Origin of the sequence: Pseudomonas sp. Z3-6, assembly GCF_051131985.1 — a bacterium.
Classification (GTDB): domain Bacteria; phylum Pseudomonadota; class Gammaproteobacteria; order Pseudomonadales; family Pseudomonadaceae; genus Aquipseudomonas; species Aquipseudomonas zanjanensis.
Map to the genome: position 1 here is coordinate 1,031,487 of NZ_CP071644.1, position 227,750 is coordinate 1,259,236.

204 protein-coding genes, 8 tRNA genes, 3 rRNA genes and 5 pseudogenes (2 of these 220 cut by a window edge) are annotated in these 227,750 nt (G+C 60.8%); 116 read left to right on the forward strand and 104 right to left on the reverse strand.

Features of this window, described 5'->3' with window-relative positions:
• From cgtA to J3P88_RS04680, 4 genes are all read left to right on the forward strand, one after another.
• A protein-coding gene (cgtA, locus tag J3P88_RS04665) for an Obg family GTPase CgtA (RefSeq protein ID WP_039593902.1) crosses the window boundary here: on the forward strand, positions 1-1,021 show its 3' portion. Its footprint begins 203 nt before the window's first position; 1,021 of the gene's 1,224 nt are visible here — the last part of the coding sequence; its start codon lies beyond the left edge, outside the window; the stop codon is at positions 1,019-1,021.
• Between the two features lie 324 nt (positions 1,022-1,345).
• A complete protein-coding gene (gene proB, locus J3P88_RS04670) occupies positions 1,346-2,464 on the forward strand; it encodes a glutamate 5-kinase (RefSeq protein WP_030140287.1) in 1,119 nt (372 codons plus the stop codon).
• A 9-nt stretch (positions 2,465-2,473) separates the two neighbouring features.
• Complete coding sequence (locus tag J3P88_RS04675; RefSeq protein WP_434574253.1) at positions 2,474-2,929, forward strand: CreA family protein; 456 nt, start codon at positions 2,474-2,476, stop codon at positions 2,927-2,929.
• Positions 2,930-3,200: 271 nt separating this feature from the next.
• Positions 3,201-5,237 carry a hypothetical protein gene (locus J3P88_RS04680; RefSeq protein ID WP_434574255.1) on the forward strand — a complete coding sequence of 679 codons (2,037 nt, stop codon included), beginning with the start codon at positions 3,201-3,203 and terminating at the stop codon, positions 5,235-5,237.
• A 329-nt stretch (positions 5,238-5,566) separates the two neighbouring features.
• Here J3P88_RS04680 and rpsT read toward each other — a convergent pair whose 3' ends face one another.
• On the reverse strand, positions 5,567-5,845 hold the full coding sequence (rpsT, locus tag J3P88_RS04685) for a 30S ribosomal protein S20 (protein ID WP_003185593.1): 279 nt from the start codon (positions 5,843-5,845) through the stop codon (positions 5,567-5,569).
• Between the two features lie 254 nt (positions 5,846-6,099).
• On the opposite strand from rpsT, the gene murJ reads away from it, so the two are divergent.
• From murJ to ispH, 6 genes are all read left to right on the forward strand, one after another.
• Positions 6,100-7,638, forward strand: a complete 1,539-nt coding sequence (murJ, locus tag J3P88_RS04690; protein ID WP_434574257.1) for a murein biosynthesis integral membrane protein MurJ — start codon at positions 6,100-6,102, stop codon at positions 7,636-7,638.
• Between the two features lie 129 nt (positions 7,639-7,767).
• A complete protein-coding gene (ribF, locus tag J3P88_RS04695) occupies positions 7,768-8,706 on the forward strand; it encodes a bifunctional riboflavin kinase/FAD synthetase (protein ID WP_186709827.1) in 939 nt (312 codons plus the stop codon).
• Between the two features lie 13 nt (positions 8,707-8,719).
• Positions 8,720-11,551 (forward strand): isoleucine--tRNA ligase, encoded by a 2,832-nt coding sequence (ileS, locus tag J3P88_RS04700; RefSeq protein WP_434574259.1) that lies wholly within the window; start codon positions 8,720-8,722, stop codon positions 11,549-11,551.
• Positions 11,544-12,056: a signal peptidase II gene (gene lspA, locus J3P88_RS04705; protein WP_186709836.1), complete on the forward strand. Its 513-nt coding sequence runs from the start codon at positions 11,544-11,546 to the stop codon at positions 12,054-12,056. The genes ileS and lspA overlap by 8 nt, the downstream gene beginning before the upstream one ends.
• Positions 12,049-12,486, forward strand: coding sequence for an FKBP-type peptidyl-prolyl cis-trans isomerase (fkpB, locus tag J3P88_RS04710; RefSeq protein ID WP_434574262.1), 438 nt, complete (start codon positions 12,049-12,051; stop codon positions 12,484-12,486). Before lspA ends, fkpB begins: the two co-directional genes overlap by 8 nt.
• 182 nt (positions 12,487-12,668) lie before the next feature.
• Positions 12,669-13,616, forward strand: a complete 948-nt coding sequence (gene ispH / locus J3P88_RS04715; RefSeq protein ID WP_122564938.1) for a 4-hydroxy-3-methylbut-2-enyl diphosphate reductase — start codon at positions 12,669-12,671, stop codon at positions 13,614-13,616.
• On the opposite strand, the gene J3P88_RS04720 is transcribed toward ispH, so the two are convergent.
• Positions 13,570-14,109: a GspH/FimT family pseudopilin gene (locus tag J3P88_RS04720; RefSeq protein WP_434574264.1), complete on the reverse strand. Its 540-nt coding sequence runs from the start codon at positions 14,107-14,109 to the stop codon at positions 13,570-13,572. The genes ispH and J3P88_RS04720 overlap by 47 nt on opposite strands.
• Before the next feature lie 128 nt (positions 14,110-14,237).
• Here J3P88_RS04720 and J3P88_RS04725 point away from each other — a divergent pair, with 128 nt between their 5' ends.
• The 9 genes from J3P88_RS04725 (at position 14,238) to J3P88_RS04765 (ending at position 22,532) form a co-directional block, all read left to right on the forward strand.
• On the forward strand, positions 14,238-14,708 hold the full coding sequence (locus J3P88_RS04725) for a GspH/FimT family pseudopilin (protein ID WP_186730515.1): 471 nt from the start codon (positions 14,238-14,240) through the stop codon (positions 14,706-14,708).
• Complete coding sequence (pilV, locus tag J3P88_RS04730; protein WP_186709844.1) at positions 14,705-15,166, forward strand: type IV pilus modification protein PilV; 462 nt, start codon at positions 14,705-14,707, stop codon at positions 15,164-15,166. Before J3P88_RS04725 ends, pilV begins: the two co-directional genes overlap by 4 nt.
• Positions 15,163-15,876, forward strand: a complete 714-nt coding sequence (locus tag J3P88_RS04735) for a PilW family protein (protein ID WP_434574267.1) — start codon at positions 15,163-15,165, stop codon at positions 15,874-15,876. Before pilV ends, J3P88_RS04735 begins: the two co-directional genes overlap by 4 nt.
• Positions 15,877-15,881: 5 nt before the next feature.
• A complete protein-coding gene (locus J3P88_RS04740; RefSeq protein ID WP_434574269.1) occupies positions 15,882-16,361 on the forward strand; it encodes a pilus assembly PilX family protein in 480 nt (159 codons plus the stop codon).
• Positions 16,348-19,449: a pilus assembly protein gene (locus J3P88_RS04745; RefSeq protein ID WP_434574271.1), complete on the forward strand. Its 3,102-nt coding sequence runs from the start codon at positions 16,348-16,350 to the stop codon at positions 19,447-19,449. The genes J3P88_RS04740 and J3P88_RS04745 overlap by 14 nt, the downstream gene beginning before the upstream one ends.
• An 11-nt stretch (positions 19,450-19,460) precedes the next feature.
• Complete coding sequence (locus J3P88_RS04750) at positions 19,461-19,859, forward strand: type IV pilin protein (RefSeq protein WP_186709852.1); 399 nt, start codon at positions 19,461-19,463, stop codon at positions 19,857-19,859.
• Between the two features lie 55 nt (positions 19,860-19,914).
• The gene (gene thiO, locus J3P88_RS04755; RefSeq protein ID WP_434574273.1) at positions 19,915-21,015 is read left to right on the forward strand and encodes a glycine oxidase ThiO; all 1,101 of its coding nucleotides are present in this window, start codon (positions 19,915-19,917) and stop codon (positions 21,013-21,015) included.
• Positions 21,016-21,223: 208 nt separating this feature from the next.
• Positions 21,224-21,388, forward strand: a complete 165-nt coding sequence (locus J3P88_RS04760) for a hypothetical protein (RefSeq protein WP_434576665.1) — start codon at positions 21,224-21,226, stop codon at positions 21,386-21,388.
• Positions 21,389-22,166: 778 nt separating this feature from the next.
• On the forward strand, positions 22,167-22,532 hold the full coding sequence (locus tag J3P88_RS04765; protein WP_434574275.1) for a DUF6124 family protein: 366 nt from the start codon (positions 22,167-22,169) through the stop codon (positions 22,530-22,532).
• A gap of 186 nt (positions 22,533-22,718) precedes the next feature.
• Here J3P88_RS04765 and J3P88_RS04770 read toward each other — a convergent pair whose 3' ends face one another.
• The 4 genes from J3P88_RS04770 to J3P88_RS04785 all read right to left on the reverse strand — a co-directional run bounded on the left by J3P88_RS04770 (position 22,719) and on the right by J3P88_RS04785 (position 27,223).
• Entirely contained in the window at positions 22,719-24,062 is a 1,344-nt protein-coding gene (locus tag J3P88_RS04770) for a sigma-54-dependent transcriptional regulator (protein WP_434574277.1), read from the reverse strand.
• Complete coding sequence (locus tag J3P88_RS04775) at positions 24,059-25,648, reverse strand: two-component system sensor histidine kinase NtrB (protein ID WP_434574279.1); 1,590 nt, start codon at positions 25,646-25,648, stop codon at positions 24,059-24,061. Before J3P88_RS04775 ends, J3P88_RS04770 begins: the two co-directional genes overlap by 4 nt.
• A complete protein-coding gene (locus J3P88_RS04780; RefSeq protein WP_186708979.1) occupies positions 25,638-25,874 on the reverse strand; it encodes a PP0621 family protein in 237 nt (78 codons plus the stop codon). The genes J3P88_RS04775 and J3P88_RS04780 overlap by 11 nt, the downstream gene beginning before the upstream one ends.
• A 332-nt stretch (positions 25,875-26,206) precedes the next feature.
• Positions 26,207-27,223 (reverse strand): outer membrane protein assembly factor BamD, encoded by a 1,017-nt coding sequence (locus J3P88_RS04785; protein WP_186708980.1) that lies wholly within the window; start codon positions 27,221-27,223, stop codon positions 26,207-26,209.
• Between the two features lie 150 nt (positions 27,224-27,373).
• Here J3P88_RS04785 and rluD point away from each other — a divergent pair, with 150 nt between their 5' ends.
• The 9 genes and pseudogenes from rluD to J3P88_RS04830 form a co-directional block, all read left to right on the forward strand.
• Positions 27,374-28,336 carry a 23S rRNA pseudouridine(1911/1915/1917) synthase RluD gene (gene rluD / locus J3P88_RS04790; protein ID WP_212798930.1) on the forward strand — a complete coding sequence of 321 codons (963 nt, stop codon included), beginning with the start codon at positions 27,374-27,376 and terminating at the stop codon, positions 28,334-28,336.
• The gene (gene pgeF / locus J3P88_RS04795; protein WP_434574281.1) at positions 28,333-29,058 is read left to right on the forward strand and encodes a peptidoglycan editing factor PgeF; all 726 of its coding nucleotides are present in this window, start codon (positions 28,333-28,335) and stop codon (positions 29,056-29,058) included. Before rluD ends, pgeF begins: the two co-directional genes overlap by 4 nt.
• Positions 29,059-29,188: 130 nt before the next feature.
• Entirely contained in the window at positions 29,189-31,753 is a 2,565-nt protein-coding gene (gene clpB, locus J3P88_RS04800; protein ID WP_186708990.1) for an ATP-dependent chaperone ClpB, read from the forward strand.
• Between the two features lie 314 nt (positions 31,754-32,067).
• A tRNA-Asn gene (locus J3P88_RS04805) sits at positions 32,068-32,143 on the forward strand.
• A gap of 7 nt (positions 32,144-32,150) precedes the next feature.
• Positions 32,151-32,227: transfer RNA gene (locus tag J3P88_RS04810), tRNA-Pro, on the forward strand.
• A gap of 5 nt (positions 32,228-32,232) precedes the next feature.
• Positions 32,233-32,308, forward strand: a tRNA-Lys gene (locus tag J3P88_RS04815).
• A gap of 94 nt (positions 32,309-32,402) precedes the next feature.
• Positions 32,403-32,479: transfer RNA gene (locus tag J3P88_RS04820), tRNA-Pro, on the forward strand.
• A 147-nt stretch (positions 32,480-32,626) separates the two neighbouring features.
• Positions 32,627-33,349: pseudogene (locus J3P88_RS04825) on the forward strand (MCP four helix bundle domain-containing protein); the annotation flags it as partial.
• Between the two features lie 303 nt (positions 33,350-33,652).
• Positions 33,653-34,252: pseudogene (locus J3P88_RS04830) on the forward strand (methyl-accepting chemotaxis protein); the annotation flags it as partial.
• 211 nt (positions 34,253-34,463) lie between these two features.
• Here the strand turns inward: J3P88_RS04830 and J3P88_RS04835 are convergent.
• From J3P88_RS04835 to J3P88_RS04855, 5 genes are all read right to left on the reverse strand, one after another.
• On the reverse strand, positions 34,464-35,762 hold the full coding sequence (locus J3P88_RS04835; protein WP_186709009.1) for an NAD(P)/FAD-dependent oxidoreductase: 1,299 nt from the start codon (positions 35,760-35,762) through the stop codon (positions 34,464-34,466).
• A gap of 60 nt (positions 35,763-35,822) precedes the next feature.
• Positions 35,823-35,996 (reverse strand): DUF3094 family protein, encoded by a 174-nt coding sequence (locus J3P88_RS04840; protein ID WP_039593877.1) that lies wholly within the window; start codon positions 35,994-35,996, stop codon positions 35,823-35,825.
• Positions 35,997-36,048: 52 nt separating this feature from the next.
• Complete coding sequence (locus J3P88_RS04845; protein ID WP_186709012.1) at positions 36,049-36,576, reverse strand: MOSC domain-containing protein; 528 nt, start codon at positions 36,574-36,576, stop codon at positions 36,049-36,051.
• Positions 36,573-37,199 carry a DUF1780 domain-containing protein gene (locus tag J3P88_RS04850; protein ID WP_186709015.1) on the reverse strand — a complete coding sequence of 209 codons (627 nt, stop codon included), beginning with the start codon at positions 37,197-37,199 and terminating at the stop codon, positions 36,573-36,575. Before J3P88_RS04850 ends, J3P88_RS04845 begins: the two co-directional genes overlap by 4 nt.
• A gap of 218 nt (positions 37,200-37,417) precedes the next feature.
• On the reverse strand, positions 37,418-38,311 hold the full coding sequence (locus J3P88_RS04855; protein ID WP_434574284.1) for a LysR substrate-binding domain-containing protein: 894 nt from the start codon (positions 38,309-38,311) through the stop codon (positions 37,418-37,420).
• A 151-nt stretch (positions 38,312-38,462) separates the two neighbouring features.
• On the opposite strand from J3P88_RS04855, the gene J3P88_RS04860 reads away from it, so the two are divergent.
• The 3 genes from J3P88_RS04860 (at position 38,463) to J3P88_RS04870 (ending at position 39,861) form a co-directional block, all read left to right on the forward strand.
• On the forward strand, positions 38,463-38,876 hold the full coding sequence (locus J3P88_RS04860; protein ID WP_434574286.1) for a tautomerase family protein: 414 nt from the start codon (positions 38,463-38,465) through the stop codon (positions 38,874-38,876).
• 19 nt (positions 38,877-38,895) lie between these two features.
• On the forward strand, positions 38,896-39,582 hold the full coding sequence (locus J3P88_RS04865; RefSeq protein WP_434574288.1) for an energy-coupling factor ABC transporter permease: 687 nt from the start codon (positions 38,896-38,898) through the stop codon (positions 39,580-39,582).
• Between the two features lie 63 nt (positions 39,583-39,645).
• Positions 39,646-39,861: a hypothetical protein gene (locus J3P88_RS04870; protein ID WP_053125334.1), complete on the forward strand. Its 216-nt coding sequence runs from the start codon at positions 39,646-39,648 to the stop codon at positions 39,859-39,861.
• A 146-nt stretch (positions 39,862-40,007) separates the two neighbouring features.
• Here J3P88_RS04870 and yacG read toward each other — a convergent pair whose 3' ends face one another.
• The 5 genes from yacG to pilB are packed head-to-tail and all read right to left on the reverse strand — an operon-like array spanning position 40,008 to position 44,638.
• On the reverse strand, positions 40,008-40,214 hold the full coding sequence (gene yacG, locus J3P88_RS04875) for a DNA gyrase inhibitor YacG (RefSeq protein WP_186709040.1): 207 nt from the start codon (positions 40,212-40,214) through the stop codon (positions 40,008-40,010).
• Entirely contained in the window at positions 40,211-40,834 is a 624-nt protein-coding gene (coaE, locus tag J3P88_RS04880) for a dephospho-CoA kinase (RefSeq protein WP_434574291.1), read from the reverse strand. The genes yacG and coaE overlap by 4 nt, the downstream gene beginning before the upstream one ends.
• A gap of 12 nt (positions 40,835-40,846) precedes the next feature.
• Positions 40,847-41,716, reverse strand: a complete 870-nt coding sequence (locus tag J3P88_RS04885) for a prepilin peptidase (protein WP_434574292.1) — start codon at positions 41,714-41,716, stop codon at positions 40,847-40,849.
• Position 41,717: 1 nt separating this feature from the next.
• Positions 41,718-42,935 (reverse strand): type II secretion system F family protein, encoded by a 1,218-nt coding sequence (locus J3P88_RS04890; protein WP_186730373.1) that lies wholly within the window; start codon positions 42,933-42,935, stop codon positions 41,718-41,720.
• A gap of 2 nt (positions 42,936-42,937) precedes the next feature.
• Positions 42,938-44,638: a type IV-A pilus assembly ATPase PilB gene (gene pilB / locus J3P88_RS04895; RefSeq protein ID WP_434574293.1), complete on the reverse strand. Its 1,701-nt coding sequence runs from the start codon at positions 44,636-44,638 to the stop codon at positions 42,938-42,940.
• A 224-nt stretch (positions 44,639-44,862) separates the two neighbouring features.
• Here pilB and J3P88_RS04900 point away from each other — a divergent pair, with 224 nt between their 5' ends.
• Together J3P88_RS04900 and J3P88_RS04905 are read left to right on the forward strand one after the other, a co-directional pair.
• A complete protein-coding gene (locus J3P88_RS04900; RefSeq protein WP_186709061.1) occupies positions 44,863-45,285 on the forward strand; it encodes a pilin in 423 nt (140 codons plus the stop codon).
• A 343-nt stretch (positions 45,286-45,628) separates the two neighbouring features.
• The gene (locus J3P88_RS04905) at positions 45,629-45,982 is read left to right on the forward strand and encodes a BON domain-containing protein (protein ID WP_186709064.1); all 354 of its coding nucleotides are present in this window, start codon (positions 45,629-45,631) and stop codon (positions 45,980-45,982) included.
• A 330-nt stretch (positions 45,983-46,312) separates the two neighbouring features.
• Here J3P88_RS04905 and J3P88_RS04910 read toward each other — a convergent pair whose 3' ends face one another.
• The 14 genes from J3P88_RS04910 to dksA form a co-directional block, all read right to left on the reverse strand.
• Positions 46,313-46,609 (reverse strand): DUF2845 domain-containing protein, encoded by a 297-nt coding sequence (locus J3P88_RS04910; RefSeq protein WP_186709067.1) that lies wholly within the window; start codon positions 46,607-46,609, stop codon positions 46,313-46,315.
• 1 nt (position 46,610) lies between these two features.
• Positions 46,611-49,544 carry a DUF748 domain-containing protein gene (locus J3P88_RS04915; RefSeq protein ID WP_434574296.1) on the reverse strand — a complete coding sequence of 978 codons (2,934 nt, stop codon included), beginning with the start codon at positions 49,542-49,544 and terminating at the stop codon, positions 46,611-46,613.
• 120 nt (positions 49,545-49,664) lie between these two features.
• On the reverse strand, positions 49,665-50,681 hold the full coding sequence (locus tag J3P88_RS04920; RefSeq protein WP_434574298.1) for a class I SAM-dependent rRNA methyltransferase: 1,017 nt from the start codon (positions 50,679-50,681) through the stop codon (positions 49,665-49,667).
• A gap of 221 nt (positions 50,682-50,902) precedes the next feature.
• A complete protein-coding gene (acs, locus tag J3P88_RS04925; protein WP_434574300.1) occupies positions 50,903-52,840 on the reverse strand; it encodes an acetate--CoA ligase in 1,938 nt (645 codons plus the stop codon).
• A gap of 191 nt (positions 52,841-53,031) precedes the next feature.
• Complete coding sequence (gene pgi, locus J3P88_RS04930) at positions 53,032-54,696, reverse strand: glucose-6-phosphate isomerase (RefSeq protein ID WP_186709079.1); 1,665 nt, start codon at positions 54,694-54,696, stop codon at positions 53,032-53,034.
• Between the two features lie 372 nt (positions 54,697-55,068).
• A complete protein-coding gene (gene panC / locus J3P88_RS04935; RefSeq protein ID WP_434574302.1) occupies positions 55,069-55,929 on the reverse strand; it encodes a pantoate--beta-alanine ligase in 861 nt (286 codons plus the stop codon).
• Positions 55,926-56,726, reverse strand: coding sequence for a 3-methyl-2-oxobutanoate hydroxymethyltransferase (gene panB / locus J3P88_RS04940; RefSeq protein WP_186709086.1), 801 nt, complete (start codon positions 56,724-56,726; stop codon positions 55,926-55,928). The genes panC and panB overlap by 4 nt, the downstream gene beginning before the upstream one ends.
• Before the next feature lie 373 nt (positions 56,727-57,099).
• The gene (folK, locus tag J3P88_RS04945; RefSeq protein WP_434574304.1) at positions 57,100-57,585 is read right to left on the reverse strand and encodes a 2-amino-4-hydroxy-6-hydroxymethyldihydropteridine diphosphokinase; all 486 of its coding nucleotides are present in this window, start codon (positions 57,583-57,585) and stop codon (positions 57,100-57,102) included.
• Positions 57,586-57,588: 3 nt separating this feature from the next.
• Positions 57,589-58,986: a polynucleotide adenylyltransferase PcnB gene (locus J3P88_RS04950; protein ID WP_434574306.1), complete on the reverse strand. Its 1,398-nt coding sequence runs from the start codon at positions 58,984-58,986 to the stop codon at positions 57,589-57,591.
• 717 nt (positions 58,987-59,703) lie between these two features.
• Entirely contained in the window at positions 59,704-61,137 is a 1,434-nt protein-coding gene (locus tag J3P88_RS04955) for a sigma-54-dependent transcriptional regulator (RefSeq protein WP_434574308.1), read from the reverse strand.
• Between the two features lie 22 nt (positions 61,138-61,159).
• Positions 61,160-64,114, reverse strand: a complete 2,955-nt coding sequence (locus tag J3P88_RS04960) for a sensor histidine kinase (RefSeq protein WP_186709097.1) — start codon at positions 64,112-64,114, stop codon at positions 61,160-61,162.
• Positions 64,098-64,274, reverse strand: a complete 177-nt coding sequence (locus J3P88_RS04965; RefSeq protein WP_003176118.1) for a hypothetical protein — start codon at positions 64,272-64,274, stop codon at positions 64,098-64,100. The genes J3P88_RS04960 and J3P88_RS04965 overlap by 17 nt, the downstream gene beginning before the upstream one ends.
• 77 nt (positions 64,275-64,351) lie before the next feature.
• A complete protein-coding gene (gene gluQRS / locus J3P88_RS04970; RefSeq protein WP_434574310.1) occupies positions 64,352-65,233 on the reverse strand; it encodes a tRNA glutamyl-Q(34) synthetase GluQRS in 882 nt (293 codons plus the stop codon).
• 232 nt (positions 65,234-65,465) lie between these two features.
• Entirely contained in the window at positions 65,466-65,909 is a 444-nt protein-coding gene (gene dksA, locus J3P88_RS04975) for an RNA polymerase-binding protein DksA (protein WP_186709115.1), read from the reverse strand.
• A 338-nt stretch (positions 65,910-66,247) separates the two neighbouring features.
• On the opposite strand from dksA, the gene J3P88_RS04980 reads away from it, so the two are divergent.
• Positions 66,248-67,420 carry a pyridoxal phosphate-dependent aminotransferase gene (locus J3P88_RS04980; protein ID WP_186709118.1) on the forward strand — a complete coding sequence of 391 codons (1,173 nt, stop codon included), beginning with the start codon at positions 66,248-66,250 and terminating at the stop codon, positions 67,418-67,420.
• Entirely contained in the window at positions 67,420-68,166 is a 747-nt protein-coding gene (gene sfsA / locus J3P88_RS04985) for a DNA/RNA nuclease SfsA (RefSeq protein WP_434574313.1), read from the forward strand. Before J3P88_RS04980 ends, sfsA begins: the two co-directional genes overlap by 1 nt.
• On the opposite strand, the gene J3P88_RS04990 is transcribed toward sfsA, so the two are convergent.
• On the reverse strand, positions 68,122-68,439 hold the full coding sequence (locus tag J3P88_RS04990) for a Rieske (2Fe-2S) protein (RefSeq protein ID WP_186709124.1): 318 nt from the start codon (positions 68,437-68,439) through the stop codon (positions 68,122-68,124). The two genes, sfsA and J3P88_RS04990, sit on opposite strands and share 45 nt — an antisense overlap.
• 248 nt (positions 68,440-68,687) lie before the next feature.
• Between J3P88_RS04990 and J3P88_RS04995 the strand changes: the two genes are divergently transcribed.
• The 4 genes from J3P88_RS04995 to J3P88_RS05010 are packed head-to-tail and all read left to right on the forward strand — an operon-like array spanning position 68,688 to position 72,238.
• Positions 68,688-69,566, forward strand: a complete 879-nt coding sequence (locus tag J3P88_RS04995; protein WP_434574315.1) for a heme/hemin ABC transporter substrate-binding protein — start codon at positions 68,688-68,690, stop codon at positions 69,564-69,566.
• A gap of 50 nt (positions 69,567-69,616) precedes the next feature.
• Entirely contained in the window at positions 69,617-70,600 is a 984-nt protein-coding gene (locus J3P88_RS05000; RefSeq protein WP_186709154.1) for a FecCD family ABC transporter permease, read from the forward strand.
• Positions 70,600-71,367: a heme ABC transporter ATP-binding protein gene (locus J3P88_RS05005; RefSeq protein ID WP_186709128.1), complete on the forward strand. Its 768-nt coding sequence runs from the start codon at positions 70,600-70,602 to the stop codon at positions 71,365-71,367. Before J3P88_RS05000 ends, J3P88_RS05005 begins: the two co-directional genes overlap by 1 nt.
• A gap of 16 nt (positions 71,368-71,383) precedes the next feature.
• Positions 71,384-72,238 carry a ChaN family lipoprotein gene (locus J3P88_RS05010; protein ID WP_434574317.1) on the forward strand — a complete coding sequence of 285 codons (855 nt, stop codon included), beginning with the start codon at positions 71,384-71,386 and terminating at the stop codon, positions 72,236-72,238.
• Positions 72,239-72,459: 221 nt separating this feature from the next.
• On the opposite strand, the gene J3P88_RS05015 is transcribed toward J3P88_RS05010, so the two are convergent.
• The 3 genes from J3P88_RS05015 to J3P88_RS05025 all read right to left on the reverse strand — a co-directional run bounded on the left by J3P88_RS05015 (position 72,460) and on the right by J3P88_RS05025 (position 74,944).
• The gene (locus J3P88_RS05015; protein ID WP_003205623.1) at positions 72,460-72,732 is read right to left on the reverse strand and encodes a TfoX/Sxy family protein; all 273 of its coding nucleotides are present in this window, start codon (positions 72,730-72,732) and stop codon (positions 72,460-72,462) included.
• 222 nt (positions 72,733-72,954) lie between these two features.
• Positions 72,955-73,296, reverse strand: a complete 342-nt coding sequence (locus J3P88_RS05020; protein ID WP_186709138.1) for a pentapeptide repeat-containing protein — start codon at positions 73,294-73,296, stop codon at positions 72,955-72,957.
• Positions 73,297-73,387: 91 nt separating this feature from the next.
• Entirely contained in the window at positions 73,388-74,944 is a 1,557-nt protein-coding gene (locus J3P88_RS05025) for an AAA family ATPase (RefSeq protein WP_186709139.1), read from the reverse strand.
• 118 nt (positions 74,945-75,062) lie between these two features.
• Here J3P88_RS05025 and mrcB point away from each other — a divergent pair, with 118 nt between their 5' ends.
• Genes mrcB through J3P88_RS05040 form a run of 3 tightly spaced genes read left to right on the forward strand, consistent with a single transcriptional unit; the run spans position 75,063 to position 78,446 of the window.
• Entirely contained in the window at positions 75,063-77,381 is a 2,319-nt protein-coding gene (gene mrcB / locus J3P88_RS05030; protein ID WP_186709141.1) for a penicillin-binding protein 1B, read from the forward strand.
• Between the two features lie 16 nt (positions 77,382-77,397).
• The gene (locus tag J3P88_RS05035) at positions 77,398-78,117 is read left to right on the forward strand and encodes a hypothetical protein (protein ID WP_434574321.1); all 720 of its coding nucleotides are present in this window, start codon (positions 77,398-77,400) and stop codon (positions 78,115-78,117) included.
• Positions 78,117-78,446 (forward strand): YqcC family protein, encoded by a 330-nt coding sequence (locus J3P88_RS05040; RefSeq protein WP_186709145.1) that lies wholly within the window; start codon positions 78,117-78,119, stop codon positions 78,444-78,446. The genes J3P88_RS05035 and J3P88_RS05040 overlap by 1 nt, the downstream gene beginning before the upstream one ends.
• A gap of 6 nt (positions 78,447-78,452) precedes the next feature.
• Here J3P88_RS05040 and J3P88_RS05045 read toward each other — a convergent pair whose 3' ends face one another.
• Complete coding sequence (locus J3P88_RS05045) at positions 78,453-78,875, reverse strand: DUF4124 domain-containing protein (RefSeq protein WP_186709148.1); 423 nt, start codon at positions 78,873-78,875, stop codon at positions 78,453-78,455.
• Positions 78,876-79,275: 400 nt separating this feature from the next.
• Here J3P88_RS05045 and J3P88_RS05050 point away from each other — a divergent pair, with 400 nt between their 5' ends.
• The 14 genes from J3P88_RS05050 (at position 79,276) to J3P88_RS05115 (ending at position 94,753) form a co-directional block, all read left to right on the forward strand.
• On the forward strand, positions 79,276-81,000 hold the full coding sequence (locus J3P88_RS05050) for an acetolactate synthase 3 large subunit (protein ID WP_186709149.1): 1,725 nt from the start codon (positions 79,276-79,278) through the stop codon (positions 80,998-81,000).
• A gap of 2 nt (positions 81,001-81,002) precedes the next feature.
• Positions 81,003-81,494 (forward strand): acetolactate synthase small subunit, encoded by a 492-nt coding sequence (ilvN, locus tag J3P88_RS05055; protein WP_003176102.1) that lies wholly within the window; start codon positions 81,003-81,005, stop codon positions 81,492-81,494.
• A 45-nt stretch (positions 81,495-81,539) separates the two neighbouring features.
• A complete protein-coding gene (gene ilvC / locus J3P88_RS05060) occupies positions 81,540-82,556 on the forward strand; it encodes a ketol-acid reductoisomerase (RefSeq protein WP_003185459.1) in 1,017 nt (338 codons plus the stop codon).
• Between the two features lie 144 nt (positions 82,557-82,700).
• A complete protein-coding gene (gene pssA / locus J3P88_RS05065) occupies positions 82,701-83,546 on the forward strand; it encodes a CDP-diacylglycerol--serine O-phosphatidyltransferase (protein ID WP_053125264.1) in 846 nt (281 codons plus the stop codon).
• A 75-nt stretch (positions 83,547-83,621) separates the two neighbouring features.
• Entirely contained in the window at positions 83,622-84,635 is a 1,014-nt protein-coding gene (gene msrP, locus J3P88_RS05070; RefSeq protein ID WP_434574325.1) for a protein-methionine-sulfoxide reductase catalytic subunit MsrP, read from the forward strand.
• Positions 84,635-85,255 carry a protein-methionine-sulfoxide reductase heme-binding subunit MsrQ gene (msrQ, locus tag J3P88_RS05075; RefSeq protein ID WP_434574326.1) on the forward strand — a complete coding sequence of 207 codons (621 nt, stop codon included), beginning with the start codon at positions 84,635-84,637 and terminating at the stop codon, positions 85,253-85,255. The genes msrP and msrQ overlap by 1 nt, the downstream gene beginning before the upstream one ends.
• Positions 85,256-85,809: 554 nt before the next feature.
• Positions 85,810-87,346, forward strand: a 16S ribosomal RNA gene (locus J3P88_RS05080).
• Positions 87,347-87,469: 123 nt separating this feature from the next.
• Positions 87,470-87,546, forward strand: a tRNA-Ile gene (locus J3P88_RS05085).
• Positions 87,547-87,556: 10 nt separating this feature from the next.
• Positions 87,557-87,632 (forward strand) — tRNA-Ala (locus J3P88_RS05090).
• 242 nt (positions 87,633-87,874) lie between these two features.
• Positions 87,875-90,766: ribosomal RNA gene (locus tag J3P88_RS05095) — 23S ribosomal RNA — on the forward strand.
• A gap of 157 nt (positions 90,767-90,923) precedes the next feature.
• Positions 90,924-91,039, forward strand: a 5S ribosomal RNA gene (rrf, locus tag J3P88_RS05100).
• The 16S, 23S and 5S rRNA genes sit together here with 2 tRNA genes alongside, the layout of an rRNA operon.
• Before the next feature lie 148 nt (positions 91,040-91,187).
• Positions 91,188-91,847: a paraquat-inducible protein A gene (locus tag J3P88_RS05105; RefSeq protein ID WP_434574328.1), complete on the forward strand. Its 660-nt coding sequence runs from the start codon at positions 91,188-91,190 to the stop codon at positions 91,845-91,847.
• Entirely contained in the window at positions 91,834-92,457 is a 624-nt protein-coding gene (locus J3P88_RS05110; RefSeq protein ID WP_434576356.1) for a paraquat-inducible protein A, read from the forward strand. Before J3P88_RS05105 ends, J3P88_RS05110 begins: the two co-directional genes overlap by 14 nt.
• On the forward strand, positions 92,450-94,753 hold the full coding sequence (locus J3P88_RS05115; RefSeq protein ID WP_186729801.1) for a PqiB family protein: 2,304 nt from the start codon (positions 92,450-92,452) through the stop codon (positions 94,751-94,753). Before J3P88_RS05110 ends, J3P88_RS05115 begins: the two co-directional genes overlap by 8 nt.
• Positions 94,754-94,948: 195 nt before the next feature.
• On the opposite strand, the gene mksF is transcribed toward J3P88_RS05115, so the two are convergent.
• Genes mksF through mksB form a run of 3 tightly spaced genes read right to left on the reverse strand, consistent with a single transcriptional unit; the run spans position 94,949 to position 99,757 of the window.
• The gene (mksF, locus tag J3P88_RS05120) at positions 94,949-97,789 is read right to left on the reverse strand and encodes an Mks condensin complex protein MksF (RefSeq protein WP_434574330.1); all 2,841 of its coding nucleotides are present in this window, start codon (positions 97,787-97,789) and stop codon (positions 94,949-94,951) included.
• Complete coding sequence (mksE, locus tag J3P88_RS05125) at positions 97,786-98,487, reverse strand: Mks condensin complex protein MksE (protein ID WP_014340217.1); 702 nt, start codon at positions 98,485-98,487, stop codon at positions 97,786-97,788. The genes mksF and mksE overlap by 4 nt, the downstream gene beginning before the upstream one ends.
• Entirely contained in the window at positions 98,477-99,757 is a 1,281-nt protein-coding gene (gene mksB, locus J3P88_RS05130) for an Mks condensin complex protein MksB (RefSeq protein ID WP_186704989.1), read from the reverse strand. The genes mksE and mksB overlap by 11 nt, the downstream gene beginning before the upstream one ends.
• A 180-nt stretch (positions 99,758-99,937) precedes the next feature.
• Here mksB and J3P88_RS05135 point away from each other — a divergent pair, with 180 nt between their 5' ends.
• Together J3P88_RS05135 and rimI are read left to right on the forward strand one after the other, a co-directional pair.
• Positions 99,938-100,717 carry an energy transducer TonB gene (locus J3P88_RS05135; protein ID WP_434574333.1) on the forward strand — a complete coding sequence of 260 codons (780 nt, stop codon included), beginning with the start codon at positions 99,938-99,940 and terminating at the stop codon, positions 100,715-100,717.
• Positions 100,710-101,162, forward strand: coding sequence for a ribosomal protein S18-alanine N-acetyltransferase (rimI, locus tag J3P88_RS05140; protein WP_047229376.1), 453 nt, complete (start codon positions 100,710-100,712; stop codon positions 101,160-101,162). The genes J3P88_RS05135 and rimI overlap by 8 nt, the downstream gene beginning before the upstream one ends.
• Before the next feature lie 250 nt (positions 101,163-101,412).
• Here rimI and J3P88_RS05145 read toward each other — a convergent pair whose 3' ends face one another.
• Entirely contained in the window at positions 101,413-101,817 is a 405-nt protein-coding gene (locus J3P88_RS05145) for a serine kinase/phosphatase (RefSeq protein WP_434574336.1), read from the reverse strand.
• On the opposite strand from J3P88_RS05145, the gene J3P88_RS05150 reads away from it, so the two are divergent.
• Together J3P88_RS05150 and can are read left to right on the forward strand one after the other, a co-directional pair.
• Positions 101,816-101,944 carry a hypothetical protein gene (locus tag J3P88_RS05150; RefSeq protein ID WP_264083867.1) on the forward strand — a complete coding sequence of 43 codons (129 nt, stop codon included), beginning with the start codon at positions 101,816-101,818 and terminating at the stop codon, positions 101,942-101,944. The genes J3P88_RS05145 and J3P88_RS05150 overlap by 2 nt on opposite strands.
• Positions 101,945-101,949: 5 nt before the next feature.
• Positions 101,950-102,594 (forward strand): carbonate dehydratase, encoded by a 645-nt coding sequence (gene can / locus J3P88_RS05155; RefSeq protein ID WP_186704992.1) that lies wholly within the window; start codon positions 101,950-101,952, stop codon positions 102,592-102,594.
• Positions 102,595-102,604: 10 nt separating this feature from the next.
• Here the strand turns inward: can and J3P88_RS05160 are convergent, their stop codons facing one another.
• From J3P88_RS05160 to J3P88_RS05170, 3 genes are all read right to left on the reverse strand, one after another.
• Positions 102,605-103,132 (reverse strand): lysine methyltransferase, encoded by a 528-nt coding sequence (locus J3P88_RS05160; protein ID WP_186704993.1) that lies wholly within the window; start codon positions 103,130-103,132, stop codon positions 102,605-102,607.
• Positions 103,133-103,313: 181 nt separating this feature from the next.
• A complete protein-coding gene (locus J3P88_RS05165) occupies positions 103,314-104,474 on the reverse strand; it encodes a hypothetical protein (RefSeq protein WP_186704994.1) in 1,161 nt (386 codons plus the stop codon).
• A 113-nt stretch (positions 104,475-104,587) separates the two neighbouring features.
• Positions 104,588-106,006 (reverse strand): short-chain fatty acid transporter, encoded by a 1,419-nt coding sequence (locus tag J3P88_RS05170; protein ID WP_434574339.1) that lies wholly within the window; start codon positions 106,004-106,006, stop codon positions 104,588-104,590.
• A gap of 368 nt (positions 106,007-106,374) precedes the next feature.
• On the opposite strand from J3P88_RS05170, the pseudogene J3P88_RS05175 reads away from it, so the two are divergent.
• A pseudogene (locus J3P88_RS05175) lies at positions 106,375-106,947 on the forward strand (PAS domain-containing protein); the annotation flags it as partial.
• Positions 106,948-107,103: 156 nt separating this feature from the next.
• Positions 107,104-107,535 (forward strand): annotated as a pseudogene (locus J3P88_RS05180) (methyl-accepting chemotaxis protein); the annotation flags it as partial.
• 271 nt (positions 107,536-107,806) lie between these two features.
• Here the strand turns inward: J3P88_RS05180 and ggt are convergent.
• The 3 genes from ggt to J3P88_RS05195 form a co-directional block, all read right to left on the reverse strand.
• Positions 107,807-109,648, reverse strand: a complete 1,842-nt coding sequence (gene ggt / locus J3P88_RS05185; RefSeq protein WP_434574341.1) for a gamma-glutamyltransferase — start codon at positions 109,646-109,648, stop codon at positions 107,807-107,809.
• Between the two features lie 191 nt (positions 109,649-109,839).
• Positions 109,840-109,916: transfer RNA gene (locus J3P88_RS05190), tRNA-Met, on the reverse strand.
• A 103-nt stretch (positions 109,917-110,019) separates the two neighbouring features.
• Entirely contained in the window at positions 110,020-112,077 is a 2,058-nt protein-coding gene (locus tag J3P88_RS05195; RefSeq protein ID WP_434574343.1) for a methyl-accepting chemotaxis protein, read from the reverse strand.
• Positions 112,078-112,406: 329 nt separating this feature from the next.
• On the opposite strand from J3P88_RS05195, the gene J3P88_RS05200 reads away from it, so the two are divergent.
• The 4 genes from J3P88_RS05200 (at position 112,407) to J3P88_RS05215 (ending at position 115,301) form a co-directional block, all read left to right on the forward strand.
• On the forward strand, positions 112,407-113,624 hold the full coding sequence (locus J3P88_RS05200) for an MFS transporter (protein WP_186704999.1): 1,218 nt from the start codon (positions 112,407-112,409) through the stop codon (positions 113,622-113,624).
• A 264-nt stretch (positions 113,625-113,888) separates the two neighbouring features.
• Positions 113,889-114,332 (forward strand): DUF3592 domain-containing protein, encoded by a 444-nt coding sequence (locus J3P88_RS05205; RefSeq protein WP_434574345.1) that lies wholly within the window; start codon positions 113,889-113,891, stop codon positions 114,330-114,332.
• A gap of 4 nt (positions 114,333-114,336) precedes the next feature.
• Positions 114,337-114,924, forward strand: a complete 588-nt coding sequence (locus J3P88_RS05210; RefSeq protein WP_434574346.1) for a hypothetical protein — start codon at positions 114,337-114,339, stop codon at positions 114,922-114,924.
• A gap of 5 nt (positions 114,925-114,929) precedes the next feature.
• The gene (locus tag J3P88_RS05215) at positions 114,930-115,301 is read left to right on the forward strand and encodes a c-type cytochrome (protein ID WP_434574347.1); all 372 of its coding nucleotides are present in this window, start codon (positions 114,930-114,932) and stop codon (positions 115,299-115,301) included.
• A 569-nt stretch (positions 115,302-115,870) separates the two neighbouring features.
• On the opposite strand, the gene J3P88_RS05220 is transcribed toward J3P88_RS05215, so the two are convergent.
• Entirely contained in the window at positions 115,871-116,038 is a 168-nt protein-coding gene (locus J3P88_RS05220; protein ID WP_207966273.1) for a nucleoid-structuring protein H-NS, read from the reverse strand.
• Positions 116,039-116,334: 296 nt separating this feature from the next.
• Here J3P88_RS05220 and J3P88_RS05225 point away from each other — a divergent pair, with 296 nt between their 5' ends.
• Complete coding sequence (locus J3P88_RS05225) at positions 116,335-118,398, forward strand: calcium-binding protein (protein WP_434574348.1); 2,064 nt, start codon at positions 116,335-116,337, stop codon at positions 118,396-118,398.
• Between the two features lie 94 nt (positions 118,399-118,492).
• On the opposite strand, the gene ychF is transcribed toward J3P88_RS05225, so the two are convergent.
• The 8 genes from ychF to J3P88_RS05265 all read right to left on the reverse strand — a co-directional run bounded on the left by ychF (position 118,493) and on the right by J3P88_RS05265 (position 125,410).
• The gene (gene ychF, locus J3P88_RS05230; RefSeq protein WP_060740647.1) at positions 118,493-119,593 is read right to left on the reverse strand and encodes a redox-regulated ATPase YchF; all 1,101 of its coding nucleotides are present in this window, start codon (positions 119,591-119,593) and stop codon (positions 118,493-118,495) included.
• 22 nt (positions 119,594-119,615) lie between these two features.
• Positions 119,616-120,200 (reverse strand): aminoacyl-tRNA hydrolase, encoded by a 585-nt coding sequence (gene pth, locus J3P88_RS05235; RefSeq protein WP_003185374.1) that lies wholly within the window; start codon positions 120,198-120,200, stop codon positions 119,616-119,618.
• A 166-nt stretch (positions 120,201-120,366) separates the two neighbouring features.
• Positions 120,367-120,969, reverse strand: coding sequence for a 50S ribosomal protein L25/general stress protein Ctc (locus J3P88_RS05240; RefSeq protein ID WP_060740648.1), 603 nt, complete (start codon positions 120,967-120,969; stop codon positions 120,367-120,369).
• Between the two features lie 140 nt (positions 120,970-121,109).
• Positions 121,110-122,051 carry a ribose-phosphate pyrophosphokinase gene (locus J3P88_RS05245; RefSeq protein ID WP_003171603.1) on the reverse strand — a complete coding sequence of 314 codons (942 nt, stop codon included), beginning with the start codon at positions 122,049-122,051 and terminating at the stop codon, positions 121,110-121,112.
• A 47-nt stretch (positions 122,052-122,098) separates the two neighbouring features.
• Positions 122,099-122,173: transfer RNA gene (locus J3P88_RS05250), tRNA-Gln, on the reverse strand.
• Positions 122,174-122,210: 37 nt separating this feature from the next.
• Positions 122,211-123,062 (reverse strand): 4-(cytidine 5'-diphospho)-2-C-methyl-D-erythritol kinase, encoded by an 852-nt coding sequence (gene ispE, locus J3P88_RS05255; protein WP_434574349.1) that lies wholly within the window; start codon positions 123,060-123,062, stop codon positions 122,211-122,213.
• A 1-nt stretch (position 123,063) separates the two neighbouring features.
• Positions 123,064-123,681 (reverse strand): lipoprotein insertase outer membrane protein LolB, encoded by a 618-nt coding sequence (lolB, locus tag J3P88_RS05260; protein ID WP_186705004.1) that lies wholly within the window; start codon positions 123,679-123,681, stop codon positions 123,064-123,066.
• A gap of 4 nt (positions 123,682-123,685) precedes the next feature.
• A complete protein-coding gene (locus J3P88_RS05265) occupies positions 123,686-125,410 on the reverse strand; it encodes a tetratricopeptide repeat protein (RefSeq protein WP_434574350.1) in 1,725 nt (574 codons plus the stop codon).
• Positions 125,411-125,582: 172 nt separating this feature from the next.
• Here J3P88_RS05265 and hemA point away from each other — a divergent pair, with 172 nt between their 5' ends.
• The 6 genes from hemA (at position 125,583) to J3P88_RS05295 (ending at position 130,962) form a co-directional block, all read left to right on the forward strand.
• On the forward strand, positions 125,583-126,872 hold the full coding sequence (gene hemA / locus J3P88_RS05270; protein WP_186705006.1) for a glutamyl-tRNA reductase: 1,290 nt from the start codon (positions 125,583-125,585) through the stop codon (positions 126,870-126,872).
• The gene (gene prfA / locus J3P88_RS05275) at positions 126,869-127,951 is read left to right on the forward strand and encodes a peptide chain release factor 1 (RefSeq protein ID WP_250964074.1); all 1,083 of its coding nucleotides are present in this window, start codon (positions 126,869-126,871) and stop codon (positions 127,949-127,951) included. Before hemA ends, prfA begins: the two co-directional genes overlap by 4 nt.
• Before the next feature lie 14 nt (positions 127,952-127,965).
• Positions 127,966-128,796: a peptide chain release factor N(5)-glutamine methyltransferase gene (gene prmC, locus J3P88_RS05280; RefSeq protein ID WP_434574351.1), complete on the forward strand. Its 831-nt coding sequence runs from the start codon at positions 127,966-127,968 to the stop codon at positions 128,794-128,796.
• Positions 128,790-129,545 carry a molybdopterin-synthase adenylyltransferase MoeB gene (locus J3P88_RS05285; protein WP_434574352.1) on the forward strand — a complete coding sequence of 252 codons (756 nt, stop codon included), beginning with the start codon at positions 128,790-128,792 and terminating at the stop codon, positions 129,543-129,545. The genes prmC and J3P88_RS05285 overlap by 7 nt, the downstream gene beginning before the upstream one ends.
• Positions 129,538-130,329, forward strand: coding sequence for a glutamate racemase (murI, locus tag J3P88_RS05290; protein ID WP_186705010.1), 792 nt, complete (start codon positions 129,538-129,540; stop codon positions 130,327-130,329). Before J3P88_RS05285 ends, murI begins: the two co-directional genes overlap by 8 nt.
• Positions 130,330-130,443: 114 nt before the next feature.
• The gene (locus J3P88_RS05295; RefSeq protein WP_186705011.1) at positions 130,444-130,962 is read left to right on the forward strand and encodes an acyloxyacyl hydrolase; all 519 of its coding nucleotides are present in this window, start codon (positions 130,444-130,446) and stop codon (positions 130,960-130,962) included.
• Positions 130,963-131,079: 117 nt separating this feature from the next.
• Here the strand turns inward: J3P88_RS05295 and J3P88_RS05300 are convergent, their stop codons facing one another.
• The 6 genes from J3P88_RS05300 to J3P88_RS05325 form a co-directional block, all read right to left on the reverse strand.
• On the reverse strand, positions 131,080-131,385 hold the full coding sequence (locus J3P88_RS05300) for a YkgJ family cysteine cluster protein (protein WP_434574353.1): 306 nt from the start codon (positions 131,383-131,385) through the stop codon (positions 131,080-131,082).
• A gap of 27 nt (positions 131,386-131,412) precedes the next feature.
• Positions 131,413-132,186 carry an SDR family oxidoreductase gene (locus J3P88_RS05305; protein WP_434574354.1) on the reverse strand — a complete coding sequence of 258 codons (774 nt, stop codon included), beginning with the start codon at positions 132,184-132,186 and terminating at the stop codon, positions 131,413-131,415.
• A gap of 122 nt (positions 132,187-132,308) precedes the next feature.
• Positions 132,309-133,760: a deoxyribodipyrimidine photo-lyase gene (gene phrB / locus J3P88_RS05310; protein WP_434574355.1), complete on the reverse strand. Its 1,452-nt coding sequence runs from the start codon at positions 133,758-133,760 to the stop codon at positions 132,309-132,311.
• Positions 133,761-133,772: 12 nt separating this feature from the next.
• Positions 133,773-134,717, reverse strand: coding sequence for a MerR family transcriptional regulator (locus tag J3P88_RS05315; RefSeq protein ID WP_434574356.1), 945 nt, complete (start codon positions 134,715-134,717; stop codon positions 133,773-133,775).
• Positions 134,717-135,679: a YbgA family protein gene (locus tag J3P88_RS05320; protein ID WP_434574357.1), complete on the reverse strand. Its 963-nt coding sequence runs from the start codon at positions 135,677-135,679 to the stop codon at positions 134,717-134,719. Before J3P88_RS05320 ends, J3P88_RS05315 begins: the two co-directional genes overlap by 1 nt.
• Positions 135,680-135,855: 176 nt before the next feature.
• The gene (locus J3P88_RS05325; protein WP_434574358.1) at positions 135,856-136,842 is read right to left on the reverse strand and encodes an NAD(P)/FAD-dependent oxidoreductase; all 987 of its coding nucleotides are present in this window, start codon (positions 136,840-136,842) and stop codon (positions 135,856-135,858) included.
• 196 nt (positions 136,843-137,038) lie between these two features.
• Between J3P88_RS05325 and J3P88_RS05330 the strand changes: the two genes are divergently transcribed.
• Together J3P88_RS05330 and hemH are read left to right on the forward strand one after the other, a co-directional pair.
• Positions 137,039-137,938 (forward strand): TIGR01777 family oxidoreductase, encoded by a 900-nt coding sequence (locus tag J3P88_RS05330; protein WP_186705018.1) that lies wholly within the window; start codon positions 137,039-137,041, stop codon positions 137,936-137,938.
• Positions 137,939-137,951: 13 nt separating this feature from the next.
• On the forward strand, positions 137,952-138,977 hold the full coding sequence (gene hemH, locus J3P88_RS05335) for a ferrochelatase (RefSeq protein ID WP_434574359.1): 1,026 nt from the start codon (positions 137,952-137,954) through the stop codon (positions 138,975-138,977).
• 132 nt (positions 138,978-139,109) lie between these two features.
• On the opposite strand, the gene J3P88_RS05340 is transcribed toward hemH, so the two are convergent.
• Both J3P88_RS05340 and upp read right to left on the reverse strand, forming a co-directional pair.
• Entirely contained in the window at positions 139,110-140,384 is a 1,275-nt protein-coding gene (locus J3P88_RS05340; protein WP_434574360.1) for a uracil-xanthine permease family protein, read from the reverse strand.
• Between the two features lie 2 nt (positions 140,385-140,386).
• Positions 140,387-141,025, reverse strand: coding sequence for a uracil phosphoribosyltransferase (gene upp / locus J3P88_RS05345; RefSeq protein ID WP_434574361.1), 639 nt, complete (start codon positions 141,023-141,025; stop codon positions 140,387-140,389).
• Positions 141,026-141,187: 162 nt separating this feature from the next.
• Between upp and J3P88_RS05350 the strand changes: the two genes are divergently transcribed.
• Both J3P88_RS05350 and J3P88_RS05355 read left to right on the forward strand, forming a co-directional pair.
• Positions 141,188-141,745 carry a hypoxanthine-guanine phosphoribosyltransferase gene (locus J3P88_RS05350; protein WP_053125250.1) on the forward strand — a complete coding sequence of 186 codons (558 nt, stop codon included), beginning with the start codon at positions 141,188-141,190 and terminating at the stop codon, positions 141,743-141,745.
• Positions 141,746-141,748: 3 nt separating this feature from the next.
• The gene (locus J3P88_RS05355; protein ID WP_434574362.1) at positions 141,749-142,222 is read left to right on the forward strand and encodes a WbuC family cupin fold metalloprotein; all 474 of its coding nucleotides are present in this window, start codon (positions 141,749-141,751) and stop codon (positions 142,220-142,222) included.
• Between the two features lie 151 nt (positions 142,223-142,373).
• Here J3P88_RS05355 and dauA read toward each other — a convergent pair whose 3' ends face one another.
• A complete protein-coding gene (dauA, locus tag J3P88_RS05360) occupies positions 142,374-144,113 on the reverse strand; it encodes a C4-dicarboxylic acid transporter DauA (protein WP_434574363.1) in 1,740 nt (579 codons plus the stop codon).
• A 330-nt stretch (positions 144,114-144,443) separates the two neighbouring features.
• Here dauA and J3P88_RS05365 point away from each other — a divergent pair, with 330 nt between their 5' ends.
• From J3P88_RS05365 to J3P88_RS05375, 3 genes are all read left to right on the forward strand, one after another.
• Positions 144,444-144,929: a hypothetical protein gene (locus J3P88_RS05365; protein WP_434574364.1), complete on the forward strand. Its 486-nt coding sequence runs from the start codon at positions 144,444-144,446 to the stop codon at positions 144,927-144,929.
• A gap of 61 nt (positions 144,930-144,990) precedes the next feature.
• Complete coding sequence (locus J3P88_RS05370; RefSeq protein WP_186705025.1) at positions 144,991-145,278, forward strand: PA4642 family protein; 288 nt, start codon at positions 144,991-144,993, stop codon at positions 145,276-145,278.
• A gap of 188 nt (positions 145,279-145,466) precedes the next feature.
• A complete protein-coding gene (locus J3P88_RS05375) occupies positions 145,467-145,925 on the forward strand; it encodes a hypothetical protein (protein WP_434574365.1) in 459 nt (152 codons plus the stop codon).
• Between the two features lie 63 nt (positions 145,926-145,988).
• Here the strand turns inward: J3P88_RS05375 and mqo are convergent, their stop codons facing one another.
• Both mqo and J3P88_RS05385 read right to left on the reverse strand, forming a co-directional pair.
• Positions 145,989-147,494: a malate dehydrogenase (quinone) gene (gene mqo / locus J3P88_RS05380; RefSeq protein ID WP_434574366.1), complete on the reverse strand. Its 1,506-nt coding sequence runs from the start codon at positions 147,492-147,494 to the stop codon at positions 145,989-145,991.
• A gap of 738 nt (positions 147,495-148,232) precedes the next feature.
• On the reverse strand, positions 148,233-148,466 hold the full coding sequence (locus J3P88_RS05385) for a hypothetical protein (RefSeq protein ID WP_014340171.1): 234 nt from the start codon (positions 148,464-148,466) through the stop codon (positions 148,233-148,235).
• 205 nt (positions 148,467-148,671) lie between these two features.
• On the opposite strand from J3P88_RS05385, the gene J3P88_RS05390 reads away from it, so the two are divergent.
• Positions 148,672-149,256 carry a YajG family lipoprotein gene (locus J3P88_RS05390; RefSeq protein WP_003205489.1) on the forward strand — a complete coding sequence of 195 codons (585 nt, stop codon included), beginning with the start codon at positions 148,672-148,674 and terminating at the stop codon, positions 149,254-149,256.
• Positions 149,257-149,417: 161 nt separating this feature from the next.
• On the opposite strand, the gene J3P88_RS05395 is transcribed toward J3P88_RS05390, so the two are convergent.
• A complete protein-coding gene (locus tag J3P88_RS05395; RefSeq protein WP_434574367.1) occupies positions 149,418-149,624 on the reverse strand; it encodes a hypothetical protein in 207 nt (68 codons plus the stop codon).
• A gap of 423 nt (positions 149,625-150,047) precedes the next feature.
• On the opposite strand from J3P88_RS05395, the gene J3P88_RS05400 reads away from it, so the two are divergent.
• Positions 150,048-150,329: a hypothetical protein gene (locus J3P88_RS05400; protein WP_411385615.1), complete on the forward strand. Its 282-nt coding sequence runs from the start codon at positions 150,048-150,050 to the stop codon at positions 150,327-150,329.
• A 253-nt stretch (positions 150,330-150,582) separates the two neighbouring features.
• Here J3P88_RS05400 and J3P88_RS05405 read toward each other — a convergent pair whose 3' ends face one another.
• Positions 150,583-151,749, reverse strand: a complete 1,167-nt coding sequence (locus J3P88_RS05405; protein ID WP_434574368.1) for a 1-acyl-sn-glycerol-3-phosphate acyltransferase — start codon at positions 151,747-151,749, stop codon at positions 150,583-150,585.
• A gap of 139 nt (positions 151,750-151,888) precedes the next feature.
• Between J3P88_RS05405 and J3P88_RS05410 the strand changes: the two genes are divergently transcribed.
• Genes J3P88_RS05410 through J3P88_RS05420 form a run of 3 tightly spaced genes read left to right on the forward strand, consistent with a single transcriptional unit; the run spans position 151,889 to position 153,006 of the window.
• Positions 151,889-152,071: a CPXCG motif-containing cysteine-rich protein gene (locus tag J3P88_RS05410; protein WP_186705030.1), complete on the forward strand. Its 183-nt coding sequence runs from the start codon at positions 151,889-151,891 to the stop codon at positions 152,069-152,071.
• An 11-nt stretch (positions 152,072-152,082) separates the two neighbouring features.
• Complete coding sequence (locus J3P88_RS05415) at positions 152,083-152,343, forward strand: putative signal transducing protein (protein WP_186705031.1); 261 nt, start codon at positions 152,083-152,085, stop codon at positions 152,341-152,343.
• Positions 152,344-152,382: 39 nt separating this feature from the next.
• On the forward strand, positions 152,383-153,006 hold the full coding sequence (locus J3P88_RS05420; RefSeq protein ID WP_186705032.1) for an SOS response-associated peptidase: 624 nt from the start codon (positions 152,383-152,385) through the stop codon (positions 153,004-153,006).
• A 344-nt stretch (positions 153,007-153,350) separates the two neighbouring features.
• On the opposite strand, the gene J3P88_RS05425 is transcribed toward J3P88_RS05420, so the two are convergent.
• From J3P88_RS05425 to algW, 3 genes are all read right to left on the reverse strand, one after another.
• Entirely contained in the window at positions 153,351-154,070 is a 720-nt protein-coding gene (locus tag J3P88_RS05425) for a DUF4198 domain-containing protein (RefSeq protein ID WP_434574369.1), read from the reverse strand.
• A gap of 10 nt (positions 154,071-154,080) precedes the next feature.
• Complete coding sequence (locus J3P88_RS05430) at positions 154,081-156,186, reverse strand: TonB-dependent siderophore receptor (protein ID WP_434574370.1); 2,106 nt, start codon at positions 156,184-156,186, stop codon at positions 154,081-154,083.
• A 280-nt stretch (positions 156,187-156,466) separates the two neighbouring features.
• Complete coding sequence (gene algW, locus J3P88_RS05435; protein WP_186705035.1) at positions 156,467-157,627, reverse strand: Do family serine endopeptidase AlgW; 1,161 nt, start codon at positions 157,625-157,627, stop codon at positions 156,467-156,469.
• A gap of 104 nt (positions 157,628-157,731) precedes the next feature.
• Between algW and J3P88_RS05440 the strand changes: the two genes are divergently transcribed.
• From J3P88_RS05440 to cysN, 3 genes are all read left to right on the forward strand, one after another.
• On the forward strand, positions 157,732-158,490 hold the full coding sequence (locus J3P88_RS05440; RefSeq protein ID WP_411385612.1) for a Nif3-like dinuclear metal center hexameric protein: 759 nt from the start codon (positions 157,732-157,734) through the stop codon (positions 158,488-158,490).
• 270 nt (positions 158,491-158,760) lie between these two features.
• A complete protein-coding gene (gene cysD, locus J3P88_RS05445; protein ID WP_003178041.1) occupies positions 158,761-159,678 on the forward strand; it encodes a sulfate adenylyltransferase subunit CysD in 918 nt (305 codons plus the stop codon).
• 9 nt (positions 159,679-159,687) lie between these two features.
• Complete coding sequence (cysN, locus tag J3P88_RS05450) at positions 159,688-161,586, forward strand: sulfate adenylyltransferase subunit CysN (protein WP_186729784.1); 1,899 nt, start codon at positions 159,688-159,690, stop codon at positions 161,584-161,586.
• A gap of 225 nt (positions 161,587-161,811) precedes the next feature.
• Here cysN and J3P88_RS05455 read toward each other — a convergent pair whose 3' ends face one another.
• Genes J3P88_RS05455 through J3P88_RS05465 form a run of 3 tightly spaced genes read right to left on the reverse strand, consistent with a single transcriptional unit; the run spans position 161,812 to position 165,212 of the window.
• A complete protein-coding gene (locus J3P88_RS05455) occupies positions 161,812-162,720 on the reverse strand; it encodes an acyltransferase (RefSeq protein WP_434574371.1) in 909 nt (302 codons plus the stop codon).
• On the reverse strand, positions 162,721-164,820 hold the full coding sequence (gene pta, locus J3P88_RS05460; RefSeq protein WP_053125134.1) for a phosphate acetyltransferase: 2,100 nt from the start codon (positions 164,818-164,820) through the stop codon (positions 162,721-162,723).
• 53 nt (positions 164,821-164,873) lie between these two features.
• Complete coding sequence (locus J3P88_RS05465) at positions 164,874-165,212, reverse strand: DUF3565 domain-containing protein (protein ID WP_186705040.1); 339 nt, start codon at positions 165,210-165,212, stop codon at positions 164,874-164,876.
• Between J3P88_RS05465 and J3P88_RS05470 the strand changes: the two genes are divergently transcribed.
• The 3 genes from J3P88_RS05470 to J3P88_RS05480 all read left to right on the forward strand — a co-directional run bounded on the left by J3P88_RS05470 (position 165,181) and on the right by J3P88_RS05480 (position 167,626).
• Positions 165,181-165,666 carry an FKBP-type peptidyl-prolyl cis-trans isomerase gene (locus tag J3P88_RS05470; RefSeq protein WP_018612607.1) on the forward strand — a complete coding sequence of 162 codons (486 nt, stop codon included), beginning with the start codon at positions 165,181-165,183 and terminating at the stop codon, positions 165,664-165,666. The genes J3P88_RS05465 and J3P88_RS05470 overlap by 32 nt on opposite strands.
• Positions 165,667-165,779: 113 nt before the next feature.
• On the forward strand, positions 165,780-166,262 hold the full coding sequence (locus tag J3P88_RS05475) for a glutathione peroxidase (RefSeq protein WP_434574372.1): 483 nt from the start codon (positions 165,780-165,782) through the stop codon (positions 166,260-166,262).
• Positions 166,263-166,522: 260 nt separating this feature from the next.
• The gene (locus J3P88_RS05480; protein ID WP_434574373.1) at positions 166,523-167,626 is read left to right on the forward strand and encodes an NADH:flavin oxidoreductase; all 1,104 of its coding nucleotides are present in this window, start codon (positions 166,523-166,525) and stop codon (positions 167,624-167,626) included.
• A 118-nt stretch (positions 167,627-167,744) separates the two neighbouring features.
• Here the strand turns inward: J3P88_RS05480 and J3P88_RS05485 are convergent, their stop codons facing one another.
• Together J3P88_RS05485 and cysZ are read right to left on the reverse strand one after the other, a co-directional pair.
• The gene (locus tag J3P88_RS05485; RefSeq protein WP_434574374.1) at positions 167,745-168,944 is read right to left on the reverse strand and encodes a glycosyltransferase family 4 protein; all 1,200 of its coding nucleotides are present in this window, start codon (positions 168,942-168,944) and stop codon (positions 167,745-167,747) included.
• A 40-nt stretch (positions 168,945-168,984) separates the two neighbouring features.
• Positions 168,985-169,740: a sulfate transporter CysZ gene (cysZ, locus tag J3P88_RS05490; protein WP_186729782.1), complete on the reverse strand. Its 756-nt coding sequence runs from the start codon at positions 169,738-169,740 to the stop codon at positions 168,985-168,987.
• A gap of 311 nt (positions 169,741-170,051) precedes the next feature.
• Between cysZ and trxB the strand changes: the two genes are divergently transcribed.
• Entirely contained in the window at positions 170,052-171,014 is a 963-nt protein-coding gene (gene trxB, locus J3P88_RS05495; RefSeq protein WP_186705044.1) for a thioredoxin-disulfide reductase, read from the forward strand.
• 185 nt (positions 171,015-171,199) lie between these two features.
• On the opposite strand, the gene J3P88_RS05500 is transcribed toward trxB, so the two are convergent.
• The 7 genes from J3P88_RS05500 to J3P88_RS05530 form a co-directional block, all read right to left on the reverse strand.
• Positions 171,200-172,450: a 2-aminoadipate transaminase gene (locus tag J3P88_RS05500; protein ID WP_434574375.1), complete on the reverse strand. Its 1,251-nt coding sequence runs from the start codon at positions 172,448-172,450 to the stop codon at positions 171,200-171,202.
• Positions 172,451-172,751: 301 nt separating this feature from the next.
• Positions 172,752-173,090, reverse strand: a complete 339-nt coding sequence (locus tag J3P88_RS05505; protein ID WP_434574376.1) for a HopJ type III effector protein — start codon at positions 173,088-173,090, stop codon at positions 172,752-172,754.
• Positions 173,083-173,379: a DUF1244 domain-containing protein gene (locus tag J3P88_RS05510; RefSeq protein ID WP_434574377.1), complete on the reverse strand. Its 297-nt coding sequence runs from the start codon at positions 173,377-173,379 to the stop codon at positions 173,083-173,085. The genes J3P88_RS05505 and J3P88_RS05510 overlap by 8 nt, the downstream gene beginning before the upstream one ends.
• 87 nt (positions 173,380-173,466) lie before the next feature.
• Positions 173,467-173,838: a dihydroneopterin triphosphate 2'-epimerase gene (gene folX / locus J3P88_RS05515; RefSeq protein ID WP_003178065.1), complete on the reverse strand. Its 372-nt coding sequence runs from the start codon at positions 173,836-173,838 to the stop codon at positions 173,467-173,469.
• Complete coding sequence (gene folE / locus J3P88_RS05520) at positions 173,839-174,399, reverse strand: GTP cyclohydrolase I FolE (protein ID WP_186705049.1); 561 nt, start codon at positions 174,397-174,399, stop codon at positions 173,839-173,841.
• 20 nt (positions 174,400-174,419) lie between these two features.
• The gene (gene folM, locus J3P88_RS05525) at positions 174,420-175,130 is read right to left on the reverse strand and encodes a dihydromonapterin reductase (protein ID WP_434574378.1); all 711 of its coding nucleotides are present in this window, start codon (positions 175,128-175,130) and stop codon (positions 174,420-174,422) included.
• Positions 175,131-175,341: 211 nt separating this feature from the next.
• A complete protein-coding gene (locus J3P88_RS05530; protein WP_434574379.1) occupies positions 175,342-175,911 on the reverse strand; it encodes an antibiotic biosynthesis monooxygenase in 570 nt (189 codons plus the stop codon).
• A 220-nt stretch (positions 175,912-176,131) separates the two neighbouring features.
• Here J3P88_RS05530 and J3P88_RS05535 point away from each other — a divergent pair, with 220 nt between their 5' ends.
• Positions 176,132-177,091 carry a MerR family transcriptional regulator gene (locus J3P88_RS05535; RefSeq protein WP_434574380.1) on the forward strand — a complete coding sequence of 320 codons (960 nt, stop codon included), beginning with the start codon at positions 176,132-176,134 and terminating at the stop codon, positions 177,089-177,091.
• Positions 177,092-177,095: 4 nt separating this feature from the next.
• Here the strand turns inward: J3P88_RS05535 and J3P88_RS05540 are convergent, their stop codons facing one another.
• The gene (locus J3P88_RS05540) at positions 177,096-177,701 is read right to left on the reverse strand and encodes a hypothetical protein (RefSeq protein WP_186729776.1); all 606 of its coding nucleotides are present in this window, start codon (positions 177,699-177,701) and stop codon (positions 177,096-177,098) included.
• Between the two features lie 54 nt (positions 177,702-177,755).
• The gene (locus J3P88_RS05545) at positions 177,756-178,229 is read right to left on the reverse strand and encodes a PAS domain-containing protein (protein ID WP_434576358.1); all 474 of its coding nucleotides are present in this window, start codon (positions 178,227-178,229) and stop codon (positions 177,756-177,758) included.
• A 152-nt stretch (positions 178,230-178,381) separates the two neighbouring features.
• Here J3P88_RS05545 and J3P88_RS05550 point away from each other — a divergent pair, with 152 nt between their 5' ends.
• The 4 genes from J3P88_RS05550 to J3P88_RS05565 all read left to right on the forward strand — a co-directional run bounded on the left by J3P88_RS05550 (position 178,382) and on the right by J3P88_RS05565 (position 182,088).
• The gene (locus tag J3P88_RS05550; RefSeq protein ID WP_186705054.1) at positions 178,382-178,837 is read left to right on the forward strand and encodes a flavodoxin; all 456 of its coding nucleotides are present in this window, start codon (positions 178,382-178,384) and stop codon (positions 178,835-178,837) included.
• A 140-nt stretch (positions 178,838-178,977) separates the two neighbouring features.
• Complete coding sequence (locus tag J3P88_RS05555) at positions 178,978-179,760, forward strand: class II aldolase/adducin family protein (protein ID WP_434574381.1); 783 nt, start codon at positions 178,978-178,980, stop codon at positions 179,758-179,760.
• Positions 179,760-180,662 carry an alpha/beta fold hydrolase gene (locus J3P88_RS05560; RefSeq protein ID WP_186705056.1) on the forward strand — a complete coding sequence of 301 codons (903 nt, stop codon included), beginning with the start codon at positions 179,760-179,762 and terminating at the stop codon, positions 180,660-180,662. The genes J3P88_RS05555 and J3P88_RS05560 overlap by 1 nt, the downstream gene beginning before the upstream one ends.
• Before the next feature lie 514 nt (positions 180,663-181,176).
• A complete protein-coding gene (locus tag J3P88_RS05565) occupies positions 181,177-182,088 on the forward strand; it encodes an SDR family oxidoreductase (protein WP_186705057.1) in 912 nt (303 codons plus the stop codon).
• 42 nt (positions 182,089-182,130) lie between these two features.
• On the opposite strand, the gene J3P88_RS05570 is transcribed toward J3P88_RS05565, so the two are convergent.
• The 3 genes from J3P88_RS05570 to J3P88_RS05580 all read right to left on the reverse strand — a co-directional run bounded on the left by J3P88_RS05570 (position 182,131) and on the right by J3P88_RS05580 (position 186,089).
• The gene (locus J3P88_RS05570) at positions 182,131-182,895 is read right to left on the reverse strand and encodes an N-acetylmuramoyl-L-alanine amidase (RefSeq protein WP_434574382.1); all 765 of its coding nucleotides are present in this window, start codon (positions 182,893-182,895) and stop codon (positions 182,131-182,133) included.
• 201 nt (positions 182,896-183,096) lie between these two features.
• A complete protein-coding gene (locus J3P88_RS05575) occupies positions 183,097-183,348 on the reverse strand; it encodes a bacteriocin immunity protein (RefSeq protein WP_434574383.1) in 252 nt (83 codons plus the stop codon).
• Positions 183,345-186,089, reverse strand: a complete 2,745-nt coding sequence (locus J3P88_RS05580; RefSeq protein ID WP_434574384.1) for an S-type pyocin domain-containing protein — start codon at positions 186,087-186,089, stop codon at positions 183,345-183,347. Before J3P88_RS05580 ends, J3P88_RS05575 begins: the two co-directional genes overlap by 4 nt.
• 631 nt (positions 186,090-186,720) lie before the next feature.
• On the opposite strand from J3P88_RS05580, the gene J3P88_RS05585 reads away from it, so the two are divergent.
• The 4 genes from J3P88_RS05585 to J3P88_RS05600 all read left to right on the forward strand — a co-directional run bounded on the left by J3P88_RS05585 (position 186,721) and on the right by J3P88_RS05600 (position 193,666).
• Entirely contained in the window at positions 186,721-188,514 is a 1,794-nt protein-coding gene (locus J3P88_RS05585; protein WP_186729772.1) for a DUF1302 domain-containing protein, read from the forward strand.
• A 22-nt stretch (positions 188,515-188,536) separates the two neighbouring features.
• Positions 188,537-189,904 (forward strand): DUF1329 domain-containing protein, encoded by a 1,368-nt coding sequence (locus J3P88_RS05590; RefSeq protein ID WP_186705062.1) that lies wholly within the window; start codon positions 188,537-188,539, stop codon positions 189,902-189,904.
• A 306-nt stretch (positions 189,905-190,210) separates the two neighbouring features.
• Positions 190,211-192,760: a LuxR C-terminal-related transcriptional regulator gene (locus J3P88_RS05595; RefSeq protein WP_434574385.1), complete on the forward strand. Its 2,550-nt coding sequence runs from the start codon at positions 190,211-190,213 to the stop codon at positions 192,758-192,760.
• 204 nt (positions 192,761-192,964) lie between these two features.
• A complete protein-coding gene (locus tag J3P88_RS05600) occupies positions 192,965-193,666 on the forward strand; it encodes a hypothetical protein (protein WP_434574386.1) in 702 nt (233 codons plus the stop codon).
• On the opposite strand, the gene J3P88_RS05605 is transcribed toward J3P88_RS05600, so the two are convergent.
• Positions 193,631-194,452, reverse strand: a complete 822-nt coding sequence (locus J3P88_RS05605) for an IclR family transcriptional regulator (protein WP_434574387.1) — start codon at positions 194,450-194,452, stop codon at positions 193,631-193,633. The two genes, J3P88_RS05600 and J3P88_RS05605, sit on opposite strands and share 36 nt — an antisense overlap.
• Before the next feature lie 357 nt (positions 194,453-194,809).
• Between J3P88_RS05605 and hmgA the strand changes: the two genes are divergently transcribed.
• From hmgA to maiA, 3 genes are read left to right on the forward strand one after another with little or no spacing between them, the layout of a single operon-like run.
• The gene (hmgA, locus tag J3P88_RS05610; RefSeq protein WP_434574388.1) at positions 194,810-196,114 is read left to right on the forward strand and encodes a homogentisate 1,2-dioxygenase; all 1,305 of its coding nucleotides are present in this window, start codon (positions 194,810-194,812) and stop codon (positions 196,112-196,114) included.
• A 2-nt stretch (positions 196,115-196,116) separates the two neighbouring features.
• A complete protein-coding gene (gene fahA / locus J3P88_RS05615) occupies positions 196,117-197,415 on the forward strand; it encodes a fumarylacetoacetase (protein WP_434574389.1) in 1,299 nt (432 codons plus the stop codon).
• Between the two features lie 8 nt (positions 197,416-197,423).
• Positions 197,424-198,062, forward strand: coding sequence for a maleylacetoacetate isomerase (gene maiA / locus J3P88_RS05620; protein ID WP_186705068.1), 639 nt, complete (start codon positions 197,424-197,426; stop codon positions 198,060-198,062).
• Between the two features lie 134 nt (positions 198,063-198,196).
• Here the strand turns inward: maiA and J3P88_RS05625 are convergent, their stop codons facing one another.
• Positions 198,197-199,000, reverse strand: a complete 804-nt coding sequence (locus tag J3P88_RS05625; protein WP_186705069.1) for a SirB1 family protein — start codon at positions 198,998-199,000, stop codon at positions 198,197-198,199.
• A gap of 187 nt (positions 199,001-199,187) precedes the next feature.
• On the opposite strand from J3P88_RS05625, the gene J3P88_RS05630 reads away from it, so the two are divergent.
• Positions 199,188-200,207, forward strand: coding sequence for a Glu/Leu/Phe/Val dehydrogenase family protein (locus J3P88_RS05630; RefSeq protein ID WP_186705070.1), 1,020 nt, complete (start codon positions 199,188-199,190; stop codon positions 200,205-200,207).
• 186 nt (positions 200,208-200,393) lie between these two features.
• Here the strand turns inward: J3P88_RS05630 and glyA are convergent, their stop codons facing one another.
• From glyA to J3P88_RS05650, 4 genes and pseudogenes are all read right to left on the reverse strand, one after another.
• A complete protein-coding gene (glyA, locus tag J3P88_RS05635) occupies positions 200,394-201,632 on the reverse strand; it encodes a serine hydroxymethyltransferase (RefSeq protein ID WP_186729550.1) in 1,239 nt (412 codons plus the stop codon).
• Positions 201,633-201,643: 11 nt separating this feature from the next.
• Positions 201,644-202,897 carry a threonine synthase gene (thrC, locus tag J3P88_RS05640; RefSeq protein ID WP_434574390.1) on the reverse strand — a complete coding sequence of 418 codons (1,254 nt, stop codon included), beginning with the start codon at positions 202,895-202,897 and terminating at the stop codon, positions 201,644-201,646.
• 142 nt (positions 202,898-203,039) lie between these two features.
• Positions 203,040-203,654, reverse strand: a pseudogene (locus J3P88_RS05645) (NAD(P)/FAD-dependent oxidoreductase); the annotation flags it as partial.
• Complete coding sequence (locus J3P88_RS05650; protein ID WP_186729553.1) at positions 203,651-204,856, reverse strand: benzoate/H(+) symporter BenE family transporter; 1,206 nt, start codon at positions 204,854-204,856, stop codon at positions 203,651-203,653. The gene J3P88_RS05650 and the pseudogene J3P88_RS05645, both read right to left, overlap by 4 nt.
• 341 nt (positions 204,857-205,197) lie before the next feature.
• Here J3P88_RS05650 and J3P88_RS05655 point away from each other — a divergent pair, with 341 nt between their 5' ends.
• Positions 205,198-206,589, forward strand: a complete 1,392-nt coding sequence (locus J3P88_RS05655) for a PLP-dependent aminotransferase family protein (protein WP_434574391.1) — start codon at positions 205,198-205,200, stop codon at positions 206,587-206,589.
• Positions 206,590-206,654: 65 nt separating this feature from the next.
• On the opposite strand, the gene J3P88_RS05660 is transcribed toward J3P88_RS05655, so the two are convergent.
• Positions 206,655-206,915, reverse strand: a complete 261-nt coding sequence (locus tag J3P88_RS05660; RefSeq protein ID WP_186729555.1) for a YebG family protein — start codon at positions 206,913-206,915, stop codon at positions 206,655-206,657.
• A 336-nt stretch (positions 206,916-207,251) separates the two neighbouring features.
• Here J3P88_RS05660 and J3P88_RS05665 point away from each other — a divergent pair, with 336 nt between their 5' ends.
• Positions 207,252-207,752 carry a phosphate-starvation-inducible protein PsiE gene (locus tag J3P88_RS05665; protein WP_053125067.1) on the forward strand — a complete coding sequence of 167 codons (501 nt, stop codon included), beginning with the start codon at positions 207,252-207,254 and terminating at the stop codon, positions 207,750-207,752.
• Here the strand turns inward: J3P88_RS05665 and J3P88_RS05670 are convergent.
• Entirely contained in the window at positions 207,749-208,066 is a 318-nt protein-coding gene (locus J3P88_RS05670; RefSeq protein ID WP_186705076.1) for a DUF3509 domain-containing protein, read from the reverse strand. The two genes, J3P88_RS05665 and J3P88_RS05670, sit on opposite strands and share 4 nt — an antisense overlap.
• 496 nt (positions 208,067-208,562) lie before the next feature.
• Between J3P88_RS05670 and J3P88_RS05675 the strand changes: the two genes are divergently transcribed.
• The gene (locus J3P88_RS05675; RefSeq protein WP_053125063.1) at positions 208,563-208,973 is read left to right on the forward strand and encodes an HPF/RaiA family ribosome-associated protein; all 411 of its coding nucleotides are present in this window, start codon (positions 208,563-208,565) and stop codon (positions 208,971-208,973) included.
• Between the two features lie 85 nt (positions 208,974-209,058).
• On the opposite strand, the gene fecA is transcribed toward J3P88_RS05675, so the two are convergent.
• The 4 genes from fecA to J3P88_RS05695 all read right to left on the reverse strand — a co-directional run bounded on the left by fecA (position 209,059) and on the right by J3P88_RS05695 (position 213,959).
• Positions 209,059-211,398, reverse strand: a complete 2,340-nt coding sequence (fecA, locus tag J3P88_RS05680; protein WP_434574392.1) for a TonB-dependent Fe(3+) dicitrate receptor FecA — start codon at positions 211,396-211,398, stop codon at positions 209,059-209,061.
• A 111-nt stretch (positions 211,399-211,509) separates the two neighbouring features.
• Complete coding sequence (locus J3P88_RS05685; protein ID WP_186729557.1) at positions 211,510-212,469, reverse strand: FecR domain-containing protein; 960 nt, start codon at positions 212,467-212,469, stop codon at positions 211,510-211,512.
• A complete protein-coding gene (locus tag J3P88_RS05690) occupies positions 212,466-212,954 on the reverse strand; it encodes a sigma-70 family RNA polymerase sigma factor (protein ID WP_434574393.1) in 489 nt (162 codons plus the stop codon). Before J3P88_RS05690 ends, J3P88_RS05685 begins: the two co-directional genes overlap by 4 nt.
• A 129-nt stretch (positions 212,955-213,083) precedes the next feature.
• Complete coding sequence (locus tag J3P88_RS05695) at positions 213,084-213,959, reverse strand: helix-turn-helix domain-containing protein (RefSeq protein ID WP_434574394.1); 876 nt, start codon at positions 213,957-213,959, stop codon at positions 213,084-213,086.
• A 136-nt stretch (positions 213,960-214,095) separates the two neighbouring features.
• On the opposite strand from J3P88_RS05695, the gene J3P88_RS05700 reads away from it, so the two are divergent.
• Entirely contained in the window at positions 214,096-214,998 is a 903-nt protein-coding gene (locus tag J3P88_RS05700) for a DMT family transporter (protein ID WP_186705081.1), read from the forward strand.
• A 156-nt stretch (positions 214,999-215,154) separates the two neighbouring features.
• On the opposite strand, the gene J3P88_RS05705 is transcribed toward J3P88_RS05700, so the two are convergent.
• From J3P88_RS05705 to norR, 5 genes are all read right to left on the reverse strand, one after another.
• Positions 215,155-216,126: a 2-hydroxyacid dehydrogenase gene (locus J3P88_RS05705; protein ID WP_186705082.1), complete on the reverse strand. Its 972-nt coding sequence runs from the start codon at positions 216,124-216,126 to the stop codon at positions 215,155-215,157.
• Positions 216,127-216,355: 229 nt separating this feature from the next.
• Positions 216,356-217,105: a YkgJ family cysteine cluster protein gene (locus J3P88_RS05710; RefSeq protein ID WP_434574395.1), complete on the reverse strand. Its 750-nt coding sequence runs from the start codon at positions 217,103-217,105 to the stop codon at positions 216,356-216,358.
• A 79-nt stretch (positions 217,106-217,184) separates the two neighbouring features.
• A complete protein-coding gene (locus J3P88_RS05715) occupies positions 217,185-217,514 on the reverse strand; it encodes a hypothetical protein (RefSeq protein WP_186729559.1) in 330 nt (109 codons plus the stop codon).
• Positions 217,515-217,630: 116 nt separating this feature from the next.
• Positions 217,631-218,533, reverse strand: a complete 903-nt coding sequence (locus J3P88_RS05720) for a chemotaxis protein CheV (RefSeq protein WP_030139917.1) — start codon at positions 218,531-218,533, stop codon at positions 217,631-217,633.
• A gap of 279 nt (positions 218,534-218,812) precedes the next feature.
• Positions 218,813-220,369 (reverse strand): nitric oxide reductase transcriptional regulator NorR, encoded by a 1,557-nt coding sequence (gene norR, locus J3P88_RS05725; protein WP_434574396.1) that lies wholly within the window; start codon positions 220,367-220,369, stop codon positions 218,813-218,815.
• Between the two features lie 152 nt (positions 220,370-220,521).
• Between norR and hmpA the strand changes: the two genes are divergently transcribed.
• The 7 genes from hmpA to cyoE form a co-directional block, all read left to right on the forward strand.
• Positions 220,522-221,703, forward strand: a complete 1,182-nt coding sequence (gene hmpA, locus J3P88_RS05730; protein WP_434574397.1) for an NO-inducible flavohemoprotein — start codon at positions 220,522-220,524, stop codon at positions 221,701-221,703.
• 450 nt (positions 221,704-222,153) lie between these two features.
• Complete coding sequence (locus J3P88_RS05735) at positions 222,154-222,663, forward strand: disulfide bond formation protein B (RefSeq protein WP_186705087.1); 510 nt, start codon at positions 222,154-222,156, stop codon at positions 222,661-222,663.
• 776 nt (positions 222,664-223,439) lie between these two features.
• Complete coding sequence (cyoA, locus tag J3P88_RS05740; protein ID WP_186705089.1) at positions 223,440-224,387, forward strand: ubiquinol oxidase subunit II; 948 nt, start codon at positions 223,440-223,442, stop codon at positions 224,385-224,387.
• 3 nt (positions 224,388-224,390) lie between these two features.
• Entirely contained in the window at positions 224,391-226,421 is a 2,031-nt protein-coding gene (cyoB, locus tag J3P88_RS05745; protein WP_053187161.1) for a cytochrome o ubiquinol oxidase subunit I, read from the forward strand.
• A gap of 3 nt (positions 226,422-226,424) precedes the next feature.
• Positions 226,425-227,051 (forward strand): cytochrome o ubiquinol oxidase subunit III, encoded by a 627-nt coding sequence (locus J3P88_RS05750; protein ID WP_186705091.1) that lies wholly within the window; start codon positions 226,425-226,427, stop codon positions 227,049-227,051.
• Positions 227,052-227,387 (forward strand): cytochrome o ubiquinol oxidase subunit IV, encoded by a 336-nt coding sequence (gene cyoD / locus J3P88_RS05755; protein WP_434574398.1) that lies wholly within the window; start codon positions 227,052-227,054, stop codon positions 227,385-227,387.
• 11 nt (positions 227,388-227,398) lie between these two features.
• A protein-coding gene (gene cyoE, locus J3P88_RS05760; RefSeq protein ID WP_003178131.1) for a heme o synthase crosses the window boundary here: on the forward strand, positions 227,399-227,750 show its 5' portion. The gene runs 536 nt beyond the window's last position; the window shows 352 of its 888 coding nt (coding positions 1-352); the start codon lies at positions 227,399-227,401; its stop codon lies beyond the right edge, outside the window.

A 227,750-nucleotide genomic window follows, 5' to 3' on the forward strand; every position in this document is an offset into this window, starting at 1 on the left:
GCGTGGCTCCAACGGCGGCAGCACCGACTGCACCGGCAAGAAGGGCGAAGACCTGATCCTGCGCGTGCCGGTTGGCACCACGGTGATCGATTCGGCCACCCAGGAAGTGATCGGCGACCTGACCAAGGCGGGCCAGCGTCTGCTGGTCGCCCATGGCGGTTGGCACGGCCTGGGCAACACCCGTTTCAAATCCAGTACCAACCGCGCGCCGCGCCAGACCACGCCAGGCAAGCCGGGCGAGCAGCGTGACCTTAAGCTGGAAATGAAAGTGCTGGCCGATGTGGGCCTGCTGGGCCTGCCGAACGCCGGTAAAAGTACCTTCATTCGCTCGGTCTCCGCCGCCAAGCCGAAAGTGGCCGACTACCCGTTCACCACCCTGGTGCCGAACCTGGGCGTGGTCAGTGTCGACCGCTGGAAGAGCTTCGTGATCGCCGACATTCCGGGATTGATCGAAGGTGCTTCCGAGGGCGCCGGCCTGGGGATTCGTTTCCTCAAGCACTTGTCCCGTACCCGTTTGTTGCTGCACCTCGTCGACATGGCGCCGCTGGATGAAACCAGTGCTGCCGATGCTGCCGAAGTCATCGTCAACGAGCTGACCAAGTTCAGCCCGGCCCTGGCCGAGCGTGACCGTTGGCTGGTGCTGAACAAGTGTGACCAGATCCTTGAAGAAGAGCATGAGGAGCGGGTCAAGGAAATCGTCGATCGCCTGGAGTGGGAAGGTCCGGTCTACGTGATCTCGGCCATCGCCAAGGAAAACACCGAGCGCCTGTGCCACGACATCATGCGCTACCTGGAAGATCGTGCCGACCGCCTGGCCAACGACCCGGCCTACAAGGAAGAGCTGGCCGAGCTGGATCAGCGTATCGAAGACGAGGCCCGTGCCCAGTTGCAAGCGCTGGACGACCAGCGTGCCTTGCGCCGCAGTGGCGTGAAGTCGGTCCATGACATCGGTGACGACGATTGGGACGAAGAGGATGTGGATGACGAAGATGGCCCGGAAATCATCTACGTTCGCGACTGATCGTGTGCTGATACCGCTCAGTTGAAGCCAAGACCTGTGTGAGCGAATCTGTAGGAGCAAAGCTTGCTCGCGATAGCGGTTTTGCAGCCAGCAAAGGTGCTGGATGTGATGCCGCATCGCGAGCAAGCTTTGCTCCCACAGGCTTACTCCCTTAAGGATTCTCGGGGGCAGGTTTAACTGGTCCAGTGCGGTGTTATCATCGCTGCCAGCCGGTTTCCAAGGCGCCGCTCATTCGAGCGGCGTTTTGGTATCTGTAAAACGCAAATACGAATAATCCCATGGGCGGCGCTGGGTCGCGCCGTTCGCTGGCAAAGGTTGAAGATGATGCGGAGCAAGGTGACGGGTGCGCAGCGCTGGGTCGTGAAGATCGGCAGTGCACTGCTGACAGCGGATGGCAAAGGCCTGGATCGCCAGGCGATGGCGGTGTGGGTCGAGCAGATGGTGGCCTTGCATGAGGCTGGCGTCGAGCTGGTATTGGTCTCTTCCGGGGCGGTGGCTGCCGGTATGAGCCGCCTGGGCTGGACGTCGCGACCCAGCGCGATGCATGAGCTGCAGGCTGCCGCCGCCATCGGCCAGATGGGCCTGGTGCAGGCCTGGGAGTCGAGCTTTGCCGAGCATGGCCGCCATACGGCGCAGATCCTGCTGACCCATGACGACCTGTCCGACCGCAAGCGCTACCTCAATGCCCGCAGTACCTTGCGGGCGCTGGTGGAGCTTAAAGTCATCCCGGTGATCAACGAAAACGACACGGTGGTCACCGACGAGATCCGTTTCGGCGATAACGACACCCTGGCCGCGCTGGTGGCGAACCTGGTGGAGGCGGACCTGCTGGTGATCCTCACGGATCGCGACGGCATGTTCGATGCCGACCCGCGCAACAACCCCGATGCCAAGCTGATCTACGAAGCCCGTGCCGACGACCCGGCGCTGGATGCGGTGGCGGGCGGCACTGGCGGTGCGCTGGGTCGTGGCGGCATGCAGACCAAGTTGCGTGCGGCGCGTCTGGCGGCGCGCTCCGGCGCTCACACCATCATTGTCGGCGGGCGCTTGGAGCGGGTGCTGGATCGTCTGAAGTCGGGCGAACGCATTGGCACCTTGCTCTCCCCGGAGCGCGGCATGCTGGCGGCGCGCAAGCAGTGGCTGGCTGGGCACCTGCAAACCCGTGGCACGCTGGTGCTGGACGCCGGTGCCGTATCGGCCCTGTCCCAGGGCAACAAGAGCCTGCTGCCGGTGGGCGTGAAGCTGGTCCAGGGCAGTTTCCGCCGGGGCGAAATGGTCGTTTGCGTGGCGCCGGACGGTCGTGAGATCGCTCGCGGCCTGGCTAACTACAGCGCGCTGGAAGCGCAGAAAATCATCGGTCAGTCGTCTGATGCGATTGTCGGTCTGTTGGGTTACATGGCGGAGCCCGAACTGGTTCACCGTGACAACCTGATCCTCGTCTAAGGAAAAATCATGGGTTTGGCAAAAGGATTGATCGGCTTGCTGCTGGCAGTGCCGCTGCTGGCTTCGGCCGAAGAAATCGGTCAGGTGTCCACCGTGTTCAAGTTCGTCGGGCCGAATGACCGGATTGTGGTCGAGGCGTTCGACGATCCTAAGGTGGATGGCGTGACCTGCTACCTGTCGCGAGCCAAGACTGGGGGTGTAAAAGGCGGCCTGGGCCTGGCCGAAGATCGCGCCGAGGCGTCCATCGCCTGTCGCCAGGTCGGGCCGATCAGCTTCAAGGGTGAGCTCAAGGACGGCGAAGAGGTGTTTCGCGAACGCACTTCGCTGGTGTTCAAGACCATGCAAGTGGTGCGGTTCCTCGATAAGAGGCGCAATACGCTGGTGTACCTGGTCTACAGCGACCGGGTGATCGAGGGCAGTCCGCAAAATGCGGTGACCGCCATTCCGATCTTGCCTTGGCGTTAAGTATCGGCTGATGAGCGAGCCAGTCGGCCAATGCCGATCAGTTGAGTGAATGTCACGAGGAAACGCACAGACCGTGGCGAGGGAGCTTGCTCCCGCTGGGTCGCGAAGCGGCCTTGTTTTGGGGCTGCTGCGCAGCCCAGCGGGAGCAAGCTCCCTCGCCACAGGATGATTGCCCGGCTTTATTTCGCTTAACTGACGGGCATTAAGCCAGTCGGCTCGTTTTTTTCAATGTCCATGGATGTTGTTGTGCTTTTGGCGCGAAGGGATTCGTATGCGTTCGTTTTTGCTGCTGTTTGTATTGAGTTGTTCTGTTTCCGTCGGGGCCCTGGCCGAGCCGTTTTATAACGCCAAGCCCCTGGCCCATCCGCTGATAAAAAGCTCCCAGGAGAGTGGGGTGACGCTGGCGTTTATCCGCGAAGCGGAAGGTGTCGTGGGCTACTCATGCCTGTGCGATTCGCCGGATGGCGCGCCGCAAGTGCTCGACCGGTATGGCGATGCCAGTGTCGAGTCGGTGTTCTATGCCAGCCTCGACAGTGATCTCCAGACGTTGGTCGTGCTGTCCCGGGCGAAGGGGCAGTACGCCCTTCATGGTTATCGGTTCGTGCCGTCTGCCGGGACGTATCGCCGGCTCGAGACGCTTCAGCCGGTGCTGGATCGTATCGCTGCCAATCGCAAGGTCCTCAATGCCGCCATTGTCCAAAAAGCCCTGGGCGCGTTGCCGCCTTACGCTTACGGCGCCGTGGTGCCCGTGACCGGTATCGTTGAATTCGACACGCTCAATCCCGCTGACGGTACGCTGGTGGGCTACTTCGGTGTCGATGGTGTCCCGGCCTCGGCGGGACAGCCGGCGGAGGATCCTCATCGCGATACCTACAAAAAGACCTTCCAGCAGCGCGAAGGGCGCTGGCTCACGCTGACGTATGAGCGCGTGTCGCCTCGGGATGAGGATGTGGGGGCTGCGTATAGCGTCAGCCGGATGGCTTGGGAAACCCGTCCGGAGCTGTACCGAGGCTCTGAGGATGGGGTGGGAGCGATCGTGGGGGATAGGCAGCTCTGGGCGCTGGGTTCGTATGCCCAGGGCAAGAAATCGGGTCAGTGGAAGGAGTTTGGCCCGTCAGGCGACGAGTCTACCGGCGCCTATGTAGATGGGGTGCGCCAGGGGCCGTGGGTTATTAGTGATAGGGGGACGGTTTCCAAAGGCATGATCGTCGATGACTTCTACGAGGGGCGCTGGACGATCGAGGGGTACGACGATGAGGTGCTGATGTCGGGCTTCGATACTTACAAGCACGGTGATTTTGACGGGCCTTCCGAGCGTGTGCGTCATGGCGAGGTGATCCAGCGCGGCGATTTCGTGGCGGGCATACAGCACGGGGATTGGAAAATGCCGTGGGGCGAGGGGCGTTACGTGCAAGGCGTCCGGGAGGGGCGTTGGACATTGAAGGTGGAGGGCGGTGGCGTCCAGACCGTGGATTTTGTTGCCGACAAGAGGCACGGCGAGTTGCGAGAAGTGGATGCTGCGGGGGTGTTGCGGCGGGTCGAGCACTACCGGGCGGGTGTGTTGGATGGGTTGAAAGAGACCTATGCGGCGAATGGCAAGCTCACCTATTCGGCCCACTACGCCAATGGTCAGATCGAAGGGCGGGCGCTGACCTACACGGACGACGGTGCCGTGCTGCTGTCGGATATCTCCTGGCGTTACGGTTCGCGAGAGGGCGCCTTTCGTCTCTACCATCCCAATGGCCAGCCCGATACGGTGGCAACGTACGAAAAGGATGAGCCCATTGGCAATGTGCAGTCATTCGACGCGAATGGGGTGTTGATCGCGGACCGCAACTATTGCCATGTGCCGGATGGGAAGTACACCCGCATCAAGTTGTGCGGCAAGCAGCGCGGGGCGTTCAATAACGGCCACTTCGATTCCGAAAGTGACTACCTGTTTGGTAACGAGCAGAGTGCCCGCTATACCCAGGATGGGCGCAATGTGCGGGAGGTGTTGCTGGGGCCTGATGATCGTGTGACTCACAAGGAGTACTACCCCAGCGGTCAGTTGAAGTCCTCCGAGGCTCGGCAGGGGTTCCGGCTGATAACGGTCTACGGGCGCGAATACAAGGACTATTCGTACGCCAGGCGCGAAGGCGAGACGGTCTACTACTACCCGACGGGTGTGGTCGAGCGCCGCATGACCTTCAAGGATGACAAGATCGTGGGCTGCTACACCGGCTACGACGAGGCGGGCGCACAGAACTTCCCGCCACCAGGAGGTTGCCCTCCGCCGAAGCCGGTGGTGTTCAATTTCGGCGAGTAGGGATTCTGATTTCCCTGATCAATGTGGGAGCTTGCTCGCGAAGGCGGCTGCACAGTCAATATCCCTGCTAGCTGACCCATCGCTTTCGCGAGCAAGCCCGCTCCCACAGGGAGGTTGTGGTGAGTGGAAAATGTATGCCCGCTGCAGATCCAGTGTGGGAGCGAGCCTGCTCGCGAAGACGGCGATACCGTCACCCTCTCCATTGACTGACCCGCCGCCATCGCGAGCAAGCTCGCTCCCACAAGGGGAGGGGCTGCTCTGGTTGGGGGGGGCAAATCGCAGGCAATAAAAAACCGACCCTGAGGTCGGTTTTTTAATGAGCGCGTCGCTTAGGCAGCAGCGGCAACGTTCAGGGCCTTTACGTGGCCATTCAGGCGGCTCTTATGGCGAGCAGCCTTGTTCTTGTGGATGATGCCTTTATCGGCCATGCGGTCGATAACTGGCACAGCCAGAACGTAAGCAGCTTGAGCTTTTTCAGCGTCTTTTGCGTCGATGGCCTTGACTACGTTCTTGATGTAGGTACGGACCATGGAACGCAGGCTGGCGTTGTGGCTGCGACGCTTCTCAGCCTGTTTTGCACGTTTTTTGGCGGAAGGTGTGTTGGCCACCGTCGAGCTCCTCGAAAGACTTTTTGGGAAATAGCAAACAAAATAGGCCGCGAATCATGCCGATGAGTTGAAGTCTTGTCAAGGGCGGGTGACGCGTTCCGCTGAATGGCAGGTGCTGCGCACCGAAGGATTTCTTTCCGGCGTGCGACCTGTAAACTCGCGGGCTTTGGCTCTGCACTGTTTAGCGGCGCGGAGTATCGCACAAGTGGGCGCGTTGTTCGCCTGCTGTTTATCGACAGGCAAAAACTCTTTTCATGAATCTGCTCAAATCGTTGGCCGCCGTCAGCTCTATCACGATGCTTTCCCGCGTCCTGGGGTTCGTTCGCGATACGTTGATCGCACGGATATTCGGCGCCGGGATGGCCACCGACGCCTTCTTCATCGCCTTCAAACTGCCCAACCTGTTGCGGCGGATCTTCGCCGAAGGCGCGTTCTCCCAGGCTTTCGTGCCGATCCTGGCGGAATATAAAAGCCAGAAAGGCGACGAGGCGACTCGCACATTCATTGCCTACGTCACCGGCCTGCTGACCTTGGTGCTGGCGCTGGTCACGGCCGCCGGCATGCTCGCCGCGCCCTGGGTGATCTGGGCCACGGCGCCGGGCTTTACCGATACCCCGGAAAAATTCCAGCTCACCGCTGACCTGCTGCGGGTGACCTTTCCTTATATATTGCTGATTTCCCTGTCGTCCCTGGCCGGGGCGATCCTCAATACCTGGAACCGCTTTTCCGTGCCGGCCTTTGTGCCGACCCTGCTCAACGTCAGCATGATCGTGTTCGCGGTATTCCTGACGCCTTACTTCGATCCGCCGGTAATGGCCCTGGGCTGGGCGGTACTGGTCGGCGGCCTGGCGCAACTGTTGTATCAACTGCCACACCTGAAAAAGATCGGCATGCTGGTGCTGCCGCGGCTGAACCTGCGCGACAGCGGCGTGTGGCGGGTGATGAAGCAGATGCTGCCGGCGATCCTCGGGGTGTCGGTGAGCCAGATTTCCTTGATCATCAACACCATCTTTGCCTCGTTCCTGGTGGCCGGCTCGGTGTCGTGGATGTACTACGCCGATCGCTTGATGGAATTACCATCCGGTGTGCTGGGCGTGGCCTTGGGCACGATCCTGCTGCCAACCCTGGCCAAGACCTACGCCAGCCAGGACCGCCACGAATATTCGCGGATCCTCGATTGGGGCCTGCGCCTGTGTTTCGTGCTGGTGCTGCCGTGTGCGCTGGCGCTGGGGATCCTCGCCGAACCGTTGACCGTCTCGTTGTTCCAGTACGGTCAGTTCAATGCCTTTGATGCCTTGATGACTCAGCGGGCACTGATCGCTTACTCGGTGGGCTTGCTCGGGATCATCGTGATCAAGGTGCTGGCCCCAGGGTTCTACGCCCAGCAGAACATCCGCACGCCGGTGAAGATCGCCATTTTCACCCTGGTGATGACGCAACTGTTCAACCTGCTGCTCATCGGCCCATTGGCCCACGCGGGCCTGGCCCTGGCGATCAGCGCCGGTGCCTGCCTCAACGCCGGGCTGCTGTTCTATCAGTTGCGCAAGCAGAAGATGTATCAACCACAACCGGGCTGGGCCAAGTTCGGCCTCAAGCTGCTGGTGGCCGTGGCGGTGATGTCGGCGGTGTTGCTGGGGGCCATGCATTTCATGCCGGCCTGGGGCGAAGGGCAGATGCTCGAGCGTTTCCTGCGCCTGGGCGCCCTGGTGGTGGCCGGCGTGGTGGCGTATTTCGGCATGTTGCTGCTGATGGGGTTCCGTCTGCGCGACTTCAACCGCAAGGCCTTGAGCTGAGGGCGGGCCCTCGATAATCCCGGGCCGGGCAGTGGTTTTGTCGGTTCGATCACTTTGGGGTGCGGTGTTGCCTGTCGTCGGCCGCCGGGTGTGGTTATAATCGGCCACTTTATGAGCAAGAAGCGCGTTATGCAGCTGGTTCGAGGCCTCCACAACCTGCGCCCCCAGCATCGGGGCTGTGTCGCCACTATTGGCAACTTTGACGGTGTTCACCGTGGCCACCAGGCTATCCTGGCGCGGCTGCGCGAGCGTGCGCTGGAATTGGGCGTGCCCAGCTGCGTGGTGATCTTCGAGCCGCAGCCACGGGAGTTTTTCGCCCCGGACACCGCCCCGGCCCGTTTGGCCCGGTTGCGGGACAAGCTGCAACTGCTGGCCGCCGAAGGCGTCGACCGGGTCCTGTGCCTGGCCTTCAACCAGCGCCTGAGCAAACTCAGCGCCGCCGAATTCGTCGAGACCATCCTGGTGGACGGTCTCGATGTGAAACATCTGGAAGTCGGCGATGATTTCCGTTTCGGTTGCGACCGGTCCGGGGATTTCGATTACCTGCAACAGGCCGGTATCGCCCAGGGGTTCACCGTCGAAGCGGCGCAGACCGTCGAGATGGATGGCTTGCGCGTCAGCAGCACCCAGGTCCGCAATGCCTTGGCGGCGGCTGACTTCGAATTGGCCGAGCGCTTGCTCGGCCGGCCGTACCGGATTGCCGGGCGGATCCTGCACGGGCAGAAACTGGCGCGCCAACTGGGCACGCCGACGGCCAACGTGCAGCTCAAGCGCCGTCGTGTGCCGCTGACCGGGGTGTTCCTGGTGAGTGTCGAGATCGACGGCAAGACCTGGCCCGGCGTCGCCAACATCGGCGTGCGACCCACGGTCCAGGGCGATGGCAAGGCCCACCTTGAAGTACATGTTCTGGATTTTGCCGGCGATCTGTATGACCGGCGTTTGACGGTGGTTTTCCACCATAAGCTGCGTGAAGAGCAGCGTTTTGCCTCCCTGGAGGCGCTCAAGACGGCGATCCATGCAGATATCGCCGCCGCCCGTGCCCTTGTCGCAACCAGCGCCAATCGCTAATGAAGAGCCTTAAATGACCGACTATAAAGCCACGCTAAACCTTCCGGACACCGCCTTCCCAATGAAGGCCGGCCTGCCTCAGCGCGAACCACAGATTCTGCAGCGTTGGGACAGCATTGGCCTGTACGGAAAGTTGCGCGAAATTGGCAAGGATCGTCCGAAGTTCGTCCTGCACGACGGCCCTCCGTACGCCAACGGCACCATCCACATCGGTCACGCGCTGAACAAGATTCTCAAGGACATGATCATCCGCTCCAAGACCCTGTCGGGTTTTGATGCGCCGTATGTCCCGGGCTGGGACTGCCATGGCCTGCCGATCGAGCACAAGGTCGAAGTGACCCACGGCAAGAACCTGGGCGCGGACAAGACCCGCGAGCTGTGCCGTGCCTACGCCACCGAGCAGATCGAAGGGCAGAAATCCGAATTCATCCGCCTCGGCGTGCTGGGCGACTTCGCCAACCCGTACAAGACCATGGACTTCAAGAACGAAGCCGGTGAAATCCGTGCCCTGGCGAAAATCGTCGAGGGCGGCTTCGTGTTCAAGGGCCTCAAGCCGGTGAACTGGTGCTTCGATTGCGGTTCGGCCCTGGCCGAGGCGGAAGTCGAGTACGAAAACAAGAAGTCCTCGACCATCGACGTCGCGTTCCCGATCGCCAATGAAGACAAGCTCGCCGCCGCGTTCGGCCTGGGCAAGCTGGCCAAGCCCGCATCGATCGTGATCTGGACCACCACCCCGTGGACCATCCCGGCCAACCAGGCGCTGAACGTCCACCCGGAATTCAACTACGCCTTGGTCGACGTCGGCGACAAGCTGCTGGTGCTGGCCGAAGAACTGGTCGAAGCCTGCCTGGCCCGCTACAACCTCGAAGGTTCGGTGATCGCCACCGCCCCGGGTTCGGCGCTGGAGCTGATCAATTTCCGCCATCCGTTCTATGACCGCCTGTCGCCAGTGTACCTGGCCGACTACGTGGAGTTGGGCGCGGGCACTGGCGTGGTTCACTCCGCGCCGGCCTATGGCGTCGACGACTTCGTGACCTGCAAGAAATACGGCATGGTCAACGACGACATCCTCAACCCGGTGCAGAGCAATGGCGTGTACGCGCCATCGCTGGAGTTCTTTGGCGGCCAGTTCATCTGGAAAGCCAACCCGGCCATCGTCGACAAGCTGACCGAAGTGGGTGCGCTGCTGCACACCACCGTCATCGAACACAGCTACATGCACTGCTGGCGCCACAAGACCCCGCTGATCTACCGCGCCACCGCGCAGTGGTTCATCGGCATGGACAAGCAGCCCACCAGCGGCGACACCTTGCGTCAGCGTTCGCTCAAGGCTATCGAAGAGACCCAGTTCGTTCCGGCCTGGGGCCAGGCACGCCTGCACTCGATGATCGCCAACCGTCCGGACTGGTGCATCTCCCGCCAGCGTAACTGGGGCGTGCCGATCCCGTTCTTCCTGAACAAGGAAAGCGGCGAGTTGCACCCGCGCACCGTCGAACTGATGGAAGCGGTGGCCAAGCGTGTCGAAGCCGAAGGCATCGAGGCCTGGTTCAAGATGGATGCCGCCGAGCTGCTGGGCGACGAAGCACCGCTGTACGACAAGATCAGCGACACCCTGGACGTCTGGTTCGACTCCGGCACCACCCACTGGCACGTGCTGCGCGGTTCGCACCCGATGGGCCACGAGACCGGCCCACGCGCCGACCTGTACCTGGAAGGCTCGGACCAACACCGTGGCTGGTTCCACTCGTCCTTGCTGACCGGTTGCGCCATCGACAATCACGCGCCGTACCGCGAGTTGCTGACCCACGGCTTCACCGTCGATGAGTCTGGCCGCAAGATGTCCAAGTCCCTGGGCAACGTGATCGCGCCGCAAAAGGTCAACGACACCCTGGGCGCCGACATCATGCGCCTGTGGGTGGCGTCCACCGACTATTCCGGCGAGATGGCCGTTTCCGAGCAGATCCTGCAGCGCAGCGCGGACGCCTACCGGCGGATCCGTAACACCGCGCGCTTCCTGCTTTCGAACCTGACCGGCTTCAACCCGGCCACCGACCTGCTGCCGGCCGAGGAAATGCTCGCGCTGGACCGTTGGGCCGTGGACCGTACCTTGCTGCTGCAACGCGAGTTGCAGGAGCACTACGGCGAATACCGCTTCTGGAACGTCTATTCCAAGATCCACAACTTCTGCGTGCAGGAGCTGGGTGGTTTCTACCTCGACATCATCAAGGACCGCCAGTACACCACCGGCGCCAACAGCAAGGCCCGTCGTTCGTGCCAGACCGCGCTGTTCCACATCAGCGAGGCCCTGGTGCGCTGGATCGCGCCGATCCTGGCGTTCACCGCCGACGAGCTGTGGCAGTACCTGCCAGGCGAGCGCAACGACTCGGTGATGCTCAACACCTGGTACGAAGGCCTGACCGAACTGCCGCAAGGCTTCGAGCTGGACCGTGCGTATTGGGATCGCGTGATGGCAGTCAAGGCTGCGGTCAACAAGGAAATGGAGATCCAGCGGGCAGCCAAGGCTGTCGGCGGCAACCTCCAGGCCGAAGTGACCCTCTACGCCGAAGATGCCCTGGGCGCCGACCTGGCGAAGCTGGGCAACGAACTGCGCTTCGTGCTGATCACCTCCACCGCCAGTGTCGCGCCGTTGGTGCAGGCGCCGGCCGATGCGGTGGCCACTGAAGTCAGCGGCCTGAAGCTGAAGATCGTCAAGTCGAACCACACCAAGTGCGCCCGCTGCTGGCACTGCCGTGAAGACGTCGGCGTGAACCCGGAGCATCCGGAAATCTGCGGTCGTTGCGTGGACAACATCAGTGGTGCTGGCGAGGTTCGTCATTATGCCTAACGCAGCGGGCCGCTTCGGGCGGTTGGGCTGGCTCTGGTTGAGCGTGCTGGTCCTGGTCATCGACCAGGCCAGCAAGTACCACTTCGAGAACTCGCTGACGATGTACCAGCAGATCGTGATCATTCCCGATTATTTCAGCTGGACCCTGGCCTACAACACCGGGGCGGCGTTCAGTTTCCTGGCCGACAGCTCCGGCTGGCAGCGCTGGCTGTTCGCCCTGATCGCCATTGTGGTCAGCGCCGTGCTGGTGGTCTGGCTCAAGCGCCTGGGGCGCAATGAGACTTGGCTGGCGGTGGCGCTGGCCTTGGTGCTCGGTGGGGCCTTGGGCAATCTCTATGATCGCATCGCCCTGGGCCACGTCATCGATTTCATCCTGGTGCATTGGCAGAACCGCTGGTATTTCCCGGCGTTCAACTTTGCCGACAGTGCCATCAGCGTGGGCGCGGTGATGCTCGCCCTGGATATGTTCAAGAGCAAGAAAACCGGAGAAGCCGTCCATGACTGAGCAGCGTATCGCTCAAAACACCGAAGTGAAGCTTCACTTCGCCCTGCACCTGGAAAACGGCGACACCGTCGACAGCACCTTCGACAAGGCGCCGGCGGTGTTCAAGGTCGGTGACGGTAACCTGCTGCCGGGCTTCGAAGCGGCGATCTTCGGTTTCAAGGCCGGCGACAAGCGCACCATGGTCGTGCCACCAGAAAACGCCTTTGGTCAGCCCAACCCGCAAAACGTGCAGACCATGCCACGCTCCCAGTTCCAGGACATGGAGCTGTCCGAGGGCCTGCTGGTGATCTTCAACGACGCGGCCAATACCGAATTGCCGGGCGTGGTGAAGGCTTTTGATGACGCCCAGGTGACCGTGGACTTCAACCATCCGCTGGCGGGCAAGACCTTGAACTTCGAGGTGGAAATCCTCGAAGTGAAGGCGTTGTAACTGACTGGATGCGGTTTAGTGTGGGAGCGGGCTTGCTCGCGAAGGCGGAGTGTCAGCCAACATTAATGTTGAATGTAAGGCCCTCTTCGCGAGCAAGCCCGCTCCCACATGGATCTTCATTGTTTTCCGAGCCCTTGGTTCGATCAACAGGCAATTCTTGCGCGCAAGACACGAGGCACAGCATGCAAATCAAACTCGCCAACCCCCGTGGCTTCTGCGCCGGTGTGGACCGGGCGATCGAAATCGTCAACCGCGCCCTGGAAGTCTTCGGACCGCCGATCTACGTGCGCCACGAAGTGGTCCACAATAAATTCGTCGTCGAAGACCTGCGCAGCCGCGGGGCGATTTTCGTCGAGGAACTGGATCAGGTGCCGGACGACGTCATCGTGATCTTCAGCGCCCACGGGGTTTCCCAGGCCGTGCGCAGCGAAGCCGCCGGCCGTGGCCTGAAGGTGTTCGACGCGACGTGCCCATTGGTGACCAAGGTGCACATCGAAGTGGCGCGCTACAGCCGTGACGGTCGCGAATGCATCCTGATCGGCCATGAAGGCCACCCGGAAGTCGAAGGCACCATGGGCCAATACGATGCCAGCAACGGCGGTGCGATCTACCTGGTCGAAGACGAGGAAGACGTTGCGGCCTTGCAGGTACGCAACCCCGAGAGCCTGGCCTTCGTGACCCAGACGACCCTGTCCATGGACGACACCAGCCGCGTGATCGACGCCCTGCGTGCGCGCTTCCCGGCCATCGGCGGCCCGCGCAAGGATGACATCTGCTACGCCACCCAGAACCGCCAGGATGCGGTCAAGCAACTGGCCAACGAATGCGATGTGGTGCTGGTGGTCGGCAGCCCGAACAGCTCCAACTCCAACCGCTTGCGCGAGCTGGCCGAGCGCATGTCCACCCCGGCCTACCTGATCGACGGTGCCGAGGACATGCAGCGCAGCTGGTTCGAGGGCGTCGAGCGCATCGGCATCACCGCCGGTGCGTCCGCGCCGGAAGTCCTGGTGCGCGGCGTGATCCAGCAATTGCAGGCCTGGGGTGCCACCGGTGCCGATGAGTTGGCCGGTCGCGAGGAGAACATCACGTTTTCGATGCCGAAAGAGTTGCGCGTCCGCTCCTTGCTTTAAGTCCTTTCTGGCACAGGGGCTCTTCGACTGCGACGCTTTCCAGGCGGACGCGGCCGGAGGGCGCCAATATCACTTGATGATGGCTGATCGCCTCGCTTTTGGCGCAGACATGCAACCTGCCTGCCTGGAATGAGCCGCTGGGGTGCAGGGCTTCCCCCTGGCTGCCGAACCTCACCCTGCGTCTCATCGGCTGGTTACCAACCACCCGGGCGTTTGCGCGGCGCTCCATCAGCACGGTCTTCTCCTTGTCATCCAGGGTGATGCGCCAGCCTCGGCCCCAATCGTTGTCTATCGCCCTGAGCACGACCGTCCGGTTGCGCGCGATGGCTTCGCTGCGTGCGCTGCGTAACCCGCTGATCAGCAACTGCGCGGTATCCTCGCGTTCGATAGACTCGATCAGCTCTTTGTAGCCCGCGCTGGCCCACGACAGAACAATTGCGGCAATTGCCAGTCCCATGAGCAGTTCGATCAGGCTGAAGCCCTGTTGATACATGACGTCTCCTCCCTGGAGTCCGAAAACGACGCGCTCCTGGCGCCGCAAACCGAAACAACCGCACACAAAGGCGGTGGTTTGTTCTAGCGTGTAGAAGCAGGTATAGCCGACGGCAACGGAGGGCACCGATGGATCTTCGTACAAAAGGTTTCACGCTGATCGAGGTGCTGGTGGCCCTTGGCGTGCTGCTGATCCTGATCACCATGGCGGTGCCGTCATTTACCGGGTCGCTGCAGAGCACCAAGGCCGACACCGATATCGACGACTTGCGCCGGGCGCTGAACTTTGCCCGGATGACGGCGATCGACCGTGGTATCACCACGCGAATTCGCCCCACCGCCGAGGGCAGCGCCTGGAGCGGCGAACTGACGGTGTATGACAGTACTGGCTCGTCGCCCAATATATTGCGGGTTGTTCCAGCAATGAGCAGCGGCGCGACTCTGACGCTAACCTCAGACGTGACCAACATTGATTTCAACAATTTGGGCGGGCTATCGGCACCGGCCACGCCGGTGAGTTTCAATTATGTACGCGGGGCGCAGAGCAGGACGCTGAGTGTTTGCCTCAATGGACGAATCGTATTGGGAAGTTGCGGATGAAGGGTTGCAGTAAAAGGACGCAGGGGGGCATGACCCTGATCGAGGTGCTGGTGGCGGTGCTGATTCTCGGCGTCGGCTTGCTCGGGGCGGCGATGATCCAGCTCAATGCGCTCAAATACACCGACAGCTCGCGCATGACCAGCCAGGCCAGTTTCATTGCCTACGACCTGCTGGACCGCATTCGCGCCAATTCCGCCGCCGACTACACCATCACGCCGCCCAGCTCGCCGAATCTCAACGTGGCCCGCGACCAGGACCTTTATGATTTCCAGACCAATATCGTCGCCTTCGGCGGCGCCACGGCCACTGGCACCGTTGCGCTGAACCAGCGGGTCTACACCATCACCATTTCCTGGGATGACGCCCGGGCCGCCAACACCACCGATGCGGCCGAGGCGCGACGCAGCTTTGTCCTGACCAGCCGCGTCGCCGTTGACCCGGTGGGGACGCCGCCATGAACCGGCACAGTCGCGGTTTTGGCCTGATCGAGTTGATGATCGCGCTGGTGCTCAGCCTGATCGTCATCCTGGGTGTCGTGCAGATTTTCATTGCCGCCAAAAACACCTACGTCAGTCAGAATGCCGCCGCGGTGATGCAGGAGGACGCGCGGTTTGCCTTGAGCAAAATGGTCCAGGAAATTCGCATGGTGGGGATGTTCGGTTGCTTGGCGACCATCATCGATGCCTCAACGGATAACAGTTTCGCTGTCAGCCAGACCACGCCAATCCGTTGGGATAACGCCAACCGGAGGTTGACCCTGGTCACCGCTGACATAGGCAATGGCGGTAGCGATCCAACCTGGACCGTCGTCTCCGATTGCCGTACCTCGGCGACGGCCTATTCCAATGCGCGGCTACCAGCGACGGGGCAGATGGCGTTTCCGATTCGCCGACTGATCTACAGCTTCAATAACAACCAATTGATGCTGGGCAGCGGCACCGGCAATCCGACCCTGTACGTGCTGGTGGACCACGTGCGGGCGTTCGACGTGATGTTTGGCGTGGCTGGCAGCGCGACGGACATCGCGGCGTCGAGCTACACCAGCAACCCGGCTGACCCGGCGCTGATCCGCAGCGTACGCCTGAGCCTGACGCTCTTTGATCCGAGGGACACGGTGCGCGAGCAGACCTTCAATGTGGTTGCCGCCTTGCGCAACCGGCTGCTATGAAGGAGATGACTTCGATGGGGCACATGCATCGCCAACGTGGCATGGCCTTGCTGGTCAGCCTGGTCTTCCTGTTGCTGCTGACGTTGATCGGGTTGTCGTCGATGCAGAGCGCCACCCTCCAGGAAAAAATGACCAGCAGCGTCATGCAGCGCAACCAGTCCTTCCAGATGGCCGAGGCGGCGCTGAGGGTCGGGGAAAGCGCGGTGCAGGTCGAAACGTATTCATTGCCGATGTGCACCACTGCGACCCAGTGCGCGCCACCGGCCGAGTCGGCGACGTTGACGGGAGCGGGGCGCAATTCGTCGTCGGGGGTGCTCTGGGTTGCCGCCGCCGGAGGGTTTTATGGCGTGCAGAACATCGGCACGACGCTCACGGCGGTCAATGTGCCGGTCAATACGTCGGCGACGCTGTACCGGATCACGGCGGTAGCGGTGGTGGGCAATAACCAGCGCAGCGTGGTGGAGAGCATCTATGCGAAATACTAAGGTGCTTCGCGGCAGGTGGCAGGCGTTGTGGGGGGCGTTGCTGGGCCTTTACCTGGCGGCCCCGGTCTATGGGTTCACGCCTTCGGACTCGCCCTTGCTGAGTGCGGCCGCCGTCACGCCGAACGTGATGCTGCTGATCGATGACTCGGGGAGCATGAACAACATCATTTGGGCGGCGGGGTTCGATCCGGCAGCGACTCAAACACGCACTTACGCATGCAACGCCAGTAACAACTGCAACGACAGATATGAGCTGGACCTGGACGACTCGAATATCCTGTTGCTGAGCCTGTTGCGTGGCGGCTGCTCGTCTGGCTGGTACGGTTTCTATCGACCCAGTATCGGCCGGATCTGTCTGCGCTTGCCAGATCCTGTGGGAGGCGGCGATACCCGTTACACCGGCAAATACTTGGCGTATCTGGTGACACTGGCCAACGGCTCGAGCCGCGACTTCACCACAGGTACGATCCCCACGGATTATCGAATCAACGTGGCGCGGGATGTCTCCAATGACTTGGTCGCCAATAACCGCGCCCTGCGTATTGGACTTGCTACCTTCAACCCACCTAATTACAGCAACTCCGGCCCCGGCGGGTACATCGCTCGCGCCATCAGCGACCTGTCGCCGGTCACTGGCAGCGTGACCCAAACCCAGGCCAACGCCAACTACAGCGCCCTGATCAATGCCATCAATGGACTGGGCGCGGTTGCGAATACCCCCTTGGCCGAGAGCTATTACGAAGTCACCCGCTACTTCAGGGGCATGGCGCCTTATTACAATGGAACGCCCACCACCTACACCAGCCCGATCCAGTACCGTTGCCAGAAAAATTTCGGCGTGGTGGTCACCGACGGCTTGCCCACCTATGACCGGACGTTTCCTACCAACGACCCGCTGGGCCTTTCCCGGCTGCCGAACTGGGACGGCATCAGCAGCAACGATGGCGCCGACCCCTTTGGCAACGCCGAGGGCGACACGCTTTACCTGGACGACATCGCCAAGTTCGCCTTCGACATTGACATGCGCTCCACCGGCACCGACGCCACCGGCAAGAGCTGGAACAGCGTGGATTTTCCTCGGCAGTATCTCAATACCTATACCGTAGGATTTGCCGTCACCAACCAGATGTTGTCCGACGCAGCCCGTTACGGGGCGGGCAAGTATTATCCGGCGAGCGACAGCGAAGGCCTGAATTCGGCGCTGTCGTCGGCCTTGAGCGACATCACGTCGAAGGCCGGTTCCGGGGGCGGTGGCACCACCAACGCCGCCACGTTGTCCAGCACCTCCAGCTACTACCAGACCACCTATGACCCCAAGGACTGGCGTGGGACCATCCGTGCGTTCGGCTTCACCTCGGCGGGCACGGTCAATACGGCAGCGGTGCAATGGACCACCGACACCGCCATCGTGCCCGGCGCCACGGCACCGATCTATCAATCCTGGAACAGCGCGACCAACGTGCCGGTGACCCTGGCCTACGGCAATTTTTCGCCGGCCCAGCAAACCAGCCTCAGCCAGAACCTGCCCACGGGGATTACCGGCAATGACTTGGTGGAGTGGAGCAAGGGCGTCAACAAGACCGGCCTGAAGGTGCGCAGCGCGTTATTGGGCGATATCATCAATTCGCCGTTGGTGCTGGCATCGCCCAATGACCAGACCGCTGCGGACCTGCTCAACGACACCAGCTACAGCGCCTACCTGGCGACCAAGGCGACAAACATGAGCACCAGCCTGGTGGTGAATGGCAACGAGGGTTTCTTTAGTGTCATCAACAGCGCAAACGGCACGCGGCGTTACGCCTACATGCCTTCGAACGTGCTGCCCTCGTTGCAGGACATTGCCGACGTCAACTACATCAACGGCGTGAGCCACAAATTCCTCGTGGATGGACAGATCGGCGTATTCGACGTGCAATCGGGGAGCGCCTGGAAGACCGTGGCCGTGGGCGGCACCGGGGCTGGGGGCAAGGTGTTCTATGCGGTCCAACTGTTCGATGCGGCGGCCGGCAATGCGTATCGGGCGTTGTGGCAAATCAGTGCGCCAACCGTCGCCAACACGGCCAATGCCTTCAATGACTTGGGCTATGCCTACGCGCGCCCCGAAGTCGCACGCCTGGCGGACGGTCGTTGGGCGGCGTTCATCGCCAATGGCTACGGCAGCAATACGGGTGTGGCGGCGTTGTACGTGGTGGATATCCGCGATGGTTCGCTGATCCGCAAAATCGTCATCAACAGCAGCGAAACCGATAACGGCCTGTCGTCGGTCAAGCTGCGGGTCAACTCGCAGAATATAGTGCAGGCCGCCTACGGTGGTGACTTGAAGGGACGGATGTGGAAGTTTGACCTCAGCGGCACTTCACCCACCGCGTGGGGCCTGGCGTTTGCTGGGCAACCGTTGTTCACCGCCCCCGGCGGCGCGACCCAGCCGATCACTGTGCAACCTCTGCTGGCCGACAATCCCCAGGGCGGCACCCAGGTGTTTTTTGGAACCGGCAAGTTCAACGAAGCAGCCGACAAGCTCAACAAGGATTTGCAGGCGTTCTATTCGATCTGGGACGCCACGGGCGGCGCGGGGCAAATTACCGTGTCGAGCCTGCAGGCCCAGTCGATCACCGGGGTGTTTTCCGGCAGCACCGGGCAGTTCGTCACCACCAGCCAGAGCGACGTGACGTATCCTGCGCAAAAGGGCTGGTACCTGCCCTTGGTGTACAACAACGTGCTGACCGGGGAGCGAGTCATCAACCCGGCCAGCCTGGTGCTCGGGCGTGTGGTCTTTACCACGGCCGCCGTGGACACCACTGACCCTTGCGCCAGCTTCGGCACCGGCAAACTGATCGAATTGGATGCGTTCAACGGTAAGATGCTCAACTATGCGGTACTCGATACCAACAACGATGGTTCGCTCACCAGCCTCGATACCATTTCCGCTGGTGTGGTGTTCACGGGCGGCATCCCGACATTGAGCGCCGTCGTCAGTGCCAACGGGGCCACCAATATGATCGTGAACGACTCCGGTGGTGGTATCACCGACCTGCTGGGCAAAACCGTCGGCGGCAGCCGCCGTATCATGTGGCGGCAAATACAATGAGGGAGCAAGGCATGCGCAGATCCAACCGCGGTTTCACCTTGATCGAAATCATGATCGTGATCGCGATCATCGGTATCGTGATCACCGTCGGCTATCCGAGCCTGACCGAGTATATGAAGAAGGGGCGACGGGCCGAGATTGCCGGGCTCTTGTCGGAGCAGGCGCAAATTCTTGAGCGCTACTATTCGAAGAACAACCGCTACACCGATGCGACTGGTCTGAGCAGCGGCAACGATTTCTACACCATTAACTTGGTACCAACGGACCAGAGCTTCACCCTGACCGCCGTGCGCAAGAGCGGCTCGTCCATGGCGACGGACAAATGCGGTGACTTCAAAATCACCAATACCGGCGTACGCAGCGTGGAAAATGCTACTGGGGTGACTGCCAAGGATTGTTGGGGGCGCTGAGTTTCTTTTATCCGGGCGCGCTTTGCGCCCTTTGTTTTGTGAGTCGAATCAGAACATGACCAGGCAACAGCAAGTGGTGATTGTCGGTGGCGGAGTCATCGGCCTGCTGACGGCGTTCAATCTGGCGTCCGCAGGGCAACGTGTGGTGCTGCTGGACCGTTCCAATGTCGGCCAGGAATCGTCCTGGGCCGGTGGCGGTATCGTTTCGCCGTTGTACCCGTGGCGCTATAGCCCGGCGGTCACGGCGCTGGCCCATTGGTCACAGGATTTTTATCCACAGTTGGGGGAGCGTCTGTTCGCGGCCACCGGGATCGACCCGCAAGTGCATGTGACCGGGCTTTATTGGCTGGATCTGGACGACCAGGACGAAGCGCTGGCCTGGGCCAAGCGGGAAGGGCGCCCGCTACGGGCTGTGGATATCTCGGCGGTTCATGATGCGGTGCCGGTGCTGGGCGCGGGTTTTTCCCGGGCGATCTACATGGCTGACGTGGCCAACGTGCGTAATCCCCGGTTGGTGAAGTCCCTCAAGGCTGCGTTGCTGGCGATGCCGAACGTCACGCTGCATGAGCATTGCGAAGTCAGCGGGTTCATTCGCGACGGTGGGCGTGTGGCGGGCGTGCACAGTTCTGCCGGTGAAATTCATGGCGATGAGGTGGTGCTGGCCGCCGGTGCCTGGAGTGGCGAGTTGCTCAAGAGCTTGGGCTTGAAGTTGCCGGTCGAGCCGGTCAAGGGCCAGATGATTTTGTACAAGTGCGCGTCGGATTTTCTGTCGAGCATGGTTCTGGCCAAGGGGCGTTATGCGATCCCGAGGCGTGATGGGCATATTCTGGTGGGCAGTACGCTGGAGCGTGAAGGCTTCGACAAGACCCCGACCGAGGTTGCGTTGGAGAGCCTGAAGGCTTCGGCGCAGCAGCTGATTCCGGCGTTGGCGGGTGCCGAGGTGGTGGGGCATTGGGCTGGGCTGCGGCCTGGGTCGCCTGAAGGTATTCCCTATATCGGCGAGGTGCCGGGGATTGCGGGGCTTTGGCTGAACTGTGGGCATTATCGCAATGGGTTGGTGTTGGCGCCGGCGTCGTGTCAGTTGTTTACGGATTTGATGTTGGGGCGTGAGCCGGTGATTGATCCTGTGCCTTATGCGCCGGCGGGGCGGTTGTAAGGTTTTATAATCCGATCCAAATTGTGGGAGCGAGCCTGCTCGCGAAGGCGGTTTGATAACTGGCCAGGGTTGTTGACCGAGTACATATCCATTCCTGCGGTAACGGCCACTTAGGGTTCCGCCCTTACGGCGGGTCACTTTTTTCAGACGCCAAAAAAGTAACCAAAAAGGCTTTGCCCCACCACTCGGTGCCTCGCCTAGGCTCGGCATGCCCTCACTCCGGCATTGCTCCGTGGGCCGCCGCGAAGGGCCATCCATGGCCCAGCGCGGCTATCCCGGCATCCATGCCGGGATGCCCACGGATCAATGCCTGCGTTCGGCCATCGTGGTTAACGGGGCGCTTGAGATCAACGTCCGCCCCGAGGCGGCCTAGTAGCCGACCTGGTTCTCCTGGTCGTACTCCGATCCCATTGTGGGAGCGAGCCTGCTCGCGAAGACGGCGGTACATCCAAGGCTGATGCAAGCTGATCCACTGCCATCGCGAGCAAGCTCGCTCCCACAGGGATTTTCAGTGGCCGCAAATCTGTAGATCGTCCCCGACCCAGTGTGGGAGCGAGCTCGCTCGCGATGACGACAGCCAATCCAATTCCTATCTAACTGAACCACCGCCTTCGCGAGCAGGCTCGCTCCCACAGGAGAAACGCGATCACCCTAAATCAGGTCGGCTACTAGGCCGCCTCGTGGTGGACGTTGATCTCGGCGCCCCGTTAACCACGATGGCCGAACGCAGGCATTGTGGAGTGGGCATCCCGGCATGGATGCCGGGATAGCCGCGCTGGGCCATGGATGGCCCTTCGCGGCGGGCCCACGGAGCAATGCCGGAGTGAGGGCACACCGAGCCTAGGCGAGGTGCCAAGTGGTGGGGCATGAGCGCTTTGGTTACTTTCGCGCTTTTCGAAAGTGACCCGCCGTCAGGGCGGAACCCTAAGTAGCCGTTACCGCAGAAACGGATATACACACCGCCCTTACAGCCGACCAAGCTTTGTGGGAATGGTCGGACAAAATTCTGATTCAAAAAGAATTTTCCGACGAGTTCTGGCGGTTGCCGGGTGGGAAGAACCCTGGCTAACCTTTCCCCGTCGCTGCCAATTCAGCGTCCGGGCGTCGCGGCCCGAAAACTTGGTAATCCATTTCCTCTTTGGAGTACCGCAATGAGTGACAAACCACTACCACCTTCAGAAACCAATAACGCTTCTCCTGACTCCAGCCATAACACGAAAGGGCTCGATGACGCCGCCAAACGCGCCCTCGACTATTACCTCGGCCCAAAACCCGAAGCCAAAAAGAAACCCACCTCAAACCAGCTATTCACTGTAGTGGACGGCATCGACACCGAGTGCCTCCTCACCAACCTCAGCGAAACCCTGGCCTCCGCCAATGCCACGATCAGCGACCTGGCCTTCGAACTTGAAGGCTCGCGACGGCATGTCGCCTTGGGGGTACAGCAGCTGATTGAACTGTGTGCATTACTGGCCAATCGAGTGCTGGACGAACGGGTGCCGGTGGCGGAAGGCTAGAAGAGCTGCGAAGGCGAACGCCGAACCTGTGGCGAGGGAGCTTGCTCCCGCTGGGTCGCGAAGCGGCCCCCAACCTGAGACCTCGGTGCATCAGGTGATCGAGTCGCTGCTTTTGGGGCTGCTGCGCAGCCCAGCGGGAGCAAGCTCCCTCGCCACAGGGGAATACGTGGGCTTCGAAACCGTGGCTCAATCCAGCCCAAGCTTCTTCAACCGATACCGCATCGACCGAAACGACAACTTCAACCGCTGCGCCGCCGCCGTGCGGTTCCAGCGGGTTTCTTCCAATGCCTGGAGAATGAGCTTGCGCTCGACCTCTTCCAGGTAATCCTCGAGATTGTCGACCTGCATCAAATCGGGATTGCCCGCCTCAGTCGCATTGCCCTCGGCCAGACGCAGGTCATCCGCTTCGATCAGTTGCTGTTCGCACAAGGTATAGGCCCGCTCAAGCATGTTCTCCAATTCCCGCACATTGCCCGGGAAACGGTAGTTCTGCAGGGCTTCCAGGGCTCGCGGATGGAGCTTTGCCGCAGGGCTGCCGGTAGCGCTGGCCAGGCGCTGGAGCATGTGGTTGGCCAAGGGCTCGATGTCTTCGCGGCGTTCACGCAACGGCGGTACGCGCAATTCGATGACGTTCAGCCGGTAATACAAATCCTGGCGAAAGCGCCCGGCGGCGACTTCGGCGTCGAGATCCTTGTGGGTGGCGCAGAGGATGCGCACATCCACCACTTCTTCCTGCTGGCCGCCCACGGCGCGCACGGCCTTTTCCTGGATGGCTCGCAACAGCTTGACCTGCATCGCCAAGGGCAGGTCGGCCACCTCATCGAGGAACAAGGTTCCGCCATGGGCGGCCTGGAACAGCCCAGGCTTGTCTTCGATGGCGCCGCTAAAGCTGCCTTTTCGGTGGCCGAAGAACTCGCTTTCCATCAGTTCCGTGGGAATCGCCCCACAGTTGACCGGTACAAAACGCTGGTTGGCGCGGGGGCCTTGTTCGTGGATCAACCGGGCGACCAGCTCCTTGCCGCAGCCCGATTCACCGCTGATGTACACCGGGGCCTGGCTGCGAGCAAGTTTCTCGATCTGCTTGCGTACACCGAGCATGGGGGACGAGTCGCCTAGCAGGCAGCGTTCGAGGGTGCTGGTCGGTGTGGCGATCGGTGGCAGGCGCAGGGCGCTGGTGACCAGCTCCCGCAGCCGACCCAGGTCGACCGGTTTGGTCAGGAAGTCGAAGGCGCCGGCCTTGAGGGCGTCGATGGCGGTTTCCAGGCTGCCATAGGCGGTGATCATCGCCACGGGCAGTTGTGGATAACGTTGCTGGATGTGCTGCACCAGCTCCAGGCCGGTACCGTCGGGCAAACGCATGTCGGTCAGGCACAGGTCGAAGGCATCCCCTGCCAGCAGGGCTTGGGCCTCGGCAAGGTTCTTGGCGCTGCGGGTGTCGAGTTTCATCCGGCCCAGGGTGATGTCCAGGAGTTCGCGGATGTCCGGTTCGTCATCGACGATCAGGATTCGTTGCCGTGAGCGATTGTTCAAATCTGTTTCCGTCCGTGAGCAAAAGTGATGCGAAAGCAGCCGCCGCCTTGGCGTGGTTTGAAGTCTAGGCGGGCCTGGTTGCTTTCGCACAGCTCACGGGACAGATAGAGCCCAAGGCCGGTGCCCTGGCTGCTGGTGGTAAAGAAGGGTTCGAACAGATGCGCCTGCTGCTCGGGCGTGACACCGGGGCCGTTGTCGATGATGTCCAGGGTCGACAGCTGGCTGTGAGGGTCGATGAACAGTTTCAGCCAGGCGTCGGCCTGTTCATGGGCCATCGCGCTGTGGCGCCAGGCATTGCGCAGCAGGTTGTCGAGCACCTGGGTGAGTTGGTCGGGGTCCATGAGCGTGGTGTGGTCGCCCGGGTCGATGCTCAAGTGCAATCGTTGGTGGTCGGCCATGCTTTCGCGGGTCTGCCGGACGAACTGATCGAGCCAGGCCCGCAGGTCAAGGCGCTGGGGTGTGGTTTGCTGGCGGCGAGACAGCTGCAGGACGTTTTCAATGACGCGATTCATTCGTTGGGAGTGATCTTGAATAATCTGCGTCAGACGCCGATCCGCGTCGTTCAGTTCCTCGGATTCGCGCAGCAATTGCGCCGCGTGGCTGATGGCGCCCAAGGGGTTGCGGATTTCATGGGCGATACCGGCGGTCAGGCGCCCGAGGGAGGCGAGCTTGAGCTGTTGGGCGTGTTGGGCCACCTGGGCCAGGTCTTCGAGAAACACCAGGATCTGCTGCTGGTCGTTGTGGCCCAGGGCGATGAAGCTCGGTTGCAGGGTCAGGCCCGTGCCGCTGATGGTCAGGCTGGGCGGGCGCAGGCTGGGGTTGTTCAGCCAGAGTTGCAGGCGCTCGACCAGGGCGCTGGAGCAATCGTCGATCGGTTGGCCGACCAGGTCGTGCATGCCCAGCAGGTTCAGCGCGCTTTCGTTGGCCAGTTGGACCCGGCGCTGGCGGTCGAGCACCAGGATGCCGGTGCGCATGCGTTGCAGGATCAGGGCATTGAGGGCTTCCAGTCCGACCACTTCGCTGGCCCGCTGCTCGGCCAGGGTTTCGCTGGCTTCCAAACGTCGGGTCAGGCCCTGCACCAGCAGCGCGGCGGCAAAACACAACGCCCCGAGGGTGCCGGCTTGCAAGTAACTGCTGGGACGGTTCGAGTCGCTCAAGCCAAGAAATAAACTCGAACCGACGATGCCAAGGGTGGCGACGGCCGCGATCAACAGGCCGATCCGGCCGCGCAGCAGCGTATTGCCGATGGCCACCGAGACGATGATCAGGTTGCCGATGGCGCTGGGGGCGCCGCCCGCGGCGAAGAACAGCCACGAGAGCAGCAGCACGTCGGTCAGGGCCAGGCCGAACAGCCGGGCAGGGCGGCGGGTGTTTTCCAGGAACACCACCAGCAGGATATTCAAGACCAGGTACAACCAGCTGCCACTGCGCAACAGGTCGTCGTTGGCGTATTCCAGCAGGCGGTTGTCCATGTTGCTGGAGATCAGCAGCACCAGGGTGATGCCGATACTCAGGCGGTACAGGTGGTAGAGGCGCAGCAGGCGCTGCGCCTGTTTGATGCGTGGGCTTGTAGCCTCAGCGCTCACGAGTGCCCGGGCCTTGCTCGAGATGAGCCTGGCTGCAATACCATTGCTGTTCGAGGGCCAGTGCCCGGTCACGGGGCAGGTGTACGCCGCAATGGGCGCAACGGACCATGGGCGGTGCGTCCTGTTCCTGGGTGGGGCGGGATGCGCGGCCGCCGGTCTTCTTCACCCCGCGAAAGATCCAGATAGCGAAGGCAACGACTGCGAACAAGATCAATAAACGAAGCATGATGGGCGGCTTTTTGGCTAGAGATCAGGCAGTTTAGCCAAGGACAGGAACGGCGCACAGCGCAATAAAACCCGGGCACAAAAAAGGGAGACCATCGGGTCAATGCTGTTCACTTGAGGCAAACGGCAAACCCGTGGCGAGGGAGCTTGCTCCCGCTGGGCCGCGAAGCGGCCCCAAAACCTGCCAAGTGTGGCGTATCAGACACACCGCACCCGCCGGTTTACGACTGCTTCGCAGCCGAGCGGGAGCAAGCTCCCTCGCCACAGGGTCATCATTTTTCTTAAGTGAACGGCATTAGACCGTCGGGTCTCCCTTTTTGCAGGTGCCTTGGCTCAGTCGAACAGGCCGAAGGTCATGTAGCTGAACCACGAGCGGTCGCTGGAATCGCTCTCAGGCTCTTCTTCCTCGATCACGTCGCCATTTTCATCCTTGGGCTTGAGTTCGTTCGGGATGGCTTCCTTGGCATCCTGGAACTGACGCTGTACGTCCTGGTTGGCGCGGGTTTCGCCCGGCGGCAGCGGTGGACGGGACTCGATCAGGCCCAAGGTCGCCTTGCTCAGCCACGAACGGTTGTCGGCTTCGTCAACGCGCGGTGTGAACTGGCCGTCGACCAGCGAAGGGTGATCCGGGTAGTTCAGCTTGAGGGTTTCCAGGCTGGTGGCGGCCAGGTCGTCCAGGTGCAGGCGCTGGTAGGCTTCGGTCATCACCGCCAGGCCATCACCCACCGAAGGGGTTTCCTGGAAGTTTTCCACCACGTAGCGGCCACGGTTGGCGGCGGCGACGTAGGCCTGACGAGTCAGGTAGTAGTCGGCCACGTGGATTTCGTAGGAAGCCAGCAGGTTGCGCAGGTAGATCATGCGCTGCTTGGCATCAGGCGAATAACGGCTGTTGGGGAAGCGGCTGGTCAGCTGGGCGAACTCGTTGTAGGAGTCGCGCGCGGCGCCCGGGTCACGCTTGGTCATGTCCAGCGGCAGGAAGCGCGCCAGCAGGCCGACGTCCTGGTCGAAGGAGGTCAGGCCCTTGAGGTAATAGGCGTAATCGACATTCGGGTGCTGCGGGTGCAGGCGAATGAAGCGCTCGGCGGCGGACTTGGCGGCTTCCGGCTCGGCGTTCTTGTAGTTGGCGTAGATCAGCTCCAATTGGGCCTGATCGGCGTAGCGACCGAACGGATACCGCGACTCCAGCGCCTTCAGCTTGGCGGTGGCGCTGGTATAGCTATTGTTATCCAGGTCGTTCTGCGCCTGTTGGTACAGTTCGACTTCGCTCAGGTTTTCGTCTACGACTTCCTTCGACGAGCAAGCAGCAGTCAATGCGAGGATGGCGATCAGCAGCAGGTGTTTCACTTGCATGGCGGCTTGCGTCCCTATGACGGCCGCTGTCTTGGGCGGGGCCGTCCTGTTATGATGAGCGCCCCGTTGAAAGCCTCGGGGCAAAAGACGCCGTATTTAACCACAAGCGCGCAGCCGAAACCAAAGGCTGTGCCGACGCCCAGTCCGAGCATGTCCGATAAAATAGAACTTCGCGCAGAGGTGCCGTCCGAATTGGGCGGCCAACGCCTCGATCAAGTCGCCGCACAACTCTTTGCCGAGCACTCTCGCTCGCGCCTTTCCGCCTGGATCAAGGACGGCCGCCTGACTGTGGATGGGGCGGTGATCCGCCCGCGCGACATCGTCCACGGCGGTGCCATCCTCGAGCTGACTGCCGAGCAGGAGGCCCAGGGAGAATGGGTCGCCCAGGACATTGCCCTGGACATCGTCTATGAAGACGATGACATCCTGGTGATCAACAAGCCTGCGGGCCTGGTGGTGCACCCGGCGGCCGGTCATGCCGACGGCACGCTGCTCAACGCCTTGTTGCACCACGTGCCGGACATCATCAATGTGCCCCGTGCCGGCATCGTCCATCGCCTGGACAAGGACACCACCGGCCTGATGGTGGTGGCCAAGACCATCCAGGCGCAGACACAGCTGGTCACACAGCTGCAAAGCCGCAGCGTCAGCCGCATCTATGAGTGCATCGTGATCGGTGTGGTCACCGCCGGTGGCAAGATCAACGCCCCGATCGGTCGCCACGGCCAGCAGCGCCAGCGCATGGCGGTGATGGAAGGCGGCAAGCAGGCGGTCAGTCATTACCGCGTGCTGGAGCGTTTCCGTTCCCACACCCACGTGCGGGTCAAGCTGGAAACCGGCCGTACCCACCAGATTCGCGTGCACATGGCCCACATCAACTTCCCGTTGGTGGGCGACCCGGCCTACGGCGGTCGTTTCCGCATTCCGCCGGCCGCCAGCCAGACCATGGTCGAATCGCTGAAGAGTTTCCCGCGCCAGGCGCTGCACGCGCGTTTCCTGGAGCTGGATCACCCGACGACCGGCAAGCGCATGAGCTGGGAATCACCACTGCCGGATGATTTCGTCTGGTTGCTGACGTTGCTCAAGCAGGACCGCGAGGCGTTCATCGGATGAGTGACTGGCTGACACCCGACTGGCCCGCGCCGGCCCGGGTCAAGGCCTGCGTCACCACCCGCGAGGGCGGCGTCAGCCTGGCGCCGTTCGACAGCCTCAACCTGGGCGACCATGTCGGCGACGACCCCACGGCCGTCGCCGAAAACCGCCGCCGCCTCACCGATCCCTTCGCCATCACCCCGGCCTGGCTGCAGCAGGTCCACGGCATTGCCGTGGTCGAGGCTGACCCGACCCAGGTGGCGACCGCCGATGCCAGTTGGACCGCCACGCCGGGTATCGCGTGCACGGCGATGACCGCCGATTGCTTGCCGGTGCTGTTCTGCAACCGTGCCGGCACCCGCGTCGCGGCGGCCCACGCCGGTTGGCGCGGGTTGGCGAACGGTGTGCTGGAAGCCACCCTCGACAGCCTTGCCGTGCCTGCGGATGAAATCCTGGCCTGGCTCGGCCCGGCCATCGGCCCGCACACCTTCGAAGTCGGACCGGAAGTGCGTGAAGCCTTCATCGCGCAGCTGCCCCAGGCGGCCGAAGCCTTCGTCGCGAGCCCCAACGCCGGCAAATTCCTGGCCGACATCTACGCATTGGCACGGCTGCGTCTGGCGGCACGGGGTGTCACGGCCGTTTACGGCGGCGGTTTCTGTACCGTGACCGACCCACGTTTCTTTTCCTACCGGCGCAATCCGCGCACCGGTCGCTTCGCCTCGCTGATCTGGATCGAGCGCTAGACTTCTCTGATCTGCATCAAGGGCGCCCGGCTTGAATCTTCCAGAATCGACCACATCTATAACGGTATCTGGCAGGTTTCTTCATTCAGGATGTTTTCTAGGTCCGGCCTGCTCATTAGGAAGGTGACCCATGCGTATTGATCGTTTAACCAGCAAACTGCAATTGGCCCTGTCCGATGCCCAGTCCCTGGCCGTCGGCCTGGACCATCCCGGTATCGAACCGGCGCATTTGATGCAAGCCATGCTCGAACAGCAGGGCGGCTCCATCAAGCCGCTGTTGATGCAGGTCGGCTTTGACGTCAACAGCCTGCGCAAAGAGTTGGCCAAAGAACTCGACCAGTTGCCCAAGATCCAGAATCCGACCGGTGACGTGAACATGTCCCAGGACCTGGCGCGGCTGCTCAACCAGGCCGATCGCCTGGCCCAGCAGAAGGGCGACCAGTTCATTTCCAGCGAGCTGGTGCTGCTCGCCGCCATGGACGAGAACAGCAAGCTCGGCAAGTTGCTGCTTGGCCAAGGGGTGAGCAAGAAAGCCCTGGAAAACGCCATCAACAACCTGCGTGGCGGCGAAGCGGTCAACGACGCCAACCACGAAGAGTCGCGCCAGGCGCTGGACAAATACACCGTCGACCTGACCAAGCGTGCCGAGGAAGGCAAGCTCGACCCGGTGATCGGTCGCGACGATGAGATCCGCCGCACGATCCAGGTGCTGCAACGCCGTACCAAGAACAATCCGGTGCTGATCGGTGAGCCTGGCGTGGGTAAAACCGCCATCGCCGAGGGCTTGGCCCAGCGCATCATCAACGGTGAAGTGCCGGACGGCCTCAAGGGCAAGCGCCTGTTGTCCCTGGACATGGGGGCTCTGATCGCCGGTGCCAAGTACCGCGGCGAGTTCGAAGAACGACTCAAGTCCCTGCTCAATGAGCTGTCCAAGCAGGAAGGGCAGATCATCCTGTTCATCGACGAACTGCACACCATGGTCGGTGCGGGCAAGGGCGAAGGCTCGATGGACGCCGGCAACATGCTCAAGCCAGCGTTGGCCCGTGGCGAGTTGCACTGTGTTGGCGCGACCACGCTCAACGAGTACCGCCAATATATAGAGAAAGATGCGGCCCTCGAGCGGCGCTTCCAGAAAGTGCTGGTGGAGGAACCGAGCGAAGAAGACACCATCGCCATCCTGCGTGGCCTTAAAGAGCGCTACGAAGTTCACCACAAGGTGGCGATCACCGACGGCGCGATCATCGCGGCGGCCAAGCTCAGCCACCGCTACATCACCGACCGGCAATTGCCGGACAAGGCCATCGACCTGATCGACGAGGCCGCGAGCCGCATCCGCATGGAAATCGACTCCAAGCCCGAAGTGCTGGATCGGTTGGAGCGTCGCCTGATTCAACTCAAGGTCGAGTCCCAGGCCCTGAAGAAAGAAAGCGACGAAGCGGCGAAGAAACGTCTGGAGAGGTTGCAGGAAGAAATCGTGCGTCACGAGCGTGAGTATTCCGACCTCGAGGAAATCTGGAACTCGGAGAAAGCCGAGGTTCAGGGGTCTGCGCAGATTCAGCAGAAGATCGAACAGTCTCGCCAGGAACTGGAAGCGGCTCGCCGCAAAGGCGACCTCAACCGCATGGCCGAGCTGCAGTACGGGGTGATCCCGGACCTGGAGCGCAGCCTGCAAATGGTCGACCAGCACGGCAAGAGCGAAAACCAGTTGCTGCGCAGCAAGGTGACCGAGGAAGAGATCGCCGAAGTGGTTTCCAAGTGGACCGGCATTCCCGTCTCGAAGATGCTCGAAGGCGAGCGCGACAAGCTGCTGAAGATGGAAAGCCTGCTGCACCAGCGCGTGATCGGTCAGGAAGAGGCGGTGGTGGCGGTGTCCAACGCCGTGCGCCGGTCCCGAGCCGGGTTGTCGGACCCTAACCGTCCGAGCGGCTCGTTCATGTTCCTCGGCCCGACCGGTGTCGGTAAAACCGAGCTGTGCAAGGCACTGGCCGAGTTCCTCTTCGATACCGAGGAGGCGATGGTGCGCATCGACATGTCCGAGTTCATGGAGAAACATTCGGTGGCACGGCTGATCGGTGCACCACCGGGTTATGTCGGCTACGAAGAGGGCGGCTACCTGACCGAGGCTGTGCGGCGCAAGCCGTACTCGGTGATCCTGCTCGATGAGGTCGAGAAGGCGCACCCGGATGTGTTCAACATCCTGCTGCAAGTGCTGGAGGATGGTCGCCTGACCGACAGCCACGGGCGCACAGTGGACTTCCGCAACACGGTGATCGTGATGACCTCTAACCTGGGTTCGACGCAGATCCAGGAACTGGTGGGTGATCGCGAGGCGCAGCGCGCGGCGGTCATGGACGCAATCTCTACCCACTTCCGGCCAGAGTTCATCAACCGGGTCGACGAAGTGGTGATCTTCGAGCCGTTGGCCCGGGATCAGATTGCCGGGATTACCGAGATCCAGTTGGGCCGCCTGCGCAGCCGCCTGACCGAGCGCGAGCTGAAACTGCAATTGAGCGATGAGGCGTTGGACAAGCTGATCGCGGTGGGTTACGACCCGGTCTATGGCGCTCGGCCGCTGAAGCGGGCGATCCAGCGCTGGATCGAAAACCCGCTGGCGCAGCTGATTCTGTCGGGTCGCTTCATGCCGGGCGAAACCGTGACCGGTACGGTGGAGAACGACGAAATCGTCTTTAACTGATAGCCGGGACTGCTGGCGATTGAAATGGCCTTGCCTTGCGAGGCCATTTTTTTCATCAGGCCGTTGAACTCAAAGGAAAAGGCTTGTAAAGTGCGCCCCGCAGTACGTCACCCCAAGGGTTACTTCTCACTGAGAAGGAATCCAAAATAAGTTGCAAATCATTGTCTTGAAAGCAATTTAAGGGGTTGACAGAGGTTTTGAAAATTGTAGAATAGCGCGCCTCAGACACACGAACGCAGCGATGCAGGCGGTGGAAGAGGTTGAAGCGAGATTCAACGATGTAGCTTCAAATAGCAGTAACTTGAAATATCAGTTCCGTGATAGCTCAGTCGGTAGAGCAAATGACTGTTAATCATTGGGTCCCAGGTTCGAGTCCTGGTCACGGAGCCATTTCAATCGGGGTATAGCGCAGTCCGGTAGCGCGCCTGCTTTGGGAGCAGGATGTCAGGAGTTCGAATCCCCTTACCCCGACCATATTTGGGTCGTTAGCTCAGTTGGTAGAGCAGTTGGCTTTTAACCAATTGGTCGTAGGTTCGAATCCCACACGACCCACCATTTTTGAAACCAGCTCGCTGGAATCGAATCTTAAGATCAGAGGCCAAAAGCACTGATCGAGGAAGGCGACTTGCAAAGGTCGCCTTTTTTTTACCGGGGTATAGCGCAGTCCGGTAGCGCGCCTGCTTTGGGAGCAGGATGTCAGGAGTTCGAATCCCCTTACCCCGACCATATTAAAAATCCTCGTATCGAAAGATACGGGGATTTTTTTTGCCTGCGATAAAGTGCACTGACTTAAGTCATCGTACAACCTGCCGATAACCCACCGACAGGGGCCTGGCCCCAACCTCAGGCCAACAATAAAAAAGGCACCCTTATATGTTTCTTCGCCGGTTGAATATCGCCCCCCGTGCGGCGTTGGGTTTTGCTGTGATCGCTGCGCTGGTGGCGTTGCTCGGGGTGTTCGCGCTGGGGCAGATGTCGAGCATTCGTGACAGTGAAGTCGCCGTGGAAACCCAATGGCTGCCCAGCATTCGCGGGGGTGACGAGATTCGCGAGTGGATGTTGCGGATCCGCACGATCTCCCTGCGTATGGCCCTGGACCAGGACCCGAAGAACATCCCGGTGTACCGCGGCCAGATGGACACCCGCGACAAGGAGTTGGGCGAAAAAATCGCGGCCTACGAAAAACTCGTCGTGACGCCTGAAGGCAAGGCCCTTTACGACCAGTTCAAGCAGACGTTCGCTGCGTACCGTACCGGTATCGCGCAATCCTTCACCCTGGCGGAACAGGGGCGTCGGGATGATCTGATCAAGTTGCTGCTGGTGGACATGAAGACCGTGGTGGACGGTTCCGGCAAGCAGCTCAACGATCTGGCGGAGTTGTTCTCCAAGCAGGTGTCCATCGAGAGCCAGAAGTCCCAGGAGCACTACGCCAATTCCCGCATGATCGTCAGCCTGTTCATTGTGCTTGCCGCCCTGGCCACGGTGGCCTTGGCCATGTTGCTCACGCGCAGTATCGTCAAACCCCTGGGCGAGGCGCTGGATGCTGCGGAGAGCGTCGCCCGGGGTGACTTGACCCGACCGATCGAAACCCATGGCAACGACGAAGTCAGCCGTTTACTCAAGGCGTTGGCGGCCATGCAACAGAATCTGCGCGAGACGTTGCAGGGCATCAGCGGCTCGGCCGCGCAACTGGCCACGGCAGCCGATGAGCTGAACGCCGTCACGCTCGACAGCACCAACAGCCTGCAGCAACAGAACAACGAAATTGAACAGGCCGCCACCGCCGTCACCGAGATGACCACCGCTGTGGAGGAGGTTGCTCGCAATGCGGTTTCCACTTCCGATGCCACGCGTCAGTCCAGTGAGTCGGCATCCCTGGGGCAGCAGCGGGTCAGCGACACGGTCGAGGCCATTGGCGCCCTGGCTAACGATGTGCAAGTGACCGGCGGCCTGGTGCAATCTTTGGCCAACCAGTCGCAGGATATCGGCAAGGTGCTGGACGTAATCCGCGCCATCGCCGAGCAGACCAACCTGCTGGCCCTCAACGCGGCCATTGAAGCGGCCCGGGCAGGAGAGAGTGGACGTGGCTTCGCGGTGGTGGCCGACGAGGTGCGGGCGCTGGCTTATCGCACGCAGCAATCGACCCAGGAAATCGAGCAGATGGTCCAAGGCATGCGCAGCGGTGCCACCCAAGCACTCGATTCCATGCAGGCCAGCTCCAGTCGTGCGGCAAGCACCCTGGCGATGGCGGAGCGGGCAGGGGAAGCGCTGCACACCATTACGGCGTCGGTCAGCGAGATCCATGAGCGCAACCTGGTCATCGCCAGTGCTGCCGAGGAGCAAGCACAAGTGGCCCGCGAGGTCGATCGCAACCTGGTGAACATTCGTGATTTGTCGGTGCGCTCGGCTTCCGGCGCGGATCAGACCAGTGCGTCCAGCCATGAGTTGTCGCAACTGGCGAATTCGCTGCGCACGATGGTGCAGCGGTTTCAGGTTTGAATGATTGGCTGCGCAGATCGAGTGTTATCGTTTAGATAACTGTTGACTGCACTGGCGTCTTCGCGAGCAAGCCCGCTCCCACAGGAGATCGCGTACTCATGTGGTACTCGCTCTCCTGTGGGAGCGGGCTTGCTCGCGAAGACGATGGAACAGGCGATGCACCTCTAAAACTCAGCGCCACCACCAGCGGTTGGCGCTTCGCTTTTTATCCTCAATGCAACTTCAGCCGCGGCTCGGTCCCGCGCCCGATCTTGCTGCCCAACATCAGCATGGCCGTGCGGAACATGCCGTACAGCGCCATCTGGTGCATGCGGTACAACGACACATAGAACATCCGCGCCAGCCAGCCTTCGAGCATTACGCTGCCGGTCAGGTTGCCCATCAGGTTGCCCACCGCCGAGAAGCGCGACAGCGAGATCAGCGAGCCGTAGTCGGTGTATTTGTAGTCGGGCAGGGCCTTGCCTTCGATCCGCAGTTTCAGCGATTTGGCCAGCAGCGAGGCTTGCTGGTGCGCGGCCTGGGCGCGGGGCGGAACGTTACGATCGCTGCCGGGTTGCGGGCAGGCGGCGCAATCGCCGAAGGCAAAGATGTTTTCGTCGCGAGTGGTCTGTAGCGTCGGCAGCACTTGCAGCTGGTTGATCCGGTTGGTCTCCAGCCCGTCGATATCCTTGAGGAATTCTGGCGCGCGAATCCCGGCCGCCCAGACCTTCAAGCTCGCGTCGATCACTTTGCCGTCCGCGGTAATCAGGCTGTCGGCGGTCACCTGGCTGACAGCGGCGTTGGTCATCACGTTGACGCCGAGTTTTTCCAACGTCTTGTGCACCGGTCCGCCGATGCGTTCCGGCAGTGCCGGCAACACCCGTGGCCCGGCCTCGATCAGGGTGATGTGCATGTTCTCTGGTTTGATCCGGTCCAGACCATAGGCGTGCAGTTCGTGGGCGGCATTGTGCAGCTCTGCCGCCAGTTCGACCCCGGTCGCACCGGCGCCGACGATGGCGACGCTGATGCGCTCGACGATATCGGTCTGCCCGGCGTGGGCACGCAGATAGTGATGAAGCAATTGCTGGTGAAAGCGCTCCGCCTGCTTGCGGGTGTCGAGGAACAGGCAGTGTTGCGCCGCGCCTTCGGTGCCGAAATCGTTGGTGGTGCTGCCGACGGCAATCACCAAGGTGTCGTAGCCCAGTTCCCGGGCCGGCAGCAGCTCGATGCCCGCCTCGTCATAGGTGGCGGCCAGCTGGATTCTCTTGCGCTCGCGATCCAGGCCGCTCATGCGCCCCAGTTGGAACTCGAAGTGGTTCCATTTCGCCTGGGCAACGTAGTTGAGTTCGTCTTCGGAAGAGTTGAGGGAGCCGGCAGCCACTTCGTGCAGCAGGGGTTTCCAGATGTGGGTCAGGTTCGCGTCGACCAGCATCACACTGGCCGTGCCGCGCTTGCCCAGAGTCTTACCCAGACGGGTAGCCAACTCCAGGCCGCCGGCGCCGCCGCCAACGATGACAATACGATGAGTCATGGGGATATCTCGCAAGGCTAAAGGAATTCGGTGCCGTTACCCGCGCGAGCATCAAGCGGCTCATAGCGTCAGGTAACTGATCAGTCGGCTCAACAGGCCCAGGCCAATCGTGATGGCCAGTACCACCACTAGGAGCATCCACGGCCGGAAAGGCCGGCGCTCGACTCGGTGCTGGGACAGTTGCAGGTACTCTTCGACATGCTTCTGGTCGTCTGGGTTCAGGCGGCTGGTCATAAAGGCCTCGTCAGGTAGACGTTGCGGAATGTGAAGACGTTACAGCGTCCGGCTAGCCGGCATTGAAAGCAGCATAGCCGCTCGCCGGCACGGGTTCGACGGCCAGGGGGTCGTCCAGGCGAATGATTCCACTTTTTAACACCCGGGCGGTGATTCCGCCATGGCCGCGTACGGCCTGGAATGTACCTTCGCCGAGGTTTCGCTCCAATCGGGCGCAGGGCTGGCACCAGCCGGTGGTTTCAAAAATGGCCTGGCCGATGCGAAAGCGCCGGCCCTTGAGGCTGAACAGATTGATGCCGCTGACCACAATGTTGCGCCGCAGTGCCTGTGGCAGCACCGGCTGGTCCTCGGGGCGGCCCATCAGTGCGCTGATCACGGCCAGGTGCTCCCATTGGATCAGCGTGACTTGCCGCGCATTGCGCACACCGGGGCGGGCATGATCGCCGGTCAGCCCGGCCTCCAGGCGCGCCTCCACGGCGTCCAGTTCGATCATCGGTGCGTGGCCTTGGGGACGCACGCCGATCCAGCGCACACGGCCCTGTTGCGGCACGGCGGCGATCAGTTCTTGCAATGGACTCACAGGCTGATCCCCACATCGAAGACGATGCTGCGGCCCAGGTTGCCGCGCAGGAAATCCGGTGCATCGGGATGGGCGAACAGCACCCGGGCAAACGTCGGCCCCACCAGCGACAGCGAGCGCCAGCCCTGGCGCAGGTATTCGGTCGGCGGCGGGAAGTGACTGTTGAGGTCCAGCACTTCGCGCTTGAGGCTGGCGAAGGCGATGATGTCCAGGTCGCCCAGGTCCATGCCGCGTTCGGTGTAGTTGTGGGCTTTCTTGCGCAGCGTCGGGGCCAGGCGCAGCAGGAATTCATTGGCCGGGATCCGCCTGGGCTTGGCTTCGCGCCGCACCAGTTGGCTCAGGGAAAAGGCGCTGCGGCGGCGTTGCAGTTCATCGCGCCATTCGTCATTGAGGCGACGGCCCTCGTCGAGCACGAAAAACACCTCGAAATTGGCATCGCGAAACAGTACGTCCGGCGGCTCCCCGGCCGGGGCGAACTCGTCGGCCCGATAAGGCACGTTCAGCCCTTGCAGCAGACGCTGGCAGACCCAACGCTCACGCTCCCATTTGCGGGCATTGGAAAGAAAGGCGTTGGCTTGCTCGGCCGCGATGGTCAGCAGGCGTAAGTAATCGGAGTCATCCATGAGCCCAAGCTTAGCGTTCAAATGTGGTCAAAAAAAATAAAGCTGCTGTGATGGGGCGAAATTTTCGCTCAGGCAGGTAATGCTGTTGCCACAAAACTCATGTACACCGCAGGCCCCATTGTAGGAGCGGGCTTGCTCGCGAAGAGGACAGCACATTCAACATCATCGTTGACTGTAATGCCGCCTTCGCGAGCAAGCCCGCTCCCACAGGATGAACCTCAGGCAGGGCTCGGCAGGCCATCCTGTTCAGCCTGACGCGCCAACCAGGCGCAGAAAAGATCCCGTTTCTTGCTGTGTTGCGCGCTGCGCTTGGCGATATAGGTGTAGCGGCTTGGCTGAAATCCGAACGGTGCCACCAGGCGACCCAGGCGAATGTCATCGGCCACCAGGTGCCATGGCGCGACACCAATCCCCAAGCCGGCAATCGCCGCCTCCAACGTAAAGTAATAGTGCTCGTATTCCAGTCCGGCCGGCGCGCTGGCGGGGTATCCCATCGCATCGCCCCAGTTCGCCCAGGCATCCGGGCGGGTTTTGGTGTGCAGGAGGGGATGGCGAAAAATCGAGCTCAAGTCAGTCAATGGGATACGCGCGGATAAGGACGGCGCCAAGACGATGCCCAAGCGTTCGGGGAACAACAGGACGGTGTTTTCGCATTCATCCACGACGTCCTGTTCTGCCGTGATCATCACGTCATAACGGTCCCGCCCCGGGTCGGTCCCATGGATCGGTGAACTCAAGCGGATCTTGATCTGCGGGTAAGTTGTATTGAAGTCGAAAAGGCGGGGAATCAGCCACTTGACCGTGAACGTGCTGAAGCAGGACACGTCCAGGGTGCCGGTCGCCGTGTCTCGGACCCTGCCCACCGCGGCCTCGATCTGATCCAGCGCGGCCGTCAATTCCGGCAGGAGTTCTTGCCCGGCAGGGGTGAGCTGCGGTTTGTTCTTTGGACCTTCGAACAGGTCCACGCCAAGGCTCAGCTCCAACTGACGGACCTGGCGACTGACAGCGCCCGGGGTGACGGACAACTCTTCGGCGGCCGCATTCATCTTGCCCAGGCGGGCAGCCGCCTCGAAGGTACGCAGTGCATTCAATGGGGGTAGGTGACGTTTCATGAAGTGACTTTAACTCAATTACATCGGGCGTATAAATCGGTATCCGGTACGGTGGGGATTTCGCAGAATTCCTCGGCTTCCTGGGGCTTGACGATTGTTTGACGTCGCGACGACTGGGGAGAACTTCCCCAATCAATTGAGAGCAACTCACATGCCATTCGTTCGTACAGCCGTCACCAAGGGCACCAGCCAGTCGCAACGCCAGCGCATTGTCGAGGGCATACACCAAGCGCTGGTCGAGAGCATTGGCATGCCCGAGGATGAATTGTTCAACCTGGTCACGGACTACGATCCCGAGCAGTTTTTCTACAGCCGCACGTTTAACGGTGTGGATCGTTCAGACCATTTGATCGTGATTGAGATTACGATGCGCAGGGGCCGCAGTGATGCGATGAAGCGCGAGCTCTACAAAAAAATTGCCGACAACCTCGGTATTCAAGCCCAGGTTCGTCCACAAGACGTTTTCATCTTCATGCATGAGAATGACTATTCGGATTGGTCGGTAGGCTTTGGTAGGTTTGCAATGGCTCTGGTACAACAACCAGGAAGTGTCGCTCCCCAATAGCGAACGAACGGAGTAACCCATGATCGGTGCCGAACTGCTCTCCTCGCAGACCCAGGCGGCCGGCTGGCTGGTGTATGTGCCGGTGTTGGCCTGGGCCGTGGTGCGGGCACCGTGGGTCGAGCTGTTCACCGACAGCCGTCGCCAGCATCTGTTATTCGGCACGGTGCTGGCGTTGTTCATGCTGTGGCTGGTACGCCGGGATTTCGATACGGGTGTCTCGTATCATTTCATCGGCATGACCGCCGTGACGTTGCTGCTGGACTGGCCGTTGGCGATCCTGGGTGGCTTGTGCGCGCAGCTTGCGCTGGTGCTGCTGGGACGCCAGGACATGGCGGCGGTCGGGGTCAACGGCGCGCTGTTGATCCTGCTGCCGGTGCTTATCACCGAATGCTGCGCGATCGTGGTGGAGCGCGCCCAGCCACGCAATCTGTTCGTCTACATCTTCTGTTCGGGGTTTCTCGCCGCCGCGCTTTCGGCATTGGCGTGCCTGCTGCTTGGGCTTGGCCTGCTGTGGTACGACGGGATATTCGCCATGCCTTACTGGTTGGAGGATTTCATCGGCTACCTCTGGCTGATCATCTTTCCCGAGGCGTTCATCAACGGCATGGTGATCAGTGCGTTGGTGGTGTTCAGCCCCGAATGGCTGGAGACCTTCAACCGCACGCGCTACCTGTCGGCGCCGTGGAACGATGATGACAAGCCTTGATTCACGTCAAGGCTGCTCCATCACACGCCCTTCATGCTCTGGAAAACTTCCAGGAGCACAACCATGAGTGTTTATGAGTGGGCCAGACAAGAGATCAGGCGTAGCCACGATGCCGCAATGGAGATCGGTTTCGACCCGGGCTTGAGCCTGCGTGCCTTGCTCAGTGCCATCGTGCAGCAGAGCAAGACCGTGCGCAGCGCTGAAGACCTGGCCGACGAGTTGAGTTTCCTGGCGGAAAACCTCGACGATGAACAGGATTACGGTTTCATGCGGCCTTAGGAGATAACTCCTTTACCTGAGAGGACAATGAGCCTGTGGCGAGGGAGCTTGCTCCCGCTTGAGTGCGAAGCACTCATCGTTTTTTGGGGGACGCTACGCGCCCCAGCGGGAGCAAGCTCCCTCGCCACAATGATTCAGACCGGGCCTTAGTGATGGGAGCGAGGATTGAAGTCTTCGCTGAACAACTCATCCTCGGCGTCCGGGGCCACGGGGATCTTGTGTTCTTCCGACGCCCAGGCGCCCAGGTCGATCAGTTTGCAGCGGTCGGAACAGAACGGCCGGAATTTGCTCTCCGGGCTCCATTCCACGGGTGCGCCACAGGTTGGACAATCAACGGTTGGGGTTTGGCTCATGATTGGCCTCCACGCAAAGTAAGGTAAAAGTGATGCAGGCGCTCGACCTCGCTGTGCAGCCAGGCGAGGTCGCGGTCGTTGACCACCACGTCGTCGGCATGGCTCAGGCGATCCTGGCGGCTGGATTGGGCCTTGAGGATCGCTTGGACCTGCTGCTCGCTGGTCTGGTCGCGCTGTAAGGTACGTTCGATCTGCAATTGTTCTGGCGCGTCGATCACCAGGATCCGCTGGGTCATGGCGTACTGGCCTGACTCGATCAACAGCGGCGACACCAGGATCGCGTAGGGCGATTGTGCCTGGGCCAGGTGATGGGCGATTTCCTCGGCGATCAACGGATGCAGCAGTGCTTCGAGCCAGCGGCGTTCCTCGGCCTGCTCGAAAATCAGCTTGCGCAGCGCCGCACGGTCCAGGGCGCCGTCGGCCTGTAATACGCCTGGGCCGAAGTGTTCGGCGATTTTCGCCAGCGCCGGGCGCCCGGGCTCGACCACCCAGCGTGCGGCGTGATCAGCGTCGACGGCATGCACACCCAGGTCGATAAAATGCTGGGCCGCCGCGCTCTTGCCGCTGCCGATGCCACCGGTCAGGCCGAGGATCCAGGGTTTTTCCAGAGGGTTATTCATAGAAGATCGACATTAGAAACCGACAGACTGCCAGTAGAAGTCGGTTATTTGACCACCCCAGAGCAAGGCAATCCAGCCGGCAATGGCCAGATAAGGCCCAAAGGGAATTTGTGTCGACCCGGGAGCGTCACGCAGGCGCAGCACAATGACCCCGATAACGGCGCCCACCAGCGACGACAAGAGCAGCGTCAGCGGCAGGATTTGCCAACCGCCCCAGGCGCCCAGCATTGCCAGCAGCTTGAAGTCCCCGTAGCCCATGCCTTCCTTGCCGGTGATCAGCTTGAACACCCAGAACACCGACCACAGCGCCAGGTAGCCGACCACCGCGCCCCACATCGCCTGGTCCAAGGGAACGAACAGGCCGAAGCTGTTGACGATCAAGCCCAGCCACAACAACGGCAGCACCAAGGTATCGGGCAGCAATTGGTGCTCGGCGTCGATCAGGCTCATGCCCAGCAGGCCCCAGGTCAACACCATCACCATGCCGGCCTGCCAGCCAAAGCCGAAATGCCAGGCGACGAACGCCGACAACGCGCCGCAGGCCACTTCGGTCAGGGGGTAACGCTTGCCAATGGGCGCGGCGCAGCTCGAACAGCGGCCGCGCAACATCACGTAGCTGAGCACGGGGATGTTTTCCCAGGCGCGGATGCGATGGTCGCAGTGCGGGCACTGGGAGTGGGGCAACATCAGGTTATAGACCGGCCCCGGGGCCTCAGCCGGCAGGCCCAGCAAATCGTGGGCTTGCAAGCGCCATTCGCGGTCGAGCATCTTCGGCAGGCGCCACACCAGCACGTTGAGGAAGCTGCCGATGATCAGGCCGAGCAATGCCGCAACGAGCACGAAAGCCAGGGGATACAGCACGAAAAATTCGCTCAAGGGCATGTCAGATCGCAGAGCCGAGTTGAAAGATGGGCAAGTACATGGCAACCACCAGGCCACCGACGACGATCCCCAGGATCACCATGATGAAGGGTTCCATCAGGCTGGTGAGGTTGTCCACCAGATTGTCCACTTCGGCCTCATAAAAGCTCGCGACCTTGTCGAGCATGTCGTCCAGTGCGCCGGATTCCTCGCCGATGGCGGTCATCTGGATGGCCAGGTTCGGAAAGATCCCCGACGCGCGCATGGAAAAATTCAACTGCATGCCGGTGGAGACGTCCTGGCGGATGCGCTGCACGGCGCGCTTGAATACCACGTTGCCGGTGGCGCCCGACACCGAATCGAGGGCTTCGACCAGCGGCACGCCGGCGGCGAAGGTGGTCGAGAGCGTGCGGGCAAAGCGAGCCACCGCGGACTTGTACATCAAGGTGCCGATCAAGGGGAGCTTGAGTAGCCATTTGTCCCGCCAGTCACGAAACGCCTGGGACCGCTTGAGGGCATATTTCACCCCGAAAAACGCCCCGGCCAAACCGCCCAGCAGCATCCACCACCACTCCTGCATGAGCTCCGACAGGCCGATGACCATCACCGTGAAGGCCGGCAGCTGCGCCCCGAACCCGGAGAAGACCGATTCGAACTGCGGCACCACCTTGACCAGCAGGATGCCCGTGACCACCGCTGCGACGAGTATCACCGCCGTCGGGTAAGTCATGGCTTTCTTGATCTTGGCCTTGAGGGCTTCGCTCTTTTCCTTGTAGGTCGCGACCCGGTCCAGCAGCGTATCCAGGGCGCCGGCCTGTTCGCCGGCGTCCACCAGGTTGCAGTACAGCTCGTCGAAATACTGCGGGCATTTGCGCAGCGAGGCGGCGAAGCTGTTGCCGGCGGCAACTTCCTGCTTCACCGTATCCACCAGTTTGCGCATGTTGGGGTTGTCGAAGCCCTCGCCGATGATGTCGAACGCTTGCAGCAGCGGTACGCCAGCCTTGAGCATCGTGGCCATCTGGCGGGTGAAGAGGGCGATGTCCAGCGGCTTGATGCGCTTGCCCTTGCTGAATATCGAGGTGGATTTCTTGCGGACCTTCTCCGGGTTGATGCCTTGCTTGCGCAGTTGTGCCTTGACCAGGGCCGGGCTCTGGCCCGTCAGCTCACCGGTCATTTTCGTGCCTTTGCGGTCCTTGCCTTCCCAGGTGTACACATCGGTTTTGACTGCCTTGACCGCCATGTTCAATCCTTGGTGACCCGGTTGATTTCTTCGAGGCTGGTAACGCCCTGCATCACTTTGAGCAGCCCCGATGCGCGCAGGTCATTGAAGCCGTCCTTGCGCATCTGCAGATCGATTTCCAGTGAGTTGCCCTCGGCCATGATCAACCGTTGCAGCTCTGGCGTGTTCTTGACCACTTCGTAAACCCCCACGCGCCCTTTGTAACCGTGGTTGCACTGTTCGCAACCGACCGGCTCATAGATCGTGAATGAGCCGATGCGTTCCCGGGGGAAACCTTCCTTGAGCAAGGTTTCCTCGGGAATCTCGATGGCCTTCTTGCAGTGGTTGCACAGCTTGCGCGCCAGCCGCTGGGCGATGATCAGGTGTACGGCGGTGGCGATGTTGAACCCCGGGATACCCATGTTCTGCAAGCGGATCAGGGTTTCGGCGGCGCTGTTGGTGTGCAGGGTGGAAAGCACCAGGTGCCCGGTCTGGGCGGCCTTGATGGCGATTTCGGCGGTTTCCAGGTCGCGGATCTCGCCGACCATGATCACGTCCGGGTCCTGGCGCAGGAACGAGCGCAGGGCCTGGGCGAAGTCCAGCCCCTGGCGCGGGTTCACGTTGACCTGGTTGATGCCTTCCATGTTGATTTCCACCGGGTCTTCGGCGGTGGAAATGTTGATGTCCACGGTGTTGAGGATGTTCAGTCCGGTGTACAGCGACACGGTCTTGCCCGAGCCGGTCGGGCCGGTGACCAGGATCAGCCCTTGCGGTTGCTTGAGGGCGGCCATGTACAGGTCTTTCTGATCCGGCTCGTAGCCCAGGGCATCGATGCCCATTTGCGCGCTGGACGGGTCGAGGATCCGGATCACCACTTTTTCGCCCCAGAGCGTGGGCAGGGTGTTGACCCGGAAGTCGATGGACTTGGTTTTCGACAGGCGCATTTTCAGCCGGCCGTCCTGGGGTTTGCGCCGCTCGGAAATATCGAGGCTGGCCATGACCTTCAGGCGGGCGGCGATGCGGGTCGCCAATTGGATCGGCGGCTTGGCCACTTCCCGCAGCATGCCGTCGGTGCGCACCCGCACCCGGTAGGTTTTTTCGTAGGGTTCGAAATGCAGGTCGGAAGAGCCGCCCTTGATCGCGTCCAGCAACATCTTGTTGACGAAGCGCACCACGGGCGCGTCATCGGTGTCCTGGCCGCCGATGGCGTCCTGCTTGGTGTCGTCGATTGATTCGATGTCCAGGCCATCGAGGTCGACGTCGCCCATGCCTTCCAGGCCGGTGCTACTGGATTCGAAGAATTTTTCGATGGCGTCGCTGAGCTTGTCGTCCTCCACCAGGATGGCTTCGGTGGTCAGGCCGGTGCTGAACTGGATGTCGTTGATGGCCTGGTGATTGGTCGGGTCGGAGATGCCCACGTACAGCTTGTTGCCGCGTCGCCACAGCGGCAGGGCGTGGTGCTGACGCACCAGTTTTTCGCTGACCAGGCCGGTGGGTTGGGCTTCCTTGTCCAGGCTGTTGAGGTCCAGCAGGGCCACGCCGAAATGCTCCGAGGCGATTTCCGCGATCTGGCGGCTCTGGACCAGTTTGTTCTGCACCAGGTAGCTGACCAGGGGGATGCGGCTGCGTTGGGCCTGTTGATACGCCTGTTGCGCACTTTGCTCGGTGAGCAGTTCGGCCAGCACCAATTGCTTGGTCAGGCCGCTGAGGGCGATGTCATTCATGGGAATACCGGACGCGGACAGTTCATGACTTATAGCCTAGTCAAGCATCCACGCCAAACCAGCGGGCCGGGGTGACAAAAAACGTCAGATAGTGCGGTTGTTGAGGTAGGACGTCGCCGTTGTGCGGGATCGACACCCTTTATTGATGGGGCTTGAGGGTTGGCATGTGCCCTGCAATGGCGATTTCAGGTCATGAGATTTCGACTCATGCATGGGAGATGTCTATGAATAAGCAAAAGGGCTTTACGCTGATCGAGCTGCTGATCGTCGTGGCGATCATCGGCATTCTGGCGACGTTTGCGTTGCCGCAGTATTCCAAGTACCAGGCGCGGGCGAAGGTGACGGTTGGGCTGGCAGAAGCTTCTTCGTTGAAGGTGCCGGTGGAAGACCTCTTGAATAAAGGGACCACTCCAACGGCTGCCAATACGGGCGTACCGGCGTCGAGCAACAACTGCACGATGTCTGTTTCAGGTGATGCTGCTGCAGGGACGGCCAGCGTCACTTGCACCATAAAGGAAGCGCCTTCTTCCATCGTAGGTAAAACGATCATCCTCAGTCGTGCCGGGACAGGTACCTGGAGCTGCTCTTCCAATGTTGCTGAAGAGTTTTTGCCCGCAGGTGGCTGCACAGTGGCGGTTGCTCCTTGATTATCCTATCCACTGAGGTTTAGTCCGTGACCGCGGCGCGAGATTGCTTGCGCCGTATGGCCAACAAAAGGGCTGCTACGCAGCCCAGCGGGAGCAAGCTCCCTCGCCACAGAAAACCCTTCGCAATTCAGAAGCTTAGAAAGAGGCTAAAACCCGCAAGTTGCATGTCGAAAATCGGCGGCTCATGCATTTTGCATGATCGCCAAAATCGCCGCTTCGCTTAACCTGCTGATTCATAAGCAATTTATAAATGTTTCAAAACTGGCACAGCCTTCGCACTACTCCTGTTAACCCTGCCGGGATTCATCTCCGGCGGTTTCTGAGAAAAACAGGAGTTACTCGTATGAAGAAGTTCGCTATCACTGCCGCCGCTGCTACCGCTCTGACCCTGACCATGGCTAGCGCATTCGCCGAGACCACCCAAGCGACTCAGGCGCCAATGATGCTGGCTGCAGGCGAAGTGACAGAGGCCAAAGAAGACGTTTCCGATACCTGGATCACCACCAAGGTCAAAGCTGACCTAGTCACTGAAAAAGGCATTCCAGGCACAGATATCAAAGTCGAAACCAATAAAGGTGTTGTGTCCCTGTCTTCGATGACCAAAGTCACTGAAGCACAAAAAGACACCGCTGTGGCAATCGCCAAGAAAATCAAGGGCGTCAAGGACGTATCGGCTGACGGCCTGAAGGCCGAGTAAGGCCAAGACTTCTCGCCTGGACTGGGAGAAGGCACGGCAAGCGGGCTGAGTCATACGCTTGCCGTTGCTTTGGAGTTCATGCGAAAGGCCATAGGGATGTGGCCATTACAGGCCTCCGGCATTCGTGTCGGGGGCCTGTTCTATTTCAGGGTGGAAAATGTATATGGGGCTGGGCAGCCAGGGAGACCGAGTTGCCCTTTTCGCGAGCAAGCCCGCTCCCACAGTGAACCGAGTTTCTTCAGGAAAAATGCGATCCACTGTGGGAGCGGGCTTGCTCGCGAAGGCGGCAGCACGATCAACTCATATGCTGCTGATTGTGTAGCGGCCCGGTCACCGCCCCCGCTTGCTGGTGATCTCCACCAGCCGATTGCCCTCGAAACGCAGGTACTGATACATGCCGTTGTTGGGGCCGTAGGTCAATTCTTCCACCGGGTATTCTTCCCGGCGATTGACGCTGCGCTTGTAGCCCAAGTCATCCCGCGCCGCAGGCTGTCCGCACTTCTGCAGCACTTCGCTCAAGCGGTCGCCGACGCTGATCAACTGGTTGCCGCAGCGCAGCGTGGTGGCCGCCGATGCCTGGCCGGCGGCGAGCAATAGACCCAGGCCGAGCCCGTACCAGGGTTTCATCTTATTCGGCATCCAGATGCATAGGCGTGACCACCCGGCCATCGCTTTCGGCCTGGCCGAGGCTGGCGTCGATGAAATACACGCGGTCGTCGGCCAACTGACCTTTGTCCACCAGGAAATCCTTGATGCTGCTGGCCCGTTCCTGTCCCAGTTGGCGCAACAGCACGTCGCTGCCGCTCCAGAACTTGATCACGCCTTCGCGCAGTTTCTCGATGCGCGCCGTTTTATCCAGTTGCGTCCATTCGGCCGGCGGCTGGGTCTTGAGGCGCGTGCGGTAGATGCCTTCGAGCAGCGGTGCCTTTTCATCCTCGGGCACCTCTATCAGCGAAGCCTGGGCCGGAACCTTGTCACCCCGACGCTGGAGCATCTTGTAGTAGTTGTACTGGTATTCGCGCTCCAGCCGCTGGGCCGCGAGCAATGGCCCGTCGCTGCTTTCGGCGGCGGTACCCTCGATCTCCAGGCGCAGCTCGGGCCGTTTGGCCAAGGCTTCGGAGAGTTTGAGCAGCGTGCCTTCGTTATCCTTGCTCAGATCGCTGGAGCCCGGCGCAAATGCGACGCTGCCCAGGTCTTCCGAACCGCCGCCGGCCACCAGGCCACCAATGAGCTTGAACGGCGCCTGGGCCGCGCGGACCACCAGGTTGCGCAGGGTCTGCCAGACGATCGGCATGACGCTGAATTGTGGATCGTTGAGGTTGCCGCTGACCGGCAGTTCGATGGAGATCTTGCCCTCGGAGTCCTTGAGCAACGCGATGGCCAGTTTCAGCGGCAGGCTCACGGCGTCCGGGCTGTCGACTTTTTCCCCCAACTGCAATTGCTCGACCACCACTTTGTTGTCCGCCTGGAGCTGGCCCTTGGTGATGCGGTAATGCAGGTCGAGATTGAGTCGACCCTTGCGGATGCGATAGCCGGCGAACTTGCCGGAGTAGGGCGTCAGGGTAGTCAGCTCGACCCGCTTGAAGCTGGTGGCGATGTCGAGGCTGGCCATCGGATCGAAAGGGTTGACCGCGCCCTTGATGGTGACGGGCGCGTAACGGTCGACCTTGCCCTTGATGTCCACGCTGGCCGGTTTGGCCTGGCGGCTGTCGATGGTGCCGATCTGGCCATTGAGTTGCTGGATGGCCGTGGCGAAGTTCGGCGTGAGGCTGAAGTCGGCGAAGTTGGCCGAACCGTCATTGATGGCGACGCCGCCGATGTGGATGCCCAGCGGTTTTTCCTGGGCCGCCGGTTTGGCCGCGGTGTTCTTCGCGCCACTGTCGGCCGGTTGCGGAATCAGCAGGTCATCGACGTTGGTGGTGCGGTCGTCATTGATCATGAACCGCGCGTAAGGCTGGAACAGGTTGACCTTGTCGATGGACAGGCTGTCGCCGTGCTGGTAGTTGAGGCCTTCGAGAACCAGCTTCTGCCACTTGAGGAAATCACGGGTCTTGAGGGTGTCGAGGGTGTGCAACTGGTCGACCTGGGCGGTGCCGGTGACCGCAAAGGCCAGCGGTTCGGTGCTCTTGAGGTCGACCGCCAGGTCGCTGCCGAGCATCCCGGAGCGCAGCTCCAGGCGAATGAACGGGTTGATGTACGACTGGGCGACGCGCAGGTCGATGTCCTGCGTCTTGACCTTGAGCCTGGCGCTGATCGGGTTGAGGTTGACCTCGCCGTCGGCCAGGATCTTGCCCTGTTTGCCCAAACCGGTGTCGAGCTTGAGGGTAAAGGGCGAGCCGTTGAGGGTGTCGTAGTTCTGCAGGTCGAGGTTCAGTGGGCCGACTTCCAGTGCCACGGCGGGCTGCGCCTGACGGTCGGCCAGGTGCACTTGATAGTCGCGCAGTTGCACGTCCTTCAACAGCACCTGCCACGGTTTGCTCGGTGGTGCCGGTTCAGGTTTTGGCGAGTCGGCTGCCGCCGGGGCGGATGCCGGTTCAGCCTTGACCTGCGGTTTGGCCGGCTGGCTGGCGAAGAGTTTCTGCCAGTCCAGCTGCCCGTCTGCCTCGCGAGCGGCCCAGGTTTCCAGCTTCTGGCTACGGATCTTGCCCACCACCACTTGCTGCTTGGCCAGGTCTACCGTGGTTTCGCTGACATCCAGGCGCTCGAGTTTCACCAATGGACGGCCATCGGGGGCCTTGATGGCGAAGGGAGCGACACTGACCGCGACATTGTTGAGCAGCAGTTCGGTGCCTTTGGCCAAGTTGAGCTTGTAGTCGGTGCTGAGGTTCAGGACGCCGTTTTCCAACACCAGCGGCACCGCGTCGCGCACGTAGGGCCACCAGGCTTTCATCTGGCCACCAGTGACTTTGAGCGTACCCTGGGAAGCAATTGGCGAGAGGCTGAAATTGCCGGTCCAGTCGATCTGCCCGCCCTCGGGGCCGGCGGCCACCAAGGTCATGTCGGCGTTGTCGTCGGGCAGGGTGCTGAGGTTCTTCAGCTCGAAATCGAGGGTGTCGTACAGGAACTCGATGGGCTCGCTGGGACGCAGGTCCTGGAAATGCACGTAACCGCCAGCCAACTTGATTCGATCGACCCGCAGCGGAAAAGGTTTGGCCTCGGGATCGGCGGGCGTCGGTTCGCTGGCCGGTAACTTGAACAGGCCCAGTAGGTTCAACTGACCGTCCTTGGTGAACACGACTTCGGTCTTGGGCTTGTCCAGTTCAATGTCGACCAGGTGCAAGGCGCCGGACCACAGGCTGTCGAGTTGCAAATTGGCGTACAGCCGTTCGAAGCCGACTTGCTCTTTGCCCGGTTCGCCGATGTTCAAGCCCCAGAGGGTGACTTCAAGGCTGAAGGGATTGAGTTCGATGCGCTGGATCTGGGCCGGTACTGTCGCAAGGGCGGCCAATTGCTGGTTGGCGATGCGCAAGGCAATGCCTGGCAGAATCAGGAAACCCAACAGACTGTAGAGGGCCAGTGCGGTCAACAGGGCGCCGATAGCGCGAATCAATCCTTTGGGCATGTGCGGCTTCATCTAGGTGTGAATTCGGAGTGCCTTGGAGTATGGCATGCGTTTACGGTTCCGAAGCCACTGTGATTTATGAGATTTATCTGGTTTCCCTGTGAGAATTCAGTCCGGGGCCTAGAGCTGGAGGATCAGCGTCTTGAGCGGTGGTTGCTGATCCAGGGAGGGAAAGTCGCTGCCTGGGGTCAGCACGCTCCAGTCGCGCACCGGGCGGTCGGCTTTTTCCGCACAGCGCAACACCTGCTCGCGCCAGTCATCCATGGGCACTTTTGCCAGGTTGTTGCAGCAGATCAGCACACCATTGTCAGCGGTGGTGAGCAGCGCCGGTTTCAGCAGGCTTTGGTAGTCGCGCAACAGATCGACGGTGCCGAACGCACTCTTGGCCCAGGCCGGTGGGTCGAGGAGCACCAGGTCGTACTGGCGTTGCTCCAGGCGCACATAGCTGGGCAGTTTTTGCCCGCGACGCTGGCTGATGGGCAGGCCGGCCAATTGGCGAATCGCCGGGAAGTAATCCGACTGCACGAATTCCATGGGCTGCAAATCGGGGTTGAGCAGGCCGTTTTCACGGCCCACCGCCAGGTTGCCTTCGGCGAAGTCCAGGTTGCACACTTCACGCGCGCCACCCGCGGCGGCGCTCAGGCCGACGCCGCAGGTGTAGGCAAACAGGTTCAACACGCTTTTGCCGCGGCTGTGTGCCTTGACCCAGCCCCGGGCATTGCGCAGGTCGAGGAACAGCAGGGGATCCTGCCCGGCATGGCGGCCGCGGACACGATAATTCAAGCCCCACTCATGCCCGACCAGGTCTTGCAGGGCGGCTTCGTCCGCCCGATAGACGGTGTCCTGGCGGTCGATGCGGGAATTGCCCCGGGCGCGGTCGTTGTAGACCAACAGGGTCTCCAGCCCCAGGCGTTCGTTGACGATGCCGTGCAATTGCAGCAGGTCGTCGCGTTCCAGCGACTGGTGGAAGCTCTGCACCAGCAGTTGCGGGCCATAGCGGTCGATGGTCAGGCCGGGCGCGCCTTCCTGGCTGCCATGGAACAGGCGATAGCAGTCGGTGCCTTGCTGGTGCAGTTGGCCGAGCAGTTCCTGGCGCTGGTCGAGGGCGGCGCGCAGCGCCTGATTCAAGGAAGACATGCCGGGCGCGCCTTAGAGAAATGAGGCGCGGGAGTTTAGCAGTTATGAAGGATGGGGTTTTAGGTTGCACAAGGTTACGAGCTAGACACCGTCCTGTGGCGAGGGAGCTTGCTCCCGCTGGGCTGCGCAGCGGCCCTATGATTTTTGGGAGTGCTACGCACTGGAGCGCCAGCCCGGTCCAGCGGGAGCAAGCTCCCTCGCCACAGGTTCTTGTGTTTGGCCTAGCGATTCAGCCGCTTGTCGATCAACCCCTCCACCACGCTTGGATCGGCCAGGGTCGAGGTGTCGCCAAGGCTATCGAGCTCGTTGCAGGCGATCTTGCGCAGGATGCGCCGCATGATCTTGCCCGAGCGGGTCTTGGGCAACGCCGGCGCCCACTGGATCAGCTCCGGCTTGGCGAAGCTGCCGATTTCCTTGCTGACGTGAGCCAACAATTCCTTCTTCAGCTCATCATTGGCCTCCACACCGTTCATCGGCGTGACAAACGCATAGATGCCCTGGCCCTTGAGGTCGTGGGGGTAACCGACCACGGCGGCTTCGGCGATGCTGTCATGCAACACCAGGGCGCTTTCCACCTCGGCGGTGCCAATGCGATGCCCGGAGACGTTGATCACATCGTCGATGCGCCCGGTGATCCAGTAGTCGCCGTCTTCGTCGCGGCGCGCGCCGTCACCGGTGAAGTAATAACCCGGGTAGGGCTTGAAGTAGGTGTCGACCATGCGTTGATGGTCGCCGTAGACACTGCGGATCTGCCCCGGCCAACTGGATTTGATCGCCAGCACACCGCTGCCGGCACCGTTGATTTCCTTGCCCACCTCATCCAGCAAGACCGGTTGCACGCCGAACATCGGCCGTGTGGCGCAGCCTGGCTTGAGCCGTGGGGCACTGACCAATGGGCTGAGCATGATGCCGCCGGTTTCGGTCTGCCACCAAGTATCGACAATCGGGCAGCGCTGTTCGCCGACCACGTTGAAATACCATTCCCACGCCTCCGGGTTGATCGGCTCGCCGACGCTGCCGAGCAATCGCAGGCTTTTGCGGGACGTTTCCTGCAACGGTCCGGCTCCTTCACGCATCAACGCGCGCAGGGCGGTCGGCGCGGTGTAGAAGATGTTGACCTGATGCTTGTCGATCACTTGCCAGAAACGCGAACTGGTGGGGTGGCTCGGCACGCCCTCGAAGATCAGCGTGGTGGCGCCGTTCGCCAGCGGGCCATAGACAATGTAGCTGTGGCCGGTGACCCAGCCGACGTCGGCGGTGCACCAGAACACCTCGTTGTCGCGGTAGTCGAGCACGTACCTGAACGTCATCGCCGCTTGCAGCAGATAGCCGCCGGTAGTGTGCAGCACGCCCTTGGGTTTGCCGGTACTGCCTGAGGTGTAGAGGATGAACAGCGGGTCTTCGGCGTCCATCGGTTCGGGCGGGCAATCGTCGCTGATGTCGTGCATGGCCTGGTGATACCAGAGGTCACGACCTTCCACCCAGTCCACTTCGCCCTGGGTGCGCTCGACCACCAGCACGGTGCTGACGTTCGGGCAGCTTTCCAGGGCCTTGTCGACGTTGCGCTTGAGCGGTATGAAGCGCCCGCCGCGCACCCCTTCGTCGGCTGTGATCACGGTGCGGCAATCGGCGTCGAGAATCCGGTCGCGCAGGGAGTCCGGCGAGAAGCCGCCGAACACCACCGAATGCACCGCGCCGATGCGGGTGCAGGCGAGCATGGCGTAGGCGGCCTCGGGGATCATCGGCATGTAGATGCAGACCCGATCGCCTTTCTTCACGCCACGGCTTTTCAGCACATTGGCCAGGCGGCAGACATGATTGTGGAGTTTCTTGTAGGTAATTTGCGCCGATTCGGCAGGGTCGTCGCCTTCCCAGATGATCGCGATCTGGTCGCCCCGTGTGTCCAGGTGACGGTCGATGCAATTGGCGCTGACGTTCAGCTTGCCGCCGGCGAACCAGGTCGCGTCGCCATTCTTGAGGTCATAGCGCTGGACGGTTTGCCAGGGCGTCATCCAGTCGAGAAAGCGCGTGGCCTGCTCGGCCCAGAAGGCGCTGGGGTGTTCGATGGATTCCTTGTAGAGCCGCTTGTACTCGTCCTGACTCAGTTGCGCAGCCCGGCGGACGGCATCGGCGTGGGGGTACTGGCTGATATCGAACATGACGGTTCCTTATTCTTGTTTTGCGACAAGATATAAAGATGCGCCCAGTGAATATTCAGTTCAAGTTGTTCATGGAGCCCGTGTGGGAGCGGGCTTGCTCGCGAAAGCGGTGTGTCAGACACATTAATGGCAACTGACACACCGTCTTCGCGAGCAAGCCCGCTCCCACAGGAGGAATGCAAACCCAGGGATCAGCCGCGATGACGACCGCGGAAGTAGTTGATCAAGCCCTGGGTCGAGGCATCTTCGGCCGGGTTTTCTTCGCTGCCCACCAGGCGGTTGTAGACGCCCTTGCCCAGTTCCTTGCCCAGCTCCACGCCCCATTGGTCGAAGGCGTTGATGCCCCAGACCACGCTCTGCACGAACACTTTGTGTTCATACAGCGCCACCAGTGCGCCGAGGCGACGTGGGCTGATGCGTTCGACCACCAGGGTGTTGCTCGGACGGTTGCCCGGGATCACCTTGTGGGAGGCCAGTTTCTGCACCTCTTCTTCGCTGGCGCCCTTGTCCCGCAGCTCGGCTTCGGCCTCGGCGCGGGTCTTGCCCAGCATCAGTGCCTGGCTCTGGGACAGGCAGTTGGCGTACAGCCACTGGTGATGGTCGGCAACCGGGTTGAAGCTGACGATCGGCACGATGAAGTCGGCCGGGATCAACTGGGTGCCCTGGTGCAGCAACTGGTGGTAGGCGTGCTGACCGTTGCAGCCAACGCCGCCCCAGATGACCGGGCCCGTGTCGGTCGACACCGGGGTACCGTCCTGGCGCACGCTCTTGCCGTTGGATTCCATGTCCAACTGCTGCAAATGTTTGGTGATGTTACGCAGGTAGTGGTCGTACGGCAGGATCGCATGGCTCTGCGCGCCCCAGAAGTTGCCGTACCACACGCCCAGCAGCGCCAGCAGCACCGGCATGTTCTGCTCGAATGGGGCGCTCTGGAAATGCTGGTCCATGGAATAGGCGCCGGACAACAATTCCTTGAAGTTCGACATACCGATGGCCAGGGCGATCGGCAGGCCGATGGCCGACCACAGCGAGTAGCGCCCGCCAACCCAGTCCCACATCGGGAAGATGTTTTCTTCACGGATGCCGAAGGCCACGGCGGCGGCATTGTTGCTCGACACGGCGATAAAGTGGCGATACAGCTCCGCCTCGGAACCACCCTGGGCCAGGTACCAGGCGCGGGCGGCCTGGGCGTTCTTCAGGGTTTCGAGGGTGTTGAACGATTTCGACGAGACGATGAACAGCGTGGTTTCGGCGCGCAGTTTCATGGTCAGTTCGTGGAACTCGCTGCCGTCGATGTTCGCCAGGTAGTGGCAGCGAACGCCTTTGTGCGTGTAGGACAACAGCGCTTCGGACACCAACTGCGGGCCGAGGAAGGAACCACCGATACCGATGTTCACCACGTCGGTGATGGGCTTTTCGGTGTAGCCGCGCCACAGGCCGTCGTGAATGCGGCCGACCAGGTCAGTGATCTGGTTCAGCACTTTGTGCACGTCCGGCATCACGTTGACGCCGTTGACCAGCAATTTGTCCCCCACCGGCCGACGCAGGGCGGTGTGCAGGGCAGGGCGGTTTTCCGAGGCGTTGACAATTTCGCCTTCGAACAGCGCCTTGATCGCGCCCTTGAGGTCGACTTCGTTGGCCAGGCCCACCAGCAGGTCGCGGGTCTGGGCGTTGATCAGGTTTTTCGAGTAGTCGAGAAACAGACCGCAGCTCGACAGGGTGAATTGTGTGAAACGCTGCGGATCGGCATTGAACGCTTCGCGCATGCTGAAATCCTGCATGGCTTTGCGGTGGTCATTCAGCGCTTGCCAGGCTGGCAGAGCGGTCACGTCATGAGGGGTTCGGTAATACGCCATCGCTGCGGGTTTCCTTTTTACTTGAACGACCTTTTGTACACGAAAAATTCCGGCGCGGCTCGAGGTGGGCGTCCGGACACTGCATCGACACGATCGCCAGACACAGGGCGACTACAGTAAACCTCGCGTTGCGATCTGTCTTGACTTTGTCTGACTGGTTCCCGGTACTTTTTTATACATCGAGGATGGGAAGGGGTCGACAGACGGAAACGCGGTGAGGTCTTGCGGGCAAACTGAATTGCTGTGGGGCGAGCCTTGTGGGAGCAAAGCTTGCTCGCGACGATGCGGTCACATTCAACGCCTATGTCGACTGTCAGACCGCTATCGCGAGCAAGCTTTGCTCCCACAGGCACCTGCTCCCACAAGGGGGCTTCAGGCGGGCGTGTCGAGATCCAGATGCAGATTGTCGATCAGGCGCGTGGTGCCCAGGAAGGCGGCGACCAGAATCACCAGGTCGCGGTCCTCGCTCGACGCCGGACGCAAGGTCTTGGCGTGACGGATTTCCAGATAGTCGGGACGCAGGCCGGCGGCTTCGAGTTGCTTGAGCTGCGCACCGATCAGCGCCGGGAAATCCCGCTGACCCTGCTTGATTGCCTCGGCGATCTGGTTCAGGGCGCGATAGACCACGGGCGCGACGGCGCGTTGGTCCGGGCTGAGGAAACCGTTGCGTGACGACAGCGCCAGGCCGTCTTCGGCGCGAACGGTCGGCTCGCCGATGATCTGGATCGGAATGTTCAGGTCATGGACCAGGGCGCGGATCACCGCCAGTTGCTGGAAATCTTTCTGGCCAAACACCGCCAGGTCAGGCTGGACCATATTGAACAGTTTGCTGACCACCGTCGCCACACCCTCGAAATGCCCGGGACGGCTGGCGCCGCACAAGCCTTCGGACAATTGCGGAACGCTGACCCGGGTTTGTCCGGTCATGCCGTCGGGGTACATCTCTTCGACGCTGGGGGCGAACAGCAAGTGGCAGCCGGCCTGGAGCAGTTTTTCCTGGTCGGCCGCCAGGGTGCGGGGATATTTGTCCAAATCTTCGCCGGCGCCGAATTGCAGCGGGTTGACGAAAATGCTCGCCACCACGAAGTCGGCCCGTTGCGCAGCCTTGGTGACCAACGCCACATGCCCGCTGTGCAGGTTGCCCATGGTTGGCACGAAGGCAATGCGCTTGCCTTCGCCGCGGGCACGGGCCACGGCGGCCCGCAGTTCGCGTACGGTTTTGACGGTGTTCATGCAGAAAACCCGTGTTCGGTGCCCGGGAAGGTCGCCGCCTTGACTTCAGCGACGTAGGCACTCAAGGCGCCGTGGATAGAGGTTTGCCCAGCCATGAAGTTCTTGACGAACTTGGGCACGCGCCCGGTGATCGATAATCCGAGCATGTCGTGCAGCACCAGTACCTGGCCGTCGGTAGCGCTGCCGGCGCCGATTCCGATCACTGGAATCTTCACCGCATGGGTGATTTCTTCAGCCAGCTCGCTGGGCACGCATTCGAGCAGCAACATCGCCGCGCCCGCCTGCTCCAGGGCAATCGCATCGGCGCGCATTTGCCGCGCCTGGTTCTCATTGCGGCCCTGGACCTTGTAGCCGCCGAGGATATTCACCGCTTGGGGAGTCAGGCCCAGGTGCGCGCACACTGGAATGCCTCGCTCGGCCAGTAGCCGAATCGAATCGGCCAGCCACAACGCGCCTTCGACCTTGACCATGTGGGCACCGGCCTGCATCAGCATGGCGCTGTTGGTCATGGTTTGCTCGAGGGTGGCGTAGGCCATGAACGGCAGGTCGGCGAGAATCAGCGCATCGGTGTTACCACGTTTGACGGCGGCCACATGGTAGGCCATCTCGGCGGTGGTCACCGGCAGCGTGCTGTCGTGACCTTGCAGCACCATGCCGAGGGAATCGCCCACCAGCAGCACTTCGACACCGGCCTCGTTGCAGGCGTGGGCGAAGGTTGCGTCATAGCAGGTCAGCATGGTGATTTTTTCACCTTTTTGCTTGAGACCTTGCAGCGTGGTCAGGGTAATAGCTGGCATGAAAAAGTCCTCATTAGGCGCTCGAATTCAGGCGCACCTTCTATGCGTGGTGCTTGTAAGGCCTGGATTACGCCCATTAGCGCCGCGTTGGCGGCGACGGGACGCCTATAGTCGTGAGGAGCACTCGGGAAGTCAATTGGATGTGTTACCGCCGGGTGTTACCGGGGTGACTGATGCGTTTCAGCTTGGGATGGGGTGGCAGTTGCTGATGATGCTGGACCTGCGGGCCTCTTCGCGAGCAAGCCCGCTCCCACATTGGATCTTCAGCGGACACAAACTTTGTGTACCACACAGATCTACTGTGGGAGCGGGCTTGCTCGCGAAGGCGATCTAACAGTCGACATCTTCAGGCCAGGGGCTCCCTTAGGCTGCATCAGTTTGGAGGCAAGCGTTCCAGGCCGACGAATGGGCACGCCGCAAGCAGATCCTCGAGCAGGCGCCCATCGGCCAGGCGCAGGTCGGCGGGGGCCAGTTCGGCCAGCGGGTAGAGCACAAAGGCCCGGGCCTGCATGTGGTAGTGGGGAACCTTGAGGCGTGGCTCGTCGATCAGGCGATCACCGAACAGCAGGATGTCCAGGTCCAAGGTGCGCGGCCCCCAACGTTCGAGACGTTCGCGACCCTGTCCGGTTTCGATGGCTTGCAGCGCATCGAGCAGGTCCAGCGGTGCCAGGCGGCTGTCCAGCGCTGCCACCGCGTTGGTGTAGCGCGGCTGGCCGGGGAGCAGGGAATCGCTTTGATAAAACGCCGAGACACCTACCAGTTGCGTGTCAGGCAACTGCGCGAGCGCCTGGACGGCGCTGCGCAATTGTTCGGCGGGTTCGGCGAGGTTGCTGCCCATGCCGATGTAGATGCGTTTCATCGATTATTCGCCCGAAGCGCTCGGTTCACTGGCCCGTTTACGCTTGGCACCGCTGCTGCGACGACGCTTGCGTGGGCCGCTGGCGCCATCATCCTTGCCGCTGAGCTCGCGAATCATGTCGCGACGCTCGCTGTCGTTGGCGTCCTGGTAATCGGTCCACCATTCGCCCAAGCCATCGGTCTGCTCGCCTGCGCTTTCACGCAGCAGGAGGAAGTCGTAGCCGGCGCGGAACCGCGGGTTGTCCAGCAGCAGGTCGGCACGTTTGCCGCTGCGCCGTGGCAGGCGCTCCTGCATGTCCCAGATCTCGCGGATCGGCATCGTGAAGCGTTTTGGAATGGCGATGCGCTGGCACTGTTCGGCGATCAGCTCGTGGGCGGCTTCCTGCATCGCCGGGATCGGCGGCATGCCACGGTCTTGCAGGCGCAGCACCCGGGCCGGCAGGGCAGGCCAGAGCAGGGCGGCGAACAGGAACGCCGGCGTCACCGGCTTGTTCTGCTTGATGCGCAGGTCGGTGTTGATCAGCGCTTCGCTGATCAAGGTGTGGGTATAGGTCGGATTGTGCTCCAGGGCCTCGGCACTGGCGGGGAACAGCGGATCGAACAACTGCAAGTCCACCAGCATCTCGAAGGTATCTGCCGCGTTGCCCGACAGGAACAGCTTGAGCACTTCCTCGAACAGACGGGCCGAGGGGATCTCTCGCAACATCGGCGCCAGTTCGCGAATCGGCGTGGCGCTGTGTTTTTCGATGCCGAAATCCAGCTTGGCGGCAAAACGCACGGCCCGCAGCATCCGCACCGGGTCTTCCTGGTAGCGTTGCTTGGGATCGCCGATCAGGCGGATCAGGCGATTGCGGATGTCGTGTACGCCGTTGGCGTAATCGAGGATGCGTTCGCTGACCGGATCGTAATACAGGGCATTGATGGTGAAGTCGCGGCGTTGCGCGTCTTCTTCCAGCGTGCCGTAGACGTTGTCGCGCAGGATGCGCCCGCTCTCGTTGCGGGAAGACTGGTTGCTGTCTTCCTCTTCATCGCTCTGCGGGTGATTGGCCCGGAAAGTCGCCACTTCGATGATTTCGCGGCCGAAATGGATATGGACCAGCTTGAAGCGCCGGCCAATGATCCGGGCGTTGCGAAACTCGGCCCTTATCTGTTCCGGCGTGGCGCTGGTGGCAACGTCGAAATCCTTGGGAGTGATGTTGAGCAGCATGTCGCGCACGCAGCCACCGACCAGGTAAGCCTGGTAGCCGGCGCTCTGCAAACGTTCGACGATGTTCACCGCATAACGGCTGAACTGGGCCTTTTGCAGTGAATGCTGGCCGCTGTTGAGCACTTCAGGCGTGCTGCGAATGTGTTGCGTACGACGCAAGGGAGAACGGAATGACTGGAACAGCTTCTTCAGCATGGGATGCACTGTTTGAAGGAATGTTCGGCCAAAAACGAAGAATGACCGCATGATGGGCGGGGATTCTAGCATTTAGTCGAGGGATGGTGTAGGACAGAGGAGTTTTGGGCTGCAAGCTTTCAGCGACAGGCATGTAGGCTGCGGGGAAGGCGGAACGACAGAAACCACAAGGGGAGCCGAAGCTCCCCCAGAATTAGTTGCGTGCTCTGTTTTTATTATTGGTTTCGGGCTTCTTGTTTTTGTTGAGTGCCCGCGCCACGAGGTTTTCCCTTCGTGACCCTCCCAATCGGGAGTCAAGAGCAAACGGATTGCTTTGGTCGCTGTGTTGCAGTGATCAATCGATCCAACCAGTTCAGGCACCTGTCTTGAGACAGTTTTTATTGTTCTCGGCCTGGTTGTGGGGCAAGCCCCAAATACAACGCCTCTCCAAAAGAATCAGTTAGCTGCGCCTCTCGCCGTCTTGTTTTTATTGTGCGTGAGTCGATTCGTCTTATTTTTATTGTCTTTTGCATTGCTTGTTATTGTTCTTGTACCAAAGCTATAGCAGGGTGCGTGCCAACTTTTGCGAGACCCAGCGAAACCGGGGGTTCTAGGGTTATAGCCATTTTTCCGGGGCGAAAAAAAGCCGGGGTTTCGTTACCGTAAGCCCCGGCTTCTGTTACGTGAAAAAGACTGGGGTAACAGTTTTTTCACATTCAGTGGTGTTACCCCCACACCTCAGCTTTCGCTGGTCGCTCCAGTCTTGCGTCGTGGAATCCCCAGGCGCTGACGACGTTCCCACAGGCACTTGCGACTGACGCCCAGCTTGCGTGCCAGTTCGGTTTCGGTCATGTGGTCCTGGTGCTCGAGGACGAAGTGCTGGAAGTAATCCTCCAGGGACAGGTCTTCGGTAGGTTCGTGGCTGGTGTTGTTGGCGCCGCCGCCCTGTTGCGGGGCCAGGCCGATGAATTCTTCGTCGTCCAGGTCACTGAGCTCGATATCGATGCCCAGCAGGTCGGCGGAAATTTCCGGGCTCTCGCACAGGATCACCGCCCGCTCGACCGCGTTTTCCAGCTCTCGAACGTTACCCGGCCAGGCGTAATGACGAATGGCCTGCTCGGCGTCCGGGGCGAACTTGAGGTCGGTGCGGTTGACCCGCGCGCTCTGGCGGGCCAGAAACGCCTGGGCGATTTCATTGACGTCGGCGCCACGCTCGCGCAGGGCAGGGAGCTTCAAGGCGATCACGTGCAAGCGGTAGTACAAGTCTTCGCGGAATTGGCCAATTTTCGCCAGGCTCTTGAGGTCACGGTGGGTGGCCGCGATCAGGCGGACATCGACCTTTTGCGACTGCACCGAGCCGACCCGGCGGATTTCGCCTTCCTGGAGCACCCGCAGCAACCGCGCCTGGGCTTCCAATGGCAGCTCGCCGATTTCATCGAGGAACAACGTACCGCCGTCCGCCGCTTCCACCAGCCCGGCACGCCCGGCGCTGGCGCCGGTGAACGCGCCCTTCTCGTGACCGAACAGTTCGGACTCGATCAGGCTTTCCGGAATCGCCGCGCAGTTCACCGAAATCATCGGTGCCTTGGCCCGGCGCGACAGGTTGTGCAGGGCACGGGCCACCAATTCCTTGCCGGTGCCGGACTCGCCCTGGATCAGGACGTTGGAGTCGGTCGGCGCGACTTTGCGGATCTTGCCGTACAGGTCCTGCATGGGCGGGCAGGAGCCAATGATGCCGATTTCGCCGTTATTGTTGCTGGCGCCGGCTTTCGCCGAGGCGCTGGCCTTGCCGATGGGTTCCGCAGGATTGCTGGTGGCCGCCTGTCGATCCCGCAGGATGCGGGCCACGGCCTGGAGCATCTCGTCGTGGTCGAATGGTTTGGCAATGTAGTCCACCGCGCCCATTTTCATGGAATCGACCGCCGAGCGCAGGCTCGCGTAGCTGGTCATGATCAGCACCGGCGTGCCCTGGCCGAGCTTGATCAGCTCGGTGCCCGGGGCGCCAGGCAGGCGCAGGTCGCTGACGATCAGGTCGAACGTGGGGATGCTGAAACGTTCTTGTGCTTCCTGCACTGAACCGGCTTCGCTGACCTGGTACTGGTTGCGTTCCAGCAGGCGGCGCAAGGCGGAGCGGATAATTGTTTCGTCTTCGACGATCAAAATGTGCGGCATTGATTCGATTCTCTCGACGGTCTCAGTTCACAGCGGACGTCGCTTCGACATGACGCGGCAAGGTCACCCGGATACGGGTGCCGCGTTGGCTCTGAACATCGGCCGGGCTGTCGATGGTGATTTGTCCATAATGCTCTTCAACGATGGAATAGACCAGTGCGAGGCCCAGACCGGTGCCTTCGCCAGGATCCTTGGTGGTGAAGAAAGGTTCGAACAATCGGTCCATGATGTTCTGTGGGATACCGCTGCCTTCGTCTTCGACGATCAGGTCGATCGTGTGTTCGAAAGCTTCGCTCTTGACCCGCACCGCGCTGCCGGCCGGTGAGGCGTCCCGCGCGTTGGAGAGCAGGTTGATCAACACCTGGGCGAGCCGCTGGGGGTCGCCATCGACCCAGTGCTCCGGGTCGCACAGGTTGAAAAATTGCACTTCGAAATTGCGCCGGTTGAGGGCCAGCAGACCAATGGCGTCCTGGGCCACTTCGGCCAGGCAGACAGGTTCGTCATTGTGTTGGTGGCCGCCAGCATGGGCGAAACTCATCAGCGACTGGACGATGCGCGACACGCGCTTGGTCTGTTCGAGGATCTGCCCACTGATTTCCGTCAGCTCGCCGTCGTCCTCGCGCTCTTCGCGCAGGTTCTGCGCCAGGCAGGCGATGCCGGTGATCGGGTTGCCGATTTCGTGAGCCACCCCGGCGGCCAGGCGGCCGATGCTTGCCAGTCGTTCGGAGTGGACCAGCTTGTCTTCGAGCATTTGGGTGTCGGTCAGGTCTTCCACCAGCAGCACCAGGCCGCTGTTACCGGGAGCCAGTGGCTCGTCGATCGCCGCTTTGTGCAGGTTCAGCCAGCGGGTCTGGCCGTCGAGGGCCAGGTGCTGTTTATGCAAGTGCTCGTCCGGCAGGTCGATGAAACCTTGCAACAGGCCTTTCCACGGCTCGCCCAGGGTGCTCAGGCGAGAACCGACCACGCGCTGGGCGGCGATTCCGGTGAGCTCTTCCATGGCCTTGTTCCACATCAGGATTTCCTGGTCCTTGGCCAGGGAGCACACGCCCATCGGCAATTCCTGCAGGGTCTGGCGGTGGTAACGGCGCAAGGCGTCCAGTTCGGCGGCCAGGCCGGTGAGGCGCGAGTGGTAATCCTCGAGGCGGCTTTCGATGAAATGGATGTCTTCGGTGACATAGTTCTCGCCGCCAGCCTTGTAGGGCAGGAACGTCTCGACCATGTCCTGGGCCACGCTGGGGCCCATCAGGCCGGACAGGTTGGCCTCGATCCGGTCCCGCAGGCGACGCAAGGCGTATGGGCGGCGTTCATCGAAAGGCAGGTAGAGGTCGCGCAGGGCCTGTTCGACTTCCTTTTGCGCGGCCTTGGCACCCAAGGGCTTGGCCAGTTGCGTGGCGAACTCCTGGGGTGAGGCGGCGTGTAACTCGCGGCGCTGCGGGCGACGCACGTTGTCCACCGCACAGGCCTCGGCGGCGCTGGCTTCTTCGCTGCTGGCGTTGGTGAACAGCGAGATCAGGGTGAACATCAGCACGTTCGCCGCCAGGGAAGCGATGGCCGCCATGTGCCAACTGGTGTCGTCGAGCACGTAGATCATGTTCAGCAGCGGAATATAGAAGCCCTGCAGGTTGCCCATCAGCGGCAACAGCATCGCCACCAGCCACACCAGGATCCCTGCCAGCAGGCCGGCGATGAAGCCGCGGCGGTTGGCGGTCGGCCAATACAGCACCGACAGCACGCCGGGCAGGAACTGCAAGGTGGCGACGAAGGCGACGATGCCCAGGTTGGCCAGGTCCTGCCCGTCACCGAGCATCAGGTAAAAACCGTAGCCGGCCATGATGATCGCGACGATCAACGCCCGTCGGGTCCACTTCAACCAGCGATAGATGTTGCCTTCAGCCGGCGGCTGGTAGAGCGGCAGCACCAGGTGGTTGAGGGCCATGCCCGACAAGGCCAGGGTGGTGACGATGATCAGGCCGCTGGCCGCCGACAGGCCACCGACGTAGGCCAGCAATGCCAGGGCCTTGCTGTTGGCGGCGATGCCGATGCCGAGGGTGAAGTATTCCGGGTTGGTGCTGGCGCCCAGCTTCAGGCCGGCCCAGAGGATCAGCGGCACCGCCAGGCTCATCAAGAGCAGGAACAACGGCAGGCCCCAACTGGCGCTCACCAGCGAGCGCGGGTTGAGGTTTTCGGTAAAGGTCATGTGGTACATGTGCGGCATCACGATCGCCGAGGCGAAGAACACCAGCAATAGCGTGCGCCACGGGCCTTCCTGCAAAGGCGTGTGCAGGGCGGCGAGGGCGGTCTGGTTCTGCAGCAGCCAGAGCTCAAGCTGCTGCGGGCCATCGAACACGCCGTACAAGGCATAGAGACCGACACCGCCGATGGCGATCAGCTTGATCACCGACTCGAAGGCGATCGCAAACACCAGGCCTTCGTGTTTTTCCCGCGTGGCGATGTGCCGGGAGCCGAAGAAGATCGTGAACAGGATGATCAACGCACAGAAGCTCAACGCCACTCGGTGCTGTACTGGCTCGCGGGTCAGGATGCTGATGGAATCGGCCACGGCCTGGATTTGCAGGGCCAGCAGCGGCAACACGCCGACCAGCATGAAGATCGTGGTCAGCGCGCCGGCCCAAGTGCTGCGAAAGCGAAAGGCGAACAGGTCGGCCAGTGATGACAGTTGGTAGGTGCGGGTGATTTTCAGGATCGGGTAGAGCAACACTGGCGCCAGCAGGAACGCCCCTGACACCCCCAGGTAACTGGACAGGAAACCATAGCCGTATTGGTAGGCCAGCCCGACCGTGCCATAGAACGCCCACGCACTGGCATAGACACCCAGCGACAGGGTGTAGGTCAGCGGGTGGCGGATGATCGCCCGGGGGATCATGCCTCGTTCGCTGATCCAGGCTACGCCGAACAGCACCGCCAGGTAGGCGGCGCTGATCAGGATCATCTGGGTCAGGCTAAAGCTCATCGGCATCTTTTTGGCTCTGCAGGATGAAGGTCACGACAATCAGGATCAGCCAGAGCAGATACGGCCGATACCAGGCACCCGTGGCATCGATCCACCAATCCATGATGGCCGGGGAGAACAGGTAAATCCCCACTACCAGGAGCAGGACCAAGCGATAGATATACATCCCGGCCTCTCTAATTTATGCGCGTGCCCGAAAACGTGCGGCGATGGTAACGGATGGGCGCCAAGCTGCAAGGGCCGTCAACGTATTTGCGCTTCGGGCAGGCTCAGTGTGCGCGGGATCTTGCCCGCATCCCAGTGGCGAATGCCCCAGGCCAGCAGTTCCCGTGGGCTGGCATCGGCCAGTTCGAGGCCCGGTTGCTGGCCCAGTGCTCGCAACGCCCTTAGCAACAGCGGCGTGGCCTGGTCGGCCGCCAGCGGCGGGGAACGGTAGGATTTGCCAAGCTTGTGCCCGTCGGGCTGGGTGATCAGCGGCACGTGCAGGTAACGCGGTTGCGGCAACCCGAGCAGTTCTTGCAGGTAGAGCTGGCGCGGCGTGGAGTCCAGCAGGTCGGCGCCGCGCACGATATCGGTCACCCCTTGCCAGGCGTCGTCCAGGACCACGGCCAGTTGATAAGCGTAGAGCCCGTCTCGGCGGCGGATCACGAAGTCACCGACCTCACGGCCCAGGTGCTGGCGGAACTCACCCTGGACCCGGTCGGTGAAGTGGTATTCAAGCTCGGGGACGCGCAGGCGGATGGCGGCGTCCTCGGTGCCGTGCCCGGCATTGCGACAGAGGCCGGGATAAATGCCCTGGTAGGCCTCCAATTGCTTGCGTGAACAAGTGCACGCATAGGCCAACCCCTGGCTGAACAGGCGGTTGATGACCTGATCGTAGGCGTCATGGCGCTCGCTCTGGCGAACCATCTCGCCGTCCCATTCGAACCCGTAGCTTTCCAGCGCCTTGAGAATCGCCGCTTGCGCGCCCGGCTCCTCCCGGGGCGGGTCGAGGTCCTCCATGCGCAGCAACCAGCGCCCACCCACAGCCTGGGCGTCCAGGTACGAGGCCAGTGCGGCGACCAGCGAACCGAAATGCAAATGGCCGCTGGGGGTGGGGGCGAAGCGTCCGATGTAGGCAGTCATAGGGCGAATGTTACTGGGTCCGGGCGAAAGGCATACAAATCTTGATGCCGAAGCATAATTCCCTTGTGGGAGCGGGCTTGCTCGCGAAGGCGGTGAATCTGTTACATCAATGCTGGCTGATCCACCGCTTTCGCGAGCAAGCCCGCTCCCACATGGGTTCACCAGGCTTGGAGAACTTCGGAAACAAAAAACGGAGCGTATGAACGCTCCGTTTCGGTGACAGCCCCAGCAATTACTTGCCGACCTGTTTTTCCTTGATTTCCGCCAGGGTCTTGCAGTCGACACACATGTCGGCGGTCGGACGCGCCTCCAGACGCTTGACGCCGATCTCGACGCCGCAGGACTCGCACCAACCGTACTCTTCGTCTTCGATCAGTTGCAGGGTCTTGTCGATTTTCTTGATGAGCTTGCGCTCACGGTCACGGGCGCGCAGCTCGAGGCTGAACTCTTCTTCCTGACTGGCACGGTCGGCCGGATCGGGGAAGTTGGCCGCTTCGTCTTTCATGTGATCCACGGTGCGGTCGACTTCCTGCATCAAGTCCTGTTTCCACTTGTTCAGGATCTTGGTGAAGTGCGCGCGCATGGGGGCGCCCATGTACTCTTCGCCAGCTTGCGGGACGTACGGCTCAAACCCGCTGAGCGTTTGATTTTGATTTTGCTTTGCTTGGGTGGGCATGAATGGACCGCCTCTACTCTTGTAATCCACTACGCAGGATTGCTCCATCACCGACACCTGCCGGCCCTGCGGCTGCAAGCGGGCGAACTTACCAGATCAAATCGGGCCGCGCTACTCCCGGTTGTCGAGCCTGCGGCGGCCGGGGCTTGTAAAACGTGGCCGGGTTCGCTTCGGTGGGGATGTAAACCTGTTCAATGCTTGATTCTAGTCAAGCCTGGGCCAATCGCGGGAGTCATTTCCTGCAATCCGAGGGCTCAGACCGCTTCGGGTTCGTGCTCGTTCCCGCAGTTGTTCCCGAGTTGGGTAGAATCGGTTCTTTTTCCCCTGAAGGAAGGCCAATGGCTCAGCCCTACAGTGCGCGCAGCCGCGCCATCGAACCTTTCCATGTGATGGCGCTGTTGGCCCGCGCCAACGAACTGCAAGCCGCCGGGCATGACGTCATCCACTTGGAGATCGGCGAGCCGGACTTCACCACCGCCGAGCCGATCATCCAGGCCGGCCAGGCCGCGCTGGCGGCGGGCAAGACCCGTTACACCGCGGCCCGGGGCATCCCTGAGCTGCGCGAGGCCATCTCGGGTTTCTATGGGCAGCGCTACGGCGTCGACATCGACCCTCGACGCATCATGATCACGCCGGGCGGCTCTGGCGCGCTGCTGCTGGCCAGCGCTTTGTTGGTCGACCCGGGCAAGCATTGGCTGTTGGCCGACCCTGGCTATCCCTGTAACCGTCATTTCCTGCGCCTGGTGGAAGGCGCGGCGCAATTGGTGCCGGTCGGACCGGATGTGCGTTACCAACTGACGCCGGACCTGGTGAACCGCCATTGGGATCAGGACAGCGTCGGTGCATTGGTGGCCTCGCCGGCCAACCCGACCGGGACGATTCTGGCCCGGGACGAGCTGGCGGGGCTGTCCAAGGCCATCAAGGCCCACAACGGCCATCTGGTCGTGGACGAGATCTATCACGGCCTGACCTACGGCACCGACGCCGCCAGCGTGTTGGAAGTGGATGACGATGCCTTTGTCCTCAATAGTTTTTCCAAGTATTTCGGCATGACCGGTTGGCGGCTCGGCTGGCTGGTGGCCCCTTCGGCGGCCATCGGCGAGCTGGAAAAGCTTGCGCAGAACCTCTACATCAGTGCGCCGAGCATGGCCCAGTATGCCGCCCTGGCCTGTTTCGAGCCCGCCACCATCGAGATCTTCGAGCAGCGTCGGGCCGAGTTCGCGTTGCGCCGCGACTTTCTGCTGCCGGCCTTGCGGGAATTGGGCTTCGGCATCGCGGTGGAGCCGCAAGGGGCGTTTTACCTCTATGCCGACATCAGCGCGTTCGGCGGCGATGCCTTTGCGTTCTGCCAGCATTTCCTGGAAACCGAACACGTGGCCTTCACGCCGGGTCTGGACTTCGGACGCCACCAGGCCGGGCACCATGTGCGTTTCGCCTATACACAGAGCCTGCCGCGGTTACAGGAAGCGGTGGAGCGAATCGGGCGCGGACTGCGGAGTTGGCAAGGCTGATGCGTTTTTCCCCTGCGTTGGAAGAAGGCCGCTTGATACGACGTTACAAGCGTTTTCTCGCTGATATCGAAACCGTTCACGGCGAACTTCTTACCATTCACTGCCCCAACACTGGCTCGATGCTCAATTGCATGGCCGAAGGCGCGCGCGTCTGGTTCAGTCGCTCCAGCGACCCCAAGCGCAAGTTGCCCGGCACTTGGGAAATCGGCGAAACCCCTCAGGGACGGCTCGCCTGCATCAATACCGCACGGGCCAATGCCTTGGTTGAAGAAGCCTTGCGCGCAGGCGTCATCAGTGAACTGAACGGGTTTACCGGGCTCAAGCGTGAAGTGGCCTATGGCGTGGAAAACAGCCGTATCGATTTTCGCCTGGACTACGATCAAGGCTCGGCCTGGGTCGAAGTCAAAAGTGTCACGCTGGGGTTCGATGGCACCCACGTGGCGGCGTTTCCCGATGCGGTGACCTTGCGTGGGGCCAAACACTTGAGAGAACTGGCCTGCCTGGCCCGGCAAGGCGTGCGGGCGGTGCAGCTGTATTGCGTGAACCTCAGTGGCATCGAGGCCGTGCGCCCGGCACACGAAATCGACCCGGTGTACGCCGCTGCCCTGCGTGACGCGGTGGCGGCGGGTGTGGAGGTGCTGGCCTACGGGGTCACGCTGACGCCCGAGCAGATGTGGGTGGACCGTGCGTTGCCGGTGTTGCTAGAGCTCGACCCAGACGCCGTGCTCGTCCTCCCGGCTATCTAGGGCAGCGAGGAACTGACCGGCGCAGGGGCCGGCCACGCATTCACCGCTTTCGATCAGGAACAGCGCGCCGTGAGTGGCGCACTGGATCAGGCTGGCGCTGGGGTCGAGGAACTGGTCGGGTTGCCATTCCAGCGGCACGCCACGGTGCGGGCAGCGATTGAGATAGACATACACCTGGCCGGCGCGTCGCACGGCCAGGAGCTTGCGCCCATCGAGCTCGAAGCCGCGACTGCCGTTGTCGGGCAATTGGGCGGCGGTACAAAGAAACTTCATGGGCGTCCTCGGTAGGAACCTGTGGGAGCGGGCTTGCTCGCGAATGCAGTGTGTCAGGGGACGCAGTGCTGTATGAGACACCGCATTCGCGAGCAAGCCCGCTCCCACAGGGTTCTCTCATTTGCCGGGGAAGATCCATGCTTGACGGTCAAATGAAAACAATTATCAAATGGCGCCTCCTTCGCAAGTGGCTGAGGATACTTGGCCCTACCCGGTCCTGTGAAAAACTTCTTCGAGGAAGCTGCCCGATGCGCCTGAACATCCGCGTTGTTGCGCTCTGTGTCGCACTGTTGGTCAACCAGGGGATCAGCGCCGCTGAGTCGCCGCAGCGTTGGGTCAGCGCTGGCGGCGCTCTTTCGGAGTGGGTCAGTGCCCTGGGCGGCGAATCGAAACTGGTGGGCGTGGACACCACCAGCCAGCATCCTGAGTCGTTGCGGGCCCTGCCCAGCATTGGCTATCAGCGACAATTGTCCGCAGAGGGTGTATTGAGCCTGCGCCCGCAGATCCTGGTGGGCACCGAAGAAATGGGACCTCCACCGGTGCTGGCGCAAATCCGCAGCGCCGGCGTGCAGGTCGAACTGTTCTCGGCCACCCCTGACCTGCCGACGTTGCAAGGCAATTTGCGTCACTTGGGCCAGTTGCTGGGGGCCGAGGCCGCGGCAGCCCGGGTGTTCGATCGTTATCAGGAACAGCTCACCCAGCAACACGCCCGTGTAGTGGAGGCCCAGCGTAAGCAAAAGGCACCTGGGGTGTTGCTGTTGGTGGGCAGTTCCGGTGGCAAGCCACTGGTTGCTGGCAAGGGCACTTCCGCCGACTGGCTGTTGCAGCAGGCCGGCGGTCACAACCTCGCGACTCACAGTGGCTACAAGTCTTTTTCCGTGGAAAGCCTGGCTGGCCTGAATCCTGAAGTGCTGGTCTTCGCCGACCGAGCCCTGAGCGGTGAAGAGGCGCGAGCGGCGTTGTTCAGGGAAAACCCGATCCTGTCCTCGACCCGGGCCGCGAGGGACGGGCGCGTCATGGAGCTCGACCCGACGCTGTTGGTGGGCGGGTTGGGTCCGCGTCTGCCGCAAAGCCTGGTGAAACTGACGGCCGGTTTCTATCCGGCTGAGTCGGCCACGGCGCCATGACCGCGTTGGTCAAGCCACGCACTTTATTCATCGGCCTGGGCCTGCTGTGTCTGCTGGCGACCTGGTTGTCCCTGGCCCTGGGGCCGGTGAGCCTGCCGCTGCTGGACACTTTGCGCGCCGCCTTGCGCTTGTTGGGTTTGCCAGTGGCCGCCGATGGCCTGGAGCAGGCCGAACTGATCCTTGGCCAGATCCGTTTGCCACGCACGCTGCTCGGCTTGGCGGTGGGCGGGGTGTTGGCGTTGTCCGGCGTGGCGATGCAGGGCCTGTTCCGTAACCCACTGGCGGACCCGGGGCTGGTGGGGGTGTCCAGCGGCGCGGCGCTCGGGGCCGCATTCGCGATTGTCGCTGGCTCGACGCTGGGCGGGTTGCCCGAAGCCTTTGGTCCCTACGTGTTGTCGTTGTGTGCGTTCCTCGGCGGGCTCGGCGTGACGGCGCTGGTCTATCGTCTTGGTCGACGCAATGGCCAGACCCATGTCGCGACCATGCTCTTGGCCGGCATTGCCTTGACCGCGTTGTCCGGTTCCGCCGTCGGCCTGTTCACTTACCTGGCAGACGACGCGACCCTGCGCACCTTGACGTTCTGGAACCTGGGCAGTCTCAACGGCGCCAGCTACGCGAGGTTGTGGCCGCTGTTGCTGGTCAGCGCCGGCGTCGCGCTCTGGTTGCCACGCCGGGCCCGGCAACTCAATGCTCTGTTGCTGGGTGAGTCCGAGGCCGCCCACCTGGGTGTCAACGTCGAAGCCCTCAAGCGTGAGCTGGTGTTTTGTACGGCGCTGGGGGTTGGCGCGGCGGTGGCGGCGGCGGGCATGATCGGCTTTGTCGGGCTGGTGGTGCCGCATCTGGTGCGCCTGGTGGCCGGCCCTGATCACCGGGTCTTGTTGCCCGCTTCGGTGCTGGCGGGCGCAAGCCTGTTGTTGCTGGCCGACCTGGTGGCACGCCTGGCGCTGGCCCCGGCGGAATTGCCGATCGGCATCGTCACGGCGTTCATCGGCGCGCCGTTCTTTCTCTATCTATTGGTGCGAGGGCGCGCCTGATGCTGCGAGCGCAGAACCTGCACATTCAACGTGGCCGGAAAACCGTGCTGGCGGGCGTCGACCTGCTGCTCAACCCCGGCGAAGTGCTAGGTGTGCTCGGGCCTAACGGTGCGGGTAAAAGCACCTTGCTGGCGGGCCTGTGTGGCGAATTGCGCCCAAGCCAGGGGCAGGTCTGGCTCGATGACCGGCCACTGGCCCACTGGCAGGGTGCCGAGCGCGCCCGCCGCCTGGCGGTCTTGCCGCAATCGTCAACCCTGGATTTTGCTTTCCGTGTCGAGGAAGTCGTCGGCATGGGGCGCTTGCCGCACCAGAGCGGCCGGCTGCGGGACGAGCAAATCGTCGCCGCGGCGCTGCAAGCGGCGGACGCCGCGCATCTGCATGGCCGCAGTTACCTGGCGTTATCCGGTGGCGAACGCCAGCGGGTGCATCTGGCGCGGGTGCTGGCGCAGTTGTGGCCCGGTGAAACAGGGCAAACCCTGTTGCTGGACGAGCCCACTTCGATGCTCGATCCGTTGCACCAGCACACGATCCTCCAGGCAGTGCGGGAGTTCACCAGTCGCGGCGCTGCCGTGCTGGTAATCCTGCATGACCTGAACCTGGCGGCGCGTTACTGTGATCGCCTGTTACTGCTCGCCTCCGGTCGACCGGTGGCCCTGGACACGCCCCGGCAGGTGCTGCGCCCGGAACCGCTCAAGGCGGTGTTCGGCCTGGACGTGCTGGTGCAAGACCATCCGGAGCGCGGGCATCCGTTGATCATTGCCCGCTGAGGGCGCCCTGGAGGATATGGACGTGCGCTTGCTCCTGATTCTGGCATTGAGTGTACTGACGGCCTGCCAGAGCATTGCTCCGCCCCCGCTTGGCGGACGGATTCGTGAGTTGCACAACGGTCAGGCCGTGACGCCTCAAGTGCTGGTCGAACGCCTGGCAAGGGCGCCACGAGTGGTGGTGGGTGAGCGGCACGACAATCCTGATCACCACGCGCTGCAGCGATGGCTACTCCAATCCTTGGCCGGGCAGCGGGCCCAAGGCAGCCTGTTGCTGGAAATGCTCACCCCCGCGCAACAGCCACGAGTTGATTCCGTTCGCCAGTTGCCCGCCTTGCCCAAGGATTTACCCGGCGCGCTGGCCTGGTCCCCCGGCTGGGATTGGAATCTCTATGGGCCCATCGTCGAGTTTGCCCTGGCGCAACGTTATCCATTGCTGGCCGCCAATCTGGACGCCGCTGAGATCCAGCGCTTCTATCGGCAAGCGCCCGGCTTGGTGGGCACTCGCTCCAATGCCGTCACGGTGAAGGACGCGTTGTTGGAACAGATTCGTGAATCCCACTGCGGTTTGCTGCCAGAGTCGCAAATGCCGCCAATGCTGGCCGTACAGCAACAGCGTGACCGGCGCATGGCCGAACGCTTGCTGCAAGCGCCGACACCGGCACTGTTGTTCGCTGGCGCCTGGCATGGGCGAAAAGATGTCGGTATGCCGCTACATGCGCTGGATCTTGGCGCCAGCGAGGCACCGGTCGTCCTGATGCTGGCTGAAGAGGGCAGTGACGTAACGTCGGCCATGGCCGATTACGTGTGGTACACCCCGGCCATGCCGCCACAGGATTATTGTGTGCAGATGCGTGAACACATCCGTCAATGAAATGCAGGCAAAAAAAGACCCGGCAAGAGCCGGGTCAAATAACCGTGATTAGCCTGATGAGGAGATATCTGAGAGTCCGAACCAAGGGCTGTTCAAATATCGACCAGTCTCGCGACCGGATGTGGTAATCATAGCGATTCTCATTACCATGTCAAACATTGTTTTACGATTCGTCGAAATAACCTCGCGGCCAGGGTTCGCACAGGGAACGAAAAGGGGTGTCAGGCTTTGTGGCGCGTCGAAATAGCGTCCAGCTGTTTATTCAAGGCTTCCTTGCGTTCAGCGGGGATGTCATTCCAATGCACATCCATCAACGCACCCTCAATGGCGTACAGCAACACCTTGGACGCCCGGAAACCGCGAGTGCGCACGGCGCGATAGGCATCCACGGCCCCGAGCCGGCGTAGATCAGAAGCGCTGTGGATACCCACGGCGTGCAGCCACTGGGCCGATGTCTTGCCCAGATTCTTCAGGTGTTGCAGTTCATCATTCATCGAGCCTCCTTGCGACGGCCGACTGGTGCGGTGGGCAAGCTTCTGAGCAGTGTAGCGGTCAGTAGGAAAAACGTGATTCTTTGGTGGGATTCGACGCAAAAGCTTCTAATGCATTACGCACGATGAGGTGGGAATAGACTGCATTCTCCAGCGCAAGCGAGGGCGCTGGAGATGTGTTCGGTCGTGGCAGGTCCGCGGGTTGACCGGCCTCGTTAGAGACTGTCAGCGGGTGCGGTAGCGCAATCGGGTGCCGAAATTCATCGACATCAGGATTTCGTCCGCAGACAGCTCGGGCGGGAAGTAGGCCCCGGATATCTGCGCATGGGCCAGGCTCGCGCCTTCCAATGATGATTTGCGGAAATCGATGCCGCGTAAGTCGGTGGCACGGAAGTACGCATCGGTGAAATCGACGTCCTCCGCGTTCAGTTCCCGCAAATCGAGGCCGCGAAAATCGCCGCCGCGCATGTCGACCGTGCCTTGAGGGCGCTCCTTGTTGAAGCCTGAAATGTCATCTTTGCGCAGCAGAGCATAAAGCGGGCTGTTGAGAATCTTGGGATGGCTCATTTCATATCACCTGTTGGTTTTATGACGCCAGTATAGTGCCACTATTTATTGGCCGTGAAGCCGGGCATCGCTTCACGGCCAAAATAGTGATTTACAGGCCTGGCAAACGCTGGCGGATTTGCGCGACGACAATGTCGAGCGTACCGCTTTCATTGGTTTGGACCCGTTTGCTGCAGAGAATTTCCGCCGGGGTCAGGGCTTCGCGGCTGGACTGTTGTGCGGCAATGACCGCCAGGTTCGCATCGGAGGGGTCTTGCTGGTCGGCCTGGCGCTGCGCCAGTCGGCTTTCGATGACCGCTTGCGGCGCGTCGCAGTCGAGAATCAGGAACGGAGCGCCGGTGGCCTCGGCGACTTTTGCCGCGGCATCGCGCTGATCGTGCTTGAGATAGGTGGCATCGATCACCACCGGGAAACCGGCGCGCAGGATCGTCGCGGCGACTTCATGCAGGTGGGCGTAGGTGGCGCTGCTGGCGTCGCTGCCATAAATGCCGGCCTGCGGATCGTTGGGGACCTGTTGTTGACCGAACAGGCGCTTGCGCTCCACGTCCGAACGCAGGCGAATGGCCCCCAGTGCTTCGACCAGGCGCATTGCGACATGGCTTTTGCCAACGGCCGAAACACCGTGGGTGATGGCCAGGAAGGGCGAAGGAATGGTGCTGTAGCTTTCGGCCAGGTTGGCGTAGTTGCGGTATTGGCGCAGGGTGGTTGCGCGCTGCACCGGATCGGCTTCGGCCGGCATGCTGAACAGTGCGACTTTGGCCCGGACGAGGGCGCGGTAGGCTTTATAGAAGTTCAGCAGTTCCAAGCCCTGGTAGTCGCCGGTCAGTTCCAGGTATTGGCTGACGAAACGCCGCGCCAACGATTTGAGGCCGCGATCCTCCAGGTCCATCGCCAGGAAGCCGGTGTCGGCGTAGACGTCGGTGAAGCGGAACGGTTCGTTGAATTCGATGCAGTCGAAAATCACCACCTTGCCGTCGATCACGGTGGCGTTGCCCAGGTGGATATCACCGTGGCATTCGCGGATGAAACCGTCGGCCTTGCGCTGGGTGAGCAGCGGCTTGAGGCGTTCGAAACTGCTCTCGGCCCAGGCTTGCAGTGCTTCAAGTTGCAGCAGGTCGGCCTTGTCGTTGAGGAACGGGCGGATCTGTTCGAAGTTCTGCAGCACCGGCGCCATCACGCTTTGCGGCGTGCCGGCGACGTTTTCGGCGGGCACCTTGGGCGTGGAGAGGTGGAACTGGGCGATCTGGGCGGCCATCTCGTCGATGTGCGCGGTGGTCAGTTCGCCGTTGGCTTGCAGTGTGCTGAGCAATTGGCTCTGGGGGAATTGACGCATTTTCAGGGCGTATTCGATGGCCGGGCCGTCGCCACCGAGCTGTGGCGCTTCGGCGCTGCCGGTAACCGGCAGGACTTCCAGGTACAGGTCCTGGGTCAGGCGCTGGTTCAGGCGCAATTCTTCGTCGCAGAAATGCTGGCGCGCTTGGAGGTTGGTGAAATCGAGGAAGCCGAAGTTGACCGGCTTTTTGAATTTGTAGGCGTATGGCCCGGTGAGCAATACCCAGGAAATGTGGGTTTCGATGACCTGGAACGCTTCGACGGGATGCGGGTAGAGGGCCGGGTTTTGCAAGGCGGCGATCAGGGATTGGCTCACGGGCGGTCCTTCATAGACTGGAAAATTCAAGGCCGTCATTATGGCCGCTAGCCGCGCTAACGCAAACCGAGTGGGGGGCTCATGTTGAACCGCAGCAAAGTGCGTATAATCCGCCGCCATGACTCGTACCCGATCCCCCCGTACCCCCAAGAAACCACCCGCCAGCCGCCTGCGGCCCTGGCTGGGCTGGGCCCTTAAACTCAGCCTGGTGGGCCTCGTCGTGCTCGCCGGTTTTGCGGTCTATCTCGATGCCGTGGTCCAGGAGAAGTTCTCCGGCAAGCGCTGGACCATCCCGGCCAAGGTCTATGCCCGGCCGTTGGAGCTGTTCGTCGGACAAAAGTTGAGCAAGGCCGACTTCCTGACCGAACTCGATGCCTTGGGTTATCGCCGTGAAAGCGTGGCCAATGGTCCGGGTGCGGCCTCGGTCAATGGCAATACCATCGACCTCAACACCCGTGGTTTCCAGTTCTATGAAGGCATGGAACAGGCGCAACCGGTGCGGGTGCGTTTTTCCGGCGACTACGTGGCTGCGCTGACCGGTGCCAACAACGCGAGCCTCTCGGTGGTGCGCCTTGAGCCGCTGCTTATTGGTGGCCTGTACCCCAAGAACCTCGAAGACCGGATCCTGATCAAGATCGACCAGGTCCCACCGTTCCTGCTCGATACGCTGATCGCCGTCGAAGACCGCGACTTCTACCATCACTTCGGCGTCTCGCCCAAATCGATTGCCCGGGCTATCTGGGTCAACACCTCCTCGGGCCATATGCGCCAGGGCGGCAGTACCCTGACCCAACAGTTGGTCAAGAACTTCTACCTGACCAACGAGCGCAGCCTGACCCGCAAGCTCACCGAAGCCATGATGGCGTTGTTGCTGGAGTTGCACTACGACAAGCAGGAGATCCTGGAGGCCTACCTCAACGAGGTCTTCGTCGGCCAGGACGGTCAACGGGCGGTGCACGGTTTCGGCCTTGCCAGCCAGTTCTTCTTCAGCCAGCCGCTGTCCGAACTCAAGTTGCATCAAGTGGCGTTGCTGGTCGGTATGGTCAAGGGGCCGTCTTCCTACAACCCGCGTCGTAATCCGGAACGTGCCCTCGAGCGGCGCAACCTGGTGCTCGACTTGCTGCAACAACAAGGTGTGGCGACAGCCGAGCAAGTCGAAGCGGCGAAAAAGATGCCGTTGGGCGTGACCAAGCGTGGCAGCCTGGCGGACAGTTCGTTCCCAGGGTTCATGGACCTGGTCAAGCGTCAACTGCGAGAAGACTATCGCGACGAAGACTTGACCGAAGAAGGCCTGCGCATCTTCACCAGTTTCGACCCGATCCTGCAGATGAAGGCCGAAGCCTCGGTCGAGGACACCTTCAAGCGATTGGCGGGGCGCAAAGGCTCCGACGAAGTCGAAGCGGCCATGGTCGTGACCAACCCGGAAACCGGTGAGGTCCAAGCGATGATCGGCAGTCGCCAGGCCAGCTTTGCGGGATTCAACCGGGCATTGGACGCGGTGCGCCCGATCGGCTCGTTGATCAAGCCAGCGGTTTACCTCACCGCTTTGGAAAAGCCCAGCCAGTACACGCTGACGAGCTGGCTGTCCGACGAGTCATTCTCGATCAAGGGCGCGGACGGTCAGGTCTGGACGCCGCAAAACTATGATCGTCGCCCCCACGGCACGGTGTTCCTCTACCAAGGGCTGGCGCATTCCTACAACCTGTCGACGGCTCGCCTTGGGCTGGAAGTCGGCGTGCCGAACGTACTCAAGACCCTGGCGCGCCTGGGGGTAAGCCGCGAATTCCCGGCCTTCCCGTCGATGCTGCTGGGCGCTGGTGGGCTGACGCCAATAGAAGTGGCGGCGATGTACCAGACGTTGGCCAACGGCGGTTTCAATACACCGATGCGCGGGATTCGCAGCGTGCTGACCGCCGATGGCGAGCCGCTCAAGCGTTATCCGTTCCAGATCCAGCAACGTTTCGATCCGGCGTCCATTTACCTGATCCAGAGCGCGATGCAGCGGGTCATGCGTGAAGGCACCGGCAGTTCGGTCTATAACGTGCTGCCCCGGACCCTGACCCTGGCGGGTAAGACAGGCACCAGTAACGACTCGCGTGACAGCTGGTTCGCCGGTTTCAGCCAGGACCTGCTGGCAGTGGTCTGGCTCGGTCGTGATGACAACGGCAAGACCCCGTTCACCGGCGCCACCGGCGCGCTGCAGGTCTGGACCAGTTTCATGCGCAAGGCCGACCCGTTGCCGCTGGACATGCCGCAACCCGACAATATCGTCCAGGCCTGGGTTGATTCGCGTACTGGCCAAGGTTCCGACGCCAATTGCCCGGGCGCAGTACAGATGCCGTATATTCGCGGCAGCGAACCGCCACCCGGTGCAGCCTGTGGCGGCACGAATCCCGCCGAATCGGTGATGGATTGGGTCAAGGACTGGATGAATTAAGCAAAGAGGGTTTCAAGTGAACAAGTGGTTGATTCCAGCGGTAACGGCCGTGGCTTTGCTCAGCGGTTGCTCTACCGTACAACGCGGTTCGATTCCGGTCGTTGACTCCGGCACCGCTGTGTCCAACAGCGAGCGGATCTCGGCCAACGGTGGTTTCCGTCAAACGACGGTGAAACGACCCGTGCAGGGCCAGGCCCAGGCGATTCCGCAAGGCGACACCGGTGTGGTGGTGATGGTGCCCGGTGGCGGCGCGACGACCTCGGCGCCGATCAGCAGCACGCCGATCACGCCGGGCCCGATCACGCCAGGCCCTATCGAAACCTCGCCGATCGATCAGAGCAGCTACAGCATGCCCTCGACGCCGAGCAGCATCCCGTCGGCCAGTGCCGGTGGCTTGTCCGCCGATGAGCAACTGGACGGCCCGGTGTTGGCCCTGCTGACCACGGCACAACAACAGCAGGCCGGCGGCGACCTCAACGGCGCCTCCTCCAGCCTGGAGCGTGCCCAACGTGTGGCGCCACGTGAGCCACAAGTGCTTTATCGCCTGGCCCAGGTGCGTATGGCCCAGGGCGATGCGCCGCAAGCCGAGCAATTGGCCCGCCGTGGCCTGACCTTCGCCAGTGGTCGCCCGGCACTTCAGGCCAGCCTGTGGGAATTGATCGCCCAGGCTCGTGAGAAACAAGGCGATTCGGCTGGCGCGGCGTTGGCCCGTCAGAAGGCCAAGGTTTCGCTCTGATGGATACGCGTTTTCCCCAAATCGCCGATCAGTTGCTGCTGATCGAGCGGGAGCTGCGGGTCCAGGGCTGGTGGAGCGATGTTTCACCTTCGGCGCAGGCGCTCGCCAGTGTCGAGCCGTTCGCGGTCGACACCCTGGATTTCGAGCAGTGGCTGCAATGGATTTTCCTGCCCAGGATGAAAGCCATCCTGGAAAACGACCTGCCGCTGCCCAACGCCTCGGGCATCCTTGCCATGGCCGAGATGGTCTATGCCCAGCGGCCAGGGCAGGGCGCCCAGTTGCAGCGGCTGCTGGCGCAGTTCGATCAGTTGATCAGCGACGTCGGCTGATCGCCATTACTGGCAGTGTTCCTCGATCTGCTGGCGGGTCTCATCGATCCGCTGGCGTCGCTCTTCATCCGTGAGGCGGCGCATTTCCCCCTCCACGTCTTCGCGCACCCTGGGGTTGTTCTGCAATTGCGCCAGGTTGGTCCGGGCCTGTTCGCAGAACGCCTTGAGCTGGGCTTCCTGCTCGGCAACCTCTTTCTTGACCTGTTGGTCGATGGCCTTTTGATCGCCAACGACCCCACCTGAAGCGGGGGGCAGTGGTTTGGGCGCTGGCGTCGCGGACTTGCCCACGGTCGTCGCTTCCACGCCTTGGGGCGGTTGGGCGCCAAAGTGGGTCACGCCTTGGGCGTCCACCCATTTATAGATCTGGCCGGCCATGCTCATCGGGCTCAGGCCCACCAGCAGGCTGGCCGTCAATAACATCATTCGCATGCTGTTTCCTTGTCTTGGATTGCGCAATTGAAGCTAACACAGTTGCCGTTTAAGGGTTTTTTCTTGCGTTCTCATGCGCTTACTTCGAATAAAGCACATAGACGACTTGACTTGAAGGAGGCGAAACAGAAGAATCCAAAGTCCGCTGTAGAGGGACTGCCAGAAGCAGACCCACTCGGCAGATCATGAGGCGCATATCCGCGCCGACCTGTTACACCCGCAACGCGTTACCTCGCGCTGGGTGGGAAAGGCCCGCAACACTTGGGACGATCCCAATACTTGCTCAGTCAGTGCTGACGTAGTCGGCGACCACCGTCGCTCATGCTCTGCCGAGAAGTAAACCTATTAAGACCCGTCCCCTTTTGTGGGTCGGTATTCTGGCGTTTTAGAGGTGAACAACGTGGAGCTTTTATCTGGCGGTGAGATGCTCGTCCGCTTTTTGCGTGACGAAGGCGTCAAATATATCTACGGGTACCCCGGTGGTGCTCTTCTTCATGTCTACGATGCCCTGTTCAAAGAGCCGGAAGTGACCCACATCCTGGTTCGTCACGAGCAGGCGGCCACCCATATGGCTGATGGTTATGCCCGTGCTACCGGCAAGGCCGGTGTGGTCCTGGTGACTTCCGGTCCTGGCGCCACGAACGCCATCACCGGTATCGCCACCGCGTACATGGACTCCATCCCGATGGTGATCATCTCCGGCCAGGTGCCCAGCACCATGGTGGGCACCGATGCATTCCAGGAAACCGACATGATCGGTATCTCCCGGCCGATCGTGAAGCACAGCTTCATGATCAAGCACGCGTCGGAAATCCCGGAAGTCATGAAGAAGGCCTTCTACCTGGCCGAATCCGGCCGTCCGGGTCCGGTCGTGGTCGACGTCCCCAAAGACATGACCAACCCGGCCGAGAAGTTCGAATACATCTTCCCGAAAAAAGCCAAGCTGCGTTCCTACAGCCCGGCGGTCCGTGGTCATTCCGGGCAAATCCGCAAGGCCGCCGAAATGCTGCTGGCGGCCAAGCGCCCGGTGTTGTACTCCGGTGGTGGCGTGATCCTCGGTGGTGGCTCCGCGCCGCTGACCGAGTTGGCCAAAATGCTCAACCTGCCGGTCACCAATACGCTGATGGGCCTGGGTGCGTTCCCGGGTTCGGACCGTCAGTTCATTGGCATGCTCGGCATGCACGGCAGCTACACCGCCAACCTGGCGATGCACCACGCCGATGTCATCCTCGCGGTCGGCGCGCGTTTCGACGACCGTGTGATCAACGGCGCGGCGAAATTCTGCCCGAACGCCAAGATCATCCACATCGACATCGACCCGGCGTCCATCTCCAAGACCATCAAGGCAGACGTGCCGATTGTCGGTCCTGTAGAGAGCGTGCTGACCGAAATGGTCGCCATTCTCAAGGAAATCGGCGAGGTTCCGAACAAGGAGTCCGTGGCCAGCTGGTGGAAGCAAGTTGATGAATGGCGTGGCGATCGCGGCCTGTTCCCTTATGACAAGGGCGACGGCAGCGTGATCAAGCCGCAGACCGTGATCGAAACCCTGTGCGAAGTGACCAAGGGCGATGCCTTTGTGACCTCCGACGTGGGCCAGCACCAGATGTTCGCCGCGCAATACTACAAGTTCGACAAACCCAACCGCTGGATCAACTCCGGCGGCCTGGGCACCATGGGCTTCGGTTTTCCGGCGGCCATGGGCATCAAGTTGAGCTTTCCGCAAGCCGATGTCGCCTGCGTCACGGGCGAGGGCAGCATCCAGATGAACATCCAGGAACTGTCCACCTGCCTGCAATACGGTTTGCCGGTGAAGATCGTGATCCTGAACAACGGTGTGTTGGGGATGGTTCGCCAGTGGCAGGACATGAGCTATGGCAGCCGTCACTCGCACTCCTACATGGAATCGCTGCCTGATTTCGTCAAGCTGGCGGAGGCCTACGGTCACGTTGGCGTGCGCATCACCGAATCGAAGGACTTGAAGTCGAAGATGGAGGAAGCGTTCGCCATGAAGGATCGCCTCGTGGTGATCGATATTGCGGTCGATACCAGCGAGCACGTCTACCCGATGCAGATCAAAGACGGCTCCATGCGCGATATGTGGCTGAGCAAGACGGAGCGTACCTAATCATGCGACACATTATTTCCTTGCTTCTGGAAAACGAACCGGGTGCGCTGTCTCGTGTTGTAGGCCTGTTCTCGCAGCGCAACTACAACATCGAAAGCCTGACCGTGGCACCCACCGAAGACCCGACTTTGTCGCGTCTGACGCTGACCACCGTGGGGCACGATGAAGTCATCGAGCAGATCACCAAGAACCTGAACAAGCTGATCGAGGTGGTCAAGCTGGTGGACCTGTCGGAAAGCGCTCACATCGAGCGTGAACTGATGCTGGTCAAGGTCAAGGCCACCGGCGCCCAGCGCGCCGAGATCAAGCGTACTACCGATATTTATCGTGGGCAGATCGTCGATGTCAGCGCCAGCGTCTATACCGTTCAGTTGACCGGTACCAGCGACAAGCTCGACAGCTTCATCCAATCGATCGGCACTGCCTCGATTCTGGAAACCGTACGCAGTGGCGTCACCGGGATTGCCCGTGGCGACAAAGTACTGAGCATCTAAACCAAATTAGCGAATGGCCTGAATGGCCAGATATAGGGGAAATTCATGAAAGTTTTCTACGATAAAGATTGCGACCTGTCGATCATCCAGGGCAAGAAAGTCGCCATCATTGGTTACGGTTCCCAAGGCCACGCCCAGGCGTGCAACCTGAAAGATTCCGGCGTTGACGTAACTGTCGGCCTGCGTAAAGGCTCGGCCACCGTTGCCAAGGCCGAGGCCCACGGCCTGAAAGTGACCGACGTGGCTTCTGCCGTTGCCGCTGCCGACCTGGTCATGATCCTGACCCCGGACGAGTTCCAATCGGCGCTGTACAAGAACGAAATCGAACCGAACATCAAGAAAGGCGCCACCCTGGCCTTCTCCCACGGCTTCGCGATCCACTACAACCAGGTCGTGCCACGTGCCGACCTTGACGTGATCATGATCGCGCCGAAGGCCCCGGGTCACACCGTGCGTTCCGAGTTTGTGAAGGGCGGCGGTATCCCTGACCTGATCGCGATCTACCAGGACGCATCCGGCAACGCCAAGAACGTGGCCCTGTCCTACGCCGCTGGCGTGGGTGGCGGTCGTACCGGCATCATCGAAACCACCTTCAAGGACGAGACCGAAACCGACCTGTTCGGCGAGCAAGCCGTTCTGTGTGGCGGTACCGTCGAACTGGTCAAGGCCGGTTTCGAAACCCTGGTTGAAGCCGGCTACGCGCCAGAAATGGCCTACTTCGAATGCCTGCACGAACTGAAGCTGATCGTTGACCTCATGTACGAAGGCGGTATCGCCAACATGAACTACTCGATCTCCAACAACGCCGAGTACGGCGAGTACGTGACCGGTCCGGAAGTCATCAACGCCGAATCCCGCCAGGCCATGCGCAACGCCCTGAAACGTATCCAGGACGGCGAATACGCCAAGATGTTCATCAGCGAAGGCGCCACCGGCTATCCTTCGATGACCGCCAAGCGTCGCAACAACGCCGCCCACGGTATCGAAATCATCGGCGAGCAACTGCGTTCGATGATGCCGTGGATCGGTGCCAACAAGATCGTCGACAAAGCCAAGAACTAAGTCGCGAGCTTGATCGAAAAACGCGGCCTTGGCCGCGTTTTTTCGTTTGGGCGATGGCTTCTGGTATAAAGCTGCATCGTTTGCGGCCGAACCGTCGTCCCAGACATCTGTCGAATTTTTTCACACCGTTGCAAGGTATTGTCCATGAGCGAACGTCCCGACGAGCCAAACCAGGCTCCTGACGCCGAAAGCCTGTTGCCCATCGATGAACATATCGAAGAAGGCCATGACGCTGAAGGCCGAAAGGTCCGGCATCGTGGCATCTATCTGCTGCCGAATCTGTTCACCACCGCGAACCTGTTCGCCGGTTTCTATTCCATCATCAGCTCCATGAGCGCCCAGGCCGCCTTGAGCGCCGGCGATAGCGCAGGGGCGAGCCGTTACTTCGCGTTCGCCGCCATTGCGATCTTCGTCGCCATGGTGCTCGATGGCCTGGACGGGCGCGTCGCCCGCATGACCAATACCCAAAGCGCGTTCGGCGCCGAATATGATTCGCTGTCCGACATGGTCGCGTTTGGCGTGGCGCCCGCCTTGCTGGCGTTCGGCTGGGCGCTGGGAGACATGGGCAAGGTCGGCTGGATGGTCGCCTTCATCTATGTGGCGGGTGCGGCGTTGCGCCTGGCGCGTTTCAACACCCAGGTCGGCAAGGCTGACAAGCGTTACTTTATCGGCCTGGCCAGTCCGGCTGCGGCGGGTGTCGTGGCGGGTGTAGTCTGGGCATTCAGCGACTATGGCATCCAGGGTTCAAAAATGTCGTTCCTGGTGGCGCTGCTGGTTGCCGCGGCGGGGATGCTGATGGTCAGCAACATCAAGTACAACAGCTTCAAGGAGCTGGATCTGAAGGGGCGTGTGCCGTTCGTTGCGATTCTAGCGGTGGTGCTGGTATTCGCCGTGGTGTTCAGTGATCCGCCGCGTATCCTGCTGCTGGTATTCCTCGCCTATGCGGCTTCCGGCCCGGTGCAGTACTTGTTGCGTCTTCGCCGACGCTAAACGTTGCCTTAATGTAATTTCCCCCATACTCCGCAGTCTATTGGTGCACCTGCCCTCCAATACTGCGGAGTTGTCATGCTGATCAAGATCCCCAAGTCGTCCGACTGCCGTGAATCGGACGTCACGCCCGAATCCTTCTATCTATCTCGTCGCCAGATGCTCGGTGCAACCATGGCGGGTCTCGCCGTGAGCAGCTTGCCGCAATGGGCCAGCGCTGCCGATGCGGCGCGTTATGCCGATGTCGAACCGGGCAAGGCGCCGTCCTGGTTTGCCGAGAAACTGCCTTCGGTCCAATGGGAGGCGGTCACGGTCAAGAATGAGGCGATCACACCGTTCAAGGACGCGACCCATTACAACAACTTCTATGAGTTCGGCACCGACAAAGGGGACCCGGCAGCCAATGCCGGCTCCTTGAAGGCCGAGCCCTGGAGCGTGGTGGTGGACGGGGAGGTGGGTAAGCCGGGGCGCTATGGGTTGGAAGACTTCATGAAGCCTTATCAACTGGAAGAGCGGATTTATCGGCTGCGCTGTGTCGAGGCCTGGTCCATGGTTATTCCGTGGATCGGCTTTCCCATCTCCGCATTGCTCAAGCAAGTCGAGCCGACCTCAAAGGCCAAGTACATCCGCTTCGAAACCCTGCAGGACCCCAAGGTCATGCCGGGGCAGCGTTCCGGTTTCGCCTTGATCGACTGGCCGTATGTGGAGGGGCTGCGTTTGGACGAGGCGATGAACCCGTTGGCGATCCTCGCGGTGGGGATGTACGGGCGGGAGTTGCCGAACCAGAACGGCGCGCCGCTGCGGTTGGTGGTTCCTTGGAAGTATGGGTTCAAAAGTGTGAAGTCCATCGTGCGCATCAGTCTGGTGAGCGAGCAGCCGAAGAGCACGTGGCAAAGCATTGCGTCTGACGAATACGGTTTCTATGCCAACGTCAATCCAACAGTCGATCACCCGCGTTGGACCCAGGCACGTGAGCGCCGTTTGCCGAGCGGGCTGTTCAGTCCCAATGTGCGCGACACGCTGATGTTCAACGGCTATCAGGATGAAGTCGCTTCTTTATATGCAGGGATGGACCTGAGGAAGGACTACTGATGCGTTTTCCAGTCTGGCGAATCAGCCTCTTCATCGCGGCGGCGGTCTGGCCGTTGTTCTGGCTTTACGAGGCCTTGATGAATTCGTTGGGTCCTGACCCGGGCAAAGTGCTGGTGGATCGGCTCGGGTTGGGGACGCTGATCCTGTTGTTGATCACCTTGAGCATGACGCCGTTGCAGAAATTGACGGGGTGGGTGGGGTGGATTGCAGTCAGGCGTCAGTTGGGGTTGTGGTGCTTTGCTTATGTGGTGCTGCATTTAAGTGGGTATGCGGCGTTCATATTGGGGTTCGACTGGTCGCAGTTGGGCGTCGAGTTGAGTAAGCGGCCTTATATTATTGTGGGGGCGCTTGGGTTTCTCGGGCTATTGGCATTGGCGGTTACATCCAATCGCTACAGTCAGCGACGATTGGGGGTGCGCTGGAAGAAACTGCATCGCCTGGTGTATCTGATTCTGGGGCTGGGGCTGCTGCATATGCTGTGGATCGTGCGGGCGGATCTGAAAGAATGGGCGATATACGCCTTTATAGGTGCCGCACTATTAGTGCTAAGGGTGCCGTCGGTTATGCGTCGGATCCCGCGTTTGCTGGGTAGGAAAGTATCTTCTGCAACAAAAGCGTAATTAGGGGTTGACGGCAGATTCTGGAAGTCTATAATTCGCCCCACTTCCGGCGCAGTCGAAACTGAAAACTCCTTGAGTTTCAATGAGTTAAGTAGGTTTCGAGGGTGTAGGGCTTCAGTTCATCGAAGTTTGGAAGGAGCAGGTAGAGCGGTGATGTTTGGCTCTATCGGCGGTTCGATCTTCTCGGTCGAAAGCGGTGAAAAAAGAGGTGTTGACAGCAGCGAGTAACGCTGTAGAATTCGCCTCCCTCTAACGAGAGATCGGAAGCGCAAGTGGTTGAAGTTGTTGATGTTTCCGAAGCGAAACTTTGAAAACTTCTTAAAATAACCGCTTGACAGATACACGGGGCGCTGTAGAATGCGCGCCTCGGTTGAGACGAAAGACTCAGCCAGCCGCTCTTTAACAACTGAATCAAGCAATTCGTGTGGGTGCTTGTGGAGTCAGACTGCTAGTCAACAGATTATCAGCATCACAAGTTACTCCGCGAGAAATCAAAGATGTAACCAACGATTGCTGAGCCAAGTTTAGGGTTTTCTCAAAACCCAAAGATGTTTGAACTGAAGAGTTTGATCATGGCTCAGATTGAACGCTGGCGGCAGGCCTAACACATGCAAGTCGAGCGGTAGAGAGGTGCTTGCACCTCTTGAGAGCGGCGGACGGGTGAGTAATGCCTAGGAATCTGCCTGGTAGTGGGGGATAACGCTCGGAAACGGACGCTAATACCGCATACGTCCTACGGGAGAAAGCAGGGGACCTTCGGGCCTTGCGCTATCAGATGAGCCTAGGTCGGATTAGCTAGTTGGTGGGGTAATGGCTCACCAAGGCGACGATCCGTAACTGGTCTGAGAGGATGATCAGTCACACTGGAACTGAGACACGGTCCAGACTCCTACGGGAGGCAGCAGTGGGGAATATTGGACAATGGGCGAAAGCCTGATCCAGCCATGCCGCGTGTGTGAAGAAGGTCTTCGGATTGTAAAGCACTTTAAGTTGGGAGGAAGGGCATTAACCTAATACGTTAGTGTTTTGACGTTACCGACAGAATAAGCACCGGCTAACTCTGTGCCAGCAGCCGCGGTAATACAGAGGGTGCAAGCGTTAATCGGAATTACTGGGCGTAAAGCGCGCGTAGGTGGTTCGTTAAGTTGGATGTGAAAGCCCCGGGCTCAACCTGGGAACTGCATTCAAAACTGTCGAGCTAGAGTATGGTAGAGGGTGGTGGAATTTCCTGTGTAGCGGTGAAATGCGTAGATATAGGAAGGAACACCAGTGGCGAAGGCGACCACCTGGACTGATACTGACACTGAGGTGCGAAAGCGTGGGGAGCAAACAGGATTAGATACCCTGGTAGTCCACGCCGTAAACGATGTCAACTAGCCGTTGGGAGCCTTGAGCTCTTAGTGGCGCAGCTAACGCATTAAGTTGACCGCCTGGGGAGTACGGCCGCAAGGTTAAAACTCAAATGAATTGACGGGGGCCCGCACAAGCGGTGGAGCATGTGGTTTAATTCGAAGCAACGCGAAGAACCTTACCAGGCCTTGACATCCAATGAACTTTCCAGAGATGGATTGGTGCCTTCGGGAACATTGAGACAGGTGCTGCATGGCTGTCGTCAGCTCGTGTCGTGAGATGTTGGGTTAAGTCCCGTAACGAGCGCAACCCTTGTCCTTAGTTACCAGCACGTTATGGTGGGCACTCTAAGGAGACTGCCGGTGACAAACCGGAGGAAGGTGGGGATGACGTCAAGTCATCATGGCCCTTACGGCCTGGGCTACACACGTGCTACAATGGTCGGTACAGAGGGTTGCCAAGCCGCGAGGTGGAGCTAATCCCACAAAACCGATCGTAGTCCGGATCGCAGTCTGCAACTCGACTGCGTGAAGTCGGAATCGCTAGTAATCGCGAATCAGAATGTCGCGGTGAATACGTTCCCGGGCCTTGTACACACCGCCCGTCACACCATGGGAGTGGGTTGCACCAGAAGTAGCTAGTCTAACCTTCGGGAGGACGGTTACCACGGTGTGATTCATGACTGGGGTGAAGTCGTAACAAGGTAGCCGTAGGGGAACCTGCGGCTGGATCACCTCCTTAATCGACGACCGCAGCTGCTTCATGAGCTCCCACACGAATTGCTTGATTCATTGAAGAAGACGATAGAAGCAGCTTTAAGCTCCAAGCTGATAGCTCACAGCTAACAGTTACAAGCTCGAAATTGGGTCTGTAGCTCAGTTGGTTAGAGCGCACCCCTGATAAGGGTGAGGTCGGCAGTTCGAATCTGCCCAGACCCACCAATTTTGTTATGGGGCCATAGCTCAGCTGGGAGAGCGCCTGCCTTGCACGCAGGAGGTCAGCGGTTCGATCCCGCTTGGCTCCACCATAAACTGCTTCTGAAAGCTTAGAAATGAGCATTCCATCAAGGTGATGGTGAATGTTGATTTCTAGTCTTTTGATTAGATCGTTCTTTAAAAATTTGGGTATGTGATAGAAAGATAGACTGAACGTTACTTTCACTGGTAACGGATCAGGCTAAGGTAAAATTTGTGAGTTCTCTTAGTTGAGAAATTCGAATTTTCGGCGAATGTCGTCTTCACAGTATAACCAGATTGCTTGGGGTTATATGGTCAAGTGAAGAAGCGCATACGGTGGATGCCTTGGCAGTCAGAGGCGATGAAAGACGTGGTAGCCTGCGAAAAGCTTCGGGGAGTCGGCAAACAGACTTTGATCCGGAGATGTCTGAATGGGGGAACCCAGCCATCATAAGATGGTTATCTTGTACTGAATACATAGGTGCAAGAGGCGAACCAGGGGAACTGAAACATCTAAGTACCCTGAGGAAAAGAAATCAACCGAGATTCCCTTAGTAGTGGCGAGCGAACGGGGACTAGCCCTTAAGCTTCTTTGATTTTAGCGGAACGCTCTGGAAAGTGCGGCCATAGTGGGTGATAGCCCTGTACGCGAAAGGATCTTAGAAGTGAAATCGAGTAGGACGGAGCACGAGAAACTTTGTCTGAATATGGGGGGACCATCCTCCAAGGCTAAATACTACTGACTGACCGATAGTGAACTAGTACCGTGAGGGAAAGGCGAAAAGAACCCCGGAGAGGGGAGTGAAATAGATCCTGAAACCGTATGCGTACAAGCAGTGGGAGCCCACTTTGTTGGGTGACTGCGTACCTTTTGTATAATGGGTCAGCGACTTATTTTCAGTGGCGAGCTTAACCGAATAGGGGAGGCGTAGCGAAAGCGAGTCTTAATAGGGCGTCTAGTCGCTGGGAATAGACCCGAAACCGGGCGATCTATCCATGGGCAGGTTGAAGGTTGGGTAACACTAACTGGAGGACCGAACCGACTACCGTTGAAAAGTTAGCGGATGACCTGTGGATCGGAGTGAAAGGCTAATCAAGCTCGGAGATAGCTGGTTCTCCTCGAAAGCTATTTAGGTAGCGCCTCATGTATCACTGTAGGGGGTAGAGCACTGTTTCGGCTAGGGGGTCATCCCGACTTACCAAACCGATGCAAACTCCGAATACCTACAAGTGCCGAGCATGGGAGACACACGGCGGGTGCTAACGTCCGTCGTGAAAAGGGAAACAACCCAGACCGTCAGCTAAGGTCCCAAAGTTATGGTTAAGTGGGAAACGATGTGGGAAGGCTTAGACAGCTAGGAGGTTGGCTTAGAAGCAGCCACCCTTTAAAGAAAGCGTAATAGCTCACTAGTCGAGTCGGCCTGCGCGGAAGATGTAACGGGGCTCAAACCATACACCGAAGCTACGGGTATCACGTAAGTGATGCGGTAGAGGAGCGTTCTGTAAGCCTGTGAAGGTGAGTTGAGAAGCTTGCTGGAGGTATCAGAAGTGCGAATGCTGACATGAGTAACGACAATGGGTGTGAAAAACACCCACGCCGAAAGACCAAGGTTTCCTGCGCAACGTTAATCGACGCAGGGTTAGTCGGTCCCTAAGGCGAGGCTGAAAAGCGTAGTCGATGGAAAACAGGTTAATATTCCTGTACTTCTGGTTATTGCGATGGAGGGACGGAGAAGGCTAGGCCAGCTTGGCGTTGGTTGTCCAAGTTTAAGGTGGTAGGCTGGAATCTTAGGTAAATCCGGGATTCCAAGGCCGAGAGCTGATGACGAGTTACCCTTTGGGTGACGAAGTGGTTGATGCCATGCTTCCAAGAAAAGCTTCTAAGCTTCAGGTAACCAGGAACCGTACCCCAAACCGACACAGGTGGTTGGGTAGAGAATACCAAGGCGCTTGAGAGAACTCGGGTGAAGGAACTAGGCAAAATGGCACCGTAACTTCGGGAGAAGGTGCGCCGGTGAGGGTGAAGCACTTGCTGCGTAAGCCCACGCCGGTCGAAGATACCAGGCCGCTGCGACTGTTTATTAAAAACACAGCACTCTGCAAACACGAAAGTGGACGTATAGGGTGTGACGCCTGCCCGGTGCCGGAAGGTTAATTGATGGGGTTAGCTAACGCGAAGCTCTTGATCGAAGCCCCGGTAAACGGCGGCCGTAACTATAACGGTCCTAAGGTAGCGAAATTCCTTGTCGGGTAAGTTCCGACCTGCACGAATGGCGTAACGATGGCGGCGCTGTCTCCACCCGAGACTCAGTGAAATTGAAATCGCTGTGAAGATGCAGTGTATCCGCGGCTAGACGGAAAGACCCCGTGAACCTTTACTATAGCTTTGCACTGGACTTTGAATTTGCTTGTGTAGGATAGGTGGGAGGCTTTGAAGCGTGGACGCCAGTCTGCGTGGAGCCATCCTTGAAATACCACCCTGGCAACTTTGAGGTTCTAACTCAGGTCCGTTATCCGGATCGAGGACAGTGTATGGTGGGTAGTTTGACTGGGGCGGTCTCCTCCTAAAGAGTAACGGAGGAGTACGAAGGTGCGCTCAGACCGGTCGGAAATCGGTCGTAGAGTATAAAGGCAAAAGCGCGCTTGACTGCGAGACAGACACGTCGAGCAGGTACGAAAGTAGGTCTTAGTGATCCGGTGGTTCTGTATGGAAGGGCCATCGCTCAACGGATAAAAGGTACTCCGGGGATAACAGGCTGATACCGCCCAAGAGTTCATATCGACGGCGGTGTTTGGCACCTCGATGTCGGCTCATCACATCCTGGGGCTGAAGCCGGTCCCAAGGGTATGGCTGTTCGCCATTTAAAGTGGTACGCGAGCTGGGTTTAGAACGTCGTGAGACAGTTCGGTCCCTATCTGCCGTGGACGTTTGAGATTTGAGAGGGGCTGCTCCTAGTACGAGAGGACCGGAGTGGACGAACCTCTGGTGTTCCGGTTGTCACGCCAGTGGCATTGCCGGGTAGCTATGTTCGGGAAAGATAACCGCTGAAAGCATCTAAGCGGGAAACTTGCCTCAAGATGAGATCTCACTGGGACCTTGAGTCCCCTGAAGGGCCGTCGAAGACTACGACGTTGATAGGCAGGGTGTGTAAGCGCTGTGAGGCGTTGAGCTAACCTGTACTAATTGCCCGTGAGGCTTGACCATATAACACCCAAGCAATTTGCTGACTCGAAAGAGCGCCAGATTGCGGTGTGTGAAGACGAAACGAACCGAAAGTTCGAATCTCACAAAACACCGAAAGCTGTCACATACCCAATTTGCTGAAGCGAGGCCATCAGGCCACGACTCGGTACCCGAATTTCTTGACGACCATAGAGCATTGGAACCACCTGATCCCATCCCGAACTCAGCAGTGAAACGATGCATCGCCGATGGTAGTGTGGGGTTTCCCCATGTGAGAGTAGGTCATCGTCAAGATTAAATTCCGAAACCCCTATCTGCTGATGCAGGTAGGGGTTTTGTTTTGCCCGCCATAAAACTCTGCGAAAGCTCGTGATAAATTTGCACAGTTATTTTCGAGCTGGAGCACTAGAATAGCCCCACCTTAGCTGAGCCAGAGCTGTTTATGCCCGATCCGTCAGACACTGATAGGTTGTCAGATCTACCCCTGAGCGATCTGGTGGCGTGTCATGAATGCGACCTGTTGATGCGCAAGCCCCAATTGGCCAATGGCGAAAAAGCCGAGTGCCCCCGCTGTGGTTACGAGCTGTATGCCCACAGACACAATGTAGTCGAACGCAGCCTTGCCTTGGTGATTGCTGCCTTGCTGTTATTTGTGCCAGCCAACTTCTTACCCATCATGCAACTCAATCTGCTCGGGCAGTCCTCCCAGGACACCGTTTGGAGCGGAGTAGTGGGTTTGTTCGATACCGGCATGCAAGGCGTCTCGGTCGTTGTGTTTTTGTGCAGCATGGGCATTCCGCTGCTCAAGTTGCTTTGTCAGTTGGCGGTATTGCTGACCATTCGCTTGGATATCGGCCGTAGCTACGGTTTGTTGCTGTACCGCATTTATCACCATCTACGGGATTGGGGGATGCTCGAGGTTTACCTCATGGGCGTGCTGGTGGCCATCGTCAAGTTGGCAGACATGGCGGCCATCACCGTAGGCCTTGGCTTGGTGTGCTTCATCAGTTTGTTACTTGTTCAGGTCTGGCTGGAAGTGGTGATGTCACCGCATCAGATCTGGCAGGCGTTATCAGGAGAAGATGCCCATGCGGGCGATTGATGCCGGCATTCTGGTTTGTACGGAATGCCATGAGTTGAATCGACAAGACGCCGAAACCGACAACCAAACCTGTACTCGCTGCGGCGCACTGGTCCATCCCCGTCGCCCGAACAGCTTGATGCGGACCTGGGCGTTGTTGATCACTGCCGCGATTCTTTATATCCCGGCCAATATGCTGCCGATCATGACCATCAACTCGCTGGGCCAAGGCGCCCCGAGCACCATCATGGCCGGTGTCATTGAGTTGGTTCAGCACGGCATGATTCCTATCGCCGCCGTGGTGTTCATCGCCAGTATCCTCGTGCCCACCTTCAAACTGGTGGGCATCGCCTTGTTACTGTTTTCCGTACAGCGGCACCAGCCCATGTCGGCGCGGCAACGCATCCTGATGTACCGTTTCATCGAGTTCATTGGGCGTTGGTCGATGCTGGATATTTTCGTGATCGCCATCCTGGTGGCGGTGGTGAATTTTGGACGACTCGCCAGTGTCGAAGCCGGTCTCGGTGCGATTGCTTTCGCCAGCGTAGTGATTTTGACAATGATTGCCGCAGTAACTTTCGATCCCCGACTGATTTGGGATAACACGGAGTCGGATAACGACCATGACTGATTTGCCTACCGCTAAAACCCGACCGGCTTCGAACTGGTCGGCCATCTGGGTCCTGCCGCTGATTGCGTTGATCATCGGCGGCTGGCTCGGCTGGCGGGCTTATAACGAGACCGGAATCGAAATCAATGTGCGCTTTGAGAGCGGTGAAGGGATTCAGGTCAACAAAACCGAGGTCGTCTACAAAGGCATGACGGTCGGCAAAGTCAAAGACCTCACGCTCGATGATGAAGGCAGCTCGAAGGGCGTCATCGCAACCATCGAGATGAACAAGGATGTCGGGCAATACCTCAAGAGCGGAACACGTTTCTGGTTGGTCAAGCCGAGCGTGAGCCTGGCCGGGATCACCGGCCTGGAAACCCTGGTATCGGGCAACTACGTGGCGATCAGTCCGGGCGAAGGCGAGTCGACCCGTAAATTCAAGGCCCTGGTCGAAGAGCCGCCGCTGTCGGATTCCAAGCCGGGTTTGCACCTGACTGTGAAGGCTGAGCGCTTGGGGTCGCTGGACCGTGGCAGTCCGGTTTTCTACAAGCAGATCCAGGTTGGCCAGGTGAAAAGCTACCTGTTGTCCGAAGACCAGCGCACTGTTGAAATCAAGATCTTCATCGAGCCGACCTACGCCAGCCTGGTGCGTAAACACACGCGTTTCTGGAACGCCAGTGGCATCAGCATCGATGCCAACCTCTCGGGCGTCAAAGTGCGCAGTGAGTCCCTGGCCAGCATTGTGGCCGGAGGCATCGCCTTCGCCACGCCGGAAAGCCGCAAGGACAGTCCGCCGACGGATCCAAGCCTGCCCTTCCGCCTTTACGAAGACTTCGATGCAGCGGCAGCGGGCATTCGCGTGAAGGTCAAGCTCAGCGACTTCGAAGGCTTGCAGGCCGGTCGCACACCTGTGATGTACAAGGGCATTCAGGTCGGCAGTCTGAAGACCCTCAAGGTCGATCCGGATCTGGCCAGTGCCACGGCCGAACTGACCCTGGACCCGTTGGCCGAAGATTACCTGGTGACCGGCACGCAGTTCTGGGTCGTCAAGCCGTCGATCTCCCTGGCGGGTATCACCGGCCTGGAAGCCTTGGTCAAGGGCAACTACATCGCCGTGCGACCGGGTGACAAGGGGGGCGCGCCGCAGCGCGAGTACGAAGCCCGGGCCAAGGCGCCACCGCTGGACTTGCGTTCACCGGGCCTGCATTTGGTCCTGCTGACCGAAAACCTCGGTTCCCTGGAAGTAGGCAGTCCGATTCTCTACAAGCAGGTCAAGGTCGGCTCGGTGCAGAGCTACCAGTTTTCTCGCAAAAAGAAGCAACTGATCATTGGTGTACACATCGAGAAGGAATATGAAGGGCTGGTCAACGGCTCGACACGGTTCTGGAACGCCAGTGGCATCACGCTCACGGGCGGTTTGACAGGGGGGATCCAGGTCAAGAGCGAATCCTTGCAAAGCCTGATGGCCGGCGGGATTGCCTTCGAAACGCCGGAACCCAATGTGCCACTGAAAAGACGCATTCCGCGTTTCCGGCTGTTTGCCGATCACGAAGCCGCACAACAGCGCGGCACCGTGGTGACGATCAAGGTCGACCGCGCCGATGGCTTGCGCAGTGGTACGCCGATCCGTTTCAAAGGGCTGGACGTGGGCAAGATCGAAGGTGTCGATCTCAGCGCCGACATGCAATCGGTGTTGCTCACTGCGCGTATCACCGAAGTGCCGGAGCGCATCGCCCGGGTCGGGTCGCAGTTCTGGGTGGTCAAGCCTGAGTTGGGGTTGATGAAGACCTCCAACCTGGAGACGCTGGTCACAGGCCAATACGTTGAAGTGCAGCCTTCGGTGAAAAACCTTGGGCCACAGAAAAGCTTCGTGGCCCTGGCCAACCCGCCGGAAAGCGCTATACCCGAGGCCGGTCTCAGCCTGGTGCTGAGCGCAGCCCGCCGTGGTTCGTTGAAGATCGGCGTGCCGGTCACCTATCGGGAAATCACGGTGGGCAAGGTCACAGGTTATGAACTTGGCCAGACGGCGGACCGGGTGCTGATCCATATCCTGATCGAGCCCAAGTATGCACCACTGGTGCGCAGCGGCTCTCGCTTCTGGAACAGCAGTGGCTTCGGTCTGGACTTCGGTCTGTTCAAGGGCGCGACGGTGCGAACCGAGTCCCTTGAAACGTTGATCCAGGGCGGCATTGCGTTCGCAACGCCGGATGGTGAGCGGATGGGCAACCCGGCGCGACCGGAGCAAACCTTCCCGTTGTTCGACAAGTTTGAAGATGAATGGCTGACCTGGGCACCGAAGATCAGTCTCGGCAAGTAAGCTATTTGAATGTGATGCCTGTGGCGAGGGAGCTTGCTCCCGCTGAGCCGGTCCGACGCTTCGGGCGTAGCGGCCCCAAAGTCTGCGACCGCTGCGCAGTCGAGCGGGAGCAAGCTCCCTCGCCACAGAGTATGCGATAACAAAAAAGGCCGCGATCCAATGGATCGCGGCCTTTTTCACATCCAGAGATTCACATCACACCGAATCCAGCTCCGGCTCATCGGCCTGGACATTCACCGTGGCCTTCACCGCATCGTGACGACGGATGTATTTCCAGTCCGCTTCGTCGATGTAGATGCCGTTCGGGCCGCTGCCGCCTTCCAGGTCGATGGCGACACTGGCGCAGACTTGCGGCTTTACACTGGCAAGGATCGGCACGAAGCCCAGTTGCAGACTGGTTTCCAGCAGCGCGGCCTGGTTTTTCTCGTCGATGTCCGCCGCTTCGTCCAGGTAGTACGGCAGGCGCACGCGACCGGCCTGTTCGCGGTCCATCAGGTGCAGCAACAAGTACATGTTGGTCAGCGCCTTGATGGTCATGGTGGTGCCGTTGGACGCCGCACCGTCGATGTCGGTGTGGATCACCGGCTGGCCGTTGACCTTGGTGATCTCGAACGCCAGCTCGAACAGGTCCTTGAGGCCGAGCTGGTTGTGGTTCGCCGCCACCAGCCGCGCCAGGTATTCCTTGGCTTCTTCGTTCTTGTTGTCCTGCTCGGCGCTCTGGCTGAGGTCGAACACCGACAGCGTCTCGCCTTCTTCGTACTGGCCGGCGCTGTGGATGATCTGGTCGATGTGCTTGAGCGCTTCCTTGTTCGGTGCCAGGACGATACGGAAGCTCTGCAGGTTGGACACCTGGCGCTTGTTGATCTCGCGGTTGAACAGCGCCAGTTGATGCTCGAGGCTGTCGTAGTCGCTGCGGATGTTGCGCAGGGTCCGGGCGATATCGGTCACGGCCGCACGACGCGCCTTGCCCAGGGTCAGGGCCTCGTCGGTGCGGTGGGCATAGGCGTTGATCAGCAGTTGCAGGCGCCGCTCCATGTCGTCTTCGCTGTCGAACTTGGCCACGCCCTTGAGGCGCACTTGGGCATACAACGCTTCGATCTGGCCGTCGACCCGCAGCAGTCCTTGCCAGCTGTCCTGGTAATCGTTGAGCAGCGGCAGCAGGTTGTCCATGGAGTCATCGACCGGGTCCATGAACGGCGTGCCGAACGGCAGGTCCGCCGGCAGCAATTGACGGCGGCGCAGGGCGTCGTCGAGGGTGCGCTGCTTGGCTTCCATGTCGGCGATCTGCCGGCCCACCAGTTGCAACTTGGCGGACAGCTGCTGGACGCGTTCGGTGAACGCATCGCTGGAGCGCTTCAGCTCGTCCTGGGCGGCTTCCATCTGCGCCAGTTGCTCGAGTTTCTCGCCTTCCTCGGCGCTCAAGGTCTGGGTGCGACGGAAATCCTCCAGGGCTTTCTGTGCGTCCAGGACCTGCTGGTACAGCGCCTCGGTCTGGGTCTTGCTCGCGGCGCGGTCGGCGGCCACGGCTTGCTGGGTCTTGAGCTGCTTGAGCTCTTTTTCCAAGCGCTCTTTCTGGTCCCGCAGCGCGGCACGGTCGGCCAGGGCTTGCAGGGCCGGCGGCTCGATGTGGGACAGGTCGATGGACAGGCCCGGCACTTCGAAACGCTCGCCCTTGAAGCCGTCGAGGATCAGCTCCATGGATTTGACCCACTCGCCGTTCTCGTCCAACGCGATGCCGTGTTCGCCCAGCGGCAGGCTGAACAGGGCGCTGTTGAACAAGCGCATCAGGCGTTCCACGTCCTGCTGGGAGAACTCTTCCCGCAGGCGGGCGTAGCTGTTGTTGTCGGCGTGATCGAGTTGTTGCTTGACCGACTTCAGGCGCTTTTCCAGGTCCCGCAGACGTTCTTCCAAGTCTTCGGCGCTGAACTGCCGGGAGTGGGCCAGGGCGCCGGCCAGTTCGTCGTGGGCGTCCTTGGCGGCGAGCAGTTGTTGCTCCAGGACCTTGACGTCATCCACCAGGGCGAAGCGGTTCTTGAGCACCGACAGCTCGCCGATCCAGCGCTGGATGCCGCTGATTTCCCGCTCCAGGCGCATCAGCTCCTGGGTGCCGCCGCGCTGGTCGTTCTGCAGCGAATCCTGCTCGTTGCGGTAGTGTTCGGCCTGGATGGTTAGCTCTTCCTTGCGCGCGCTGGCGTAGTCCGACCAGGTGCCCAGCAGTGAGTCGAGCAACGGCGAGAGGCGATGCAATTTGCCGCGCAGGATGTCCCGCTGCTTCACGCCATTGGCCAAGGCTTCCACCAGCGGACCGGCTGCCACCAGGGAGTTGTAGTCCTGCTCCATGCGTCGTACATCGCGGAAGGCTTCTTCGCACGCGGCGATGTAGTCCACGCTGCCGGAGCGCAGGCTGTGTTCGAACGCATCGAGGAACAGTTGCTTGAGCTTGGCCGCGGTGATTTCGCGCATGTGCAGCAGGTTGATAAACAGTGCGCGGAAGGTCTTGAGGCTTTGCTCGCTGGTGGAGCGCAGCGGGATCAGCGTCAGGTCCAGCGGGATCGAGGTGTGACCACCCACCAGCAGGCGGCGCAGTTCATCCGGCTTGAGTTCGTAGGCTTTCAGGCCTTCGCGCTCCAGGTTGGTGAACAGCTCTTTCTGGCGCAGGCAGGTGTCATTTTTCTGATAGTGGGCCAGGTCCAGTTTGCCGGCATAGGCAAAGAACTGGTGACCGAAACCACCGCCAGGGCCGCGACCGACCACGCCAATCACGTGTGGGCCGTGGGGCAGGGCGACTTCCACCAAGATGTAGCTGGTGTCCGAGGCAAAGTAGAAACGCCGGGATTGTTCCAGGCTGTACTTGCCGAAGCTCATGTCCGACATGCGCGCCAGGATCGGGAACTGCAAGGCGTTGATCGAGGCGGATTTACCCAGGTTGTTCGCGCCATACACCGACAACGGTTCTTCCAGGGGGAACAAGCCCAGGCTGTAGCCGGCGGTGTTCAAAAGGGCAAAGCGGCGGATGCCGTAGCGTTCCTTGCTCATGCGTCGGTCTCCTGTTCTTCGGCAATGGCGCGGGCCAGTGCGTCTTCTTCGCTTTCACCTTCGAATTCGCTGAGGTCCAGCGGATCATCGGTCTGCAGCAGTTTTTCGTCGCTGTCTTCATCGATCAATACCGGTGCCGGTAGCGGCAGCACGCTGTGCAGGCTGGCGGCCAGGTCGCGGTCCTGCTGGACGGACAGGCAGACGTCGAGGAAGCGATGCATCGGCGGCAAGAAGCGGTACACGCCGTTTTCTTCGCTGGCAAAACCCAGTTGGGTCATGCGGCGCATGATTTTTTCTTCCAGCTCTTCCTGGGTCTGTACTTCGGCCTGGATGAACAGGTCGCGGTATTTCTCCAGCAATGAAGGCAGCTCATCGCGGCCCAGGCTGCCGCCGTCAAGCACGGCGATGGGATCGCGGCCCTGGTCGGCCAGGTGCTCGACGAGGATGAAGGTGAACAGGGCCAGGCGCTGGGCGGTCTTGTTCACCGCCGCGGCGGCCAGGTCCGGCACGAAGTAGTAGAAACCACGGGTGTCGCAGACCAGTTCGAAGCCCAGGGCCTTGAACAGCGTGCGGTACTGGTCCTGGAAGTTCGACAACTGCGCGTACAGTTCCGGGTCGCGGCGGCTGACGTGGTAACCCTTGAACAGCTCGCGGAAGATCGGCGCCAGCTGGGACAGTTCGGATAGATCAAGATGCATGGGGGATGCTCGCAGAATCCTCGGCGGCGATGTCGCCGGCCGAGAGCAGGGCGAAGGAGCGCAGGCTGACCTGATGCTCGTGAGTGTGGTATTCGCGGCGTTCCAGACGCTCGCGCTTGAAACGTTTTTCCCGCGACAGGCGCGAGAACCAGTACAGCAATTCGTCGGTGGCGCCGTCCGGCTCCTGCTCCAGCAGCCAAGTCATCAAGTCCGGCATCGGCAGGGCGTCTTCGCAGCGCTCGACCATCTCGCGCACGGTGCGTGGCGCACGCGGCGCTTCGCCACCCTTGTGGGTCTTGTGGGACTTGGGGAAACGCGCCGGTTTCGGTTCGAAGCGGGCCAGGGCATAGACGTAGGCTTCAACCTGGCTGGCGCTGCCCAGGAAGGTGCTTTGCGGCCGGGTGAACAGCGGCATGGCCGCTTGCGGCACGGCGTCAATGCCTTTGCGGCGAATGGCCGCCAGGGCCAGGGCGGCACCACGGGTCACGGCGTTATGGCGGCGGGCCTCTTCGCGCAACGGCAAAAGCAGTTCCCGGGCGTGGCGCAGGGTCAGCTGGGCGCTGGTCTGCATCTCCAGGATGCGCGCGTGGGTGCGCAGCAGCATGTCGTCGTCCACCAGGTGGCCGAGGCGCTGCTGTTCGGTGAGCATGCGCAACAGCACGTTCTCGACCTTGCGCACGCCTTGCTCGAACGCGCCGTCGGCGTTCACCAACTGGATCATCGGCTCGACGTATTCGTCCCAGGTCGCCAGCACTTCGGCATAGCGCTGGCGCAGCGGGATCTGCCGGTCACTGGTCTTGGCCCGTTCGGCCACGGCGACAAGGGCCTGTTCGTCGTTGGCCAGTTTCTTCAGGACGTCGCGCACGCGCATGTCCAGCAGGCGCAACTGGCGGGCCAGGTCGTTGCCGTCGCGCACATCGAAGGCATCCTGGATGTAGCCGGCCAGGCGTTCGAGGTGACGCAGGTAGGCTTCGATTTCCAAACACAGGCCCAGGCGGTGTTCGCGGCGCAGGTAGGCGAGGAAGTCATGGATCTGGGCGTTGAGCTCGAAGCGGTTCGGGCTTTTCGCCACCGGCACGAGGATGTCCAGGCGGATCCACACGTCCAGCAGGTTGGTGATGTCCTGGGGCGTGCTGTCCAGTTGTTGGGCGGCCAGCTGTGAACGCAATTCGTTGAGGCTCAGGGTGCCCTGGTCGAAGTGCTCGCACAAAGGTTCCAGCAATGCCCAGTGTTCAGCGAGGGCGCGCAAGACGCGCTTGGGTTCGATCATCGCAATGGCCGTCGGGTTGGCAATTAAAAGCGGCGATTGTACTGCATCGGGCCGGTTGCGATTCACCCCTTGGACGGACTGTCGTTCCCTATTGATCGATAATTGACTCACAGGGAAGCGATCCGCGTCGAAGGGCGGTAGAATCGCTTCCACTTTCAGTTATCCACAAGTGGCCGACCCTTGCTTATCGAGTCCCGTCGCCGCGCCTATCTGACCGCCATGCAGGTGGTCAACTGGCTGCCGCGTACCGAATTGCCGTTCGCCGCCCCGTCGCGGCCCGAGCTGTTGGAAACGCCCGAGCCCGAGTACGTCGCGCCGGTCGTGACGGCGCCTGTGGCCAAGACGGTCGCCGAGACGCCAGCCGCCGCACCTGAGCGGCCAAAAATCGAAGTGCCTCGCCCGAGCCTGGCCTCGACCCGCACCAATGCCAAACCGGTGGAAGAGGTGGTCGAGGCACCGCCCAAGGCCCCCTATGTCGCCCCGCCGCGTTTCGCCCTGCAACTGCTGCGGGCCGGGCGTTGCCTGCTGTTGGTGGAGTTGCCCACGGGCGAGCCGTTTCAAAGCCGCGATCCGGCCTACCTGCTGCTCAAGGACATGCTGCGCGCCGCCGGTCTGCCGGACAGCCCGCAGATCATTGGCGAACCGGTGCGGTGGCCGCTGTTGTCGCGAGGCACCATGGACCAGGGGCCGGAAGCGGCGCGGGATTTCGTCCAGGGCTTCGTTTCGGCGCGGCTCGAAGACGAGCCCTGCGTGTGCCTGTGGCTGATCGGCCTGCCAGCGGTGAAGTTTGCCGGCGAGGCGGATGCCGAGGCGTTCAATCGCGAATTGCAGGTCGAAGGCCTGGGCTCGGCCTGGGCGTTGCCCGGGCTGGAATTGTTAATGGAAACGCCACAGCGCAAGGCTGATGTCTGGCAAGCCATGCGCCGGCTGATGGCGCGCTGGAAAGAATCGAATGAGTGACGCTGTATCGTTCCGCCCGATGACCGAGGCGGACCTCGACGCTGTACTGAAAATCGAATACGCGGCCTACAGCCACCCCTGGACCCGCGGGATATTTCTCGACGGGCTGGGCAAGTACCAGATCTGGCTGATGTTCGAAGGCCAGCAGCAAGTCGGCCATGGGGTGGTGCAGATCATCCTGGACGAGGCGCACCTGCTCAACATCACCGTCAAGCCGGAAAACCAGGGCCGTGGCCTGGGCTTGCGCCTGCTGGAACACCTGATGTCGATCGCCTACAAGGCCGAGGCCCGGGAATGTTTCCTGGAAGTGCGCGACAGCAACCGCACGGCGTTCAGGCTGTATGAGCGCTATGGCTTCAACGAAGTGGGCCGGCGCCGGGATTATTACCCGGCGGTGGGTGGGCGCGAGGATGCGGTGGTCATGGCGTGTACCTTGGTGGACTGAACGGCCACGACCCCCTGTGGGAGCGGGCTTGCTCGCGAAGACGGCGGTACATCCAGCATCGATGCGAACTGAACCATCGCTTTCGCGAGCAAGCCCGCTCCCACAGGGTATTGGTGGGGTACATCAAACCTGAGGTCATACACAAAACCAATGTGGGAGCGAGCCTGCTCGCGATGGCTTCGGCCCATCCGACATTTGATACAGGCTGACCCACCGCTTTCGCGAGCAGGCTCGCTCCCACAGGGTCGGGTCAGCGCTTGCCATCCAACGGATCGATATCGGCCATTTCCGCTTCGTCCAGCCCATCGCCTCCGCCAATATCATTTTCGTTCACGACGCTCAGGTCCCAATCCGCCTGCTCGTCGTCGCCGGCCTCGGAGGCGTCCCGAGCGCCGTCTTCGCGGATGAGGGTTTCCGGGCTCATGTCGTCATCGGTGGATTGATGGTCATCCGTCGAGGCGCCGGTCATGCCCGCTTCACGCACGCGCTCACGCGGCATCAGCTGTTCGCGTTCGCCTTGCGGCAATTCGTCGCCGATTTTCGCGCTGGGCTGTTCGTCGTCGAACTCCAACTCATGCATCGAGCCCATCCGATCCTCGTTGTCGTCGATGGGTTCCGGCTGCGTCGCGTCGAAGGGGCGTCGTGAATCATTCATGGCAATTCCTCATACTGTGGGCCTTACTGGTGTCGACCGGCAGCGCAGCCAGGAATTCCAATGCATCACCGACGTGACCCCGACCGGCGGTCGTCTGTCACAGTTGCGCACTCTCTATCGAGGCTAGACAGCATGAACGAATTACAAGATCTGATTGATAACAACGCGCGTTGGGCCGATGCGATCAAGCAGGAGGATCCTGACTTTTTCGCCAAGCTGGCTCGTCAGCAAACCCCCGAGTACCTGTGGATCGGCTGTTCCGATGCGCGGGTGCCGGCCAACGAGATCGTCGGCATGCTGCCGGGTGATCTGTTCGTGCACCGCAACGTGGCCAACGTGGTGCTGCACACCGACCTCAACTGCCTGTCGGTGATCCAGTACGCCGTGGACGTGCTCAAGGTCAAACACATCCTGGTCACTGGCCACTATGGCTGTGGTGGTGTGCGTGCCTCGATGCAGAACCAGCAACTGGGCCTGATCGACGGCTGGCTGCGCTCGATTCGCGACCTGTACTACGAGCATCGCGAGGCGTTGGGCCAGTTGCCGACCGAAGAGGAGCGTGTGGATCGCCTGTGCGAACTCAACGTGATCCAGCAGGTCGCCAACGTCGGCCATACCAGCATCGTGCAGAACGCCTGGCACCGTGGGCAGAAACTGTCGATTCATGGCTGCATCTACGGCATCAAGGACGGACGCTGGAAGAGCCTGGACACCACGATCAGCGGTTTCGAGCAATTGCCGCCGCAGTATCGGCTGCGTCCGGTTGGCGCGCCCTGACTGAGGCTCGTCAGTCGCGGTGACATTGACGACGCCAGTGCCGTAGAAATGTCATTCCCTGCTCATTGGGCGGTTCGTCATAGCCGGTAATCCAGCCATGACAGTTGTACGAACCGCAGCGGCAGGCGAACTGCCGGTACAGTTTCTGTTCGGTACTGGCGTAGTCCATCGTCAGGCAGTCACCTTCATCGATACGGGCCAGTGACCATAACCACAGTTCGCTCATGTCGAGGAACACGTTCGGATTGCAGGAGTGCAGCAGCAATCCGGCGAAGCGTGGGTCATACATGTGCACGTTCGGCAGGATTTGCAACGTGTCCCGGCGCCGTCGACTCACCAGCAACCCCGACACCCTGCACATCCTCGTCATGGGCGCGAAGGGCTTGCGGGCGATGATGCCGTGGCCGCGCCCGTCGGTCGTCTGATGCACTTCAAAGTCGCGCACAGAAGGGTAGCCCAGGCGGGTGCTGAGTTGTTTTTCCGGGTAGATGCAATCCCGGCGCTGTGAACAGGCGCTATCGCGGATGAACAGGCTCATGACAGTCCTTGTCGGTGATAGACACTCGACTTGTTGGCGCTGGCGATCCTGCCGGCGGTCGTTGAAAGAAACTTTTGATAGCTTCGCCCAAGTCGGGGGCAGGATCTACTGTCGACTCTGACAGGAGCCAAAGGCGCCTTCCCGTGTCAGCGCAGGCTTACGCGGGAAAGCGCCCCGAGGTTTACACCGCCTCGGCAGGCAGCGGCATGGGCACCTTCAATTGTGGAAGTTGCGACTTGATCGCCGGTGTTTCGCATTTCTTCGCCGCGTCTGCCTCGCTCAGTTTACGCACCGAGGTGTAGAACAATTCGCAGGTCTTTTCCTTGTCCGTGACCTGCCAGGTCTGCGTGCACTGGTTCAGCAGGGTGCTTGGATCGGTGCCCGGCTTGCTGCCCATGCCGGCCTGCCAGCAGGCAGCACTCAAGTCCTGGCCCATGACCTTCAAGCCGGCGGCATCCGCCTTGGCTTCGTCGCCGTCGTAGTTTTCCTTGTCAGCGGCGTACCAGATATAACTCGGGTGGTTGGAGCCCAGGACCGGCACCTTGACCCCCGCCGTCGGCGTGATGGTTGCCAGGCCGAGCACGCCTATGGTCTGGCCGTACTGGGTCTTGATCCAGTTCCGAACGGGCGCTCCGAAGGCCACCATCGGCAATGCGGCGCCGCTGGCGGTTTGGGTAACCTCTTTGACCATGGTGGTCTGGTAATCGTTGAAGTAGCTGTAGAGCCCCTCCAAGGTGCTGCCAGCATTGGACGGCGCAGCGATGGGCGCAATGTCGATGATGGTCTGGTAAGCGGGTGTGTTTGGCGCGGCGATGCCGTTGACGGTGAGCAGCGTGGCCCAGCGATCAGTGGTCGCCGACTCCAGGTAATCCTGGGCCTGGGTCAGGGAGTAATCCGGCGGGAAGTGCAGCAACTCGACGCTCTTGCGGTTCTCCAGGGCCATGCCCAGCGGCAGGAACAGGTACCAGTTGTAGGACCATTTCTTGTCGTTGTTGAGTTTGGTTGCGCCGTTGTACGCCAGGTCCCCAGCGTCGAGTAGGGCCTTCAGCGGTTGGCCATAGCTTTTCGGCACGCCGCTGATGTTGGCGTAGACGGTGCCGTTGTCGCTTTTGACGCTGACCTTGGCCGCGTCGTAGCCGTCGCGCTGGACACTTTGCGTCAGGTAATGCTCGACGGTCTGTTCCAGTGTCCAGTCGCGAAAACAAATGACGTTGCAGTTGTTGGGATAAGCGAAGAGACGGGTGACGCGTTCGGTGCTGCCAAGGTTTACATCGATGTCGGCGGCGTGGGCGGCGGCGCTCAGGGTGAGAGCGGCAAGAGGAAGTACGGCGAGTTTGAACATGCTCAGATCCTTTTCAGCGTGGGGGCCCCAGGAAAACAGGGGTGTATCCATACTGAAACAGACCGAGCCGAAGAAGAAGTGGGCCGATGGAAATATCGGCCCTGTTTTAAGGCTTATGGCATCACTGGCGGCAAATACGTCAATGTCGTCCCGAGCGCCCACAGCAGCGCCAGTACCAACGGCGTGTGCACCAGCAACTGCACGAAGGAAAACCCGATCAAGTCCCTGGCCTTCAGCCCCAGCACCCCCAGCAACGGCAGCATGTAGAACGGGTTGATGAGGTTCGGCAGCGCTTCGGCGGCGTTATAGATCTGCACCGCCCAACCGAGGTGATAGTTCAGGTCGTTAGCCACTTGCATGACGTAGGGCGCCTCGATGATCCACTTGCCGCCACCGGAAGGAATGAAAAAGCCCAGCACCGCCGAATAGACGCCCATCAGCAAAGCGTAGGTGTCATGGGAGGCGATCTGGACGAAAAAGGTCGAGATGTGGTGAGCCAGGGTCTGGGCATCGCTGCCTTTGACCGTGGTCAGCAGCGCGGCGATCGAGCCGTACAACGGGAACTGGATCAACACGCCCGTGGTGGTCGGCACCGCGCGGGCCACGGCGTCGAGAAAGCTGCGCGGCCGCCAGTGCAGCAAGGCGCCGAGCATGATGAACAGGAAGTTATAGGTGTTGAGCCCGGAAATGGCGCTGATCGCAGGCTTGGTCGAAAATTCATGGAACAGCCAGCCGGCGGCCAGTAGCACCAGGGCGATGGTCAGCAGCGGGCTGTGCTCCAGCCATTCTCCCGGGCGGGTACGGGGCTGCAATGCCGGCATGCTGAAACTCGGATCGATTCCACACGCGGCGGCATCACGTGCGCTGTTGGGGCCGGGAGCGGTGGCGTAGGCGACAATCAGCGAGATCACGATCAGCGCCAGCAGCATCACGCCAGACTGCCAGAGAAAAATGGTCTGGGTGAAAGGAATGACGCCGGTAATCGACAGGATCGAGGGGGGCAGGCTGGCCGGGTTGGCCTGCAATTGCGCCGCCGACGAAGACAACCCCAGGGCCCATACCGCGCCGAGGCCCAGGTAAGCGGCGGCGCCGGCGGCGCGGTAATCCATCTTCAGGTCGGTGCGCCGGGCGAGGGCGCGCACCAGCAAACCTCCAAATACCAGCGACAGGCCCCAGTTGAGCAAAGACGCGACCATGGAAATCAGCGCCACCCACGCCACCGCGGAGCGGCCGTTGGTCGGAATACGCGCAAGTCGATCGATCAACTTGACGGCCGGCGGCGAGCTGGCAACCACGTAACCGCCAATCACCACGAAGGCCATTTGCATGGTGAACGGGATCAGGCTCCAGAAGCCGTCGCCGAACGCCATGGCCGCTGTCGTGGGCGTGGCGCCGATGAATTGCGTCGCCACGGCGACCACCAGCACCGCCAGCGCGGCGAAGACCCAGGAGTCGGGAAACCAGCGCTCGGCGAAACTGGAACAGCGCAAGGCGAAGCGGGCGGAACGGCTGTCTTCGATGTCAGTGGTCACGGCAATTACCTCGTTTTTATGATTATGAATATTCAAGGCAGCTTCAAAAGCCAGGCGCAACAGTAGAACAATCCAGTGACCGTGGGAGGCTGATCGGGTTCGGCGGGCGACGGTATATTTTCAGTACCGGCTCGCGGCGCTCTTTAGAAAAAAAACGCTGGGCCGATGGCAAGGGAACAGCCTATTCAATTCTTCTGCTGTCGGAGCTGCCCATGTTCAACAACCGCCTGAAGCAGGAGCTACTGGCTCTTCGCCAAGAACTGTCCAGCCTTGTGCAAGTCAAGGAAAGCCTGGATCGCGAAATGCTTGGCCTCACCCTGGATGCCGACGGACGGATTCAATCGGTCAATCAGAATTTCCTCGACGAGATGCGCTACAAGAGCCAGGACCTGATCGGCCGGGCTGTGGATGAGCTGGTTCCCGCGTATCTGAGATCTAATGAATTCCAGGTTCGCTTCAAGTCGGCGCTGACCCGTGGCGAGCACTTTTCCGGTGCCGTGCGCCTGCTGCGGGGCAATGGCCAGGAAGCCTGGCTGCGTTCAATCCTCCAGCCCGTACGGAATGCTGACGGGCGGGTCCGCTATTTTTCGATGTACTCCAATGACCTGACCCGCACCATCGAAGCGTCCCGGGAACATGAAAACCTCATCGGCGCATTGGTGCGTTCAACGGCAGTGATCGAGTTCGATCTGGGCGGGCACGTACTGACGGCCAATGATCGCTTCCTCAACGCCATGGGTTACAGCCTCGCGCAGATCAAGGGCAAGCACCACCGCACGTTTTGTGAGCCTGAGGAATACAACAGCGCGGGCTATCAGCATTTCTGGAAACGCTTGAACAGCGGGGAATTCGTGGCCGGGCGCTTCAAGCGTCTCGACAGCAGCGGTCGTGAAGTATGGTTGGAGGCGTCCTATAACCCGGTGCTCGATGCCAACGATCGACTGTATAAAGTGGTGAAGTTCGCCACCAACATCACCGACCAGGTCAACCAGGAAAAAGCTGTCGCCGAGGCGGCCAACATTGCCTACAGCACCTCGCTGCAGACCGACAACAGCGCCCAGCGCGGCACGACGGTGGTGACCCAGGCCGTGGACGTGATGCGCGACCTGGCCCGGCACATGCAAACCGCCGGTCAAGGCATCGAGGCGTTGAACGAGCAATCGCTGGTGATCGGCACCATCGTCAAGACCATCAGCGGCATCGCCGAACAGACCAACCTGCTGGCGCTCAACGCCGCGATCGAAGCGGCCCGGGCCGGCGAGCAAGGCCGGGGCTTTGCGGTGGTGGCCGATGAGGTGCGCCAATTGGCATCGCGCACCAGCCAGGCCACCGATGAAATCGTCGGCGTGGTTCGCCAGAACCAGGACATGGCCCGCAACGCCGTGGCGCTGATGACCGACGGCCAGCACCAGGCCGAACACGGACTGGCCCTGGCCGCCGAGGCGGGGACGGTGATCGTTGAGATCCAGGACGGGGCGAAAAAAGTCGTCGATGCGGTGAGCCAGTTTGCCAATCAGCTATCGACTTGAAAACACTGCTGGGCGAGCCGCCGCTATCGCAAGCAAGCTCGCTTCCACAGGATTTTCTGGTGCTCACAGACTGATCATTCCAGCCAAACACTCTCCCTGTGGCGAGGGAGCTTGCTCCCGCTCGGCGGCGCAGCCGTCGTAAAACGGCTGACGCGGTCTGCCTGAACGATCTTGGTGATCCAATGGGGGCCGCTTCGCAGCCCAGCGGGAGCAAGCTCCCTCGCCACAGTATGCAACTCCCTAAGGCTGCCTCAACTTGATCGACGAGTACTCAATCCCCCAGCGCTGCGCCTTCCCGTCGCGGGTCCGCACCGCCGGCCAGTGAGGTTTTCCCCTGAGCATCACGCACCCGGACAATAGCCTGGGTGCCGCTGTTCATGTCGATTTCGCTCACCGTGTGGCCCTTGTCTTTCAGCGCCTGGACCAGCGTCGGGCTGAACTGTCCTTTCTCCAGTTCGGTGGGGCCATTGCGGCTGCCGAAGTTGGGGAGGTTGATGGCGGTTTGCGGATCCAGGTTCCAGTCCAGCAGGCCGATCACTGACTTGGCGACGTATTCGATGATTTGCGAGCCGCCGGGGGAGCCGACAGCGGCCAGCAGTCTACCTTGATGATCGAAGACCAGTGTCGGCGCCATGGATGAGCGCGGGCGTTTGCCGGGTTCGACGCGGTTGGCGACTTTTTGCCCGTTTTCTTCAGGGATGAACGAGAAATCAGTCATCTGGTTGTTGAGCATGAAACCCTGGACCATCAGGTGCGAGCCGAACGCCGATTCCACCGTCGTGGTCATGGACACCGCACCACCCTGGTCATCCACCGCCACCACTTGCGAGGTGGAAATACGCAGCGGTGAACGGTCCGGGGCGTAGGCTACCTGGATGCCCGGTGGTGTGCCGGGCTTGGCGACACCCATGCTACGAGGGCCGATCAGGCTGGCTCGGCTGGCCAGGTAACCTTGATTCACCAGTCCGTTGAGCGGCACGGCTACAAAATTCGGGTCGGCGATGTATTGGGCGCGGTCGGCGTAGGCCAGGCGCTCGGCTTCGGCGATCAGGTGCACCGCTTCGGGAGAGGGTTCAATGCCGGCGGGTTTATCGGTCTTGAGGGGTTTCAAGGGGGCGAGGGCTGCATTGCTGTCGCGCTGTTCCAAGGCCTGCAACGTCCCGAGGATCTGTGCCACGGCAACCCCGCCCGAAGACGGTGGTGGCATGCCGCAGATTTGCCAGCGCTTGTAATCGGTGCACAACGCGGGCCGCTCCCGTGCGGTGTAGCCCTGGAGGTCGTTCAGCGAAAGGCTGCCAGGGTTGGCGTGACCCTGCACCTTGGCGACGATCTCCTCGGCAACCGGCCCTTTATACAACGCATCGGGACCTTCGTTGGCGATGCGCTTGAGCACCCCTGCCAATGCCGGGTTTTTCAGGATGGTGCCAACTGCCTTCGGACTGCCATCGGCATTGAGAAAGTATGCCGCCATGTCCGGCGAGCCCGGCAAAGACGGGTCGGTCGCGATCAATGAATGTAGCCTGGGCGAAATCGCGAAGCCTTGTTCGGCCAACGCAATGGCTGGTTCGAACAACGTCGCCCATTGCAGGCGCCCGTGTTTACGGTGGGCCAGTTCCAGTCCACGCAACACCCCGGGAGTGCCAACGGAGCGGCCGCCAATTTGGGCGGCGGTAAACGGCATGGGTTTGCCGTCGGCTTGCAGGAAAAGTCTTTCGGTGGCGCCGGCCGGTGCCGTTTCGCGACCGTCGTAGGTGCGCACAGCCTTGCCATCCCACAGCACAATGAACGCGCCGCCGCCAATGCCCGAGGATTGTGGCTCCACCAGGGTCAGCACGGCTTGCATCGCAATCGCCGCGTCGATGGCCGAGCCGCCGCGCCGCAACATCTCCCGCCCGGCTTCGGCCGCCAGCGGGTTGGCCGCGGCCGCCATGTGCTTGTCGGCGTAACGCGTCTGCACGTCGGTGCGGTAGCCTGAAGTGATCTCCGGCGGAGCGGGCAATGCTGGTGTGGCGGTGGAGGAAGGCGGGGCCTTGCAGGCGCCAAGCGTTAACGCGACAGCCAGCAACGAAACGGCTGACAGGCGATGAAGGTTCGGTTTCAGATCTGTGAGCACGTGTCGCTCCATCCGTGGGCTTGGGATATAGGATCGACTGTAGCGATGCGAGGCGTGTGGCGCAAATCGACACGGGACTGAGCAAAGCCCAGTCTGTCCCTGATGGCAGGGGCATAAACAATTTCTGAGAGAGCGGGTTTTTTCAAGGCATAAAAAAACGGCTTATCTTTCGATAAGCCGTTTTTAGTACTTGGTGGCTACACAGGGACTTGAACCCCGGACCCCAGCATTATGAATGCTATGCTCTAACCAACTGAGCTATGTAGCCAAGTGGCGCGCATTATTCGCCGGTAACGAAGATGTGTCAAGCGTAAATCTGAAATATTTCTCTGCGCTTTCAACCGCTTAACAATCCTCGCTGCAAATCCCTGTCAGCCGAGCTGAAATCTCCCTGTGTTGGCACTCAAGGCCTGGCTTCCCTGGCTCAAGGTATCGGCCGCCACGTTCACGGCCCGTGCGCCTTCGAGCAAGCGCATGGCCGCCTGGTCGACCTGTTGGATATTGCCGCTGACTTCGTCGGCGGTGCTGGCTTGTTCATCCACGGCGGTGGCGATTTGCGCCAGGGTGTCGGTGACGCTTTGCACGGCGCTGGCAATTTCGCCCAGTCGCTCGCCGAGGCCAGTGACGGCTTGGGCGTCGGTCTGGGCTTGGCCGCAGGCGGCTTCCATCAGGCTGACGGCTTCGTTGACCGTGGCGCGCAGGCTGTCGACGGTGCCGGCAATTTGTTGCGTGGAGGACTGGGTGCGTTGCGACAGGCTGCGCACTTCATCGGCGACCACCGCGAAACCGCGGCCTTGTTCGCCGGCGCGAGCCGCTTCGATAGCGGCATTGAGGGCCAGGAGATTGGTCTGCTCGGCGACGCCACGAATGGTATCGACCACCAGTTGGATCTGTTGCCCCTGTTCGCTGACCCGCCCCAGTGCGGCGGCGGTTTCGTTGAGCCGTTGGTTGAGCTGCTGGATACTCGCCGTGGTGCGCTGGCTGTCGCGGCTGCTGTCGGCGGCGATGCGCCGGGTTTGCTGGGCGCTGTCGGAAGCTTGTTCACAGCTCTTTGCCACGCCTTGGGAGGTGGCGGCCAGTTGCGTCGCGGCGGCGGCGATCTGGCTGATCTGTATTTGCTGGGCCTCGACTTCTCCCAGGGCGCCGCTGGAGTGTGTATTGAGGGTGCGCACGGCGTTGCTCAACTGCAACGTCTCGTGATCCACCCCCAGCAGACTGTTGCGCAACTGCACCACGGCGACGTTGAGGGCGGTGCTGATGGCCGCCAGTTCATCGCGCCCTTGCACCGGTACTTGCAAGCTGAGATTGCCGTCGCGCAGGGCCTCGGCCAGTAAGGTGATACCGCTGGCGCTGCGCCGGATCGACGCTTGCAGGCAGACAAAAAGATACAGCGCGGCCAGCAGCAGGCAGCCGAGGACCGTCGCGACCAGGATGAACTGGCGAATCGCCGAGCCGTAGTAGTGGTCCAGTCGCGTATCCAGCGCCACCAGCGATTGTTGCCGCAGGGTCGCCAGGTCGGCGAGGAGGGCATCCATGTGTTTTTCGAAGTCTTCCGGCTTCAGATTGATGGCGCCGCCGAACACGCCGTCATCCAGGACTTTGAGGCCGGCGTCCAAGTGCTTGAGGCTGCCTTGGAATTGTCCAGCCCACGTCTGCAGGTCGCTGGGCAGGCGGGTTTCCAGCAATGTTCCGGTCTTGACCAGTTGATCCCGGGCGTCGCCGATACGGCTGCGCAGGTCCCGCAGTTGCAGGCGGCTCTGCAAGGTGAATTGGCCCGACACCACGGAGGCCTGGCCGACGCTGGCCAGACGGCCGACCCGTTCGATCAGGTCCGGCGTCTGCTGGGTGGAAATCTGAGTCAACAGATAAGTCTCCAGCCAGGAGGCGAGGGTCAGGCGGTTATCCATGACCATTTGTTCGCGCAACGCTTGCAGGGCGCTGAGCGCTGCGGTGAAGCGGTCATAGCCATCCGGCCACCAACCCACGCTGCCCAGGCTTTTCGAGTCCAGGCTGTTGAGGCTGGTTTGCAGGGTTTGATAACGGGCGAGGGTGTCGGCTTCGGCCCCTGCGGTTTGCAGGGTAGAGGCCAGGTCACTGGCGGCCTGGTTGAGGGCCGGTTGCACTGCATCGTACGCCGCCATGGCGGCCAGCGTCGCGGGTGTCGGCTGCCGATTGGTCTCGGTGGCACGCCAGCGGGCGGCGCGGTTGCGCTGGGCGGTGAGCAGGTTGTCGAGGTTATCCAGGGCCAGCAATTGGCGCACCCCGGCGCGTTCCCCGGAAATCAGGCTGAGTTTGTCGCGATAATCCTGGCCGATGAGCCACAGGCTGCCCATGAGCGGCAGGATAAATAGCAGGAACAGCAATTGGAATTTGCGGGCGAAGCCGAAACGCCCCAACAACCTGATTCCCGGTGATAGAAAAGCCTGCATGCCCATACTCCCCTGAACACCCCTGTACTGTTTTTGTGCGTTTTTACACAGTGCTAAAACGGGTGCCCTTTTAAAAGGCTTCGAAAGTTTGTCCAAATCGGCTCGGTAGGCCTGCTCTGTAGCGAAACTTCCCATTCTCGGTCCCCTTTGTAAGAAGCCGCGTTATAGCTCATTAACAAGGCAAGATTCAGACCATGGCGTTGGGCTATCACCTTGGAATTCGACAATTTTTCAAGGTCGATAGCAAGCTAAGGGGATAGCCTTGTCGCACCGAAAAATGGCACATTGACGCACCTGCCCGTGTGCACCCTCTGTCGTATGGAAACCCCATGGCTATCAGCAATACCCAAGCCGACACCTCGGCCGTTGCCGCCCCGGCGCAAAGCAGCCCATTGGTCATGCGCATCATCGGCGCCGTGGCGCTGGCGCACTTGATCAATGACTTGATCCAGGCGGTGCTGCCGTCGATCTATCCAATGCTCAAGGACAGCTATGGCCTGACCTTCACCCAAGTTGGCCTGATCACCCTGACGTTCCAATTGACCGCATCTTTGTTGCAGCCGTGGGTCGGCTATCACACCGACCGGCACCCCAAGCCGTGGCTGTTGCCGGCCGGGACGGTGTGCACGCTGATCGGCATTGTGATGATGTCCATGGTCGGCAGTTTTGCCTTGATCCTGTTGGCGGCTGCGTTGATCGGCATTGGTTCGTCGACCTTCCACCCGGAAGCGTCGCGGGTGGCGCGACTGGCCTCGGGTGGCCGCTACGGGCTGGCGCAATCGACGTTCCAGGTGGGCGGTAATGCCGGCTCCGCCTTCGGCCCGCTGCTGGCGGCGGCGATCATCATTCCCTACGGGCAGGGCAATGTGGCCTGGTTCGGGCTGTTCGCCCTGTTTGCGTTGTACGTGCTGTACCGCATCAGCCGCTGGTACGCCAACCACCTGAACCTGTTCAAGCTCAAGCAAGGCCAGGCGGCCACTCATGGGTTGTCCAAGGGCCGAGTCTTGAGTGCCCTGGTGGTGCTGGGGCTGCTGGTGTTTTCCAAGTACTTCTATATGGCCAGTTTTACCAGCTACTTCACGTTCTACCTGATCGAGAAGTTTGACCTGTCGGTGGCCTCTTCGCAGTTGCACCTGTTCCTGTTTCTCGGCGCGGTGGCGGCTGGGACCTTTTTTGGCGGGCCGATTGGCGACAGGATCGGGCGCAAGGCGGTGATCTGGTTCTCGATCCTCGGCGTGGCACCGTTCACGCTGATCCTGCCTCACGTAGACCTGCTGTGGACCAGCATTCTCAGCATGGTCATCGGTTTCGTCCTGGCCTCGGCGTTCTCGGCCATCGTCGTGTACGCCCAGGAACTGGTGCCGGGCAACGTCGGGATGATCGCCGGCGTGTTCTTCGGGCTGATGTTTGGTTTCGGTGGGATTGGCGCCGCGTTGCTGGGGCACCTGGCGGACATCCGTGGCATCGAGTATGTGTACTGGCTGTGCTCGTTCCTGCCGTTGCTCGGGGTGTTGGCGATTTTCTTGCCGAGGACCCGGAAGGCTTGAGAGGGACGAGAGGTTTGAACATCTATGTGAGCTGAGCCGCCGCTATCGCGAGCAAGCTCGCTCCCACAGGTTCAGTGGTGTTCAGGCGCTTGCGAACATCGAGAATCCATTTGTGGGAGCTTGCTCGCGAAGGCGTCGGTATCTCCAGCATCATTTCAAACTGACCCAACACCGTAGCCCTGCATTCAAATCCAGTGATACGCCATAGCCTGGCTTTTTGTTATTCTCGCCGCCTTCTTTCATGGACGAATACCGGGACAAGCCATGGCTAACGACACCCCGTCACGCATCGGGACCCTACTGCTGGGCCTGCTTTTTTCTCTGATTGGCGTTGGCTTGTTGGGCATTGCCGTCAACCTCACCCTTGATCGACGCGACTTTCTCGCCCAGGCACAGACCGCCGATGGCATCGTCAGCCATTTGAATGCTGGTGGTTCGCATCCTGAAATCGCCTTCACCACCGTCAGCGGCGAAAAAATATCCTATCCCCAGGGCGGTTTTATCTTCGGTTACCAGAAAGACCAACCGGTGCGCGTGCACTACTTGCCCGAGCAGCCGGCTGGCAGCGCCATCGTCGATGCCCCGTCAGCACTGTGGGGGACCTCCGGGGTGCTGGGGTTCATCGGTTTGGTGTTCACCCTTGTCGGCCTGCTAAAAGCTTTCCGTCAACGCGGCCGCGGTGCGGTTCATTCACATAAAGGACTTTGAACGTATGAGCTACAACATCCCTCTCCCGGTCAATGAAAGTCGCTGGCAGTACCAGACCGCCAGCGGTGGCGGTCTGACCGTGGTCATGGTGGCGGGCAGTGGCGGCTCGATTATCCTGCGTTCGCCCCAGGGCGAGGACGTCAGCTATCGCTATGGCGGTGTTGGCGTGGGTGTCGGGTTTGGCGCAAGGCTGCCACGCTTCGGCAAGATCAATATCCAGATCAAGGGCAAGGGTGTGGCTGCGGCCGGTGCGGCGGAGGCGTTTCCCAGCACCGGCAAGGTGTTTGTCAGCGACGCCTTGGTCAATCGCGACCTGACCAGCGACGACATCACGGGTCCTTGCATGTATACCGAGGTGGGCGTGGGCCTGGTGGTCGGCGGTTCGGCCACGGCCCTGCTGTTCGGGCTCGACCCCAAGTTGCTGGCGTTATCGGTGGCCTTGAGCGCCAACCCGGCGACTTCGCTCATTGCGTCGACCACGGTCAACCGGCAACTGGCGCGCTCGGCCAAGGGGGCGGTGGTCATGGCGGGTGTGAACGCTGGGTTGCAGGCCGGTGGTGGTGCGGCGATCTATATGGGTTACCTGTTCTAGTGAGAATGTCAGTCATTGCTTCGCTAGGGATTTTGTCGCTGATTCAAACATCGCTGTCCTTTGCGGATAATGCCAATGGGAAAAATATCTATTTGCAGCGATGTGTGATGTGCCATGGGGTGGACCTCAAGGGAACAGGGCCTTTGGCTCATAAGAGCAATCCTCCTACGCCTGATCTTACGACTGCGGCTTTCAAGGAGCGTCTGAGGGTTTATCCGGGGGTTATTGTGTCGTCGGTAATACTTCGTCCTAATGGAGACTTGATTCCCAGGACGTTGAAAGAGAATGGTGTGAAGTTAGTGCCGTTTGATTGGGGCGTTAAGGACTTTCGCGATTTGAATCAGTATATGAGTGGTGTGATTTTCAAAGGCCGGTGACTTTCGGGGCTTTTTTGCGTGTTGTTGATGATCTTATGTGTATATCCGTTATCTAGGTAACGGCTACTTATGGTTCCGCTCTTACAGCGGGTCACTTTTGAGAAGCGCAAAAGTAACCAAAACGCTCTTGCCCCACCACTCGGCACCTCGCCTAGGCTCGGTGTGCCCTCACTCCGGCATTGCTCCGTGGGCCGCCGCGAAGGGCCATCCATGGCCCAGCGCGGCTACCTCGGCATCCATGCCGAGGTGCCCACTGCGCAATACCTGCGTTCGGCCAGCGTGGTTTAACGGGGCCTTCAGATCAAGATCAAGATCAGAAGCAAGAGCAAGAGCAAGAGCAAGAGATACATGCCAGCATCTATTTGTCTGAGCCTCCGCTATCGCGAGCAAGCTCGCTCCCACACATAATCTTCTGCAGACACAAAACTCATGTACACCACAAAACCTGTGGGAGCGAACTTGCTCGCGAAGAGGCCTGTACATTCAACAACTTCATTGGCTGTGATACCGCTTTCGCGAGCAAGCTCGCTCCCACAGGAGAAACGCGGTCCCATCCAGAGCCAGGTCGGCTATAAGGCCGCCTCGCGGTGGACGTTGATCTCGGGCGCCCCGTTAACCACGCTGGCCGAACGCAGGCGTTGTGGAGTGGGCATCCCGGCATGGATGCCGGGATAGCCGCGCTGGGCCATGGATGGCCCTTCGCGGCGGCCCACGGAGCAATGCCGGAGTGAGGGCATGCCGAGCCCTAGCGAGGCACCGAGTGGTGGGGCAGAAGCGCTTTGGTTACTTTCGCGCTTTTCGAAAGTGACCCGCTGTAAGAGCGGAACCATAAGTAGCCGTTACCTAAATAACGGATATACACCTCATCCCCCGCAACACCACGTGCAAGTTAGACGTTAAAGCGGAAGTGTCCCTTCTCGTCGGCTTCAACAAACCACTGGTCGAACTCCGCTCATGCCAACGCTGGGGCGGCGTGCAAATCTTTACTGCTCTACTAGAGTGACGAATCCAACACCCGTTAAAGGATTAACCCATGGCAACCAGCGATAGCACGATGGCAAATACCCATACCGTGATAACTGGCCCGGGCACTGTCCAGGTCGACCTCACCGGCCAGCTCGATAATAACCAGAGCATCATTATCCAACCGGACGGCAAGATATTGGTTGGAGGCTATACCGAGTACCTGGCATGGGGATACCCCGGAGCGCCAGGCGAAGAAAGCTACGGTTACGAACAGAAGCATTCCGTTGTCCGGCTAAACGCCGATGGTAGCCTGGACACCAGCTTCCATGAAGGTGGCATCGACATCGTACCTGCTGCGATAGCCCCGGCGTCGCGCTACGAGCTGACGGCGGTGCAGACCGATGGCAAGGTGCTTGTCGCCGTTGCGTTGGACACCGGCGTACAGGTGGAGCGCTTCAACAGCGACGGGACGCGCGATGCCAGCTTTGGCCAAAATGGCGCTATTACGGTCGACATCAGCCACGACTTCAAGGACATCGACCTGACGGCGAATACGGATGGCACATTCCAGGTCAGCGCCCGTGGATTTGACCAGGCCACAGTGACAAGGATCGGCAATGACGGCACTTTCGTCGATGGCTTTGGCGAAAATGGCGTGCTGACTGTCAAGATTCCCGAAGACGCTTACTACAACGGAGGGATATCTACTGCGGTGCAGGCAGATGGAAGTGTTGTGGTCGGGGCTGCATACAATGCCGCCGGCGTGGGCGATCCGACGTACACCCTACAGCGCTTCAACCCCGACGGTCAGCTGGATACCCGTTTCGGTGATGATGGTGTCCTCTCCTTGAACGCTGCCATGGGTTTTGGCGAAGACTCCGTGGTCACCGTACAGGCTGACGGCAAGATTATCGTGATGGGTCATGGCGAAGGCGATACTTTGGCTACTCTCGCGCGGCTTAACGCTGATGGCTCCTTCGATGCCAGCTTTGGCTCCAAGGGTAGGGTGACCTTCGAGGCCGACACGCCTGTGGCGTTGACAGTGCAAGAGGATGGCAAGATCCTCGCCGCTGGCACGAGCAACGGAGATTTCAGCGTCATCCGTTTGAACGCGGATGGCAGTGTGGATACCGGCTTCGGCAGCCAGGATGGCAAGCTCCATGTGGACGGATACGCCGGCGAAGAAATCCTGCAGGGGAGCGATACCGCTGAAATCATCCACGGCTTGGCGGGTGATGATGTGCTCCAAGGCAACGGCGGACGCGACGTTCTGCAGGGCGGCGCTGGCGCTGACATTTTCCGCTTCGCCGAACTGAGCGACAGTTTCCGCACGACCACGCAAAACAACAGCGACCGGGTCATGGACTTCGACGCCTCTCAGGACCGCATCGACCTGATTGGCCTGGGCTTCACCGGCATTGGCGACGGCCATGGCGGCACCTTGGCTGTCATGGCGAGCTCAGACGGCACTCGCACCTACCTCAAGAACTACGACGCTGATGCCTCTGGACAACGGTTTGAACTGATCTTGGATGGCAACCTGTCGGGGCAATTGGACAGCTCTAACGTGGTGTTCACCGCACCCACTGTCGAAGGGACGTCTGGTAAAGATACGATTACCGGTTCTGCCTTGTCGGAAATCATCTATGGCCTGGACGGCAATGACCGTATCAATGGCGGTGCTGGCGCTGATGTCATCATCGGTGACGCGGGTGCAGACCGTCTCAACGGCGGAGATAGAACCGACATTTCGTTGTGGACAGATAACCGTGAAAACGCCGACGTGTTCCGCTATCTCTCTACCGAGGACAGCTATCGTACGGACAGCCATAGCTTTGCCGATCTTATCGAAGGCTTTACCGTTGACGACAAGATCGATGTATCGGCCCTGGGCTATACCGGCTTCGGAGAGGGTACGGGCACTACGCTGGAGATGGTTTATAACAACGAACTGGACCGCACTTACCTGAGGGATGTGGAGGCGGATGCACAAGGCCACCGATTCCAGGTCGCGCTTGCTGGGGACTGGCGAGAAAGCCTTGATGAGGATGACATGATCTTTGCTCCCGACGCCGAGATAGGGCTGATCGGGGTAGCGCCCGAGGCCGATCCAGGGCATTTATTGACCTGACGTCGGCTCCAGACGGTCGCGTGGCAGCGAGTAGCTGCCACGCGATGGGGTCTGAGGACGTTGATCGCCCCCAATGACCTGATATGAAAAAGCGTCAGACGTTGAAGCGGAAATGCATAACGTCACCATCCTTGACGATGTATTCCTTGCCTTCCAAACGCCATTTACCCGCTTCCTTGGCGCCCGCTTCGCCCTTGTACTGGATGAAATCCGAGTAGGCGATGACTTCGGCGCGAATGAAGCCTTTCTCGAAGTCGGTGTGGATCACACCAGCGGCTTGCGGTGCAGTGGCACCGACGCGCACAGTCCAGGCGCGGACTTCTTCGACACCGGCGGTGAAGTAGGTCTGCAGGTGGAGCATCTCGTAGCCCGCGCGGATCACGCGGTTCAGGCCGGGCTCTTCCAGGCCCAGGGCCTCGAGGAACATGTCCTTCTCTTCACCGTCGTCCAGCTCGGCGATTTCCGCTTCGATCTTGTTGCAGACCGGCACGACCATGGCGCCTTCTTCTTCGGCAATGGCCTTGACCACGTCCAGGTGCGGGTTGTTCTCGAAACCGTCTTCAGCGACGTTGGCGATGTACATGACCGGCTTGGTGGTCAGCAGGTGGAAGCCCTTGATCACCAGCTTCTCGTCAGTGCTCATGTTCTTCATCAGGCTACGCGCAGGTTTGCCTTCGGTGAAGTGGGCGATCAACTGCTCCAGCAGGCCTTTCTGGACAACCGCGTCCTTGTCGCCGCCCTTGGCGTTACGGGCGACTTTCTGCAGTTGTTTTTCACAGCTGTCGAGGTCGGCGAAAATCAGTTCCAGGTCGATGATTTCGATGTCGCGTTTCGGGTCGACGCTGTTGGAGACGTGAATCACGTTCTCGTCTTCGAAGCAGCGCACGACGTGGGCGATGGCATCGGTTTCACGGATGTTGGCCAAAAACTTGTTACCCAGGCCTTCGCCTTTCGACGCACCGGCCACGAGGCCGGCGATGTCGACGAATTCCATGGTGGTCGGCAGGATGCGCTTGGGGTTGACGATCGCCGCCAAGGCTTCCAGGCGCGGATCGGGCATCGGTACGATGCCGCTATTCGGCTCGATGGTGCAGAAGGGGAAGTTCTCGGCCGCAATACCGGATTTGGTCAGGGCGTTGAACAGGGTGGACTTGCCGACGTTAGGCAGGCCGACGATGCCGCAATTGAATCCCATGGTGTTTCCCCTCGGATAAGTGTCAGGCCTTCTGGCTGTGCAGGTTTTTCATCGCGCGGTTCCATTCACCGGCGAGGATATCCGGCAGCACGCCGAGGGCAAAGTCGATGCTGGCATCGAGTTTTTCCTGTTCGGCGCGAGGCGCACGACCCAGGACAAAGTTTGAAACCATACTGGCAACGCCCGGGTGGCCGATGCCGAGCCGCAGGCGGTGAAAGGTATTCTGATTACCCAGTTGCGCGATGATGTCGCGCAAGCCGTTGTGACCGCCATGGCCGCCGCCTTGCTTGAGCTTGGCAACGCCCGGAGGCAGGTCGAGTTCGTCGTGGGCCACCAGGATTTCTTCAGGCTTGATGCGGAAGAAACCGGCCAATGCCGCCACGGCCTGGCCGCTGCGGTTCATATAGGTGGTGGGAATCAACAGGCGAACATCCTGACCCTGGTGCGAGAAGCGCCCGGTCAGGCCGAAATACTTGCGATCGGCAGCCAGGCTGACGCCTTGTGCGTGCGCGATGCGCTCAACAAAAAGGGCCCCTGCGTTATGCCGGGTCTGTTCGTATTCAGCGCCTGGATTTCCCAGGCCAACGATCAGTTTAATGGCAGTCACGATAGGGGCCCTTCCTGGAGTGTGGATAACAATGTCGCAATCAGGCGTTGTTGCGACAGTGGACGAAAATGGCGGATCTACCGTTAAGTAAACTTCGCGTTCTCGCCCGCTGTCTCGCTACGTTCCAGTCCGCGATGTTTCCGGTCACTCCGGCGACAGAGTGAAATTACTCTGCAGCGCCTTCTTCAGTGGCTTCTGGAGCAACACGTGGAGCGTGGACGTTGGCAACAGCCTTGTCATCGCCGTGTGCCAGAGCAACAAACTCAACGCCTTTAGGGGCCTTGAGGTCGGACAGGTGAATGATCGTGCCGACTTCGGCGTCAGCCAGGTCGACTTCGATGAATTCAGGCAGGTCTTTCGGCAGGCAGGACACTTCCAGCTCGGAAGTCACGTGCGAGATCTCGCCGCCTTTCTTGACCGGGGCAGCTTCGTTGATGAAGTGCACTGGAACAACAGCAGTCAGCTTCTGACCGGCAACAACGCGGACGAAGTCAGCGTGCATCACGTGGCCTTTGGCCGGGTGACGCTGCAGGGCTTTGATCACGACGTTTTGCTTGGTGCCGCCAACGTTCAGCTCGATGATGTGGCTGTAGGCCGCTTCGTTTTCGAGCAGTTTGGCAACTTCTTTGGCCAGCATGCTGATGGACTCAGGGGCTTTGTCGCCACCGTAGACTACAGCTGGAACCAGGCTTGCGAGACGACGCAGGCGGCGGCTCGCACCTTTCCCCAGGTCGGAACGCACTTCAGCATTCAGAGTAAAATCGTTCATGTTGTATCTCCAAAATAGCCATTTCCGAATGACGTCTGCGACCGACGCCAAAGCGGTATGGGCAAAAAAGCCCCGCCCCAACATGAGTGTTGGGGCGGGGCGCTTTTCGTCAACGAGATTTTCTGGAAAGGGCAGGGCCCTTAACGGAACATCGCGCTGATCGATTCTTCATTGCTGATGCGGCGAACCGCTTCGGCAACTACCGGTGCGATATCCAGTTGGCGGATACGCGCACAGGCTTGTGCTGCAGCGGACAGCGGGATGGTGTTGGTCACCACCAGCTCGTCCAGCACGGAATTTTCAATGTTCTCGATCGCTCGACCCGACAGCACAGGGTGTGTGCAGTAGGCAAAGACCTTGGCAGCGCCATGCTCTTTCAGGGCCTTGGCCGCGTGGCACAGGGTGCCGGCGGTATCGACCATGTCATCGACCAGGATACAGGTGCGCCCTTCGACGTCGCCGATGATATGCATCACTTCGGAGTGATTGGCTTTCTCACGGCGTTTGTCGATGATACCCAGATCCACTCCCAGGGATTTGGCAACAGCCCGTGCACGCACGACGCCACCAATGTCCGGGGACACGATCATCAGGTTTTCGAAGCGCTGATCTTCAATATCATCCACCAGGACCGGGGAACCGTAGATGTTATCCACGGGGATATCGAAGAAACCCTGGATCTGGTCAGCATGCAAATCAACCGTGAGGACACGGTCGATGCCGACTACGGTCAGCATATCAGCCACGACTTTCGCGCTGATCGCCACACGTGCGGAACGCGGACGGCGATCCTGACGGGCATAACCAAAGTAAGGAATAACAGCAGTGATACGAGTAGCCGAGGAACGGCGGAAGGCATCAGCCATCACGACGAGTTCCATCAGGTTATCGTTGGTCGGAGCGCAAGTCGGCTGAATAATGAAGACGTCTTTACCGCGAACGTTTTCATTGATCTCGGCAGTGATTTCGCCGTCGGAGAACTTACCGACAGAAATGTCACCGAGAGGGATATGCAGCTGACGTACGACACGCCGAGCCAGATCGGGGTTAGCGTTCCCCGTAAAGACCATCATCTTGGACACGCGCAGTACCTGAAGGCTGAGGGTATACCTGGATGAGTATAGGAAAATGGCAGGGGCGGCTGGATTCGAACCAACGCATGGCAGGATCAAAACCTGCTGCCTTACCGCTTGGCGACGCCCCTGTATCTGTTGCTGCGAGTGCCCAGCACTCGATTCCTTTTAGAGCAGGTCTTGCAGCTTGCGATGCAACATCGAAACGTTGCTTCCTTTTGCTACAAACCCTGTAAGGGTCTCTGTCAGAAGGGCCGAGACTTTATCAGCTTCAGCTTTGCTTGGGAAGCCCCCAAACACACAACTTCCAGTTCCGGTGAGTTTTGCTTCGGTAAATTTACCTAACAAATTCAATGCGTTACGAACATCTGGATAACGCCTTGCTACCACCGGTAAGCAGTCATTTCGACTGTTTCCCTTGGGAACGGGGCGCACTTTAATGGGAGGAGAGTTACGTGTCAACAGTGGATCTGAAAAAATTTCTGCTGTACTTACAGAGACTTGCGGCACCAGCACCACGTACCAGGGTTCTTCGGGTTCCACCGGGGTGAGTTTTTCCCCAACGCCTTCGGCAAAAGCGGCGTGGCCACGCACGAAAACCGGCACGTCGGCGCCCAGGGAAAGGCCCAGCGCCGCGAGGCGATCGATGTCCCAGTCCAACCGCCACAAGTGATTGAGGCCCAGCAAAGTCGTCGCCGCATTCGAGCTGCCGCCGCCAATGCCGCCGCCCATGGGCAGGATTTTTTCGATCCAGATATCGATGCCTAGCGCGCAACCGGATTGCGCCTGGAGTTTTTGCGCGGCCTTGACGATCAGGTTGCTGTCGTGGGGGACGCCTTCGAATTCGGTGTGCAGGCGAATCACGCCGTCGTCGCGCACGGCAAAGGTGATCTCGTCGCCGTAGTCCAGGAACTGAAAAATCGTCTGCAACTCGTGGTAGCCGTCCGGGCGGCGACCGAGGATGTGCAGCATCAGGTTGAGCTTGGCCGGAGAGGGCAGGGTCAGGCGTGCAGCGGTCATGTCATTGCCCCAGCTTGCGCGGCTGCCATTGCTTGATCACCAGTGTGACGTCGAGGTTGCTGCCGTGCAGCTTGATGCGTTCGGGCAGCCAGTAGCCGTTCTGCTGGGCATAACTGAGGTATTCGATCTGCCAGTCGTCCTGTTCCAGGTTGGACAGGCGGCTGTCGGCGTCGAGTGTCAGGCGACTTTTACTGTCCGGTGCCGGCAATCCACGAACCCACCAGGTCAGGTGGGAAACCGGCAGTTTCCAGCCCAGTTGCTCTTCCAGAAGTGCTTCGGGGCTGGGCGCCTCGTAGCGCCCCTGGTTGGCGACTTCCAGCGAAACCTGGCCCGGCCGGCCGGTCAGGCGGGCCGCACCACGACCCAGCGGGCCCGACAGGCGAATATCGTAGTAGTCCTGGCGTTGCAGCCAGAACAGCGTGCCACTGCCCGAGTCTTTCGGGGCGCGGATGCCGATCTTGCCGTCGATCTGCCAGCCGTCCAGGCCGCTCAGTTGCTGCTTGTGCTCGCGCCACTGGGCCTGGTTCCCCTGGCCTTGGACGGATTCACGGGCGCCGAAGCCCGCGCAACCGGCGAGCAGGGCAATGAAGCTGAACACGATGAGATGGCGCAAAAACATAATCTTAAAGAGTCTCGGATCCGGTCAGGCGTTTGATGGTGCTGCGCAAGATAGGGCTGTCGGGCTGATCCTTGAGGAATCGGCTCCAGATCTGCCGGGCTTCGCGTTGTTTGCCGTTGGCCCACAGGACCTCGCCCAGGTGCGCGGCGACTTCCTGGTCGGGAAAGCGCTCCAGGGCCTGGCGCAACAGGCGTTCGGCTTCGTCGAGATTGCCCAGGCGGTAATTCACCCAGCCAAGGCTGTCGAGTACCGCCGGGTCTTCCGGATTGATCTGGTGGGCCTGTTCGATCAGCAGCTTGGCCTCGTCGTAGCGGGTGGTGCGATCCGACAACGTATAGCCCAGGGCGTTAAGGGCCATGGCGTTGTCCGGATCGCGCTGGATGATCAGGCGCAGGTCTTTTTCCATCTGGGCCAGGTCATTGCGTTTTTCCGCCAGCATGGCGCGGGTATACAACAGGTTCAGATCGTCCGGGTATTGCTTCAAGGCTTGTTGCAGTACGTTCCAGGCCTTGTCGCCCTGGTTGTTGGCCGACAGGGTTTCGGCTTCGATCAGGTACAGCTGGATCCCGTAGTCGGGCTGGGAGTCACGTTGTACGGCGAGGCGACTCTGGGCATCGGCGGTCTTGCCATTGCTGATCAGGATATCGGCCTGGCGCAACTGTGCCGGCAGATAATCGTTGCCCGGGCCGACCTGGGCGTACTCGATCAGTGCGCTCTCGGGGTCATTGCGTTCCTCGGCGATGCGACCCAGGTTCAGGTGGGCCGAGTCGACATGGCTTTCCCGGGCGATCAGATCTTCCAGGTAACCCTTGGCCTCTTCCCAGGCCTTGGCTTCCAGGCAGACCAGCGCCAGGGAATAGCGCAACTCGTCGTCTTCCGGGTATTGCTGGACCAGGCTGGAGAACTCCACCTTGGCGTCGTCCATGCGGTTGTTTTCCACCAGCATGCGGGCGTAGGTGAGGCGCAGGCGCTTGTCGTCCGGATACTTCTTGATGCTTTTTTGCAGCAGCGGCAGCGCTTCGTCGCCACGGTTCAAGCCTTGCAGCAGGCGTGCCCGTAACAGGATCGGCGCCACTTCGCCGGCTTCCGGCGGGTTGTCTTCCAGCAGGGTGAGGGCGCCCTGGGCGTCACCGTCCTGTTGCAACAGCAGGGCCTTGCCGAAAATCAGCTGGCCGTTGTTCGGGTGGCGCTGCAACAGGCGATCGAAGCTTTTCATCAGGCCGTTGCGGGTTTCCTGGTCGGTGTCGGCGGCGGACAGCGCCAGGAAATCGAAATGAGTGTCGCCCTTGCCCAGCAGGACTTTCTCCATATACACCATGGAGTCGTCGTAGCGCCCGGCCCGGGCCAGCTGCACGGCGGCGGCGCGCTGCGCTTCGAGGTCGTCCGGCGCGTTCCTGGCCCAGATCAGCGCCGTATCGAGCGCGGGTTGGTCGGCGCCCAGGTATTCGGCAATGCGAAATGCCCGCTCGGAGATGCCCGGGTCCTGGGTATTGATGGCCTGGGTCACGTAGTTGTCCAGCGCAATGTCGAAGCGATTGCGCTGGCCCGCCAGTTCGGCGCTCAACAGGCTGAAGATGGTTTCTTCGCTGAAGGAGCCGTAGACCTTGGGTTTTTCAGGGGCCTGCACACTGTCTTCGACTGGCGGCGTACCGTCCGTCGAAACGGGGGCCATGGACTGGCAGCCGCTGAGCAAGGCAAGGGCGAGGAGCAACGCGGAAGATCTATTCATATAGGAAGAGGACGACTAACCTGCGGTCGGATCATCATGACACAAGCCTTGGGGCAAACATAACCGCCCCGTCGATTTACCCTCCAGGGCCGGGCGATAGAGATGGAGTAGTTGTTCTGGATCTGACGAAGTAGGACAATTGCCGGCTTCACGTCACCATCAGCGACCTTGAATGGCCTTCCTTGCACTCGGTATCAACCACAAGACTGCTTCAGTAGACGTCCGCGAGCGCGTGGCCTTTACGCCTGAGCAGCTGGTCGAGGCCTTGCAGCAGCTCTGCCGACTCACCGACAGCCGCGAAGCTGCGATCCTCTCCACCTGCAATCGCAGCGAGCTCTATATAGAACAGGATCACGTTTCGTCCGATTCAGTGTTGCGCTGGTTGGCCGAATACCATGATTTGAGCCTTGAAGAGCTGCGCGCCAGTGCTTATGTGCACGAAGACGATGCGGCCGTTCGTCACATGATGCGCGTCGCCTCGGGGCTCGATTCGCTGGTGCTGGGCGAGCCACAGATTCTCGGCCAGATGAAGTCGGCGTACGCCGTGGCCCGCGAGGCCGGCACCGTCGGCCCGCTGCTGGGGCGCCTGTTCCAGGCGACGTTCAACGCCGCCAAACAGGTGCGCACCGACACCGCCATCGGCGAGAACCCGGTGTCCGTGGCGTTTGCCGCGGTCAGCCTGGCGAAACAGATTTTCAGTGATTTGCAACGCAGCCAGGCGCTGCTGATCGGCGCCGGCGAGACCATCACCCTGGTCGCCCGCCATCTCCATGACCTGGGTGTGAAACGTATCGTCGTTGCCAACCGCACCCTGGAACGGGCCAGTACCCTGGCCGAACAGTTCGGTGCCCATGCGGTGCTGCTGTCGGACATTCCCGCCGAGTTGGTGCACAGCGACATCGTCATCAGTTCCACCGCCAGCCAGTTGCCGATTCTTGGCAAGGGCGCCGTGGAAAGTGCCCTGAAGCTGCGCAAGCACAAGCCGATTTTCATGGTGGACATCGCCGTTCCCCGGGACATCGAGCCGGAAGTCGGCGAGTTGGACGACGTTTACCTCTACAGCGTCGACGACTTGCACGAGGTAGTTGCCGAAAACCTGAAGAGCCGGCAGGGCGCGGCCCAGGCGGCGGAGGAGATGATCAGTGTCGGCGCCGAGGACTTCATGGTGCGCCTGCGCGAGCTGGCTGCGGTGGATGTGCTCAAGGCGTATCGTCAACAGAGCGAACGCCTGCGCGACGAGGAGCTGCAAAAGGCCCAGCGCCTGCTGGCCAATGGCGGCAGCGCCGAAGAGGTGTTGGTGCAACTGGCTCGCGGCCTGACCAACAAATTGCTCCACGCTCCCAGTGTCCAGCTCAAGAAATTGACCGCTGAGGGCCGCCTCGATGCGCTGGCCATGGCCCAGGAACTCTTTGCCCTCGGTGAGGGCTCACCGGATAGCTTTTCGGATAAAAAACCGCAATGAAAGCGTCACTGCTCAACAAACTGGATATCCTCCAGGACCGTTTCGAAGAACTGACCGCCTTGCTGGGCGACGGCGAAGTCATTTCCGACCAGAACAAATTCCGCACCTATTCCAAGGAATACGCGGAAGTCGAACCGATTGTCGCCACCTATAAACAGTTGCTTAAAGTGCAGGGCGATCTCGAAGGCGCCCAGGCGCTGCTCAAGGACAGCGACCCGGACATGCGTGAAATGGCCGTGGAGGAAGTCCGCGAAGCCAAGGAGCAATTGCTCGAACTGGAAAGCAGCCTGCAACGCATGCTGCTGCCCAAGGACCCGAATGACGGGCGCAACGTGTTCCTTGAGATCCGTGCCGGCACCGGCGGCGACGAGGCGGCGATTTTTTCTGGCGACCTGTTCCGCATGTATTCGCGTTATGCCGAGCGTCGCGGTTGGCGGGTGGAAATTCTCTCGGAGAACGAGGGCGAACACGGCGGCTATAAAGAAGTCATCGCCCGGGTCGAAGGCGACAATGTCTATGGCAAGCTGAAATTCGAATCCGGCGCCCACCGTGTGCAACGCGTGCCGGCCACTGAATCCCAGGGACGCATCCATACTTCGGCCTGCACCGTGGCGGTATTGCCCGAGCCGGACGAGCAGGAAGCTATCGAGATCAACCCGGCGGACCTGCGGGTCGACACTTACCGTTCCTCCGGCGCGGGCGGCCAGCACGTCAACAAGACCGACTCGGCGATCCGTATCACGCACTTGCCCTCGGGCATCGTGGTCGAGTGCCAGGAAGAACGTTCCCAGCACAAGAATCGCGCACGGGCCATGGCCTGGTTGTCGGCCAAGCTCAACGACCAGCAGACCAGCGCCGCCGCCAATGCCATCGCCAGCGAGCGCAAATTGCTGGTGGGCTCGGGCGATCGTTCCGAGCGGATCCGTACCTACAACTTCGCCCAGGGCCGGGTCACCGACCATCGCGTCAACCTGACCCTGTATTCCCTGGATGAGATCCTTGCCGGTGGTGTCGATGCGGTGATCGAGCCGTTGCTGGCCGAATACCAGGCCGACCAGTTGGCGGCGATTGGCGAGTAAGCACAGGTGAATCAATGACCATCATCGCCAGTCTGTTACGCGCCGCCGAGCTGCCGGATTCGCCTACGCCACGGCTGGACGCCGAGTTGTTGCTGGCCGCTGCCCTGGGCAAGTCCCGCAGCTTCCTGCACACCTGGCCCGAGCGGATCGTGCCCAGCGAGGCGGCGTTGCTGTTTTCCGAATACCTGCGGCGGCGTCGTTCCGGTGAGCCGGTGGCCTATATCCTCGGACAACAGGGCTTCTGGAAACTCGACCTGGAAGTCGCGCCCCATACCCTGATCCCGCGTCCCGACACCGAGCTGCTGGTGGAAACCGCGCTGGCCTTGTTGCCGGCGACACCGGCCCGGGTCCTGGACCTGGGCACCGGCAGCGGCGCGATTGCCCTGGCCTTGGCCAGCGAGCGCCCGGCCTGGAAGGTCACGGCGGTCGACCGGGTGTTGGAAGCCGTAGCCTTGGCCGAACGCAATCGCCAGCGCCTGGACCTGCGCAACGTCACGGTGTTGAGCAGCCACTGGTTCAGCGCTTTGGAAGGCGAGCGTTTCCAGTTGATCATCAGCAACCCGCCGTACATCGCGGCCAGCGATCCGCACCTGGCCGAGGGCGACGTGCGTTTCGAGCCGGCCAGTGCGTTGGTGGCCGGGCCCGACGGGCTCGACGATCTGCGCCAGATCGTGGCCGAGGCCCCGGCCCACCTGGAACCGGGTGGTTGGCTGATGCTAGAGCACGGATACGATCAGGCCGAAGCGGTGCGCGATTTGCTGAGCACCCAAGGTTTCACGCAAGTCCACAGCCGCAAGGACCTCGGCACTCATGAACGCATCAGCCTGGGGTGCCTGCCGTGCTGAACGATCAGGAGCTGTTGCGCTACAGCCGGCAGATTCTGTTGCAGCACGTCGACATCGACGGCCAGTTGCGTCTCAAGCAAAGCCGGGTGTTGATCATCGGGCTCGGCGGGCTCGGCGCCCCGGTGGCGTTGTACCTGGCCGCCGCTGGCGTGGGCGAGATGCACCTGGCGGATTTCGACAGCGTCGACCTGACCAACCTGCAACGCCAGATCATCCACGACACCGACAGCGTCGGCCTGAGCAAGGTCGATTCGGCGATGCGGCGCCTGGGGGCGATCAACCCCGAGGTTCGGTTGGTGCCTCACCGAGCGGCCATGGACGAAGACAGCCTGGCCGCGGCGGTCGGGGCGGTGGATGTGGTGCTCGACTGCTCGGACAACTTCTCGACCCGCGAAGCGGTGAACGCGGCCTGTGTCGCGGCGGGCAAGCCGTTGGTCAGTGGCGCGGCGATTCGCCTGGAAGGGCAGTTGTCGGTCTTCGACCCGCGCCGCTCTGAAAGCCCTTGTTATCACTGCCTCTACGGCCACGGCAGCGAAGCCGAGCTGACCTGCAGCGAAGCCGGTGTGATCGGGCCGCTGGTGGGCTTGGTGGGCAGCTTGCAAGCCCTTGAAGCCTTGAAGTTGCTCGCCGGCTTCGGTGAGCCGCTGGTGGGGCGTCTGCTGTTGATCGATGCCTTGGGTACACGGTTCCGTGAGCTGCGGGTCAAGCGTGACCCAGGTTGCAGCGTCTGCGGTGATCCACATGAGTGAAGCGCCGGTCGGTGTGCTCGACTCGGGTGTCGGCGGGCTGTCGGTACTGGGGGAGATCCGTCGACTGCTGCCCAATGAGTCGCTGTTGTACGTGGCAGACTGTGGGCATATTCCCTACGGCGAAAAGACCCCGGAATACATCCGGCAACGCTGCGCGATCATTGCTGACTTTCTCCTGGGCCAGGGCGCCAAGGCGTTGGTCGTTGCCTGCAACACCGCAACGGTGGCTGCCGTTGCCGACCTGCGCCGTGATTTTCCCCAGTGGCCCATCGTTGGCATGGAGCCGGCGGTCAAGCCGGCGGCCGCCGCAACCCGCAGCGGTATCGTCGGCGTATTGGCCACCACCGGCACTTTGCAGAGCGCCAAGTTCGCCGCGCTGCTCGACCGTTTCGCCAGCGATGTGCGGGTCATCACGCAGCCGTGTCCGGGTTTGGTGGAACTGATCGAAACGGGTGACCTGCAAAGCCCAGCCCTGTATCAACTGCTGCACCAGTACATCGAGCCGTTGCTGGCGGCCGGTTGCGATACGCTGATCCTGGGGTGCACGCACTATCCGTTCCTCAAGCCATTGCTCGAGAGGATGATTCCTGAACATATCAGCCTCATCGACACGGGGGCGGCGGTGGCCCGGCAACTTCAACGCCTGTTGATTGAGCGAGGGTTGTTGTCTGAAGGACCTGCCAGCGAAACGCACTTCTGGACGAGTGCCGATCCGATACATCTAAGAAAAATCCTACCAACGCTATGGCATTCGTCTGGCGTTGTGCGAAGCTTCGAGCTGTAAAAAAAACGTGAAAATTATGTAATTCCTGCTGAACTTCTGTTTTAGCGTGGATTTCTATAGCTTTGAGTGTTTGTAACAAAATCTACTAAGTCTGTTCGGAAAAGGATGTTTCTAATGAAGCGCTTATTCTGCTTTGCCGCGTTTGCGGCTGCGTTGTTGGGGCACACTTACACTGCGCAGGCAGCGGGTGTGGAGTTTGGGGTGGGCCAGACCAGCGACTCGACCATGACCTATCGCCTGGGCATGCAGTTCGACTGGGACAAGAGTTGGTTGCAGAGTGATGTCGGCCGCCTGACCGGCTACTGGAGCGGCGCCTATACCTATTGGGACGGAGACGAAGCATCCAGCAACCACAGCCTGTCGTTCTCGCCCGTGTTCGTGTACGAATTTTCCGGCCAGAACGTGAAGCCTTACATCGAGGCGGGTGTCGGTGTCGCGTTGTTCGCCAATACCCAAGTGGAAGACAACAAGCTCGGCACGGCCTTCCAGTTCGAAGATCGCATCGGGTTCGGCCTGCGCTTCAATGGTGGGCATGAAGTGGGCATTCGCGCCACTCACTACTCCAACGCGGGCATCAAGTCGACCAACGACGGTGTGGAAAGCTACGCGCTGCATTACACGATGCCGTTGTAACACTTTAATACTGTGGGAGCGGGCTTGCTCGCGAAAGCGTAGTGTCAGTCACTTCAGTGCTGGCTGGTCCGACGCTTTCGCGAGCAAGCCCGCTCCCACAAAAAACGGGTCTATTTCCTACCGATACGCCGTCGCAATGCCCTGGCGTTCCTCCAAGCATTCCGGTGCGCCCATCTCGAACTCGCGGCAGATCAGCGGGCGCCTTTCGTAGATGGTGCACATCATGCTGTCGCGATCCAGGGCAGCGCACCATCCGTCGTCAAGCCGCAGCATCACTTCCCCACCCCAGTCGTCCGTGTCGATAAAACGCTCCGGGACCCCGGTGTCGGTGATCAGCATCACTTCCAACTGGCAGCAGCACGCCGCGCACGTCGAGCACGTGACGGCCGGTGCGGGGATTTCATGGAGGGGGATGGTTTTCATGGCGCGCAGTGTAAGGCAATCGGCGGCTCAGGGGCGTCCCTTGATCGGATAGCTGTTTTTTGCCTGGCATGAGTCGATGTCGGCCGGCAGGGTTTCGGTGGATGAAGGCAAGGGCCAGAGCGTGGTCATGGACGCGATGGGGAGGGCGACTTCCCGGGGGCGTTCGACCAAGTGATTGAGCACATGCCGCGCCGCTTCTTCTGGCGACCAGTGAGTCGGGGCTGGGAAACAATTGTCGGCCCCCAGCGATGGGCCATCGAAGCCAGGATGTACCAAGGTCACGTCGATGCCGGCGCCGGCCAGTTCTGTCCGAGCCGATTCCAACAGATGACGCATCCCGTTGCCCCCCGCTTCGATTTGTGAAGGCGGCAGGTAGGTCGCCGGGCTGGCAATACCCACCAGATGAGGCTCGATCCCGGCGCGCAACAAGGGCATCGCCACTTCGATGCAGAAACTGGCGGCCAGCAGGTTGCTGCGCACGATATGCTCGATCAATGTGTGATCGGCGGGCTGCCCGTCAACGTACTCAGCAGTGCCGGCATTGAGGATCACCTGATCCAGCGCGCCCCATTGTCGAGTGATGTGTTCGCCGATCTCGCGCACGGTCTGGCTGTCGGTCAAATTGCCGGGCGCTATCAGCACCTGTCCGGGATAACGTATCGAAAGGGTTTCGCAGGATCGGGCCGAGTTCGAACTGACGGCCAGGTAGGCACCCGTCTCGAGTATCGCTTCAGCCAACGAAACGCCGATTCCGTTGCCAGCTCCGGTAAGCCAATAGCGCCGTGGCGGTCGTAGACCCATTCCATACTCCTTTCGTTTGCGCAGGGCTCTGATACACCGCTTTCAGCAGAGTCCCTGCGGTTAGTACGAATATATGTCATCGGTTAAAAAATGCATCCCGGCGCTCGGCAATTTCATGTTCGCTAATCGCCCAGCCCCTCAAGGGTTGCATCCTGTCGCGTCGACAGGTTTCTGAACGCTGCCAACGCACGTGCCCGGGATTGGGCCAGATCAACAATCGGTGCCGGGTAGTTTGTATTGCCAAACAATTCGCCTTGCACATTAGGGCGGTGGACACTTCGTTTATCGAGATCGTTCAACTCAGGTAACCAATGTTTGATAAATAATCCTTCGCGATCGAATTTTTCCGACTGGCTCAACGGATTGAAGATGCGAAACCAGGGCGCCGAGTCGGTGCCAGTGGAGGCGCTCCATTGCCAGCCGCCATTGTTGGCGGCCAAGTCGCCGTCGATCAGGTGCTGCATGAAAAAACGCTCGCCTTCGCGCCAATCGATCAACAGGTTCTTGGTCAGGAACATGGCCACGACCATTCGTAAACGGTTGTGCATCCAGCCGGTCTCCATCAATTGGCGCATGGCCGCATCGATGATCGGCAAGCCGGTGCGTGCCTGTTTCCAGGCCTCCAGTTCCGCGGGGGCCTTGCGCCACGCCAGCGCCTCGGTTTCCGGACGGAACGCGCGATGACGCGACACGCGTGGATAGCCCACCAGAATATGTTTATAGAATTCGCGCCAGAGCAATTCATTGATCCAGGTCACAACTCCGGCATTTCCGCTTTCAAATTCTCCTTGGTTGGCTTGCAGCGCTGCATGCAGGCACTGACGCGGCGACACCACCCCAGCCACCAGGTACGCCGAGAGTTGGCTGGTGCCGGGCCGGGCCGGGAAGTCCCGTTCGTGCTGGTAATCGTCGAGGTGCTGGTCGACAAAACTGTTCAGGCGCCGCCGGGCTTCGGTTTCACCGGCGGGCCAGAGGGCACGCAATGCTTCACTGGGCGGGGCGAATCCATCGACTTGCGTCGGCACCGGGTCGCGGGCAATGCCGGTGGGCGCCTGCCGCGGCGGTGTGGCGACCAGGCTCGGCAATGAGTAATGAAGGCGGTTGTAGCAGACCTTGCGGAACTGACTGAACACCTGGAAATAATTACCGGTCTTGGTCAGCACGCTGCCGGGCTTGAACAGCAGTTGATCGAGGTGACTGTGAAACTCGATGCCCTGGTCATTCAAGGCATGGGCGACCTCGGCGTCGCGTCGTGTTTCATTCACGCCGTATTCTTCGTTGGCATGCACGGCGCCGATGTTCAGTTCGCGACATAGCGTGAGCAATACGTGTGGCGCCTGGTGCCAGTGCGCTGCCTCGCGGATCAAGAGCGGGATGTTCAATTCATCCAGGGCCGTGCTCAATGCGCCGAGGTTGCGCAGCCAGAAATCGATCTTGCACGGTGCGTCGTCATGGGCCCGCCATTGCTCGGGGCTGGTCAGGTACACCGCCACGCAGGGCCCTTGGGCTGCGGCGGCCGCCAGGGCGGTGTTGTCGCGCAAGCGCAAGTCGCTGCGCAGCCAGATCAATCGCATGCTGTTCTTCATCTAAAGGAGTTCTCGGCGACTCAGTTCGCGGTGAGCCGATAGCGGGTCTTCGGCCCAGGACACCTCGATCATCGAGACGCCTGTGGATAGCCGGGCGTGGTGGATCGACGCGGCTGGGCCGGCAATGATGATTGGGCAATCAATTGCGCCCAATAGCCTGGGCAGTTGGGACGGGTTGAGGGCGTGACTGGAATACAACAGGACGCCACGGGCCTTGAGACGTTCGACCGCCAGGGCCAGCTCGCCCGCCGGGAGCGGGCTGTCGAGCACTTCCACTGGGCAATCGGCGCTGCTGGCCAGCCAGGCGGTGAGCCACAGGTGCGGCTCCAGGGGCAGGTCCGAATGATTGACCAGCAACAGGGGCGCGCCGCGCAGCTGGCGGTTGTTGTGATAGATCCGGCTGCCGAACTTGCTGCGCAGCCACGAGTACAGGAAAACCCGTTCCAACTGCGCACCGAACTGACCTTGCCAGCGCAGGTGCAGGTCGGCCAGCAATGGCAGGAGCAATTGTTCGCACACGGTCCAAGGCGGATACAACGCCATCGCCTGGTTGACCAGGTCATCGACCTGGCGCTCGGCCAGTTGCGTCACCGCCAGCACCAGGGCGTGGCGCTGACGCTGCCAGTCGTTCTCCGACGGCTGTGTGGTTTCGGTCGGCGCTGGTGTGTCCAGCAACGGCTTGATCTTGCTCACCGCAACGCCACGATCGATCCACGTGAGGATGTTCCGGATCCGTTGTACATGCTCGGCATTGAACAGTCGGTGACCCTTGGGTGTGCGGTGCGGCACGATCAGGCCGTACCGGCGCTCCCAGGCCCGTAGCGTGATGGCGTTGACCCCGGTCTGCCGGGCGACTTCGCGAATGGGCACCCAGCCTTGGGCCAAGGCCTGGGCAAAATCGGCCCCCAAGTCTTCGCGGGCGCTGGCGTCGGGGTCGTTCTTCATTAGATAGCGTTTCGCAAGCTAAGGTTTTCCGGGTGCGGTTGCAGGTAGACCTGCTGCGCCAGGTAAGGATCGGGGTGCTGGCGCAGGTGATGCTTGAGCAATGTCAGCGGCACTACCAAGGGCACGATGCCGAGGCGATATTGCCCGATGAGGTGCTGCACCTCCTGTTTGTCCTCGGCGTCGATGTCGCGCTTGAGATACCCGCTCAGGTGTTGCAGCACGTTGGTGTGGGTGCGGCGGGTGGCGCATTTCTTCAGGGCGGCCATCAATGCGCTGAAATAGCGTGGGCCTAGCTCGTTGGCATCGGCCTTGCCCATGGTGCCCAGTAGTTTGCCCAGGGCCTTGTACTGCTCCGGGTTGTGGGCCATGAGCAGGTATTTGTAGCGCGAGTGAAATTCGATCAGGTCGCGACGGGTCAGGCCCTGGCGGCGCAGGGATTGCCAGGCGGCATAGGCAAACACCCGGGTCAGGAAGTTTTCCCGTAGCACCGGGTCGTTGAGGCGACCGTCTTCCTCCACCGGCAGGTCGGGATGGCGTTCGCAAAAGGCCTGGGCATAGATGCCGCGCCCGCCGCCGTCCTGGGTCACGCCGTTGTGGTCGTAGACCTTGACCCGCTCCAGTCCGCAGGAGGGCGATTTCTGCATGAAGATGTAGCCGCAGATGTCATCCAGTTCACCCGCCATTTGCCGCCCGTAGTCGGCCAGTGGCCGGGTCACGTCGAGGTCGCGATTCACCGTGCCTAGCGCCTCGGGGTGTTCGGGGTCGCCCACCAGGCGGATCGGCTGCCGGGGAATGCCCAGGCCGATGGCGACTTCAGGGCACACCGACACGAAATCGAAGTACTCGACGAGGGTGCGGCTGCACAATGGCGATTGCTTGTGCCCGCCATTGAAGCGAACTTCAGCCCCCATCAGGCAGGCGCTGATGGCGATTCTGGGTTTGGCGATGGCTGCTTTGGACATGGGCGACCTCTGATAGCTAAATCTTGTACAGATTTTTTGCTCTGTACAATATTTCCATCATAGGTCCGAATGTGTGCAAGTCAATTGGATTTATCGAAGGGACTGACGCAATGAGTGTCGCAGGCAGGCTGCTGTCTCGTTCGACAGCAGCGGATGACGAGCGCTAACGCGCGATGTTACTGCAGGCTGGCATGCAGGCGGCGTGCTGCCTCCTGGCCGCTGAGCCATGCGCCTTCGACCCGGCCGGACAGGCACCAGTCGCCGCATACATACAGGCCCAGGTCGGCATCGGCCAGGGCGCCCCATTCGTGGCTGCCGGCGGGGCGGGCGTAGAGCCAGCGATGGGCCACGCTGAAGCTCGGGGCGGGCATCGCACTGTGCAGCAGTTCAGCGAACGCGCCGTGCAGGTGTTCGATCACCGCTTCCTTGGACAGGTCGATGTGCTGCCGGCTCCAGTCGCTGGTGGCGTGCAGTACCCAAGTGTCGAGTTTGCTGTCGCGTCCCGGTTTGCTGCGGTTGCGTGCCAGCCAGTCCAGCGGGCTGTCCTGCACGAAGCAGCCTTCCATGGGCGTATCCAACGGTGTTTCGAAAGCCAGCGCCACGGCCCAGGTCGGGTCCATCTTCACGCCGGCGGCCACCGCAGCCAGTTTCGGTACGGCCGCCAGCAACGCGGTGGCCTGGGGCGCGGGTGTGGCAATCACCACTTGGCCAAAGGGGCCATGGGTGAAACCTTCCGCGTCCTGCAGATGCCAATGTTCCTGGCCGCGGTAGACCTCGGTGATCCGGCAGGAAAACTGCACTTGCAGCTTGTCGAGCAAGGCGCGGGTGATGGCGCTCATGCGCGGGGTGCCGACCCAGCGGGTCTGCTCGTCCGGCGATGGGCTCAATTGTCCATTCTGGAAGTTGTAGAGCTGCGGGTTCCATTCCGCGGCCCAGCCGTTGGCTTGCCAGCGCTGGACCTCCGTGACAAAGCGGCGGTCGCGAGCGGTGAAGTATTGCGCGCCCATGTCCAGCGCGCCGGCATCGCTGCGCTTGCTCGACATGCGTCCGCCACTGCCATGGCTTTTATCGAAGAGTTGAACGACATGCCCGGCCTCCGTCAGGGCCTGGGCGGCTGAAAGTCCGGCGATGCCGGTGCCGATGATTGCGATAGGTACAGTCATGAGGGCCTCGTTTACCTTTCTGTACAGACTACGCCGTCGATTAAACCTGTACAATTTTGGTTTTTGGTATAAGTTTTACCGTTCGCGTTTGGACAGGTTGTCCTATTGTTAAACACAGACCCTGTCCGATACGAAAAATCCCTACCTATAAAAATAGACTAATGGGCCGGGTAAAACGCGATGCGAGGAACATCTCATGCACATATTGCTGACCGGCGGTACTGGTTTGATCGGACGTCAGCTCTGCCGCCTCTGGTTGCAGCAGGGGCATCGCTTGACGGTATGGAGTCGTCGACCCGAAGAGGTGGCGAAAATCTGCGGGACATCGGTGCGGGGCGTCGCCAGGCTCGACGAAATTGACGAGCCGGTGGATGCGGTGGTCAACCTCGCAGGAGCACCGATTGCCGACCGTCCCTGGAGCCATAAACGCAAGATGCTGTTGTGGAGCAGTCGCATCACGTTGACGGAAGTTTTGCTGGCGTGGCTGGGGCGTTGCGAGCAGAAACCGCAGGTGTTGATTTCCGGTTCCGCGGTGGGTTGGTACGGCGATGGTGGCGAGCGTGAGTTGACCGAGGAGTCGGGGCCGGTGAGCGAAGATTTCGCCAGCCAGTTGTGCATCGCCTGGGAAGAAACCGCGCAGCGGGCCGAGGCCTTGGGCCTGCGCGTGGTGCTGGTGCGTACCGGCCTGGTCCTGTCTGCCGAGGGCGGCTTTTTGTCGCGGCTGCTGCTGCCGTTCAAACTGGCGCTGGGCGGGCGTATCGGCAATGGTCGGCAGTGGATGCCATGGGTTCACATTGACGATCAAATCGCCCTGATTGATTTTCTTCTGCACCGCACCGATGCCAGCGGTCCTTATAATGCGTGCGCGCCGAACCCGGTGCGCAACCGCGATTTTGCCAAGGCCCTGGGGCGCGTCTTGCATCGGCCGGCCGTGGTGCCGATGCCGGAGCTTGCGCTGAAGGTCACGCTGGGGGAATTGTCCTTGCTGTTGCTCGGCGGCCAGCGCGCCACGCCGGCCCGATTGCAGGCGGCGGGTTTCACATTCCGGTTCACTGATTTGCCCGCGGCCCTGGAAGACTTGTCCAGCCGCCTTTGAAATAGGACGTTGCATGACCGATCACGCGTTGCTTCTGGTGAATCTGGGTTCGCCTGCCTCCACCTCGGTGGCCGATGTGCGCCGCTACCTCAATCAATTCCTGATGGATCCGTATGTCATCGACCTGCCATGGCCGGTGCGGCGCTTGCTGGTATCGCTGATCCTGATCAAGCGTCCCGAGCAGTCGGCCCATGCCTACGCCTCGATCTGGTGGGAGGAGGGTTCGCCGCTGGTGGTGCTCAGTCGCCGGCTGCAACAGGCCATGACCGCGCAGTGGACCCAGGGCCCGGTGGAACTGGCGATGCGTTATGGCGAGCCGTCCATTGAATCGGCGCTCGTGCGGCTGGCGAGCCAGGGACACAAGAAGATCACCTTGGCGCCGTTGTACCCGCAGTTCGCCGACAGCACCGTGACCACGGTGATCGAGGAGGCCAAGCGGGTCGTGCGGGAAAAGAAACTCGATGTGCAGTTTTCGATCCTCCAACCGTTCTACGATCAGCCGGAATACCTCGACGCCCTGGTCACCAGCGCCAAGCCGTACCTGATGCAGGAACACGATCATCTGTTGTTGAGTTTTCACGGCCTGCCGGAACGGCACCTGACCAAGCTCGACCCAACGGGGTTCCATTGCTTCAAGGATGCCGACTGCTGCAAGAACGCGCCGCCGGAGGTCATGGCCACCTGTTACCGCGCGCAATGCATCCGTACGGCCGAACTGTTCGCCCAACGCATGGGACTGGCGGACGGCAAATGGTCGGTGTCGTTCCAGTCGCGCTTGGGACGGGCCAAGTGGATCGAACCCTACACCGAGGCGCGCCTCGATGAACTGGCTAAAAGCGGCGTGAAGAAGGTGTTGGTGATGTGCCCGGCGTTCGTCGCCGACTGCATTGAAACCCTGGAGGAAATCGGCGATCGCGGCCGCGAGCAGTTCCGCGAAGCGGGAGGGGATGAATTGGTGTTGGTGCCTTGCCTCAATGATGAGCCGCAGTGGGCGAAGGCGTTGAATACCCTTTGCGAACGGGCGCCCATCGCTCTATAGAATTCAAGGGCCCCATCGCGAGCAGGCTCGCTCCCACATTGGATCTTTGTCGTTCACAAAGTTTGTGTACGCTGAGGATCAAGTGTGGGAGCGGGCTTGCTCGCGAAGAGGGCCTGTCAGACAACAGAACTTTTAAATCAGCGGCTCATCCACCTTCTTCTGCTTCCAACCGTCATTACCCGGCAGCAGCAGGTTCAGCGCGATCGCCACCACCGCGCACAGCGCGATGCCTTTGAGGCCGAAGTCGTCCGGGCCGGTGCCGGTGCCCACCAGCACACCGCCGATGCCGAACACCAGCGTCACCGAAACGATCACTAGGTTGCGCGCCTCGCCCAGGTCGATCTTGTGGCGGATCAGCGTGTTCATGCCCACCGCCGCAATCGAACCGAACAACAGGCACAGGATCCCGCCCATCACCGGCACCGGGATGCTTTGCAGCAGCGCGCCGAATTTGCCGATGAACGCCAGGCTGATGGCAAAGATCGCCGCCCAGGTCATGATCTTCGGGTTGTAGTTCTTGGTCAGCATCACCGCGCCGGTCACTTCGGCGTAGGTGGTGTTGGGCGGGCCGCCGAACAGGCCGGCGGTGGTGGTGGCAATGCCGTCACCCAGCAGCGTGCGATGCAGGCCGGGTTTTTTCAGGTAGTCGCGACCGGTCACGCTGCCTACGGCAATCACTCCACCGATGTGCTCGATGGCCGGCGCCAGGGCGACCGGCACGATGAACAGGATCGCCTGCCAGTTGAACTCCGGTGCGGTGAAGGCCGGCAGGGCGAACCATGGCGCGGCGGCGATTTTCGCGGTGTCCACGACCCCGAAGAAAAACGCCATGGCGAAGCCCACCAGCACGCCGGAAATGATCGGCACCAGGCGGAAAATGCCTTTGCCAAACACCGCGACAATCAGGGTGGTGAGCAGGGCCGGCATCGAAATCATCATCGCGGTTTGATAATGGATCAGCTCGGTGCCGTCGCCGGCCTTGCCCATCGCCATGTTGGCGGCAATCGGCGCCATGGCCAGGCCGATGGAGATGATCACCGGGCCAATCACCACCGGCGGCAGCAGCCGGTCGATGAACCCGGTGCCCTTGATCTTCACCGCCAGGCCCAGGAAGGTGTAGACGAAACCCGCCGCCATCACGCCGCCCATGGTCGCGGCCAGGCCGAACTGGCCCTTGGCGAGGATGATCGGGGTGATGAAGGCGAAGCTCGAGGCCAGGAACACCGGCACCTGGCGCCCGGTGACGAGCTGGAACAGGATCGTTCCCAGGCCGGCGGTGAACAGCGCCACGTTCGGGTCCAGCCCGGTAATCAGCGGCATCAATACCAGCGCGCCGAAGGCGACGAACAGCATCTGCGCGCCGGACAGGACCTGGCGCCAGAGCGGATCGTTGAACTCGTCCTGCATGCTCAAGCGTCCTTCTGCTTGGTGCCGAAGATCTTGTCGCCGGCATCGCCCAGGCCCGGGATGATGTAGCCATGCTCGTTGAGTTTCTGGTCGATGGACGCGGTGTAGATGGTCACATCCGGGTGGGCGTCGTGCACGGCCTTGATGCCTTCGGGGGCCGCGACCAGCACCATGGCGCGGATGTCTCGGCAACCGGCTTTTTTCAGCAGGTCGATGGTGGCGACCATGGAGCTGCCAGTGGCGAGCATCGGGTCGATGATCATCGCCAGGCGCTCGTCGATTTCCGGCACCAGTTTTTCCAGGTAGGTGTGCGCTTGCAGGGTCTGCTCGTTGCGAGCCACGCCCACGGCGCTGACCTTGGCCCCGGGGATCAGGCTCAGGACGCCCTCGAGCATGCCGATGCCGGCGCGCAGGATCGGCACCACGGTGATTTTCTTGCCAGCGATTTTCTCGACCTGGACCGTACCGGCCCAACCGTCGATGTCATAGGATTCCAGCGGCAGGTCCTTGGTGGCTTCGTAGGTGAGCAGGGCACCGACTTCCTGGGCCAGTTCACGGAAGTTCTTCGTGCTGATATCGGCGCGGCGCATCAGGCCGAGTTTGTGTCTGATCAGCGGGTGGCGGATCTCGAGGATGGGCATGGGGAAGGCTCCGGCGGCGGGCAAAAAAACCGGCCTAGATTAATCTATCCGAGGGTGTTGTCCTATAGACAATACAGAACGTTAGTCCACAAACGCTTGATCTGGCCGGGCGGGATGCGTACCTTTGCCGGCTTTTCCGAACCCTGCCCCTTGGAGAGCGCCATGTCCGCTGATCTCGAGCATATCCGTCAAATCATGCGAGAGGCTGACTGCCTGTACACCGAAGCCGAAGTCGAAGCGGCCATCGCCCGTGTCGGTGCGCAAATCAACGAGCAACTGGCCGATGCCAATCCGGTGGTGTTCTGCGTGATGAACGGCGGGCTGATTTTCTCCGGCAAGCTGTTGACCTACCTGAACTTCCCCCTGGAAGCGTCCTACCTGCACGCGACGCGTTATCGCAACGAAACCAGCGGCGGCGATCTGTTTTGGAAAGCCAAGCCGGAAGTCTCGTTCATCGACCGCGACGTGCTGATCATCGATGACATCCTCGACGAAGGTCACACCCTGGGCGCAATCATCGACTTCTGCAAACACGCCGGCGCCCGTGCCGTGCACACCGCCGTGCTGATCGACAAGGACCATGACCGCAAGGCGCGGCCGGACTTGAAAGCCGATTTCGTCGGCCTGCCATGCATCGACCGCTACATCTTCGGTTATGGCATGGACTACAAAGGTTACTGGCGCAACGCCAATGGCATCTTCGCCGTCAAGGGCATGTAATCGATGACTCGGCCAAGCTTTCTGGAACAAGCGCTGTTCGATGAGTTGGCCGAGAAAGCCGCGGCCAATCCTCGCGGGCGGCAGCACCATAATTTCCATGGGATGGATGAGCCGTGCCATCGCATGGCGGTGGGTTTGCAGCCTTCCACCTACATCCCGCCGCACCGTCACCTGAGTGCCGACAAGGCGGAAACCTTGCTGGTGCTCAAGGGCCGATTGGGGGTGTTGATTTTTGACGAGGCCGGTGCGGTGGTGGACAAGCGCATCCTGCAGGCCGGCGGCGATTGCCTCGGCGTCGACTTGCCGGCTGGCGTGTACCACGGCTTGGTGGTGCTGGAAGCCGACAGCCTGATGTTCGAATGCAAGGCCGGCCCTTACCGGCCCGTGGGCGAGGGCGAACTTGCTCACTGGGCGCCCCGCGAAGGCGAGCCTGGCGTAGCGCAATACCACGCCTGGATGCGCGCCCAATTCGCCTAGCACCTGTGGCCTGAGAGCTTTTGTGGCGAGGGAGCTTGCTCCCGCTTGGGTGCGGAGCACCCACCTGCAATTGCACAACTCCACCCCAAGGGGCTGCTACGCAGCCCAGCGGGAGCAAGCTCCCTCGCCACAAAGGCTCCCTTGCTACAGATCAGGCCAGCCTTGCTTGAGTCGCGCTACCGGCTAGCCATTTTTCGCTCTTGACCCGCGCCTGCTCCAAGGTCTGCACATACGCCAACTGACGTTGTTCGCGATGAATGCCAGCGCGGCGCAGTTTCAGGCGTACCCGGGGCGCGGTCGCGACCAGGATCAGGCCGATGCCGTGCTTGCGGTAATCCTTCAGGATATTTTCCAGCGCGGCCAGAGCGGTCATGTCCAGCATCGGCACGGCGCTCATATCCACGATCACCACCCGAACGCCCGGGTCGAACCGACGCAGCACATCCAGGGCCTTTTCCGCCGCGCCGAAGAACAGCGGCCCGCGAATCCCGTAGCAACGTACATGCTCGGGCATGTCCAGCAGGGCCTGGTGGAAGTGGCGCGGCAGCTCGGCGCTGTCGGTCAATTCGCTCATGCGCTTGATGAACAGCCCGGCGGCCAGCAGCAGGCCGACGGCGACGGCCAGGACCATGTCGAACAGCACCGTCAGGCCCAGGCAGGTCAGCAGCACCAGCACGTCGCTGCGCGGGGCGATGCGCAGGGTGTGCAGCACATGCCCGGCTTCGCTCATGTTCCAGGCGACCATCACCAGCAGCGCGGCCAATGCGGCCATGGGCAAATAACTGAACAGCGGCGCCAGCAGCACAATCGCCACCAGCACCACGAGGCTGTGGATGATCGCGGCCAGCGGTGAAGAGGCGCCGCTGCGCACATTGGTGGCGCTGCGGGCAATCGCGGCGGTGGCGGTGATGCCACCGAACAGCGGCGCCACCAGATTGCCCAGGCCCTGGCCCATCAACTCGGCGTTGGGGTCGTGCTTGCTGCCGGTCATGCCATCCGCCACCACCGCGCACAACAAGGATTCGATGGCGCCGAGCGTGGCGATGGCAAAGGCGGGCGCCAGCAGTTGGCGGATCAGGTCATAGGAGAGGATCAACCGATGCCCCTGGCCGTCCGGCAGGTTCCAGGGCCAGTCGAAGCTCGGTAAGAAAGGTGGGATGCCTGGGTGAACGATGCCATCGACAACGTAGCTGAACCGTTCGCCCAGCGTCGCGATCGGCCATCCGCCGCTTTCCATCGCCAGCCCAAGCAGCGTACCCACCAGCAGGGCCACCAGATGCCCGGGCACCCGTGGCACCCAGCGCGGCCAGGCAATCAGCACCGCCAGGCACGCGGCGCCGATGACTCCATCGCCGAGACGGGCACCGGGCAGCGCCACGAGCAATTCCCCCAATTGTTCGATGTAGTGTTTGGCTTGGCCTGCGGTGGTCAGCCCCAGCAGGTCCTTCAGTTGCAAGGTGGCAATGACCACGCCAATACCTGCGGTGAAACCGAGGATGACCGGGTAGGGAATGTACTGGATCAAACGGCCGGCGCGCATCAGGCCCAGGGCGATCAGGATCAGGCCGGCAAGCATGGTGCACAACAAGAGGCCGCCGAGGCCGTATTGCTGGGTGATGGGCAGCAGGATGACCACGAACGCCGCTGTCGGCCCGCTCACGTTGAAGCGTGAGCCGCCAGTGAGGGCGATCAGCGGCGCTGCCACCAACACCGTGTACAGGCCGTGCTGCGGCGGCACGCCGACGGCAATCGCCAGGGCCATGGCCAGGGGGATGGCGATAATGCCGACGGTCAGCCCGGCCACCAGATCGCCGCGCAGGCGTTCGAGGGTGTAACCGGCCCGCCAGGTTTGGCGCCAGGCGGCGAACAGCGGTGGGGCGGAAAAAGACATGGGCACTCCACACAAAATGAACGGGCGTTACATCTGGATCTGCCGAACAACGATCCCTGTGGCGAGGGAGCTTGCTCCCGCTCGGCGGCGCAGCCGTCGTAAAACGGGTCGACGCGGTTTGCCAGGGGAATCGCAGTCGCCTGTTGTTTGGGGCGGCTGCGCCACCCAGCGGGAGCAAGCTCCCTCGCCACACAGGCATGCGCCAGTGGGATCGACGCTGATGGCTCTTTGAGTATGCCCCGCTCGCTGCCCGGATGTATTGATCCGGATCGCTTATTTTTACCGTCGGTGCTCATGCTAGAGTGCCCGGCCAAGACCCTGGAGCTTGCCATGCGTGTGTCGATCCGCCGTTGCGCCATTTTGTTGTTGATCGCCAGTCTGCCTTTGACGGCCGTGGCCGCGCCGATGCACAGCCAGTTCCTGCCACCGGATGACCTGGCCGTGCGCCAGGAGCAACCTGAACAGCAGCAGTTGCTGCAAGTGACCGAATATTCGGTGGTGCTGGGTAACCAGCGCCAGTCCAACCAGCAACCGATCCCGGTCACTTCGCCCCTGCTGGTCCGTCTCAAGGGCAAGCCCTTGAACAAAGGAGCGACCGTCAGCCAGGTGATCCTCAACTTCGACGGCGAAAGCAAAAGCCTGAAGAAGCCAGTCTTCGATGAGGCGAGCAAGACACTGACGCTGTCTTATCCACAGGCCCAGTACCGGGTGGTCATCGATCTGCTGCGCAACAACACGGTTTATGTGCAGTTCCTCACTTACGCCAACGGCCATATCTGGGCCGACCTGCACACCGGCGCCGAACGCCCGCGTTGAGCCCCGGGGCCTGCCGGGGGTAAACTGCCCGCCCCGTGAATTGTGCGAGTTGGAGCCGGCAATGCGTAAAGACAAGAAACAAGTGATTGGCGACGAAATTGGCGATGAGCAGATCAAGCTGTTCCTCAATTTCGAACCGGTCGATGCCACTTCGCCGTCGTTGCACAAACTGATCAAGGCCTACCGTGGCCTGCGGGTCGACGATTTCGAGCGCTTCCTGACGTTCTTCGTCGAGGCCGGCCATGACCTCGATGGCAAGGATGAGCACGGCAACGATTTCGTTGCGCTGATCAAGGACCAGCGTAATGCCGAGGAATACATCGAGTTGATCAACAAGGCGCGCGGCTGAATCAACGCCTATCAACGCTCTTCGGAGCGTTGAATATTCCGGTTGAACGCAACTAGCTTCTTTTTTTTACATCGCACTGAAAGGTTATGTCACCATTCGGGCTGTTCTGTTTTACTTGAAATTCCATTACTTTTGCACTCGAAGCCAAGTGGCTTTTACGTCATTGTCTTAATGGAGTTGTATGTATCATGGAAGATCAAAAAAAGTATATCGCCGGCGTGCTGTTGTCCTTGGCGGCGTGTCTGGCAAGTTCCGCTTCCTACGCGCGGGATGAAGTTGTCAATGTCGAAGTTCACAATGCCACGGTAGACGAGATTATTCCTGGTAGCGGCTTTAGCTGGACTGATTATTGGGCCAGTTCGGGCCACAATTTTTGGATAGTCCCGGGTGAGAGCCAGGAGCTGACGTACTATCTGCCCCAATCGCGCGCCGAGCGAGAGGCCCTCAGCTACACGCAAGACAGTCGCATCTGCCATTTCAGCTTTGGGCATGTCGCACGAACACCGGTCAGTGAAGGGGCAATGCCTTATCGTCGTTGGGTCAATGCGGAGCCGACGGATTATTGTGTCGCTCAATTGATTGATGTAGAAGATGATGACGACTATGTTCGCAACGGTGGAACACGCATCAAATTCACCATGAAATAACACCGCGGAAAATAAAAAGCCTCCCGTTTTGCACGGGAGGCTTTTTACATTAACGGCAAGGTATCAGGCGTAACTGTGCGCCTTGCTGTCTTCGACCAACTCCAACGCAATGTTGTTCTGCACATTGATCTTGCGATACAGCGCCGCGTCGGTTTCCAGCACTTTTTCCCGTGCCGGAAAGATCTCCGCGAGCTTGGTAGCCCACTCGCCCTTGGCCTTGTCCGGGAAGCAGCGCTCGATCAGTTCCAGCATGATCGACACGGTCACCGATGCACCCGGCGATGCGCCGAGCAGGGCGGCGAGGGTGCCGTCCTTGGCTGCCACCAGTTCGGTGCCGAATTGCAGGACGCCACCTTTCTTCGGGTCTTTCTTGATGATCTGTACCCGTTGGCCGGCCACTTCCAGGCGCCAGTCTTCGGCTTTCGCCTCGGGATAGAAGCGACGCAGGGATTCCAGGCGCTGTTCCATGGACTGCATCACTTCGCTGATCAGGTACTTGGTCAGGTCCATGTTGTCCCGGGCCACGGCCAGCATCGGGCCGATGTTGCCGGCACGTACCGACAGCGGCAGGTCCATGATCGAGCCGTGCTTGAGGAACTTGGTGGTGAAACCGGCGTAGGGTCCGAACAGCAGGGATTTCTTGCCATCGACCACGCGGGTGTCCAGGTGCGGCACCGACATGGGCGGCGAACCCACGGCGGCCTGGCTGTAGACCTTGGCCTGGTGGTGCTTGACCACTTCCGGGTTGTCGCAACGCAGCCACTGGCCGCTGACCGGGAAGCCGCCGAAGCCCTTGCTTTCCTCTATGCCCGAGGCTTGCAGCAGCGGCAGCGCCGCGCCGCCGGCGCCGAGGAATACAAACTTGGCGTCGACTTCGCGGGTGCTGCCGGAATTGACGTCCTTGATGCTCACGGTCCAGCCGCTGCCGTTGCGCTTGAGCCCGGTAACGCGCTTGCAGTATTTGACTTGGGTGTCCGGGGCGCTGGTCAGGTGCTTGAGCAACTGGTTGGTCAATGCGCCGAAATTGACGTCGGTACCGTTCATGACGCGGGTGGCGGCGATGACTTCATCGTCTGGCCGGCCAGGCATCATCAACGGCATCCACTCGGCCATCTTGGCCTTGTCTTCGGTGTATTCCATGTCGGCGAAAGCGTGATGCTGGTGCATCAACTCGAAACGCTTCTTCAGGAACGCCACGCCTTTCTCGCCTTGCACGAAGCTCAGGTGTGGCACCGGGGCGATGAAAGACTTGGAGGAGCCGAACGTGCCTTTTTTGGTCAGGTACGTCCAGAACTGTTTCGACACCTCGAACTGGGTGTTGATGTGCACGGCCTTCTTGATGTCGACAGTGCCGTCGGCCGCCTGGGGCGTGTAGTTGAGCTCACACAGCCCGGCATGGCCGGTACCGGCGTTGTTCCACGGGTTGGAACTCTCCGCGGCACCGGAATCCATCAGCTCGACGACTTCCAGCGAGATCGCGGGGTCGAGCTCCTTGAGCAGCACGGCCAGGGTGGCACTCATGATGCCGGCCCCTACCAGAACTACATCGACTGCTTCGTTATGCGCCATTTAACGCGTCTCCAAAATCTGCAGCACCAAATTGTCGGCATAGCGGCCAGGAGTGGCGGGGCAGGTCAGTTGCGCCCCAGTGATCCATGGCCAGGATCGCCATGTCCGAATCTTCGCAATTTTTCGCACCTACTGCGGATGCATGCAGCCTGGCCTCAAGAGTCACATGAACTCATTTAAGCGCCGGGCAGGCAATTCGACTTATGGCCGAGACATCCGTTCGTGCAACCAAATCCGTAGCGGACAGGCTTCAGGCGCCGGTTCTTGAGCGATATCCGGTCCTGTGTCGTTGGGCTGTTTCAGACGCCAATGGTGCTTGTTCAGACGCAAAACTCTTCATTTGCTCGCCACACTCTCGTGAAGTTGTGAAAACCCGTTTTTTCACGCTCTTTTGAAGACGTGAACCTCAAAAAAGGGCTGTCCCAGCCTGGCACTGCGCCCGGTTTGGTTGCCCCCATGGAATACATGACAGGCAAAACGGGCAGACAGCTCAGTGACCGAGCGTAATGACAGCTCTGCAGATTCGCGAAAAGTGGTGATTTGCCTGGAGGAACAGCAAGCGCGCCAGCTTCACTCGATCTGTGTGGGCGGCTCTCTGTGGGCGGTGCGGGGTGCCAATACCAGCGCATCAGCGGTGTTGCGCGGCCCGATCAGGAGACGTCCTTATAATCGGGGGGAGATTGTATCGAAGAAACGCAGGGAAATGGTCGTGTTTAATGACTTTTATTAGCCGTCCGGTCAGATGGTCAACAGTTGCCGGTTGCGTGCGCGGGCACGAAGCGGTTGCACGCGGGCGCTGGCGGGCAATGGCTGGTGCAACCAGTTGAGACGGATCTCATCGATTTCCACCCAGCCTTCGCCCATGGGTTGCAGGCTGCACTGCTTGAACGCCTGGCAACGGCCGTTGCGATCGAGCAGGGCGAAGCTGCGGTGATGAGGGCGCGGGGTGAACAGCGAAATGAGGAAGCGCATGAGCGGATACCGGGTCAGGAAGCTTGAAGCAAGCCTGACAGCGGGCCATGACATACCGGTGTAAGGATCGTGACAATGGGGTGACAGGAACCGGCAATCACGGCCCGTGTCAGACATTTCAGTATTCATCGTATGACGCTAGTTCACGGCGATGGCGCACCGCTATACTGCCGGCCTGTTTGTGCCCGATTCTGGAGAGAAGAGCATGTTGCAACGCCTGTTGTTCGGTTTGATCGCTGTGACCAGTCTGACCCTCGTCGGCTGCGCCCACAGCCCGCAACAACTTAACCCGGAGCCCAAGCTCAATGCCCAACTGGCGCCAGTGGGGCGTGGCCAGCCGGTGGTGGTGCGGGTCGTGGACGGTCGTCCGTCGCCGACGCTCGGCACCCGCGGCGGGTTGTACCCGGAGACCAGCGTGATCACGGTGCAGGGCGCGCAGATCCTGCCCAAGCTGCAGGCCCAGGCTGAAGCGGCGGTGCGTTTGCTGGGCTTCACGCCGACGGCCAACGCCTTGAATGCACCGCAACTGACCGTGACCCTGGCCGAGCTCAAGTACCAATCGCCCAAGGAAGGCATGTACGTGACCGAAGCCACCATCGGCGCGACCTTCCGCTCCGACGTGCAGAACGCCAACCGCCGCTACAGCGGTCGCTACGGTGCGTCCCTGGACCAGCGCTTCGGCATGGCACCGAACCAGGACACCAATACCAAGCTGGTCAGCGATGTCTTGAGCGATGCCCTGACCCGGCTGTTCAAGGACCCGACCATTGGCCAGGTGCTGGCTGAGTAAGATTTCGGCCGCATGACCCTGGGCTGCAATGGCCCAGGGGCGTGATGAGGCTTGTGACCTGTGGGAGCAAGGCTTGCCCGCGATAGCGATCTGGCCTTCACTGCATTGTCGAAGGTGCCGCCCTCATCGCGGGCAAGCCTTGCTCCCACAGAATGAAACCGTCATGCAGCCTCTGAGTACAGCTCCAGCACGCTGATCCCGGTCAGCAGGTCTGTCTCCGGCAGGTCGGCATGTGGATGGCCGCCGAGGGCGCAATACACCAGCCAATGGCGGTCCTGCACATTGAAGGACAAGCTGTCGACGAGGTTCTGTTGTTCGTCGCTCGGGCTGATGAGATAGAGACGATCCTGGTTTTCGGCGTGCAGCATGACGGGTTCCGTGCAGGTTTGAAGGGCGACAGAGTGGCCTAATCAGATGACGAAACCGTGACTGGGAAAATTAATCCAAGGCCTGATCGCCGAGCCTGTAATGACCAGGCCAGCCCAACAAACACACACACACACACACACGGCCCGAACGCCTGGCGACATTCCTGTGGCGAGGGAGCTTGCTCCCGCTGGGTTGCGCAGCAGCCCCAAACTGACGCTGCGGCGTCTCGGTTGATTGATTACGCTCATGGGGGCGCTTCGCACCCCAGCGGGAGCAAGCTCCCTCGCCACAAAAGCATCCAATCCCGTAGGGGATCGTTACTGGTCGGAAAAAACGGCGCAGGGCGGCAGGCTTTCGGTAGAATCCGCGCCCTGTTCGTAGGCCACGGACGTGTCCCGTCCGTTTTTCCCTTGAGGTTCGTGATGTCGTCGCATCTGTTTTCGCTGTTCGCCGCCCACCCCGCCAAACTGATCAACCTGCTCGCGCTGCTGTTTGCCTGCCCGGGCGGCTGGGTGCTGCATGCGACGCGTCGCCGTGAACAACGGGCGCGGGCCTGCCTGCAAGCACGCAGTGGCAATGGCGAGGAACGCTTCGAAGCATTGCTGGACCTGGCCACCCAGCGCATGAACCGGTTTTTCTACCGGTTTGGCTTCGGCTGCCTTGCGCTGGCGTTGCTGGTGTCGTGGATCAGTACGCAGTTCTGAAGCAGTAGCCTTGCAAGGCAATCGAGGATCGCTTTGTAAAAGTGTTTGCAGGGCAAATGAGGATTGCCTGGCAAAAGTGCTTTTGTGGCGAGGGAGTTTGCTCCCGCTGGGCTGCAAAGCAGCCCCTCTCGAACGCTCAACCCTAACTCCAAGCCTGTGTTGCGATTGCTGCGCAATCGAGCGGGAGCAAGCTCCCTCGCCACAGAGGCCACAGAGGCCACAGAGGCCAAACCAGGCCCTCGCAAGCCCGGCTTTAAAGCGCCAACCCCGCCTTGACCCGATATTGGTTACGCACCGGCGTCGCATATTGCAGCACCAGGAATGGCCGGTGTTCCGGCGGGCATGCGTCCAGTCGGCGCTGCCATTCCTCCTGGGCCTTGGCCAACTCATCAGCACCAAACACCTCGGCCGCCGTCGGCACCTGTAACTGCGGGTCGGCGTCGGCCCATTGGGCGTAGGCCAGGTAATGCACCGGGAACAGCCGGTAGCCGCCGAGAATCTGCCGGTCCATTTCCAGGGCCAATTGCTTGGTGTCCTCGAACAGCTCGGTGATGGGCGCGGCGAAGTTCACATGCACCCGGCCCTTGTAGCCGGTGATGCCCTTGGCAATGCTCACGTCGTCCTCGCCCGGGGCCTTGGTGTAGGTGCCGGTGGTGGCGCGGATGTACAACTCACGGGCCTTGGCCTGGTCGCACGGGTCGTATTCGTAGCTGATCGACACCGGCGTGAGGTTCAGTGACTGGATCACCTCACCGAACGGCTCGTCCTTGCGGCTCATGTGGAACATCTTGAGGATCGCCGATTCGGTCCGATCGTCACCGTCCTTGGCCCGCCCTTCGGCCTGGGCGATCCAGATCGAGGCGCAGTCGTTGCAGATCGAATGGTTGATGTACGCCGACAGCAACTGGTACGCCGCCATTTTTTCCCGTCGCCCGGTGATGGAACGGTGCACGATAAAGCTCTTGTTCAGGCGCATCAGGTCGCTGACAAAGGGCTTTTGCAGCAGGTTGTCGCCAATGGCGATGCGCGGCGTCGGCAGGCCGGCGTGGTACACGGCGTAATTGACGAAGGCCGGGTCCATCACGATATCGCGGTGGTTGGCGATGAACAGATAGGCACTGCCGGACTTGAATTGCTCCACCCCGGTGTAGGTCACGCCATCGGTGGCGCGCTCAATGGTGTGGTCGACGTAGAACTCCACCTTGTCCTGCAACGTAGCGACCGACGTCACACCGGCGAACTCACGGCGCAATCTTTGCGCTATAAGAGGTTTGAGCATCCAGCCGAAGGCGCCGGCCAGGCGTGGGAAGCGGAAGTGGGTGAGGATATCTAGAAACGCCTTGTCGCCGAGCAGCCGTGCCAGCACCGCTGGGACTTCGCTGTCGTCGTAAGGTCGGATGGCATCGAATTCGCCCATCATGCTCTCTTGTTGGAAACGGCTAGGGTAAGTAAAGGTTCGATCGAAAAAACGACGGGGCACGGCCTGGAAGATAAGCCAGACGAAAATAGCCCTGCAAATAGACCGGCGATTATACGCACAAGTCACTTGGGAGACCGCGATGCTGGAACAGGCTAGTTATGATTGTCCCTATTGTGGGGAGGAAGTAGAGACAACCGTGGACTTGTCCGGCGGTGATCAGACCTACATCGAGGACTGTCAGGTGTGCTGTCGGCCGGTCACCTTTGTACTGCAGGTCCATGAAGAAGAGTGGCATCTCGAAGTCTTCAGCGAAAACGAGTGAAGGGGGCGCCCATGCAGCGAATCTACGAGCTGGACAACTTGATGGAAGGCGAGTTGCTGCAAGGCATGCTCGCCAGTGAGGGTGTCACGGCGCATCTGGTGGGGCGCGACCTGGTCGGCGGTGTGGGGGAGTTGCCGATGCATGGATTGCTCGGGCTGGCGGTGGAAGACGACCAGGCGCAATACGCCCGGGAGTTGATCGCCGCGTACAATGCGGCGCTGCCGCTGCCCGGCGATGAACCGGACAGCTACCCCGGCACGCTGGTCTGTTAGGCTGGCGGTCGTTCGTTCGATCAAGAGTCGTGTTGCCCCATGTGTGGACGTTATGCCCTGTTTCGCTGGAACCCCACCTTCGCGGCCCTGCCCGGTTTTCCCGCCGATCAGAAGGCCCAATGGAATATTTCGCCCAACGATTCGGTGCTGATACTGCGGGCCGGCGCCGAGGGGCAGCGCGAGCTGGCCCGGGCTCGCTGGGGCCTGACGCCGCCGTGGCTGACCGACCTGTCCCGCACCCCGGCCCATGCCCGGGCCGAAACCGTGGCCGAGCAACCGATGTTCCGCGAGGCCTTGCGCCTGCGCCGCTGCCTGCTGCCGGCCAACGGCTTCTACGAGTGGCGCGGCGGCACGCGCAAGCGTCCGTACTGGCTGACGCCGGGAGAGGGCTCGTCGTTGTTTTTTGCCGCGATCTGGGAAGCGTATCCGGTGCAGGAACAGGTGTGGTTGAGCACGGCGGTGATCACCCAACCGGCGGCGGGTCAACGCCGGCCGTTGATCCTGGACGAAGCAGGCCAGCGCCTGTGGCTCGACCCCGAGACCCCGCTGCATGCCTTGCAAGGGCTGTTGGCCAGCGAGCCGGCGCCACTGCGCGAGCGGGTGTTGGCCAACATGGTCAATGATCCGAAGCTCAATGGGCCGGAGTGCTTGACGCCGGCTTGAGTTTTGCGGCGCTTGTATTGGCCCCATCGTCGGATCGCCGCCCGGAGCAGGCTCGCTCCCACAGTGGATTACAGGTGTATTCAAATTTCCCGTACACCGACCATCCCCTAATGTGGGAGCGGGCTTGCTCGCGAAAGGGGCATGACATCCAACATTCATGCAAGCTGACCCACCGCTTTCGCGAGCAAGCCCACAATAGCTTGTGGGTGTTCACAAAAAATGTGTGCACCGCCTGTCCCCTGTGGGAGCGAGCCTGCTCGCGATAGCGGCGGATCAGTCGACATTAATGTGGCTGACATACTGTCATCGCGAGCAGGCTCGCTCCCACAATAAGGATTTGTGGGTTACTCGTGGTGCGGCTCACCCAGGAACGTCAGCGAAGTGAACACGCCACGGGTGTCCACGTCCTTGTTGTCCTTGAGCTTGATTTCCATGTGCGCCGCGATCACATTCAGGCCTTCGTTGCGCACCAGTACCTGGGCCCGGCCCTCTGCGTCGGTTTCCGTCGAGACGGTGTTCGGCGCGCTGCGGTAGTCGCCCACCAGTTTCACCCCGGCCGCCGGTTTGCCGTCCAGCAGCACCCGGACCGGCAATGGCTGGCCTGGGCCTACGGTCAGCGGGTCGACTTCCGGCAGGATCACGAACTTGATCGGTGCAAGCGTCGGCAGTTTCGCCCCTGGCTCATAGATCGCCAGGCTGTACTTGAACGTCTGGGTCGCTTCGACCGCCCCGGGCACTTTGCTGCGGCCTTCGTTGATCCACTTCTTGTCCGCCGTCTGGGACCACATGCCGTTGTCCAGCGCCACCGCCAGTACGGCTGGCGGCTTGAGCGGTTGCAGGCGGGCGTGGTCCGGCAGGCGTTCTACGGTGACCGGAATCATCTTGCCGCCCAGGTCATAGGCCCAGGCACCGCTGATTTTCTGCGCCTTGAAGGCATTGTCTTCGGCACCGTGGCCGTAGATCACTTCGATGTTGCCGCGACGCTGTTCGGTCCACAGGCCATGGGCCGAGGCCTGCGCGGCCAGGAACAGGCCAAGCAGGGCGAAGGTCTTGGGGTATTTCATGCTGACTTCCTTATAGATCGAGGGTGAGGCTGACAGTGAAGTTGCGCGGATCGCCGGGCGTGACCCAGTAATTGCTGTAGGAGCGTTCGTAGTATTTTTCGTCGAAGACGTTATTCAGGTTCAGGCCCACGGTGACGTCATCGCTGGCCTTGTAATGGGCCAGCAGGTCCACGGTGTGGTAGGCCGGCAGTTCGAAATCCTTGCCGGCTTCGCCCGAGCGATCGCCGACGTAAGTGAACGCCGCGCCAACATCCGAGCCGCGCAGGTGCCCATCCTGGAATTCGTAGACACCCAGCAGGCTGCCGCTGTGTTTGGCGACGCCGAGGATCCGGCTGCCGGTGGGATTTCCCGGGTCACCCTTGGTCACTTCGGCATCGATGTAGGCATAGGCGCCGATCACCCGCACGGCGTCGGTCACCTGCCCGGTCAGCTGCAAGTCGATGCCCTGGCTGCGGGCCTTGCCGATGGCGCGGCTGAAATCGGTGCCGGCGACCGGGCTCAGGACGTTTTCCTTCTCGATATGGAACGCCGCCAGGGTGGTGCTCAGGCGATCGTCGAACAACTCGCTCTTGATCCCCACTTCATAGCCGACCCCTTCCTCGGGATCGAAAGTCTTGCCGCCGGCATCCAGGCCGTTGTTGGGCTTGAACGAGGTGGAGGCGTTGGCGAACAGGCCGACCTCGGGCGCCAATTGATATAGCAGGCCGGCCCGCTGGGTCAGGGCGTCGTGGCGTTGGCGGCTGGTGAGATGGGTGTTGTGGTCTTCGATGCTCTGCTCGAAATGCTCGTAGCGCACGCCAAGCATGCCCCGCAGCTTGTCGGTGAAGACGATCTGGTCTTGCAGGTTCAGCGCGCGGCTTTGCACTCGCTCGAAGAAATCCGTGTCGGTCCGAACACCATTGGGTTTCGGCTGGCCGTAGACCGGCTGATAGATGTCGATGGGGTAGCTGCCACCGAAGATCCTGGTCACGCGCTCGTTCTTGCGATAGTCCTCGTATTCGCTGCCGATCAGCAGTTCATGCTGCCAGGGTCCGAGGTCGAACAGGCCACGCAATTCAAACTGAGTGATGCTGTCGTGCCAGTTGTTGTCGCGTTCGCGGTAGCGGCGGTTCACCGTGCGGCCATCGGCGTTCAACGGCTGCGCTTCGGAAGCGAAACCCCAGAGCTCACCCTGCTTGTAGTGGCTGGCCAGGCGCAGTTGCCAGGCGTCGTTGAGCTGATGCTCGAGGGCGGCCTGGAGCATGTTGTTGTGATTGTCGATGTCGCCGTCGTTGGGCTCGCCCAGGAAAGTCGAGCGGGAAACGCCGCTCCAGCGATTGTTCGGAGCGACGATGCCGCGGTCGAACGTCGAGCTGTGGCGCACGATTTCGCTTTCCACCAGCAACCGCGTATCGGGGCTCAGTTGCCAACTGATGGAAGGCGCAACGAAAACACGTTTGCTGCCGACATGGTCGCGAAAGCTATTGTTGTCCTCGACCGCCAGATTGACCCGTGACAGCACGTTGCCTTCGGCGTCCAGTGGCGTGTTGACGTCCAGCGCGGTTCGGTAGCGATCCCAGCTTCCGGCGCTGGTTTGCAGCGTGGTGAAGGCTTCCGGTTGCGGTTTCTTGGTGACGATGTTCACCGTGCCGCCAGGGTCGCCTCGGCCATACAGGCTGGCCGCCGGGCCCTTGAGCACTTCGATGCGTTCGATGTTCGCGGCGTCCGGGGTGCTCGGATAGCCGCGGCTGGCGCTGAAACCGTCCTTGTAGAACTCCGAGGTGGTGAAACCGCGCACGCTGTATTCGTAAAGCGTCAGGCCACCGAAGTTGTTCTGCTTCGACACGCCGCCGGCATACTCTAATGCCCGTTCAACACTGGTGCTGCCCAGGTCCTTGAGCACGCTGGCGGGAATCACGCTGATCGATTGCGGGATGTCACGCAGGGCCGTGTCGGTCTTGGTTGCACTGGCGGAGCGGGTGGCGCGATAGCCCGTGACAGGCCCGGTGGCGGATTCGTAGTCGGACGTTACGGTGATGGCGTCCAGCTCCAGCGGCTGGATTTCTTCGGCGTAGGCCGGATCGCCGAGCAGGCCCAGGGTGAGGCTGGCGATGGAAATCCGTTTCAGGGATGACATGTTATGTTGTTCCAAACCTTGAGATTGAAACAATATAACACTACTAATGAGAATTTATGCTATTCCTGATTTGCCAATCGAGCGTCGCTTTCTTGTGGCGAGGGAGCTTGCTCCCGCTGGGCTGCGCAGCAGCCCTAAACCTGCCACCTCAAAACACCAGACCGATTGCATTCAATCCTGTTGGGTCTGCTTCGCAGCCCAGCGGGAGCAAGCTCCCTCGCCACAGGGATTTGAGGAGGGCTTGCTCGGTTGCAAGGCCCTTTTATGGTTATGGTGCGGCTTACTGTTCTTCTTTAGGCACCACCGGCGCCGGCGGTGGGCGCAGGCCGATTTCGGCGCTGAGCTTGAGCTCCTTGCCGTTGCGCATGACCTGGATCGTCACCTTGTCGGTGGGCTTGATCCGCGCGACTTGGTTCATCGAGCGGCGGCCATCGCCGGCCGGTTCGCCATCGATGCTCAGGATTACATCGCCCAGTTGCAGGCCGGCCTTCTGCGCCGGACCGTCGCGGAAGATCCCCGCCACCACGATGCCGGGCCGCCCGGACAAGCCGAAGGATTCCGCCAGTTCCTGGGTCAGCGGCTGGACTTCGATCCCCAGCCAACCGCGGATGACCTGGCCGTGTTCGATGATGGATTTCATCACCTCCATCGCCAGTTTCACCGGAATGGCGAAACCGATGCCCTGGCTGCCGCCGGACTTGGAGAAGATCGCCGTGTTGATCCCGGTGAGGTTGCCGTTGGCATCCACCAGCGCGCCACCGGAATTGCCGGGATTGATCGCGGCGTCGGTCTGGATGAAGTCCTCGTAGTTGTTCAGGCCCAACTGATTGCGCCCGGTGGCACTGATGATGCCCATGGTCACGGTCTGACCAACGCCGAACGGGTTGCCGATGGCCAGGGTCACGTCGCCGATGCGGATGCTGTCGGAGCGGCCGATGGTGATGGCCGGCAGGTTCTTGAGATCGATCTTCAGTACCGCCAGGTCGGTTTCCGGGTCGCTGCCGATCACCCGGGCCAGGGTTTCACGGCCGTCCTTGAGGGCCACCACGATCTGGTCGGCACCGCTGGTGACGTGGTTGTTGGTCAGGATGTAGCCTTCCGGGCTCATGATCACGCCCGACCCCAGGCTCGACTCCATGCGCTTCTGCTTGGGCGAGTTGTCGCCGAAAAAGCGCCGGAATTGCGGGTCTTCAAACAGCGGATGGCTGGGTTTGTTGATGACCTTGGTGGTGTACAGGTTCACCACGGCCGGCGCGGCGGTGGTCACGGCGTCGGCATAGGACACCGGCCCCTGCAGCACCGCCTTGGTTTGCGGCGCCTGCTGCAGGTTGACGTCGAGGCTCGGCAGGCCAACCCATTCCGGGTAGCGCTGGATAATCAGTAGAGCGACAAGCACACCGGCCAATAGCGGCCAGCCGGAAAAACGCAGCGCCTTGAGCATTAAGCACGTCCTACAAAGGTTGCAGGCGGTATGAGACCGCCCATAATGTCGCGCATTATACGAGGCCGCGCGCGCCTCTGAACGGGATATTTAGGAGTCTTTTCATGGCCGTCGCCCTGAACACCCTGGTAGAAGAAGCGGACCGTTACCTGGCCAGCAGCCGGATTGCCGATTATTGCCCCAACGGCCTGCAGGTCGAAGGCGTGCCTCAGGTGATGCGCATCGTCAGCGGCGTCACCGCCAGCCAGGCCTTGCTCGATGCGGCTGTCGAGGCGGGGGCCGACCTGGTGCTGGTGCATCACGGTTATTTCTGGAAGGGCGAGAACCCTTGTATCACCGGCATGAAACAGCGTCGTCTCAAGACGTTGCTCAAGCATGACATCAGCCTGCTGGCTTACCACTTGCCCCTGGACCTGCACCCCGAAGTGGGCAATAACGTGCAACTGGCCCGCCAGTTGGACATCACCGTCGAGGGACCGCTGGACCCGGATAATCCCAAGATTGTCGGCCTGGTCGGCTCTCTGTCCGAACCGATGACGGCGCGGGATTTCGCGCGCAAGGTCCAGGAAGCCTTGGGCCGCGAGCCCTTGCTGATCGAAGGCGAGCAGATGATCCGTCGGGTCGGCTGGTGCACCGGTGGCGGCCAGGGGTATATCGATCAGGCGGTGCTGGCAGGTGTCGACCTTTACCTCAGCGGCGAGGCCTCGGAGCAGACGTTCCACAGCGCCCGGGAGAACGGCATCAGCTTCATTGCCGCCGGGCATCATGCCACTGAGCGATACGGCGTCCAGGCGCTGGGTGACTACCTGGCGCGACGCTTTGCCCTGGAACACATCTTCATCGACTGCCCGAATCCGATCTGACTAACGCTGAACCAACATGTGGAGTGGGCCTGTGGGAGCAAAGCTTGCTCGCGATGGCGTCGGCACATGCAACGCCGTTATCGCGAGCAAGCTTTGCTCCCACAGAGTTCACTGGCTCACACAGAATCCGTCACAAAGCCCGAACCGGCAGGCATATCCATATGCTGTTTCGATCTAGTTGGCGCCCTGATTAGAAGAGGTCGCTGTGCTAGGATTCCCCGCTCGAACACGGCCCGCTGGCCGTTCATAAGAAAGTTTTCGTGAGTAGCCATGGTCGACAAACTGACGCATCTGAAACAGCTGGAGGCGGAAAGCATCCACATCATCCGCGAGGTGGCCGCCGAGTTCGATAACCCGGTGATGCTGTACTCCATCGGTAAAGACTCCGCCGTGATGCTGCACCTGGCACGCAAGGCGTTCTTCCCCGGCAAGCTGCCCTTTCCGGTGATGCACGTCGACACCCGCTGGAAATTCCAGGAGATGTACAAGTTCCGCGACCGCATGGTCGAGGAGCTGGGCCTGGACCTGATCACTCATGTGAACCCGGACGGCGTGGCGCAGGGCATCAACCCGTTCACCCACGGCAGTGCCAAGCACACCGACATCATGAAGACCGAAGGCCTCAAGCAGGCCTTGGACAAGTATGGTTTCGATGCTGCGTTCGGCGGTGCCCGTCGCGATGAAGAGAAATCCCGCGCCAAGGAGCGCGTGTACTCGTTCCGTGACAGCAAGCACCGCTGGGACCCGAAGAACCAGCGCCCGGAGCTGTGGAACGTCTACAACGGCAAGGTCAACAAGGGCGAGTCGATCCGCGTCTTCCCGCTGTCGAACTGGACCGAACTGGACATCTGGCAGTACATCTACCTCGAAGGCATCCCGATCGTGCCGCTGTACTTCGCCGCCGAGCGTGAAGTGATCGAGAAGAACGGCACGCTGATCATGATCGACGACGAGCGCATCCTCGAGCACCTGTCCGACGAAGACAAGGCCCGTATCGTCAAGAAGAAAGTGCGTTTCCGTACCCTTGGCTGCTACCCGTTGACGGGCGCGGTGGAGTCCGAGGCCGAGAGCCTGACGGACATCATCCAGGAAATGCTCCTGACGCGAACTTCCGAGCGCCAGGGCCGGGTCATCGATCACGATGGCGCAGGCTCGATGGAAGATAAAAAACGTCAAGGTTATTTCTAAGGGGCTGTCATGTCGCATCAATCTGATTTGATCAGCGAGGACATCCTCGCCTACCTGGGCCAGCACGAGCGTAAAGAGCTGCTGCGCTTCTTGACCTGCGGTAACGTCGACGACGGCAAGAGCACCCTGATCGGGCGCCTGCTGCACGACTCCAAGATGATCTACGAAGATCACCTGGAAGCCATCACCCGCGATTCGAAGAAAGTCGGCACCACCGGTGACGACATCGACCTGGCGTTGCTGGTCGATGGCCTGCAGGCCGAGCGCGAACAAGGCATCACCATCGATGTCGCGTACCGCTATTTCTCCACCGCCAAGCGCAAATTCATCATCGCCGATACCCCCGGCCATGAGCAGTACACCCGCAACATGGCCACCGGTGCTTCCACCTGTGACCTGGCGATCATCCTGGTCGACGCCCGCTACGGCGTGCAGACCCAGACCCGTCGCCACAGCTTCATCGCCTCGTTGCTGGGCATCAAGCACATCGTCGTAGCCATCAACAAGATGGACCTCAAGGACTTCGACCAGGGCGTGTTCGAGTCGATCAAGGCCGACTACCTGAAGTTCGCCGAAGGCTTGAAGATGAAGCCCACCAGCATGCACTTCGTGCCGATGTCCGCCCTCAAGGGCGACAACGTGGTGAACAAGTCCGAGCGTTCGCCGTGGTACACCGGCCAATCGCTGATGGAAATCCTCGAGACCGTGGAAGTGGCGGGCGACCGCAACTTCACCGACTTGCGTTTCCCGGTGCAGTACGTCAACCGTCCGAACCTCAACTTCCGCGGTTTCGCCGGCACCCTCGCCAGCGGCATCGTGCACAAGGGCGACGAAGTGGTGGTGCTGCCGTCGGGCAAGAGCAGCCGCGTGAAATCCATCGTCACCTTCGAAGGCGAGCTGGAACACGCCGGTCCAGGCCAGGCGGTGACGCTGACCATGGAAGACGAGATCGACATCTCCCGTGGCGACCTGCTGGTGCATGCCGACAACGTGCCGCCGGTCACCGACAGCTTCGAAGCGATGCTGGTGTGGATGGCCGAAGAGCCGATGCTGCCGGGCAAGAAATATGACATCAAGCGTGCCACCAGCTACGTGCCGGGCTCGATAGCCAGCATCGTCAACAAGGTCGATGTGAACACCTTGGAAGAAGGTCCGGCCAGCGCGTTGCAGCTCAACGAAATCGGCAAGGTGAGGATCGCCCTGGATGCGCCGATCGCCCTGGACGGTTACGAGAGCAACCGCACCACTGGCGCGTTCATCGTCATCGATCGCCTGACCAACGGCACGGTCGGCGCCGGCATGATCGTCGCCCAGCCGCTGACCCATGGCAGCAGCACGCACCATGGCAAACTGGCCCATGTGTCGGTGGAAGAACGCACCCAGCGCTTCGGCCAGCAGCCGGCGACGGTCTTGTTCAGTGGCCTGTCGGGCGCTGGCAAGAGCACGCTGGCCTATGCGGTCGAGCGCAAGTTGTTCGACTCGGGCCGTGCGGTCTTTGTCCTCGATGGCCAGAACCTGCGTCATGACCTGAACAAGGGCTTGCCGCAGGATCGTGCCGGGCGGACCGAGAACTGGCGCCGTGCGGCGCATGTCGCTCGTCAGTTCAACGAAGCGGGCCTGCTGACCCTGGCCGCGTTCGTTGCGCCGAGTGCCGAAGGGCGCGAGCAGGCCAAGGACCTGATCGGCCGTGAGCGTCTGCTGACCGTCTACGTCCAGGCCTCGCCAGCGGTGTGTGCCCAGCGTGATCCGCAAGGGCTCTATGCCGCGGCCGGCGACAACATCCCGGGCGAGTCCTTCCCGTATGACGTGCCGCTGGATGCCGACCTGGTGATCGACACCCAGGCGCTGACCCTGGAAGAAAGCGTCAAGCAGGTGCTGGATCTGCTGCGCAAGCGTGGGGCGATCTAAGGGAAACAGCTACAAGCCTCTAGATTCAAGCGGCAAGTACAAGCCCGCCGATGAGTGATCATCGGCGGGCTTTTTCATTCCTCTATGGAACAACTCAACCAACTGTGGGAGCAACTGTGTGGGAGCAAGGCTTGCCCGCGATGAAAACGCCGCGGTCTCTTGAGGACCGCAGCGCCTGGATCGCGAGCAAGCTTTGCTCCCACAAAGCCGGCTCCCACAAGGGGATCAGTGCTGGCTGGGATACTCCCGATGCATCTGCGCAAGCAACGCATCCTTGTCCTGCCACAACTGGTTGATCCAGCCCTGGAACTCCAGGCGATAGGCACCGTCCTGGTCGTAGCTTTTACCAATGAACTGCGGCGGGATCGTCAGCTCCTGGCAATGCACCACGACCTCGCCAACGTTGCCGCAGAGCAAATCCCAATACCCAGGACGTCCGCCCGGGTAATGGATGGTCACGTTAATGATCGACTCCAATTGTTCGCCCATGGCATCGAGCACAAACGCGATGCCACCGGCCTTGGGCTTGAGCAGGTAGCGAAACGGTGACTGCTGCTGGGCGTGCTTGCCTTCGGTAAAGCGCGTGCCTTCGACGAAGTTGAAGATGCCCACGGGGTTGTCGCGAAACTTCGCGCAGGTCTTGCGGGTGGTTTCCAGGTCCTTGCCTTTCTTTTCCGGATGCTTTTCCAGGTAAGCCTTGGAGTAGCGCTTCATGAAGGGGAAACCCAGGGCCCACCAGGCCAGGCCGATCACCGGCACCCAGATCAGCTCTTGCTTGAGGAAAAACTTCAACGGCCGGATGCGCCGGTTCAGCACGTACTGCAACACCATGATGTCGACCCAGCTCTGGTGGTTGCTGGTGATCAGGTACGAGTGCTGGTAATCCAGGCCCTCCAAGCCGCTGAAGTGCCAGCGGGTTTGCCGCACCAGGTTCATCCAGGCCTTGTTGTTGCTGATCCAGGCTTCATGGATGTGGCTCATCAGCCAGTCGGTGAAGCGCTGGGCGGCGGGGAAGGGCAGCAACAGCTTGAAGATCGCCACGATGAACAGCGGTGTGCAGCAGGCGATGGTGTTCAGGGCCAACAGCAGCGAAGCAATGACGCCGCGTAAGGGAGCAGGCAGGAAGTCCAGCATTTAAATATCCAAAGGTCGGTTGGCGGCTTGGATCGCAGTCAGGGCGATGGTGTACACGATGTCGTCGACCTGGGCGCCACGGGGCAAGTCATTCACCGGTTTGCGCAAGCCTTGCAGCATCGGCCCGAGGCTGACGCAATCGGCGCTGCGCTGCACGGCCTTGTGGGTGGTGTTGCCGGTGTTGAGGTCCGGGAAGATGAACACCGTCGCCCGGCCGGCCACTTGGCTGTTGGGCGCCAGTTGCCGGGCCACGGTTTCGTTGGCGGCGGCGTCGTATTGCAGCGGGCCGTCGATCAGCAAGCCGTGCTGGGCTTCGTGGGCCAGCAGGGTGGCTTCGCGGACTTTTTCCACTTCTTCGCCACTGGCCGACTCGCCGCTGGAATAGCTGAGCATCGCCACCCGTGGGGTGATGCCGAACGCGGCGGCCGAGTCGGCGCTTTGCAGGGCGATTTCCGCCAGCTCCGCAGCGCTGGGGTGCGGGTTCATCACGCAGTCGCCGTAGACCAGCACTTCTTCGGGAAACAGCATGAAAAACACTGAGGACACCAGCGAGCAGCCTGGCGCGGTCTTGATCAGTTGCAAGGCTGGGCGGATGGTGTTGGCGGTGGAGTGGATGACCCCGGAGACCAGTCCGTCCACTTCATCCAGGGCCAGCATCATGGTGCCGATGACCACGGTGTCTTCCAGTTGCTGCTCGGCCATCGGCGCGTTCAGGCTCTTGCTCTTGCGCAACCGCACCATCGGCTCCACGTAGCGCTCGCGGATCGAGTCCGGATCGAGAATCTCCAGCCCTGGCGGCAGTTCGATGCCTTGGGCGCGGGCCACCGCCTCGACGTCGGCCGGCTTGGCCAGCAACACGCAACGGGCAATGCCCCGGGCCTGGCAAATGGCGGCGGCCTGGACGGTCAGCGGTTCGCTGCCTTCGGGCAGGACGATGCGTTTGTTGGCGGCCTGGGCGCGCTGGATCAACTGATAGCGGAACACCGCCGGCGACAGGCGCATTTCCCGCGGCGTGCCGCAGCGCTGGTGCAACCATTTGGCGTCCAGGTGGCTGGCGACAAAATCGGTGATGATCTCCGCACGTTCGCGGTCATCGATGGGAATTTCCTTGTTCAGGCCGTTGAGCAGGTTGGCGGTGTCGTAGGAGCCGGTGCTCACCGACAACACCGGCAACCCTGCCTGCAAGGCGCCGCGGCACAGGTCCATGATGCGTGGGTCGGGCAGTGTGTCGCTGGTCAGCAACAGGCCGGCCAGTGGCACGCCGTTGATCGCCGCCAGGCTCACGGCAAGGATGATGTCGTCGCGATCGCCAGGCGTCACCACCAGCACGCCGGGCTTGAGCAGTTCCACGGTGTTGCGCATGGTGCGGGCGCAAATGATGATGTTGCTCATGCGCCGGGTTTCGTAGTCGCCGGCATTGAGCACCTGCGCGCCCATCAGGTCGGCCACGTCGCGGGTGCGCGGGGCATTGAGTTCGGGGCGAAACGGCAGGCACCCGAGCAGGCGGAAATCGCCGCTGCGCAACAGGGGCGAGTGCTCCTTGAGCCGTGCGGAAAACGCTTCCATGCTTTCGTCGGTGCGGACCTTGTTCAGGATCACCCCGAGGACTTTCGGGTCCTTCGGCCCGCCGAACAACTGCGCTTGCAACTCCACCCGCCCGGAAAGCTCGGTCAGCACTTCGTTTTCCGGTGCCGACACCAGGATGACCTCGGCGTCGAGGCTCTTGGCCAGGTGCAGGTTGACCCGGGCGGCATAGCTGGCGTTGCGGGTCGGGACCATGCCCTCGACGACCAGCACGTCCTTGCCAATGGCTGCTTGCTGGTAAAGGGTGATGATTTCTTCCAGCAGCTCATCGAGCTGGCCATCGCCGAGCATGCGCTCCACATGAGCCAGGCCCAGGGGTTGCGGAGGCTTGAGACCATGGGTGCGGGCCACCAGCTCGGTGGAGCGCTCCGGCCCGGTGTCGCCGGGATGCGGCTGGGCAATGGGTTTGAAAAAGCCGACTTTCAGCCCGGCCCGTTCAAGGGTACGCACCAGCCCGAGGCTGATGGAGGTCAGACCCACCCCAAAATCGGTGGGCGCGATAAAAAAAGTTTGCATGCGAATTCTCTAAGGGGAATGGCGCGACCTATGACTGGTCGTCTACCCACGATTCAGTCGCCAAGGTTATCGCTAACCGGGCCTTGAGCGCACCAGCCGCAATCAAAGGGCTGGCCTATTTTTCCAATACGTTGCGCAGGGTCCAGCACCCAGGCCCGAGACTGCCACGGCGGTTGGTGACGCAGATGCTGGGTGTGGCCACAGGACAGCTCGGCCACCCAGTGTCCGTCATCGTCCTGATGGAAACCGGTGACCGTCGGTCTGTTCGAGCTAGCCCGTTTGTCCGGGTTCCGTTCGCTTTCGGGCAAATCCTTGTTTAGACTTGTCCGTTCTTCATTCTTATGCAAAAGGTCTCGCCCCATGCTGATCGCCGCCAATAAGGCTGTCTCCATCGACTATACCCTGACCAACGACGCTGGTGAGGTCATCGACAGCTCTGCCGGCGGCGCTCCGCTGGTCTACCTGCAAGGCGCGGGTAATATCATTCCAGGCCTGGAGAAGGCCCTGGAAGGCAAAGCCGTCGGTGACGAACTGAAAGTGGCCGTTGAGCCGGAAGACGCCTATGGCGAATATTCCGCTGAACTGGTCAGCACCTTGAGCCGTAGCATGTTCGAAGGCGTGGATGAACTGGAAGTGGGCATGCAGTTCCATGCTTCGGCGCCCGATGGCCAGATGCAGATCGTCACCATCCGCGATCTGGAAGGCGACGACGTCACCGTTGACGGCAACCACCCGTTGGCCGGTCAGCGCTTGAACTTCCAAGTCAAGATCGTTGACATCCGTGACGCCAGCCAGGAAGAAATCGCCCATGGTCACGTCCATGGTGAAGGCGGCCATCACCATTGATTTCTGCGCTACGCTCAAGTTGACTGGAGAGGCGCCCTATGGCGCCTTTTTAGTCGCTGCTGTTAGCATCACCCATGGCTGTTTCGCAAAGATCCGCAAACCTGGAGTTCGTCATGAGTGCTTTCCACGACCTTAAATTGAAAGCCCTGGATGGTCAGGAGTTTCCTCTGGCGCCTTTCAAGGGGCAAGTCGTGCTGGTGGTCAACGTCGCCTCCAAATGTGGCCTTACGCCTCAGTACGCGGCGCTGGAAAATCTCTATCAGCAATACAAGGACAAGGGCTTCAGCGTGCTGGGCCTGCCCTGCAATCAGTTCGCCGGGCAAGAGCCGGGGACCGAGCAGGAAATCCAGGAGTTCTGCAGCCTCAACTATGGCGTGACGTTCCCGCTGTCCAGCAAGCTGGACGTGAATGGTCATGATCGTCATCAGTTGTACCGCCTGCTGGCGGGCGAGGGGGCCGAGTTTCCCGGGGACATCACCTGGAACTTCGAAAAATTCCTGTTGGGCAAGGACGGCCGGGTGCTGGCGCGTTTCTCACCGCGCACGGAGCCGGATGATCCTGCTGTGATCAAGGCGATCGAAAAAGCGCTGGCTTGATCCCAAAAATGTATGGCGGTCCCTTTGTGGCGAGGGAGCTTGCTCCCGCTGGGCTGCGAAGCGGCCCTGGCTTTTTTGCGGTCGCTGCGCAACCGAGCGGGAGCAAGCTCCCTCGCCACAGGGGATGTGCTTGAGGCTGTGATACTCAGCGCTCCCTTTTGAACCTTGATCATTCAAATCAATAGTGCTACCCAGCACTTCTCATGCTCCATATTATCGTCGTCATATCCGACCTGTGACTTCGTCCCGTGGAGTGCCCCATGCCTGTAAAAGCCCTGTTCAAACCCTTCCACCTCGGCGCGTTTGAGTTGCCGACCCGGGTGGTGATGGCGCCGATGACCCGTTCCTTTTCGCCGGGCGGCGTACCAAACACCAAGGTGATCGAGTACTACCGTCGTCGCGCGGCGGCCGGGGTCGGCCTGATCATCACCGAGGGCACGACGGTCGGGCACAAGGCCTCCAACGGCTACCCGAACGTGCCGCATTTCTACGGCGATGCAGCGTTGGCCGGCTGGAAACAGGTGGTCGATGCGGTGCATGCCGAAGGCGGCAAGATCGTTCCACAGTTGTGGCACGTGGGCAGTGTGCGCCGCATCGGCACCGAGCCGGACGCCAGCGTGCCGGGTTACGGTCCGACCGAAAAGCTCAAGGATGGCCAGGTGGTGGTCCACGGCATGACCCAGGCGGACATCGACGATGTCATCGTGGCCTTCGCCCAAGCGGCAAAGGACGCCCAGGGCATCGGCATGGACGGGGTGGAAATCCACGGTGCCCACGGCTACCTGGTGGACCAGTTCTTCTGGGAAGGCAGCAACCAGCGCACCGACGGCTACGGCGGCAGCCTGGCCAACCGCTCGCGCTTTGCGATCGAATTGATCCGTGCCGTGCGCGCGGCGGTGGGAGAGGGCTTCCCGATCATTTTCCGCTTCTCCCAATGGAAACAGCAGGATTACACCGCGCGCCTGGTGCAGACACCTGAAGCCTTGGGCGAATTCCTCAAGCCCTTGTCCGAAGCGGGCGTGGATATTTTCCACTGTTCGACGCGACGTTTCTGGGAGCCGGAATTCGAAGGCTCCGAGCTGAACCTGGCCGGCTGGACCCGCAAGCTCACCGGCAAGCCCACCATCACCGTCGGCAGCGTCGGCCTGGATGGCGAGTTCCTGCAGTTCATGGTCAATACCGACAAAGTCGCGCAACCGGCCAGCCTGGAAAAGCTGCTGGAGCGCTTGAACAACGATGAGTTCGACCTGGTGGCGGTGGGACGTGCGCTGCTGGTGGATCCGGACTGGGCGCAAAAAGTCCGTGAAGGGCGGGAGCAGGAGATCTTGCCGTTCAGTCGCGAGGCGTTGATGACCTTGGTTTAAGCGGCCCCTTGCAGGGCCTCATCGCGGGCAAGCCTTGCTCCCACAGAGTTGTCAGTCGTTCACGCATGATGTGTTCACGGGAAACTAATGTGGGAGCAAGGCTTGCCCGCGATGCTTTTCAGCGCTGCGACACGGCCTGGGGCAGCGACGATTCAACCTGACAAACCCCTCGCAACTGCGCTTCAAATTGCTCGATCACCGACGCCCATCCCTGGCGACTGGCATGCTGGCGCGCATTGAGTCGCACGCAACGCAAGGTCTCGCGCTCTTCCAGCAGCCAACGGGCGGCATCGCAGAACGCCTCTTCATCCCCCGGCATCGCCAGCACGCCGTTGTAGCCGTGGCGAATATGTTGCGCCGCGGCGGCCTGGTCGTAGGCCACCACCCCCAGCCCGGACGCCAGCGCCTCCAGCACCACATTGCCGAAGGTTTCGGTCAGGCTCGGAAAGACAAACACATCCCCGGACGCATAGTGGCTGGCCAGCGCCTCGCCGCGTTGCGAGCCGCAAAAGATCGCCTCGGGCAATGCCTGCTCCAACGCGGACCGCTGCGGGCCGTCGCCGACCACCACCAGTTTCATCCGGCGCCCCGGGAAAGCGCTGCACAGCGTGTCGAAACTGCGCTTGAGCAGCCCGAGGTTCTTCTCCGGTGCCAAGCGTCCGACATGGATCACGGCGATGTCGTCATCGCCCAGGCCCCACGCTTCGCGCAGGCTCGCCGAGCGCTTGATTGGATGGAACAGTTGGCTGTCGACGCCGCGGGACAACAACGCCACCCGCTCGAAATGGCGTCGCTCCAATTCCAGGCGTTGGCTGAGACTGGGCACCAGGGTCAGGCTGGAGCGGTTGTGAAACCAGCGCAGGTAATGGGTGAGCCCGCGACTCAACAGCCCGAGGCCGTACTGTTGGGTGTATTGCTGGAAATTGGTGTGGAAACCACTGACCACCGAGATGCCCAGGCGACGCGCCGCCCGCAGCGCCGACAAACCCAGCGGCCCTTCCGTGGCGATGTACAGCACGTCCGGACGATGGCGTTTCCAGCGCCGGAGCAGTTTGTGCATCGACGCCTGGCCCCATTGCAAGCCCGGATAACCCGGCAGCGGCCAGCCCCGGCACAGCAGCAGTTGGTCGTCACTGGCCTGGCGCGGGTCGTCGGCCTGGCGAGGTCGTATCAGCTCGACCTGATGCCCGCGGGCGCGCAAGCCGTCGTACAGGCGGCCCAAGGTATTGGCCACGCCGTTGATTTCCGGCGGGAAGGTTTCGGTGATCAGGGTAATGTGCAGGGGTGTGGTCATGACCCCAGTGTCGACCGGAGCCATTTCGCCATTGTGACGCCTGGATGATGGATTTGTGACCGGCTCAGCCTTGCCGGGCCAACGCGGTCTCGGCGCCTTGCTCGCGCACCCAGAACAACGTCGCCCCGGCCACCGCCGCCGGCATCATCAGGATGTTCACCACCGGGATCAGTAGCACCAGGTAGACGCTGCCGCCAAAGCCCAGGCTCTGCCAGCGTTTTTCCCGCAGCCAGGCGAGCATTTCGTTCCAGCCCAACTTATGGTTGTCTGCCGGGTAGTCGATGTACTGGATCGCCATCATCCACACGCCGAACAGCAGCCACAGTGGCGCCGCCACCAGATTGACCACGGGGATGAACGACAGCACGAACAGCCCCAGGGCGCGGGGCAGGAAATAACCCAGCTTGCGGGCTTCCCGGCTGAGGGTCCGGGGGATCATGGCGATCAACTCGGCCCAGCTGAAGGCCGGGAAATCGTCGGTGCCACGGATGACCACCTCGACCTTTTCCGCGAGAAAACCGTTGAACGGCGCCGCGATGATGTTGGCGAGCATGGTGAAGGTGAAGAACACCATCAGCACGACGAGCACCACGAACAATGGCCAGAGAACATAGCTGAGGAAACTCAACCATTCCGGCAGCGACGGCATCAGCGTATCGACCCACAGGCTGAACTGATGGCCGGCCAGGTAGATCAATCCGACGAACAGCACCAGGTTGATCGCCAGGGGCAAGAGGACGAACAGGCGCAGGCCCGGGCTCAAGACCAGCTTGAGGCCTTCTCGCAGATATTGCGGGCCGGACAGGACGGGGGCGGGCATAGGTGGCTCCGAGCGAAGATGAACGCGCCGACCTTACCGGCTTTGCCCCGCCCGGGAAAGCGGCGACATGGCGTGTAACAACGTTTCTTGAGGCGAAGGCGCCTATTAAAAGGACCGCCGGGGATAGAGCTCACCTATGAGCTGGATTGTTAAACCGTATTTCCTTAATCTTCGCTCCCTCGATACGCTGCACCCATTCTTTTCCAGGACTGTCGAACCCAAGCCTTCCCCAAGTGCATCAACGGTCCTTTTTTATTCGCGCCGCTCACCCGGCGTTCCGGCCCGCAAGGTCCGGTCAACAGGAGCAGGTCATGTCTGAAGTGCGTCATTCGCGAGTGATTATCCTTGGTTCCGGCCCTGCCGGTTACAGCGCTGCGGTCTATGCCGCCCGTGCCAACCTCAAGCCGCTGCTGATCACCGGCATGCAGGCTGGCGGTCAATTGACCACCACCACCGAAGTCGACAACTGGCCGGGCGACGTCCACGGCCTGACCGGCCCGGCCCTGATGGAGCGCATGAAGGAACACGCCGAGCGCTTCGAGACCGAGATCGTCTTCGATCACATCAATGCCGTGGATTTCGCCGCCAAGCCGTACACCTTGACCGGCGACAGCGCGACCTACACATGTGATGCCCTGATCATCGCCACCGGCGCCAGCGCTCGTTACCTGGGCCTGCCGTCGGAAGAAACGTTCATGGGCAAAGGTGTTTCGGCCTGCGCCACCTGCGACGGCTTCTTCTACCGCAACAAGCCAGTGGCTGTGGTCGGTGGCGGCAATACCGCCGTCGAGGAAGCCCTGTACCTGGCCAACATCGCCAGCACGGTCACCTTGATCCACCGTCGCGAAACCTTCCGCGCCGAGAAGATCCTGATCGACAAGCTCAACGCCCGCGTTGCCGAAGGCAAGATCATCCTCAAGCTCAACGCGACCCTGGACGAAGTGCTGGGCGACAACATGGGCGTGACCGGTGCCCGCCTGAAGAATAATGACGGCAGCTTTGACGAGATCACAGTGGACGGCGTCTTCATCGCCATCGGCCACACCCCGAACACCTCGTTGTTCGAAGGTCAGCTGGAACTCAAGGACGGCTACCTGGTAGTCAAGGGCGGCCGCGATGGCAACGCCACCGCCACCAGCGTCGAAGGTATCTTCGCGGCCGGCGACGTGGCCGACCACGTCTACCGCCAGGCGATCACCTCGGCCGGTGCCGGTTGCATGGCAGCCCTGGACACCGAGCGTTACCTGGATGGCCTGCAGAACGCTTCGTTCTGATTCATCGGGTACAAAAAAACCGGCTTCGGCCGGTTTTTTTGTGCCTGGATATCTGCCGGTGGACCCTGTGGGAGCGGGCTTGCTCGCGAAGGCGGTGTTCCAGTCGACATCGATGCTAACTGACACACCGCCTTCGCGAGCAAGCCCGCTCCCACAAGTCCTCTGTTTGGTCAGAAGATCGATTGTCAGGCCAGCTTCGCCAGGCACGCCTCCAAAATATCCAAACCCTCTTCCAGCACCGCCGGTTCGGTCGTCAACGGCGCCAGCAGCCGGATGATGTGCCGTGATTTGCCGCTGGGCATCAGCAGCAGGCCCGCTTCCCGTGCCAAGGCCAGCAGTTGCGTCAGTTGTGCCGAGGCCGGAGTGCCATCGGCGTGGCTCAGTTCGATGCCGCGCATCGCGCCGACACCGGTCAGGCGGCCCAGGTAAGGGCTCAGCCCGCGACGGCGCCAGGATTCGTAGCGGCTGACGATCGCCTCTTCCTGTTGTGCACCCCAGGCGTTCAGGTTGGCGTCGGTCATTTCGTCCAGGGTCGCCAGTGCGGCGGCGCAGGCAATGGGGTTGCCCGAGTAGGTGCCGCCCAAGCCGCCCTTGGGCAGGTTGTCCAGCAGCGCCTTGCGTCCCACCACTGCTCCCAGGGGCACGCCACCGGCAATGCTTTTGCCCAGCAGCACCAGGTCTGGCTCGATGCCCAACCGGGGGAAGGCAAAGCGCTGGCCGGTGCGGCCGAAGCCGGACTGGATTTCATCGACGATCAGCACAATGCCCTTGTCGTCGCAGAACTGCCGCAGGGCCTGGGCGAAAGGCACATCCATCGCCAGGAAACCGGCTTCGCCCTGCACCGGCTCGACAATGAAGCAGGCCACGTCATTCACGTCGATCTCGACGCTGAACAGCCGCTCCATGGCCTTCAAAGCCTCATCGCAGGTAATGCCGTTGTCCTGGCTGGGGTACGGCAGGTGATACACCGGCCCGGGCAGTACGCCAACTTTCTGTTTGGAGGGCGCGACCTTGCCGTTGAGGTTGAGGGTCGCCAGGGTGCGGCCGTGAAAGGCGCCGTCAAACGCGATCACGGCGGTGCGGCCCGTGGCGCCGCGCACGATCTTCAAGGCATTCTCCGCCGCTTCGGCGCCGCTGTTGGTGAGCATGCCGCTGACGGGGTAGCCCAGCGGGATGAACGCCGCCAGGCGTTCCATCAACTCAATGTAGGGCGCGTGAGGCGCGGCGTTGAAGGCGTAGTGAGTCAGCCGGGTGGCCTGTTCGCGGATCGCCTCGACGATGCGCGGATGGCAATGGCCCAGGTTCAATACACCGATGCCGCCGACGAAATCGATGTAGCGTCTGCCGTCGGTGTCCCAGACCTCGGCATTCTTGCCGTGGCTGAGGCTGACGGGATGCACGATAGAGATCGATTGGCTGATGGTTTCGCTGCTCATGGAGGACGGCCCGGACGAAGGAGAAATTTCCGTTATCTAAGCCGCGAGCAGAGGGGCCCGGCAAACGAAATAAAGTTGCCGGGTCAATCTTAAAAGTCGGGATGTGGTGAGGCGCCGCTTACTTGAGATGTGCAGCCCGTGGCGAGGGAGCTTGCTCCCGCTGGGGCGCGAAGCGGCCCCGAAACCTGGCAACTCGGAGTGTCAGGCAAATTGAGTTTGATTGTTTGGGGCTGCTGCGCAGCCCAGCGGGAGCAAGCTCCCTCGCCACAAAAGCGGACCTGGCTACAGAGCGGGGCTCGGATCAACGCCGCTGCAGCGGCTGCGCCTCAAACGTCACGCCCGCCAGGCCATGGGCCATCAACGCGCGGATATTACCGTGATCGCTGCCTTCGGGCGTGGACAGCACCGAGCGGTAATGTTCGCCAAACGCCAGCAGCGCTTCTTCATCGCTCAAGCCTTCGAGCAGCGCCAGGCCCAGGGTCTTGCACGAACCTTCGTTCTGCCCGGCGGCGTTTTGCACGCCGCCGTTGTTGAAAGCCTGGGGCTGGTAGTCGTAACCGGCGGCGATGAAGGCCAGGGTGTCGGCGAAGGCATGTTCGCCACTCTTGAGGTGGGCACGCAGGGTCGCAAGATCAAGCATCGGGTTTTCCTTTGGCGAACGCCGCCTGTTGTTCGGCGCTGGCTTCTTTCTGGTAGAGAGCTTTCCACTCGGCGTACGGCATGCCGTAGACCGCTTCGCGGGCGTCGTCGAGGCTGACCTCGACCTGGCGCTCATCGGCGGCGGCCTTGTACCACTTGGACAGGCAGTTGCGGCAGAAGCCGGCGAGGTTCATCAGGTCGATGTTCTGCACATCCTTGCGGCTGTCCAGGTGGGCAACCAGCCGACGGAAAGCGGCGGCTTCGAGTTCGAGGCGTTGTTGAGGGGACATAGGATTCACTGCGAATGGAGGAAAAGGACAGCTTCAAGCTTCAAGCTGCAAGTCAAAAGCCGGATCGCCTTTACTTGCGGCTTGTGGCTAACGGCTTGCAGCTAACGTGATCGATACGGACTCGGCGAAGCGCAAGGCGTGCGGCTTGTCCACTTCGACTTCGGCGTACAGCACCGACTCATTGGCCATGACCAGGTCGAGCAGTTCCTGGGTCAGGCGTTCGAGCAGGGCGAAGCGGTTGCCTTCCACGTGGGCAATGATCGCCTTGGTGATGGTGCGGTAGTTCAGCGCGTGGTCGATGTCGTTGTCGCGCACCGCTTCTTGGGCAGCGTAGAGGATGGTCAGGTTGATCAACACATCCTGCTTGTTGAGGATTTCATCCTCGTTGATGCCGATGAAGGTGCGCAGGCGCAGGTCCTTGACCTTGATACGTGCCATGGCTGGCTGAAGTTGTGGCATTTACTTGCTCCGTCGAATCAATTGCAGGAACTCCTGGCGCGTGGTGCTGGAATCGCGAAAGGCGCCGAGCATCACCGAGGTGTTCATGGTCGAGTTCTGTTTTTCGACACCGCGCATCATCATGCACATGTGCTGGGCCTCGATCACCACCGCCACGCCGGCGGCCTGGGTGACCTGCTGCACCGCGTCGGCGATTTGCCGGGTCAGGTTCTCCTGGATTTGCAGGCGGCGGGCGAACATGTCCACCAACCGGGCGATCTTTGACAGCCCCAAGACCTTGCCGGTAGGAATATAAGCCACATGGGCCTTGCCGATGAAGGGCAACAGGTGATGTTCGCAGAGTGAATAGAGTTCGATGTCGGCGACGATCACCATTTCATCGCTGTCAGAGGCGAACAGCGCGCCGTTGACGATTTGCTCGACGCTTTGTTCATAGCCATGGCAAAGGTACTGCATGGCCTTGGCGGCACGCACCGGGGTATCGAGCAAACCCTCGCGCTCGGGGTTCTCCCCCAGGCCGATGAGGATCTCGCGGTAGTGCTGGGGCAGGGATAGCGTCATGGTGCATCCTCGAAACAAGGCTATTTGACGTGCCGCCCGCCGTTGACGGTCAGGGTCGTGCCGGTGACATAGGGGTTGTCCAGCAGATAACGCAGGCTCTGGTAGATCACTTCGCTGCCAGGTTCGATACCCAGCGCGGACTTGGCCAGGGCCTTGGCGCGGTAAGCCGCGTCGTCTTCGGGGTTGAACAGTAGCAGGGCCGGGGCGATGCCGTTGACCTTGATCGCGGGGGCGAACTTCGCCGCGAACGACAGGGTCAGGCTTTCCAGGCCGGCCTTGGTGGCGCAATAGGCGATATGCCGGGCGCTGCCCTTGCGGGTCACATCATCGCTGATGTGCACGATATCCGCGGGCGTTGAACGCAGCAGCAGTTCGGCGCCATGCAGGTTGATCAGGTAAGGCGCGAGCATGTGCACGCCGAACATGGCGCTGAAGGCCGTCGCTTCGTTGCCAGGCGCCTCGGTCATCCAGGCCGAGGCGTTGTGCACGATGGCCCGCAGTTGGTCGGTGTGCTGCTTGAGTTGTTCGATAAAGGCAAGAATCCCCGTTTCGCTGGCGAAGTCGGCGAACAGCACGATCGCACCCAAGTCCCGCAACGTCTGCACGCCCGGGCGCTCGGTGCGATAGGTCGCGATCACCGGGTGCCCGTCCTCCAGCAAGCGTCGGGCGCAGTGCAGGCCGACGCGCTGGGCTGCACCAGTGATCAGGATAGGAGCGGTGGCGCTGGACATGGGACGGCTCGGTTCACGGCAAGAGCAAAACTATAACAGCGACGGGCAGTGTGTACCTATTGATGGCTAATCCCGCGGATACATCGCCGTATTCCGCTGTGGGAGCGAGCCTGCTCGCGATGTGCTGGGTCAGCCAACACAAATATCGCCTGACACACCGCTATCGCGAGCAGGCTCGCTCCCACAGAGACCGCTGCCAAGGCTGGCAGCATCATCGATTCTGTGTGAAAGGCTTGGTCGGCAATGCCCGCTGCGGCGCGCCGTTGAGCCAGTTCGCCAGCAAATGGGTCGACATCGGAATAAACAGGTAAACCATCAGCGGTGTCAGGATGAGTGTGCTGATCAGCACGCGGTTCAGCAGTCCCAGTTCGCCCAGCAGCGGCCCCAACAGGAAGTTGAACAACAGCGATACGGGAAAGAACGCGAGCCAGATGGCCACGGCCTGTTTCCAGCGAGGCGGACGCTGGCCGACCGCGCCGAACCAGCCATCGATGCCACGCACACGGTGTTCGGATGGATGGGCGAACAGATCACTGCCCCGTCCCAGCCAGGCCGTGCGTGAGGCGGAGTGTTCCCAGGCATGCAGGGTCTGTTCGTCTGCAAACCGAAAGATGATCTGGAATTCATCGTCCTGGGGCGGTGGCGCGAGCACGCCGGAACCCAGGTAGCCGGGAAAGTCGGTGGCCAGTTGTTCGCCTTCGCGCAACCAGGCAATCAGATCTTCATAGCGCCCGTTGGCGACGCGGCGGGCCACCATCAGGGTGACGGGTGAGGTAGACATTATGTATCTCCGTAAGACAGGCGCAGTACTCCGGGTAGGAGATTCGCGGGAGACGCCCCGGGATGGTGGGTAGCGTCTGGTCGCCATAAAACACGCAAGGATTATTCCAAATTGCGCACAAAACAACAAAATCGCACATAAAATGCGTTTTGTTCTTGTCATCGACCGTCTCGGGAGGAGTAGACTGGGATCCAAATTGCCAGTCGGATTGCCTGCCAACATGAGCGTGATCACCGAAGATAGCTTTGTCTTCCAGGCATCAGGTGCCTTGAGGCGGGAAGAGCTTTTTCCCATTCGCGAAGTTGCGCGTATGACCGGCGTGAATCCCGTTACCCTGCGCGCATGGGAGCGGCGCTACGGTTTAATCCAACCCACTCGCACCGAAAGTGGGCATCGCCTGTACTCTTTGAGTGATATCGAAAAAGTGCGCGGCATCCTGGCGTGGATAGACCGCGGGGTAGCCGTAAGCAAAGTGGGAAAGATTCTGGCGAAGACCGAGTCGGTGCAACCGGTCTCCACGCTTATTTCATCGGATCTGGTCAAGGCCGATTACGCCCAGTGGCAGCAACAGGTGGTGGCCGCGGTCGCCAACTTTGACGATGTGGAACTCGACCACGTTTATGGGCAAATTTTTTCCACCTACAGCGTGCCGGTCATCTTCCAGGACATCCTGATGCCGCTTTGGCGACAAATGCTGTGTCGCCAGCCGGAGTTCGGGCAAATCAGTGAGTGGGTGTTTTTCGATGGTTTCCTGCGTTCGCGCATCGTCCAGCGGCTTTTGCTCAAGCGCGAAAGTGGAGTGCCACGTGTCTTGGTCTGTGCCATCGCTGGCCAATGCCGTGAGCTGGAGTTGCTGGTCACGGCGCTGTTCCTGTCCAAGGCGGATGTGGGCGTCAGGGCGCTGTCGATCGGCCTGCCATTCAACGAGCTGACCTTGGTGTGCCAGAAGATCAAGCCGCTGGCATTGGTGCTGGTTTCCAATCATGCGCCGGTCCCGGAATTGCCCAAGCGCCTGGAAAAATTGGCGATGAGCCTGGATTGTCCGTTGATGTTGGCCGGTGATGCATCCGACCTGGCGCAGGAAAGCCTGGCGGGCTCGTCAGTCGCTTGCCTGGGTAACGAAGGAGCGTTGATGCGCCAGCGCCTGCGTCAATTTCTGGCAGGCAACCTCGACACCTGAGTGACTAGAGATGCATGGTGGGATGGGTGAGGCGATGTTGCTGCAGGATGTACTGGCGCAGGCGTTCGGTCTCGTCCTGGTCGTTCTGGTTCAAGTGATAGGCCAACAAACCTCGATCGGTTTCCCGTTCGAAGGAACCACGCAATGAAATCCTCTCGTAGCCTGACGGGCTGAACCACAAGGCAAATTGCTTGGGTGGCTTGGTGCGGCTGCGGTTTTCCAGCAATACACCCTTGCAGGACACTTCATGGACCCAAAGCGGTCCCGGCTGGCCCTTGATATTCTCCAGCGCCACCGGCTCGTCTAGCACCAGGCGCCACGGGCGGATCTTCGGTCCGTCCTCGTAGATGCTTGGCACACCCAGGCGCAGGTGCATCGCATGGAACTCGTCTTCCACCAGGTGCAGCGGAAAGGTCATTTGCTGGTTTTCGAAATTGGCTTGCAGCGTCACCTGCTCATTCGCTGCCAGGCGCGTCAGCAAGTCACGGATCTGCGACCCACCGTTGACCAGCAAGCTCGACGTGACATCCCGCTCATTCAACTGCGGGTTGTGTTGCATGGTCCGGATGAAATCCAGTTCATCCTGCGTCAGAAGGGCATCGCGCTGCATGGTCGGCTCGAAATGATAATTTACATATTCACTGGTGATTGTAGTGACTGACCATTAATTCGTGGTTTTGTTTGCACCGTTCGTCGCTTCTAGCCGTGCAATCGTTTCCCGGGCTTCGGCCAGCTCCTTTTCCAGCTGGATGACGCGTTGTTGAGCCTTGACCTCAGTCGTGACGTTTTTTTGCACACCAATGAAATAGGTGTGCCCGTCAGCCGAATTTTTCACCGTGGACAGTGACAATTCATTCCAGAACGGCGTGCCGTCCTTGCGGTAGTTGCGCAACACCTCGCGACAGGTACCTCCCTCTCTCAAGGCCTTGCGAATGGGCTCCAGGGAAGGTTGGTCCCGATCACCCGACTGCAGGAAGCGGCAATCCTGATAGAGGATTTCGTCGCGGTGATAGCCGGTCAATCGTTCGAAGGCTGGGTTCACGTAGATCAGGATGTTGTCTTCGCCTTCTTTTTCAGCGATGACAATCCCGTCGTTCGAAGCATCGATGACCAGTTGCATCAGTTGAGCGTTGATCATTGGAAAGCGCCCTTTGAACATTCCTTGATGCAACATCTTAAAAGAAATCGACAGGCTGTCCACTGGCCATCACTGCCGTTGAGAGCCATTCGCAGCCCGGCAGGTGCAGCTGTTACTATCCCGGCTCTTTTTTCAGGTTCAGGATCAGATCGATGAAAGTCGCCATTCTTTCCGGCTCAGTGTATGGCACCGCCGAAGAAGTCGCCCGGCACGCCGCCAAACTGCTTCGCGACGCGGGCTTCGACGCCTGGCACGACCCTCGCGCGACGTTGACGGATGTGCAGGCGTTCGCGCCAGAGGCCTTGCTGGCGGTGACGTCCACGACCGGCATGGGTGAGTTGCCAGACAGTTTGATGCCGTTGTATTCGATCATCCGCGACCAATTGCCAGGGTCCTTTCGCGGCTTGCCTGGCGCGGTGATCGGCCTGGGTGACGCCAGCTATGGGGACACCTTTTGCGCCGGCGGCGAGCAGATGGGCGAGTTGTTCGCCGAACTGGGCGTGCGCGAGGTGTTGCCGATGCTGCGCCTGGATGCCAGCGAAAGCGTCACCCCGGAAACCGATGCCGAGCCGTGGCTTGCCGAATTGATCGAAAAGTTGCGCCCCTGAAGCGAATCCGGTGACTCGTTTGGCCAGTAAGCTGGCTGCCAATGCAACTACCGCCTCTGAAAGACCTGACTAGACTGATTTTCTTGCGTAAGACGTTTTGATGACGAGACTCCTATAACTAGAAACCAGAGGTCAGAGCCGTGAGCGTAGCGCCCGTCCAAACGACACTCAGTATCAAGGAACAGGTCAGTGCCGCCGAATGGCAAACCCGGGTGGACCTGGCCGCCTGTTATCGGCTTGTCGCGCTGCATGGCTGGGATGACCTGATCTTCACCCATATCTCCGCGAAGGTCCCCGGCACCGAGGATTTCCTGATCAACCCCTTCGGGTTGATGTTCCATGAAGTCACCGCTTCGAGCCTGGTCAAGGTCGATCAGGCTGGCAACAAGTTGATGGACAGCCCCTACGACATCAACCCGGCCGGCTACACCATCCACAGCGCGGTGCATGAGGTGCGCCATGATGTCGCCTGTGTGTTGCACACCCACACCGCCGCCGGCGTTGCGGTATCGGCCCAGAAGCAAGGAGTGTTGCCGATCAGCCAACAAGCGCTGTTCGTGCTGTCGAGCCTGGCCTATCACGCCTACGAAGGGGTGGCCTTGAATCACGAAGAAAAGGCGCGCCTGCAGGCCGACCTGGGCGAATGCAATTTCCTGATGCTGCACAACCATGGCTTGCTGACATGCGGCGGCACCATCGCCGATACCTTCCTGATGATGTTTACCTTTCAACGGGCCTGTGACATCCAGGTCCTGGCCCAGAACGGCGGGGCCGAATTGATCGCCATCGAGCCGCAGATTCTGGCCGGCGCCCGAGCGATGATCGCCGGCGTGACCAAAAGCGCCCAGGGCATGGGCGGTGCGTTGGCCTGGCCGGCATTGCTGCGCAAGCTCGATCAACGCGATACCGGGTATAGCAGCTGATGCCCCTGGCCCAGATCCCCCTGCGTATCTGGCGCCAGCGCAGCCAGATCTTCCTGTTCCGTGGCCATGCCATCCGTTATTGGGTGGCGGGGCAGGGCGAGCCGCTGCTGTTGATCCACGGTTTCCCCACCGCCAGTTGGGATTGGCATTACCTGTGGCAACCCTTGGCGCAACGCTACCGGGTGATCGCATGTGACATGCTCGGTTTCGGCGACTCGGCCAAGCCGACGGATCACGTCTATAGCCTGCTGGAGCAGGCCGATCTGCAACAGGCCTTGCTGGCGCACCTGAGTGTGAAGGGCGCGGTGCATCTGCTGGCCCACGATTACGGCGACAGCGTGGCCCAGGAGCTGCTCGCGCGGCACTACGACGCGCGCATCCACCTCGCCAGTTGTGTCTTTCTCAATGGCGGTCTGTTCCCTGAAACCCACCGTCCGGTATGGGCCCAGAAAGTTCTGCTAAGTCCCCTGGGCTGGCTCTTGGGGCGAATGTTCTGCCGGGAAAGCCTGGCCAGCAGCTTTCGGCAGATTTTCGGGCCCTCGACCGGCCCTACCGAAAGCGAACTGGATGACTTCTGGAGCCTGGTGGAGGCCCATCGCGGTCCGCGGATCATGCACAAACTCATCGCCTATATTCCCGAGCGCCGTGTGCAGCGTGATCGCTGGGTGCAGGCGATGCAACGCGGCGAAGTGCCGTTGCGGGTGATCGATGGCGCGGTTGATCCGATTTCCGGTGAGCACATGGTGGCGCGCTACGAGGCCCTGATCCCCAACCCGGACACGGTGTTGCTGCCCGACATCGGCCACTATCCGCACACCGAGGCCCCGGTGCAGGTGCTCAAGCATTACCTGGCGTTTCGCGAAGCCATCGCCGTGCCGCACAGGCAAATGGCCTGTTCCTGACGACTTGGCATTTGTAGGAGCGAACCTGTGTGGGAGCGGGCTTGCTCGCGAAGGCGTCAGCACATTCAACATCCATTCTGACTGGAAAACCGCTTTCGCGAGCAAGCCCGCTCCCACAGTAGATCGAGGTTGAATACAGAATTTGTGGGCGACAAAAGTCCCGTGTGGGAGCGAGCCTGCTCGCGAAGGCGTCAGCACATTCAACATCCATTCTGACTGGAAAACCGCTTTCGCGAGCAAGCCCGCTCCCACAGTAGATCGAGGTTGAATACAGAATTTGTGAGCACCAAAATCCCCTGTGGGAGCGAGCCTGCTCGCGATGGCGTCAGCACATCCAACATCTGTCCTGACTGAAACACCGCTTTCGCGAGCAGGCTCGCTCCCACAGGGCTTGGGCCCGCATCATCCCCCCGCCTTATCGGCCACCATTCACTGGCAACCGTGTTGATTGTGACCGGTCGACAGGTGCCCGACACTCGTGCCCATTGTCCTATTCGCCTGCTGGAGTTCTGCCATGAGTGAGTCTGTGCGCTTCGAAGATAAAGTCGTGATCGTCACGGGAGCCGGCGGTGGCCTGGGACGCGCCCACGCGCTGCTATTCGCCAGACAAGGCGCGAAAGTGCTGGTCAACGACCTGGGCGGCTCGGCTCAAGGGGAAGGGGCCAATGCCTCGGCAGCGGACCGGGTGGTTGCCGAAATCCGTGACGCGGGCGGCATCGCCGAGGCCAACCATGACTCGGTAACCGACGGCGACAAGCTGGTCCAAAATGCGCTCGACGCGTTCGGTCGTGTCGATGTAGTGGTCAACAATGCCGGGATCCTGCGGGACAAGACGTTTCACAAAATGGACGACGCCGACTGGGACCTGGTCTACCGCGTCCACGTCGAGGGCGCCTACAAGGTGACCCGGGCCGCTTGGCCGCACCTGCGTGAGCAAAATTACGGGCGGGTGATCTTCACCGCATCCACCTCCGGCATCTACGGCAACTTCGGCCAATCCAACTACGGCATGGCCAAGCTTGGCCTCTATGGCTTGACCCGAACCCTGGCCATCGAAGGCCGCAAGAACAACATCCTGGTCAATGCCATCGCCCCCACCGGCGGCACCCGCATGACCGAAGGCCTGATCCCGCCGCAGGTGTTCGAGCAACTCAAGCCTGAACTCGTCAGCCCACTGGTGGTTTACCTGGCCAGCGAGACTTGCCAGGAAACCTCCGGCCTGTTCGAAGTGGGCGGCGGCTGGATGGGCAAGGTGCGCTGGGAACGCAGCCTGGGCGCTGGCTTCGATCCACGCAAAGGCTTTTCCCCTGAAGACGTCGCCGCCCATTGGCAGCAGATCTGCGATTTCCAGGATGCGGTACACCCGAATGACAACCTGGAAGCCTTGAAGGAAATGATGGCGAATCTGCAACGGCACGCCATTTAACAGTTATAGCCCGCGCCGGTTGCTGTCAGCACAGTAACCGGTTCAGGGAAAATACTTCTTCACCAGGGCCGCCAGGTTCGCGGCGGTCTCGACGTCCATCACACCGTCATACTTGGCCGGGCGAAAGTGCAACTGAAATGCTCTTACCAGGCGCTGGAAACCTGCACCGGTCGTGGCCGCCGAAGTGTCATAGCCGTATCGTTTGAATAGCCCGACCAATTGTTCGCGAAGAGGAATTCCATTGGCTCGATACGCCTGCATGAATTCTTCTTGAGTGGCGTCATCGAACCATGCACCCATGCCCTTGAGATACAACGCGTGCCAGGGGAACATCGGACCCGGATCGCTCTTGCGCCCGGCGGCGATATCCGAATGCGCTACCACATTGACCGGGCTGATGTCCTGGTAGCGCTTGAGAATGTCCAGTGCCAGGTATTCGATGGCCTCGATCTGCTGGGCCTTGTAGGGCGGAAAAGTTAATTGGCCTTGGTTATCGGTGGCCAGGTTGACAATTTCCACGCCGATCGAGCTGTCGTTCAGGTTGCTGCGATTTCCCCAACTGCTCACACCTGCATGCCAGGCCCGCTGGTTCTCGTCCACCAGGTTGAAAATCTGCGGTTCCTTGAAACCCTCTTTCAAATAGGTGGGGTCGGTGAAGTCGGGAATCAGGTAATGGGCGCTGACGGAAGGGCCGGTCAATGCATTGACGGACGATGCGAAGTTGCCGGCGGTGTAATGGAAAACCAAAAAACGAACGCGGCTGTTAAAACCTTTTTTTGAACGATAGCTTGTATTGTTTATTTGCATTCTCTGTACTCGCTGGTCAATAAATCGAAGCGATATGCTGCGATTGCTTTCAGCGTAACAGTGGTTTTTTTATGTGCGCGTAGTTGGATTCTGGCTTTGTTGTAGGAACGGGCGCTTAGAGGCTAAGGATTTTTTAATGGCGACAAAAAAGCCCTTTTGCTGCGGGCTAGCGGCAGCGAAAGGGCACCGATTTAAACAGAATCAGGATTGCTTGAATCCAGGTTTTCCATTGGAGGAACGCCAGGTTTTCACTTTGTGGACTATTTGTTCAGGAGTGTTATGGCCGTCTTCCGGATAATAGATTAGGTCTGAGCCGGAAGGGTGCTCTGAAATTCTTTCAAATTCTAGAACGGCTGCTGTGTGAGCTTTTTCCGAAGGATAATCCACGTAACAGATCTTTATCACGAATGCCAGGAATTCTGACTCAGTCATTTCCACTATCGCTTTGCTCATTGTTTGTGCTCTCGGTGGGTTTCAATGTGCCGTTTAGGTGTCATTACGTTAATGTTGTCAATGTTGTAAACCTCACCGCCTAGGTGAATGTATTTTTTGTGGTGCAGCTCATATTTGTTACGGCTGCCAGCGCGTTCAGCCTTGTTGACAATGGCTGACATCCCTTTCTTCATCAGCTCCAGGTTGTACTGATCAAATTGTTGGGAAAGTACCGGATCATTAGCAACCTCCCTCCAAAAAGCCTCCCGAAACGCCTTGAAGTTCCTAAATTCCTTCCCCCTCAACTGATCCGCAATCTGCGACGGAATGGCTGCCCCTTCACCTTTCGATGCTGCGTCCATCCACCCACCTGAAACCGGAGCCCCCATTCCCAGCGCAACCCCAGGGTCCTCCCGTCGATCCCTGAACATGACGTACAGAGGCGGCAGGCCTGAGTCGATTGGGAAAACGAAAACATAATCATCGAAGCTGTCTGCGGTTATTTCGGGGAATGGATCGATCCTTCCCTCTATGGGCGTTACCGATGCGCCTGTATAAACAGGCGGGGCGGGCGGCTCGGCGGGAAGGGTCGTGGAACTGTTTCCGGGTTGAACGACCGGCGTCCACATCAAGGTTCTGGGTGGGGTTTCTTCAGTTGTAGCGGTGTAGAGATTTTGTTGAGCGCTATAGGTAACCGGAACCACTTTGACTTTCGACGGATGGGTTATGCCGTCAGTGTTGATCACGAGGATTTCGGATTGACCATCCACGGTCGCTTGAGAAGTGAGGCGTACCGGCAAGTCGACGAATCTGTCGGTCGCCGCGATTGCATGCAAATCGTGGTGATGTGTCGGTGCGAGTTCCGAGAGTGGCGTGCTGAACGCATATCGCTCGGGCAATTCACCGTTCGCCAGCTTGGGCGAATAGAGCAGCGCCGCAAAACCCGCCAAGGTCGGCGCAGCCACTGCGGTGAGCGACTCGATAGCCATGGCGACTGCGGCTCGTAGCGCGGCCTGGATTGCCAAGGTCGCTTCCGAACTTATGGCCAGGCTACTGCCGACAAGCGTGAACACCGGACCGGCCGTGGCTGCCGCGCCAGGTATCGGATAGGCGCGCCCCGCCAGGACTTGTTCCAGTGCTTGTGCCTGGGCTACGCGTAGGATCTCGGCTTCGGCTGCCTTGCGTGCCTCTTCCGCGGAAGCCCATTCAGAAGAATTGTTAAAGACGGTATAGATGGGCGGAATACCCGACTCAACCGGGAACACCGTGACGAATCCACTACCAAAATCGTAATCCTCCAGATCCGAATTCTTCTCGACCCCTCCGGTTATGGCCCAGGGGGTCCCGCCCTCATAGAGGTCGATCTTCGGCACGATCGATGGCAGTGTCGTGGATGCTTCCGTTTCTTTTACGATAGGCGTCCAGGTCATCAAGGTGGATGAGCCATCTGGGCTGTAGGATTTGTAGACGTTGCTGTGAGGGTCGAGTGTTGCAAGCCTGACCGGCACGCTGGAGGGCACCGATGTTCCGTCGGCACTCGCAACGACGAACATCATTTCGTCGTCGGCGGTCATGGAACCCAGCACCACCGGGAGATTGGCCTCTCCTTTCGATGTTGCGATTGCCAGCAAATCATCGGTGTTGGCTGGAGCTAGTTCTGACAGCGGAACACTCAGGGCGTAGCGTTCTTCGTTGCCCAGCTCCGACGGGTCAATCAGTGACGCGAACCATGCAACAGTGGGTGATGCCATTGCGGTAACTGTTTTTAGGGTCGCCGAAACCGCGGTGCGCAACTCATCCGTGATGCCCGAGGCGGTCACCCGGTTGGGAGCGAAGGTCCCGCCTGCGATTGTAAATACTGGGCCGGCGGCTGCCGCGGCGCCCGATACAGGAAATGTACGGGTAGCCCGGGCTGGTTGACGTGCCTTTTGAACTTCTGCCTGACGCCTCGCTTCCTCCGCCTCAAGTTCTTCAGCAGCGGCCCACCTTTTGGCCTCCCATAAGGCCATGGCGGCATCGTGGGCTTGTTTAGCAGCTACTGTTGTGGCAATCCGCGTAATCCGTGCTCGTTCTTCAGCAGCGCGTTTAGCCTCGGCTTCGGCGGCCTTGCGCGCCTGTTCCTGAGCCACGCGTTTGGCTTCAACTTGAGCCTTTGCCCGAGCCTCAGCGGCTTTTTTTGCGTTTGCCTGGGCAATGGCTTTGTTGTGTGCGGTTAAGCGAGCATCCAATAGCTTGATCTGCTCAGCCAGGAATTTTGCCTCGTACGCCGCAGCATAAGAGACATTCCACTTGGAAATTGCTTTGTAGTAAGCCCTTTGTCCTCCGCGACGGCCAACGAGCTCGAACCCCTTACGACGAGCGTCTTGAAACTTGTGAGTCAGTGGATCATGACCATAATAAAGATTGGCTATCGCTATATGTTCTTGATGATCTTTTCTCGCTTTGAACAGTTGTAGCTTGAGTGTTCGTAATTCAATTTCGGCCGCATCGGTTCCACGCGGGACCACCGCAGCAACGGCTGCTCTTGTTTTTGCGAGTTCGGCGTTGGTTATATGGGTGATATTTTTGATATTTTCTTTGAAGAGCTCTTCGGTGGATGTGTTACTTTCATCCAGCCAATCAATGGCATAATCAACGGCATCGTATGCACGATCGGAGTGGTCTGGGCCTGATACGCCTCTTGCGCTAAATCCATAACCATTAGATGACGAAGGCGTGCGGGGTATGCCTCTATTCACAAGGATATTTTTTTCTTGCTGCATATCGAGTTCCTTTCGAATCGAATCTGAATAGCCATGCCGTGACTCAATACGTGCAGTCGTTCATGGCTATTTCCTTGGTCGCCCATCCTGCGCGACCAAGGAAACTATAAGTTCGAACTCCACATGCAGGCAGGTGAGCCTTTCCGACAACACTGTAGGAAACAAGAAGTTTTAACTCGGAAACAGTCGCACATAAAAAAGGCCGCTGTAAAAACAGCGGCCTAAGCGTGACGTTGCAAAGGAGCTACAAACCAACGTCGATAAGCACGGGATGATGGACCGATGCGCCAATCCATCCGAATGACGGTGCGCCAGGCGTGAGGGGTGCCGTGGCGACTTGCGTTTGCAGGCCCGTTGCCCTGCAAGCCCGGCCAGCATAGGGATCGAGCCCGGTGGGAAACAGCCCGGATCCGGACATGCACCGTTGCAGGGCGCGTAACAGTCGTCGGCGAGGCAGGGGTATGCGCGGCGCTGATAGCCCATCATCCAATCCATCCATGCACGCCTCAAAGGCCCGATGTGCAAGGGCTGTCATCCTTTGGAGGTACAGCGTGAATACCTCCTTGGTGCGCTTATCGCCCATAGCATCCGGCAGTAGGGTGAAGGCTCTGTCACTCATCGGGGAAGACGCATGACAACAATAACAATGCGCGCCATCTTCAAGCCGCAGGCGCTGGCCGTCGCGGTGGCCTTGGGTTGCTGTGCCCAGGCGCAGGCCGTTTCATTCAACATTGGCGAGATCGAGGGTCAGTTCGATTCGTCGCTGTCCGTGGGCGCGAGCTGGGGCATGCGCGATGCCGACAAGGACCTGGTCGGTACGGTCAATGGTGGTACGGGCCAATCCTCCACCGGTGATGATGGACGGCTGAATTTCAAGAAAGGCGAGACCTTTTCAAAAATCTTCAAGGGCCTGCACGACCTCGAGCTCAAGTACGGCGATACCGGTGTGTTCGTGCGCGGCAAGTACTGGTACGACTTCGAGCTCAAGGATGAAGGCCGCGAGTTCAAGGACATCAGCGACAGCAATCGCAAGGAGGGCGCCAAGTCCTCGGGGGCGCAGATTCTTGATGCCTTCGTCTACCACAACTATTCCATCGCCGATTTGCCAGGCACTGTTCGCGCCGGCAAGCAGGTGGTCAGTTGGGGGGAAAGTACTTTCATCGGCAACTCCATCAACAGCATCAACCCGGTGGACGTGTCCGCGTTCCGTCGCCCCGGTGCGGAGATCAAGGAAGGCCTGATTCCGGTGAACATGCTGTTCGCCTCCCAGGGGCTGACCGACAAACTCACCATCGAAGGGTTCTACCAGTTGGAGTGGGACCAGACCGTGGTGGATAACTGCGGTACGTTCTTCGGCAACGACGTGGTGGCTGACGGTTGCACCAGTGGCTACACCGTAGGCAGCCCGGCGATTGCGCCGTTCGTGCCCTTGACCCAGGCATTCGGCGAGGAGATCCAGGTGTCCAGCGAAGGGGTGATCATTCCCCGTGGCGGCGATCGTGACGCCCGGGACTCCGGCCAGTGGGGCACGGCGTTGCGCTGGCTTGGCGATGACACCGAGTACGGCCTGTACTTCATGAATTACCACAGCCGTACGCCTACTGTCGGAACCACCACGGCGGGGCTCTCGACGCTGGCGGCGTTGCCGGGCATGGTCGCGATTGCCAACGGGCTGGCCCCCGGCAGCGGCGCGGGCCTGGCGCAGAGCGTGATGTTGGGTCGCGGTGGGTATTACCTTGAATACCCAGAAGACATCCGCCTGTACGGCGCCAGTTTCTCCACGACGCTGCCCACCGGCACCGCCTGGACCGGGGAAGTCAGCTACCGTCCCAACGCGCCGGTGCAGGTCAATACCAACGACCTGACCCTGGCCCTGGTCAACCCGATTGCCGGTGGCGCCGCATCGCCCATCGCCACCTCGCCTGGCGCCGACAACACCGGTTACCGCCGCAAGGAAATCACCCAGGTCCAGAGCACCCTGACGCATTTCTTCGACCAGGTATTGGGCGCTGACCGCCTGACCTTGGTCGGCGAAGCGGCGGTGGTGCATGTCGGTGGCCTGGAGTCCAAGGACACGCTGCGTTATGGCCGGGATTCGGTCTATGGCCAATACGGCTTCCAGGGCGACACCGACGGTTTCGTCACTTCGACGTCCTGGGGTTATCGCGCCCGGGCGATTCTCGATTACTCCAACGTGATCGGCGGGGTTAACTTCAAGCCCAACCTGTCCTGGTCCCACGACGTGGCGGGCTATGGCCCCAATGGTTTGTTCAACGAAGGCGCCAAGGCCGTCAGTGTTGGTGTCGATGCCGATTACCGCAACACCTACACCGCCAGCTTGAGCTACACCGACTTTTTTGGCGGCGATTACAACGTTCTCGAAGACCGCGATTTCCTCGCGCTGAGCTTCGGCGTGAACTTCTGATCTGGCTGACAAGGAAAACCCAATGCGCAAGATGATCCTGCAATGCGGTGCCCTGGCCTTGAGCCTGCTGGCCGTGAACGTGATGGCGGCGGTGTCGCCGGAGGAAGCGAACAAACTGGGCACCAGCCTTACGCCGTTGGGCGCGGAAAAAGCCGGCAATGCCGATGGCTCGATTCCGGCCTGGACTGGCGGCATCCCGAAAAACGCCGGGGCGGTGGACAGCAAGGGCTTTCTGGCCGACCCGTTCGCCAATGAAAAACCACTGTTCACCATCACCGCCGCGACTGTGGACAAGTACAAGGACAAACTCTCCGAAGGGCAGGTCGCGATGTTCAAGCGCTACCCGGAGACTTACAAGATCCCGGTCTACCCGACCCATCGCAGTGTCGGCCTGCCGCCGGAAATCTACGAGTCGGCCAAGCGCAGCGCCCTCAATGTAACGTCCATCAACGACGGTAACGGCTTGTCGAATTTTACCGGCAACCGCTACTACGCCTTCCCGATTCCCAAGAACGGCGTGGAAGTGCTGTGGAACCACGTTACCCGTTATCACGGTGGCAACCTGCGCCGGGTCATCACCCAGGTCACGCCGCAGACCAATGGCAGCTTCACGCCGATCCGCTTCGAAGAAGAAATCGCCGTGCCGTTCCTGATCAAGGACGCCGACCCGGAAAAGGCCAGCAACGTGCTGACCTATTTCAAGCAATCGGTCACCGCTCCGGCGCGCCTGGCCGGTAACGTGTTGCTGGTGCATGAGACCCTCGACCAAGTGAAGGAGCCGCGCCTGGCATGGATCTACAACGCCGGCCAGCGCCGTGTGCGTCGCGCCCCGCAAGTGGCCTACGACGGCCCGGGTACCGCCGCCGACGGGTTGCGTACCTCCGACAACTTCGACCTGTTTTCCGGGGCGCCGGACCGCTACGACTGGAAGCTGATCGGCAAGAAGGAAATGTACATTCCATACAACAGCTACAAACTCGATTCGCCGAGCCTCAAGTACGACGATGTGGTCAAGGCCGGCCACATCAACCAAGACCTGACCCGCTACGAGCTGCACCGGGTCTGGGAAGTGGTGGGGACGGTCAAGCCCAGCGAGCGGCACATTTATGCCAAGCGCCACATGTACATCGACGAGGACAGCTGGCAGGCGGCGCTGGTGGATCACTATGACGGTCGCGGCCAACTGTGGCGGGTGGCCGAAGGTCATGCCCAGTTCTATTACGACCATCAGAACCCGGGCTACACCCTTGAAGCGCTCTACGACATCATCGCCGGCCGCTACATCGCGCTGGGGATGAAGAACGAAGAGAAGCACAGTTACGAGTACGGCTTCGAGGCCAGGGCGGCCGACTACACGCCGGCGGCGTTGCGTTCGACCGGGGTTCGGTAAGTCCTTTCCTGAGTGATGAGGGCTCGTGGCGAGGGAGCTTGCTCCCGCTGGGGCGCGCAGCGGCCCTGAAACCAGGCAGCTCGATGTATCAGGTGCATCGAGTGGTCCTTTTTGAGGCTGCTGCGCAGCCTAGCGGGAGCAAGCTCCCTCGCCACGGGACCGAGTCTGATTTGATCCAGACATGACGACCGGCAGCGCCCCTGCCGGTCGTTTTTTTATGGGCGCCAATCAGCGCGCTGAATACTTCTCCAAAGGTCGGCGACACAGGTCTAGGGTGGTGAGATAACAATAAACAGGATCGCCCACATGACCGCCATGACCCCGTGTCCGGACCGTCCAGGATTGCTGCCTCGCCTGTCCTCGACGCATGTGCCGCGGCGGTCCCTGAGCGAGCCGCTGCTGATTTCCGAAGCGCGGGTAAAGCTGCTCTGCGCGCCGGCGGGCAGTGGCAAGAGTGCGTTGTTTGCCGAGTGTTTTTTGCAGGCTCCCAGTGACTGCCGGCTGCATTGGTTGCCCCTGGGGGGCGCGGCGTTGAGCACGGTGCAAATGTGCGAGTGCCTGGCACAGACCCTCGGGTTGCCGATGCTGGACGAAGCGGGGCTGTTGGCTCATCTGGCGCGTTTGCAAACGCCCACCTGGTTGTTCCTGGACGACTATTGCCGGGTACCGAATCCCGAACTGGACCAGTTGCTCGACCGTCTGTTGAATACCAGCAGTCCGGCGTTGCACCTTTGGCTCAACGGTCGCCGTCGTCCCCATTGCAACTGGCCGCGGCTGCTGCTCGACGACGAGCTGCATGAGCTTGACCCGCAGGCGCTGTTTTTCACCCCTGACGATGTCGAGCCCCTGCTTCGTCATCTGCCCGGTCCCCAGGCTGCCCGCACGGCCCGCGAGGTGATCCAGCGCAGTGGCGGCTGGTGTGCCGGGGTGCGCATCAGCTTGCTTGAGCGCTGCGAATGGGCACGCAGTCATGTGGCGCCGGGACGGCCGCGAACCTTGGTCGACTACTTGGAGTACGAGCTGTTCAGCACGCTGACCCCGGAACTGGCAGAGGCCTGGCGGGTGCTGGCGCATCTGCCGCGCTTCAATGCACGGCTGTGCGAGCACCTGTTCGGCGACACGGTGGGCGCGCAATGCCTGCCGTTGTTGCTGGAGCTGGGTTGTTTCATCGAACCGTGGGAGCAGACCTCGGATTGGTTGCAGATTTTCCCGGCCCTGGCCCGGTTGGTGCGTGAAGAGCCCTGGTCCCAGGGCCGCTCCTGGCATCGACGGGCCTGCCAATGGTTTGCGGCCGAGCAGGACTGGCAAATGGCATTCGAGCAAGCGATGTTGGCCGAGGAGTTCGAGACCGCCGTCAGTTTCTTGCAGCATTTGAGCTTCGAGCACGTCTTGCAGCGCCGCAACGTGGTGCTGTTGCTGAGCTTGCACGATCAACAAGGCGACGCGCTGACCCTCGGTACGCCGCAATCGGTGGGGCTGGTCACCGCTGCGCTGTTGTTCGCCGGGCGCTTCGACCAGGCGTCAATGTGCATCGAACAACTGGCCAGATTTATGCCGCAGCCTTCGGCCTGTCGGCAGCGACAGGTGCTGGCCAGGTGGCAGGTCTTGCAGGGCTGGTTGTTGCATCTCTCGGGCGATGGCGAACCGGCGCGCGAGCATTTTCTCCAGGCCCAGGCCAGCCTGGACACGGAGGCCTGGTCCCAACGGGTGCTGTGCCTGGGTGGGCTGACGCAGCAGGCGCTGCTGGCTGGCGATCTGGCCTCGGCGCAATGGATCAACCGCCAGGCGTTGTGCCTGGCGCGTGCACAGGGTTCGCTGGTCTTCGAGGGCTTGCTGGAGCTGGATCACGCCCAGGTTCTGGAGCAACGCGGCGCACCGCATCGGGCCGATCATTTACTGGCCGCCGTCCAGGCGCTGCTGGATAAACCGGGCCAGGATTTTTCTCCGTTGTTGGGGCGTATTGCCTTGCGGCGCGGGCGCCTGGCGCTGCGCATGGGCTTTGAGGAACTGGCCGCCGAGCACTTTCAAACCGGCCTGGAAACGGGCCTGCTCAGCCAGGACAAACAGGTGCTCTATGGCTTTCTCGGCAAGGCCTGCCTGGCGGCCAACCAAGGCGACTATGGCGAGGCCTTCATGCATTTGCGTGATGCCGAGCGGACCATGCAGCAGCGGCACATCCCCGACACCGTTTACCGCGGCGTGTTGCTGCAAACCAGCTGCCAGTTCTGGTTGCAGCAGGGACGGGCGGAACTGGCCTATGAAGCCTTGACCCGAGTCTTGCGGCACTTTCGCGGACCCCAGGCCAAGCACGCGCCTCCCGCGACCCTGGAGTTGATCGCGCGACTTGAATACCTGCTGGTGCTCGCCGAGGTCTACTTGCAACGGGCGCAGGAACCACAGGTGCGCCTGCAGGCCATGATCGCCCAGGCACAGCACGGTGAAATGCACAGCCTGGAAACCGAACTGCACCTGGTGCTGACAGAGGTCGTCTGGTTGTCCGGCGATCGTGCCCAGGCCCGTTCACTTTTGCAGGAAGGTCTCAAGCGAGTTACTTGCTGGCGGGCCCAGCAAGCCTTATGCGAGCTGCGCTTGCGCCAGCCCGAGCTGTTGCGCTGGGGCCAATCGGCAGAACAGGTCGAGTCGCCTGCCACCGTCGAGGACACCTTGCTCAGTCATCGCGAACTGGAGGTCCTGGAGCTGATTGCCCAAGGTCATTCAAACCAACAGATAGCCGAACAGTTGTTCATATCACTGCATACGGTGAAAACCCATGCGCGACGAATCCACAGCAAGTTGGGCGTACAACGGCGTACGCAAGCGGTGGCGAAAGCCAAGGTCATGGGGGTGATGGGTTAGGGCGATGAATGCTTGAAACTTCACGCACGCTTACACTTACTTTTTTACAGTCGGCTATTAGCCTGTGTATAACGGCGTGACTGAAGTTCAGCGATAAGTTGCGACTTCAGTTGAACCGAGATGCCGTGCTGTTGCATTCAACCGCACCATCAATAACGGCTCGAACAGGAAGTTCGAGGCCATGAAATGACAAGGACGTCTAATATGAATACCCCGTTGTTCTCTTCCCACTCCGAAAGACTGATCGCCCTGAAGAACACCCGCGTGGATTTTGCCGTGCAGGTGCTGTTGGGTCATTACCTGGAGCCACTGGGCATCAACCCATTCACTGCCTACGTGAATACATTGAAGAACTTCCCAAGTCCTGAATTGGGAAGCTCCCGAACATTGTTCGACGAAACCCTGGCCTGCGTTGAAAAGCAACACCTGCCCACTTATACGCAAGGCATCAGCAATCTATTCAGCAAACGTTATTCCTTTGCCGCTGAAGACCAGCTCAAGACATTGGACTTGATAGCATTTGAAAAAATCGTCATAGACATTGTTGCAAGTTTGACTCAACAGCCGGCAATCGAGCTGTCCCTGCGTCCCCTCAGGCCCTTGATCGCCGAGGGCGTGCATGGCGCATTGAAAGTCCACGCGCCTAATATCAACCCCGGCGGCGTATATGTGACCAGCTTCATTGAGGATGACACCGGCCAGCGCCTGGTGTCGTCTTCCGAGGGGTTGGTCGAGTACCTGCTGGGCCATTTCCAGAATGATGTGATTCCTTATCACTCGGAGGGCAACCACCAGGGTATCTATACCGTTCGCTTCAGCGGGGAAGACAGCCATGTCCATCCGCAATTGATCACTACGCACCTCAATGATCTAGTGATCAGGATTGTCCCGGATTTCCTCGACTGATCCTGGCGCCGCCTCATACCCCATCCGCCAACTCACGGCCCGAGTCGCCGCCAACAATCGTTGCGCCGCCGGGCCGTTTTCGTCGGCGTGGAACAACGAGGTCGGGCCAACGATGGTCATCACCGCCTTCACCTCGCCGACGGCATTGAAGACCGGGGCGGACAAGGCGTCCACGCCCGGCATCAGCAAGCCATGCACATGGTGCAGGCCGCGGCTGCGGATCTGCTCGCAGAGGGTGGCATAGACGCGGTCGTCGGCCAGGGCGTGGTGCTCGGTGCCTTGCACTTCCTGCTCGCGCAGGCCGATGGTCTCGCGCGCCGGCAAATAAGCACTGAACACCAGCCCGGTGGACGAACTGAGCAACGGCAAGACCGAGCCCAGTTGCGTCACCACGGTCACGGCTCGCACGGCGGGTTCGATGCGCACCACGGTCGCGCCATGGTTGCCCCACACGGCGAGGAAGCAGGTTTCGTTCAAGTCGTCGCGCAACTCGGCCAGGGGCAGGGCGGCCACTTGCAGCACGTCCATGCCATTCAGCGCTGCCAGGCCCACACGCAGGGCTTCACGGCCCAGGCCGTAGTGGTTGGTGGCGGCGTTCTGCTCGGCAAACCCGCTGGCGATTAACGCCTGCAAGTAGCGATGGACCTTGCTCGCCGGCATTTGCACATGTTCGGCCAGGCGCGACAGCGACGTGGAGGGGGAGAGTTCGGCCAGGGCCTTGAGAATGTCGGTGCCGACTTCGGCCGAGCGAACTTTCTGTTTACCGTTGCTGAGCGGGATTTCCATGGAGGCGCAGGGTCCAGAGGCGAATGGGCTAATGCCTGTCAGTTAAGTGGATAGCACGGGCAAACACGTAAACCGTGGCGAGGGAGCTTGCTCCCGCTGGGCCGGTCCGACGCCTCGGGCGTAGCAGCCCCAAAAACAGGGCCGCTTCGCGACCCAGCGGGAGCAAGCTCCCTCGCCACAGGGTTACTGTCGGGTTTTATTTCGCTTAACTGATCGGCATTGGGGCGAATGGGCGTCTTTATAGCTTGACGGTGGTTACTGAGCAAATTACGTTATGCGTAATTGAATTACGATAAAAATAACCCGGTGCGCCTCAACCCCTCCGTTGAGTGACGGGCCGCATCCCCAGGAGGCTCCATGAACCTCGATTCCACCGCGTCGGACCTGGTTTATCAATCAGGCTTGGGCAACGAATTTGCCAGCGAAGCCTTGCCCGGCGCCTTGCCCGTCGGCCAGAACTCCCCGCAGAAAGCCCCGTACGGTCTCTATGCCGAGTTGTTTTCTGGCACGGCGTTCACCATGGCCCGCAGCGAAGCGCGGCGCACCTGGATGTATCGCATCCGACCGTCGGCCAACCACCCGGCCTTCACCAAGCTCGAACGGCAAGTGGCGGGAGGCCCATTGGGCGACGTCACCCCCAATCGCCTGCGCTGGAACCCGCTGGATATTCCCGCCGAGCCCACCGACTTCATCGACGGGCTGGTGCGCATGGCGGCCAATGCCGGCGCGGATAAACCGGCGGGCGTCAGCCTTTATCACTACCGGGCCAACCGCTCCATGGAGCGGGTGTTTTTCAATGCCGACGGTGAGTGGCTGATCGTGCCGCAACTGGGACGGCTGCGGATCGCCACTGAACTGGGCGTGCTGGAACTGGCACCGCTGGAAATCGCCGTGCTGCCCCGGGGCCTGAAGTTTCGCATTGAACTGCTCGACCCCCAGGCCCGTGGCTACCTCGCCGAAAACCATGGTGCGCCGTTGCGTCTGCCGGACCTCGGGCCCATCGGCAGCAATGGCCTGGCGAACCCGCGGGACTTCCTGACGCCGGTCGCCCATTACGAGAACCTCGCGCAACCGACAACCTTGGTGCAGAAATTCCTCGGTGAGTTGTGGGTGTGCGAGCTGGATCACTCGCCCCTCGATGTGGTGGCCTGGCACGGCAACAACGTGCCGTACAAATATGACCTGCGCCGATTCAACACCATTGGCACGGTCAGTTTCGATCACCCTGACCCGTCGATTTTCACCGTGCTGACCTCGCCCACGAGTGTCCACGGCCTGGCCAACCTCGATTTCGTGATCTTCCCGCCACGCTGGATGGTGGCGGAAAACACCTTCCGTCCACCGTGGTTCCACCGCAACCTGATGAACGAATTCATGGGCCTGATCCAGGGCGCCTACGACGCCAAGGCCGAAGGTTTCCTGCCGGGCGGTGCGTCCCTGCACAGTTGCATGAGCGCCCATGGCCCGGACGGCGAAACCTGTACCAAGGCGATCAACGCTGATCTTCGGCCAGCGAAAATCGACAACACCATGGCGTTCATGTTCGAGACCAGCCAAGTGCTGCGCCCAAGTCGTTTCGCCCTGGACTGCCCGCAACTGCAAACCGACTACGATCTTTGTTGGGCCTCGCTGCCTGTCACGTTCGACCCGACCCGGAGATAACCATGACTCAACTTTCCCCTGCCCGTAGCTGGGTCGCCAGCGCCAACGGCCACGCCGATTTCCCGTTGCAGAACCTGCCATTGGGTATTTTCAGCGTCGATGGCGGTGCCTTGCGCAGCGGCGTGGCGATTGGCGAGCGGATTTTCGATCTGCAGGCGGCGCTGCACGCGGGCCTGTTTGACGGCGCGGCGCGGCAAGCCGTCGAAGCCATGGCCGACGGCCAATTGAATGAATTTTTCGACCTGGGCCGCAGCGCCCGGGTGGCCCTGCGTGAACGACTGCTGGAACTGTTGCGCGAAGACAGTCCGTTGCGTGGCAAAGTTGAAACGGCGAAGCTGCTGCTCGTCGCCGCCGACTGCCAGATGCACCTGCCCGCCAGGATCAACGACTACACCGACTTCTACGTCGGTATCGAACACGCCCAGAATGTCGGCAAACTGTTCCGCCCCGATAACCCGCTATTGCCCAACTACAAATACGTGCCTATCGGCTACCACGGTCGTGCCTCGACCATTCGCCCGTCCGGCACCGACGTGCGTCGCCCCAAGGGCCAGACCTTGCCGGCCGGCCAGGCCGAACCGACCTTCGGCCCGTGCGCGCGCTTGGACTATGAGCTGGAGCTGGGCATCTGGATCGGCAAGGGCAATGCCCTGGGCGAACCGATCCCCATTGGCGATGCCGCCGAGCACATTGGCGGGTTCTGCCTGCTCAACGACTGGTCGGCCCGGGACATCCAGGCGTGGGAATACCAGCCCCTGGGGCCGTTCCTGTCGAAGAGTTTCCTGACCAGCATTTCGCCGTGGGTGGTGACGGCTGAAGCCTTGGAGCCGTTCCGCCGCCCACAGCCGGCGCGCCCGGAAGGCGATCCGCAACCGCTGCCTTATCTGCTGGACACCCGTGACCAGGCCGGCGGCGCCCTCGACATCGAATTGGAAGTTCTGTTGCTGACCGAGGCTATGGTCGAGCAGAACCTGCCGGCTCAGCGCCTGACGTTGAGCAACACCCGATACATGTACTGGACCGTGGCGCAGATGATCGCGCATCACAGCGTCAACGGCTGCCAGTTGCAGGCCGGCGACCTGTTTGGCTCGGGCACCTTGTCTGGGCCTGAAAACCATCAATTCGGCAGCCTGCTGGAAATCACCGAAGGCGGGAAAAAACCAATCGAACTGGCGTCTGGCGAAGTGCGCCGATTCCTCGAGGACGGTGACGAAATCATCTTGCGCGCCCGTTGCCGCCGCGAAAATTTCGCCTCCATCGGCTTCGGCGAATGCCGGGGCAAGATCCTGCCGGCGCGTTGAGGGTAGCCATGGAACTCTATACCTACTACCGCTCCACCTCGTCCTACAGGGTGCGCATTGCGTTGGCCCTCAAAGGCCTGGATTACCAGGCCTTGCCCGTCAACCTGATCGCTGCGCCGGGGGGCGAGCATCGCCAGCCGGCTTATCTGGCGATCAACCCCCAGGGGCGGGTGCCGACGCTGCGTACCGATGAGGGCGCGTTGCTGGTGCAATCACCCGCCATCATCGAATACCTGGAGGAGCGTTATCCCCAGGTGCCGCTGCTCAGCGCCGACCTGATTGTGCGTGCCCACGAGCGTGGCGTCGCCGCGCTGATCGGTTGCGACATTCATCCCTTGCACAACGTCAGCGTGCTCAACCAGCTGCGGCAGCGGGGCCACGATGAAACGCAGGTGACGGAGTGGATCGGGCATTGGATCAGCCGGGGATTGGCGGCGGTGGAGCAGTTGATTGGCGACGACGGCTATTGCTTCGGCGCGCTGCCGGGGTTGGCGGATGTGTTCCTGATCCCGCAGCTGTACGCCGCCGAGCGGTTCAATGTTTCCTTGCAAGGGTATCCGCGGATCCGGCGCGTGGCGGCGTTGGCGGCTGGGCATCCGGCGTTCCAGCAGGCGCACCCGGCGAATCAGCCGGATACACCCACTTGATATTGGCTGGTCTGCCGTCTTCGCGAGCAAGCCCGCTCCCACATTGATCCGGGTGTACGCCGATCAAATGTGGGAGCGGGCTTGCTCGCGAAGGCGATTCAACGGTCGACAAAGAGGTGCAGTCTCACGACAACTCAATGCACCACCGAATTCGGCGGCAGATGCCCCAGCCGCTCCGTCAGCCGGATTCGCTGGATCGGATCGTCACTGAGCATCAGCGCATGCTCCAGGTCGAAGCGTTCGGCGTTGGGGCAATCGAGCCGCTGGTACAGGCTGGCGCGGGCCAGGTAGTCGGCGGCGCTGGCGTTGCCCAGTTCCAGCACCCGTTCGGCGTCGATCAGGGCCGCGATGTAGTCGTCGTTCGCCAGATGCAGTTGGCGCAGGTTGCGCGACAGGCGCTGCAGCATCTGCATCGGCTCGGCGTTGACCAAGTGCTCGGCCTTGAGCGACATATTCGCGCCGTATTGGCGTTGCAACAGTTCCCGGCAGTCGTTGGGGTACAACCGGCGGCCACCGCATGGGTCGAGCAGGTGGTCGGCCCCAGGTACCTTCAACAGGAAATGCCCGGGGAAATTGACACCGACCATCGGAATTTCCAGGCCGCGGGCCAACTCCAGGGCAATCAGCCCGAGGGCCAGGGGCTGCCCGCGTTTGCGCGCCAGGACTTTATCCAACAGCGCCGCTCGCGGCCGCAGCGGTGTGAAGTCGTCCTGGGCGAAACCCAGGTCGTTGAGCCGTCGTAGCAGAGGCTGGCCCAGCTCGCTGACAGGCAGCATCGGCAGGTCATGGCTGACCCGCTGTTGCAGTTCCTTGAATTCCTTCAGCAAGACCGGAACGTTGACGTCGCGATCATGTTCGGCAGCGATCCACAACGCTGCTTCGAACAACGCCGGCGGCGAGCGGTGCAGGCAATCAAAAAAGGCTTGGCGCGGTTTCATCGAACTCTCCGGGCTATGCTCCCGTTTTAGCCCTGCCATGGATTTTCGTCCAGTCTCCAAACGATGCTGTGACAGGTTATGCCGAAAAAGACTGACCACCCAGGCGACTTATTCCGGCGTGCTCCAGCAATTTTCGACTGCACGCCTATACTGGCGAAACAAACAAAAGTGATTCGGGAGCCTTACGATGTTTGCTCTCATGCAAAGCTCCCGCCTTGAATCGCTGCACCTAAGCGTAGACCCGACGACCGGGTTGAAGGCGGTGATTGCCATTCATTGCAGCCGCCCCGGGCCCGCCCTGGGAGGCTGTCGTTATCTTGCCTACCCCGACGACGAAAGTGCCGTGGCAGACGCCGTGCGCCTGGCCCAAGGCATGAGCTACAAGGCGGCTCTGGCTGGTTTGCCCGTGGGCGGCGGGGTGGCGGTGATCATGCGTCCGGCCCATGTGGAGAGTCGGGCGGCGCTGTTCGAAGCCTTTGGTCGTTGCATCGAGCAATTGGACGGGCGCTATATCACCGCCATCGACAGCGGCACGTCGGTGGCCGACATGGATTGCATCGCCCAGCAGACCCGCCATGTCACCAGTACCACCGCTGCGGGAGACCCTGCGCCCCACGCGGCGATGGGGGTCTTTGCCGGCATCCGTGCCACCGCCATGGCTCGCCTGGGCAGCGATAACCTCGAAAGCCTGCGGGTGGCGATCCAGGGCCTGGGCAATGTCGGTTATGCCCTGGCCGAACAGCTGCATGCGGCGGGGGCCGAATTGCTGGTCAGCGACATCGACCCTGGCAAGGTGCAACTGGCCATGGAGCAACTGGGCGCCCATCCGATCGCCAACGACGCGCTGCTCAGCACACCCTGCGACATCCTCGCCCCTTGCGGCCTGGGCGGGGTCCTCAACAGCCAAAGCGTGGCGCAACTGCGCTGCTCGGCCGTTGCCGGCTCAGCCCACAATCAGTTGAGCAACCTGCAGGTGGCCGATCAGTTGGAAAGACGCGGGATTCTCTATGCGCCGGACTATGTGATCAACTCCGGCGGGCTGATCTACGTCGCCCTCAAGCATCGTGGTGAAGAGCTGCCGACGATCACCGCGCACCTGTCGAAAATCGGTGCAAGGCTTACGGAAGTCTTTGCGCATGCCCAGGCGGAAAAGCGCTCACCGGCCCGGGTGGCCGATGAACTGGCGGAGCGCCTGTTGTACCGCTGAAAATCAAAAAGGAAATCATTGGTAGCAGTGAAGCAGTGAAGCAGTGAAGCAGTGAAGCAACCTATCTGTGGGAGCAAAGCTTGCTCGCGATGCAGGCGCCGCGACTGTTCAGGCTAACCGAGTCATCTTCATCGCGAGCAAGCTTTGCTCCCACAGATAAATTTCCTTGCCACAGTCTTTCCGCAATTACCTCAGCAGGTAAACCGGAAAGCATTCACACAAATGCATCACTCGGCGCCGGGTGTTATCCAGGCGTGCGGCGTTGTTCGGCTGTTCCAGCAGGTCGGCTATCAGGTTCGCCACTTCGGCACATTCCGCTTCACCAAAACCGCGTGTGGTCAAGGCAGGGGTGCCGATGCGAATGCCACTGGTGATCGCCGGTTTCTGCGGGTCATTGGGGATCGCGTTTTTGTTCAGGGTGATATGGGCGCTTTCCAGCAGCGCCTCGGCGTCTTTGCCGGTGATGTTCATCGAGCGCAGGTCAAGCAGGAACATGTGGCAGTCGGTACCGCCGGACACCACCCGCAAGCCACGCCGGGTCAGGACGTCGGCCATGACCCGGGCGTTGTCGACCACCCGCTGCTGGTAATGCTTGAACCCGTCGCCCAGGGCTTCGTTGAAAGCCACGGCCTTGGCGGCGATGACGTGCATCAGCGGGCCGCCCTGGTACACCGGGAAAATCGTCTTGTCGAGCAGGGCGGCGTATTGCGCCTTGGCCAGGATCAGGCCGCCGCGGGGGCCGCGCAACGTCTTGTGGGTAGTGGAAGTGATGAAGTCGGCGATGCCCACTGGCGAGGGGTACACGCCGGCGGCGATCAACCCGGCGTAGTGCGCCATGTCCACCATCAGGTAGGCGCCGATTTCATCGCAGACCTTGCGAAAGCGCTGGAAATCAATGGTCCGCGAATAGGCCGAGGCTCCGGCAATGATCATCTTCGGCCGGTGCTCCCGGGCCAGGGCTTCCATTTCTTCGTAGTCGAGGGTTTCGGTTTCCGTGTCCAGGCCATAGGAAAAGGCCCGGTAGATTTTGCCGGAAAAATTCACCGAGGCGCCGTGGGTCAGGTGGCCGCCGTGGGCCAGCGACATGCCCAGGATCGTGTCGCCGGGTTCCAGCACCGCCAGGAAAACCGCTTGGTTGGCCTGGGAGCCGGAATGCGGCTGCACGTTGACGTATTCGCAGTTGAACAATTTGCGCGCACGCTCGATGGCCAGGTTCTCGATTTCATCGACGACCTTGCAGCCGCCGTAGTAACGCTTGCCCGGATAGCCTTCGGCGTACTTGTTGGTGAGCACGGAACCCTGGGCCTGGAGCACTTCTTCGCTGACGTAGTTTTCTGAAGCGATCAGTTCCAGGTGGGTTTCCTGGCGGTTGCGCTCGCGGTCGATCAGGCGGGCAACGGCGGGATCGAAATTTTGCAGACTCATGGTGTGATTCCTTAGATAAACGCTTCGGCCAGCGGCGCAGTCATGGGATGCGGCAACACCCGCGGCTGGCTTTTGGACGAGCTGGACAGAAAAATGGAGGTGTCTTTCAAACCGCTGCCGGTGATCAGGATCACGGCGGTTTGCGGGGTGGCGGGGTGTGTTTCTGCGTACTTGAGCAGGCCGGCGAAGGCACTGGCGGCGCCGGCTTCCGGAAACACGCCGGTGCTGGCGGCCAATCGAGAGGCGGCGGCGACAATGCTTGGGTCGCTGACGCAGATGAACTCGCCGTCGCTGGCGGTCACCGCACGCATGGCCTTGAGGCGATCACGTGGCAATGCCACGTTAATGCTGCTGGCCAGGCTGGTGGGCGGCAGGCGTTCGGTTTGTCGCATCGAGCGGTCGTAGCGCCAGGCGCGGTACATGAAGTTGCTGTGCTCGGCCTGAACGCCGATCAGGCGCGGAATGCGTTCGATCCAGCCCAGTTGCAGCAGGTCGAAAAAGCCTTTGTAGACCGAGCCCAGGATGCAGCCGTTGCCGACGGGCACGAACACCAGGTCCGGCACCTGCCAGTTGAGCTGTTCGCACATCTCGAAGGCGACGGTCTTCTTGCCTTCGCTCATGTACGAGTTGATCCCGGTGGTGCGGTTGTACCAGCCGTGTTTTTCGCAGGCGTCGAGGCATTGTTCGAAGGCTTCGTCGTATTGCCCGTCGACCAGCACGATCTCGGCGCCGTAGCCCTGCATCTGCGCGAGTTTTTCCCGGGGCGCGCTCTTGGGCAGGTAAATGACATTGTGCAAGCCCAGGCTGGCACTCATCCCGGCCAATGCCGAAGCCGCATTGCCGGTGCTGGCCACCGCCACGGTGCGCGCACCGGATTGCATGGCGTGGGCCACCGCCAGCGCGCTGGCGCGATCCTTCAATGACCCGGTCGGTTGCCGCGATTCGTCTTTTACGTAGACTTTGATCCGGGCACCCTTGCCGAGCAATTCCGGGCGCGAGTACAGCGGCGTATTGCCCACCAGTAACGGTGGAATGAACTGCGTCGAGCTCAACGGCATCAAGCGGTCATAGCGCCACATGCCACGGGCGTGGTCATGGGCCAGGCTGTCCCGGGACCATTCGCGCTTGAGTGTGGGGTAGTCGTAAAGCGCATCCAGGGCACCATCGATTTGGCAATGAGGACAGTAGTAGCTGACCTCATGGGGCTGGTAGCTTCGATCGCAAGCCAGGCACTGCAATACATACGCTCTGTACGAATTTTTCATGGTCACCCTCTGAAAGTACGCTGTGCTGGTGCTTTCCTTGCCAACGTCGGTCCGGCGCACCGGACCGACGGGCACTTCGCTGGCAGAAGGTGTTTCAGATCACCATGATGGCGTCGATGGCGACCAGGGTATTGCGGGCCAGCGCACTGGCGCCGGCGGCGTTGACCACGATGGCGCTTTGCAGCTGCTGGCCGTCCCGGATGTGCAAGCGCCAATGCCCGTCGCGATATTCGCCACGCAGCACTTCGGTCTCGCGCTTGACCACGCCACCGCGGGCACGCAATCCACTGAGGTAGGCACCGTGAATGCCGTGCACATCCAGGTCGAAGGCGCTGGGCTCGTAGATCCCGGCACTCCAGGTGCCTTCGGCGAGGTAGGGGACCAGTTCCTGTACTTGCTTGTCGTCGAGCAACTCGGCCGTAGGCACTTGGCCCGATACGGCGCTGAAACGCGCTTTGAGTTTTTCCACCCGCGCCGCCTGGGCCACGATCAACGCGCCCCGTGGCGCCCAGAGTGGATGCTCGGCCAGACCTTCGGGCGGATTCTCGAAAAAGCGCCGGGACGCGCAGGTCAGCGAACGGATCTGCTGGTTGCCGTAGCTTTCCATCGAGATCGCGGCCGAACGCCCCGTGGTGTGGTAGGCCAGTTGTTGTTCCTGTTCGAGCAGGCAGACGCTGCCATGGGCCGCCAGTTCATAAGCGACTGAGACGCCGGCGATGCCGCCACCGACCACGATGAAGTCGTAACGAGCAGTCATGGTCGGCTGCCCTCGGCGATAACGGCGGCTTTGCTTTCCCGGGTGTAGGTCAGCACGAAATGCGCCACGAGACCAAAGATCAGCCCCCAGAACGCGGCGGCCAAGCCGAGGAAACTCATGCCCGAAGCGGTGACCAGAAAGGTGATCAGCGCGGCTTCCCGTTGCTTCTCATCCGCCATGGCGCCGGTCAGCCCGGCACTGATCGCGCCAAACAGGGCGAGGCCGGCGAGGGAGGCGATCAATTCTTTCGGCAGGGCGGAAAACACCGAGGCCAGGGTCGCGCCGAAAGTGCCCATCAGGATGTAGAACACCCCGCAGGCAATCCCGGCGATGTAGCGTTTGTCGCGGTCCTCGTGGGCTTCGCGGCCGGTGCAGATCGCGGCGGTAATGGCCGCCAGGTTAAGACCGTGGGACCCGAACGGGGCCATCAGGGCCGAGCCAATCGCGGTGACCGAAATGATCGAGCGCGCCGGCGTGTTGTAGCCCGAGGTGCGCAATACGGCCATGCCGGGTACGTACTGGCCGGTCAAGGTCACCAGCGCCAATGGCAGGCCGATGTTGATGATTGCGTGCCAGCTCCATTCCGGTGCGATGAAGACCGGATGAGCCACGGCGATGGTGATCGAGGTGCTGTTGAGTTCACCGAACGAGGCGGCCACCGCGCAGCCGATGATCAGCACCGACAGGATGGCGTAGCGTGGCGAGAATCGCTTGAAGACCAGGTACGCCGCGATCATTGCCAGCACCATCGCCGGCTGCAGCTTGATCGACGTGAACAACTCGGCGCCGAAGCGGAACAGAATGCCGGCGAGCATGGCGGCGGCAATGGCCTTGGGCAGGCGACTCATCAACTTGTCGAACGCCCCGGACAAACCGACCACGGCGATGATCACCGACGCCACCACATAGGCACCGATGGCCTGGGGCAGGGTCACGGTGGGCAGCATTGACACCAGCAGCGCCGCCCCCGGTGTGGACCATGCGGTGATGACCGGGACACGCAGGCGCCAGCTTAAGAGGAGGCCGGTAATCCCGCTGCCGATGGAAATGGCCCAGATCCACGAAGACACCACGTCGTTGGGCAGGTGCGCTTCCTTGGCTGCCTGGAACACGATGATGAGCGGGCCGGCGTAGGAAATGATCACGGCGATGAAGCCCGCGATGACCGCTGACAGGGATAGATCCTTTCTGAATGTGTCCATGATGTCTCGACTTGGCGCGGCAGGAGCGCGCAGTGGGGGATTGAGTCGATTGCTTCGATTCGCAATCAGTGTATTTGAACGGATTGAGTTGATTCAATAGGGGGCGTGATTGTTACGAGATATTTTTCTGATATCACGGCGCTATTTTGCAATTTATTGCAGATAATCTATTGATTCATATGGATATTATTTGTTGTAAAATTTCTTTAATCCACGCTGATAAACAATTCAATAATCGCATCAATCGACTCAATGGATCGAATGCGTCGAATTATTAGTTGCCTAACCTCCATGTGATATGCTCGGATATTCATCATTTCTACGATGGGCAGTGAGCATTCATGTGGGTTCCCCAGCTAAGCGAGTTCAGCCAGCCGATGTATCTGTCGATTGCCGATGCGTTGGCGCGCGATATCAACAACGGCGTACTGAACGAGGGTGATCGCCTGCCGACGTTGCGGGAGCTGGCCACCACCTTGAATGTCACGCCAGGTACCATCAGCCGGGCGTACAGCGAAGCCCATCGGCGTCGGCTGGTGCAAGGGGAAGTGGGACGTGGCACTTATGTGCTGAATCAGAAGCAGCTGGAGCTGCCGGCCAGTAACAGCGCGTCCGCGCCGCTGAACCTGGGGCAGTCCGAACTGCTCGACCTTTCGATCATCAAGCCCTATAGCGAGACGCTGGAGTACTGGTTGCGCGGCGCGCTGGTGGGCATGGCCAAAAGCACCGATTTCGCCCGCGCGCTCGATTACGCGCCGGACGGCGGCCACCCGGCCCATCGCGAGGCGGGGGCGCAATGGTTGCGTCATTCATTGCCCGACGCGCAATGGCAGCAAGTGGTGATTACCGCCGGGGCCCAGCATGGCTTGATGGTCGCGATGAGCGCCCTGACCAACGCTGGCGACCTGGTGCTCTGCGAGACGCTGTGCTACCCGGGCATCATTTCCCTGGCCCACGGTCTTGAGCGTCGCCTGCGTGGCGTGCCGATGGATGACGAAGGCATCATTCCCGAAGCCTTGCGCGAGCTGTGCCTGCGGGAGAAGCCGGCGATGCTGGTCTGCGTGGCGACCTGCCAGAACCCGACGGCGGCGATCATGTCGCAGAAACGTCGGGCCCAGATTGCCGCGCTGGCCGAGGAATTCGACTTCATCATCCTGGACGATGACATCTACGGCTTCCTGGCCACCGATCCGTCGATCAAACCCTTGTCGGCCTTTGCGCCGGATCGCTCGGTTTACCTGACCAGCCTGTCGAAATCGGTCATGCCGGCGCTGCGCATTGGTTACATCTACAGCCCGCCGAAATTGCTCTCGCGCCTGACGTCGATGGTGCGCAGCAGTGTGTGGATGCCATCGCCGTTGACTGCGCAACTGGCCAGCAATGTGATTACCGAAGGCCTGGACAAGAAATTGATCCGCATCCAGCGCAACGAGGCGGCGGGGCGACAAGCGATCGCTCGGGAAATCTTCGCCAATTTCGAGCTCAAGACCCAGCCGTATTCCTATCACGTCTGGTTGACGCTGCCCGAGCCGTGGATGAGCGACGAGTTCACCATGCTCGCCCGGGCCAACGGCGTATTGGTGCTCAGTGGCACCCAGTTCCAGGCTGAGCGTTCAGGCACCACCCGGTGCGTGCGGCTGGTGCTGATGTCGCCCACCAGCCAGGACGAACTGCGCTTCGCCCTGACCAAGTTGGCCAGCCTGATCGATTCGGATCCGCGTCGTTATTATTAAAAAAGATCGCAGCCTTCGGCAGCGCCTACGCGGTATAGGCGCAGCCGAGGGCTGCGATCTTTTGGTTATTCTTCCGACGGGTTGAGCAGTTCGGATAAGGCGTCCGGCTGGCTCTTGAATGCCTTGGCGAACACATCGCGATTTTTCGCCATGTAGATCCCGGCTTCCTCGACCTGCTGCTCGCTTAGCGATGGAACGGCTTTTTGCAACACTTCGGCCAGCAATTCGGCGAGTTCCAGCATTTTGTCATGACGGTCAGCTTCGGCTTTATCCATGAACAAGCGCTCCAGATCTCGGCTGCTGCGGTATACCACTTCGACGGCCATTCACCACCTCACATGCCTTCACATTGGTTTGTCTTTGCGACTACTGTATTTATATACAGGCAAAAGAATAAGCGAATCCTCTTGCTTTGGATAGTGGCTTTTTAATGTAGACCGATTTCAGCATGTGAGCGCCAAGATGATGTGGACAAAGCTTGGGTAGGAGCAAGCCTTGTGGGAGCAAAGCTTGCTCGCGATCAGGCCGCATGAAGCTTGCAAAGTGCCGCATACCAGCCTGTCGCCATCTCACCCTCACTCGCTGGCCTTTTTTCTGCATGCAGAACAACCGTCACGTCCAACCCGCATCATCCGGTCGAACCGACCTAAGGAAACTACATCGTGAAAATCAACTGGGCCGAGAACCTGCGCCAGAACGTCCATCAGCTGGCCGAGTCCCTGGGAAACCTCTTCGTCGAGACCTTCCACTACCTGGCGCTGTTCGCCATCGGTGCGGTGACCGCGTGGGCGGCGGTGATGGAGTTCTTGCAGATGCTCGAGGCGGGGCACATCAAGATCGATGACATCCTGCTGCTGTTCATCTACCTGGAATTGGGGGCGATGGTCGGGATCTACTTCAAGACCAACCACATGCCGGTGCGATTCCTGATCTACGTGGCGATTACCGCGCTGACGCGGCTGCTGATTTCCAACGTTTCCCACCACAGCCCGCCCGACCTGGGGATCATCTACTTGTGCGGTGGTATCTTGCTGCTGGCGTTTTCGATCCTGGTGGTGCGCTACGCTTCGTCGCAGTTCCCCTCGGTGAAGATCGAGCACCCGCACCGCAAGGTTGGCGCGGGTTCCAGCGAGCATGCCGAAGTGGAGAAAGGCGAAATCTAGATCCCGGCGGCCGAGGGCGCCGGCCCCTGTGCATGCGGCGGTGGCAGCTTGATGTTGTCACCGCCGGTCATGGCTTCGAGGATGGCCACGGCGCTGTGGCCCTGCTCGATGGCGATGCCGAACTGAATGCTTTGCACCAGGCGTTTGAGCCGCTCCGGGTCGTTGCGCTGCTGGGCGCTGATCATGCGTTTGGCGACGATGCGCCCGCTCTTGGACAGGGTCAGCATGATGCTGCCATCCAGTCCCTGGATACTCAGGTTGATTTGATAATGCGGCGCAAAAGCGTCGGTAATGAGCTGAAAAGGGTTGTCCATGATGCGTCACCGCCTGATTGAACGTGCAGTTGTTGACCGGCCGTGATCGGGATTAGTTCGCAATACCGGACCATCGGCCATTCCATGATCGTGTTCATCTGAAGGTTCCTGGGCCAGGCAGGCTTCAAAATCAAAGATCGCAGCCTGCGGCAGCTCCTACGGGGAGTTAGCAAGGGGCATGCCGGAAAAAACGTCGGACAATGATCCCGGTGCCCAAGCGCCAAACGCTCTGGAATGCGGCTGCCCGTTTCGGGGCAATAACGTGCGGATGTTCGTTGACGGTGCAGGCGCGGAGGTGATTTGCAGCGGGTAGGCAGGGCGGGGCAACTCCCGACATTAACAGCGCTTTTGCCCGTTGTCCGGCTTTATTTGCATATGAATATTTATCTTTTTTTAGGGCTTGAATTGTTCTTCCGCCAGCCCGACTCTGTATTCAAGGGGCCGCTGCGCTAACGTCGACGGCCCCCGGCGAGCTAGCTGAAATAAGGGATGAACTATGCAAATCCAAGTCAACAGCGATAACCATATTCAAAGCAGCATCCGACTGGAGGAGTGGGTACGTACTACCATCGAAAGCACGCTCGAACGTTACGAAGAAGATCTGACACGGGTCGAGGTTCATTTGCGCGATGAGAACGGCGACAAGCCCGGCCCTCATGACCTGCGTTGCCAGCTTGAAGCACGGCCAAAGGGCCATCAGCCGATTTCCGTGACCCACAAGGCCGATTCGCTGGAACTGGCGATCGAAGGTGCAGCCACCAAACTTGAAAGTGCACTGGAGCATTTGTTCGGCAAACTGCGCGGCAAGCGCGCCGCCACCAAAGGCCCGACCGACTCGATTGCCCTGGCTGATGCCATGCTGGAAGAAGAATTCCTGGAGAACGAGCGGGCCGCACTCAACGGCTAAGCACGATCACTTAAAAATACTCACCGAACAAAAGGGCCTGCAATCGCAGGCCCGTTTCGCTTCAGCTATCCACCGCGACCCCGAGTCAGAACGCCACGGACGTCTGCACATACAGCGTGCGCGGCTCTCCCACGTACTTGCCCCGGTTGTTGTCATCGAACGAACGGGTGAAGTACTGGGTATTGAAGATGTTCTTCACGCCTACCGCCACGTTCAGGTCCGACAGTTGCGGGCCGAAATCATAGGCGGCGCGGCTGCTGAACAGCATGTAGCCGGGGATATTGCCGGTACTGCCGTCGGCGCTTTCATTACGGGTATTGGCGTTATCGGCAAACTGCGCGCTCTGGTAGGTGCTGTCCAGGTTCAACTTCCAAGGCCCGTCCGTATAACCCACGCCTAGCGTACCTTTGTGCTTCGAAGAGAAGGGCACGCGGTTGCCTTTGTTTGGTCCGTCCTCACGAATGGTGGCATCGACAAAGGCATACGTGGCATATACATCAAAACCGGCCAGCGCCGGGCTCAGGTCGTCGAGGGCGTAGTTGATGCTGGTTTCGATGCCCTGGTGGCGGGTCTCGCCTCGGGCGATCACCGAGTCGTTGGTCTGGTTGCTTTCATACTGGTTGTCGAAGTTGATCAGGAACGCGCCGATCTCTGCCCGCAGGTTGCCATTGTCATAGCGGGTGCCCAGTTCCCAGGTGCGGGCTTTTTCCGGTTTTACTTCGCCGCTGCTGACACGGTTGGGCATCTGGCTGTACTGCACGCTGCCGAACGAACCTTCGGTATTGGCATACAGATTCCACTCATCGGTCAGATGATAGAGCACGTTCAGTGCCGGCAAGGCCGTGTTGTAGTCACCCTTGTATTTCACATTCGTCAGGTTGTTGGTCTGCTGAGATTCGATCATTTCGTAGCGAACGCCAGGCGTGATGGTCCATTTGCCGATGTCGATCCGGTCATCGATGAAAAACGCGTTGGCCTCGGTGCCGCCACGCGTATCCCGGTCGTTGCGGCTGGCGGTGGTTGGCAATTCGTTGCTGGCGATGGGCGTGCGATAACGCAGTTCATGGCCGGCCTCGTTGATGTAGCGGTAGCCGACGCCGACCTCATGGCTGGTCGGGCCGAGGTCGAAACCTTGGGCGAAACGGGTTTCCAGGCCGCGCACCCAATATTCGCGAGGCGACAGGGACAGGAAGCTGCCCTGGTCCAGGTAGCCGCTGCGCAAGGTCTTGGTGAAGAACGTGCTGGCGGTGAATTCCCGGCGGTCCTGTTGGTAGCGGTAGCCGACGTTGACCAGGGTGCGACGACCCCAGAAACGGTCGTTCGGCCGGGTGGACTGGTACGGGTCGGCGTCGTAGTCGGCCACATTCAGGCCGCCGGGCATGTCGGCTTCGCCTTCGTAATACTGGGCCATGGCATTGAAGCTGTTGGCATCGTCCAGTTGGTAGTTGCCCTTGAGGATCAGATCGTCGATTTGTGTGTCGCTGTGCTCGCGCCAGTCGCCGCCACGGGTGCCGGAATACAGCAGGGCGCCGCCCAGGCCGTTGTCGGCGGTGCCGCCAGCCAGCAGATTGGAGGAGGTCTTGAAGCCGTCGTGACTGGAGGACGGGCTCGTCTCGGTCTGGAAGCCGCCCTTCACCGTGGGGGCATCGGGAATCGCTCGCGTCACGAAGTTGACCACGCCGCCGACGTTCTGCGGGCCGTAGCGCACTGCGCCGCCGCCACGCACGACGTCCACCGCGTCCATGTTGCCCATGCTGACCGGCGCGAACGAGAGCTGCGGTTGGCCGTAAGGTGCGAACGGCACCGGGATGCCGTCCATCAACACCGTAGAACGTGAGGCCAGGCGCGGATTGAGCCCGCGAATACCAAAGTTCAGCGCCATGTCATGGCTGCCGGTGCCGTTGTTTTCCGGTGCGTTGACGCCGGGGATGCGATTGAGCACGTCCCTGGCCTGGGTCGCGCCCTGGCGTTCGAATTCCTCACGACGGATGACATCCCTGGCACCAGGGTGTTCGAAAACGTTGGCTTGCGCGGCATCGCCGAGCCAGTCACCGACCACGGTGGTGGTGCCGATGTCCAGCGCAGTGCTGGTGGCCGGTTGCAGGCTGAAGGCGTTGTTTCCCTCCGGCCGGGCTTGCAGGCCGGTGCCTTCGAGCAGCGCGTTCAGCCCTTGTTCCGGGCTGTAGCTGCCTTCCAGGCCACGACTCTGCAGGCCTGCGGTTGTCTGCGAGCCAAAGGAAATCAACACCCCGGCCTCGCGCCCGAACTGATTGAGGGCATTTTCCAATGATGACGGCGCGATGTGATAGGCCTTGGCCTCGGCAGCCTGCACGCAAGGCAGAGTAACGAAACTCAAGCTGGCCCCCAGGAGCAGGTGGCGCAGGGTGCGGGCGAGCGGGGTGAGGCGGGTGGGTTGCTGCGGCATGGATGAGGATCCCGAGAAGGTTGTATCGAAGTGCTTTCCTTCTCTGTCACCCGAGACGGGAAAAACGGCTCACTGGCGCACCACTTTTTTTCAGGAGGGGCGGCCATTGGTTCACGCGCGAGCCTCGACCGTGACCCAATAGCGGGTGAAACGACGCACTTTTACCGGCAGGCTGACCTCCAGCAGGTCGAGGATTCGTTCGCTGTTGTCCAGCGGATAGGTTCCGGAGATCAGAAGGTTGGCGACTGCCTCGTCGCAGTGCAGTTGGCCGCGTCGGTAACGGCCGAGTTCGTCGAGGAAGTCCACGAGGCGCATATGCGCGGCTATCAGCATGCCTTCCGTCCAAGCGCCGCTGTTGGCGTCCAGCGCCGTGGAGGGCCCGGCACCGTTGACGCCAAGGCTCAGTTGTCGTGCTGTCGCCAGTGACAAGGCCGGACCGTCTCGGCTATGAATGTCCACCTGGCCTTCAAACGCCGTCACCTGGGTGTGTTCCGGATATTCGCGGACGTTGAACCGGGCGTCGCGGCTTTCCAGCAGGCCGTAGGCCGTCACGACTTGCAGGGGCCTCGGGTCCCGGGCGACGGTCAGCAACAGTTCCCCTTCCAGCAGGCGGATCAAGCGGCGTTGAGCGTCGAAGCGAACGTCTACCGCACTGCCAGTGTTGAGCTGCAACTGACTGCCGTCATCCAGCGTCAGGCGTCGCCGCTCGCCCACCGGGCTGCGAAAATCGGCCATCAATGGCGGCAGCAGTTGGCGCTCACGCAGGCCCCAGGTCAACGCCGAGCCGGCGCCAAGCACCAGCAGCATCTTCAGTGCCCGACGTCGCGCCGCGGACTTCGGTGCATTGAGGGCCGCATGGGCCAGCGGAGGTGACACGCTGCGCAGTCGCTGATTGACCCGCTGGATATGCTCCCAGGCACGGCGATGTTCGCCGTGGGCATCGAGCCAGTGTTCCCAGGCTTGCTGCTGGCGGGTATCGAGTGGGCCTTGCTGCATTTCCAGCAGCCAGTGCACGGCCTGCTCGGCGACTTGCGCGCTGACGCCCGGTGCGCCGTTGATCGGTGGGGTCATAAGGCAAAGTAGCAGCGCATCGCTGCCTTGTTCAGGTGACGCTTGACCGTCGCCAGGGAAATCCCCAATTCACGGGCGATTTCGTTGTAGGTCAGGCCATCGACCTGGGCCAGCAGAAACGCCTGCTTGACCGCGCGCGGCAACCCATCGAGCAGTTGGTCCAGTTCCATCAGGGTTTGCAGGATGATTGCCCGGTCTTCCTCCGATGGCGTCACGAGCTCCGGCAGTTGGGCGAGGGCATCGAGGTAGGCGCGCTCCAGGTCTTGACGGCGGTAATGGTTGAACAAGACGCGCTTGGCAATGGTGGCGAGAAACGCACGGGGTTCCAGGACCGGCTGCGGATCGCGCGCAGTCAGGACGCGCATGAACGTGTCCTGGGCCAGGTCGGCGGCACTGTCGGGGCAGCCGAGTTTTCTTCGCAACCAGCCGTTGAGCCAACGGTGATGGGCGTTATAGAGCACTTCGACGGTGTGTGCAGGCGGCAACGAGGAACATCCCGACAGCGCTTAGCTGTGCTAGAGAACAAGAATTGTTCGCATTGTAGGGGCGCAATGGTGGCTACGGCAATCGGGACGAGTGCCTGGTTGTTTCATTTGGCCGGGGCACGCGGGTGCTTAGCGCAAGAATGCCTGTCGATACTCTCCGGGGCTTGCGCCCAAGGCCTGGCGAAAACGGTGGGTGAAATGACTGGCGCTGGCAAACCCGCAGGCCAGCGCCATGTCGCCCAGCGGCTGGGACGTGCTGCGCAACAAATGCCGCGCGTGGGCCAGGCGCCGGGCCAGTACATATTGATGGGGTGGCAGCCCGAAACTTTCGCGGAACATCCGCGCAAAGTGATATTCGGACAACGCACACAGCGCCGCCAATTGCCCGAGGCTGATGGCCTCGGCCAGATGGCTGTCGACGTAATCCACCAGCAACCGTCGCTGGTGAGCCGCCAGGCCGCCCTTGAGGCGAAGCCCCTGGCGCTGGCCGACCTGGCTGAGCAGCAAGTGGTTGAGCAGGTCATGGGCCAGGCTGGTGGTCAGCAGGCGTTCGCCGGGTTCGTCCCAGTTCAGTGCGATCAACTGGCGAAAGCGCTGGGCCTGTTGCGGGTCGTCGAGGAACGTTTCCTCGTGCAGTTGCACTTGCCGGGGTTCGCGGTCCAGCAGGGTGATGCAGCCAAGGGCGAATTGCTCCGCGCTGAAATATAGGTGGGCGAGGCGGATGTCGCCATTGATGACCCAGGCGGACTCATGCCCGGCCGGCAAGATGCAAAGTTTGTCCGGTGCGCCTGTGGTATCGGGCCGTTCACGACGAAACGTGCCGGTGCCCCCCGCGATGTAGCACGACAGTGTATGGTGCGTCGGCGCCTCGTAGTCCCGGGCGTCGTGGTGATTGGTCCACAAAGCGGCCGCCATGCCGTCTCCGAGCTCGGCACTGTGCTCCAGGCGAGCGTTGGGCGAGCTGTTGAGGGCTTGGAAGACTTGTAGGGTCTGCAGTGTGGACATGATCGGTTCTCCAACGTTTGCATCCTACTCCGTAGACCGTTCCCTGCCAGCCCATCGCTCATAAAAACCGCAAGATTACGCAAGCGACGGGCAAGCATCGGCGGGACACTGGGGGCCATTGCCAGGAGTCACCGTCATGAACCTCTCGTTGTACCTGCTCACCGTGCTCATCTGGGGCACCACCTGGATCGCCCTGAAACTGCAGTTGGGTGTCGTCGCCATCCCGGTGTCGATCGTTTATCGCTTTGGCCTCGCGGCATTGATCTTGTTTGCCATGCTCTTGCTCAGCCGGCGCTTGCAGGTGATGAACCGGCGCGGCCACTTGATTTGCGTTGCCCAGGGCCTGTGCCTGTTCTGCATCAATTTCATGTGCTTCCTGACCGCCAGCCAGTGGATCCCCAGTGGTTTGGTCGCCGTGGTGTTTTCCACCGCCACGCTCTGGAACGCCCTCAATGCCCGGGTTTTCTTCGGTCAACGGATTGCCCGTAACGTATTGCTGGGCGGCGCCTTGGGGCTGTTCGGGCTGGCGTTGTTGTTCTGGCCGGAGCTGGCCGGTCACAGCGCGAGCCCGCAAACGGTGCTCGGCTTGGCGCTGGCGCTGCTGGGGACGTTGTGTTTCTCAGCGGGCAACATGCTTTCGAGCCTGCAACAGAAGGCCGGCCTCAAGCCGTTGACGACCAACGCCTGGGGCATGGCTTACGGGGCGGCGATGTTGTCGGTGTGGTGTCTGTTCCAAGGCATTCCGTTCGATATGGAATGGAATGCACGTTACGTCGGCTCGCTGCTGTATCTGGTGATCCCGGGTTCGGTCATCGGCTTTACCGCCTACTTGACGCTAGTGGGGCGCATGGGGCCGGAGCGGGCGGCGTATTGCACCGTGCTGTTCCCGGTGGTGGCGTTGAACGTCTCGGCGTTTGTCGAGGGCTACCAGTGGACGGCGCCGGCATTGGTGGGGTTGGTGCTGGTGATGCTGGGGAACGTGCTGGTGTTTCGCAAGCCCCGGCCAGTAGCCGTGAAAGTCGCGCTGGGTGCCCGCTGAGCGATTGCGTCTGGCGATAGATCTGTGGCGAGGGAGCTTGCTCCCGCTGGGTTGCGAAGCGACCCCAAGGTGTATCTGCCGCCACGGTGCATCAGATAAACCGCAAGGGGCTGCTGCGCAGCCCAGCGGGAGCAAGCTCCCTCGCCACAGTGTGTTTTATTTCCAGACTTGTGGGTTGACCAGGTTCTTCGGTCGCTCGCCCAGCAAGGCACTGCGCAAGTTATCCACAGCAAGGTTGGCCATGGCCTCACGGGTCTCGTGGGTGGCGGAGCCGATATGGGGCAGGGTCACGGCGTTCTTCAGCTGGAACAGCGGCGATTCAGCCAGCGGTTCTTTCTCGTAGACATCCAGCCCGGCACCGCGGATGCGACCGTTCTGCAAGGCTTCGATCAGCGCTGGCTCATCCACCACCGGGCCACGGGAAATGTTGACCAGGATGGCGCTTGGCTTCATCAGCCCCAGTTCACGCTGGCCGATCAAATGGCGGGTCTTCTCGCTCAATGGCACCACGAGGCAGACGAAATCGGCTTCGGCCAGCAACTGGTCCAGTTCGCGAAATTGTGCGCCCAATTGGTTTTCCAGCTCGGTCTTGCGGCTGTTGCCGCTGTACAGGATCGGCATGTTGAACCCCAACCGGCCACGCCGGGCAATGGCTGCGCCGATGTTGCCCATGCCGACGATGCCCAAGGTCTTGCCATGCACGTCGCTGCCGAACAGTTGCGGACCGACGGTCGCTTGCCATTGCCCGGCCTTGGTCCAGGCGTCCAGTTCGGCCACGCGCCGGGCGCTGCTCATCAGCAGGGCGAAGGCCAGGTCGGCGGTGCTTTCGGTGAGCACGTCGGGGGTGTTGGTGAGCATGATCCCGCGCTCATTGAAGTAGGCCAGGTCGTAGTTGTCGTAGCCCACCGACACGCTGGAGACCACTTGCAGGTTCGTGGCGTTCTGCAATTGCTCGCGGCCGAGCTTGCGACCGACACCAATCAGCCCATGGACGTGGGGCAAGGCGTCGTTGAACTGCGCGTTGATGTCGCCGTTCGACGGGTTGGGGACGATCACCTCGAAGTCCTGGCGCAGGCGCTCGATCATGGGAGGCGTGATACGGCTGAAGGCAAGTACGGTTTTTTTCATCGTGCAAGGCTCATCTGCAGGGAATACCAAGCACGCTAACATTCCTGGCGCGGGTTAGGCGAGAGGGGAGTTTGATTGGGATATCGCAAACTCCACCTGTGGGAGCGGGCTTGCTCGCGAAGGCGTCGGGTCAGTTTGCATTGATGTTGAATGCCAGACCGCTTTCGCGAGCAAGCCCGCTCCCACATTTGATCTGTGGTGGGCTGTGATTTTGTAACTTCTGATAATCCTAGGCGGCCCGCAGGGAAATAAAGGCGTAATTGACCGGCGCTTGCGTGACCACGCTTGCGCCACTGGCCGTCACTTGGCTGGCAACGTCCTCGCCGGACAGGTGGAACTGCCATTCACCCGCTTCGGGGTCCAACGGCTGCGAGCGGGCCTGATCAATCGCGATGGCGAACGCGGCCATGTTCGGCAGGTAGGCCGTGAATCCGTCGCCCTTCAACGCCGTTGTGTGGATGCCCAGGGACACGCAGATGCGCGCCTTGATCGCGATCTCTTCACGATCGGCCTGGCGTGAACGTTCGATCAACCGAGCCAGCTCTTGGTCCACCAACTCACCGCCGATGATCAACTGCGGCCCCGTTTCCCACGATTCTGGCGGGCAGTCCTTGGCGGCGGTATTGAGCGGGATGTGCGGGTTGATTTCCATGGGGTAGATGCGGCAAACCAAAGGCCTGCGCTCATAGATGCGGCACAGGTTGTCGGCGTCCAGATTATGGCAAGGGCCTGGGTTATAAGCGGCGAAGGTAATTGCCACGAGCACCTCGCTCGTGCCGCTGCGGACCACTGCCGAACGGCGTTCGGCATGTTCGCGCTGCGCCACCGGAAGGCCGAGGCCATTGGGCAGGAAGGCCTCGACCAGGACAATCACCTGGCCGCCGTCATTCGCCCACATCCTGGCTTCGTCGAGCGTCAGGGGAACGTGATGACCGGTGCAGCATTTACCGCACCCTACGCAGGAAAACGTTGTGTTCATTGATCGACCGAAGGCAATAGGCTGAAAGCAGCGACAGAAAAACGCCGCGATAAGCCGTGCGAAGCAAGTTATGCGCCATTCATTGAGGGGCTTCGGCCGGGCGGATCGAGTCCCACTCGGTGACGAAGGCGGTCTTGGTTTTTTTGCGATAAAGGCACAGCTCGGTGCCCGTCGCGCCGTTCATGTGCTTCTGTGGGTATTGGCCTTGCAGTAACAGCGCCGTATAGCCTACCCGGTCATCAAATTGCGCGGCGGTACCGACAGGTTCGGGATCTTTCAGACCGCTGGCCTTGAGGCAACTGGCGAGCACTTTTTTGTCGTAGGCGGCCCACGCGTCGGGGCTGGAAGCCTGAGCCTGAAAGGCGATGGCGGCAGTGAGGCCGAGGAGCATCAGTGCAGGGGTTTTCATCGACAATGTCCTTGTTCGGGGGAACGAGGACAGGAGTATGCATGAGGTCGGGGCAGGGGTCAGAGGCCGCGACGATCGCAGCCTCCTTGAACTTGGCCCGCATCGACGCGGGGGGCTCAGCGACCTTGTTCGGCGACGGCCTTGGCCGCGGTGATCAGGCACTTGGTCAATTCGGGCGACGAAAATTTGGTAAGCACCCCGTTTGCGCCGGCCAATCGCGCTTTCTCACTGTTCATGGCGCTGTCCAGCGAGGTGTGCAGCAACACGTAGAGGTGGGCGAAATCCGGCGTCTCGCGCAGGGTCCGGGTGAGGGCGTAGCCGTCCATTTCCGACATTTCAATATCGGAGACGATCAGGTTGATCTCCTGCGCCGTGCCCTGCAGCTCCAGCAGGCAGTCGATGGCTTCCTTGGCGCTGCGTGCGGTATGGCATTGCAGGCCCAGGTTGCGCAGGGTGTGCACCGATTGCTGCAAGGCGACTTGACTGTCATCGACCACCAGGATCCGGGCGTTGCCCAGGACTTCGGCGTCTTCCATGCTCAATTCGGTCGGCGCGGTTTCGATCTGCGCCGGCGCGATGCCGTGGATGACCTTTTCGATATCCAATACTTGCACCAGCGTGCCGTCCACCGAGGTCACGCCAGTGATGAATGCGCGCACGCCGCCGGAGCCGTAGGGCGGCGGTTTGATGTCGGTGGTCAGGCAATGCACGATCTTGCTGACCGCCTGCACATGCAGGCCCTGCTTGGAACGGCTGACGTCGGTGACGATCAGGCAGCCGCCGTCCGGGTCTTCCAGCGGCCGCTCGCCAATGGCGCGGCTCAGGTCGATCACCGACAACGATGTCCCGCGCAGGGTGGCGATGCCTTTGACGTGGGGATGGGACTCCGGCAGCTTGGTCAACGGTGGGCAGGGAATGATTTCACTGACCTTGAGTAGGTTGATCGCCATCAGCTTGCCGCTGCGCAAGGTAAACAGCAGAAGCGAAAGTGAATCTGCGCGGGCTTTGTTGGAAGACATAAAAACCTTCTGTGGAAAAAGGTGGGGCGAGCATGAAGGTCGCCAGAACAGCTTGTGATATTGGGTTATCGACTTGTCGGGGGCAGGCTTTAGGGTGAAAGCCTGTCGATCACATGGATCGTTGTAACAAGATCCTTGTGCGGGATAGCTTTTGTGGCGAGGGAGCTTGCTCCCGCTCGGCCGCGCAGCGGTCGTAAGATTCGAAACCGCGCTGCGGTTGATGGGCCTGCTTCAGCCCAGCGGGAGCAAGCTCCCTCGCCACAAAAGCACCTCCAACCACTATTTCAGGCCAAGCCGTTTGGCCATCCGCCCCAGGTTCGCGCGGTCCAGCCCCAGCTCCCGGGCGGCGCTGGCCCAGTTGTGCTGGTGACGCTCCAGGCAGGCGGCGATCAGATTGCGTTGGAACGCGTCCACCGCTTCGCGCAAGTCCCCCGTCACGCCTGGTGCGACCGGCGCCGGGTTGGGGGATGACGGTTCGGCGTTATCCCCAGGGGCCTGGGGCAAATCCAGGTCCTGGGCGCTGAGGCTGAGGATTCTCGGGCGCGCCGGGTGGCGGCCCAAGGCCTTCAGGGCGCTACGGCCGATCAGGTGTTCCAGCTCGCGCACGTTGCCCGGCCAGTCGTAGGCCAGCAATGCGGCCTGGGCGTCGCTGGTCAGGCGCAGGCTGCCCAGGCCCATGCGCGAACGATTCTGTTCGAGGAAGAAGCCGCTGAGCAGCAGCACGTCCCGCCCCCGTTCGCGCAGCGCCGGCACCTGCAAGGGATATACGCTCAAGCGATGATAGAAGTCGGCCCGGTAACGGCCGTTGCGCACTTCTTCGGCGAGGTCGCGATTGGTGGCGGCGATCAGGCGAACATCGACCCGGTGCTCCTTATCCGAACCCAGGCGCTGCAGTTGGCCGCTTTGCAACACCCGCAGCAACTTGGCCTGGACAGTCAGGGACAGCTCACCCACCTCGTCGAGGAACAGGGTGCCGCCGTCGGCTAGTTCAAACTTGCCGCGGCGGTCGTTCATGGCCCCAGTGAAGGCGCCCCGGACATGGCCGAAGAGTTCGCTTTCCACCAGCGTATCCGGCAGGGCGGCGCAGTTGAGGCTGACCAGTGGCTGGCCGGCGCGTTTCGACGCGGCGTGGATGGCCTGGGCGACCAGTTCCTTGCCCACACCGGTTTCGCCGGTGATCAATACCGTCAGGTCGCTGCCGCCCACCAGCGTGATCTCTTCCACCAGGCGCTTGTGGGCCTTGCTCTGGCCGACCATGTCGCGGTGTTGCTGGCCGCTGGCCTGGCGATAGACCTCGGCGCGGCGATGTTCGTCCTCGGCTTTCAAGGCCAGGCGCTCGATGCGCTCGGCGGCGCTGACCGTGGCGGCGGCGAGGCTGGCGAAGGCTTGCAGGGCACCGAGGTCGATGGGTTCGAAGCGCTCCGGGTCCAGCGAATCCAGGGTCAGCAGGCCCCAGGGGCGCTCGTCGATGAACAGTGGGCAACCCATGCAGTCATGAACTTCCAGATGCTTGGCCAGCCCCTCGACCAGCCCGTCGTAGGGATCGGGCAGGTCACTGTCAGCGGCGAAGCGGGTGGGGTGCGGGTTGGCCAGCAGCGCTTCGAAGCGCGGGTGTTCGCTGACCCGGAATCGCCGGCCCAGTGTATCGGTACTCAAGCCATCCACGGCGAGCGGCACCAGGCAATCTCCGTCCAGACGCAACAACGCCGCCGCATCGCAGGGCAGCAGGGCGCGCAGGGTGCCGAGCAGGCGCCGATAACGTTCACCTTCAGGCAGTTCACGGGACAGGTCGGCCACCAGCGGCAGCAGGGAGGTCAGCAGGGCGGTTGCGGTCATAATGACTCCGTGTAGTCGAAACGACTATAAGGTGAGCCGTGTCGATATGACTACATTGTTTTTAACTTGTTGATATTAAAGATAAAAAAATATGGCACGGAAACTGATATGACATAAGCAACTGTTATCGATCATACGCCAGGAGTCACCCTATGCTCAGTCGAGAAGAACGCGCCATCATTCGCTCCACCGTGCCCTTGCTGGAAAGCGGTGGGGAGGCGCTGATCACTCACTTCTATCGCATGATGCTGTCCGAGTACCCTCAGGTCCGCCCGCTGTTCAACCAGGCTCACCAGGCCAGCGGCGACCAACCACGTGCCTTGGCCAACGGTGTATTGATGTATGCGCGGCACATCGACCAGCTTGACCAATTGGGCGACCTGGTGGCGAAAATCGTCAACAAGCACGTTGCCCTGCAGATCCTGCCGCAACATTACCCGATTGTCGGTGCGTGCCTGCTGCGGGCGATTGCTGAGGTGCTGGGCGAAGAAATCGCCACCCCCGAAGTGATCGCGGCATGGGGCGCTGCCTACAATCAGTTGGCCGATATCCTGATCGGCGCCGAAGCCGACATGTACGACAAGAAGGCCGAGGCGCTGGGCGGCTGGCGTGGCGAGCGCGAGTTCATCCTGGCGGCCAAGGTCCAGGAAAGCGCGGAAATCACCTCGTTCTACTTCGAGCCGGCGGACAAGGGCCCGATCCTGATGGCCGAGCCGGGCCAGTACATCGGCATGAAGCTCGTGCTCGATGGCGAGGAAGTGCGCCGCAACTATTCGCTGTCGGCCCTGGCGGACAATGGCCAGTACCGGATCAGTGTCAAGCGTGAGCCAGGCGGGCGGGTGTCGAACTTCCTGCATCATCATTTTGAGGTTGGCAGTCGTATCCAGTTGTTCCCGCCGTCCGGGGATTTCTACCTGAGTGCCAGCGAAAAACCGTTGGTGCTGATCAGCGGCGGCGTTGGTATTACCCCGACCCTGGCCATGTTGCAGGCAGCACTGCAAACCGAGCGTCCGGTGCATTTCATTCACTGCGCACGCAACGGCCGCGTCCATGCCTTCCGTGACTGGATCGACGATTTGGCCAAGCGGCATCCGCAACTCAAGCGTTTTTACTGCTACGACGAAGACGACGGGGTAAGCCCGGCGGCGGACAAGGTGGGGCTGTTGAGCCAGGAGCAACTGGCGCAATGGCTACCGGAGCAGCGTGACCTGGACGCCTATTTCCTTGGGCCGAAGGGCTTCATGGGCGCCGTCAAGCGCCACCTCAAGGCCCTGGGCGTGCCCGACCGGCAGAGCCGCTACGAATTCTTCGGCCCGGCGGCGGCGCTGGAATAAGGTCGCGGCAAGCCGGGAGACCGGGTTGCCTTCATCGCGAGCAGGCTCGCTCCCACAAGGGATTTGCACAGGTCTGACGGCCAGCACAGATCCAGGGTGGGAGCGAGCCTGCTCGCGAAGGCGGTAGTACAGCCAGCTTATTCACTGACTGACCCACCGCCATCGCGAGCAAGCTCAGCTCCCACAGGGATTTGTGATGAGTACGATATCTGTGAACAACCCGCAAACCCATGTGGGAGCCGAGCTTGCTCGCGATGGCGGCCGCAGCTCCACCCCTGTCCAACTGACCCGCATTAATCCCCGCTTAACTTTCTTGCGCTCTATTCCCTTCAATTGTCGACGCCCGCTGCTCGTTCACTGTCATGGTCAGCGTGTAGACTTCGGTACGTCCGATCGCGCGCCGGGTGTTGCGAGGCTGCGCGTCGATCCATACAGACAAAGGGAAACGCAATGAGTGAGGAAATGATGCGGCTGGGCCGCGAGCGGCGCTATCTGGTGCTGCTGGGGCTGATCTGCCTGGCACTGATCGGTGGTGCGCTGTACATGCAGGTGGCCCTCGGCGAGGCGCCGTGCCCGCTGTGTATCCTGCAACGCTATGCGTTGTTGCTGATCGCGATTTTCGCCTTCATCGGCGCCGCCATGCGCACCCGCCGCAGCCTGACGATCTTCGAAGGCCTGGTGGTGCTCTGCGCCCTGGCCGGGGCCGGTGTAGCCGGGCATCACGTGTACACCCAGTTCTTCCCCGCGGTCAGTTGCGGTATCGATGTCTTGCAACCGATTGTCGATGACCTGCCGCTGGCGAAGATCTTTCCGCTGGGGTTCCAGGTCGACGGTTTTTGCTCCACGCCCTACCCACCGATCCTGGGCCTGTCCCTGGCGCAATGGGCACTGGTGGCCTTCGTGTTGACGGTGGTGCTGGTGCCATTGCTGGTGTCGCGTAACCGCAAAACGCTTCGCTGAAACGCCTCAATGAAACGCCCCGGTTTCTCCCTTGGAGAGCCGGGGCGTTTTTCGTTTCACCCCCGAGCCGGAGCGTCCTTGATCCGAGGCAAGAATGACCTGCGACAACGTGCGACACGTTGTCACATATCTTGCGACGCTCAGCCTTTCCGACGGCGATTAAACGCTTATTCCTGTAACAAAAAAACGTCTGGTTTCGCAGCCAGCGTCTCGCTTGTAGCAGGCATTTTTAACAGCGCAGCGTCAGGCGCCCCAGGCCCCTGAAAATGGGCGCTTGCCGGGCAAAAAAGCCCTTGCGAATCGGTCCAAGCTGTCTAAATCGGGCGTAGTAGACCTACGTTTTTTGGGGTTCTTGTTGAGAATTAATTTCGATAAGATGCTGGCCCGTTGCAATATCAGCAAGAGATTGTTGCCGGATCGGATAAAAATTATTTCGGGATGAGACATGGTCTACAGCGCGTCACCTCACTACAATCGCCCGCACCGATTTTCCGACCCGGCTCAAGCTTGAGCACGAGAGTGGTCGAAGGGCGCCAGCGCCCCATGCGACCCCAGGTGTCGGTGCCTCCAACTATCCGCACCAAATGGAATTGGGCTTGAACTAGGCCTTTTGACCAACGAATAAGAACTCACTGCTGGCCCAGGATGTGTCGAACAGCCGCTGACGTTCGACGGGCAGCCCTTATTCAATCCAAGAAAATGCCAACCCTTGGCAGGGTGAAGTGTTGGCGATCAAAACCCAACTGCATTGCGCAAGCTGCTTTAGAGGTCGTGAGATGAGTAAAAACAGGTACCCCCGATTACTAGGCTTGTTGCCGCTGCTCGGCACGTTGCTGCTGGGAGGCTGCAACATGACCTTGCTCGATCCCAAGGGCCAGGTCGGCCTGGATGAACGAAACCTGATCATCACCGCCACGCTGCTGATGTTGCTGGTCGTTGTGCCGGTTATCGTCATGACCTTCCTGTTCGCCTGGAAGTACCGCGCAACCAACACCCAGGCCACCTACACGCCGAAGTGGTCGCATTCGACCAAGATCGAAGTGGCGGTGTGGACCATTCCGGTGCTGATCATCATTGCCCTGGGTTATGTCACCTACAAGTCGACCCACGCCCTGGACCCTTATCGTCCGCTTGAATCCGACGTCAAGCCGATCACCATCGAAGTGGTCTCGATGGACTGGAAGTGGCTGTTCATCTATCCGGAACAAGGCATCGCCACGGTCAACAAGATCGTGTTCCCGGCCCACACGCCGATCAACTTCAAGGTCACCTCCGACACCGTGATGAACTCGTTCTTCATCCCGGGCCTGGGCGGCCAGATCTATGCGATGGCCGGCATGCAGACCAAGCTGCACCTGATCGCCAACCAGAACACCGAACTTGAAGGTATCTCCGCCAACTACAGCGGCGCGGGTTTCACCGGCATGAAGTTCAAAGCGACCGCCACCACCCAGGAAGAATTCGACGCCTGGGTCAACGAAGTGAAGAAGGCACCTAAACAGCTTGAAAAAGCTGAATACGAAGCCCTTTCCAAGCCGAGCCAGAACAACCCAGTCGAACTCTACTCGTCGGTTACGCCGAACCTGTTCCAGACCATCATCGACAAGTATGAAGGGATGAATCCGGGCAAGCCGATGCACCACGAGAAGAAAGACAAGGAAGTGGCTCACAACATGGAAGGGATGGACATGAGCTCGCATTCAGCTGCCGGGGCAGAGGAGTAAACGATGTTAGGTAAATTAAGTTGGGAAGCGATCCCGTTCCACGAGCCGATTGTCATGGTGACCCTCGCCATCATCGCGCTCGGTGGTCTGGCATTGTTCGCCGGTATCACTTATTTCAAGAAGTGGACCTACCTGTGGACAGAGTGGCTGACCTCGGTCGATCACAAGAAAATCGGCGTGATGTACATCATCGTCGCCATGGTCATGCTGCTGCGCGGTTTTGCCGACGCCATCATGATGCGTACCCAGCTGGCCATGGCCACCGAGGGTTCGCCTGGCTACCTGCCGCCTGAACACTATGACCAGATCTTCACCGCCCACGGTGTGATCATGATCATCTTCATGGCGATGCCATTCTTCACCGGCCTGATGAACCTTGCAGTGCCGCTGCAGATCGGCGCGCGCGACGTTGCCTATCCGTTCCTGAACTCCCTCAGCTTCTGGCTGCTGGTGTCCGGCGTGGTACTGATCAACGTATCGCTGGGTGTTGGCGAATTCGCCAAGACCGGTTGGGTTGCCTATCCACCGTTGTCGGGGCTGCAATACAGTCCGGGCGTGGGGGTGGATTACTACATCTGGGCGCTACAGCTATCCGGGTTGGGGACAACGCTGACGGGGGTCAACTTCCTGGCCACCGTGCTGAAGATGCGTACCCCAGGCATGAAACTGATGGACATGCCGATCTTCACCTGGACCTGCACCTGGGCCAACGTGCTGATCGTCGCTTCGTTCCCGATCCTCACCGCTACCCTGGCGCTGCTGACGCTTGACCGCTACATGGATTTCCACATTTTCACCAATGAACTGGGTGGAAATCCGATGATGTACGTCAACCTGTTCTGGGCCTGGGGTCACCCCGAGGTGTACATCCTGATCCTGCCGGCGTTCGGTATTTTCTCCGAAGTCATCTCGACCTTCTCCGGCAAGAAGCTGTTTGGCCACCACTCGATGATCTACGCTTCCGGCGCGATCTCGGTACTGGGCTTCATGGTCTGGCTGCACCACTTCTTCACCATGGGCTCGGGGGCCAGCGTCAACGCCTTCTTCGGCCTGGCGACGATGCTGATCTCGATCCCGACGGGTGTGAAGCTGTTCAACTGGCTGTTCACCATCTACCAGGGCCGCCTGCGTTTCACCAGCCACGTGCTGTGGACCCTGGGCTTCATGGTGACCTTCGCCATCGGCGGTATGACCGGCGTCCTGCTGGCCATCCCGGGTGCGGACTTCGTGTTGCACAACAGCCTGTTCGTGATCGCGCACTTCCATAACGTGATCATCGGCGGCGCCGTGTTCGGCTACATCGCAGGCTTTGCGTTCTACTTCCCGAAAGCGTTCGGCTTCAAGCTGCACGAAGGTTGGGGCAAGGCAGCGTTCTGGTTCTGGATCTCGGGCTTCTTCGTCGCGTTCATGCCGCTCTATGCACTGGGCTTCATGGGCATGACCCGTCGCCTGAACGCCACCACCAACCCTGAGTGGGTGCCGTACCTGTACGTCGCCATGTTCGGCGCGGTGATGATCGCGGTCGGTATCGCCTGCCAGTTGATCCAGCTGTACGTCAGCGTGCGTGATCGCAAGAAGCCGGAAAACATGTGCGAACACGGTGATCCGTGGAATGCCCATACCCTGGAATGGTCGACTTCGTCGCCACCACCGTTCTACAACTTTGCCGTGCTGCCGAAAGCGGAAACCATCGACCCGTTCACCGAAGCCAAGGAAGCCGGTACCGCGTACCAGGTTCCGGCCAAGTACGAGCCGATCCACATGCCCAACAACACCGCCACCGGTGTGGTCATGGGTGCGCTGTTGACTGTGTTCGGTTTCGCGATGATCTGGCACATCTGGTGGCTGGCCATCGCCAGCCTGGTCGGCACCGTGGCGTATTTCGTGATCCATGCCGCCCGTGACGATCAGGGCTACATGGTGCCGGTGGATGTCATCGAACGCATCGAAGCCGAGCAGCACAAGCGCCTGGTCGCGGCCGGGAAAGTCCCCGCCACCGCCACCCGTGTTGAAACCTCGTTGGAACAGGCTTAAACCATGTCGAACTTAGTGACCAATGTTGGACACGCCCATGGTCATGACCATGGGCACGATGACCATCACCACGACTCGGGCGAGATGACCGTATTCGGTTTCTGGCTCTACCTGATGACCGACTGCATTTTGTTTGCGTCGATCTTCGCGGTGTACGCGGTGCTGGTTAACAACGTCGCCGGTGGCCCGTCGGGCCACGAAATCTTCGAACTGCCTTATGTACTGGGCGAAACCGCGCTGCTGCTGTTCAGTTCGATCACCTACGGCTTCGCCATGCTGGCGTTGTTCAAGGGCAAGAAAACCCAGGTCCTGGGCTGGTTGGCCATGACCTTCCTGCTGGGCGCCGGCTTTATCGCCATGGAGATCAACGAGTTCCATATCCTGATCGCCGAAGGCTACGGCCCTAGCCGCAGCGGCTTCCTGTCCGGGTTCTTCACCCTGGTCGGCACCCACGGCCTGCACGTGACCAGCGGCCTGATCTGGATGGCGATCATGATGTACCAGGTCCAGAAAAACGGCCTGACCGCCACCAACAAGACGCGCCTGAGCTGCCTGAGCCTGTTCTGGCACTTCCTGGACGTGGTGTGGATCTGCGTATTCACCGTTGTTTATCTGATGGGGACCCTGTAAATGGCTAACGCACATTCCCATGATGGCCATGACGCCGGCCACGGCAGCGTCAAGTCCTACGCCATCGGTTTCATCCTGTCGGTGATCCTGACCGTCATTCCGTTCGGCCTGGTGATGTACCCGTCGCTGCCCAAGAGCCTGACCCTGTGGATCATCCTGATCTTCGCCGTGGTCCAGGTACTGGTGCACCTGGTGTACTTCCTGCACCTGGACCGCTCCGCTGTCCAACGTAACAACGTGGTCGCGTTTGTGTTTGCTGCGATCGTGATTGTCCTGCTGGTCGGCCTGTCGTTGTGGATCATGTTCAGCATCCACACCAACATGATGGCGCACTGAGGAAAGTCCGGATGTCACTGAAGCACTTTATCCAAATCACCAAGCCGGGGATCATTTTCGGTAACGTGCTTTCTGTGGCGGGCGGGTTCTTCCTGGCCTCGAAAGGGCATGTCGATCTGGCCATCTTCCTGGCGGCGATGATCGGCACTTCCCTGGTGGTGGCGTCCGGTTGCGTGTTCAACAACTGCATCGACCGCGACATCGACATCAAGATGGAGCGCACCAAGAACCGGGCGCTGGTCCAAGGCCTGATTCCGGTGCAACTGGCCCTGGCCTTCGCCACGGTGCTGGGCGTGGCCGGCGTGGCGCTGCTGTACTGGGTGGCCAATCCGCTGGCGGCGTTGTTCGCGGTGATCGGTTTTG

Bases quoted from the DNA above. Each gene is read 5' to 3' on its own strand.
- J3P88_RS05560 (WP_186705056.1), top strand. From the start codon at position 179,760: ATGCCCCTGGCCCAGATCCCCCTGCGTATCTGGCGCCAGCGCAGCCAG.
- J3P88_RS05700 (WP_186705081.1), top strand. From the start codon at position 214,096: ATGAACCTCTCGTTGTACCTGCTCACCGTGCTCATCTGGGGCACCACC.
- J3P88_RS04675 (WP_434574253.1), top strand. From the start codon at position 2,474: ATGGGTTTGGCAAAAGGATTGATCGGCTTGCTGCTGGCAGTGCCGCTG.
- J3P88_RS04765 (WP_434574275.1), top strand. From the start codon at position 22,167: ATGAGTGACAAACCACTACCACCTTCAGAAACCAATAACGCTTCTCCT.
- J3P88_RS04860 (WP_434574286.1), top strand. From the start codon at position 38,463: ATGCCATTCGTTCGTACAGCCGTCACCAAGGGCACCAGCCAGTCGCAA.
- J3P88_RS05020 (WP_186709138.1), bottom strand. From the start codon at position 73,296: ATGAGCCATCCCAAGATTCTCAACAGCCCGCTTTATGCTCTGCTGCGC.
- hmgA (WP_434574388.1), top strand. From the start codon at position 194,810: ATGAACCTCGATTCCACCGCGTCGGACCTGGTTTATCAATCAGGCTTG.
- J3P88_RS05365 (WP_434574364.1), top strand. From the start codon at position 144,444: ATGCGTGTGTCGATCCGCCGTTGCGCCATTTTGTTGTTGATCGCCAGT.
- J3P88_RS04840 (WP_039593877.1), bottom strand. From the start codon at position 35,996: ATGACCAGCCGCCTGAACCCAGACGACCAGAAGCATGTCGAAGAGTAC.
- J3P88_RS05165 (WP_186704994.1), bottom strand. From the start codon at position 104,474: ATGTTCAAACTCGCCGTACTTCCTCTTGCCGCTCTCACCCTGAGCGCC.
- J3P88_RS05605 (WP_434574387.1), bottom strand. From the start codon at position 194,452: ATGGAAATCCCGCTCAGCAACGGTAAACAGAAAGTTCGCTCGGCCGAA.
- J3P88_RS05195 (WP_434574343.1), bottom strand. From the start codon at position 112,077: ATGCAGGCTTTTCTATCACCGGGAATCAGGTTGTTGGGGCGTTTCGGC.
- pgeF (WP_434574281.1), top strand. From the start codon at position 28,333: ATGAGTGACTGGCTGACACCCGACTGGCCCGCGCCGGCCCGGGTCAAG.
- J3P88_RS04950 (WP_434574306.1), bottom strand. From the start codon at position 58,986: ATGCTGAAGAAGCTGTTCCAGTCATTCCGTTCTCCCTTGCGTCGTACG.
- fecA (WP_434574392.1), bottom strand. From the start codon at position 211,398: ATGCCGCAGCAACCCACCCGCCTCACCCCGCTCGCCCGCACCCTGCGC.
- J3P88_RS05375 (WP_434574365.1), top strand. From the start codon at position 145,467: ATGGAAGATCAAAAAAAGTATATCGCCGGCGTGCTGTTGTCCTTGGCG.
- cyoA (WP_186705089.1), top strand. From the start codon at position 223,440: ATGAGTAAAAACAGGTACCCCCGATTACTAGGCTTGTTGCCGCTGCTC.
- J3P88_RS05295 (WP_186705011.1), top strand. From the start codon at position 130,444: ATGAAGCGCTTATTCTGCTTTGCCGCGTTTGCGGCTGCGTTGTTGGGG.
- ispH (WP_122564938.1), top strand. From the start codon at position 12,669: ATGCAAATCAAACTCGCCAACCCCCGTGGCTTCTGCGCCGGTGTGGAC.
- acs (WP_434574300.1), bottom strand. From the start codon at position 52,840: ATGTTCGATATCAGCCAGTACCCCCACGCCGATGCCGTCCGCCGGGCT.
- J3P88_RS05350 (WP_053125250.1), top strand. From the start codon at position 141,188: ATGTCCGCTGATCTCGAGCATATCCGTCAAATCATGCGAGAGGCTGAC.
- hemA (WP_186705006.1), top strand. From the start codon at position 125,583: ATGGCCTTCCTTGCACTCGGTATCAACCACAAGACTGCTTCAGTAGAC.
- J3P88_RS05455 (WP_434574371.1), bottom strand. From the start codon at position 162,720: ATGCTGGACTTCCTGCCTGCTCCCTTACGCGGCGTCATTGCTTCGCTG.
- phrB (WP_434574355.1), bottom strand. From the start codon at position 133,760: ATGCGATTGATCTGGCTGCGCAGCGACTTGCGCTTGCGCGACAACACC.
- J3P88_RS04960 (WP_186709097.1), bottom strand. From the start codon at position 64,114: ATGCCGATGAGCTTTAGCCTGACCCAGATGATCCTGATCAGCGCCGCC.
- pilB (WP_434574293.1), bottom strand. From the start codon at position 44,638: ATGAATGACATCGCCCTCAGCGGCCTGACCAAGCAATTGGTGCTGGCC.
- sfsA (WP_434574313.1), top strand. From the start codon at position 67,420: ATGCGTTTTTCCCCTGCGTTGGAAGAAGGCCGCTTGATACGACGTTAC.
- J3P88_RS04990 (WP_186709124.1), bottom strand. From the start codon at position 68,439: ATGAAGTTTCTTTGTACCGCCGCCCAATTGCCCGACAACGGCAGTCGC.
- J3P88_RS05600 (WP_434574386.1), top strand. From the start codon at position 192,965: ATGAATACCCCGTTGTTCTCTTCCCACTCCGAAAGACTGATCGCCCTG.
- J3P88_RS05220 (WP_207966273.1), bottom strand. From the start codon at position 116,038: ATGCCCTCACTCCGGCATTGCTCCGTGGGCCGCCGCGAAGGGCCATCC.
- dauA (WP_434574363.1), bottom strand. From the start codon at position 144,113: ATGTCTTTTTCCGCCCCACCGCTGTTCGCCGCCTGGCGCCAAACCTGG.
- J3P88_RS05710 (WP_434574395.1), bottom strand. From the start codon at position 217,105: ATGAACACAACGTTTTCCTGCGTAGGGTGCGGTAAATGCTGCACCGGT.
- mksB (WP_186704989.1), bottom strand. From the start codon at position 99,757: ATGATCGAACCCAAGCGCGTCTTGCGCGCCCTCGCTGAACACTGGGCA.
- J3P88_RS05430 (WP_434574370.1), bottom strand. From the start codon at position 156,186: ATGTCATCCCTGAAACGGATTTCCATCGCCAGCCTCACCCTGGGCCTG.
- J3P88_RS04750 (WP_186709852.1), top strand. From the start codon at position 19,461: ATGCGCAGATCCAACCGCGGTTTCACCTTGATCGAAATCATGATCGTG.
- lspA (WP_186709836.1), top strand. From the start codon at position 11,544: ATGCCTAACGCAGCGGGCCGCTTCGGGCGGTTGGGCTGGCTCTGGTTG.
- J3P88_RS05040 (WP_186709145.1), top strand. From the start codon at position 78,117: ATGGATACGCGTTTTCCCCAAATCGCCGATCAGTTGCTGCTGATCGAG.
- J3P88_RS05530 (WP_434574379.1), bottom strand. From the start codon at position 175,911: ATGTCTACCTCACCCGTCACCCTGATGGTGGCCCGCCGCGTCGCCAAC.
- J3P88_RS05330 (WP_186705018.1), top strand. From the start codon at position 137,039: ATGCACATATTGCTGACCGGCGGTACTGGTTTGATCGGACGTCAGCTC.
- glyA (WP_186729550.1), bottom strand. From the start codon at position 201,632: ATGAGTCTGCAAAATTTCGATCCCGCCGTTGCCCGCCTGATCGACCGC.
- prmC (WP_434574351.1), top strand. From the start codon at position 127,966: ATGACCATCATCGCCAGTCTGTTACGCGCCGCCGAGCTGCCGGATTCG.
- J3P88_RS04905 (WP_186709064.1), top strand. From the start codon at position 45,629: ATGAAGAAGTTCGCTATCACTGCCGCCGCTGCTACCGCTCTGACCCTG.
- J3P88_RS05535 (WP_434574380.1), top strand. From the start codon at position 176,132: ATGAGCGTGATCACCGAAGATAGCTTTGTCTTCCAGGCATCAGGTGCC.
- J3P88_RS05160 (WP_186704993.1), bottom strand. From the start codon at position 103,132: ATGAGCCTGTTCATCCGCGATAGCGCCTGTTCACAGCGCCGGGATTGC.
- hemH (WP_434574359.1), top strand. From the start codon at position 137,952: ATGACCGATCACGCGTTGCTTCTGGTGAATCTGGGTTCGCCTGCCTCC.
- J3P88_RS05470 (WP_018612607.1), top strand. From the start codon at position 165,181: ATGCTGATCGCCGCCAATAAGGCTGTCTCCATCGACTATACCCTGACC.
- J3P88_RS05595 (WP_434574385.1), top strand. From the start codon at position 190,211: ATGACCGCCATGACCCCGTGTCCGGACCGTCCAGGATTGCTGCCTCGC.
- J3P88_RS05015 (WP_003205623.1), bottom strand. From the start codon at position 72,732: ATGAATGATGAACTGCAACACCTGAAGAATCTGGGCAAGACATCGGCC.
- J3P88_RS05145 (WP_434574336.1), bottom strand. From the start codon at position 101,817: ATGAATGATTCACGACGCCCCTTCGACGCGACGCAGCCGGAACCCATC.
- J3P88_RS05655 (WP_434574391.1), top strand. From the start codon at position 205,198: ATGTGGGTTCCCCAGCTAAGCGAGTTCAGCCAGCCGATGTATCTGTCG.
- algW (WP_186705035.1), bottom strand. From the start codon at position 157,627: ATGCTCAAGGCGCTGCGTTTTTCCGGCTGGCCGCTATTGGCCGGTGTG.
- cysZ (WP_186729782.1), bottom strand. From the start codon at position 169,740: ATGCCCGCCCCCGTCCTGTCCGGCCCGCAATATCTGCGAGAAGGCCTC.
- J3P88_RS04735 (WP_434574267.1), top strand. From the start codon at position 15,163: ATGAACCGGCACAGTCGCGGTTTTGGCCTGATCGAGTTGATGATCGCG.
- J3P88_RS05540 (WP_186729776.1), bottom strand. From the start codon at position 177,701: ATGCAGCGCGATGCCCTTCTGACGCAGGATGAACTGGATTTCATCCGG.
- J3P88_RS05150 (WP_264083867.1), top strand. From the start codon at position 101,816: ATGGCAATTCCTCATACTGTGGGCCTTACTGGTGTCGACCGGCAGCGC.
- J3P88_RS05580 (WP_434574384.1), bottom strand. From the start codon at position 186,089: ATGCAGCAAGAAAAAAATATCCTTGTGAATAGAGGCATACCCCGCACG.
- J3P88_RS04680 (WP_434574255.1), top strand. From the start codon at position 3,201: ATGCGTTCGTTTTTGCTGCTGTTTGTATTGAGTTGTTCTGTTTCCGTC.
- mqo (WP_434574366.1), bottom strand. From the start codon at position 147,494: ATGGCGCATAACGAAGCAGTCGATGTAGTTCTGGTAGGGGCCGGCATC.
- J3P88_RS04995 (WP_434574315.1), top strand. From the start codon at position 68,688: ATGCGCCTGAACATCCGCGTTGTTGCGCTCTGTGTCGCACTGTTGGTC.
- J3P88_RS04865 (WP_434574288.1), top strand. From the start codon at position 38,896: ATGATCGGTGCCGAACTGCTCTCCTCGCAGACCCAGGCGGCCGGCTGG.
- mksF (WP_434574330.1), bottom strand. From the start codon at position 97,789: ATGAGCAAGGAACGCTACGGCATCCGCCGCTTTGCCCTTTTGAACACC.
- J3P88_RS05715 (WP_186729559.1), bottom strand. From the start codon at position 217,514: ATGAAAACCCCTGCACTGATGCTCCTCGGCCTCACTGCCGCCATCGCC.
- murJ (WP_434574257.1), top strand. From the start codon at position 6,100: ATGAATCTGCTCAAATCGTTGGCCGCCGTCAGCTCTATCACGATGCTT.
- J3P88_RS05475 (WP_434574372.1), top strand. From the start codon at position 165,780: ATGAGTGCTTTCCACGACCTTAAATTGAAAGCCCTGGATGGTCAGGAG.
- pgi (WP_186709079.1), bottom strand. From the start codon at position 54,696: ATGGCGTATTACCGAACCCCTCATGACGTGACCGCTCTGCCAGCCTGG.
- J3P88_RS04785 (WP_186708980.1), bottom strand. From the start codon at position 27,223: ATGCAAGTGAAACACCTGCTGCTGATCGCCATCCTCGCATTGACTGCT.
- J3P88_RS05565 (WP_186705057.1), top strand. From the start codon at position 181,177: ATGAGTGAGTCTGTGCGCTTCGAAGATAAAGTCGTGATCGTCACGGGA.
- J3P88_RS05405 (WP_434574368.1), bottom strand. From the start codon at position 151,749: ATGATGGGCGAATTCGATGCCATCCGACCTTACGACGACAGCGAAGTC.
- J3P88_RS05485 (WP_434574374.1), bottom strand. From the start codon at position 168,944: ATGGCTCCGGTCGACACTGGGGTCATGACCACACCCCTGCACATTACC.
- J3P88_RS05500 (WP_434574375.1), bottom strand. From the start codon at position 172,450: ATGAGCAGCGAAACCATCAGCCAATCGATCTCTATCGTGCATCCCGTC.
- fkpB (WP_434574262.1), top strand. From the start codon at position 12,049: ATGACTGAGCAGCGTATCGCTCAAAACACCGAAGTGAAGCTTCACTTC.
- J3P88_RS04885 (WP_434574292.1), bottom strand. From the start codon at position 41,716: ATGCCCTTGAGCGAATTTTTCGTGCTGTATCCCCTGGCTTTCGTGCTC.
- J3P88_RS04725 (WP_186730515.1), top strand. From the start codon at position 14,238: ATGGATCTTCGTACAAAAGGTTTCACGCTGATCGAGGTGCTGGTGGCC.
- J3P88_RS05315 (WP_434574356.1), bottom strand. From the start codon at position 134,717: ATGAAGAACGACCCCGACGCCAGCGCCCGCGAAGACTTGGGGGCCGAT.
- J3P88_RS05105 (WP_434574328.1), top strand. From the start codon at position 91,188: ATGCCCGATCCGTCAGACACTGATAGGTTGTCAGATCTACCCCTGAGC.
- ileS (WP_434574259.1), top strand. From the start codon at position 8,720: ATGACCGACTATAAAGCCACGCTAAACCTTCCGGACACCGCCTTCCCA.
- J3P88_RS05385 (WP_014340171.1), bottom strand. From the start codon at position 148,466: ATGCGCTTCCTCATTTCGCTGTTCACCCCGCGCCCTCATCACCGCAGC.
- folE (WP_186705049.1), bottom strand. From the start codon at position 174,399: ATGACGCTATCCCTGCCCCAGCACTACCGCGAGATCCTCATCGGCCTG.
- J3P88_RS04745 (WP_434574271.1), top strand. From the start codon at position 16,348: ATGCGAAATACTAAGGTGCTTCGCGGCAGGTGGCAGGCGTTGTGGGGG.
- ilvN (WP_003176102.1), top strand. From the start codon at position 81,003: ATGCGACACATTATTTCCTTGCTTCTGGAAAACGAACCGGGTGCGCTG.
- folX (WP_003178065.1), bottom strand. From the start codon at position 173,838: ATGCCACAACTTCAGCCAGCCATGGCACGTATCAAGGTCAAGGACCTG.
- J3P88_RS04910 (WP_186709067.1), bottom strand. From the start codon at position 46,609: ATGAAACCCTGGTACGGGCTCGGCCTGGGTCTATTGCTCGCCGCCGGC.
- ilvC (WP_003185459.1), top strand. From the start codon at position 81,540: ATGAAAGTTTTCTACGATAAAGATTGCGACCTGTCGATCATCCAGGGC.
- thiO (WP_434574273.1), top strand. From the start codon at position 19,915: ATGACCAGGCAACAGCAAGTGGTGATTGTCGGTGGCGGAGTCATCGGC.
- J3P88_RS04740 (WP_434574269.1), top strand. From the start codon at position 15,882: ATGACTTCGATGGGGCACATGCATCGCCAACGTGGCATGGCCTTGCTG.
- murI (WP_186705010.1), top strand. From the start codon at position 129,538: ATGAGTGAAGCGCCGGTCGGTGTGCTCGACTCGGGTGTCGGCGGGCTG.
- J3P88_RS05400 (WP_411385615.1), top strand. From the start codon at position 150,048: ATGTCGTCGCATCTGTTTTCGCTGTTCGCCGCCCACCCCGCCAAACTG.
- J3P88_RS04850 (WP_186709015.1), bottom strand. From the start codon at position 37,199: ATGGATGACTCCGATTACTTACGCCTGCTGACCATCGCGGCCGAGCAA.
- rluD (WP_212798930.1), top strand. From the start codon at position 27,374: ATGTCCGATAAAATAGAACTTCGCGCAGAGGTGCCGTCCGAATTGGGC.
- upp (WP_434574361.1), bottom strand. From the start codon at position 141,025: ATGCCCATCCTCGAGATCCGCCACCCGCTGATCAGACACAAACTCGGC.
- panC (WP_434574302.1), bottom strand. From the start codon at position 55,929: ATGAACACCGTCAAAACCGTACGCGAACTGCGGGCCGCCGTGGCCCGT.
- J3P88_RS04900 (WP_186709061.1), top strand. From the start codon at position 44,863: ATGAATAAGCAAAAGGGCTTTACGCTGATCGAGCTGCTGATCGTCGTG.
- J3P88_RS05215 (WP_434574347.1), top strand. From the start codon at position 114,930: ATGTCAGTCATTGCTTCGCTAGGGATTTTGTCGCTGATTCAAACATCG.
- folK (WP_434574304.1), bottom strand. From the start codon at position 57,585: ATGAAACGCATCTACATCGGCATGGGCAGCAACCTCGCCGAACCCGCC.
- cysN (WP_186729784.1), top strand. From the start codon at position 159,688: ATGTCGCATCAATCTGATTTGATCAGCGAGGACATCCTCGCCTACCTG.
- J3P88_RS04855 (WP_434574284.1), bottom strand. From the start codon at position 38,311: ATGAAACGTCACCTACCCCCATTGAATGCACTGCGTACCTTCGAGGCG.
- J3P88_RS04920 (WP_434574298.1), bottom strand. From the start codon at position 50,681: ATGTCTTCCTTGAATCAGGCGCTGCGCGCCGCCCTCGACCAGCGCCAG.
- J3P88_RS05670 (WP_186705076.1), bottom strand. From the start codon at position 208,066: ATGGACAACCCTTTTCAGCTCATTACCGACGCTTTTGCGCCGCATTAT.
- J3P88_RS05625 (WP_186705069.1), bottom strand. From the start codon at position 199,000: ATGAAACCGCGCCAAGCCTTTTTTGATTGCCTGCACCGCTCGCCGCCG.
- msrQ (WP_434574326.1), top strand. From the start codon at position 84,635: ATGCGTTTTCCAGTCTGGCGAATCAGCCTCTTCATCGCGGCGGCGGTC.
- J3P88_RS04915 (WP_434574296.1), bottom strand. From the start codon at position 49,544: ATGCCCAAAGGATTGATTCGCGCTATCGGCGCCCTGTTGACCGCACTG.
- J3P88_RS05110 (WP_434576356.1), top strand. From the start codon at position 91,834: ATGCGGGCGATTGATGCCGGCATTCTGGTTTGTACGGAATGCCATGAG.
- J3P88_RS04980 (WP_186709118.1), top strand. From the start codon at position 66,248: ATGGCTCAGCCCTACAGTGCGCGCAGCCGCGCCATCGAACCTTTCCAT.
- ispE (WP_434574349.1), bottom strand. From the start codon at position 123,062: ATGACCGCTGCACGCCTGACCCTGCCCTCTCCGGCCAAGCTCAACCTG.
- ribF (WP_186709827.1), top strand. From the start codon at position 7,768: ATGCAGCTGGTTCGAGGCCTCCACAACCTGCGCCCCCAGCATCGGGGC.
- coaE (WP_434574291.1), bottom strand. From the start codon at position 40,834: ATGAATAACCCTCTGGAAAAACCCTGGATCCTCGGCCTGACCGGTGGC.
- J3P88_RS05465 (WP_186705040.1), bottom strand. From the start codon at position 165,212: ATGGAGACAGCCTTATTGGCGGCGATCAGCATGGGGCGAGACCTTTTG.
- cyoB (WP_053187161.1), top strand. From the start codon at position 224,391: ATGTTAGGTAAATTAAGTTGGGAAGCGATCCCGTTCCACGAGCCGATT.
- J3P88_RS05685 (WP_186729557.1), bottom strand. From the start codon at position 212,469: ATGACCCCACCGATCAACGGCGCACCGGGCGTCAGCGCGCAAGTCGCC.
- J3P88_RS04835 (WP_186709009.1), bottom strand. From the start codon at position 35,762: ATGACTCATCGTATTGTCATCGTTGGCGGCGGCGCCGGCGGCCTGGAG.
- J3P88_RS05510 (WP_434574377.1), bottom strand. From the start codon at position 173,379: ATGTCCCCTCAACAACGCCTCGAACTCGAAGCCGCCGCTTTCCGTCGG.
- norR (WP_434574396.1), bottom strand. From the start codon at position 220,369: ATGACCGCAACCGCCCTGCTGACCTCCCTGCTGCCGCTGGTGGCCGAC.
- J3P88_RS05355 (WP_434574362.1), top strand. From the start codon at position 141,749: ATGACTCGGCCAAGCTTTCTGGAACAAGCGCTGTTCGATGAGTTGGCC.
- J3P88_RS05720 (WP_030139917.1), bottom strand. From the start codon at position 218,533: ATGTCTTCCAACAAAGCCCGCGCAGATTCACTTTCGCTTCTGCTGTTT.
- J3P88_RS05370 (WP_186705025.1), top strand. From the start codon at position 144,991: ATGCGTAAAGACAAGAAACAAGTGATTGGCGACGAAATTGGCGATGAG.
- J3P88_RS05010 (WP_434574317.1), top strand. From the start codon at position 71,384: ATGGACGTGCGCTTGCTCCTGATTCTGGCATTGAGTGTACTGACGGCC.
- cyoD (WP_434574398.1), top strand. From the start codon at position 227,052: ATGGCTAACGCACATTCCCATGATGGCCATGACGCCGGCCACGGCAGC.
- clpB (WP_186708990.1), top strand. From the start codon at position 29,189: ATGCGTATTGATCGTTTAACCAGCAAACTGCAATTGGCCCTGTCCGAT.
- folM (WP_434574378.1), bottom strand. From the start codon at position 175,130: ATGTCCAGCGCCACCGCTCCTATCCTGATCACTGGTGCAGCCCAGCGC.
- J3P88_RS04760 (WP_434576665.1), top strand. From the start codon at position 21,224: ATGCCCTCACTCCGGCATTGCTCCGTGGGCCGCCGCGAAGGGCCATCC.
- hmpA (WP_434574397.1), top strand. From the start codon at position 220,522: ATGCTCAGTCGAGAAGAACGCGCCATCATTCGCTCCACCGTGCCCTTG.
- J3P88_RS05660 (WP_186729555.1), bottom strand. From the start codon at position 206,915: ATGGCCGTCGAAGTGGTATACCGCAGCAGCCGAGATCTGGAGCGCTTG.
- rimI (WP_047229376.1), top strand. From the start codon at position 100,710: ATGAGTGACGCTGTATCGTTCCGCCCGATGACCGAGGCGGACCTCGAC.
- dksA (WP_186709115.1), bottom strand. From the start codon at position 65,909: ATGCCCACCCAAGCAAAGCAAAATCAAAATCAAACGCTCAGCGGGTTT.
- thrC (WP_434574390.1), bottom strand. From the start codon at position 202,897: ATGAAAAATTCGTACAGAGCGTATGTATTGCAGTGCCTGGCTTGCGAT.
- J3P88_RS04955 (WP_434574308.1), bottom strand. From the start codon at position 61,137: ATGCCGCACATTTTGATCGTCGAAGACGAAACAATTATCCGCTCCGCC.
- J3P88_RS05420 (WP_186705032.1), top strand. From the start codon at position 152,383: ATGTGTGGACGTTATGCCCTGTTTCGCTGGAACCCCACCTTCGCGGCC.
- J3P88_RS05505 (WP_434574376.1), bottom strand. From the start codon at position 173,090: ATGCTTGATCTTGCGACCCTGCGTGCCCACCTCAAGAGTGGCGAACAT.
- gluQRS (WP_434574310.1), bottom strand. From the start codon at position 65,233: ATGACTGCCTACATCGGACGCTTCGCCCCCACCCCCAGCGGCCATTTG.
- J3P88_RS05575 (WP_434574383.1), bottom strand. From the start codon at position 183,348: ATGAGCAAAGCGATAGTGGAAATGACTGAGTCAGAATTCCTGGCATTC.
- J3P88_RS04720 (WP_434574264.1), bottom strand. From the start codon at position 14,109: ATGTATCAACAGGGCTTCAGCCTGATCGAACTGCTCATGGGACTGGCA.
- J3P88_RS05205 (WP_434574345.1), top strand. From the start codon at position 113,889: ATGGCTAACGACACCCCGTCACGCATCGGGACCCTACTGCTGGGCCTG.
- mrcB (WP_186709141.1), top strand. From the start codon at position 75,063: ATGACTCGTACCCGATCCCCCCGTACCCCCAAGAAACCACCCGCCAGC.
- J3P88_RS05115 (WP_186729801.1), top strand. From the start codon at position 92,450: ATGACTGATTTGCCTACCGCTAAAACCCGACCGGCTTCGAACTGGTCG.
- J3P88_RS05630 (WP_186705070.1), top strand. From the start codon at position 199,188: ATGTTTGCTCTCATGCAAAGCTCCCGCCTTGAATCGCTGCACCTAAGC.
- pilV (WP_186709844.1), top strand. From the start codon at position 14,705: ATGAAGGGTTGCAGTAAAAGGACGCAGGGGGGCATGACCCTGATCGAG.
- J3P88_RS05300 (WP_434574353.1), bottom strand. From the start codon at position 131,385: ATGAAAACCATCCCCCTCCATGAAATCCCCGCACCGGCCGTCACGTGC.
- J3P88_RS05590 (WP_186705062.1), top strand. From the start codon at position 188,537: ATGCGCAAGATGATCCTGCAATGCGGTGCCCTGGCCTTGAGCCTGCTG.
- J3P88_RS05005 (WP_186709128.1), top strand. From the start codon at position 70,600: ATGCTGCGAGCGCAGAACCTGCACATTCAACGTGGCCGGAAAACCGTG.
- J3P88_RS05650 (WP_186729553.1), bottom strand. From the start codon at position 204,856: ATGGACACATTCAGAAAGGATCTATCCCTGTCAGCGGTCATCGCGGGC.
- J3P88_RS05550 (WP_186705054.1), top strand. From the start codon at position 178,382: ATGAAAGTCGCCATTCTTTCCGGCTCAGTGTATGGCACCGCCGAAGAA.
- J3P88_RS05200 (WP_186704999.1), top strand. From the start codon at position 112,407: ATGGCTATCAGCAATACCCAAGCCGACACCTCGGCCGTTGCCGCCCCG.
- J3P88_RS05325 (WP_434574358.1), bottom strand. From the start codon at position 136,842: ATGACTGTACCTATCGCAATCATCGGCACCGGCATCGCCGGACTTTCA.
- prfA (WP_250964074.1), top strand. From the start codon at position 126,869: ATGAAAGCGTCACTGCTCAACAAACTGGATATCCTCCAGGACCGTTTC.
- J3P88_RS05395 (WP_434574367.1), bottom strand. From the start codon at position 149,624: ATGCTGCACGCCGAAAACCAGGATCGTCTCTATCTCATCAGCCCGAGC.
- ychF (WP_060740647.1), bottom strand. From the start codon at position 119,593: ATGGGATTCAATTGCGGCATCGTCGGCCTGCCTAACGTCGGCAAGTCC.
- J3P88_RS05480 (WP_434574373.1), top strand. From the start codon at position 166,523: ATGCCTGTAAAAGCCCTGTTCAAACCCTTCCACCTCGGCGCGTTTGAG.
- J3P88_RS05545 (WP_434576358.1), bottom strand. From the start codon at position 178,229: ATGATCAACGCTCAACTGATGCAACTGGTCATCGATGCTTCGAACGAC.
- can (WP_186704992.1), top strand. From the start codon at position 101,950: ATGAACGAATTACAAGATCTGATTGATAACAACGCGCGTTGGGCCGAT.
- J3P88_RS05675 (WP_053125063.1), top strand. From the start codon at position 208,563: ATGCAAATCCAAGTCAACAGCGATAACCATATTCAAAGCAGCATCCGA.
- trxB (WP_186705044.1), top strand. From the start codon at position 170,052: ATGTCTGAAGTGCGTCATTCGCGAGTGATTATCCTTGGTTCCGGCCCT.
- J3P88_RS05320 (WP_434574357.1), bottom strand. From the start codon at position 135,679: ATGTCCAAAGCAGCCATCGCCAAACCCAGAATCGCCATCAGCGCCTGC.
- panB (WP_186709086.1), bottom strand. From the start codon at position 56,726: ATGCCAGCTATTACCCTGACCACGCTGCAAGGTCTCAAGCAAAAAGGT.
- J3P88_RS04890 (WP_186730373.1), bottom strand. From the start codon at position 42,935: ATGGCGGTCAAGGCAGTCAAAACCGATGTGTACACCTGGGAAGGCAAG.
- maiA (WP_186705068.1), top strand. From the start codon at position 197,424: ATGGAACTCTATACCTACTACCGCTCCACCTCGTCCTACAGGGTGCGC.
- J3P88_RS05210 (WP_434574346.1), top strand. From the start codon at position 114,337: ATGAGCTACAACATCCCTCTCCCGGTCAATGAAAGTCGCTGGCAGTAC.
- J3P88_RS05585 (WP_186729772.1), top strand. From the start codon at position 186,721: ATGACAACAATAACAATGCGCGCCATCTTCAAGCCGCAGGCGCTGGCC.
- J3P88_RS05440 (WP_411385612.1), top strand. From the start codon at position 157,732: ATGGCCGTCGCCCTGAACACCCTGGTAGAAGAAGCGGACCGTTACCTG.
- J3P88_RS05225 (WP_434574348.1), top strand. From the start codon at position 116,335: ATGGCAACCAGCGATAGCACGATGGCAAATACCCATACCGTGATAACT.
- J3P88_RS05045 (WP_186709148.1), bottom strand. From the start codon at position 78,875: ATGCGAATGATGTTATTGACGGCCAGCCTGCTGGTGGGCCTGAGCCCG.
- cysD (WP_003178041.1), top strand. From the start codon at position 158,761: ATGGTCGACAAACTGACGCATCTGAAACAGCTGGAGGCGGAAAGCATC.
- J3P88_RS05425 (WP_434574369.1), bottom strand. From the start codon at position 154,070: ATGAAATACCCCAAGACCTTCGCCCTGCTTGGCCTGTTCCTGGCCGCG.
- J3P88_RS05415 (WP_186705031.1), top strand. From the start codon at position 152,083: ATGCAGCGAATCTACGAGCTGGACAACTTGATGGAAGGCGAGTTGCTG.
- J3P88_RS04870 (WP_053125334.1), top strand. From the start codon at position 39,646: ATGAGTGTTTATGAGTGGGCCAGACAAGAGATCAGGCGTAGCCACGAT.
- J3P88_RS05410 (WP_186705030.1), top strand. From the start codon at position 151,889: ATGCTGGAACAGGCTAGTTATGATTGTCCCTATTGTGGGGAGGAAGTA.
- J3P88_RS05390 (WP_003205489.1), top strand. From the start codon at position 148,672: ATGTTGCAACGCCTGTTGTTCGGTTTGATCGCTGTGACCAGTCTGACC.
- J3P88_RS05705 (WP_186705082.1), bottom strand. From the start codon at position 216,126: ATGAAAAAAACCGTACTTGCCTTCAGCCGTATCACGCCTCCCATGATC.
- J3P88_RS05735 (WP_186705087.1), top strand. From the start codon at position 222,154: ATGAGTGAGGAAATGATGCGGCTGGGCCGCGAGCGGCGCTATCTGGTG.
- yacG (WP_186709040.1), bottom strand. From the start codon at position 40,214: ATGAGCCAAACCCCAACCGTTGATTGTCCAACCTGTGGCGCACCCGTG.
- pssA (WP_053125264.1), top strand. From the start codon at position 82,701: ATGAGCGAACGTCCCGACGAGCCAAACCAGGCTCCTGACGCCGAAAGC.
- J3P88_RS05695 (WP_434574394.1), bottom strand. From the start codon at position 213,959: ATGTCCACACTGCAGACCCTACAAGTCTTCCAAGCCCTCAACAGCTCG.
- lolB (WP_186705004.1), bottom strand. From the start codon at position 123,681: ATGTTTTTGCGCCATCTCATCGTGTTCAGCTTCATTGCCCTGCTCGCC.
- J3P88_RS05265 (WP_434574350.1), bottom strand. From the start codon at position 125,410: ATGAATAGATCTTCCGCGTTGCTCCTCGCCCTTGCCTTGCTCAGCGGC.
- J3P88_RS05340 (WP_434574360.1), bottom strand. From the start codon at position 140,384: ATGCAGGACGAGTTCAACGATCCGCTCTGGCGCCAGGTCCTGTCCGGC.
- J3P88_RS05750 (WP_186705091.1), top strand. From the start codon at position 226,425: ATGTCGAACTTAGTGACCAATGTTGGACACGCCCATGGTCATGACCAT.
- mksE (WP_014340217.1), bottom strand. From the start codon at position 98,487: ATGCATCTTGATCTATCCGAACTGTCCCAGCTGGCGCCGATCTTCCGC.
- pta (WP_053125134.1), bottom strand. From the start codon at position 164,820: ATGCAAACTTTTTTTATCGCGCCCACCGATTTTGGGGTGGGTCTGACC.
- J3P88_RS04965 (WP_003176118.1), bottom strand. From the start codon at position 64,274: ATGTATATCTATCGCTTGGTCCTGCTCCTGGTAGTGGGGATTTACCTG.
- J3P88_RS05240 (WP_060740648.1), bottom strand. From the start codon at position 120,969: ATGAACGATTTTACTCTGAATGCTGAAGTGCGTTCCGACCTGGGGAAA.
- proB (WP_030140287.1), top strand. From the start codon at position 1,346: ATGCGGAGCAAGGTGACGGGTGCGCAGCGCTGGGTCGTGAAGATCGGC.
- msrP (WP_434574325.1), top strand. From the start codon at position 83,622: ATGCTGATCAAGATCCCCAAGTCGTCCGACTGCCGTGAATCGGACGTC.
- J3P88_RS05570 (WP_434574382.1), bottom strand. From the start codon at position 182,895: ATGCAAATAAACAATACAAGCTATCGTTCAAAAAAAGGTTTTAACAGC.
- fahA (WP_434574389.1), top strand. From the start codon at position 196,117: ATGACTCAACTTTCCCCTGCCCGTAGCTGGGTCGCCAGCGCCAACGGC.
- J3P88_RS04780 (WP_186708979.1), bottom strand. From the start codon at position 25,874: ATGCTTCGTTTATTGATCTTGTTCGCAGTCGTTGCCTTCGCTATCTGG.
- J3P88_RS05305 (WP_434574354.1), bottom strand. From the start codon at position 132,186: ATGGGTCTACGACCGCCACGGCGCTATTGGCTTACCGGAGCTGGCAAC.